Annotated in this window: 217 protein-coding genes, 1 tRNA gene, 1 riboswitch and 6 other annotated features (1 of these 225 only partly in view); of the genes, 48 read left to right on the top strand and 170 right to left on the bottom strand. The window is 42.0% G+C overall.

Features of this window, described 5'->3' with window-relative positions:
- The 4 genes from MHB67_RS12550 to MHB67_RS12565 all read right to left on the bottom strand — a co-directional run.
- On the bottom strand, nucleotides 1-110 hold the 5' portion of the coding sequence (locus tag MHB67_RS12550; RefSeq protein ID WP_342492543.1) for an SPOR domain-containing protein. The gene continues 907 nt to the left of window position 1, outside the view; only the first 110 of its 1,017 coding nucleotides appear in the window; the start codon lies at nucleotides 108-110; the stop codon falls past the left edge of the window.
- 157 nt (nucleotides 111-267) lie between these two features.
- Nucleotides 268-999, bottom strand: a complete 732-nt coding sequence (locus MHB67_RS12555) for an A24 family peptidase (RefSeq protein WP_122631809.1) — start codon at nucleotides 997-999, stop codon at nucleotides 268-270.
- A gap of 147 nt (nucleotides 1,000-1,146) precedes the next feature.
- On the bottom strand, nucleotides 1,147-2,451 hold the full coding sequence (locus tag MHB67_RS12560; protein WP_342492544.1) for a folylpolyglutamate synthase/dihydrofolate synthase family protein: 1,305 nt from the start codon (nucleotides 2,449-2,451) through the stop codon (nucleotides 1,147-1,149).
- A 65-nt stretch (nucleotides 2,452-2,516) separates the two neighbouring features.
- Complete coding sequence (locus MHB67_RS12565; RefSeq protein ID WP_103131879.1) at nucleotides 2,517-5,159, bottom strand: valine--tRNA ligase; 2,643 nt, start codon at nucleotides 5,157-5,159, stop codon at nucleotides 2,517-2,519.
- Nucleotides 5,160-5,218: 59 nt separating this feature from the next.
- Nucleotides 5,219-5,448 (bottom strand) — a binding site (T-box leader).
- Between the two features lie 168 nt (nucleotides 5,449-5,616).
- Between MHB67_RS12565 and MHB67_RS12570 the strand changes: the two genes are divergently transcribed.
- Nucleotides 5,617-5,805: a hypothetical protein gene (locus MHB67_RS12570; protein ID WP_003216497.1), complete on the top strand. Its 189-nt coding sequence runs from the start codon at nucleotides 5,617-5,619 to the stop codon at nucleotides 5,803-5,805.
- A 51-nt stretch (nucleotides 5,806-5,856) separates the two neighbouring features.
- On the opposite strand, the gene ysxE is transcribed toward MHB67_RS12570, so the two are convergent.
- The 8 genes from ysxE to hemA form a co-directional block, all read right to left on the bottom strand.
- A complete protein-coding gene (gene ysxE, locus MHB67_RS12575) occupies nucleotides 5,857-6,888 on the bottom strand; it encodes a spore coat protein YsxE (protein WP_024423168.1) in 1,032 nt (343 codons plus the stop codon).
- Between the two features lie 37 nt (nucleotides 6,889-6,925).
- Nucleotides 6,926-8,269 (bottom strand): LysM peptidoglycan-binding domain-containing protein, encoded by a 1,344-nt coding sequence (locus MHB67_RS12580; RefSeq protein ID WP_342492545.1) that lies wholly within the window; start codon nucleotides 8,267-8,269, stop codon nucleotides 6,926-6,928.
- A gap of 134 nt (nucleotides 8,270-8,403) precedes the next feature.
- Complete coding sequence (gene hemL, locus MHB67_RS12585; RefSeq protein WP_039180405.1) at nucleotides 8,404-9,696, bottom strand: glutamate-1-semialdehyde 2,1-aminomutase; 1,293 nt, start codon at nucleotides 9,694-9,696, stop codon at nucleotides 8,404-8,406.
- Nucleotides 9,697-9,723: 27 nt separating this feature from the next.
- Nucleotides 9,724-10,692 carry a porphobilinogen synthase gene (gene hemB, locus MHB67_RS12590; protein WP_029706177.1) on the bottom strand — a complete coding sequence of 323 codons (969 nt, stop codon included), beginning with the start codon at nucleotides 10,690-10,692 and terminating at the stop codon, nucleotides 9,724-9,726.
- Complete coding sequence (locus tag MHB67_RS12595) at nucleotides 10,692-11,483, bottom strand: uroporphyrinogen-III synthase (RefSeq protein ID WP_268414792.1); 792 nt, start codon at nucleotides 11,481-11,483, stop codon at nucleotides 10,692-10,694. The genes hemB and MHB67_RS12595 overlap by 1 nt, the downstream gene beginning before the upstream one ends.
- Nucleotides 11,480-12,412 carry a hydroxymethylbilane synthase gene (gene hemC, locus MHB67_RS12600; protein WP_268414794.1) on the bottom strand — a complete coding sequence of 311 codons (933 nt, stop codon included), beginning with the start codon at nucleotides 12,410-12,412 and terminating at the stop codon, nucleotides 11,480-11,482. The genes MHB67_RS12595 and hemC overlap by 4 nt, the downstream gene beginning before the upstream one ends.
- Before the next feature lie 37 nt (nucleotides 12,413-12,449).
- Nucleotides 12,450-13,280, bottom strand: coding sequence for a cytochrome c biogenesis protein (locus tag MHB67_RS12605; protein WP_122631802.1), 831 nt, complete (start codon nucleotides 13,278-13,280; stop codon nucleotides 12,450-12,452).
- A gap of 7 nt (nucleotides 13,281-13,287) precedes the next feature.
- Nucleotides 13,288-14,655 (bottom strand): glutamyl-tRNA reductase, encoded by a 1,368-nt coding sequence (gene hemA, locus MHB67_RS12610; protein WP_024427831.1) that lies wholly within the window; start codon nucleotides 14,653-14,655, stop codon nucleotides 13,288-13,290.
- A gap of 242 nt (nucleotides 14,656-14,897) precedes the next feature.
- Here hemA and MHB67_RS12615 point away from each other — a divergent pair, with 242 nt between their 5' ends.
- A complete protein-coding gene (locus tag MHB67_RS12615; protein ID WP_206534411.1) occupies nucleotides 14,898-15,383 on the top strand; it encodes a hypothetical protein in 486 nt (161 codons plus the stop codon).
- A 211-nt stretch (nucleotides 15,384-15,594) separates the two neighbouring features.
- Here the strand turns inward: MHB67_RS12615 and yihA are convergent, their stop codons facing one another.
- The 14 genes from yihA to ilvE form a co-directional block, all read right to left on the bottom strand.
- A complete protein-coding gene (yihA, locus tag MHB67_RS12620; RefSeq protein ID WP_024423177.1) occupies nucleotides 15,595-16,182 on the bottom strand; it encodes a ribosome biogenesis GTP-binding protein YihA/YsxC in 588 nt (195 codons plus the stop codon).
- Complete coding sequence (gene lon / locus MHB67_RS12625; RefSeq protein ID WP_234107264.1) at nucleotides 16,179-18,503, bottom strand: endopeptidase La; 2,325 nt, start codon at nucleotides 18,501-18,503, stop codon at nucleotides 16,179-16,181. Before lon ends, yihA begins: the two co-directional genes overlap by 4 nt.
- Before the next feature lie 171 nt (nucleotides 18,504-18,674).
- Nucleotides 18,675-20,336, bottom strand: a complete 1,662-nt coding sequence (lonB, locus tag MHB67_RS12630; RefSeq protein WP_073206715.1) for an ATP-dependent protease LonB — start codon at nucleotides 20,334-20,336, stop codon at nucleotides 18,675-18,677.
- Nucleotides 20,337-20,472: 136 nt separating this feature from the next.
- On the bottom strand, nucleotides 20,473-21,738 hold the full coding sequence (clpX, locus tag MHB67_RS12635) for an ATP-dependent protease ATP-binding subunit ClpX (RefSeq protein ID WP_024423180.1): 1,266 nt from the start codon (nucleotides 21,736-21,738) through the stop codon (nucleotides 20,473-20,475).
- Between the two features lie 251 nt (nucleotides 21,739-21,989).
- Nucleotides 21,990-23,264, bottom strand: a complete 1,275-nt coding sequence (tig, locus tag MHB67_RS12640; RefSeq protein WP_171464554.1) for a trigger factor — start codon at nucleotides 23,262-23,264, stop codon at nucleotides 21,990-21,992.
- Between the two features lie 240 nt (nucleotides 23,265-23,504).
- Nucleotides 23,505-24,512, bottom strand: coding sequence for a DNA damage checkpoint antagonist DdcA (ddcA, locus tag MHB67_RS12645; RefSeq protein WP_087977638.1), 1,008 nt, complete (start codon nucleotides 24,510-24,512; stop codon nucleotides 23,505-23,507).
- A 125-nt stretch (nucleotides 24,513-24,637) separates the two neighbouring features.
- On the bottom strand, nucleotides 24,638-25,237 hold the full coding sequence (gene leuD / locus MHB67_RS12650; protein ID WP_234107265.1) for a 3-isopropylmalate dehydratase small subunit: 600 nt from the start codon (nucleotides 25,235-25,237) through the stop codon (nucleotides 24,638-24,640).
- 13 nt (nucleotides 25,238-25,250) lie between these two features.
- On the bottom strand, nucleotides 25,251-26,666 hold the full coding sequence (gene leuC / locus MHB67_RS12655; protein ID WP_234107266.1) for a 3-isopropylmalate dehydratase large subunit: 1,416 nt from the start codon (nucleotides 26,664-26,666) through the stop codon (nucleotides 25,251-25,253).
- A gap of 40 nt (nucleotides 26,667-26,706) precedes the next feature.
- A complete protein-coding gene (gene leuB, locus MHB67_RS12660) occupies nucleotides 26,707-27,804 on the bottom strand; it encodes a 3-isopropylmalate dehydrogenase (RefSeq protein WP_103131874.1) in 1,098 nt (365 codons plus the stop codon).
- Between the two features lie 18 nt (nucleotides 27,805-27,822).
- Complete coding sequence (locus MHB67_RS12665) at nucleotides 27,823-29,376, bottom strand: 2-isopropylmalate synthase (RefSeq protein WP_024423186.1); 1,554 nt, start codon at nucleotides 29,374-29,376, stop codon at nucleotides 27,823-27,825.
- The gene (gene ilvC, locus MHB67_RS12670; RefSeq protein ID WP_024423187.1) at nucleotides 29,363-30,391 is read right to left on the bottom strand and encodes a ketol-acid reductoisomerase; all 1,029 of its coding nucleotides are present in this window, start codon (nucleotides 30,389-30,391) and stop codon (nucleotides 29,363-29,365) included. The genes MHB67_RS12665 and ilvC overlap by 14 nt, the downstream gene beginning before the upstream one ends.
- 18 nt (nucleotides 30,392-30,409) lie before the next feature.
- A complete protein-coding gene (gene ilvN, locus MHB67_RS12675) occupies nucleotides 30,410-30,928 on the bottom strand; it encodes an acetolactate synthase small subunit (RefSeq protein ID WP_007501584.1) in 519 nt (172 codons plus the stop codon).
- Entirely contained in the window at nucleotides 30,925-32,649 is a 1,725-nt protein-coding gene (gene ilvB / locus MHB67_RS12680) for an acetolactate synthase large subunit (RefSeq protein WP_025092480.1), read from the bottom strand. The genes ilvN and ilvB overlap by 4 nt, the downstream gene beginning before the upstream one ends.
- Before the next feature lie 122 nt (nucleotides 32,650-32,771).
- Nucleotides 32,772-33,017, bottom strand: a binding site (T-box leader).
- 8 nt (nucleotides 33,018-33,025) lie between these two features.
- Nucleotides 33,026-33,940, bottom strand: a complete 915-nt coding sequence (gene ilvE, locus MHB67_RS12685; protein ID WP_234107267.1) for a branched-chain-amino-acid transaminase — start codon at nucleotides 33,938-33,940, stop codon at nucleotides 33,026-33,028.
- A gap of 432 nt (nucleotides 33,941-34,372) precedes the next feature.
- On the opposite strand from ilvE, the gene MHB67_RS12690 reads away from it, so the two are divergent.
- Nucleotides 34,373-35,416, top strand: a complete 1,044-nt coding sequence (locus MHB67_RS12690) for a lactonase family protein (protein ID WP_034621158.1) — start codon at nucleotides 34,373-34,375, stop codon at nucleotides 35,414-35,416.
- Between the two features lie 32 nt (nucleotides 35,417-35,448).
- Here the strand turns inward: MHB67_RS12690 and MHB67_RS12695 are convergent, their stop codons facing one another.
- From MHB67_RS12695 to MHB67_RS12730, 8 genes are all read right to left on the bottom strand, one after another.
- Nucleotides 35,449-35,868, bottom strand: a complete 420-nt coding sequence (locus MHB67_RS12695; protein ID WP_034279788.1) for a YkvA family protein — start codon at nucleotides 35,866-35,868, stop codon at nucleotides 35,449-35,451.
- A 95-nt stretch (nucleotides 35,869-35,963) separates the two neighbouring features.
- Entirely contained in the window at nucleotides 35,964-37,130 is a 1,167-nt protein-coding gene (dltD, locus tag MHB67_RS12700; RefSeq protein ID WP_234107268.1) for a D-alanyl-lipoteichoic acid biosynthesis protein DltD, read from the bottom strand.
- Nucleotides 37,130-37,366, bottom strand: a complete 237-nt coding sequence (gene dltC / locus MHB67_RS12705; RefSeq protein ID WP_024423191.1) for a D-alanine--poly(phosphoribitol) ligase subunit 2 — start codon at nucleotides 37,364-37,366, stop codon at nucleotides 37,130-37,132. Before dltC ends, dltD begins: the two co-directional genes overlap by 1 nt.
- 21 nt (nucleotides 37,367-37,387) lie before the next feature.
- A complete protein-coding gene (dltB, locus tag MHB67_RS12710) occupies nucleotides 37,388-38,572 on the bottom strand; it encodes a D-alanyl-lipoteichoic acid biosynthesis protein DltB (protein ID WP_212051548.1) in 1,185 nt (394 codons plus the stop codon).
- Nucleotides 38,569-40,074 (bottom strand): D-alanine--poly(phosphoribitol) ligase subunit DltA, encoded by a 1,506-nt coding sequence (gene dltA, locus MHB67_RS12715; protein ID WP_234107269.1) that lies wholly within the window; start codon nucleotides 40,072-40,074, stop codon nucleotides 38,569-38,571. The genes dltB and dltA overlap by 4 nt, the downstream gene beginning before the upstream one ends.
- A 14-nt stretch (nucleotides 40,075-40,088) precedes the next feature.
- Nucleotides 40,089-40,238 carry a teichoic acid D-Ala incorporation-associated protein DltX gene (locus MHB67_RS12720; RefSeq protein ID WP_024427820.1) on the bottom strand — a complete coding sequence of 50 codons (150 nt, stop codon included), beginning with the start codon at nucleotides 40,236-40,238 and terminating at the stop codon, nucleotides 40,089-40,091.
- A 252-nt stretch (nucleotides 40,239-40,490) separates the two neighbouring features.
- Entirely contained in the window at nucleotides 40,491-41,723 is a 1,233-nt protein-coding gene (locus tag MHB67_RS12725) for a kelch repeat-containing protein (RefSeq protein WP_039180455.1), read from the bottom strand.
- Between the two features lie 241 nt (nucleotides 41,724-41,964).
- Nucleotides 41,965-42,579 carry a DUF4241 domain-containing protein gene (locus MHB67_RS12730; protein WP_039180458.1) on the bottom strand — a complete coding sequence of 205 codons (615 nt, stop codon included), beginning with the start codon at nucleotides 42,577-42,579 and terminating at the stop codon, nucleotides 41,965-41,967.
- 197 nt (nucleotides 42,580-42,776) lie between these two features.
- Between MHB67_RS12730 and MHB67_RS12735 the strand changes: the two genes are divergently transcribed.
- A complete protein-coding gene (locus MHB67_RS12735) occupies nucleotides 42,777-43,757 on the top strand; it encodes an SDR family oxidoreductase (protein ID WP_099663512.1) in 981 nt (326 codons plus the stop codon).
- Between the two features lie 415 nt (nucleotides 43,758-44,172).
- Here MHB67_RS12735 and MHB67_RS12740 read toward each other — a convergent pair.
- From MHB67_RS12740 to MHB67_RS12785, 10 genes are all read right to left on the bottom strand, one after another.
- Nucleotides 44,173-44,246, bottom strand: a tRNA-Arg gene (locus MHB67_RS12740).
- Nucleotides 44,247-44,366: 120 nt separating this feature from the next.
- Nucleotides 44,367-44,891, bottom strand: a complete 525-nt coding sequence (locus MHB67_RS12745) for a metallophosphoesterase (RefSeq protein WP_024427164.1) — start codon at nucleotides 44,889-44,891, stop codon at nucleotides 44,367-44,369.
- Nucleotides 44,892-44,905: 14 nt separating this feature from the next.
- On the bottom strand, nucleotides 44,906-45,508 hold the full coding sequence (locus tag MHB67_RS12750; protein ID WP_162860205.1) for an XTP/dITP diphosphatase: 603 nt from the start codon (nucleotides 45,506-45,508) through the stop codon (nucleotides 44,906-44,908).
- A gap of 10 nt (nucleotides 45,509-45,518) precedes the next feature.
- Nucleotides 45,519-46,247, bottom strand: a complete 729-nt coding sequence (rph, locus tag MHB67_RS12755; RefSeq protein ID WP_044335866.1) for a ribonuclease PH — start codon at nucleotides 46,245-46,247, stop codon at nucleotides 45,519-45,521.
- A 151-nt stretch (nucleotides 46,248-46,398) separates the two neighbouring features.
- Nucleotides 46,399-47,460 carry a GerMN domain-containing protein gene (locus tag MHB67_RS12760; RefSeq protein WP_103131859.1) on the bottom strand — a complete coding sequence of 354 codons (1,062 nt, stop codon included), beginning with the start codon at nucleotides 47,458-47,460 and terminating at the stop codon, nucleotides 46,399-46,401.
- 100 nt (nucleotides 47,461-47,560) lie between these two features.
- The gene (gene racE, locus MHB67_RS12765; RefSeq protein ID WP_024423205.1) at nucleotides 47,561-48,376 is read right to left on the bottom strand and encodes a glutamate racemase; all 816 of its coding nucleotides are present in this window, start codon (nucleotides 48,374-48,376) and stop codon (nucleotides 47,561-47,563) included.
- A gap of 10 nt (nucleotides 48,377-48,386) precedes the next feature.
- Nucleotides 48,387-48,827: a MarR family transcriptional regulator gene (locus MHB67_RS12770; protein WP_024423206.1), complete on the bottom strand. Its 441-nt coding sequence runs from the start codon at nucleotides 48,825-48,827 to the stop codon at nucleotides 48,387-48,389.
- A gap of 149 nt (nucleotides 48,828-48,976) precedes the next feature.
- Nucleotides 48,977-49,201 (bottom strand): spore germination transcription factor GerE, encoded by a 225-nt coding sequence (gene gerE, locus MHB67_RS12775; RefSeq protein ID WP_003184172.1) that lies wholly within the window; start codon nucleotides 49,199-49,201, stop codon nucleotides 48,977-48,979.
- 205 nt (nucleotides 49,202-49,406) lie between these two features.
- Nucleotides 49,407-50,723 (bottom strand): citrate:proton symporter, encoded by a 1,317-nt coding sequence (locus tag MHB67_RS12780; RefSeq protein ID WP_025092462.1) that lies wholly within the window; start codon nucleotides 50,721-50,723, stop codon nucleotides 49,407-49,409.
- Nucleotides 50,724-50,876: 153 nt separating this feature from the next.
- Nucleotides 50,877-51,737 (bottom strand): LysR family transcriptional regulator, encoded by an 861-nt coding sequence (locus MHB67_RS12785; RefSeq protein WP_024423208.1) that lies wholly within the window; start codon nucleotides 51,735-51,737, stop codon nucleotides 50,877-50,879.
- 135 nt (nucleotides 51,738-51,872) lie between these two features.
- Here MHB67_RS12785 and MHB67_RS12790 point away from each other — a divergent pair, with 135 nt between their 5' ends.
- Nucleotides 51,873-53,003 carry a PrpF domain-containing protein gene (locus MHB67_RS12790; protein WP_342492546.1) on the top strand — a complete coding sequence of 377 codons (1,131 nt, stop codon included), beginning with the start codon at nucleotides 51,873-51,875 and terminating at the stop codon, nucleotides 53,001-53,003.
- 27 nt (nucleotides 53,004-53,030) lie between these two features.
- On the opposite strand, the gene MHB67_RS12795 is transcribed toward MHB67_RS12790, so the two are convergent.
- The 5 genes from MHB67_RS12795 to MHB67_RS12815 form a co-directional block, all read right to left on the bottom strand.
- Nucleotides 53,031-53,750 (bottom strand): biotin--[acetyl-CoA-carboxylase] ligase, encoded by a 720-nt coding sequence (locus tag MHB67_RS12795; protein ID WP_342492547.1) that lies wholly within the window; start codon nucleotides 53,748-53,750, stop codon nucleotides 53,031-53,033.
- A gap of 77 nt (nucleotides 53,751-53,827) precedes the next feature.
- Entirely contained in the window at nucleotides 53,828-54,289 is a 462-nt protein-coding gene (locus MHB67_RS12800) for a thioesterase family protein (protein ID WP_024423210.1), read from the bottom strand.
- A gap of 121 nt (nucleotides 54,290-54,410) precedes the next feature.
- Entirely contained in the window at nucleotides 54,411-55,175 is a 765-nt protein-coding gene (sdhB, locus tag MHB67_RS12805; RefSeq protein ID WP_111292405.1) for a succinate dehydrogenase iron-sulfur subunit, read from the bottom strand.
- A gap of 1 nt (nucleotide 55,176) precedes the next feature.
- Nucleotides 55,177-56,937 (bottom strand): succinate dehydrogenase flavoprotein subunit, encoded by a 1,761-nt coding sequence (sdhA, locus tag MHB67_RS12810; protein ID WP_122631787.1) that lies wholly within the window; start codon nucleotides 56,935-56,937, stop codon nucleotides 55,177-55,179.
- 37 nt (nucleotides 56,938-56,974) lie between these two features.
- Nucleotides 56,975-57,583, bottom strand: coding sequence for a succinate dehydrogenase cytochrome b558 subunit (locus MHB67_RS12815; protein WP_024423213.1), 609 nt, complete (start codon nucleotides 57,581-57,583; stop codon nucleotides 56,975-56,977).
- Nucleotides 57,584-57,866: 283 nt separating this feature from the next.
- Here MHB67_RS12815 and MHB67_RS12820 point away from each other — a divergent pair, with 283 nt between their 5' ends.
- Nucleotides 57,867-58,310, top strand: a complete 444-nt coding sequence (locus MHB67_RS12820; protein ID WP_024423214.1) for a YslB family protein — start codon at nucleotides 57,867-57,869, stop codon at nucleotides 58,308-58,310.
- 154 nt (nucleotides 58,311-58,464) lie between these two features.
- Here the strand turns inward: MHB67_RS12820 and MHB67_RS12825 are convergent, their stop codons facing one another.
- From MHB67_RS12825 to zapA, 15 genes are all read right to left on the bottom strand, one after another.
- A complete protein-coding gene (locus tag MHB67_RS12825) occupies nucleotides 58,465-59,700 on the bottom strand; it encodes an aspartate kinase (protein WP_342492548.1) in 1,236 nt (411 codons plus the stop codon).
- 132 nt (nucleotides 59,701-59,832) lie between these two features.
- Nucleotides 59,833-60,010, bottom strand: a riboswitch (Lysine riboswitch).
- 61 nt (nucleotides 60,011-60,071) lie between these two features.
- Nucleotides 60,072-61,844: an excinuclease ABC subunit UvrC gene (gene uvrC / locus MHB67_RS12830; RefSeq protein WP_342492549.1), complete on the bottom strand. Its 1,773-nt coding sequence runs from the start codon at nucleotides 61,842-61,844 to the stop codon at nucleotides 60,072-60,074.
- Nucleotides 61,845-61,983: 139 nt separating this feature from the next.
- Entirely contained in the window at nucleotides 61,984-62,298 is a 315-nt protein-coding gene (gene trxA / locus MHB67_RS12835; RefSeq protein ID WP_007501629.1) for a thioredoxin, read from the bottom strand.
- Between the two features lie 246 nt (nucleotides 62,299-62,544).
- Nucleotides 62,545-64,023: an alpha-N-arabinofuranosidase gene (locus tag MHB67_RS12840; protein ID WP_342492550.1), complete on the bottom strand. Its 1,479-nt coding sequence runs from the start codon at nucleotides 64,021-64,023 to the stop codon at nucleotides 62,545-62,547.
- Nucleotides 64,024-64,098: 75 nt separating this feature from the next.
- A complete protein-coding gene (locus tag MHB67_RS12845; protein ID WP_122631784.1) occupies nucleotides 64,099-65,076 on the bottom strand; it encodes an electron transfer flavoprotein subunit alpha/FixB family protein in 978 nt (325 codons plus the stop codon).
- Between the two features lie 43 nt (nucleotides 65,077-65,119).
- Nucleotides 65,120-65,893, bottom strand: a complete 774-nt coding sequence (locus tag MHB67_RS12850; protein ID WP_024427173.1) for an electron transfer flavoprotein subunit beta/FixA family protein — start codon at nucleotides 65,891-65,893, stop codon at nucleotides 65,120-65,122.
- A gap of 31 nt (nucleotides 65,894-65,924) precedes the next feature.
- On the bottom strand, nucleotides 65,925-66,704 hold the full coding sequence (locus MHB67_RS12855) for an enoyl-CoA hydratase (protein ID WP_342492551.1): 780 nt from the start codon (nucleotides 66,702-66,704) through the stop codon (nucleotides 65,925-65,927).
- A 26-nt stretch (nucleotides 66,705-66,730) separates the two neighbouring features.
- Entirely contained in the window at nucleotides 66,731-67,315 is a 585-nt protein-coding gene (locus MHB67_RS12860) for a TetR/AcrR family transcriptional regulator (protein WP_024427175.1), read from the bottom strand.
- Between the two features lie 168 nt (nucleotides 67,316-67,483).
- Nucleotides 67,484-69,202 (bottom strand): AMP-binding protein, encoded by a 1,719-nt coding sequence (locus tag MHB67_RS12865; RefSeq protein ID WP_041115046.1) that lies wholly within the window; start codon nucleotides 69,200-69,202, stop codon nucleotides 67,484-67,486.
- Between the two features lie 99 nt (nucleotides 69,203-69,301).
- The gene (locus MHB67_RS12870; RefSeq protein WP_206534396.1) at nucleotides 69,302-69,757 is read right to left on the bottom strand and encodes an immunity 63 family protein; all 456 of its coding nucleotides are present in this window, start codon (nucleotides 69,755-69,757) and stop codon (nucleotides 69,302-69,304) included.
- 162 nt (nucleotides 69,758-69,919) lie between these two features.
- Nucleotides 69,920-70,324: a DUF350 domain-containing protein gene (locus MHB67_RS12875; RefSeq protein WP_007501637.1), complete on the bottom strand. Its 405-nt coding sequence runs from the start codon at nucleotides 70,322-70,324 to the stop codon at nucleotides 69,920-69,922.
- A 14-nt stretch (nucleotides 70,325-70,338) separates the two neighbouring features.
- A complete protein-coding gene (locus MHB67_RS12880) occupies nucleotides 70,339-72,696 on the bottom strand; it encodes an endonuclease MutS2 (RefSeq protein WP_024423224.1) in 2,358 nt (785 codons plus the stop codon).
- Between the two features lie 21 nt (nucleotides 72,697-72,717).
- On the bottom strand, nucleotides 72,718-74,430 hold the full coding sequence (polX, locus tag MHB67_RS12885; RefSeq protein ID WP_341319784.1) for a DNA polymerase/3'-5' exonuclease PolX: 1,713 nt from the start codon (nucleotides 74,428-74,430) through the stop codon (nucleotides 72,718-72,720).
- 114 nt (nucleotides 74,431-74,544) lie between these two features.
- Nucleotides 74,545-75,078, bottom strand: a complete 534-nt coding sequence (locus MHB67_RS12890; protein WP_024423226.1) for a CvpA family protein — start codon at nucleotides 75,076-75,078, stop codon at nucleotides 74,545-74,547.
- Nucleotides 75,079-75,085: 7 nt separating this feature from the next.
- On the bottom strand, nucleotides 75,086-75,343 hold the full coding sequence (gene zapA / locus MHB67_RS12895) for a cell division protein ZapA (RefSeq protein WP_012010831.1): 258 nt from the start codon (nucleotides 75,341-75,343) through the stop codon (nucleotides 75,086-75,088).
- A 134-nt stretch (nucleotides 75,344-75,477) separates the two neighbouring features.
- On the opposite strand from zapA, the gene rnhC reads away from it, so the two are divergent.
- Entirely contained in the window at nucleotides 75,478-76,401 is a 924-nt protein-coding gene (rnhC, locus tag MHB67_RS12900) for a ribonuclease HIII (RefSeq protein ID WP_087976554.1), read from the top strand.
- 35 nt (nucleotides 76,402-76,436) lie between these two features.
- Here rnhC and pheT read toward each other — a convergent pair whose 3' ends face one another.
- The 3 genes from pheT to MHB67_RS12915 form a co-directional block, all read right to left on the bottom strand.
- On the bottom strand, nucleotides 76,437-78,851 hold the full coding sequence (gene pheT, locus MHB67_RS12905; RefSeq protein ID WP_283859540.1) for a phenylalanine--tRNA ligase subunit beta: 2,415 nt from the start codon (nucleotides 78,849-78,851) through the stop codon (nucleotides 76,437-76,439).
- A 15-nt stretch (nucleotides 78,852-78,866) separates the two neighbouring features.
- Nucleotides 78,867-79,901, bottom strand: coding sequence for a phenylalanine--tRNA ligase subunit alpha (gene pheS, locus MHB67_RS12910; RefSeq protein WP_172881104.1), 1,035 nt, complete (start codon nucleotides 79,899-79,901; stop codon nucleotides 78,867-78,869).
- A gap of 376 nt (nucleotides 79,902-80,277) precedes the next feature.
- The gene (locus tag MHB67_RS12915) at nucleotides 80,278-81,021 is read right to left on the bottom strand and encodes an RNA methyltransferase (protein WP_342492552.1); all 744 of its coding nucleotides are present in this window, start codon (nucleotides 81,019-81,021) and stop codon (nucleotides 80,278-80,280) included.
- Nucleotides 81,022-81,134: 113 nt separating this feature from the next.
- Here MHB67_RS12915 and sspI point away from each other — a divergent pair, with 113 nt between their 5' ends.
- Entirely contained in the window at nucleotides 81,135-81,356 is a 222-nt protein-coding gene (gene sspI, locus MHB67_RS12920; RefSeq protein ID WP_024425725.1) for a small acid-soluble spore protein SspI, read from the top strand.
- 41 nt (nucleotides 81,357-81,397) lie between these two features.
- On the opposite strand, the gene cstA is transcribed toward sspI, so the two are convergent.
- The gene (gene cstA / locus MHB67_RS12925; protein ID WP_024425724.1) at nucleotides 81,398-83,194 is read right to left on the bottom strand and encodes a carbon starvation protein CstA; all 1,797 of its coding nucleotides are present in this window, start codon (nucleotides 83,192-83,194) and stop codon (nucleotides 81,398-81,400) included.
- Nucleotides 83,195-83,538: 344 nt separating this feature from the next.
- Nucleotides 83,539-84,627 carry a M42 family metallopeptidase gene (locus MHB67_RS12930; protein ID WP_024425723.1) on the bottom strand — a complete coding sequence of 363 codons (1,089 nt, stop codon included), beginning with the start codon at nucleotides 84,625-84,627 and terminating at the stop codon, nucleotides 83,539-83,541.
- Nucleotides 84,628-84,805: 178 nt separating this feature from the next.
- On the opposite strand from MHB67_RS12930, the gene MHB67_RS12935 reads away from it, so the two are divergent.
- Entirely contained in the window at nucleotides 84,806-85,210 is a 405-nt protein-coding gene (locus MHB67_RS12935; RefSeq protein ID WP_024425722.1) for a hypothetical protein, read from the top strand.
- 17 nt (nucleotides 85,211-85,227) lie between these two features.
- Here MHB67_RS12935 and MHB67_RS12940 read toward each other — a convergent pair whose 3' ends face one another.
- The 8 genes from MHB67_RS12940 to MHB67_RS12975 form a co-directional block, all read right to left on the bottom strand.
- Nucleotides 85,228-85,494 (bottom strand): DUF1294 domain-containing protein, encoded by a 267-nt coding sequence (locus MHB67_RS12940; protein WP_024426128.1) that lies wholly within the window; start codon nucleotides 85,492-85,494, stop codon nucleotides 85,228-85,230.
- Between the two features lie 63 nt (nucleotides 85,495-85,557).
- Nucleotides 85,558-85,917, bottom strand: a complete 360-nt coding sequence (gene rplT / locus MHB67_RS12945) for a 50S ribosomal protein L20 (RefSeq protein WP_007501659.1) — start codon at nucleotides 85,915-85,917, stop codon at nucleotides 85,558-85,560.
- Nucleotides 85,918-85,948: 31 nt separating this feature from the next.
- Nucleotides 85,949-86,149 (bottom strand): 50S ribosomal protein L35, encoded by a 201-nt coding sequence (gene rpmI / locus MHB67_RS12950; RefSeq protein ID WP_003216324.1) that lies wholly within the window; start codon nucleotides 86,147-86,149, stop codon nucleotides 85,949-85,951.
- A 24-nt stretch (nucleotides 86,150-86,173) separates the two neighbouring features.
- Nucleotides 86,174-86,689 carry a translation initiation factor IF-3 gene (infC, locus tag MHB67_RS12955; RefSeq protein ID WP_024425720.1) on the bottom strand — a complete coding sequence of 172 codons (516 nt, stop codon included), beginning with the start codon at nucleotides 86,687-86,689 and terminating at the stop codon, nucleotides 86,174-86,176.
- A 71-nt stretch (nucleotides 86,690-86,760) separates the two neighbouring features.
- Nucleotides 86,761-86,892, bottom strand: a sequence feature (ribosomal protein L20 leader region).
- 128 nt (nucleotides 86,893-87,020) lie between these two features.
- Complete coding sequence (gene lrgB, locus MHB67_RS12960) at nucleotides 87,021-87,716, bottom strand: antiholin-like protein LrgB (protein WP_024425719.1); 696 nt, start codon at nucleotides 87,714-87,716, stop codon at nucleotides 87,021-87,023.
- A 14-nt stretch (nucleotides 87,717-87,730) separates the two neighbouring features.
- Nucleotides 87,731-88,174 carry an antiholin-like murein hydrolase modulator LrgA gene (lrgA, locus tag MHB67_RS12965; RefSeq protein ID WP_056768112.1) on the bottom strand — a complete coding sequence of 148 codons (444 nt, stop codon included), beginning with the start codon at nucleotides 88,172-88,174 and terminating at the stop codon, nucleotides 87,731-87,733.
- A gap of 137 nt (nucleotides 88,175-88,311) precedes the next feature.
- A complete protein-coding gene (locus MHB67_RS12970) occupies nucleotides 88,312-89,049 on the bottom strand; it encodes a LytTR family transcriptional regulator DNA-binding domain-containing protein (protein WP_034624188.1) in 738 nt (245 codons plus the stop codon).
- A complete protein-coding gene (locus MHB67_RS12975; RefSeq protein ID WP_342492553.1) occupies nucleotides 89,046-90,803 on the bottom strand; it encodes a sensor histidine kinase in 1,758 nt (585 codons plus the stop codon). Before MHB67_RS12975 ends, MHB67_RS12970 begins: the two co-directional genes overlap by 4 nt.
- Before the next feature lie 176 nt (nucleotides 90,804-90,979).
- Between MHB67_RS12975 and MHB67_RS12980 the strand changes: the two genes are divergently transcribed.
- Nucleotides 90,980-91,759, top strand: a complete 780-nt coding sequence (locus tag MHB67_RS12980; protein WP_024426132.1) for an HAD family hydrolase — start codon at nucleotides 90,980-90,982, stop codon at nucleotides 91,757-91,759.
- A 53-nt stretch (nucleotides 91,760-91,812) separates the two neighbouring features.
- On the opposite strand, the gene MHB67_RS12985 is transcribed toward MHB67_RS12980, so the two are convergent.
- The 20 genes from MHB67_RS12985 to MHB67_RS13080 form a co-directional block, all read right to left on the bottom strand.
- Nucleotides 91,813-92,733, bottom strand: a complete 921-nt coding sequence (locus tag MHB67_RS12985; protein ID WP_149126396.1) for a methyl-accepting chemotaxis protein — start codon at nucleotides 92,731-92,733, stop codon at nucleotides 91,813-91,815.
- A 156-nt stretch (nucleotides 92,734-92,889) separates the two neighbouring features.
- On the bottom strand, nucleotides 92,890-94,830 hold the full coding sequence (thrS, locus tag MHB67_RS12990; protein WP_024426134.1) for a threonine--tRNA ligase: 1,941 nt from the start codon (nucleotides 94,828-94,830) through the stop codon (nucleotides 92,890-92,892).
- A gap of 46 nt (nucleotides 94,831-94,876) precedes the next feature.
- Nucleotides 94,877-95,124, bottom strand: a binding site (T-box leader).
- Nucleotides 95,125-95,167: 43 nt separating this feature from the next.
- Nucleotides 95,168-96,037, bottom strand: a complete 870-nt coding sequence (gene ytxC / locus MHB67_RS12995) for a putative sporulation protein YtxC (RefSeq protein ID WP_024425712.1) — start codon at nucleotides 96,035-96,037, stop codon at nucleotides 95,168-95,170.
- 60 nt (nucleotides 96,038-96,097) lie between these two features.
- Nucleotides 96,098-96,736, bottom strand: coding sequence for a TVP38/TMEM64 family protein (locus MHB67_RS13000; RefSeq protein WP_025092250.1), 639 nt, complete (start codon nucleotides 96,734-96,736; stop codon nucleotides 96,098-96,100).
- Nucleotides 96,737-96,769: 33 nt separating this feature from the next.
- On the bottom strand, nucleotides 96,770-97,699 hold the full coding sequence (dnaI, locus tag MHB67_RS13005) for a primosomal protein DnaI (RefSeq protein WP_342492554.1): 930 nt from the start codon (nucleotides 97,697-97,699) through the stop codon (nucleotides 96,770-96,772).
- A 16-nt stretch (nucleotides 97,700-97,715) separates the two neighbouring features.
- Nucleotides 97,716-99,140, bottom strand: coding sequence for a replication initiation and membrane attachment family protein (locus MHB67_RS13010; protein WP_234107279.1), 1,425 nt, complete (start codon nucleotides 99,138-99,140; stop codon nucleotides 97,716-97,718).
- Between the two features lie 101 nt (nucleotides 99,141-99,241).
- Nucleotides 99,242-99,700: a transcriptional regulator NrdR gene (gene nrdR / locus MHB67_RS13015; RefSeq protein ID WP_003216720.1), complete on the bottom strand. Its 459-nt coding sequence runs from the start codon at nucleotides 99,698-99,700 to the stop codon at nucleotides 99,242-99,244.
- Between the two features lie 4 nt (nucleotides 99,701-99,704).
- On the bottom strand, nucleotides 99,705-100,091 hold the full coding sequence (locus MHB67_RS13020) for a hypothetical protein (protein ID WP_024425708.1): 387 nt from the start codon (nucleotides 100,089-100,091) through the stop codon (nucleotides 99,705-99,707).
- Between the two features lie 183 nt (nucleotides 100,092-100,274).
- On the bottom strand, nucleotides 100,275-100,655 hold the full coding sequence (gene speD, locus MHB67_RS13025) for an adenosylmethionine decarboxylase (protein WP_003216492.1): 381 nt from the start codon (nucleotides 100,653-100,655) through the stop codon (nucleotides 100,275-100,277).
- 235 nt (nucleotides 100,656-100,890) lie between these two features.
- Nucleotides 100,891-101,913, bottom strand: a complete 1,023-nt coding sequence (locus MHB67_RS13030; RefSeq protein ID WP_024425707.1) for a glyceraldehyde-3-phosphate dehydrogenase — start codon at nucleotides 101,911-101,913, stop codon at nucleotides 100,891-100,893.
- A gap of 172 nt (nucleotides 101,914-102,085) precedes the next feature.
- Nucleotides 102,086-102,691: a dephospho-CoA kinase gene (coaE, locus tag MHB67_RS13035; protein WP_025092254.1), complete on the bottom strand. Its 606-nt coding sequence runs from the start codon at nucleotides 102,689-102,691 to the stop codon at nucleotides 102,086-102,088.
- Nucleotides 102,692-102,704: 13 nt separating this feature from the next.
- Complete coding sequence (ytaF, locus tag MHB67_RS13040) at nucleotides 102,705-103,337, bottom strand: sporulation membrane protein YtaF (protein ID WP_025092255.1); 633 nt, start codon at nucleotides 103,335-103,337, stop codon at nucleotides 102,705-102,707.
- Nucleotides 103,338-103,511: 174 nt separating this feature from the next.
- Nucleotides 103,512-104,345 carry a DNA-formamidopyrimidine glycosylase gene (gene mutM, locus MHB67_RS13045; RefSeq protein ID WP_024426140.1) on the bottom strand — a complete coding sequence of 278 codons (834 nt, stop codon included), beginning with the start codon at nucleotides 104,343-104,345 and terminating at the stop codon, nucleotides 103,512-103,514.
- Between the two features lie 26 nt (nucleotides 104,346-104,371).
- Nucleotides 104,372-107,011 (bottom strand): DNA polymerase I, encoded by a 2,640-nt coding sequence (gene polA, locus MHB67_RS13050; protein WP_234107281.1) that lies wholly within the window; start codon nucleotides 107,009-107,011, stop codon nucleotides 104,372-104,374.
- 255 nt (nucleotides 107,012-107,266) lie between these two features.
- On the bottom strand, nucleotides 107,267-109,009 hold the full coding sequence (locus MHB67_RS13055) for an ATP-binding protein (protein ID WP_342492555.1): 1,743 nt from the start codon (nucleotides 109,007-109,009) through the stop codon (nucleotides 107,267-107,269).
- Nucleotides 109,002-109,730: a response regulator transcription factor gene (locus MHB67_RS13060; RefSeq protein WP_024426141.1), complete on the bottom strand. Its 729-nt coding sequence runs from the start codon at nucleotides 109,728-109,730 to the stop codon at nucleotides 109,002-109,004. The genes MHB67_RS13055 and MHB67_RS13060 overlap by 8 nt, the downstream gene beginning before the upstream one ends.
- Nucleotides 109,731-109,915: 185 nt before the next feature.
- Nucleotides 109,916-110,854 (bottom strand): malate dehydrogenase, encoded by a 939-nt coding sequence (gene mdh / locus MHB67_RS13065; protein WP_008356047.1) that lies wholly within the window; start codon nucleotides 110,852-110,854, stop codon nucleotides 109,916-109,918.
- Between the two features lie 34 nt (nucleotides 110,855-110,888).
- Nucleotides 110,889-112,160, bottom strand: coding sequence for an NADP-dependent isocitrate dehydrogenase (gene icd, locus MHB67_RS13070; protein ID WP_024424789.1), 1,272 nt, complete (start codon nucleotides 112,158-112,160; stop codon nucleotides 110,889-110,891).
- 148 nt (nucleotides 112,161-112,308) lie between these two features.
- A complete protein-coding gene (gene citZ, locus MHB67_RS13075; protein WP_024424790.1) occupies nucleotides 112,309-113,427 on the bottom strand; it encodes a citrate synthase in 1,119 nt (372 codons plus the stop codon).
- Between the two features lie 376 nt (nucleotides 113,428-113,803).
- Nucleotides 113,804-114,268: a DUF441 domain-containing protein gene (locus MHB67_RS13080; protein WP_024424791.1), complete on the bottom strand. Its 465-nt coding sequence runs from the start codon at nucleotides 114,266-114,268 to the stop codon at nucleotides 113,804-113,806.
- Nucleotides 114,269-114,368: 100 nt separating this feature from the next.
- Here MHB67_RS13080 and ytvI point away from each other — a divergent pair, with 100 nt between their 5' ends.
- The gene (gene ytvI / locus MHB67_RS13085; RefSeq protein WP_151040383.1) at nucleotides 114,369-115,487 is read left to right on the top strand and encodes a sporulation integral membrane protein YtvI; all 1,119 of its coding nucleotides are present in this window, start codon (nucleotides 114,369-114,371) and stop codon (nucleotides 115,485-115,487) included.
- 26 nt (nucleotides 115,488-115,513) lie between these two features.
- Here the strand turns inward: ytvI and MHB67_RS13090 are convergent, their stop codons facing one another.
- From MHB67_RS13090 to dnaE, 7 genes are all read right to left on the bottom strand, one after another.
- Complete coding sequence (locus MHB67_RS13090) at nucleotides 115,514-115,903, bottom strand: FxsA family protein (protein ID WP_024424793.1); 390 nt, start codon at nucleotides 115,901-115,903, stop codon at nucleotides 115,514-115,516.
- Nucleotides 115,904-116,002: 99 nt separating this feature from the next.
- Nucleotides 116,003-117,763, bottom strand: a complete 1,761-nt coding sequence (gene pyk / locus MHB67_RS13095) for a pyruvate kinase (protein ID WP_024426143.1) — start codon at nucleotides 117,761-117,763, stop codon at nucleotides 116,003-116,005.
- 27 nt (nucleotides 117,764-117,790) lie between these two features.
- Nucleotides 117,791-118,750, bottom strand: a complete 960-nt coding sequence (gene pfkA, locus MHB67_RS13100) for a 6-phosphofructokinase (RefSeq protein WP_024424794.1) — start codon at nucleotides 118,748-118,750, stop codon at nucleotides 117,791-117,793.
- 341 nt (nucleotides 118,751-119,091) lie between these two features.
- On the bottom strand, nucleotides 119,092-120,069 hold the full coding sequence (accA, locus tag MHB67_RS13105; protein WP_024424795.1) for an acetyl-CoA carboxylase carboxyl transferase subunit alpha: 978 nt from the start codon (nucleotides 120,067-120,069) through the stop codon (nucleotides 119,092-119,094).
- On the bottom strand, nucleotides 120,054-120,929 hold the full coding sequence (accD, locus tag MHB67_RS13110) for an acetyl-CoA carboxylase, carboxyltransferase subunit beta (RefSeq protein WP_024424796.1): 876 nt from the start codon (nucleotides 120,927-120,929) through the stop codon (nucleotides 120,054-120,056). The genes accA and accD overlap by 16 nt, the downstream gene beginning before the upstream one ends.
- Nucleotides 120,930-121,232: 303 nt before the next feature.
- Nucleotides 121,233-122,465: a malic enzyme-like NAD(P)-binding protein gene (locus MHB67_RS13115; RefSeq protein WP_025092260.1), complete on the bottom strand. Its 1,233-nt coding sequence runs from the start codon at nucleotides 122,463-122,465 to the stop codon at nucleotides 121,233-121,235.
- A 141-nt stretch (nucleotides 122,466-122,606) separates the two neighbouring features.
- The gene (gene dnaE / locus MHB67_RS13120; protein ID WP_024424797.1) at nucleotides 122,607-125,942 is read right to left on the bottom strand and encodes a DNA polymerase III subunit alpha; all 3,336 of its coding nucleotides are present in this window, start codon (nucleotides 125,940-125,942) and stop codon (nucleotides 122,607-122,609) included.
- Nucleotides 125,943-126,079: 137 nt separating this feature from the next.
- Between dnaE and MHB67_RS13125 the strand changes: the two genes are divergently transcribed.
- The 3 genes from MHB67_RS13125 to MHB67_RS13135 all read left to right on the top strand — a co-directional run bounded on the left by MHB67_RS13125 (nucleotide 126,080) and on the right by MHB67_RS13135 (nucleotide 127,215).
- Nucleotides 126,080-126,421, top strand: coding sequence for a YtrH family sporulation protein (locus MHB67_RS13125; RefSeq protein WP_024424798.1), 342 nt, complete (start codon nucleotides 126,080-126,082; stop codon nucleotides 126,419-126,421).
- Nucleotides 126,418-126,921: a sporulation membrane protein YtrI gene (gene ytrI, locus MHB67_RS13130; RefSeq protein ID WP_024424799.1), complete on the top strand. Its 504-nt coding sequence runs from the start codon at nucleotides 126,418-126,420 to the stop codon at nucleotides 126,919-126,921. The genes MHB67_RS13125 and ytrI overlap by 4 nt, the downstream gene beginning before the upstream one ends.
- A gap of 108 nt (nucleotides 126,922-127,029) precedes the next feature.
- Nucleotides 127,030-127,215, top strand: coding sequence for a hypothetical protein (locus tag MHB67_RS13135; RefSeq protein WP_003216400.1), 186 nt, complete (start codon nucleotides 127,030-127,032; stop codon nucleotides 127,213-127,215).
- 51 nt (nucleotides 127,216-127,266) lie between these two features.
- On the opposite strand, the gene MHB67_RS13140 is transcribed toward MHB67_RS13135, so the two are convergent.
- On the bottom strand, nucleotides 127,267-128,208 hold the full coding sequence (locus MHB67_RS13140; RefSeq protein ID WP_024424800.1) for a bifunctional oligoribonuclease/PAP phosphatase NrnA: 942 nt from the start codon (nucleotides 128,206-128,208) through the stop codon (nucleotides 127,267-127,269).
- 147 nt (nucleotides 128,209-128,355) lie between these two features.
- Here MHB67_RS13140 and MHB67_RS13145 point away from each other — a divergent pair, with 147 nt between their 5' ends.
- Nucleotides 128,356-128,658, top strand: a complete 303-nt coding sequence (locus MHB67_RS13145) for a YtpI family protein (RefSeq protein WP_003216665.1) — start codon at nucleotides 128,356-128,358, stop codon at nucleotides 128,656-128,658.
- 37 nt (nucleotides 128,659-128,695) lie between these two features.
- On the opposite strand, the gene MHB67_RS13150 is transcribed toward MHB67_RS13145, so the two are convergent.
- The 14 genes from MHB67_RS13150 to sppA form a co-directional block, all read right to left on the bottom strand.
- Entirely contained in the window at nucleotides 128,696-130,018 is a 1,323-nt protein-coding gene (locus MHB67_RS13150; RefSeq protein WP_024424801.1) for a CBS domain-containing protein, read from the bottom strand.
- Nucleotides 130,019-130,166: 148 nt separating this feature from the next.
- Nucleotides 130,167-130,850 carry a metal-dependent hydrolase gene (locus MHB67_RS13155; protein WP_073206955.1) on the bottom strand — a complete coding sequence of 228 codons (684 nt, stop codon included), beginning with the start codon at nucleotides 130,848-130,850 and terminating at the stop codon, nucleotides 130,167-130,169.
- A 65-nt stretch (nucleotides 130,851-130,915) separates the two neighbouring features.
- Complete coding sequence (locus tag MHB67_RS13160; RefSeq protein ID WP_034624202.1) at nucleotides 130,916-131,671, bottom strand: SDR family oxidoreductase; 756 nt, start codon at nucleotides 131,669-131,671, stop codon at nucleotides 130,916-130,918.
- 95 nt (nucleotides 131,672-131,766) lie between these two features.
- The gene (locus tag MHB67_RS13165) at nucleotides 131,767-132,672 is read right to left on the bottom strand and encodes an aminoglycoside phosphotransferase family protein (protein WP_342492556.1); all 906 of its coding nucleotides are present in this window, start codon (nucleotides 132,670-132,672) and stop codon (nucleotides 131,767-131,769) included.
- Between the two features lie 318 nt (nucleotides 132,673-132,990).
- On the bottom strand, nucleotides 132,991-134,364 hold the full coding sequence (gene argH / locus MHB67_RS13170) for an argininosuccinate lyase (protein ID WP_342492557.1): 1,374 nt from the start codon (nucleotides 134,362-134,364) through the stop codon (nucleotides 132,991-132,993).
- On the bottom strand, nucleotides 134,361-135,572 hold the full coding sequence (locus MHB67_RS13175) for an argininosuccinate synthase (protein WP_342492558.1): 1,212 nt from the start codon (nucleotides 135,570-135,572) through the stop codon (nucleotides 134,361-134,363). Before MHB67_RS13175 ends, argH begins: the two co-directional genes overlap by 4 nt.
- Before the next feature lie 172 nt (nucleotides 135,573-135,744).
- On the bottom strand, nucleotides 135,745-136,260 hold the full coding sequence (locus tag MHB67_RS13180; protein ID WP_342492559.1) for a MogA/MoaB family molybdenum cofactor biosynthesis protein: 516 nt from the start codon (nucleotides 136,258-136,260) through the stop codon (nucleotides 135,745-135,747).
- Nucleotides 136,261-136,365: 105 nt separating this feature from the next.
- The gene (locus MHB67_RS13185; RefSeq protein WP_024424808.1) at nucleotides 136,366-137,550 is read right to left on the bottom strand and encodes an acetate kinase; all 1,185 of its coding nucleotides are present in this window, start codon (nucleotides 137,548-137,550) and stop codon (nucleotides 136,366-136,368) included.
- Nucleotides 137,551-137,962: 412 nt separating this feature from the next.
- Nucleotides 137,963-138,937 carry a class I SAM-dependent methyltransferase gene (locus MHB67_RS13190; RefSeq protein WP_047203773.1) on the bottom strand — a complete coding sequence of 325 codons (975 nt, stop codon included), beginning with the start codon at nucleotides 138,935-138,937 and terminating at the stop codon, nucleotides 137,963-137,965.
- Nucleotides 138,938-139,025: 88 nt separating this feature from the next.
- Nucleotides 139,026-139,526: a thiol peroxidase gene (tpx, locus tag MHB67_RS13195; protein ID WP_024424810.1), complete on the bottom strand. Its 501-nt coding sequence runs from the start codon at nucleotides 139,524-139,526 to the stop codon at nucleotides 139,026-139,028.
- 112 nt (nucleotides 139,527-139,638) lie between these two features.
- A complete protein-coding gene (gene ytfJ, locus MHB67_RS13200; RefSeq protein ID WP_007501733.1) occupies nucleotides 139,639-140,091 on the bottom strand; it encodes a GerW family sporulation protein in 453 nt (150 codons plus the stop codon).
- A gap of 14 nt (nucleotides 140,092-140,105) precedes the next feature.
- Nucleotides 140,106-140,813 (bottom strand): DUF2953 domain-containing protein, encoded by a 708-nt coding sequence (locus tag MHB67_RS13205; RefSeq protein WP_073206972.1) that lies wholly within the window; start codon nucleotides 140,811-140,813, stop codon nucleotides 140,106-140,108.
- Nucleotides 140,814-140,911: 98 nt separating this feature from the next.
- A complete protein-coding gene (locus MHB67_RS13210) occupies nucleotides 140,912-141,436 on the bottom strand; it encodes an RDD family protein (protein ID WP_024424812.1) in 525 nt (174 codons plus the stop codon).
- 14 nt (nucleotides 141,437-141,450) lie between these two features.
- Nucleotides 141,451-142,452, bottom strand: a complete 1,002-nt coding sequence (gene sppA / locus MHB67_RS13215; RefSeq protein ID WP_024424813.1) for a signal peptide peptidase SppA — start codon at nucleotides 142,450-142,452, stop codon at nucleotides 141,451-141,453.
- 445 nt (nucleotides 142,453-142,897) lie between these two features.
- Between sppA and MHB67_RS13220 the strand changes: the two genes are divergently transcribed.
- The 10 genes from MHB67_RS13220 to MHB67_RS13265 all read left to right on the top strand — a co-directional run bounded on the left by MHB67_RS13220 (nucleotide 142,898) and on the right by MHB67_RS13265 (nucleotide 154,066).
- Nucleotides 142,898-143,701 carry an NAD kinase gene (locus tag MHB67_RS13220; protein ID WP_024424814.1) on the top strand — a complete coding sequence of 268 codons (804 nt, stop codon included), beginning with the start codon at nucleotides 142,898-142,900 and terminating at the stop codon, nucleotides 143,699-143,701.
- Nucleotides 143,702-143,814: 113 nt separating this feature from the next.
- Nucleotides 143,815-145,257 (top strand): DEAD/DEAH box helicase, encoded by a 1,443-nt coding sequence (locus tag MHB67_RS13225; protein ID WP_257803006.1) that lies wholly within the window; start codon nucleotides 143,815-143,817, stop codon nucleotides 145,255-145,257.
- A gap of 188 nt (nucleotides 145,258-145,445) precedes the next feature.
- The gene (locus tag MHB67_RS13230; RefSeq protein ID WP_024424816.1) at nucleotides 145,446-146,501 is read left to right on the top strand and encodes a fatty acid desaturase; all 1,056 of its coding nucleotides are present in this window, start codon (nucleotides 145,446-145,448) and stop codon (nucleotides 146,499-146,501) included.
- A gap of 118 nt (nucleotides 146,502-146,619) precedes the next feature.
- Complete coding sequence (locus MHB67_RS13235; protein WP_024424817.1) at nucleotides 146,620-147,756, top strand: sensor histidine kinase; 1,137 nt, start codon at nucleotides 146,620-146,622, stop codon at nucleotides 147,754-147,756.
- Nucleotides 147,753-148,352 (top strand): response regulator transcription factor, encoded by a 600-nt coding sequence (locus MHB67_RS13240; RefSeq protein ID WP_024424818.1) that lies wholly within the window; start codon nucleotides 147,753-147,755, stop codon nucleotides 148,350-148,352. Before MHB67_RS13235 ends, MHB67_RS13240 begins: the two co-directional genes overlap by 4 nt.
- 196 nt (nucleotides 148,353-148,548) lie before the next feature.
- Nucleotides 148,549-149,469, top strand: coding sequence for an iron-hydroxamate ABC transporter substrate-binding protein (locus MHB67_RS13245; RefSeq protein WP_024424819.1), 921 nt, complete (start codon nucleotides 148,549-148,551; stop codon nucleotides 149,467-149,469).
- Between the two features lie 109 nt (nucleotides 149,470-149,578).
- Nucleotides 149,579-150,268, top strand: a complete 690-nt coding sequence (locus tag MHB67_RS13250; RefSeq protein WP_056768201.1) for a response regulator transcription factor — start codon at nucleotides 149,579-149,581, stop codon at nucleotides 150,266-150,268.
- Nucleotides 150,268-151,272 (top strand): sensor histidine kinase, encoded by a 1,005-nt coding sequence (locus MHB67_RS13255; RefSeq protein ID WP_073206979.1) that lies wholly within the window; start codon nucleotides 150,268-150,270, stop codon nucleotides 151,270-151,272. Before MHB67_RS13250 ends, MHB67_RS13255 begins: the two co-directional genes overlap by 1 nt.
- Nucleotides 151,273-151,377: 105 nt before the next feature.
- A complete protein-coding gene (locus MHB67_RS13260; protein WP_024426158.1) occupies nucleotides 151,378-152,139 on the top strand; it encodes an ABC transporter ATP-binding protein in 762 nt (253 codons plus the stop codon).
- On the top strand, nucleotides 152,129-154,066 hold the full coding sequence (locus MHB67_RS13265; RefSeq protein WP_172881347.1) for an ABC transporter permease: 1,938 nt from the start codon (nucleotides 152,129-152,131) through the stop codon (nucleotides 154,064-154,066). The genes MHB67_RS13260 and MHB67_RS13265 overlap by 11 nt, the downstream gene beginning before the upstream one ends.
- A 38-nt stretch (nucleotides 154,067-154,104) precedes the next feature.
- Here the strand turns inward: MHB67_RS13265 and MHB67_RS13270 are convergent, their stop codons facing one another.
- From MHB67_RS13270 to MHB67_RS13305, 8 genes are all read right to left on the bottom strand, one after another.
- Nucleotides 154,105-155,457, bottom strand: coding sequence for an amidohydrolase family protein (locus MHB67_RS13270; protein ID WP_185853764.1), 1,353 nt, complete (start codon nucleotides 155,455-155,457; stop codon nucleotides 154,105-154,107).
- A 176-nt stretch (nucleotides 155,458-155,633) separates the two neighbouring features.
- Nucleotides 155,634-155,810, bottom strand: coding sequence for a hypothetical protein (locus MHB67_RS13275; RefSeq protein WP_166644691.1), 177 nt, complete (start codon nucleotides 155,808-155,810; stop codon nucleotides 155,634-155,636).
- A 16-nt stretch (nucleotides 155,811-155,826) separates the two neighbouring features.
- Nucleotides 155,827-156,579, bottom strand: coding sequence for a hypothetical protein (locus MHB67_RS13280; RefSeq protein ID WP_342492560.1), 753 nt, complete (start codon nucleotides 156,577-156,579; stop codon nucleotides 155,827-155,829).
- A gap of 253 nt (nucleotides 156,580-156,832) precedes the next feature.
- On the bottom strand, nucleotides 156,833-157,447 hold the full coding sequence (locus MHB67_RS13285; RefSeq protein ID WP_248351540.1) for a LysE/ArgO family amino acid transporter: 615 nt from the start codon (nucleotides 157,445-157,447) through the stop codon (nucleotides 156,833-156,835).
- A gap of 132 nt (nucleotides 157,448-157,579) precedes the next feature.
- Entirely contained in the window at nucleotides 157,580-159,160 is a 1,581-nt protein-coding gene (locus tag MHB67_RS13290) for an acyl--CoA ligase (RefSeq protein ID WP_149126381.1), read from the bottom strand.
- Nucleotides 159,161-159,386: 226 nt separating this feature from the next.
- Nucleotides 159,387-159,599 (bottom strand): alpha/beta-type small acid-soluble spore protein, encoded by a 213-nt coding sequence (locus MHB67_RS13295; RefSeq protein WP_024424829.1) that lies wholly within the window; start codon nucleotides 159,597-159,599, stop codon nucleotides 159,387-159,389.
- Nucleotides 159,600-159,688: 89 nt separating this feature from the next.
- A complete protein-coding gene (gene thiI / locus MHB67_RS13300; RefSeq protein WP_073206991.1) occupies nucleotides 159,689-160,894 on the bottom strand; it encodes a tRNA uracil 4-sulfurtransferase ThiI in 1,206 nt (401 codons plus the stop codon).
- A gap of 4 nt (nucleotides 160,895-160,898) precedes the next feature.
- Nucleotides 160,899-162,041, bottom strand: a complete 1,143-nt coding sequence (locus MHB67_RS13305; protein WP_073206994.1) for a cysteine desulfurase family protein — start codon at nucleotides 162,039-162,041, stop codon at nucleotides 160,899-160,901.
- 206 nt (nucleotides 162,042-162,247) lie between these two features.
- Between MHB67_RS13305 and brnQ (MHB67_RS13310) the strand changes: the two genes are divergently transcribed.
- Both brnQ (MHB67_RS13310) and brnQ (MHB67_RS13315) read left to right on the top strand, forming a co-directional pair.
- Complete coding sequence (gene brnQ, locus MHB67_RS13310) at nucleotides 162,248-163,591, top strand: branched-chain amino acid transport system II carrier protein (protein WP_342492561.1); 1,344 nt, start codon at nucleotides 162,248-162,250, stop codon at nucleotides 163,589-163,591.
- Nucleotides 163,592-163,804: 213 nt separating this feature from the next.
- The gene (brnQ, locus tag MHB67_RS13315) at nucleotides 163,805-165,148 is read left to right on the top strand and encodes a branched-chain amino acid transport system II carrier protein (protein WP_342492562.1); all 1,344 of its coding nucleotides are present in this window, start codon (nucleotides 163,805-163,807) and stop codon (nucleotides 165,146-165,148) included.
- 40 nt (nucleotides 165,149-165,188) lie between these two features.
- On the opposite strand, the gene ezrA is transcribed toward brnQ (MHB67_RS13315), so the two are convergent.
- Entirely contained in the window at nucleotides 165,189-166,892 is a 1,704-nt protein-coding gene (gene ezrA / locus MHB67_RS13320) for a septation ring formation regulator EzrA (RefSeq protein WP_122631873.1), read from the bottom strand.
- Nucleotides 166,893-167,232: 340 nt separating this feature from the next.
- On the opposite strand from ezrA, the gene hisJ reads away from it, so the two are divergent.
- Nucleotides 167,233-168,048: a histidinol-phosphatase HisJ gene (hisJ, locus tag MHB67_RS13325; protein ID WP_122631872.1), complete on the top strand. Its 816-nt coding sequence runs from the start codon at nucleotides 167,233-167,235 to the stop codon at nucleotides 168,046-168,048.
- On the opposite strand, the gene refZ is transcribed toward hisJ, so the two are convergent.
- The gene (refZ, locus tag MHB67_RS13330) at nucleotides 168,018-168,683 is read right to left on the bottom strand and encodes a forespore capture DNA-binding protein RefZ (RefSeq protein WP_048239102.1); all 666 of its coding nucleotides are present in this window, start codon (nucleotides 168,681-168,683) and stop codon (nucleotides 168,018-168,020) included. The genes hisJ and refZ overlap by 31 nt on opposite strands.
- A 126-nt stretch (nucleotides 168,684-168,809) precedes the next feature.
- On the opposite strand from refZ, the gene MHB67_RS13335 reads away from it, so the two are divergent.
- From MHB67_RS13335 to MHB67_RS13345, 3 genes are all read left to right on the top strand, one after another.
- On the top strand, nucleotides 168,810-169,307 hold the full coding sequence (locus MHB67_RS13335; protein WP_024424837.1) for a GAF domain-containing protein: 498 nt from the start codon (nucleotides 168,810-168,812) through the stop codon (nucleotides 169,305-169,307).
- Nucleotides 169,308-169,610: 303 nt separating this feature from the next.
- On the top strand, nucleotides 169,611-170,213 hold the full coding sequence (rpsD, locus tag MHB67_RS13340; RefSeq protein ID WP_024424838.1) for a 30S ribosomal protein S4: 603 nt from the start codon (nucleotides 169,611-169,613) through the stop codon (nucleotides 170,211-170,213).
- Nucleotides 170,214-170,587: 374 nt separating this feature from the next.
- Nucleotides 170,588-171,139 carry a hypothetical protein gene (locus tag MHB67_RS13345; protein WP_213405007.1) on the top strand — a complete coding sequence of 184 codons (552 nt, stop codon included), beginning with the start codon at nucleotides 170,588-170,590 and terminating at the stop codon, nucleotides 171,137-171,139.
- A gap of 44 nt (nucleotides 171,140-171,183) precedes the next feature.
- On the opposite strand, the gene MHB67_RS13350 is transcribed toward MHB67_RS13345, so the two are convergent.
- Nucleotides 171,184-171,750 carry a cysteine hydrolase family protein gene (locus MHB67_RS13350; RefSeq protein WP_133744310.1) on the bottom strand — a complete coding sequence of 189 codons (567 nt, stop codon included), beginning with the start codon at nucleotides 171,748-171,750 and terminating at the stop codon, nucleotides 171,184-171,186.
- A 197-nt stretch (nucleotides 171,751-171,947) separates the two neighbouring features.
- On the bottom strand, nucleotides 171,948-172,589 hold the full coding sequence (locus MHB67_RS13355) for a triacylglycerol lipase (protein ID WP_212048632.1): 642 nt from the start codon (nucleotides 172,587-172,589) through the stop codon (nucleotides 171,948-171,950).
- A 207-nt stretch (nucleotides 172,590-172,796) separates the two neighbouring features.
- Here MHB67_RS13355 and MHB67_RS13360 point away from each other — a divergent pair, with 207 nt between their 5' ends.
- Nucleotides 172,797-173,153: an antibiotic biosynthesis monooxygenase gene (locus MHB67_RS13360; protein WP_122631869.1), complete on the top strand. Its 357-nt coding sequence runs from the start codon at nucleotides 172,797-172,799 to the stop codon at nucleotides 173,151-173,153.
- An 83-nt stretch (nucleotides 173,154-173,236) separates the two neighbouring features.
- Here MHB67_RS13360 and tyrS read toward each other — a convergent pair whose 3' ends face one another.
- The gene (gene tyrS / locus MHB67_RS13365; RefSeq protein WP_024424846.1) at nucleotides 173,237-174,505 is read right to left on the bottom strand and encodes a tyrosine--tRNA ligase; all 1,269 of its coding nucleotides are present in this window, start codon (nucleotides 174,503-174,505) and stop codon (nucleotides 173,237-173,239) included.
- A gap of 52 nt (nucleotides 174,506-174,557) precedes the next feature.
- Nucleotides 174,558-174,788: a binding site (T-box leader), on the bottom strand.
- A 58-nt stretch (nucleotides 174,789-174,846) separates the two neighbouring features.
- On the bottom strand, nucleotides 174,847-176,571 hold the full coding sequence (acsA, locus tag MHB67_RS13370) for an acetate--CoA ligase (protein WP_024426174.1): 1,725 nt from the start codon (nucleotides 176,569-176,571) through the stop codon (nucleotides 174,847-174,849).
- A gap of 155 nt (nucleotides 176,572-176,726) precedes the next feature.
- Between acsA and MHB67_RS13375 the strand changes: the two genes are divergently transcribed.
- The 3 genes from MHB67_RS13375 to MHB67_RS13385 are packed head-to-tail and all read left to right on the top strand — an operon-like array spanning nucleotide 176,727 to nucleotide 179,196.
- Nucleotides 176,727-177,359, top strand: a complete 633-nt coding sequence (locus MHB67_RS13375) for a GNAT family N-acetyltransferase (protein WP_024424848.1) — start codon at nucleotides 176,727-176,729, stop codon at nucleotides 177,357-177,359.
- A 38-nt stretch (nucleotides 177,360-177,397) separates the two neighbouring features.
- The gene (locus tag MHB67_RS13380) at nucleotides 177,398-178,039 is read left to right on the top strand and encodes a CBS and ACT domain-containing protein (protein ID WP_024424849.1); all 642 of its coding nucleotides are present in this window, start codon (nucleotides 177,398-177,400) and stop codon (nucleotides 178,037-178,039) included.
- Nucleotides 178,036-179,196: an acetoin utilization protein AcuC gene (locus MHB67_RS13385; protein ID WP_024424850.1), complete on the top strand. Its 1,161-nt coding sequence runs from the start codon at nucleotides 178,036-178,038 to the stop codon at nucleotides 179,194-179,196. The genes MHB67_RS13380 and MHB67_RS13385 overlap by 4 nt, the downstream gene beginning before the upstream one ends.
- 44 nt (nucleotides 179,197-179,240) lie before the next feature.
- On the opposite strand, the gene ccpA is transcribed toward MHB67_RS13385, so the two are convergent.
- From ccpA to MHB67_RS13440, 11 genes are all read right to left on the bottom strand, one after another.
- Complete coding sequence (gene ccpA, locus MHB67_RS13390; protein ID WP_248351531.1) at nucleotides 179,241-180,242, bottom strand: catabolite control protein A; 1,002 nt, start codon at nucleotides 180,240-180,242, stop codon at nucleotides 179,241-179,243.
- A 452-nt stretch (nucleotides 180,243-180,694) separates the two neighbouring features.
- Nucleotides 180,695-181,771 (bottom strand): bifunctional 3-deoxy-7-phosphoheptulonate synthase/chorismate mutase, encoded by a 1,077-nt coding sequence (locus MHB67_RS13395; RefSeq protein ID WP_133744311.1) that lies wholly within the window; start codon nucleotides 181,769-181,771, stop codon nucleotides 180,695-180,697.
- A gap of 221 nt (nucleotides 181,772-181,992) precedes the next feature.
- Nucleotides 181,993-182,316 (bottom strand): bacillithiol system redox-active protein YtxJ, encoded by a 324-nt coding sequence (gene ytxJ, locus MHB67_RS13400; RefSeq protein ID WP_024424853.1) that lies wholly within the window; start codon nucleotides 182,314-182,316, stop codon nucleotides 181,993-181,995.
- Nucleotides 182,317-182,349: 33 nt separating this feature from the next.
- On the bottom strand, nucleotides 182,350-182,820 hold the full coding sequence (locus MHB67_RS13405) for a YtxH domain-containing protein (protein WP_060697648.1): 471 nt from the start codon (nucleotides 182,818-182,820) through the stop codon (nucleotides 182,350-182,352).
- 26 nt (nucleotides 182,821-182,846) lie between these two features.
- Entirely contained in the window at nucleotides 182,847-183,266 is a 420-nt protein-coding gene (locus tag MHB67_RS13410; protein WP_012010919.1) for a DUF948 domain-containing protein, read from the bottom strand.
- Nucleotides 183,267-183,490: 224 nt separating this feature from the next.
- On the bottom strand, nucleotides 183,491-184,789 hold the full coding sequence (murC, locus tag MHB67_RS13415; RefSeq protein ID WP_025092288.1) for a UDP-N-acetylmuramate--L-alanine ligase: 1,299 nt from the start codon (nucleotides 184,787-184,789) through the stop codon (nucleotides 183,491-183,493).
- A gap of 302 nt (nucleotides 184,790-185,091) precedes the next feature.
- Complete coding sequence (locus MHB67_RS13420; RefSeq protein WP_151040421.1) at nucleotides 185,092-187,818, bottom strand: DNA translocase FtsK; 2,727 nt, start codon at nucleotides 187,816-187,818, stop codon at nucleotides 185,092-185,094.
- A gap of 196 nt (nucleotides 187,819-188,014) precedes the next feature.
- A complete protein-coding gene (gene ytpR, locus MHB67_RS13425; protein WP_024424858.1) occupies nucleotides 188,015-188,620 on the bottom strand; it encodes a YtpR family tRNA-binding protein in 606 nt (201 codons plus the stop codon).
- Nucleotides 188,621-188,636: 16 nt separating this feature from the next.
- Nucleotides 188,637-189,449 (bottom strand): DUF1444 domain-containing protein, encoded by an 813-nt coding sequence (locus MHB67_RS13430; RefSeq protein WP_024426180.1) that lies wholly within the window; start codon nucleotides 189,447-189,449, stop codon nucleotides 188,637-188,639.
- Nucleotides 189,450-189,469: 20 nt separating this feature from the next.
- Nucleotides 189,470-189,790 (bottom strand): thioredoxin family protein, encoded by a 321-nt coding sequence (locus MHB67_RS13435; protein ID WP_024424860.1) that lies wholly within the window; start codon nucleotides 189,788-189,790, stop codon nucleotides 189,470-189,472.
- Nucleotides 189,777-190,805, bottom strand: coding sequence for a PTS sugar transporter subunit IIC (locus MHB67_RS13440; protein ID WP_342492563.1), 1,029 nt, complete (start codon nucleotides 190,803-190,805; stop codon nucleotides 189,777-189,779). Before MHB67_RS13440 ends, MHB67_RS13435 begins: the two co-directional genes overlap by 14 nt.
- 200 nt (nucleotides 190,806-191,005) lie before the next feature.
- Here MHB67_RS13440 and MHB67_RS13445 point away from each other — a divergent pair, with 200 nt between their 5' ends.
- A complete protein-coding gene (locus MHB67_RS13445) occupies nucleotides 191,006-191,452 on the top strand; it encodes a YtoQ family protein (protein WP_342492564.1) in 447 nt (148 codons plus the stop codon).
- 248 nt (nucleotides 191,453-191,700) lie between these two features.
- Here MHB67_RS13445 and MHB67_RS13450 read toward each other — a convergent pair whose 3' ends face one another.
- Nucleotides 191,701-192,774, bottom strand: coding sequence for a M42 family metallopeptidase (locus MHB67_RS13450; RefSeq protein WP_342492565.1), 1,074 nt, complete (start codon nucleotides 192,772-192,774; stop codon nucleotides 191,701-191,703).
- Between the two features lie 199 nt (nucleotides 192,775-192,973).
- Here MHB67_RS13450 and MHB67_RS13455 point away from each other — a divergent pair, with 199 nt between their 5' ends.
- Entirely contained in the window at nucleotides 192,974-193,288 is a 315-nt protein-coding gene (locus tag MHB67_RS13455) for a PepSY domain-containing protein (protein WP_003217759.1), read from the top strand.
- Between the two features lie 41 nt (nucleotides 193,289-193,329).
- Here the strand turns inward: MHB67_RS13455 and MHB67_RS13460 are convergent, their stop codons facing one another.
- From MHB67_RS13460 to trmB, 3 genes are all read right to left on the bottom strand, one after another.
- Nucleotides 193,330-195,027 carry an NAD-dependent malic enzyme gene (locus MHB67_RS13460; RefSeq protein WP_024424864.1) on the bottom strand — a complete coding sequence of 566 codons (1,698 nt, stop codon included), beginning with the start codon at nucleotides 195,025-195,027 and terminating at the stop codon, nucleotides 193,330-193,332.
- Nucleotides 195,028-195,101: 74 nt separating this feature from the next.
- A complete protein-coding gene (locus tag MHB67_RS13465) occupies nucleotides 195,102-195,950 on the bottom strand; it encodes an MBL fold metallo-hydrolase (protein WP_342492566.1) in 849 nt (282 codons plus the stop codon).
- Between the two features lie 116 nt (nucleotides 195,951-196,066).
- Nucleotides 196,067-196,708, bottom strand: a complete 642-nt coding sequence (gene trmB, locus MHB67_RS13470) for a tRNA (guanosine(46)-N7)-methyltransferase TrmB (protein WP_024424866.1) — start codon at nucleotides 196,706-196,708, stop codon at nucleotides 196,067-196,069.
- 187 nt (nucleotides 196,709-196,895) lie between these two features.
- On the opposite strand from trmB, the gene MHB67_RS13475 reads away from it, so the two are divergent.
- Nucleotides 196,896-197,171, top strand: coding sequence for a YtzH-like family protein (locus tag MHB67_RS13475; protein ID WP_024424867.1), 276 nt, complete (start codon nucleotides 196,896-196,898; stop codon nucleotides 197,169-197,171).
- Here the strand turns inward: MHB67_RS13475 and MHB67_RS13480 are convergent.
- The 4 genes from MHB67_RS13480 to thpR all read right to left on the bottom strand — a co-directional run bounded on the left by MHB67_RS13480 (nucleotide 197,168) and on the right by thpR (nucleotide 200,743).
- On the bottom strand, nucleotides 197,168-197,968 hold the full coding sequence (locus MHB67_RS13480) for a phosphotransferase family protein (RefSeq protein ID WP_024424868.1): 801 nt from the start codon (nucleotides 197,966-197,968) through the stop codon (nucleotides 197,168-197,170). The two genes, MHB67_RS13475 and MHB67_RS13480, sit on opposite strands and share 4 nt — an antisense overlap.
- A 284-nt stretch (nucleotides 197,969-198,252) precedes the next feature.
- Nucleotides 198,253-199,182 (bottom strand): YegS/Rv2252/BmrU family lipid kinase, encoded by a 930-nt coding sequence (locus tag MHB67_RS13485; RefSeq protein ID WP_073207035.1) that lies wholly within the window; start codon nucleotides 199,180-199,182, stop codon nucleotides 198,253-198,255.
- A gap of 48 nt (nucleotides 199,183-199,230) precedes the next feature.
- Nucleotides 199,231-200,166 (bottom strand): hypothetical protein, encoded by a 936-nt coding sequence (locus tag MHB67_RS13490; protein ID WP_024424870.1) that lies wholly within the window; start codon nucleotides 200,164-200,166, stop codon nucleotides 199,231-199,233.
- Between the two features lie 25 nt (nucleotides 200,167-200,191).
- Nucleotides 200,192-200,743, bottom strand: a complete 552-nt coding sequence (thpR, locus tag MHB67_RS13495; RefSeq protein ID WP_268421432.1) for an RNA 2',3'-cyclic phosphodiesterase — start codon at nucleotides 200,741-200,743, stop codon at nucleotides 200,192-200,194.
- 91 nt (nucleotides 200,744-200,834) lie between these two features.
- On the opposite strand from thpR, the gene cysK reads away from it, so the two are divergent.
- The gene (gene cysK, locus MHB67_RS13500) at nucleotides 200,835-201,767 is read left to right on the top strand and encodes a cysteine synthase A (RefSeq protein WP_342492930.1); all 933 of its coding nucleotides are present in this window, start codon (nucleotides 200,835-200,837) and stop codon (nucleotides 201,765-201,767) included.
- A 48-nt stretch (nucleotides 201,768-201,815) separates the two neighbouring features.
- Here the strand turns inward: cysK and MHB67_RS13505 are convergent, their stop codons facing one another.
- Both MHB67_RS13505 and pepV read right to left on the bottom strand, forming a co-directional pair.
- Nucleotides 201,816-202,442 (bottom strand): Type 1 glutamine amidotransferase-like domain-containing protein, encoded by a 627-nt coding sequence (locus tag MHB67_RS13505; protein WP_342492567.1) that lies wholly within the window; start codon nucleotides 202,440-202,442, stop codon nucleotides 201,816-201,818.
- Between the two features lie 29 nt (nucleotides 202,443-202,471).
- Complete coding sequence (pepV, locus tag MHB67_RS13510) at nucleotides 202,472-203,869, bottom strand: dipeptidase PepV (protein WP_342492568.1); 1,398 nt, start codon at nucleotides 203,867-203,869, stop codon at nucleotides 202,472-202,474.
- Between the two features lie 94 nt (nucleotides 203,870-203,963).
- Here pepV and MHB67_RS13515 point away from each other — a divergent pair, with 94 nt between their 5' ends.
- The gene (locus tag MHB67_RS13515) at nucleotides 203,964-205,262 is read left to right on the top strand and encodes an NCS2 family permease (RefSeq protein ID WP_024424875.1); all 1,299 of its coding nucleotides are present in this window, start codon (nucleotides 203,964-203,966) and stop codon (nucleotides 205,260-205,262) included.
- 370 nt (nucleotides 205,263-205,632) lie between these two features.
- Complete coding sequence (locus tag MHB67_RS13520) at nucleotides 205,633-205,854, top strand: DeoR family transcriptional regulator (RefSeq protein WP_008356419.1); 222 nt, start codon at nucleotides 205,633-205,635, stop codon at nucleotides 205,852-205,854.
- 277 nt (nucleotides 205,855-206,131) lie between these two features.
- On the opposite strand, the gene MHB67_RS13525 is transcribed toward MHB67_RS13520, so the two are convergent.
- The gene (locus tag MHB67_RS13525) at nucleotides 206,132-206,848 is read right to left on the bottom strand and encodes a pseudouridine synthase (RefSeq protein WP_342492569.1); all 717 of its coding nucleotides are present in this window, start codon (nucleotides 206,846-206,848) and stop codon (nucleotides 206,132-206,134) included.
- 16 nt (nucleotides 206,849-206,864) lie between these two features.
- Nucleotides 206,865-208,487 (bottom strand): polysaccharide biosynthesis protein, encoded by a 1,623-nt coding sequence (locus MHB67_RS13530; RefSeq protein ID WP_025092401.1) that lies wholly within the window; start codon nucleotides 208,485-208,487, stop codon nucleotides 206,865-206,867.
- 175 nt (nucleotides 208,488-208,662) lie between these two features.
- Here MHB67_RS13530 and MHB67_RS13535 point away from each other — a divergent pair, with 175 nt between their 5' ends.
- From MHB67_RS13535 to MHB67_RS13550, 4 genes are all read left to right on the top strand, one after another.
- Complete coding sequence (locus tag MHB67_RS13535) at nucleotides 208,663-209,934, top strand: NAD(P)/FAD-dependent oxidoreductase (protein WP_103132343.1); 1,272 nt, start codon at nucleotides 208,663-208,665, stop codon at nucleotides 209,932-209,934.
- Nucleotides 209,931-210,128 (top strand): hypothetical protein, encoded by a 198-nt coding sequence (locus MHB67_RS13540; RefSeq protein ID WP_254966515.1) that lies wholly within the window; start codon nucleotides 209,931-209,933, stop codon nucleotides 210,126-210,128. The genes MHB67_RS13535 and MHB67_RS13540 overlap by 4 nt, the downstream gene beginning before the upstream one ends.
- Nucleotides 210,129-210,269: 141 nt before the next feature.
- A complete protein-coding gene (locus MHB67_RS13545) occupies nucleotides 210,270-211,802 on the top strand; it encodes a BCCT family transporter (RefSeq protein WP_342492570.1) in 1,533 nt (510 codons plus the stop codon).
- 130 nt (nucleotides 211,803-211,932) lie between these two features.
- Entirely contained in the window at nucleotides 211,933-212,457 is a 525-nt protein-coding gene (locus tag MHB67_RS13550; protein ID WP_024424880.1) for a CbrC family protein, read from the top strand.
- A gap of 44 nt (nucleotides 212,458-212,501) precedes the next feature.
- Here MHB67_RS13550 and MHB67_RS13555 read toward each other — a convergent pair whose 3' ends face one another.
- The 7 genes from MHB67_RS13555 to MHB67_RS13585 form a co-directional block, all read right to left on the bottom strand.
- Nucleotides 212,502-212,684, bottom strand: coding sequence for a sporulation protein Cse60 (locus MHB67_RS13555; protein ID WP_024424881.1), 183 nt, complete (start codon nucleotides 212,682-212,684; stop codon nucleotides 212,502-212,504).
- 100 nt (nucleotides 212,685-212,784) lie between these two features.
- Nucleotides 212,785-213,096, bottom strand: coding sequence for a rhodanese-like domain-containing protein (locus MHB67_RS13560; protein WP_024424882.1), 312 nt, complete (start codon nucleotides 213,094-213,096; stop codon nucleotides 212,785-212,787).
- A 54-nt stretch (nucleotides 213,097-213,150) separates the two neighbouring features.
- The gene (locus MHB67_RS13565) at nucleotides 213,151-213,834 is read right to left on the bottom strand and encodes a YesL family protein (protein ID WP_024424883.1); all 684 of its coding nucleotides are present in this window, start codon (nucleotides 213,832-213,834) and stop codon (nucleotides 213,151-213,153) included.
- A 20-nt stretch (nucleotides 213,835-213,854) separates the two neighbouring features.
- Nucleotides 213,855-215,144, bottom strand: coding sequence for a Gfo/Idh/MocA family oxidoreductase (locus MHB67_RS13570; protein ID WP_024424884.1), 1,290 nt, complete (start codon nucleotides 215,142-215,144; stop codon nucleotides 213,855-213,857).
- 17 nt (nucleotides 215,145-215,161) lie between these two features.
- Entirely contained in the window at nucleotides 215,162-215,686 is a 525-nt protein-coding gene (locus MHB67_RS13575) for a hypothetical protein (RefSeq protein ID WP_024424885.1), read from the bottom strand.
- On the bottom strand, nucleotides 215,683-216,795 hold the full coding sequence (locus tag MHB67_RS13580) for a glycoside hydrolase family 105 protein (protein WP_133744326.1): 1,113 nt from the start codon (nucleotides 216,793-216,795) through the stop codon (nucleotides 215,683-215,685). Before MHB67_RS13580 ends, MHB67_RS13575 begins: the two co-directional genes overlap by 4 nt.
- Nucleotides 216,796-216,813: 18 nt before the next feature.
- Nucleotides 216,814-217,779: a sugar ABC transporter permease gene (locus MHB67_RS13585; protein WP_024424886.1), complete on the bottom strand. Its 966-nt coding sequence runs from the start codon at nucleotides 217,777-217,779 to the stop codon at nucleotides 216,814-216,816.
- Nucleotides 217,780-218,010: 231 nt separating this feature from the next.
- Here MHB67_RS13585 and MHB67_RS13590 point away from each other — a divergent pair, with 231 nt between their 5' ends.
- The gene (locus MHB67_RS13590; protein WP_044332425.1) at nucleotides 218,011-220,311 is read left to right on the top strand and encodes a helix-turn-helix domain-containing protein; all 2,301 of its coding nucleotides are present in this window, start codon (nucleotides 218,011-218,013) and stop codon (nucleotides 220,309-220,311) included.
- A 38-nt stretch (nucleotides 220,312-220,349) separates the two neighbouring features.
- Here the strand turns inward: MHB67_RS13590 and MHB67_RS13595 are convergent, their stop codons facing one another.
- Entirely contained in the window at nucleotides 220,350-220,721 is a 372-nt protein-coding gene (locus MHB67_RS13595) for a winged helix-turn-helix transcriptional regulator (RefSeq protein WP_003217763.1), read from the bottom strand.
- A gap of 155 nt (nucleotides 220,722-220,876) precedes the next feature.
- Here MHB67_RS13595 and MHB67_RS13600 point away from each other — a divergent pair, with 155 nt between their 5' ends.
- Nucleotides 220,877-222,064, top strand: coding sequence for an MFS transporter (locus MHB67_RS13600; RefSeq protein ID WP_333482112.1), 1,188 nt, complete (start codon nucleotides 220,877-220,879; stop codon nucleotides 222,062-222,064).
- 10 nt (nucleotides 222,065-222,074) lie between these two features.
- Nucleotides 222,075-222,917, top strand: a complete 843-nt coding sequence (locus MHB67_RS13605) for an aldo/keto reductase (RefSeq protein ID WP_342492571.1) — start codon at nucleotides 222,075-222,077, stop codon at nucleotides 222,915-222,917.
- A 45-nt stretch (nucleotides 222,918-222,962) separates the two neighbouring features.
- Here the strand turns inward: MHB67_RS13605 and MHB67_RS13610 are convergent, their stop codons facing one another.
- The 6 genes from MHB67_RS13610 to MHB67_RS13635 form a co-directional block, all read right to left on the bottom strand.
- Complete coding sequence (locus MHB67_RS13610) at nucleotides 222,963-224,462, bottom strand: extracellular solute-binding protein (protein WP_073207075.1); 1,500 nt, start codon at nucleotides 224,460-224,462, stop codon at nucleotides 222,963-222,965.
- 25 nt (nucleotides 224,463-224,487) lie between these two features.
- A complete protein-coding gene (locus tag MHB67_RS13615) occupies nucleotides 224,488-225,348 on the bottom strand; it encodes a carbohydrate ABC transporter permease (protein WP_087976618.1) in 861 nt (286 codons plus the stop codon).
- Between the two features lie 219 nt (nucleotides 225,349-225,567).
- Nucleotides 225,568-226,320 carry an NAD(P)-dependent oxidoreductase gene (locus tag MHB67_RS13620; protein WP_073207079.1) on the bottom strand — a complete coding sequence of 251 codons (753 nt, stop codon included), beginning with the start codon at nucleotides 226,318-226,320 and terminating at the stop codon, nucleotides 225,568-225,570.
- Nucleotides 226,321-226,366: 46 nt separating this feature from the next.
- Nucleotides 226,367-227,269, bottom strand: a complete 903-nt coding sequence (locus MHB67_RS13625; protein ID WP_149126363.1) for a dienelactone hydrolase family protein — start codon at nucleotides 227,267-227,269, stop codon at nucleotides 226,367-226,369.
- Nucleotides 227,270-227,399: 130 nt separating this feature from the next.
- Complete coding sequence (gene leuS / locus MHB67_RS13630) at nucleotides 227,400-229,814, bottom strand: leucine--tRNA ligase (RefSeq protein ID WP_206534375.1); 2,415 nt, start codon at nucleotides 229,812-229,814, stop codon at nucleotides 227,400-227,402.
- Between the two features lie 97 nt (nucleotides 229,815-229,911).
- Nucleotides 229,912-230,133: a binding site (T-box leader), on the bottom strand.
- 103 nt (nucleotides 230,134-230,236) lie between these two features.
- Nucleotides 230,237-230,566: a DUF4257 domain-containing protein gene (locus tag MHB67_RS13635; protein ID WP_008343006.1), complete on the bottom strand. Its 330-nt coding sequence runs from the start codon at nucleotides 230,564-230,566 to the stop codon at nucleotides 230,237-230,239.
- Nucleotides 230,567-230,686 lie beyond the last annotated feature (120 nt).

The raw sequence follows: 230,686 nt of genomic DNA on the forward strand, positions 1-230,686 counted from the left end.
TCCTCTTGCTGTTTTGGCGGCTGGTGGTCATCTTCATGAAGCATTTCTTCTTTGCCATTAATATTGACTTTTAACCCTTGTTTTTTTGCCTGCCTTTTTTTCACTGTCATTCCCCGCTTTCTGACATTGTTTGTAAGAAAGACCTTTTTGTCCAATGAATCAGCGCGAATGTAACCCGTCCTTCTTTCTGTTTCACACTTTAACATAGCGGATAAAAAAAAGAACAAGACTTTTGTCGGCACGGAAAAAAAGTGTTCGCCAATTTTTTCAACCGATCGACCCGGCCAACGGGAGCATGACATGAGCGCCATAGAGATACAGCCAAAAAGAAAAAGAGATCGCAGGAACAAAGGGAAATGGCTCATCTAATCGAAAAGAAAAAACCTTCGCATAGACGATTCCAGCGATACACGAGAGAAAAAGAATGAGAAGGAATGGCTTTAAGCCAAAGCAAAATGCAAGCACACCGAACAGCTTCATATCAGCTCCACCCATGCTATTTGGCTTGAAACGATCTAAACTATAAAACAAGAGAAAGCAAAAAAGAAGCGAAGCCGCTCCTTCCCACCAAATAAGAAGAGGTTCAAGCGTGCGGTATATGACGAAAAGAGGGAAAAAGAAGAGAAACAGCTCGTTTGGCACCCTCATATAAAGGAGATCGCTCACGACAGCAATCACAAATAAACTACAAAGAATCACAAGAAAAAGACCTTCAAACGAAATACCAGCGATTCTATACATGAGCAAAAAAAGACTGCCTGACAGCAGCTCAATCAGTGGAGATAGCATTGGCAGCCGAGTGCCGCAATGTTTACAAGTTCCCCTCAATAATGCATACGAAACTAGCGGAATCATCTCGCGCAAGGAAAGCGGCTGTTTACAGGCTGTGCAGTGAGAACGAGGAAAAAGAATAGACCGCTTCAGTGGCAGCCTTTCACCGACTAGATGAAAGAATGACCCCATGGTGACGCCCGCAAGAAACACAAAAATGCCTATCATATATCGTGACCCCTTCCGAGAATAAGATAGACCGGATTTTACCATGACCGTATTCATTGTGCACATAGCAAAAATATGATTTTACTTCCCTTCTGCGTATCAAAAGAAAAAAACGCAAGAGGCATTGAAGCCATTTGCGTTTTTTTGTTATCCGATCATACGATTTCTTATATCTGAAATAAAATAAAGAGAGCCAGTCACAAGAATCACCGCTGAAGGATCATCATTTTTTTTCTGAATGAACTCAAGCACTGTACGAGGGTCATCATCATACGACTTTGCGTCTAACTGACTGCATACATAAAGCTTTTCAGCTGATTCGGCTCTTGGAAAATCAAATGAAACAAAATGGATAGAAGAACTTACAGCTTCAAGCTTTTGAATCATTTGCTTGTACGGCTTATCTTTTAAAGCACTAAAACATATATGCACCTCTTTACTAGAAAAATGAGCTTGTACGGTTTCAATTAAACGGTCGATCCCTTCTTCATTATGTGCGCCGTCTAAATACACTGGAGGATGATCTTTGACCTTTTCAAACCTCCCAGCCCAAACTGCCTGCCGAATACCTTCATATATTTGCTCTTTTGTCACGCTAATATAGCCTTCTTGCTCCAGCCATTCAATGAGTAAAACAGCAAGGGAAGCATTTTGCCTTTGATGCGTTCCAATTAATCCTGTTTCAAGCTGAGAATACTGCCTTTTTGATGTGCGTAACGTGAAACGTTCACCTGTTTCTGTCGGCTGCTGCTCATCAAAGCTGCAAGTATCTTGTAAGGAAATATATTCGGCATTCTTTTCTTTTGCTGTGTTTTGAATGACAGCAAGAGCTTCTGGCTGGTGGACTGCCGTAATCATTGGAATACCCTCTTTGATAATACCCGCTTTTTCAGCTGCAATCTGTTCAAGTGTGTCACCTAAAATGGCCATATGATCATGACCAATCGACGTAATCGCTGTTAAGATTGGCACAGCAATATTTGTAGAATCAAGCCTTCCGCCAAGCCCTGTTTCCAAGAGGACAAAGTCTACTTGGTGCACATGAGCAAAATAAGCAAATGCACATGCTGTAATGATTTCAAATTCTGTTGCTGCGCCAAGCTCTGTTTGATCTAATTCATCAACAAGAGGCTTGATTTCATTCACCAAACTCAGCCATTCTTCATCCTCTATAGGCGCTCCGTTCACGCTGATTCTTTCATTGAACGTTAGTATAAACGGAGAGGTGAAGGTTCCGACTGAATAGCCAGCTTCCTGTAAAACAGAACGTGTAAACGCAATGGTTGATCCTTTGCCATTTGTACCTGCAACATGTACTGCTTTTATGCTTTGTTCCGGATTTCCTAGTCTGTTCATCAGCCATTTCATTCGTTCAAGACCCGGTTTTACGCCAAAGGCCAGTCTGCTGTGAATCCACTCAATCGCTTCATGGTAGGTTGTAAACAATGTCATCTCTCATTTCATACGAAATTTTCAAAAAAGACGACTCCATTTCATTAGGAGCCGTCTTTTCACTCTTATGCTTTCAGCTCTTCAATACGCTTTTGAACAGCTTCGCGTTTTGCGACATAATCACGTTCTTTCGCACGCTCTTCTTCTACGACACTTTCAGGCGCTTTTTTCATAAAGCCTTCATTGCCAAGCTTTTTCTGAACTCGTTCCACTTCTTTTGTCAGTTTATCAAGCTCTTTTTGCAGACGAGCAATTTCTTCATCTAAGTTGATTAAGCCTTCAAGCGGCAGAATGAGTTCTGCTCCAGAAATGACAGCCGTCATCGCTTTATCACTAGCTGGGACATCTGTGCCAATTTCAAGAACACTTGGGTTCGTGAATCGCTCAATATATGAACGATTTTTCTCTAAACGTTCCTGAACATCAGACGTAGATGCTTTAATGTAAAGCTCAACTTGTTTGCTCATTGGCGTGTTCACTTCACTGCGAATGTTACGAACAGAACGAATGAGTTCAACAAGCAGCTTCATATCAGCAGAAGCTTGTTCGTTGGAAAGCTCCGGCTTCACTTCAGGCCATGCCGCTACAGTAATAGACTCACCTTCATGCGGTAGATGCTGCCAGATTTCTTCTGTTAAGAACGGCATAAACGGATGTAAAAGTCTCATTGTTTGATCTAATACATACGCAAGGATCGAACGAGTCGTTTTCTTTGCTGCTTCGTCTTCACCATAAAGCGGAAGCTTCGCCATTTCAATGTACCAATCACAGAAATCATCCCAAATGAAGTTGTATAAATGTCTGCCCACTTCACCGAATTCATACTTGTCAGCAAGCTGTGTGACACTTTCAATTGTTTCATTTAAGCGTGTTAAAATCCATTGATCAGCAACTGATTTTTCTCCTGATAAATCAAGCTCATCATACGTTAAACCATCCATATTCATTAAAGCAAAACGGGATGCGTTCCAAATTTTGTTCGCAAAGTTCCAAGTGGATTCAACCTTTTCAAAGCTAAAACGAAGATCCTGGCCTGGTGAGCTTCCAGTCGCTAAGAAATATCTTAATGAATCCGCACCGTATTTGTCGATGACCTCCATTGGATCAATTCCGTTGCCAAGCGACTTACTCATTTTACGTCCTTGTTCGTCGCGGATGAGCCCATGAATGAGGACATCTTTAAACGGTTTTTCTCCTGTGAATTCAAGACCTTGGAAGATCATGCGGGATACCCAGAAGAAAATGATGTCATAGCCTGTTACAAGCAGATTGGTTGGGTAGTAGCGCTTGAAGTCTTCACTGTCTGCATCTGGCCAGCCCATTGTAGAAAACGGCCACAGCGCTGAACTAAACCATGTATCAAGTACATCGTTATCCTGTTCCCAGTTCTCAATATCTTCTGGTGCTTCAAGTCCAACGTATACTTCTTTCGTTTCTTTATGATACCAAGCCGGAATGCGGTGTCCCCACCATAGCTGACGAGAAATACACCAGTCACGGATATTTTCCATCCAATGTAAATATGTCTTTTCAAATCGGTCTGGAACAAATTGAACTTGGTCGTCCCCTTTTTGCAGATGAATGGCTTCGTCTGCCAGCGGCTGCATTTTCACAAACCATTGTGTCGATAAATACGGTTCAACGACAGCTCCACTTCGCTCACTATGACCAACTGAATGCATGTGGTCTTCAATTTTGAACAAAATGCCTTCCTCTTGTAAATCCTTCACAAGCTGTTTGCGGCATTCGAAACGGTCCATTCCTTTGTATTTCAGGGCATTCGCATTCATTGTGCCATCTTCATTCATGACAAGAATACGCTCAAGCCCATGGCGGTTTCCAAGCTCAAAGTCATTCGGATCATGAGCAGGTGTAATTTTCACAGCACCTGAACCAAACTCCATATCGACATAGTCATCACCGACGATTGGGATTTCACGGCCTGTAATTGGTAAAACCACTGTTTTTCCAATCAAATGCTGATAGCGTTCGTCATCAGGGTGTACGGCTACGGCTGTATCCCCCAGCATAGTTTCAGGTCTTGTTGTCGCAATTTCAATTGAACCTGTTCCATCTGAAAGCGGATATCTCAAGTGATAAAACGCACCTTGAACATCCTTATAAATCACTTCAATATCAGAAAGTGCCGTTTTCGTTGCTGGATCCCAGTTAATGATGTACTCTCCGCGATAAATAAGCCCTTTTTCATACAATTGAACAAACACTTGGCGAACGGCTTTATTCAGACCTTCATCTAAAGTAAAACGTTCACGGGAGTAATCGAGGCCAAGTCCCATTTTCGCCCACTGGCTGCGAATAAAATCTGCATATTCTTCTTTCCACTTCCACGTTTCTTCCACAAATTTCTCCCGGCCAAGGTCATACCGGCTTACGCCTTCTTCGCGAAGCTTTGCCTCGACTTTTGCTTGAGTCGCAATACCGGCATGGTCCATACCTGGAAGCCAAAGAACGTCATAGCCCTGCATCCGTTTCATACGTGTCACGATGTCTTGTAGTGTAGAATCCCATGCATGCCCAAGGTGCAGTTTTCCTGTCACGTTTGGTGGAGGAATGACGACTGTATATGGATCTTTCGTTTTGTCATTTTGTGCTTCGAAGAATTTCCCTTCAAGCCAGTACGTATAGCGGTCTTTTTCAATCGCATTTGGATCGTATTTTGTTGGCATTTCTTGATTATTTGTTTCCATTTGTGTAACCTCCACATTTTTTCGGCTGATGAAACATAAAAAAAGCCTTTCCATCCTTATAAAAGGACGAAAAAGCTTTTTCGCGGTACCACCTTTTTTCACGAGACACATACACGTGTCCCATACACTCTAAAGGATAACGGGGTTCTCCCGAATTTCTCTACTTGTTCATTCAAGAAATTAAGCTCACAGGCGACCTTCCAAACAAGTACATCCTAGGAAACCTTTCAGCTCTTGGCTTCCCTCTCTTTAGGGTCTTGCTCGTACTCTTCCTGATCCACGCTTACGATATATCACGTTCATCAGCACATACTCATCTTTTATTAATATTACTAAATGCCTTTTGTTTTCGTCAATCATCTTTTCCGCTTTTCTTCTTCTTTATACAAATTGGGCAGGCACCCTTCGCCCTTTTGCCCATATGATAATAACAAAATGAAGAAGGAGGGCGTTTGATTTGAAGAAGATCAATCCTTACACACTTCCCCCCTGGCTGAGACAAATTCGGGCAGTTGCTTCCCAAGTCGTTCTCCCGATTGCTATATTTCAAGGATTTCGTACGATCATTTTCCCTACGACATTTGACGTCCTCATTCTAGGTATTCTTATTTTTCTCGCCTGTGCCTTTCATCTTGATTGGTTTTAAAAACTCATCATTATGTACCTGCCGATATAAAGCCAACGCAGCATAACCTCGTCATTCCGCCGATGACGAGGCACTTTGTTCTTCTTCAAGCCGTCTAGCCTGCTCAATCTCGTGAATTTTCATGACCGTCGGCTCAGAATTTTTCATCTGCCAATACGCTCTTAACAGCTGCTGGCAGCTTTCCATTTCATCCTGCCCGCCTGCTCCATAGGCTTTTACTGTATCAAACAGCCCTTGCGGATAAGCGAGGTAGCTTAGGAACAAATGCAGTTCTTCCTCCCGAAGAGGGTTTCCTTTTTGATACGTATAAAACAAAGAAGTGCATTCAGGACAAGACGTAGGATAGGTTTTGAAAGTCCGAAAGTAAAAGGTCAAAAGATCATAAATGGGGGAGGCTTTTTTAGACCGCTCGAAATTGGTGAAATGTCCTGTCCCTACATCATTATACAAAAAGTGATGGATCGATAGCTGCCCATGATTTAGCACAACACGCGTTGTCTCTTTGTCTTTCATTTCTTCATGCCAATCTTCTAAACGTTCAAGCGCAAATTCACTGGCAGACATCGCCTCTGAAAAATACATAGCAGCGGCCAGCTCAAATGGCGACATATACCACGTTTGTTCTGCCCGCTCTATGAATCGTTCATACATGTCTTTCTCTGTTTCCCATTTGGTCTTGATTTGTGTGTAATGTGCTTCTATCTCTTGTTCAGTGATATCCATCATGACTTCAGTCCGCTTATGAAGTCTTGCAATCTCTTGAAATAAATATTCGTGCTTATCGTCCTGCTCTTCTCTCTTTTCATTCGTCAGCCACGGCATCAGATAGTATGCATACTGGCTTTCCCGATGACTTGAGAAAAAGGAACCGCTCGTCGTCCGATAAATCGGCACAAAGGAGCGATAGCCCTTTGATTCCAGTTCAAGCATTTGTTCTGTAAATTGCATATGCCGGCTGGCTTTTACTCGCTTTAGAGCAAATACACCCTGCTTTGTATATACCTTAATGACAGCAGGACTGACAGGTTCAATATATTCAGCCTCAAGTCCGTATTCGTATAAGACAGATTGGATTTCATCCACGTTCACTCACCACATTTTCTCGGTCAGTCATCGCTTGCTATGCATTGCTTTTTTGATATTCAGGAATATAAAGAATCTGCCCTTCCTCAAGCTCCGCATCAATCGATAATGAGTTTGTGCGAAGAAGCTGTTGCACATTCAACTGATATCTCTCACAAATACGATCGACCGTATCTTCTTGCTGAACTATACATATTTTCATGCGGGAAAAATCTTCCTCCTCCTGCTTAGCGAACAGCTTTGTTAAATAAAGAGAATTCTCACTGCCGGACGTTTCTCTCACGTCTTCTTCAAGCTCCTCTTCTTCAAGCTCCTCTTCTTCTTGAGCTGACTCATATATTTTAGGTGTTTCCCGTTCATATAACCGCCCGAGCTGATATTCATCATCGTGCGCCTCATGCTCATGCTCCACTTGATCAGCAGGTGATTCAAAAGTCGGATACGACTGTACCGTTTCTTCCTGCTCTTCAGCAGCTTCCGGATCCTTTCTTACTTCCACTTCAAAGAATGGCTCTTCCCGCTCCACTTCTTCTAATAGCTTTGGCGGTTCAAAAAATGGCGGTTCCTGCACCTGAGCTTCAGGGATGGATCGATAACCAAGCGCCACAGCTTCTTCTTGATGATTCGGCTGTTCCGGCTGTTCTGGTTGTTCTGGCTCTTCAGGTTCTTCTAATTCTTCAGGTTCGTCGGACGCTTCCTCTACTTCCCTGTTCACCAATTCTATCTCAATTTCTTCTTCATCTTCTTGTACTTCCTGCACTTCCTGTTCCTCTTGCTCCGCGCGCGTGTCATGTTGGAATACAGGCTGATCCTCATCATGCTCACGTTCTTCGCCTTGCAGCTCTTCTTGTTCTTCATGTTCCGGCTGCAACTGATAATCGTAGGCCATATCGCCATAATCCACTTCAGAACGATGGACAAATTCATACGGCTCCTCTACAGGCGCCGGAGGCGTTTCCTCGTTTAATAAGCCCTCAATGGCTAAATCAGCCTGAATGGTAAGCAAACGATTCTCTGTCAGCTGGTAATCAAACGCATCAATAAACACAAACACATCATTTAAATGACTAATTTTGTTCTTCGGAATGGTGATATCGACTGGAAATTGATGCAGAAGCTCCGCCGTTCCGTCTTCTCTGACCTTTACCTCATCTGCTTCCCTGTATGTTGGAAAGGAACTCAATTCACCCAATAGCTCCTCTTGATTTATGTTGTATTCTCCTGTTAGCTCGAGTGAACCTCTAATAGAAACATAATCATTCACTTCTTGAACGAGAATGTCAGGGTCGAGAGAAATTGACAGCAGCTCACTGACTTCCTGTCCGCTTTTGAAATAAATGGATTCTTCTACCGAAAACTGTAATCGATTGTTTTGAGACAAGTCGGTGTCCTCCTTTCATCTAATCCTTAAAAAATAAAATTAGATGTCAATACAGTTGTATGTGGGAGGAAGTGAAAATATGATTGGTTTTCTCCAATGCAAAAAGCCGATATGTCTCCATATCGGCTTTTGTTTTATCGACGTAGTTTTTGAAAAACCTTTTCCACTGTCTCAATCGTATATTCGATGTCTTCATCTGTATGAGCTGTTGACAGGAATAGTCCTTCAAATTGAGAAGGCGGGAGGAAGATGCCGTGATCGGCCATTTCTTTGTAAAATTCAGCGAATAAAGCAAGATCAGCTGTTTTCGCTTTGTCATAATTGATCACTTCTTCATTTGTAAAGAAGAATCCGATCATGGAACCCGCACGGTTAAACGTTAATGGAATTCCGTATGCTTTCGCCGCTTTCGAAATACCTTCTTCTAAACGGTCACCTTTTCGTTTAAACTCTTCATAAGACTCAGGTGTCAGCTGTTTTAGGGTTTCTAAGCCTGCTGTCATCGCAAGAGGGTTACCAGATAACGTTCCTGCTTGATATATTGGACCGCTTGGCGCAATTTGTCTCATAATATCCGCTCTTCCGCCATAAGCACCGACCGGAAGACCGCCGCCAATGACTTTACCAAGGCACGTCAGATCAGGTGTGATGCCAAAATAGCCTTGCGCGCAGTGATAATCCACACGGAAGCCTGTCATGACCTCATCAAAAATAAGCAATGATCCGTATTGCTCCGTGATGTCTCTTAGTCCTTGCAAGAAACCTTCTTGCGGAGGGACAACCCCCATATTTCCTGCGACCGGCTCTACAATAACACCAGCGATATCATCTCCGAATTCTTGAAAAGCAACTTGAATACTTTCTAAATCATTGTACGGCACTGTGATTGTGTTACTTGCAGTCCCTTCAGGAACACCAGGACTATCAGGCAGTCCAAGCGTTGCTACTCCAGAACCCGCTTTAATGAGCAAAGAATCACCGTGGCCATGATAGCAGCCTTCAAATTTCACAATTTTATTTCTGCCCGTAAAACCACGAGCTAGACGAAGTGCACTCATCGTCGCCTCTGTACCAGAGCTGACCATGCGAATAACTTCGATGGAAGGAACCCGTTCTGATACAAGTTTAGCTAATTCATTTTCAACTAACGTAGAAGCACCGAAGCTTGTCCCATTTTCCGCTACTCGCTGAATGCTTTCAACGACACGGTCATTCGTATGTCCTAAAATAAGCGGTCCCCATGATAAGACATAATCGATGTATTCATTTCCATCAATATCATAGATCTTGGCGCCTTTGCCTCGTTCCATAAAAATTGGGTCTGTGTTGACTGATTTAAATGCACGCACAGGGCTGTTGACACCACCAGGCATTAAATGCTGTGCTTCTTCAAATGCTTGCTTTGATTTTTCATAGCTACGTCCCATTTCAACGTCCTCCTGTCTATCCGTTCTTTATTCTGAGAGCCATTTTGCTGCATCTTTTGCATGATACGTAATGATGAGTTCTGCTCCTGCACGTTTCATGCTTGTCAGCATTTCAAGAACAAGCTCTTTTTCAGAAATCCAGCCATTTTGAGCAGCGGCTTTCACCATTGCATACTCTCCGCTCACATTGTAAGCAACAACAGGGAGTGTAAATTCATTTTTCACATCACGCATAATGTCTAAGTAAGAAAGGGATGGTTTGACAATTAAGAAGTCAGCTCCCTCTTCTACATCAGATTGCGCTTCTCTTAGTGCTTCTAAACGGTTTGCAGGGTCCATTTGATATGTTTTACGATCTCCAAACTGCGGTGTACTATGTGCCGCATCACGGAACGGACCGTAAAAAGCACTTGCATATTTCACCGCATATGACATGACAGGTACATGAATAAAGCCTGCTTCATCAAGTGCCTCACGAATGGCAACAACAAATCCGTCCATCATATTTGAAGGCGCGATGATATCTGCACCTGCACGCGCTTGGCTGACAGCAGTTTTCGCTAATAGCTGAAGAGATTCATCATTTAAGATTTCTCCATCTTCAACGATTCCGCAATGTCCGTGATCTGTATATTGGCATAAGCAAGTGTCTGCAATAACCACGAGCTCTGGGAAATGCTTTTTGATCTCAAGCGTTGCTCTTTGAACAATGCCGTGATCGTGATACGCCTCACTACCTACATGATCTTTATGATCTGGCACACCAAATACAATGATTGATTTGATGCCAAGGTCCACAAGCTCTTGGACTTCTTCTTTCACAAGATCTACAGAAATGTGATATACACCTGGCATTGAAGAGACTTCTTTTCGGACATTTTCTCCCTCTACAAAAAAGATCGGGTAAATGAAATCAGATGGTCTTAAAAAGGTTTCTCTGACTAATTCTCTCATTCCTGCGCTTGTCCGCAATCTGCGGTGTCTGTTAAATTTCATCAATGGTTCAACTTCCTTTCAGATAAACGGCACATTAAATCAAGCATTCCGTCTATCGTATAAGTTTCTGGGGTTTCAGATGAAATCCCGTATTGAAGCAGTGCCTCTTTTGTCAGAGGACCGATCGTCACAAAACTGGTGTCAGATGCAGCAAGCATCGCTGCGTCTGGTTCCATCACATGCATAAAAGAATGAACAGTGGATGAGCTCGTAAATGTAATAAAATCAAATGATTGCTTCGTCATTGCCGATTTAAGAGCAGCAATTCCTTCCTCATCCTTAACTGTTTCATATAAAATCCATTCTTTTACCTCTATGCCGAGCGGAATGAGGGTCTCTTTGACCACATCTCGTGACAGATGCCCTTTTGCTACAAACACACGCTCTCCTGGGCGTACATGGTCAAGTAATGCATCTGCCAGTTCCTCCGCTATAAATCGTTCTGGCACCACATCCACCTTCAAGCCGTGCTGCTCAAGATAGGCAGAGGTTTTCTCTCCTACAGCAGCCACTTTCAAATGGGTTAAGCTCTTATGTAAATGATGGTCTTTTATGTAATTCAGAAAAAAAGACGCACCATTCACACTCGTGAAAACAAGCCAGTGGCTATTTTGTAAGTCCTTTAAAAAGGCCTGCGCTTTTTCTTTTGTGAGCGTAGCCTCAAACCGAATAAGAGAGGTTAAAACCGCATGGCCGTTCAGCGCTTCGATCTTTTGCTGAAACACGCCCGCTTGACGTTCATTTCGAGTGACAAGCACCGTCTGTCCGTGAAGCGATTTGCCTATGCTCATTGAGACAGATCCTTTTTCACCTTGTCGATCAAATCCTTTGCTCCCTTATCGGCCATCTGCTTCGCACACGCTGTTCCAATGGCTTCAGGGTCAGTGCCTGTGACGGTTTCTCGAATAATCGTGTGTCCATCAGCAGAAGCAACAAGACCTGTTAGTTCAATTTCATTATGCTCATTCATTGTTGCATAGCCAGCGATCGGCACCTGACAGCTTCCATCCATTTGTTTGAGGAAGGCTCTTTCTGCAAGGACCGTTTTCTTCGTATATTCATTCGTAAATTGGGCGAGAAGCTTAAGCAGTTCTTCATCATCCCCGCGGCACTCAATCGATAGCGCGCCTTGTCCAACGGCAGGAAGGCAAGTCTCAGGAGATAAAAATTCCGACACGACCTTTTTGCTCCATCCCATTCTGGACAGACCGGCAGCCGCTAGAATAATGGCATCATACTCTTCATTTTTCAGCTTTTCCAATCTTGTATCAATGTTTCCTCGAATCCATTTAATCTCAAGATCTGGTCTTTCCTGAAGAAGCTGGGCGCTGCGCCGTAAGCTGCTTGTTCCCACAATTGCGCCCTTAGGCAGTTCGCTGAGACTTAGATGATCCTTCGAAATAAGTGCATCCCGCACATCTTCACGCTCAGGAATACAGCCAATAACTAAACCTTCTGGAAGAGCAGCGGGCATATCCTTCATGCTGTGCACCGCCATATCGATGTCATGATTCAGCATCGCCTGCTCAATCTCTTTAACAAACAGTCCTTTTCCGCCAACCTTAGATAAAGTCACATCTAAAATTTGATCACCCTTTGTCACAATTTCTTTTATTTCAAAAGAATAAGAAGGGTTTAATTCAGACAGCTTTTGAATGACCCATTTTGTTTGTGTAATTGCCAGCTTACTTCGTCTAGAACCTACTTTAATTGTACGCAATACGTCTTCCTCCCGACAATGCCTTTAAGACTCATCATTATTGAAACCAATGAAAGGTTGATAAGCTACCAAGCAGAAAATAATTAATCATCAGCACAAGAAATGAAGCGACATTCCATAGTGCCACGATTTTGCCCTGCATATTTCTCACCAATCTGATATATAAGTAAAAGCCGTATAAAAACAGCATAATAAACGAACCAAGCACCTTTGCATCTGTCCAGTACAACGTATCATACGAAATATATGCCCATATGATGCCAAGAATTAAACTAAGCAAGAGCATAGGCACACCAATAATGTTTAATACGTACGCCATATGATCCAGCTTTGATAAGTCTTCAATTCTCAAAAGCCATTTTCCCCATTTTTTCTTTTTCAGCAAACGATATTGAAAGAGATAAAGCAGTGAAAACGCAAATGAAAGTGAAAAGGCACCGTAGGATAAAATTGCCATCGTAATATGAATCACGAGCAGTTCACTCGTCAGCTTCCCCGTTAGTTCTGCTGAATGGAGGTCAGATGGTGTAAAGGTGTGAATCGCCATCATGGAAAAACCGATCACATTTGTAAAAAAGACAATAAATTCAACGCGCAATATCTTTGTGAGCACAAGCGAAAGTGTCACAAGCACCCACGTATAAAAATATAACCCCTCTGCTACATTCAACACAGGGAATCGGTCTGTTTCCATCATAATATAGAACATGTAGACTGTTTGCAGCAGCCAGACAATAGAAAGCAACCAGAAAGCCATTTTTCCAGCCTTCCGGTTGTGTTGAAGAAAATCTATGAAATAGAACAAGACACTTAGTGCATAGATTAAGATCGTTGCTTCATTGAGTCTCGCTACAATGGATTCCATCATCGCTTAATCACTCACTGGCAACTGTAGCAAAGCCTTGTGCCATATTTGGTTTGAACAGCTGAAATGATCCTTGCTCCACCTGCATCGGCTCGACCTTTTGCTCTTCATCTTCAACCTGTAGATCAAAGATTTCTTTAAAGAGTAAAAGCTTTTCCTCTGCATTCGGCTCCGCGGCAATTTCTTTTGCCTTTAAGATAGGATCTTTCAGCATTTGGTTGATGATGCTTTTCGTATGTTTATTTAACAGCTTCATTTCACGATTTGTGAGGTTTGGAAGCTTCCGCTCAATACTCTGCATCGTATCAGCTTGAATTGTGAGTGCCTTTTCTCTAAGTGCAGAAATGACCGGAACAACACCTAACGTATTCAGCCATTGCTTAAATTCCACAATTTCTGCTTCAATCAGGAGCTCAACCTGCTCAGCCACTGCACGGCGCTCTTTTAAGTTAGCAGCCACGATGCCTTCAAGGTCATCAATGTCATACAAAAAAGCACCTTCTACTTCAGAAATAGCTGGATCTAAATCACGGGGTACAGCAATATCCACCATAAATAGAGGTCTGCCCTTCCGTTTTTTATTCGCACTTTCGACCATTTCTTTTGTAATGACAAATTGTTTCGCTCCCGTTGAGCTGATTAAAATGTCCGCTTCGGATAATGTTTTTTCTAATTGATTTAAGCTTTTAGGCTCTCCTGAAAAACGACCCGCCAATTCCTTTGCCTTCTCAAACGTTCGGTTGATGACCGTTACTTGGCCAATTCCTTGACCTTGAAGGTTTTGAGCCGCCAGTTCGCCCATTTTGCCCGCACCAAGAATCAGGACATGCTTATCAGAAAGACGTCCAAATATTTTTTTGGCAAGCTCAACAGCTGCATAGCTGACAGACACGGCATTAGACGCAATATCCGTTTCCGCATGAGAGCGCTTCGCAACGGTTACCGCCTGTTTAAATAAATAATTGAAAACGGTACCAATGGTCTTCTCCTCTTGAGCTACTTTAAAGCTGGAACGTACTTGACCGAGTATTTGCGTTTCACCAATGACCATGGAATCAAGTCCACAAGCCACACGGAATAAATGCTCAACCGCTCCATCGTTTTCATAAAACTTCAAATATGGAGAGACATCTTCCTTTTCTAAACCGAACCAATCGGCTAAAAATCTTTTTATATAAAACCGTCCAGTATGAAGCTGATCTACTACTGCGTAGATCTCTGTTCGATTACATGTTGAGATGACGATATTCTCTAGAATGCTTTTTTCTTCTTTAAGCTTGGACATCGCTGTTCCGAGCTCACTCGGTTCAAAGCTCAGCTGTTCCCGTATCTCAACAGGGGCTGTTTTATAATCTAAACCCACAACAAGAATATGCATAACTTCAGCTTGCACCCCCAACGCCCTGTCTAATTTATAATAATTACAATATAGAATTTATTATTTATAATGATTATAACATATATTCATTTTTAACTGGATAAAAATTGTGAACAGATTTCAAAAATGTTGTGATATAGTAGAAAAATGTTCGACACCAATTATGCCAGATCATCACTTCAAGCAATTTACCAGATTTGGCGCGTGCGGACAAATGATCTGCTTAAAAGAAGGTGACATCTTTGAAGAAGAAATCCATTTTGCTGCCGCTCACTTTATTGGCTGTAGCGCTATATGCCATTCTCTCAGGAGGTCAATTTGACATTTGGAAGGATCAAGAGAAATGGTATACACTTATACTGCTTTTTGGCCTCGCGTTCTTATATCAAGGAAAAAAGGAGCAAGAAAGCGCTCATGTGTTTATCGGTATGCTCATGACAGGCCTTTCGCTACACTTTATTCTACAGCCTAAATTGGACCACTGGCCAGACACATTTACAATGATTGTGTTCATCGTAGGACTTGCACTCTTTGTGAAATCATCTCAGAAAAAAGAATATCGAATTGAAAGTGTTGTGCTGATCGCACTCGGTTTGTTCCTTTATTTCTTTCAGCAAATTACAAAACAGCTAAGTTCCCTTTCGATCCCTACTTCCGGCTTTGAATTGTACTGGCCTTATGTACTGATTGCTATCAGTCTCCTCTTATTATTTTTAAAAAGGAAATAACTTATACAATAAAAAAGGCATCTGCTCATGGCAGATGCCTTCAGCGTAAAGACAAACCCTCGCATTCGGTGTCAGTCCTGCGTGCTGGTGCTCACGAATAGCAAATTCGCTCCGCGCCAGTACTCGTCCTTTCTAGACTTCAAGGGTTTTCTTATCACGCCGAAAAGAAGACAAAGATAAAAAAGCATCTGCTCATCGCAGATGCCTTTTTTTAGCCGTTTACCTTCGCAAGGATCGCATTCCAGGCTTCATCTTTTCCTTTTTTTGTTTCAGAAGAGAATAAGATGAGTTCATCTGATGGGTCAATGTCGAGCGTCTGTTTGACGACTTTCGCATGTTTTTCCCATTTACCTTTTGGAATTTTATCCGCTTTTGTTGCGATGACGATCACGGGAACTCCGTAATATTTAAGGAATTCATACATGTTCACATCATCTACTGATGGCTTATGGCGCAGGTCCACAATTTGGACGACTGCTTTTAATTCTTCACGCATTGTAATATACGTTTCGATCATTCTACCCCAGGCTTCGCGCTCTGTTTTTGATACTTTGGCAAAACCGTAGCCCGGAACGTCCACAAAATGGAGCATATCATTAATAATGTAGAAATTAAGCGTCTGGGTCTTACCTGGTTTAGAAGACGTACGCGCTAAATTTTTACGATTAATCAATGAGTTGATGAACGAGGACTTTCCAACATTTGATCGTCCAGCAAGCGCGATTTCAGGCAGTCCGCCGCTCGGGTACTGCTCTGGTTTCACCGCACTAATGACGATATCTGATTTTGTTACTTTCATCTTCCCTCTCCTACCAACGCTTTCTCAAGCACCTCATCTAAATGTGAGACCGGAATAAAGGTTAGTCCTTCTCTCACACTTTCAGGAATATCATCAATATCCTTCTCATTGTCCTTTGGAAGAATGATGGTTTTCAATCCTGCACGATGTGCGCCTAATGCTTTTTCTTTTAGTCCGCCAATCGGAAGCACTCTTCCTCTTAACGTTATCTCTCCTGTCATACCAACCTCTTTTGATACAGGACGTCCTGTGAGTGCTGATACAAGAGCCGTCGCAATGGTGATACCAGCTGATGGCCCGTCCTTTGGAACCGCACCCTCTGGAACATGGATATGAATATCGTGCTTTTCATTAAAATTAGGATCAATGTTCAGTTCATCTGCTTTGGAACGAATATAACTGAATGCCGCCTGTGCAGATTCTCTCATGACATCACCAAGCTTACCTGTTAACAAGAGCTTGCCTTTACCAGGAGAAAGTGATACCTCAATGGATAAGGTGTCTCCGCCAACTGTCGTATACGCAAGTCCTGTGACAACCCCGATTTGGTCTGTCGTTTCAGCCTGACCATAACGGTAAAGTCTTTTTCCGAGAAATTCAGATAAGTTCTTTTCCGTCACTGTGATGCGCTTGCGGTCTTCAGCCACAATCGCTCTTGCCGCTTTTCGGCAAATGGCTGCAAGCTGACGCTCTAATCCACGAACTCCTGCTTCTCTTGTGTAATAGCGAATCATATCATAAATCGCTGCTTCACGAAGCTGCAAGTTCCCTTTCTTTAATCCGTGCTCCTTTAGCTGCTTCGGCAGAAGATGATCTTTCACAATCTCTGCTTTTTCAACCTCTGTATACCCTGCAATCGTGATAATCTCCATTCTATCACGAAGTGGACCTGGAATGGTTGCTAAATTGTTGGCAGTGGCAATAAATAACACCTGCGATAAATCAAATGTCTCTTCAATATAGTGATCGCTAAAGTTGTGATTTTGCTCTGGATCCAGCACTTCAAGCATCGCAGAAGACGGATCACCTCTAAAATCAGAGGACATCTTATCGATTTCATCTAAAAGAAACACTGGATTCATTGTGCCTGCCTTACTCATCCCGCGAATGATACGGCCTGGCATCGCCCCTACATATGTTCTTCTATGTCCGCGAATTTCAGATTCATCACGCACCCCGCCAAGAGAGATACGGATAAACTTTCGGTCAAGTGATTTAGCAATCGATTTGGCAAGTGACGTTTTCCCTACCCCAGGAGGTCCTGCTAAGCAAAGAATCGGTCCTTTTAATGAATTGGTCAGCTTCTGTACAGCAAGGTATTCAAGTACACGTTCTTTGACTTTTTCCAGTCCATGATGCTCATCATCTAAAATTTCACTTGCAAGCTTTAAATCTAGACGATCTTCTGTATAGATGCCCCATGGAAGATTAATCAGCCAATCAATATAATTTCGAATGACAGAGCTCTCCGCAGAGCTTGAAGGAATTTTTTCATAACGGTTCAATTCTTTTAGCGCCGTTTCACGAACAGAATCCGGCATGCTGGACTCTTCGATTTTAGACATTAATGAACTGACTTCGCCTGTTTTTCCTTCCTTGTCTCCAAGCTCCTTTTGAATGGCTTTCATTTGTTCACGCAAATAATATTCTTTTTGCGTTCGTTCCATTGAACGTTTGACGCGCTGGCCAATTTTCTTTTCAATTTCCAGCACTTCTTTTTCATTGTGGATTAAGCTGATGACACGATTCAGACGTTTTTTGACATCCACTGTTTCCAGTACTTCTTGTTTGTCCTTTAATTTGAGCGGCAGGTGAGAAGCGACGATATCTGCCATTCTCCCCGGTTCCTCAATATCCGTCACCGTTGCATATGTTTCAGCTGAGATTTTTTTTGAAATTTTTATGTACTGATCAAAGTGATCTAACAAAGTGCGCATGAGTGCTTCTGCTTCTGCGTCCTTTAACTCTTCTTCTGCCAATTCTTTAATATCGACGGACGTATAGTCCTCAAGCTCCACATATGACTCGATCTGCGCTCGATTTAAGCCTTCAACGAGTACACGAATCGTTCCATTCGGCAGCTTCAGCATTTGTTTGATTTTTGTGTAGGTGCCGACTTTGAAAATTTCCTCTTCACCTGGTTCATCTATTGAAATTTCCCGCTGTGTTGCTAGAAAAATCATATGATCATTCATCATCGCCTGTTCTAATGCTTGAACAGACTTCTCGCGTCCAACGTCCAAATGCAAGACCATTGTTGGATAAACAAGCAAGCCTCGCAATGGGAGGAGCGGAACATTCTTTTTGATTTCATCTGCCATGTTGATTGACACCTCCGTCACTAGTATGAATCATTATAATATACCTGTTTCAGTCTTGTACAATGTAAAAGACTTGAGAAATGATGATCTTACCGTAGTATACCCTTTCTTTTTATCTTGAAAAAGAAAAAAAGATCTATTTCACTAAAAAATCCCCATATGTGATGGGGATTAAACAGATTTTCTTTTCATTTCCTCTTCTAGTCCATCTTTCTTCTCGTCTGGCGGGTTGACCAAACAGTGATCCAGCACCTCTTGGAAGTGCTTCACAGGCACAATGGTGACGCCTTCAATCTCTTTTAAGATCGACTGCTGGTTGTCATAAGGAATAATCACAGTTGTGGCACCAGCTTGTTTCGCCGCCTTAATCTTCGGTATTACACCGCCGATCGGCTTCACCTGACCCTGCAATCCGATTTCACCTGTCATTGCTGTAAGATGATCAATCGGGATTTGATGAATGGCAGAGAAAATCGCTGCCGCCATGGCAATCCCAGCAGACGGTCCATCAATAGGGGCACCGCCTGGAAAATTAATATGGATGTCATATTCATTTGTCCGTATCCCTAAGTTTCTCAGCACTGTTAATACATTTTCAACAGATCCTTTTGCCATACTTTTTCGTCGAATAGATTTAGACTGACTGCCAATGCTTTCTTCTTCTGCAATGCCTGTAATGTTGATACTTCCTTTTTCGAGTGCCTTACATATATTCACTTCAATCTCGAGCAAGGCACCGCTGTTTGGTCCGTAGACTGCCAGACCATTCACTACACCGACTTTTGGCTTTTCCGGTACTTTTTGTTCATATCTTGGTGTCAGCTGGCTTGAGTGAATGACCCACTCGACATCGGCGATCGTGATGTCTTTTCTGTTTTCCGTGACGGCCATTCCAGCGGCGATCTGCACCATATTGACTGCTTCACGGCCATTTTTCACATAAGAGGTTAACAAGTTCAGCCCTTCATCACATAATTCCTTTTGGATTTTCTGGACAGCCTTAGCAGCGACAATTTTCAGTTCATGCTGGTCAAGGTCCTTAAAGAAAATTTCCAAACACCTCGATCGAATCGCTGGTGGAATTTCTTCAGGTGTTCTTGTCGTGGCACCTATCAATCGAAAATCAGCCGGAAGTCCATTTTGAAAAATGTCATGAATGTGATTCGGAATTTGAGTGTTTTCCTCACTATAGTAGGCGCTATCTAAAAATACTTTCCGATCTTCAAGGACTTTCAGCATTTTGTTCATTTGAATCGGATGCAGTTCTCCAATTTCATCGATAAACAGAACCCCGCCATGCGCATGCGTAACGGCTCCTTGTTTTGGCTGCGGAATGCCGGCCTGTCCCATCGCTCCCGCCCCTTGGTAAATCGGGTCATGCACAGAACCAATGAGCGGGTCTGCGATGCCCCGTTCATCGAATCTTGCGGTTGTGGCATCGAGCTCCACAAATACCGCATCTTTCTTAAACGGTGAATCAGCATGACGTTTCGCTTCTTCCATGACAAGACGGGCAGCGGCTGTTTTTCCAACCCCCGGTGGTCCGTAGACAATGACATGCTGAGGATTCGGTCCGCACAGCGCTGCTTTTAGAGCACGAATGCCGTCTTCCTGCCCTACAATATCTTGAAACCCCTTTGGCCGGACTCTCTCTGATAAAGGCTCACTCAGCTTGATTGACCGCATCTTTCTGAGTGCTTCCATTTCTTTTTTTGATTCTTTGTCTATCGTCACCTTTTGTGTGCGCTGATTTCGCAGTAAGTTCCAAAAGTACAGCCCGATGACGATACCAAAGAACAGCTGTATAAATAATACGATTCCTGTCCAGCTCAATCGGTGCTCCCTCCTTCATCTATCGTATGTATTGGTTTCTGTCTGCTAGTATTTCCTAGAGCTGGACGGAATAAACACGTCTTCGACGATAAATAAAAAACTCCTGAATCAAAATGATTCAGGAGCGAGACTTCTCTTATGCAGATGTTTTAGTATCCTTGTTGACGACTGTGCCATCCTTTAACACAAGACGCGGCGGCTCACCATCAGCAACCGTTGCACCAGTGATGACACATTTTTCAATATCATCACGAGATGGAAGGTCAAACATGACATCAAGCATGATGCCTTCAATGATCGAGCGAAGACCACGAGCTCCTGTTTTACGCTCAATTGCCTTTTTCGCAATTTCGCTAAGAGCATCTTCTTCAAATTCAAGCTCTACATCGTCAAGCTCAAGCATTTTTGTATATTGCTTAACAAGCGCATTTTTAGGCTTCGTCAAGATTTCTACAAGTGCTTTTTCATCTAACGGCTCTAGGCTTGCAATAACCGGCAGACGACCGATGAATTCTGGAATTAAACCGAAGCGAAGCAAGTCTTCTGGCAGTACTTTTGATAGAAGGACTTCTTTTTCAAGATCTTCGACTTTATTTTCCGCACCGAATCCAATTACTTTTTGACCTAAGCGGCGTTTGATGATTTGCTCAATCCCGTCAAAGGCTCCTCCACAAATGAAGAGGATGTTCGTCGTATCAATTTGAATGAATTCTTGATGCGGATGCTTACGTCCACCTTGAGGCGGTACACTAGCGACTGTTCCTTCAAGAATTTTCAAAAGGGCTTGCTGGACGCCTTCCCCAGATACATCGCGAGTGATAGAAGGGTTTTCTGATTTTCTTGCTACTTTATCGATCTCATCGATGTAGATAATGCCTTTTTCCGCTTTTTCTACATCATAATCCGCTGCCTGGATCAGCTTTAGTAAAATATTCTCTACGTCTTCACCAACATAACCCGCTTCAGTTAATGATGTTGCATCTGCGATCGCAAATGGAACATTTAAAATACGTGCAAGTGTTTGAGCAAGTAATGTTTTACCGCTTCCTGTTGGTCCAATCATAGAAATATTACTTTTCGAAAGCTCAACATCATCAATCTTGCTGTTGGAATTGATCCGTTTGTAGTGGTTATACACCGCTACAGCTAAGGATTTTTTCGCATTGTCTTGTCCGATGACATATTCATCAAGAATCTCCCGAATTTCATGAGGCTTCGGAACATCCTTGAATTCAACTTCTTCCTCTGTGCCGAGCTCTTCTTCAACTATTTCCGTGCAAAGCTCGATACATTCATCACATATATATACGCCAGGTCCTGCGACCAGTTTACGCACTTGATCTTGCGTTTTTCCGCAAAACGAGCATTTTAATTGACCTTTTTCCTCGTTGAATTTAAACATTCTTTCACCCCTTATTCTTCTTCACTTGCCTGTAGCTAACAGTCAGCTACCTTTCTGGGTCCAGTATGTATGCATTTTACCATACTTTCCTAAAAGACGGTAACGATGTGTTTCTAACACTGCACATTGAGATATGTATGACAGAAAGATGCGACTTACACTATCGTTTCCAAAAGAAGCGATGATAAGTCAAAAATTGTACAAAACAAGGCACGAGTCACTCGCGCCCTGTTTTATTATTATGCACCATATTAACGGTTTTCTACAAGAAAATCAATTGCTTTACGAACTTTTAGATCTTCTTTCATTGCTTCAGTAGATCCGATCGCTTGTTTGATATTTTCAATTGGCATGTTGTATGCTTCAGCCATTTTTGAAAGTTCTTCTTCCACTTCTTCGTCAGACACTTGTAAGTTTTCTGCAGCAGCAATTGCTTCAAGTGTTAGGTTAGATTTTACGCGTTTAGCAGCATCTTCTTTCATTTGCTCTTTCAGCGCATCTTCATCTTGTCCAGAGAATTGGAAGTAAAGCTCAAGGTTCATTCCTTGCATTTGAAGACGTTGTTCGAATTCTTTCATCATGCGGTCTAGCTCAGTGTCAACCATCGCTTGTGGGATGTCAACTTCCGCATTTTCAGAAGCTTTCGCAACTAGCTCTTCACGAAGTTTTCCTTCTGCTTCGTTTTCTTTTGCTTCTTCAAGACGTTTCTTCGTTTTTTCAGTTAACTCAGCAAGCGTTTCTACTTCTTCATCAACATCTTTAGCGAACTCATCGTCAAGTGCTGGAAGTTCTTTTGCTTTGATTTCATGAATTTTCACTTTGAATACAGCTGGTTTACCTGCAAGGTCTTCAGCATGGTATTCTTCTGGGAATGTAACTTCTACGTCTTTTTCACCGCCAGCTTCAAGACCAACTAATTGCTCTTCGAAACCAGGAATGAATGAACCAGAACCTACTTCAAGAGAGTAGTTCTCAGCTTTTCCGCCTTCGAATGCTTCTCCATCAACGAATCCTTCGAAATCAAGAACAACTGTATCGCCGTTTTCGATTGCGCCTTCTTCTTTGACAACAAGCTCAGCTTGACGGTTTTGCATGCCTTTAAGCTCTTCTTGTACATCTTCATCAGTAACAGCTGTGTCGTCTTTTTCTACGTTAAGACCTTTGTAGTCACCAAGTTTTACTTCAGGCTTCACTGTTACTTTTGCAGTGAAGATTAAGTTTTCGCCTTTTTCGATTTTCTCAACATCGATTTCAGGGCGGTCAACTGGCTCGATACCAGCTTCGTCGATTGCTTTTGGATATTCAACCGGAAGAAGAATATCTAATGCATCTTGATAAAGAGATTCTACACCAAAACGCTGCTCGAAAAGACCACGTGGTACTTTCCCTTTACGGAATCCAGGGATCGATACTTGCTTAACCACTTTCTTAAATGCATCATCAAGTGCTTTGTTAAATGTTTCAGCGTCAACTTCTACAGTTAGTACGCCTTCGTTACCTTCTTGTTTTTCCCATTTTACTGACATGTGTGTTTCCCTCCAAAAATCTATTCAGATTGTGCGTTGCTCCATTCTAAAGCATCATAAAGACTTCGTCCAATCAAAAACCACGCACTCCGCTAAGAAGCTTGCATTATGTATACAACATTTGACTTGATTATACATATCGTCTTTCAACCGTTGGAATCTGACAACTGCACTATATATGCACAAATACAACCATTATATTATAACATAACAAGTCCGTCTTTCAACTAAATCGACAAATTACAAATAAGAAATTTCTTCAATATCTTTCAGCATTGTGCAAGCTTCTCTCAGCTCTCGTTCGTTAAATTCATACAATAGATGCAATTCTTCGAGTTCAATCTCAATTCCATGCATTTCATAGCCTACTTTATGAAGTGCCGCTGCCCAAAGACTCGGATCTGTGTATTTAGGAAGAAATGGATACAACACAAATAAGTGCCGGCGCCATAACTCTTCCACGGCTTGGTAAAGGGTCGGATTCTCATTGCCGAGCGTGTCATCAAGCATACGAAGGACTTGCTGAAGGAGCGGCATCTGCTCTGGCTTTACAGCCTCAGAAGGAATAAGGGTTAAAGAATCACCGAATTTTGTCACATGAACCGGTTTTGCCACATCATGATCTGCCAGAAGCTGCAGGATCATTGATTTGACCAAAGGGTTCCCATCAGGATTTTGTAAGATTGTATTTAATAGACCCATATGCGGTGTAATATTCCGGTCTTTCAATGAATGAATGAACTGGACCTGTTCTTCCGGACGCTTCAGCATATCATCTATGTTGACCTCACTTCCGGCGTCCTCATCTTCATCTAAAATCTCTTCAGGTGATTCGATCATTTTTCTGCTAAATTCGAGCAGCTTGTAAAAATGCTCCGCGCTTTCTGCCGGAAGATGGTTTTCCTCGAGCACAGCCTCAATCGTCTGTTTGACTTCTTCATATTCTTTCAGCTGAATGAGGATCGTCATATACACTTGGAGCACAGTGAAATAGTGGCCATATCCTTCATGCAACATTTTTTCACAAACACGCTTTGCATCCTGCAGCTCACCCAGCTCCAGAAAACAAATGGCCATTCCGAGGTGAATATCGGATTCTTCATCGTCATCGTACGATTTAGCTTCTGAAAACAAGTGAAGCGCCTCTTGATACTGCTTATCTTTTAATGCTGCCATTCCTTTTTCAATCAGTCTTTCTTTCAGACCAGGAAACAAAATGACATTATCTTTCTTCTTGTCATGCTTCATGCTTACGTTCCTTTCGGGCGCATATTTTTTATCAGTTTACCAACGAAGATTAGTAAACACAAGTAACGAGAGGTTTTCATGCAAAAAAGAAGCCGTCACACCTCGGGCGGACAGCTTCTCGTTGCTTAAGCGCGCAGCCAGCTGCTGCGCTTTTCTTCAAATGCTTGAATGTCATCTTCTAGAAGTAATGTTAATGAAATCTCATCATAACCATTTAGGAGCATTTCTCTCCAGTGAGGGTCGACTTGAAAAGGGGTGATATTCCCTTCATGATCTTCTATCTGCTGTTTTTCAAGATCAACCGTCATCTCATACCCTTTTTTCTCATATGACGCAGCGAAGGTTTTCCACACATCATAATCAAGGCGAATCGGAAGCATCCCATTTTTAAAGCAGTTTTGATGAAATATATCTGCGAATGATGGTGCGATGACAATTTTAAAGCCATAATCATCAAGCGCCCAAGGAGCATGTTCCCTAGATGATCCGCAGCCAAAGTTCTCCCCTGCGATCAAAATGGATGCTCCTTCATAGATCGGCTGATTTAGTTCGAAATCTGGATTTGGGCTGCCATCGGCTAAATAACGCCAGTCGAAAAAGGCAAAGCGGCCATATCCTGTTCGTTCGATTCTTTTTAAAAATTGTTTCGGAATAATTTGATCTGTATCTACATTGATACGGTTAAGCACAGCGGCTTTTCCTTTATGAGTGACTAAAGGCTCCATCTATGACAACTCCTTACACGACTGTTTTCTCTTGATTAAACTTCCTGACATCGACAAAGCGGCCATGTATCGCAGCCATTGCAGCCATTGCCGGGCTGACAAGATGCGTTCTCGCACCCTTCCCTTGACGCCCTTCAAAGTTACGGTTTGATGTGGACGCGCAGCGTTCGCCCTCCGGTACCACATCGTTATTCATACTAAGACACATACTGCAGCCAGATTCTCTCCATTCAAATCCTGCTTCAAGGAAGATTTCATGAAGACCTTCTTCTTCTGCTTGCAATTTGACACTTTGAGAGCCAGGCACCACAATCGCTCTGACATGATCTGCTACTTTTTGTCCTTCAATCATAGAAGCAGCTTGGCGTAAATCAGTCATTCTTGAGTTCGTACATGAGCCGATAAAGACATGCTCAATCGTAATATCTTCTATACGCTGATGCGGGTGGACACCCATGTATTCGTAAGCACGAATCGCTTCTTTTTGATCATCTTCTTGTGCAAAGTCCTCAGGTCCTGGGATTGATGCATCCACAGGGAGTACCATTCCTGGGTTAATTCCCCACGTAACCATTGGTGAAATCTTATTTCCATCTAACACAATGGTTTTATCGTAAGTTGCACCTGGATCTGTTCTAAGTTCTTCCCATTCTTTAATAGCTGCTTCGAAATCCTCGCCCTGCGGTGCATATTTGCGGCCGCGGCAATATTCAAAGGTGACTTCATCAGGTGCAATCAATCCTGCTCTCGCGCCTGCTTCAATCGACATATTACAAACAGTCATCCGCTCATCCATTGTCATGTTTCTGAATACTTCCCCAGTGTATTCAATGACATAACCTGAGCCGAACTTCACGCCGTGCGCACCAATGACGGCTAAAATGACATCTTTGGCGGTTACCCCTTTTTGAAGCTTTCCGTCTACTCTAATTTCTAGCGTTTTCGGACGCTGCTGCCAAAGTGTTTGTGTAGAAAGTACATGTTCAACCTCACTAGTACCGATCCCAAAGGCAAGTGCACCAAACGCGCCGTGAGTTGATGTATGACTATCTCCACAAACGATTGTTTTCCCCGGAAGTGTCAATCCAAGCTCAGGTCCAACGACATGGACAATTCCTTGGTCAACACTGTGAAGGTCAGCAAGACGAACGCCAAATTCCGCACAGTTGCGCTCTAAGGCACTCACTTGCTTTTTAGCAATCTCATCTTTGATCACAAATCGATTCACTGTTGGGATGTTGTGATCCATCGTCGCAAACGTATTTTGAGGTCTTCTCACCTTGCGTCCTTTTTGTCTTAATCCTTCAAATGCTTGAGGTGATGTCACTTCATGCACCAAGTGCAGATCAATATATAAAAGGTCTGGTTTTCCCTCGCCGCTTTTGACTACATGCTGATCCCATATTTTTTCGATGATTGTTCGAGGCATAACCCTTTTCCTCCCTCTATCTAATTCCACAAGATTCTATTTACACAATGGTTTGCACGCGCTGCTTGAGTGCGTCTACAACCGCATTAGTGATTTCTTCAGTCGTTTGATAAGTTCCCTCTTTTGCTGCTAAATCTTTTGTTCGTTTGCCAGAGGCAAGAACAGCTTCGACAGCTTCTTCTATTGCAGCCGCTTCTTCTTCTAATGCAAAGGATGTTCTAAGCAAGCTTGCTGCTGATAAAATGGTTGCCAGAGGGTTTGCAACGTTTTGCCCCGCAATATCGGGTGCTGAACCATGAATTGGCTCATATAAATGAAGGCCAGTGCTTGATAAACTAGCAGATGGCAGCATGCCGAGTGATCCAGTAATCATAGAAGCTTCGTCACTTAAAATATCACCGAACATATTCTCCGTCACAATGACATCAAATTGAGCGGGCTTGTAAATCAGCTGCATGGCAGCATTGTCGACGAGCATATGCTCAAATTCAACTTCTGGATATTGAGCAGCAACTTCTTCTACTGCATCCCGCCATAGTTTACTAGAAGCAAGAACATTCGCTTTATCCACAGACGTCACTTTTTTCCGTCTCGTTAAAGCCATGTCGAACGCTTCTTTTAATACGCGGACAATTTCTTCCTTTGTATAAAGGAGCGTATCAACGGCAGCTTCTTTTCCTTCATCATCCGTATAGCGTTCGCTTGGTTCACCAAAATAGAGACCGCCAGTTAATTCACGAACGATGACGAAATCGACTCCGTTAATGTGATCCTGTTTTAATGGAGATGCCTCGCTTAAACTATCGAACACCTTTACAGGGCGGATGTTTGCAAATAAGTCCAGCTGTTTACGAATGGCAAGTAAGCCTTTTTCTGGACGAAGCTCTGGCGGGTTTTGATCCCACTTTGGTCCGCCGACTGCTCCTAATAAAATCGCATCAGCGTTTTTGCATACATCTACTGTTTCCTTTGGAAGCGGGTTGTTTTTTTCATCTATTGCGATACCGCCAATAAGCGCAGTTTCGAATTCGAATTCGTGTCTAAATTGAGCCGCTGCCTCTTGAAGGACGGCGACTGCAGATGTCACAACTTCCGGTCCGATTCCATCGCCGGGCAAAAGTGCAATTTTCTTTTTCATGAGAACCTTCCTCCTTTCCTATGAGATCGCGTGATGTTTCTCAATTTCAATCAGATTTGATTTGAAGATTAAATGTCTGTTCACTGCATTGACGTAAGCTTTTGCTGATGCTTCAAGTACATCTTGCGCTACACCGCGCCCTGCTGTTTCTTTTCCTTCTATTGAAACAGTGACATATACTTCTGCTAGTGCATCTCTGCCTTTTCCATTTGATTGAATGCGGTAGTCCAGCAAATGAATTCTTTCTTCCATACAGCGCTCAAGCGTATTGTACACAGCCTCTACACTGCCTGCACCTGTAGCTGCTTCTTGAATGACTTCCTGTGTTTCTTGGTTTTTCAGAGAAACTGTTGCTGTTGGCATTTGTTCTGTTCCATAGTGTACTTGCAGACTTTCAAATTCGTAGCCGATTTTTCGGTCTGCTACTTTTTCTTCTAATATAATAGAGATCAAGTCATCATCTGTAATTTCTTTCTTCTTCTCTGTCAAGTTCTTAAAAGTCTCAAAGAATTTATTGATTTCGTCTTCCGTTAGTTTAAAGCCTAGTGTTTTCATGCGGTCTTTAAACGCGTGTCTTCCGGAGTGTTTTCCAAGGACAAGCACATCTGTTGTCACACCGACAAGCTCTGGAGAAATAATTTCATAGGTTGTTTTTTCTTTGAGGAAACCATCTTGGTGAATACCTGATTCATGTGCAAATGCGTTGTTTCCAACGACTGCTTTATTACGCGGCACAATCATTCCTGAGTATTTGCTCACTACATCACTTGTACGCTTAATTTCATTCAATTGAATCGTTGATTCGACCTGGTAAAAGTCTTTTCGAATATGAAGAGCTACTGCAATTTCTTCTAAAGCGGCATTTCCAGCGCGCTCGCCAATTCCGTTGACAGCCGTTTCAATTTGATCTGCTCCATTTTCAATAGCAGCAAGTGAGTTTGCCACAGCCATTCCTAGATCATCGTGACAGTGAGCAGACAAGTTGACACGGTCGATATTTGGAACGTGTTCCTTCATATACTTAAAAATATTTCCGTACTCTTTTGGCGCTAGGTATCCAACTGTATCTGGCAAGTTAATGACACTCGCCCCCGCGTCAATGACCTTTTCTACAATTTCTGCTAAGAAAGCAAGATCTGTACGGCACGCATCTTCTGCTGACCATTGGACAACTGGAAAACGTTCTTTCGCATATTTCACCATTGCGACAGCCTGTTCTACCACTTCTTCACGTGTTTTCTTTAGTTTATGCTTCAGGTGAATGTCAGAAGTGGCAATAAAGACATGAAGCCTTGGCTCCACTCCATCTTTTAATGCTTCCCATGCAGCATCAATGTCACCTTTCACACATCGTGCAAGGCCAGCAACAGAACAGTTTTTAATCGTTCTTGCTATTTCTTGTACGCCTAAGAAATCCCCTCGGGATGAAGCGGGAAAACCCGCTTCAATGATATTAACCCCAAGGCGCTCAAGCTGCTTTGCAATGATAAGCTTTTCTTGTGCATTTAAGTTCACTCCTGGTGATTGCTCTCCATCCCGAAGTGTTGTGTCAAAAAAATTAATTTTCCGCACCGACGCTCACCGCTTCCTTTTTCTTTCCTTGTTTAACGAAAGGCATCATTTCACGAAGCTTTCTACCAACGATTTCAATTTGGTGCTCATTTTCATTTGCATTGATCGCATTGAAACGTGGGCGATTCACTTGGTTTTCAACAATCCATTCTTTTGCAAATGTTCCGTTTTGGATATCAGTCAAAACAGCTTTCATTGATTCTTTTACCTTTGCATCCACAACGCGTGGTCCTGATACGAAGTCACCCCATTGTGCTGTATCAGAGATTGAATATCTCATACCTTCTAATCCTTCTTCATACATAAGGTCAACGATCAATTTTAGTTCATGCAGACACTCGAAGTATGCAAGCTCTGGCTGATAACCAGCTTCTGTTAACGTTTCGAATCCTGCTTTTACTAGTGAAGTAAGGCCTCCACAAAGAACTGCCTGCTCACCGAATAGATCCGTTTCTGTTTCTTCTTTAAATGTTGTTTCAAGAACGCCCGCTCTTGCTCCGCCGATCGCTTTTGCATAAGCAAGTGCTTTGTCTTTCGCTTGGCCAGATACATCTTGATAGATAGCAAATAGGGCAGGTACACCAGCGCCTTGCTCATATGTTCTTCTCACAAGATGTCCTGGTCCTTTTGGCGCTACAAGATACACGTCTACGTCACTTGGAGGAACAATTTGATGGAAGTGAACGTTGAATCCGTGTGCGAATACAAGTGAGTTGCCAGCTTCTAATTGATCTTTGATTTCTTCATCATATACTTTCTTTTGCTGCTCATCTGGAAGTAGTACCATCACGACGTCTGCTTGTGCTGCTGCTTCTTTTACTGTGAATACTTGATGGCCGTCTTCTTGTGCTTTTGTATAAGATCCGCCTTTTCTTACGCCGACGATCACATCTACGCCGCTTTCTTTTAAGTTCAATGCATGTGCATGACCTTGTGAACCGTAACCAATGATTGCTACCTTTTGACCATTTAATACGTTTTCTTGAATATCACCGTTATAATATACTTTTACCATTTGACTCTCTCCTTTTGTTTAGACAATTGAAATTGTTTTATTTGTTTGCGGCTTTTGCTGATTATCTCTCGCAAAGGCCGTAGTGCCAGTTCTGGCGACTTCTTTAATGCCGTATGGCTTAAGTAATTCAATGAGTGCTTCAATTTTTGAAGACTCACCTGTCACCTGAATGACGACACTCTCTCTGCTCACATCTACAATAGAAGCTCTAAACGGTTCAATGACACCCGTGATCTCCATTCTAGATGCTGGTGCAGATACGACTTTTATCAAAGCCAGCTCTCGCTGAACGATTGATTGGTTTGTAATGTCTGTTACTTTCAGAACATCGATTTGTTTGTTCAGCTGTTTTGTCAGCTGTTCGATGTCTTTCTCCTGGTCTACATGGACGACGAACGTGATGCGTGATACATCTTGAATCTCAGAATGGCCGACCGTAATGCTTTCAATGTTGTAGTGTCTTTTAGTAAAGAGGCCTGTGATTCTGTTCAGTACGCCTGATCGATTTAATACAGTCAACACAATAATTCTTTTCAAGGTTTCACCCCCACCATCTCATGAAGTCCTTTCCCCGGTGCTACCATCGGGAATACTTTTTCATCTCGCGCTACATTGACATCGATGAAAACAGGCTCTCTAGAGGTTAAGGCTTCTTCAAGCTTTTCTTTCGCCTCTTCGTCTGATGAGATTCTGATTCCTTTAATGCCATAAGCTTCAGATAATTTGACGAAGTCTGGCTGCTCTGAAAATTTAGAATGTGAGTAGCGTTCTTCGTAGAAAATTTCTTGCCATTGTCTTACCATTCCAAGGCTGTGATTATTGAGTACAATCACTTTGACTGGAAGGTTCAGCTCACGGATAACGGCAAGTTCTTGCAGGGTCATTTGGAAACCTCCGTCTCCTAAAATCGCTACAACAGTTGCCTCTTGATCAGCCAGCTGAGCGCCGATGGCTGCTGGTAATCCGAAGCCCATTGTGCCAAGACCTCCAGATGTGACCCACTTATCTGCATTTTCAAATGGATAGAACTGTGCCGCCCACATTTGATGCTGTCCCACATCAGTTGCGACAATGGCTTCACCTTTTGTGAATTGATGAATGTATTCAATCAGCTTTTGAGGCTTAAAGCCTTCTGCTTCGTTTTCAACGTACCAGAGTGGATATTCTTCCTTCCACTGATCTAATTGATTTTTCCATTCGTCTGATTCCCCTTGCTTCCCGTCTTGCTTGATCAGTTCTTCAAGAACGAGCTTACTGTCTCCAACAACCGGGATATGGGTATGAATGTTCTTGCCGATTTCCGCTGGGTCGATGTCAATATGAGCGACCTTCGCATGTTTCGCAAAATGATTGAGGTTGCCTGTTACCCTGTCATCAAATCTTGCTCCGATTGAAATGAGCAGATCACATTGATGAAGAGCCATGTTCGCTGCATATGTGCCATGCATACCAGCCATCCCTAGGAAAAGAGGATGCTTTGCCGGGAATCCGCCAAGTCCAAGCAATGTATGAGCGACTGGGATTTGCTGCTGCTCTACATACTGTCTTAATTCTTCAGATGCTTTGCCATGAAGAACGCCGGCTCCTGCTAGAATGACTGGTTTTTTCGCTCTGCTGACAGCTTCTACTAATTTGCGAATTTGCAAATAGTTCGGCTCTACTTTTGGCTGATAACCAGGTAAATCAATTGGCTGATCATATTCAAAGGTTCCTTCAATGCCTGCGACATCTTTTGGAATATCAATTAAGACTGGACCAGGTCTGCCTGTTGTTGCGATATGGAATGCCTCTTTAATGACACCTGGTAATTCCTCTGGATTCCTTACCTGGTAGCTGTGCTTTGTAATTGGCATTGTGATGCCGAGTACATCTGCTTCTTGGAATGCATCCGATCCAATGACTGACGTTGCCACCTGCCCTGTGAATACAACAAGGGGAAGTGAATCAATCATCGCATCTGCAATTCCTGTCACAAGGTTTGTCGCTCCCGGCCCTGATGTGGCAATGACCACACCCGGTTTACCAGATACTCTTGCGTATCCTTCTGCTGCGTGAATCGCTCCCTGCTCATGTCTTGGCAGGACATGAAATAAACCAGAATCGTAAATTTTATCGTAGATTGGCAAAACTGCTCCGCCCGGATAGCCAAAAATGACTTCTACTTTTTCTCTTTTGAGTGCTTCAATTAACATGAGTGCACCGTTCATCGTTTGTGGTGCTTTTGATTTTTCCGTCTCCATTTGTACATTTGTCCCCATTTGATTTCCTCCTCTTTGTCTTGCTTCAGTCAAGTCCTTTCACCCTTTTCCATTCAAGATAGAGATATGAGACCATATAAAAAAGCCTTCTCACCCCACAATGACACTACTTTTCACTAGGTCAAAGGGGCGAAAAAGCTTTGTTTTTCGCGGTACCACCCTTGTTCACGGCAACCCTGCTGCCGTCTCATGGACATCTTTCGTCCATTTTGGTAACGAGTGAGCAATGTCACTCGGCCTGCCCTACTATCATTTCAAGCAGACACTCAGAGGTGAGTTCACTTTAGAAAGTAACACCGGTTTCCAGCTAGCACCGGCTCTCTGTAGATACTGACTCTAAAGCTACTAGTCCTCTTCAACGTTTATCGATATCTATTTAACTTGCATGAATGTTTTCATCTGCAAAAACGACTTTTTCTCCCTCTTCAACTACTCGCTTACGGAATTGTTCAAGAAGTTTGTTTGTGTGGAACCCAGGTTTTCCTTCACCGATTGTACGGCCGTCAACTTTTACAACGGCGATAACTTCGGCTGCGGTTCCTGTTAGAAATACTTCTTCAGCTGTATACACATCATGTCTTGTGAATGGTTCTTCTTTCACTTCGTAGCCTAAGTCTTCTGCAATCTCCATGATGGCATTTCTTGTAATGCCTTCAAGTGCGCCAATATAACCTGGCGGTGTAAAAAGCTTACCTTTTTTATAAATAAACACGTTGTCTGCAGAACCTTCCGCCACGTACCCTTGATCGTTCAGCATCAGCGCTTCACTCACACCGGCCATATGGGCTTCGATTCGGACAAGAATGTTATTCAAATAATTTAATGATTTCACTTTTGGGCTAAGGACATCTGGACGATTTCGTCTTGTTGGAACCGTCAAAATATCAATACCCGTTTCATATAGGTGCTTTGGAAAAATGGCCAGCGGCTCTACAATGATCACTGTATTGGCTCTCCCGCAGTTGTTAGGATCTAACCCAAGATCACCTGCTCCTCTTGAGACGACAAGGCGGATATAGGCATCCTTTAGGCCGTTCCTTTCAACGGTATGAATCATTTTTTCCGTGAGTTCCTCAAGTGAATATGGAATGTTCAGCATAATGGATCTAGCGGAATCATACAGGCGGTCTAAATGTTCTTTCATTCGAAAGATATTTCCGTTATACACGCGAATCCCTTCAAAAACACCGTCGCCATATAAGAAGCCATGATCGTAAACTGAAATTTTCGCATCCTCTTTTTTCACGAGTTCATCGTTTAAAAAGATCCACTGTTCCTTTTGGTCTTCCATTTTCAGTGAGCACCCTCTCTTTCAAACAAAAAGTAGTTGAATTTTCAGACACTTTATATTGAAGTGTCTCTCGCTTGCACTGCGTGTTTGTTTAGCTTTTGTTGAACCCATCTTACGCCGCTTTCCATACAGTGTCAACAGCATTTTTAAAATTATTAGACAATTTAGACTAATCAAAATTAAATGTATACGCTTACACCTTTGCTAGACAAGGAATGAAAAAACTTAAAATTTTTTGTATTTTTTCTTCAATTTATTTACTTTACATGAACGGTTTTCTTTTGAGAAAACTTTTGTGATATTTTTTCACAACATTTTTGATGAATATTGTGAGATTTCTTTGGCTTTGTTTTTCTTTTGGCATGCCTTTCTAAAGCGTTTTCCTATGAATTTATGATAGAATGAGAGCATCTAATAGAAGGAGGGCAATACATGGCTAACATCAGAGGTTATATCGGTACGTATACAAAGGGAGACAGTAAAGGTGTTTATACGTTTACATTAAATACGGACAAGCAGCAGATTGAGCAAGTAGAAGTTGCTGCTGAACTTGAAAATCCTACATATTTAACCGTGTCAGAGGATCAAAAGTTTGTTTATGCTGTTGTGAAAAAAGGATCACAGGGCGGCCTTGCTGCGTATCAAATTGATTCAACAACAGGCAGACTTCACTTCATCAACCAAGAGCTTGCCGATGGAGCTTCTCCTTGCCACGTCAGCGTGGACAGTCAAACGAAAACGGCGTATACAGCGAACTATCATAAAGGGACAGCAGAGATGTATGAAATCGATGCTGAAAACGGCTCAGTGATCCGCACGCTCTCACAGGCGCAGCATGAAGGAACTGGCCCTAACGAAGATCGTCAGGAAAAGCCGCACACTCACTTTATGGGTCTCACGCCAGATGAACAATTTGCAGTGGCTGTTGACCTTGGAACAGATGGAATTTATACGTATAAGAAAGAAGACGGCAAACTTGAGCTTGCTCATACATTTGAAACAAAGCCAGGCAGCGGACCTCGTCATATCACATTCCACCCAACGAAACCTGTGGCATATGTCATGACAGAGCTAAGCTCAGAGGTCATTGTGCTTCGTTACTTTGAAGATGGTCATTTTGAAGAGATCCAAACAATCGCGACCATTCCAAGCGATTTTACGGAGAACAATCAAGGAAGTGCCATTCATGTCTCTTCAGACGGACAATTTGTTTATGCAGGAAATCGCGGTCATGACAGCATTGCGATTTTTAAAACAGACGCTGATGGCCAATTAAGCCTAGTCGAGATTGCTTCTTCTGAAGGAAACTGGCCTAGAGATTTTGTACTTGATCCAACAGAAGAATTCCTCGTCGGTTCAAACCAAGAATCTAGCAATCTTGTGTTATACAAACGCGACAAAGAAACAGGACGACTCACTGTCTTACAATCAGACATTACCGTCCCTCATCCAGTTTGCGTGAAATTTTTAGGGTAAAGAAAAAAGCCTCCAATAACGGAGGCTTTTCTTTATGCAGACGGCATACCGCCATCCTCAAGCTTTTGATCAATCAAAGACGTATCGGTTTTTTCGCCGAACCATTTTGACAGCCTGTCTTTTGCTTTCCCTTTCACATCATCATCAATGTACATTGCTACTTGAAGCAAAGCAAATGTAATGGCTCCTAAATCATCTGTATAGCCGACACCAATTAATGTATCCGGAATGAGATCAAGTGGAAGGATAAAGTAGCCGAGTGCTCCAATAATCAAGGTCTTTGCTTTGACCGGCACTTCGGGTTTTTGCAATGTATAGTAAAGTAATAGCACAGCATAGACAAGAGAGACACCAGCTTTTTGTGCCGTCTTTTTTAACTTTTCCCAAAAGGCATGATCATTAAAATGCTTCTTCGAACGCTTTAATAGTTCTTTTTTCTCAGAACGATTCATCATATCGCCTCCATCTACAGCATAGCCCTTTTCCCTTAGTTATACAAGATATCCGCTGATTCGACAAACAAAAAGCAGCAGAAAGCTGCTGCATTCTACTGCTCTTTGTAAAACTTTTCAATTGCCTTATCGATGTACACCCATCCTTTATAAGACACATGAATCGTATCTTTAAAGAAATATGGATCGTACTCATGCTTAGTCAAATCTGCGACTTCATACCCATTATCTCGAATTTGACGATTGATTTTTTCATAATAACCTGTACGGCCTTCTTTCGGAAAACCGGTGTAATCATACCACTTTCCGTTGACAGGAATCGTTACAAACAAAGGCTTTGCCCCTGCCTGTTTTAAAATATCAAGCATGATTTGAAAATCTTTGTATTCTGGTGATTCCGCATAAGAATGACCTTCACGGGAATCCTTCATCTTTTTCATGATCGGTTTCAGCTTGTGGTCAAACAGTTTTTGATTAATATAAAACGGGTTGTCCCCTGCTCTTTTCGCACCAAAAATGCTCGCTTCTTTTTCAAGCTCAGCCCATGTTTTTCCTTTGACTGAAGGAGACGGTTGAAGCTTGCGCTCATGCCCCGATCCAATCGTATAGTACATGTCTTTCTTTTGAAGCATGCCATAGTATATTTTCGCAATAGGAGAAATCGCGCCATAAGCGAACTTGTTCCCAGATAGCTCTGCTTTAAAAAGCTCTGTAATCACCATGTCGTTTTTGACTGCTTTAAATTTCATGATTCTTTTAATCAGCTCTTTTTTCACAGTTGGATCAATTTCTTTATTATAGGCAAGATTCAGCGCTTGAAGCGCTGAATAGTTAGGTGCAAAGTGATTCTCGTCAGATCCCCATTTCACAAACCACTGCGGGGACACGATAAATACAAGCTTCTTCCCTTTTAATTCATCCATATGCGCTGCGAAGTTCATCGCATGAATTAATGATTGCGATCCACCTTTTCCAATAAGATAAGGTGTAAACCCTTGAGGATTCTCATGAAAGAAATTCGAAGGGTGATATGGATCAAAACGTGATAGTTCAGAAGATCCATAGATCGGCAAATAAGTTGGATCTTTTAGCATTTCATCTTGTAAATAAAGCCCTTGAAACATCCCTGGATCTAATTCTGTGGCTGACTTTTGTAATTTGTCTTTTGGGATCAGGTGTGAGAGCCATGCATTTGGTACAAGAAGAACACCAATGAATAGAACAGCCGCTAAAATAAGCGGCCCAAAAAAACGCTTTTTCATTACTTCATCTCTGCCAGCTGCTCAGCAATATGATTCGGCGTATCCCACACATCACGATCGAATTCTGTAATCGGAACAGTGATTCCGAGTTGACTTTCAATTGCCATAAGCAGTTCTACTGTACCAAATGAATCAAGAAGACCTTCTTCAAAAATCGCAATCTCTGGATTTTCTTTCACAACGTCGTCCTGACAAACCTCTGCAATAATACCGTATACTTGATTTTTAAATTCCATAATTTTCTACTCCCTTAATCATTAATGATGAAATGGTTTTCCTGAAAAAATATAAAATCCGAAACAAATCACATGGAATGTAATAATGATAGACACAACCATTGTGACCTTATTATCCGGCCACCACTTGTGCTTTTTATTCCATTTCTCAAATAAATTGTAACCGGACATAACAACTGCATGATATAGTCCGTAAATAATATATTGAAGGGCAAGACCATGCCAAGCACCCATCAATAGAAAGAGGATAAAGTACCCGATATTTGATACAGCCATACGGTTCTTAATCCACTTCTTTTTGGTCATAAAGAACACAAATCTCATAAACACGTAGTCTCTGAACCAGAAGGACAGGGACATATGCCAGCGATTCCAGAAGTCTTTAATATTTCGGCTGATAAACGGTTTATTAAAGTTCTCTGGCGACTTAATGCCCATAATATAACTCACACCTACAGCAAACATTGTATATCCAGCAAAGTCAAAGAACAAATACATGCTGTAAGCATACATATACGTTAACTGCTGAACAAAGTGACTGCTGCTAATATGATGAATATTCATCAGAATATATGTGTGAATTAGATACCCAATAATGAACTTATATAAGAAGCCAATGAAAATTTTATGAATACCGGCATATAGAAGATCACTGTATGCTTCCTTTTCAGGCGGCGTATCCATATCCTTTTCAAATCGGCGGTAACGGTCAATCGGACCTGATGAAATCGTCGGGAAAAAGACAATGAAATAGACCAAACGGTGAATCGGGATTTTCTTCTTAATCAAGCCGTCTCTTGTCTCAATAATTAACTGAACACCTTTAAATGTTAAGTACGAGATCCCCAAAAAGCTCAGCCAGTTCATTGGCGGCGGCTGGTGCGGCTGATGAGTTAAAAAGAACGGTAAAATCTTTGACAGTACAAGCGGCAAAATAGATGCCACCACTGCTGCATAGAAAACAGATGCCTGATTCGCCTTTAACCGGTATGCAAGGTACAGGCGGATGATGAAGACTTGCCACACCGTGAACAAGAAGAGCAGCAGCGCGCCATGGGCATCCTTTGAGAAAATAAGTGCCAGCGCCACAACCGTTGCAAACATGTTGTAGCCCTGCATTCTTTTGCCGCGAAGACCAAGAATGATCGTCGGCAAAAGAAGAATACCAATTAGAATGAAGAAAAAGAATGAACTAAACGGAATCATAGAAGAACCTCTTTCGCGATTCTCTTACGGTCAACCTTCCCGTTTGGCGTCATGTACAGCTGCTCAAGATAGACAAACTTTCTTGGGATCATGTACGCTGGCAGTGAATCCGCCATTTCTTTCTTAATCGCGCTTGTCAGCTGATACTCTTTTTCAAATGAATGAGCTGCTGGAACAATCGCTGCAATCAAGTACTCAACATGACCGTTTGGCTGGAATGGCACAATCACACAAGCATTGACATAGGTTGTCTCGCTTACATGATATTCAATTTCTTCAAGCTCCATCCGGTATCCATGAAGCTTAATTTGATAGTCGAGACGGCCATGGCACGTAATTAAACCATCCTGCGCCACACCTGCGTCACCTGTACGGTAAGCAGGACGTCCTTCGTATTCAAAGAACACTTTATCTGTCAAGGCTTGTTCACCTAAGTAGCCTCTCGTGACACTTGGCCCCACGATGACAATTTCTCCTTTTTCACCATCAGGAAGTGTCTTGCCTTCTTCATCTAAAATGACGATGTCTGTATCAGGTTTGGCATAGCCGACTGGTAAAGAATCGTGCTGATCAAGAATCTCCTGCGTGACTTCAATCGATGTGATCGCAACAGTTGCTTCAGTTGGACCATACGTATTAAAGACCTGCGCCTTTGGAAAACGCTCCAGAAGTGCACTTGCTACAGCTACAGGAAGCGCCTCACCGCAGAACAAGAAAACTTTCAGCTCAGGTAAAAGCTCCCCTGAAAAGGAAGGGTCCATTAAACACATTTGCACAAAAGAAGGTGTTGATGTCCACACTTCAACGTCAGATTGACCAAGTGCTGCAAACATATCCTTTGGCTTATTGACGAGATCTTTTACTAAACAGTAAAGCGTGCCGCCTGATTGAAGCGCTGGATAGAGATCCATCACTGATAAGTCAAAAGAAAATGGTGCTTGATTTAAGAATGTGCGTCCCTCACCAATTGGGAAGTCACGGCACATCCACTCTGTAAAGCTTTCTAAATTATTGGCTGTTACCTGAACGCCTTTCGGTTTTCCGGTACTGCCAGACGTATAAATAATGTAGAAAACATCATCTTGTTGAACCCACTGCGTGGCTGGCGGTGCTTCTTTTTCAAGTGCTAAAAGCGATGCCGCACTCTTCACTTCAATGTGCTCTTCTACATCTAATACATTCTGCTCATTTGCACATATCAATAGACTGGCTTTTGAGCTTTCAATGATTGAGACGATGCGCTCGACAGGTATCGAGATGTCGACCGGAATATAAGGTCTGCCTGATTTCACACTGCCTAAGAAAGATATCAGCATCTCTGGCTCCATATGACCGTAGACAATGACAGGTTCACTGCCAGCTGCGACCGCATCGATCGCACCAGCCATTTGGTCTGATAAATGCCAAAGCTCATCATATGTGATCGACGCCTGTTGAGAAACAAATGCTGGCTGTGTTGGTTTCGTTTGCTGGTATTCATGAATCGTGTGTAATAGTTTCATAGTTTAATCTCCAATTAAAAATCGTTGTAAATGAATGATCCCGTATTTGCTGTGTGGAATCCGTAAATAAAGAACAATAATAGCAAAATAAGTAAGTAAAAGCTTGTATATCCTATCCATTTTACAGACTTATTTTCTGATAGCTTTTTGAATAGCATATTGATAACCTCTTTTCTTTTGACACTTATAGAGACGCATGGATCATCAAAAGAGTTTCATATCAAACCATAAAATTTTTAAGAATTGCTAAAAAAATGTCGAACCTTGGAATGTCTCTTTTGAGCAAAGCTGTCTTATTGTAACAAAGATTTAATACATTTGAAATGAAATCCGAGCTTAAATTTGCCTTAAAATTGCTGAAAGCTGTCGAGCTAACTCAAAAGCCACCTAGTCGGACTAGATGGCTTCGATTTCAATTACTTCTTATATTTATTGACTTCGAACATGAGAATGTTTTTAAACACTACATAATCCTTTTTACTTTCAAATGGACCTTTGTTATTGTCATGCTCGTCAATTTCATAAAAACCTGGACCTTCTCCTGCATCACGCTTTTTGTACCATGATAGGAAAGCGTTGACTTCTTTCATGGAGAGGTCATACTCTTTTTGCAAGCCATTGACCATTGTGATGATGAGTAGTGCATCGCCGTCTTCATTTGTTGCATCGTCTTTAGGCGGTGTTGTTGGTTCTGGGTCTTTGTCGCCAGGTGGTTCGGTTTCAGTGTTGTTTGGAAATTGCAGGTCTTTTAAAGATAAAGAGATGACAGATTTGTAGTTTTGATCTGCAATCTCTGTATAATTCTCATTATAATCTCTACCACCTATAAGGTATAATGTATCATCAATAACTACTGATGAAGCTCCTATACGCATATTGTGGTAAGGCACATCTATTCTAACTAATTCTTCTTGTTCAGTATCATATACAATTAAACTCCTTGTTGAACCACCGGGAAATATCATGTTATTTTTATAAGTTACACCATTCAAGTAACCACTGACAAACCCTTTTTTCTTTGCAGTCCAAACTTCTTTTTTAGCGTCAAATTCAAAAACTTCACGTTTATCGTTTTTGCCAAAGATGTAAAACTTCTCATCTAATACTAGACCGATTGCTCCTTCTATTTTAACATTTAGAGGAGCTTCTTCTTTCCATGTTTGCTTAGAAAGATCATAGCTAAAAAACTCTTTTCCACCAAATACATAAATTTTATTTCCAATAACACCCGCTTGAACGTTATATGAGCCTTTTGATTTGCTAACAAAGGGAATATCAGGTAGTGTTTCCCATTCATCTTTTTTTGTATCATACACTTCGAACTTATTATAAGTAAAACCCGTATGTTTTCCAGCAAGGACATATATTTTTGAACCTACTACTACTGATGCTGCTCCTCCTCTTCCAGTAGGTATATCTGTCTTTTTAGTCCATTTGTTTACAGATGGATCATATTCTAACGTTTCTTTGTCGGCATTAAACCCACCAATTACATAAATTTTCCCATCTACAGCATTAGCTACAGCTCCCACTCTTGCTGTTGGCAAATCAGCTAATTGATTCCATTCATCCTTAGCTGCATGTACCATTTGAACTGACTGCGTGAATGAAAGGATTACTAGTAACATCATGACGATCCATTTTTTCAAAAATAACACTCCCTTTTCATTATCTTACTTCTTCATTATCGGAGAGTTTTTTTATTTTTATAGAATCATTGAATTTTTTAAAGAGAAATTAATAGAAAAAAGCATCGGAAAAGTGACTTACTATAGAGTCGCTTAAAATAATAGGTTTAATCAAAAACTGCCTAAGTCTATAATCAAAGAACAATAAAGAAACCCATGATTTCATGGGCTTCTCATCAATCCATTATTAGAAAGTCTGTCACTAGGCAAGCAGGTTCTCCGTTTTCATCCATCCCCAAAAACTCGGGTACATCCCGTCACCGAAACCTGTTGTAAACCTGGCAATGTCCACCTTGTCATGAAAACGGGTGACGAGCCAGCCCCATGTGTGCTTGTAGTTTTGCGCAAGAGCTTCTTCAAATTCCTCGTAAAGATAAAAATCATTGTCCTCTTTATATCGCTTATCCTCATACGCTTGAAGATATATAGCTGACTCCGCATCCATAAAGCAGCCCATAACCTTATTTACACCGTAGCCACAGAACTCTTCTTCTTTTAATTGATTGAGTTCTTGCCCTATTCTTGTAGCAAGCTCCCATTCTGTTGCTTGCTCGTTTGTAAACTTGATCATTGCATAGGCTACTCGTTCGTCTCCGTTTTCCAACCGCTTAACTACAAGTATAATAGGATATTTCCCTAGAGCAACCTTCCTCGTAAAAGATTGGTCCATACCTGAAACAAAAGGATCACAGGCAACAATATGACCGCCCGTGATCTCGATATAGCCTAACTGTTTAGCGAATAATTGATCACTCTCTTGACTGCTTGTTGTCTCTCCATTTCTATATAACAGGTGACTTGGATTGATGTTGTACAAGTGATCATTCCTTTCATTGTTTTTCTGAAGCATTTGGAATTATGGTACTTTTCTCTATTTGGCCTTTTCTTCCTGCTTTATTTCCCCTATTTAATCCGTTCAACCTACTCAAGAGAGCTTACAGAAATATTAATACTTGGATTAGCAGTCAACAACATAAACATTTAAAGGGAATAAGTACATTTGGAGGGAATTCAATGACACAAGAATCTGATGAGCGTAAGTTGCAACAAATAAAACAAATGCAACAGAAGTTTCTAGAGAAAATGAAAACTCAACCTTATCCCATGTACCCTAATTACGGAAAAATCACACGCTATGAAGAAATCCCAATTAATTTACCTGAACAACGTCAACTTCGGCATCCTGGTGTAGAAGGCTTAATGGTACCACTTCCAATTATTGAAAATACAAATTACAAAGGGAGTGGTAAGTTAGCGGGAAAAGTTGCTCTCATTACAGGAGGGGATAGTGGTATTGGTGCAGCAGTAGCCATTGCCTTCGCAAAGGAAAGTGCTGACGTTGCGATTGCATACTTAGATGAACACGAAGATGCTAATAGAACAAAAGCAAGAATCGAAGAACTCGGGCAACGTTGTTTATTGATGCCAGGAGACTTGCGAGATAAAAGGCAATGTATCACCATTGTAGAGAAAACAGTAAAAACCTTCGGACGTCTAGATGTTCTATGTAACCACGTTGGTATCCAATTTCAACAACCAAGCCTTCTTGACATTACAGACGAACAATTCGATGACACCTTTAAAGTCAACATATACTCACATTTTTACACAACCAGAGCAGCGCTTCCTTACTTAAAACCAGGCAGTTCTATTATCGGTACTTCTTCAGTCGTAACGTATGTAGGTGAGCAACAAATGATTGATTATACAGCCACAAAAGGTGCAATTGTTGGTTGGACACGTGCTTTGGCTAAAAATGTTGTAAAACAAGGAATTCGTGTAAACGCTGTTGCTCCAGGTCGAATCTGGACGCCACTAATTGCAGCAAGCTTCTCGTCAGACCAAGTGGCTGTATATGGAGCATTTAATCCAATGGAACGAGTTGCCCATCCATTTGAACTCGCACCAACATTTGTTTATCTAGCTTCTGATGATTCACGTTTTGTTACAGGTCAAGTGCTGCATGTTGACGGTGGGGAATCCACACATTCCTAATATAAGGAGGTCATTGGATTGAGATATGAATTTAATCCAGAGGTAGAGTTATTACTTGTGAATCATTCAATGAAAAAAGTTACTATGGTTTATATGGAGCATTCATGGCTAATGTCTGAAATTGGACGTAGACCGCCTTATTATTGCTATCCAAATTATGAACTGAACTATCCAATCATTTAAAAGGAACGTTTAGAGCATAAAAAATGGATACAACTATGTCAATTTACGCTCATGTCATTGAAGAAGCTATCCATTTTGATAGCTTCTTTGATACAAACACAGAGAACGGAAATATTTAAAAATAAATCCGCTCCCAAAACCCTGTTTTGGAGCGAGTTACGAACTTAAGTTCCAAAGAACAAAAAAGCCTGAAATCCTTGATAATAAAGGGTTTCAGGCTTTTAATTTAGTACGTCCCAGGAGAGATTCGAACTCCCGACCGACGGCTTAGAAGGCCGTTGCTCTATCCTGCTGAGCTACTGGGACATGTTGTTATGTAGTGTGCTGTGGTGTATTACCTCAGCGACAAGATTTATTATATTACTATTGTTCTTTAAAGTCAACGGTTTTTCGAAAGTTTTTTCATAAGGGGCAAATGCTGCACCCTTATGAAATACCTTCCAATGTGACAGTGTTTTCGAGATCTTGTATGACCTGACCTTCGTCCGTGAAAAACTGTACGTTTGCTTCGCTTCCATCTAGTGTCAGTATAGCATAGCTGCGCTCTTTTCGCACTCTTGGCAAGTGTACGCTGCCAGGGTTAATGAGGAGTTTTCCTCTTAGCAGTTCACTGCCTGGAATGTGCGAGTGGCCAAAGCAGATAATGTCTGCGCCTAGCTCTTCTGCACGGTAGTAGACTTGAAGCAAGGATTGTTTGATGCCATGCAGATGTCCGTGAGTGAGAAATAGTTTTCCGCCTCCATCAAGTGGGAGCAGGAGCTCTTCTTCAAAATCGCCCATAAAGTCACAATTTCCTTTGACGACTTTGTATCCTTCGAGTGCTGGGTGGTTCGTTTCCAGTTCTGAATCTCCGCAGTGAATCATCATGTCAACTTCAGCCGCATGCCGTTTGGCAATGGTTTGAAGTTCGTCTGTGAGTCCATGACTGTCACTAATGATGAGTATCTTCATGGCTTCATTCCCCCTTATTCATTTGCGTCTAGCAGTGATGAAAGCTTTTGAAGCGCGACCGCTCGATGGCTGATCTTGTTTTTCTCCTCTGGTGATAACTCGGCCATCGTCTGGTCTTTGTCTTTGACGATGAAAATTGGGTCGTATCCGAAGCCATTTTCGCCGATAGGTTTTTCAGCGATGAAGCCTTCTACTGATCCTTCTACCGTCTTTGTTTCTTTTCCCGGTATGCTGACAGCAAGGGCACATCTGAATCTGGCTGTGCGGTCTTCTTTTTCAATGCCTTGAAGTTCGCTCAGCACTTTTTCCACATTCTCCGCATCGTCTTTATGCTCACCTGCGTATCTCGCTGAATACACGCCAGGTTTTCCGCCCAGATAATCAATCGACAGACCGGAATCGTCTGCAATGACCATTTCACCTGCTTTGGCTTGAATGGCCTCCGCTTTGATGATGGCATTTTCTTCGAAGGTTTGTCCTGTTTCTTCAATTTCTTCAGTAAAGCCAATGTCTGCTAGTGTTTTGACCGTGAATCCTTTTGGCTCAAGAATGGCTTTGAATTCTTTCGCTTTGCCCGCATTGTGCGTTGCAATGATGGCTGTTTTCATCCTGATCAAACCCTTCTCTTTATTCGATGACTTCTCCTGTTACTGCTTTTTGCTTTTCGATTAATTCTTTGATGCCCTTTTCGGCTAAATCAAGCAGTCCGTTTAGCTGTTCTCTTGAGAATGTCGCTTCTTCGCCTGTTCCTTGAAGTTCAACAAAGCGACCAGCGCCTGTCATGATGACATTCATATCTACTTCAGCAGAAGAATCTTCTTCATAGTTTAAATCTAACAGAAGACCTTGCTGAGAATCAATTCCGACGGATATCGCCGCTAAATAATCAGTAATCGGGTTTTCTTTAATGGCTCCTTCAGCTCGTAGCTTTTGAATCGCGAGTGTCATGGCAACAAAAGCACCTGTAATGGATGCTGTGCGTGTGCCGCCGTCTGCTTGAATAACATCACAATCAATCCAAATGGTGCGTTCGCCAAGCTTTTCTAAGTCAACGACTGCGCGGAGTGCTCGTCCAATTAAACGCTGAATCTCCATCGTACGTCCTGTGACTTTTCCTTTAGATGATTCTCTTATCGTTCTTTGTGCAGTTGCTCTTGGAAGCATGCTATATTCTGCTGTGATCCAGCCTTTTCCTTCTCCTCTTAAAAAAGGAGGTACGCGGTCTTCGATCGATGCGTTACAAATCACCTTCGTATTTCCCGCTGAGATTAAGACAGAGCCTTCTGGGTGCGTGATGTAGCCTGCCTCTATTTCAATTTTTCTCAATTCGTCATATTGTCTTTCATCTAATCTCATGTTTTACCTCCGTTACGATATACATTCCTCGCGAGTGCCAGCGGGGTTCTCCTACTAACTTTGACAACCTCAGCTCGTTCTAATCGCTTGGAATAAAAAAGAGGCAGCGAATATGCATGCCTCTTTTTCTCCATTATATCAATGTGTGACGTTAAAAACTACCTGTATTCACTTGTTCTGGTCGTGAAACCGGCTTTGTGAGCTCTGCTCCTTTTTCGTTCACAAGCTCAGCCTTGCCGTTCACCTTGACAGATACGCTTTTGACGTCCGGCAGCTCGGTTAATGTGAGCACAATGCTATCAAGAACTTTTTGCGAAATGACCTTTTTCTTTTCATCTGCACTGCCAAAAATAGATTCGTTGAAATCAAGTGTCACATGGCTATCTTTTACTTTTGGTACATCATTCAGCTTCACATCTTGATCAAAGTCTGTAAGCAGATGGCTTTTTTTGCTTGGTCCAGAGACGAGCTCATCAATCGCTGCTGTAATCGGATCATCCTCGTCTTTTGGCGCTCTTTTGGTCACTGGAACATAGTACGTCTGTTCATCAGATTCAGCTAAATAGTAAACCGTCACTGGCTTTGTCGCTGTCATATCAGCAGCAGCCTCGTGCTGGATATTAATACCGTCTTCTCTGCTTAAATCATCTGAGATAGGTGTACCGTTCACAGGCATTTCTTTTAGTTCATGTCCATTCATCTTCAATTTGACTTTGGCTATGGAATCAAACTGAGTTAACGTCCAAGTGACAGATTGCAAAATACGCTGCTCGTCTTCTTTTTTATAGTTTTTAAATTCATTTGAAAAATCGACAACCGCGGTTCCGTCTTTAATATCGACAGATACGCGCGTATCCGCTGGCAGCACTGCTCTGAAGCCATTCGGCATTAAGTTAGAAATAGGTCCCCCGTCCACGAGATATTCAAGGGTTTGTTTGGCACTTCCTTCATTTTTCGGCAGTGGAATGGATTGAGAGACGACATACCCGTTTTTATCAATTAAATATAATTCTCTCATGACCGTATCTGCCTGCTTCTCTTCTTTTCCTTCTTTGGCTGTTTGTTTATCTTCTTTATTTTCTTTCACATATGTGACGTTTTGTGGTGGATCAATCTCTGTTTTCGCTTGGTCTGTTTGAAACAATCCGCATCCTGACAAAAGCATGGCTGACGCGATACACGTAACAGCTGCTGTAGATCCTTTTTTCAGCATACTTCACCCTCCTCTAGTAGTTTGTACTACTATGTATACGAGCTCCCTCGGAGGATTAGACCCTTTTCATAAAAAAATAACCCGCTTCAAGTAGAAGGGGTTATTGCTGGTAGATGTGTTCAAGTGACACGGTTTCGACCTTCCCTGGCAGGTAGCCAAACCAGTCACGAGCGATGTTTTGGAAATTTTGCTGCTGCCCTGTTGTGTAAAATGTATGGACAGGCGTTTCTTTAGAGGTATTTAACAGCCCTTTATATGAAAGAATCGTACTTGCTTCTCTCGCTGTCTCATCTCCTGATGAAATGATGCTGACATCACTGCCCATAAAGCGCTGAATCGGCTCTTTTAAAATCGGATAGTGTGTGCAGCCAAGAATAAGTGTATCAATTCCTGTTTCTTTCATCGGTTCAAGGGAATCTTTCACCACTGCCTCTGCTGTCTGATCTAAAAACGTACCGCTTTCCACAAATGGGACAAGGAGCGGACACGCCAGACTTTGAACCGTTAGACCTGCTTTTAGTGACAGCAGCGCTTCTTTGTATGCCTCGCTTTTAATCGTATTGATTGTGCCAATAACGCCAATATGCTGGTTGTTTGTCACCTTGATCGCTGTGCGGGCACCGGGCTGAATGACGCCAATGACGGGAATATCAAGCGTTGCTTTGATTTCATCCAGTGCGATCGCCGTTGCTGTGTTGCATGCAATGACGAGCATTTTAATATGGTGGTGTTTTAGTAAGTAGTGTGCCATTTCCCACGTATATTGAAGAACTTCTTCTTCTTTCCGCGGGCCATATGGACATCGTTTTGTATCGCCTACATAAATAATTTTTTCTTTTGGCAGTTGTCTCATGATTTCCTTTGCAACGGTTAAACCGCCGACGCCGGAATCAATGACGCCGATTGGTTGATCCAACAAAATCGCCTCATTTTCTTTTCATTTGCTGCTGTAGTTTCGTTAAGGATTGGTTGAAAACGATGGCTTCTTCTTCTGAGAAAGCCCCTAGAAGTTCACTGACGTATTCTTGGCGTTTAGCAATCACTTCTTGAATGATCCGCTCGCCTTCAGGCAATAAATGAATGCGAACCACGCGGCGGTCAGATGGATCTTTCACCCGTTCGACAAGTTCACTTTTTTCCATTCTATCAATTAAATCAGTGGTTGTGCTGCAAGCCAAGTACATCTTTTGTGACAGCTCGCCTATTGTCATATCTCCGAATTCATAAAGCCACTGAAGCCCGATGAATTGTGGAGGTGTAATCGTATATTGATTCAGGATTTCTCTGCCTTTTTGCTTAATAATTGCGGCAATGTGGCGCAATGATTTTTCAATCTCTGCAACATGGCCTGATTCATTCGTTTCCATTTTATTGATACCTCACTATAGCATCTCACTTTGATTAAAACGTATATGTCTATTTTCCTCGTTTTTTAAAGAAAATGCAAGAAGAGACTCATGGAAACTATATAGAAATAACCGGTTCCTTCCCGATATGGAAGGAAAACCGGCTGACTTTAGAGCTCTAGCTCACCCATACGCAGAAGCTCGACTACGGCCTGTGAACGGCCTTTGACTCCTAGCTTTTGCATGGCATTCGAAATGTGATTTCGAACAGTCTTTTCGCTAATAAAAAGCTCGCTTGCAATTTCTTTTGTTGTTTTATCTTGGACGAGCAATTCGAATACTTCTCTTTCTCTTTTGGTTAATAGCGGCTTGGATTGAAACTCTTTCTCCTTCAAGTATTGTAACCCTCCTTGCTAAGGTGAGAGCTCTAGTCTCTATAGAATGGGATTCTGTATAGTCGAGATATCATATGCCGGGTGCCTGAGGTAGGTGACGTTAAAATCAAGAAATCCCGCATATCAGCGTCCAATTTCTGCGCTTTCCTCCACGCAAAAAAGGACGAGTCTCCTCCCCGAGACATCGTCCTTTTTTGCGTAGTATTTAAAAGATTGAAATGGCGCCTGTTAACAATGCAATAAGTGTTGTAAAAAGGGCAGTTAACACGGTCCATAGCAGTGCATATTTTTGCAAATCACCAATATCTTTGTTCAGCATACTGACAAGCAGCAGTGTTGAAGCTACAAGCGGACTCAGTAAGTGAACAGGCTGCCCTATGATAGAGGCACGTGCAATTTCCACCGGATCAATCCCATAAGCTGCGCCGGCTTCAGCCAGGATTGGCAGCACTCCGAAATAATAAGCATCGTTTGAGAGCACAAATGTAAATGGCATACTCGTCAAAGCAACAATCAGCGGGAAAAATGAGCTGTAGGAATCCGGAATCATGTAAATGACCAAATTGGCAATGGACTCAACCATTTTTGTTCCAGAAAAAATCCCTGTGAAAATCCCTGCTGCAAATACAAGTGTGATAACCGTTAATGCGTTTCCTGCATGAGATAAAATTCGCTCGCGCTGATCTTCAACCTTTGGATAGTTGATCATCAGAGCGATGACAAATCCAATTAAGAAGAGTACAGGAATTGGGATGATATCCATGACGAGTGTGACCATGACAGCAATTGTTAAGAAGAAGTTAATCCAAATCAGATTCGGTCTCTTGATATCGGCTACTCCATCTTCAATTGACGCAGCCAATTCAGGAGAAATGGACGGCTCTTCTTTGTACTGAATCTCTGCAATCCCAATCCGTTTTCTTTCTTTTTTCCCAAGTACATAAGCAGTAAAAAGTATAAAAAGACCGCCTCCAACCATCGTTGGGAGTAATGGAATGAAAAATTCGCCTGCATCTAATCCAAGCGCTGCGATTGCACGAGTAGCTGGACCGCCCCATGGCGTCATTCCGCTCATAATTCCTAATGATAATAATGAAATTGTTCCTAAAATTAATGGGTTCATCCCAATTCTTAAGAAAAGTGGCAGCATAGCTGATACGGTAATCATGTACGTTGTTGTTCCATCACCATCTAATGCAACAAGCATAGACAAAATCGCTACCCCAAAAGCAATTTTGACAGGATCACCTTTTACAATACGTAGAATGAGTTTAATCAGAGGATCAAACAATCCAGCATCCAGCATGACACCGAAGAATAAAATCGCAAATAACAATAAAGCAGCTGATGGTGCAACAGTTTTCAGTCCATCAAGCATCATGTCCCCTAACCCTTTGTTAAAGCCGCCGATCAATGCAAATATGATAGGTACAACGGTTAGAGCCACCACCGGATGCATACGTTTTGTCATAATGAGAAATGTAAATGTCAAGACCATCAAGATCCCTAAAATAGCTAGCACTTTATATCCCTCCATCCTCTTCTTTACATGATCTGCAAGCGCCCCCTTGCACTTGCGATCTATATGTTAGCGCTTTCTATTTCAAGGATATAATAGCTTTTTTTATAATGAAAATATCGATTTTTTCGTATATTCAATAAATTTCTTTTATAATCACCCTTGCTGATTTCTTAAAAACTCAATGAACGCTTTCACAACAGACAAATGAAGTGAGTCTGGCTGGTACATGAGCCATGTATCTCTTAAAACAGGCTGTCCATCTTTATACGAAAGTCCTTTTACAAATAACTCATCACTTGGTCTGAGGCAAATTTCTGGGACAATGGCATAGCCTAAACCATGCTTCACCATCTCTTTTGATGTATCCTGACGGTCTGTCTCCATCGTAACAAGCGGAGGCATTGTGAATGTTTCCTGCCACCATCTGTTAATCAGCCGTTTTAATGAACTGTCTGTATGATAGTCAATGAGCGGCAGATTCGGGAGATCCTTTAGCTGAATTTCTGATTTTGAAATAATGCAAAGACGCTCTTTATCAAGCAAAAAACGCTCTCCATTCCAGTCATAATCGCCTCTTAAAATCCCTAAATGCACACTTGATGTTCCTAATAAATCCATTACCTTTGTGCTCCAGCCTGTGTTGACCATAAATTGAACATGTGGATACTGCTTAGAAAATTCTTTTAATATTTCTGGCAGTTTATACTGGGCAAAGTTACTTGAGACCCCTAACCGAATCGTTCCTTTGACCTTTTTTTGCATATTGAGCATGCCATCTTTCGTTTGCTGCAGCTGTTTGAGCATGTCATTTGCGTATTTAGCCAAGTATTCGCCCTCTGATGTAAATTCAATTCCTCGTTTTCTTTTAAAGAAAAGTTTCATATCAAACTCTTCTTCAAGCTGTTTCAATCGATAGCTTAAGGCAGGCTGAGAGACAAATAATTTTTCTGCCGCTTTTGTGATGTTCTTTTCTTCATAAAGTACCTTTAAAAACCGCCAATCTTTTTCATCCATTGTATGCCCTCCTTTTTTACTAATTATAAAATATTTTTATTGATTTCTCTTAAAATAATGTATTTAACTTATTTCTTATTATACTTTACCATTTTGGTTAGATAAACAGTTAATTAAAAATTGAGGGTGAGAGTCATGAGAAAAGTTCCAATCACAATCATGCGAGGCGGTACAAGCAAAGGAGTATTCATTCACGCTGACAATGCACCATATGAACACGATGAGCTCGAGGCATTTCTATTAGACATTATGGGCAGTCCTGACCGGCTGCAGGTCGATGGGATCGGCGGCGGTAATTCTTTAACAAGTAAAGTGGCCATTATCGATAAAGCCGCACGCCCGGATGTGGATGTGAACTATACATTTGCACAGGTCAGTATTAATGAGAGATATGTCGACTTTAAAGGAAACTGCGGGAACATCTCATCAGCCGTTGGACCGTATGCGATCATTAAAGGACTTGTTGAAGCAGTTGAGCCCATTACGACTGTACGTATCCTCAATACCAATACAAATAAAGTCATTACGGCAGAGGTCGAAGTTGAAAATGGAGAAGTAAAATTTGAAGGACAGGCAGAAATTCCAGGCGTAAAAGGAACTGGTTCTCCCATTTATTTATCCTTTGAGAAACCTGAAGGAGCTGTCACAGGTAAAACCTATCCGACTGGAAACAAAATTGATACGATTCAAACAAAGTTTGGGGAGATTCCAATCTCGATCGTTGACATTGCAAATCCAATTGCCTTTATTCGCGCGAAAGATATTCAATTAAAAGGAACTGAATTACCTGAAGAGTTTACAGACGAATTACTGGATGATTTAGAAGAAATTCGTTCTCTCGCTGCTGAAATGTGTCATTTTGCACCAAAAGAAATGGCCACATTACAGTCTCCAGCTGTTCCAAAGCTTGCGCTCATCAGCGAGCCTGCTGATTATGTAGATACAAATGGAATCTTGAGACGAGCAGAAGATATGGACATCATCGTTCGTATGCTATCGATGCAAAGGCCACACCAAGCACTTGCCATTACCGGTTCTGTCTGCGTGACGGCCAGCTGTTTCTTGGATGAAACGCTTCCTTCTCAGCTGTTCCAAGGACAAGGTGACACACTTCGTATTGGGCATCCTGCTGGTATTATGCAAACGGAAATTGACATCTCTCAAAACAGAGTCAAAGTCATTCGAACGGCAAGAGAAATTCTAGACGGAGTTGTCTTCACAAAACAAGACTATGTGATTCAGCCTCATATTAAAAGAGAAGCTTAAAGCAGACGAGAATATCGTCTGCTTTTTTTAATGCTGAAACGGTGCATCGATATCTCCAGCAGAATGAGCTTTTATCTGCCCTTTCTCATCTTTGAGCTGGAGATGACCGTAGCGGTTGACTCCGCAGCAAATGCCCTCTTCCCATGTTTGTTTTTCACGGTCTAACGAAATCCGCAGCGGTTTATGAAGACGATATAACCGTTTGTTATAGAGGGAAGTGAGTGCTTCAAACCCTTCATTCTTCCAGCGTGTATGATATTTTTCAAAAGCGGCTGCAAGTTCCTTCACAAGCTGATCGGCTTTTACCTCTGTAAGCTCTGATAGGCAAATGGTTTTGTACGGAACATGCTCCGGCTTTGTCTTCACATTGATGCCAACCCCGATATAAATGGCGTTACGGTCCGCTTCAATCAATGTGCCTGATACCTTTGCTTCATTGATGAGAATATCATTTGGCCATTTGATCGCCAGCTGATCCTCAGCCCTGATGAGAGGTTTGAGTACATCGTAGATCGCTAGTGCCGTCAGCGGAGCAATCGTTGACTGGGTGGAGAGTTCTTCTGGCGGCAAAACTGTCATGGTCAAAGCGACATTCCCTGCAGGTGTTTCCCACGGTCTGCCTAGCCTGCCTCTTCCTTCTGTCTGCTGATGTGCATAGACAGCAAATGAAGGTTTTTCTCCTTGCTGAATGAGCCTTTTCGCTTCATTATTTGTACTATCAATGGTGTCATATTGAAAAATCTTCATGTGTTCTCCTTTTGTTCTTCTTGATATGATCTTTTTATTATAACAAAATGAAGCTTACACGTTGATGAGGCTGCATGCTACCCATTTCGCTGAGCTTGAAATGTCTCTTTTTCTTCCTCTGTAAATGGGACAGATGCGCCTGTTTCTTTATTAATTTGCACCATGGTGACTGAGCCTGTAAAGCATGGTTCCTGCTGCTCGTTTTCTCCTAAATAATGAAGGATAAGTGAGCTTGATCCGACTTTTTCCGGCTTTACATACACACGAAGCCGCTCCCCAATCTCCACCTGTTTGATGTAATCACATTGCAGGTTTGCCACGACTGTAATCGTCTCTTTCACACGTTTCATTCGTTTATCCACAATTCCTGTTTTTTGAAAAAAGGCTATCCGTGCTTCTTCAAAATAGACAAAAGGGGTGACATTGTTCATATGGCCGAACATATCCGTTTCTGAAAAACGGACAGTCGTTTCGACATAAAATCGAAAGGATGCTCTCCATTCTTCAAATGGTTCCTCAATATATGATGGAAGTCTCACTTCATCATCTCCTTATTCATCAATAAACGCCTCTCCCATATTGGAAGAGGCGTTTATTTTGTGTTCCATCCAGCCTCTTGTAAACACTCATCATGATTGGCAAAGAGGACTGAATGTGATGTTATTCTGCGTGATCGCTTCCGAAGAAGTTACGGAAAGCTTGTAATGTTGTATCTCGGTTAAGTGCTGCAATTGACGTTGTCAGCGGGATTCCTTTCGGACAAGCCTGCACACAGTTTTGAGAGTTCCCGCAGTTCGCAAGACCGCCGTCACCCATAATTTCTTCTAGACGGTCAGACTTATTCATCGCACCTGTCGGATGTGCGTTAAATAGACGTACTTGTGAAAGCGGAGCAGGGCCCATAAAGGAAGACTTATCATTCACGTTTGGACAAGCTTCAAGGCAGACACCACATGTCATACATTTAGAAAGCTCATACGCCCATTGACGTTTTTTCTCAGGCATTCTTGGTCCAGGTCCAAGATCATATGTGCCATCGATCGGCACCCATGCTTTTACTTTTTTCAAGGAGTTGAACATACGGCTTCTATCAACCTGCAAGTCTCTCACGACCGGGAATGTCTTCATCGGCTGGAGACGAATCGGCTGATCTAATTGATCAATTAGTGCTGTACATGACTGGCGCGGTGTTCCATTAATAACCATGGAACAAGCTCCGCACACCTCTTCAAGACAGTTCATGTCCCAGTTGATCGCCGTTGTTTTTTCACCTTGTTTATTGACCGGGTTACGTCTAATTTCCATGAGTGCAGAAATGACGTTCATATTCGGACGGTAAGGGATTTCAAATTCCTCATCATAAGACTTTCCATCTGCTGTATCTTGACGTGTGATTATGAAATGAATTGTGTTTTTTTCACTCATCTTATTTCTCCACCTTTTTCTTCGAGTAATCTCGTTTACGAGGTGCAATTAACGATACATCGACGTCCTCATAGTGGAATGCAGGCTTTTGATTTTTCCCTTTGAACGTAGCCATCGTTGTTTTAAGGAATTCTTCATCGTTTCTCTCTGGGAATTCCGGTTTATAGTGTGCGCCTCGGCTTTCATTCCGGTTATATGCCCCGATCGTAATGACTCTTGCCAGTTGAAGCATGTTGTCAAGCTGACGTGTAAAGGCAGCGCCTTGGTTGCTCCATGATGCGGTATCATTGATGTTGATCTTCTTGTAGCGCTCCATTAGTTCTTCGATCTTCTCATCTGTTTTTAAGAGTTTGTCATTGTAACGAACCACTGTAACGTTATCCGTCATCCATTCTCCAAGCTCTTTATGAAGCACGTACGCATTTTCTGTTCCGTCCATGCTGAGGATGTTGTCCCATTTCTCCTGCTCTTTCTTCACGGCGCTGTCAAATAGTGCAGAAGAAAGGTCTTCTGCAGATTTTTCAAGACCGTTAATGTACTTCACCGCATTTGGTCCAGCGACCATTCCGCCGTAAATCGCTGAAAGAAGTGAGTTTGCACCAAGTCTGTTTCCGCCGTGCATTGAGTAATCACATTCTCCGGCAGCGAATAGACCTTTGATATTCGTCATTTGATCATAATCGACCCATAATCCGCCCATAGAGTAATGAACAGCTGGGAAGATTTTCATCGGCAGCTTACGCGGGTCGTCACCCATGAATTTTTCATAGATTTCAATGATTCCGCCAAGCTTAATATCAAGCTCTTTTGGATCTTTGTGAGAAAGATCCAGATATACCATGTTCTCTCCGTTGATGCCAAGCTTTTGCTCGACACATACGTCAAAGATTTCACGCGTTGCGATGTCACGCGGTACAAGGTTCCCGTATGCTGGGTATTTTTCTTCAAGGAAGTACCAAGGCTTCCCGTCTTTATATGTCCAAACACGTCCGCCCTCACCACGAGCTGATTCACTCATAAGACGAAGCTTGTCATCTCCTGGGATCGCTGTCGGGTGAATTTGAATGAATTCTCCATTTGCATAATGTGCACCTTGCTGATAGACGATAGATGCTGCAGATCCAGTGTTAATCATAGAGTTTGTTGATTTACCGAACACGATTCCAGGACCGCCTGTTGCCATGATGACTGCATCTGATCGGAAAGATTCAATTTCCATTGTCGTCAAGTTCTGCGCGACAATCCCGCGGCATACTTCCTCGTCATCTAAAACAGCGCCAAGGAATTCCCAGCCTTCATATTTCGTGACAAGCCCTGCTACTTCATAGCGGCGAACCTGCTCATCCAGTGCGTATAATAGCTGCTGGCCTGTTGTAGCTCCAGCAAATGCTGTACGGTGGTGCTGTGTTCCCCCGAAGCGGCGGAAGTCCAATAATCCCTCTGGTGTTCTATTAAACATAACACCCATACGATCAAGTAAGTGGATAATGGACGGCGCTGCTTCACACATTGCCTTTACTGGCGGCTGGTTGGCTAAGAAATCTCCGCCGTATACCGTGTCATCAAAATGCTCATAAGGTGAATCCCCTTCACCTTTTGTATTGACCGCTCCGTTGATTCCGCCCTGTGCACATACAGAATGCGAACGTTTCACAGGTACGATTGAAAATAGTTGAACAGCTGTTCCCGCTTCTGCTGCTTTAATAGTTGCCATGAGACCAGCTAAGCCGCCTCCGACAACGATGATGCTAGAATTACTCATTGTAGCCCCTCTCCCTCTTCTACTAATCTATTTCCTCTTAAACAAAAGCGAAAATTGCTCTTAGCCCTACATATGAAAGCGCTATAAATATACCTAATGTCACATATGTGGAGATTCGTTGTGAGCGTGGTGAAACGGTAATTCCCCAGCTGACAGCAAATGACCACAAGCCATTAGCAAAGTGGAAAATAGTAGATAAAACGCCGACAATATAGAAGCCTAGCATAAATGGAGAGCTTAAAATATTCGCCATCATGTCATAGTTGACTTCAGCTCCAAGCTGAGCTTGAATTCGTGTTTCCCATACGTGCCAAGAGACAAAAATCAATGTGATAATACCTGAAATCCTTTGCAATCTGAACAGCCAGTTTCTTAAGTAACTGAAGCGAGAAGTGTTGTTTTGTGCCGTAAAGGCTATGTACACCCCATAAACAGCATGATAGATCAGTGGTAAGAAAATCACGAACAGCTCAAGTGCATATCTGAAAGGAAGCTGTTCCATAAAGTGTGCAGCTTTGTTAAACGCCTCTGGTCCATTTGTCGCAAAGTGGTTAACCACTAAGTGCTGTATTAAAAATAGACCGACCGGAATGACGCCAAGCAAAGAATGCAATCTCCGATAAAAAAATTCTTTGTTCCCCGACATTACTTTACCCCCTAGTAAAAAAAGTGCAATTGCTTGAAAATTGTCTTACCCCCGCTTCTTTCAATTGTAAGCACTTTATTCAAATTTATTGACAATTTCATTTTACTCCTATGTCAAAAAAGCGTCAAGAAACCGCGTACATAAATTAAAATTTTCCGAAATTTAAAAGTTTTAAATCAAAATTCGTTTTACTACAATAAGAATTTCTTAGACTTCAGGGAAAACTCTGTCATCATATGCCCACATAAGCTATAATAAATTGTTGAAAGAGGGGAGCCGTACAATGAATAAATTCGAATCTAACTTAGAACAGCTAAAAGAAATTGAAGTCAATGGATTTGCCTACGAGCTGATACGCGAAGTTCTGCTGCCTGATATTCTTGGTCAGGACCATTCATCTATGATGTATTTTGCGGGTAAACTGCTTGCTCGTAAATTTCCTCAAGAATCATGGGAGAAGATCCCCGAATTTTTCCATGATGCCGGATGGGGGACTCTCACAATGGTCCATTCGAAAAAACAGGAAATTGAGTTTGAGCTCGAAGGTCCACTAGTATCCAATCGACTCACCTATCAAAAGGAGCCATGCTTTCAGATGGAAGCGGGTTTTATTGCTGAACAAATTCAGCTTCTGAATGAGCACGTGGCTGAATCCTATGAACAAGTGAAAAAGCGTGCTGAGAAAGTCATTTTAACCGTTAAATGGGATTTAAGAGACCCTAGCTAATACTCTTGATAAAAGGCGCGGACTTCAGGTCACGCCTTTTTTATATGTCTACATCTATCATAGCATACTTAATGAATAGGTTTACGCCCGTTTCAGCCGTTTCCATATAGAAAAAAGAGGCGACCCTCTTTCATAAGATCACCTCTTTACCTTTTTAAGAGTGAGCAGCGGCGCTCACCTTTGATAAATCAAACGCGTCATGCAGCGCTTCAACCGCTTTGACCATATCATCACGGCCAACGACCGTTGAGACTTTGATTTCAGACGTACTGACCATTTTCACTTGAATGTCTTTTTGCGCTAACACAGCAAACATTTCAGCAGCTACCCCTGGATTTGAGACCATTCCAGATCCCACGATGGATACTTTCGCTAATTTGCTTTCTGTCTCAATCTGCTCGTAGCCAAGCGCCCCTTTATATTCTTCTAATACTTCAACTGTTTTGGACAAATCATCCGTTTTGACAGAGAAAGAGATGGAAGTCTGGTTGGTGCTTGTGACCGACTGAATGATGATATCGACATTAATATTCTGTTTCGCAAGCGTCGTAAAAATGGTCGATAATGTTGATAAACCGCTTGAAAGCCCGCACACTGTCACACGTGTAATCTGATCTTCAAATGCAATGCCTCTGACAACTAAGTTTTGTTCCATGGATGATTCCTCCTCAATTAACGTACCCGATTCATTTTCAATACTAGAACGGACTTCTAGCGGGACTTGATAATTTTTCGCAAATTCAACAGCTCTTGGATGCAGAACCCCAGCTCCTAGATTAGCCAGCTCAAGCATCTCATCGTATGAAATACCTGCAAGTTTCCGCGCAGATGATACATAACGCGGATCTGTCGTAAACACTCCTGGTACGTCTGTGTATATATCACATTTATCAGCTTTTAGTGCGGCAGCCAGTGCCACAGCTGTTGTATCTGATCCGCCGCGGCCAAGAGTTGTGATATGTAAGTCATCTGCAATTCCTTGGAAGCCTGCCACAACAACGACTTTCCCCGCACTTAATTCCTCTTTTATTCTTGATTCATCAATGTCCACGATTCTTGCATTTCCGTGTACATGCTCTGTTTTCATACCAGCCTGCCAGCCTGTAAAGGAAATGGCATCATAACCTCTTGCTTGGAGCGCCATCGCTAATAATGAAATGGTCACCTGCTCACCCGTTGCGAGCAGCATATCCATTTCTCTTTTGCTTGGATCGTCTGTGAGTTCTTTCGCTAGGTCTACTAGAACATCCGTTGATTTGCCCATCGCTGATACAACCACAACCACATCATGTCCTGCCTCGCGTTCAGCGATCACTCTCTCTGCGGCATTACGAATTTTTTCTGTCGACCCAACGGAAGTTCCGCCAAATTTTTGTACAATTAGTCCCATGTCTACCACCCTTTTTCAAAAGTTCACGTGTGAGAGAAGAGGCAGCTTGGAGACTGTCCGCTCACTGCAAATAAAAAAGCAATGAGAGAACAAATCTCCCATTGCTTTAAAATCATCATTAAACGATGCAAACAATGAGATAGCCCTCCAAGAAATGAATTCTTGACAGCCCTACATTTCTTCAATGTACAGCCAGCGAATAAAATGAGTGGATTTTATTCACTTCGGCGACGCTCCCCTTTCAGCCCTCTTCTTAGATCCCATCGATCTCCGAAGGCTTACTCTTGAAGTTCGCACCTCTATCTTCAACAAACAACACGTTCATTTATTAAATTAGTCACATCTTAACAGACTTTTGGTAAAAGTACAATCTATTTTTTTAATGCTTCCATTAAAAGTTCAGCCGTCTGTTTCGGAATGCCAGCCTCCTGAAAGTCTTGGATAGAGGCTTCTTTCATTTTTTTCACAGAGCCAAAATGTTTGAGGAGCTGCTTTTTACGCTTTTCTCCGATACCTGGTACATCGTCTAAAATAGACTGGAATGCATTTTTTCCGCGCAGCTGCCGGTGAAAGCTAATGGCGAACCGGTGCACTTCATCTTGAATGCGCTGCAATAAGTAAAAGGCCTGGCTATTCCGCTCCAGCGCAACAATTTCAAGTGTATCTCCTATCATGAGATTTGAAGTCCGGTGTTTTTCATCTTTTACAAGACCTGCGACTGGGACAGACAGATTCAATTCATTTTCAAGCACATCGATGGCTGCGTTGATCTGTCCTTTTCCTCCGTCAATTAAAATTAAATCTGGTAGCGGCAGTTCATCCTTTAACACGCGGGTATATCGTCTTCTAATGACTTCACGCATGGATGCATAATCATCTGGCCCTGAGACGGTTTTTATTTTGTATTTTCGGTATTCCTTTTTATAGGGTTTCCCATCCTGAAAGACGACCATGGCAGAAACCGGGTCTGCCCCTTGAATATTTGAGTTATCAAATGCCTCGATTCTGTATGGCATATAAATATTAAGCGCATCCCCGAGCTGCTTCACCGCACCAATTGTCCGCTCTTCATCACGCTCAATGAGCGAAAATTTTTCTTTTAAGGCGATTTTGGCATTTTGATGCGCAAGTAAAAGCAAATCCTTTTTCTTTCCTTTTTTCGGCTGGTGAACGTTCGTCTCAAGCAATTGCTCAATCATCTCTTGATCGACACTGTCCGGCACCAGAATTTCCTTCGGCAGAAAATGATTGTTCTTTTCATAAAATTGCCCCATAAACGTGAGGAACTCTTCCTCAGGGTCCTGATACATTGGAAACAGGCTCACGTCACGTTCAATCAATTTCCCCTGTCTGATAAAGAAGACTTGGACACACATCCAGCCTTTATCATAGGCATAGGCAAAGACATCTCGATCTGATAGATCACTCATCGTCATTTTCTGTTTTTCCATCGTTGAGTCGATATAAGCGATTTGGTCTCTCAGTTCTTTTGCCCGTTCAAACTCTAAATTTTCAGCGGCTTCCTGCATCTTTTCGGTGAGTTCTTTTTTGATTTGCTGATGTCCTCCGTTTAGAAACCTTGTGATTTCGTCCACGAGCTGCTTATTCGTTTCCTCAGAAATGTCATACACACATGGCGCAAGACATTGTCCAAGATGATAATAAAGACAGATGCGGTCAGGAAGGGTAGCGCATTTTCTCAGTGGATATAAGCGGTCGAGCAGCTTTTTTGTTTCTCGAGCTGCTTGTACGTTTGGGTATGGACCGAAATATTTTCCTTTGTCCTTTTTTACATTGCGGGTGACGATCAGCTTAGGATGGCGTTCATTCGTAATTTTTATAAAAGGATACGTCTTGTCATCCTTGAGCATGACATTGTATTTTGGGTCATATTTTTTGATTAAATTCAGCTCTAAAATGAGCGCCTCGATATTAGAAGAGGTGACAATGTATTCAAAGTCTTCAATTTCACTGACAAGCCGCTGCGTTTTGGCGTCATGTGATCCAGTGAAATAAGAGCGCACCCTGTTTTTTAAAACCTTTGCTTTTCCTACATAAATGATCGTATTTTGTCTATCTTTCATTAAGTAACAGCCTGGTTGATCCGGCAGGACTGACAGCTTTTCTTTGATTAGTTTGTTCATATTTTCATCCGTCCTTGTTTTCCTCTTTCACTCCTTCTAGTGTATCACGAACATTTGTTTTATACCACGTTGAAAGAAAAGCGGTTCTCGTCTTTACGAGAACCGCTTCAATGATTATGCCGCTTGGACATAGATCGGTTTATAGATGTTTGTTGACAAGCTCAGCAAGTGCTTCTTTGGGTTTGAAACCAACAGAAGTTTCTACAACTTCACCGTCTTTTAAAACAAGAAGTGTTGGGATACTCATAACGCCGTATTTACCAGCAGTTTCTTGGTTATCGTCTACATCAATTTTTACGATTTTCATTTTGTCGCCCATTTCTTGATCAAGTTCTTCAAGAACTGGAGCAATCATTTTACAAGGTCCACACCATGGTGCCCAAAAGTCTGCAAGAACAACACCTTCTGCAGTTTCTTGTGAAAATGTTGCGTCAGTAGCTTTTACGATTGCCATTATTCATTCCTCCAATGTAAATTATGCTTTTTAGTATAGCATCTACCAATGTGACTTGCGAATGAAATGCTTACGAATCATTTTTTAGGAAATGAATTAAAAAACAAACCGTATAATCGCACCAATAACAACAATCGCACCGATGATCATTAGAATGGTTCTAAGCATATGACATGACACCCTTTCCGCTTCATTTACAATGTATGATGCCCCAACATTCTTCTCATCAAACATCGAAATATGCAATTAAGCGAGGTCGACAGTTATCATGACCACTGACATTGGCGGCAGCTCCACCATTAATTCGCCGGACTTTACATTCATTTGCTGAAAGTCTTTTGGCTGAACAGAATGAGGATTATCGAATGTATTATGCGCATTCATACGATCAGCCGTCAGCACACGTCCAGTGACTTTCGTTTGTTCATCAATCCCTTCAATGGCAAGGGATATCTCTCTTTTTTCATGCGGATTCAGATGACAGTAGCTAATATGCATCTTACCTGATGAACGCGAGGCTGACACACTGACCTGAGGAATTTTTTCACCTCTTCGTTCATACGGCGGTGAAACGAACTCCACTTCAAGCGCTTCTTCCTCTTGATGCACTTGAAACATGTGAAATACATGATACGTAGGCGTCAGAAGCATCTTTTCGTCCTTTGTTAATACCATCGCTTGTAGCACATTGACCGTCTGAGCAATATTTGCCATATGAATCCGCTCGCAATGGCGATGAAAAATATGAAAATGGAGGGCGGCCACAAGGGCGTCTCTTAGCGTGTTTTGCTGATATAAAAACCCAGGATTTGTTCCTGGCTCTGGGTCATACCATGTCCCCCATTCATCAATAATCATCCCGATTCGCTTGTCTGGGTCATAACGATCCATGATTTCTCCATGGTCTTCGACAAGCCGTTCCATCTCATAGGCCTTTTTCAGCGTGATAAACCATTCATCTTCATCAAATTCAGTCGCTGACCCCTTTTTCTCCCATGTACCAGGTACGGTGTAATAATGTAAACTGAGCCCATCCATCCACGGTGTAGCCCGCTCCATCAATACTTTCGTCCAATTCACGTCATTAGAATTCGCACCGCAGGCGATTTTGTAAATACGCTGCCCTGCAAACTCTCTTACATACGTTTGATAGCGTTTATATAAATCTGCATAGTATTCAGGCGTCATATTCCCGCCGCAGCCCCAGCTTTCATTGCCTACACCAACATAGGTCAGCTTCCAAGGTTCTTGTTTTCCATTTTGAATGCGCCAGTCTGACATAGGTGTCCCATTTGGAAATGTCATGTATTCGACCCAATCGGCTAATTGTTGAACAGACCCGCTTCCCACATTGCCGCAAATGTAAGGCTCACATTCAAGCAGCTCACACAATGTCATAAATTCATGCGTACCAAATGCATTGGATTCAACCGTACCACCCCAATGGGTATTGACCATTGGCTTTCGTTCACTCAGATCACCTACACCATTTGCCCAGTGATACTCGTCTGCGAAACAGCCCCCCGGCCACCTCAGCACCGGAATATGTAATGCTTGAAGCGCCTTCAGCACATCGGTACGTATTCCCTCAATATGATCAATCTCTGAGTCTTTTCCTACCCAAATCCCATCATAAATCCCTCTTCCTAAATGCTCTTGAAAGTGCCCATAAATGTGTTTAGAAATGCGTCCGATCACGTCATTGACTTTTACTGTCCCCTTCACTTGTCAACCGCTCCTTTTCTTCTTGATCACATACAAAAAAACCCAGAATACCTAGGCATTCTGAGTGTATGAGCGTTACGAGTGGATATTCATCTTTTTTAACTCTTCATTTAAAAGCGGTACCACTTCAAACAAGTCACCGACGATTCCGTAATCGGCGATTTTGAAGATTTCAGCTTCTGGATCTTTGTTGATCGCCACAATGACTTTACTGTTAGACATTCCCGCTAAATGCTGAATCGCTCCTGATATCCCGCATGCAATATAAAGGTCAGGTGTGACGACTTTTCCCGTTTGACCAATTTGCAGGGCATAATCACAATAGTCAGCGTCACAGGCGCCGCGCGAGGCTCCGACTGCTGCCCCCAGCGTCTCAGCGAGTTCATTCAGCGGTTCAAAGCCTTCCTTGCTCTTAACCCCGCGCCCTCCAGCAACAATGACCTTTGCTTCCGATAAATCTACACCTTCTGACGTTTTTTTAATAACTTCCTTCACGATCGTCCGAAGGTTCTGAATATCGACAGAAACCGGTGTGACTTCTCCGCCTCGTGACACATCCCGCTCAAGTGGTGCCACGTTGTTTGGCCGGATGGTTGCTAGAAGCAGGCGGTCTGTCGAAATGACTTTTTCAAAGGCTTTTCCAGAGTAAATCGGTCTAGTGAAAACAAGATGTTCACCGGTAACGCTTACATCGATCGCATCTGAAATCAAGCCAGTCTGGAGACGTGCAGCTATTTTCGGCGACAAGTCTTTTCCGATCGACGTATGGCCAAATAGCACAGCATCCGGATCGACCTGATCTAATATGGCTTGAAGTGCCTGCGCAAAACCATCTGACGTATAATATGAAAGGTGCGGATGCTCCACAATCATGACATGATCCGCTCCATAGTAAAGCAGTTCATCTGCTAGGTCTTTGACGTCATCCCCTATTAACACGCCAATGACCTCACCGCCATCTGCCACTTTGTGAGCGGCAGCAATGGCTTCAAATGTCACATTTCTTAATTTACCGTCACGACTTTCTCCAAGTACAACAACTTTTTTACTCATCTTTAAGCTCCCCCTTGTTCTCGTGATATCGTAAAGTGGATGTTTAGATGACTTTTGCTTCATTTCTGAGTAGATCTGTCAGTTCTTTGACTTGATCCTGAAGCTCGCCGCTCAGCACCTTGCCACCCTCTTTTTTCTCCGGTAAGAAACGTTCAATTGTTTTGATTTTATATGGTACATCGTCTTCATCCAGATCTAAATCATCAAGTTCCAATTCTTCTAAAGGCTTTTTCTTTGCCTTCATAATGCCTGGTAATGATGGATAGCGAGGCTCATTGAGTCCTTGCTGAGCTGTGACGACAAGCGGGAGTTCGGCAGAAATGACTTCCACATCCCCCTCTGCATCTCGTTCAATCGATACAGAGCCGCCGTCAATTTGAATACTTGTTATCGTAGTCACATATGAAAAACCGAGTAATTCAGCAAGACGCGGTGCTACCTGTCCAGAGCCGCCGTCAATTGCTACATTCCCTGCTAAGATCAAGGAAGCCTCTTTGTCTTTTAAATAGTGATAAAGAATGGTAGAAGCTGAATATTGGTCCCACTCTTCTAAGTCATCTTCGACGTTTAATAAGACGGCCCTGTCACAGCCCATAGCAAGTGCTGTTCTCAGCTGTTTCTCTGCATCCTCACCGCCAACTGTCACAACGGTCACTTCTCCCCCGTGCTCATCGCGAAGCTGAATGGCTTCTTCAATGGCATACTCGTCATAAGGATTAATAATGAACTCTGCTCCATCTTCTTGAATTGCACCAGACTGAATCGAAATTTTCTCTTCCGTGTCAAACGTACGCTTCATCAAAACAAATATATTCATTTATTTCTCCCCCTTGTGTCGTACTTATCCCTTATTCCCCTTTAAAGTTCGGTTTGCGCTTTTCTATAAAGGCCTGGATGCCTTCTTTGGCGTCATTTGATTGGAAAACCTCACCAAACTTTTTGGCTTCCAGCTTCATTCCGCCGTCATATGAATACAATTTTGTGGCGTTCAATAAATCAAGCACATATTCAAGTGATTTTGGGCTTTTCGCGGCAAATTTCCCCGCAAGTGTTTTAGCCGCTTCGAGCGCTTCTTCCTCTGTTTCTGCCAGCTTTGTAACAAGGCCGCAGGCGAATGCTTCTTCACCTGTAATCGGTTCAGCTATTCCCATCATTTCAAGCGCTTTAGCAGAACCAACGTAGCGAGGGAGGCGCTGCGTGCCGCCGAATCCTGGAATAATGCCGAGGTTTAGTTCTGGCAGTCCAAGCTTTGCAGCTTTTGTTGCGATTCGGATATCACAAGACATGGCAAGCTCAAGGCCTCCGCCTAATGCTGCTCCGTGAATCGAGGCAATGACTGGCTTTGGACACTGTTCAATCCGTTCAAAGACTTGCTGTCCTCTATCAGCGAGGCTTGCATAATCAGACTCTTCCTGTAAAGTCGTAAATTCTTTAATATCAGCACCTGCTGAGAAGAATCTGCCTTCTCCGTGGATCACAATCGCTCTTACTTCTTCATTCTGTTCGAGCTTATCAAACATGTCATTAAGCTCAGTGAGCAGCTGAGAGGATAAGGCATTTGCAGGCGGGTTCTGAATCGTGATGAGCGCTGTCTGTCCTTCATGATGTAAGCTGAGTATTTTTTCCATGTCAATCATCCTTTTTCACATTGTCTTTAGGATTGATGTATTCCGTTTAACAGCAGATCATGTACACTTTCTGCGAGTGCAGGCAGATCATATTTTTGATCATTCATGACCCATGTTGTTGCGGTTTCATCAATCGTCCCAAATACCATTTGTCTCGCTAAGCGGACATCTAAATTTTGTCTGAATTCTCCTGTTTTCTTTCCTTCTGTTAAAATCGACTCGAGCATATTTAAATACCCTTTTAGCACCTCATTGATTTTTTGCCGCAGCTCAAGGTTTGACTGCCTGAGTTCAAGCTGTGTCACAAGAGCCAAATGATGATTTTGCGCCAGCATGCGAAAATGCTCCTCAATCAACAGTAGAAGCTTTTCTTTTGCAGACGGCTTCTTTTGAATATCTGTCTCCATCCGTTCGATGAATTGTCCCATTTTTTCTTTGAACAATGAGATGAGAATATCCTCTTTGTTTTTGAAATAAAGATAAATGGTTCCGTCTGCTACCCCTGCTTGTTTCGCAATCTTTGAAACTTGTGATTGATGATAGCCGTTCTCCGCAATCACCACAACTGCTGCATCAATAATTTGCATGTACTTCGGTCTTTTCTGCTTCAATGTGCTTCGTCCCTTTCTAAATTGAATGAGCATTCATTCATAACTTTATGTTAAAAAGAAACGGGTGATTTGTCAAGAGATCTTCTTCCTTCTTTTCAACCTTTATCATACCAGAGCAGACTGTCAGCAATCAAATCATCCGGCCGCTCGACCGGATGATGAAGGTCGTTATTTCTTCAATTGATCGACAGGTGTCTCAGATGATGAAGCTTGCTTTCTTTTTTCTTCTTCAATTAATACTCTGCGCAAAATTTTTCCGACAGCCGTTTTAGGCAGTGATTCTTTAAATTCATACACGCGCGGTACTTTAAATGAAGCAATTCTCGTTCTGACAAAGCGATCGAGTTCATCCTCTGTTAAATAAGCATCCTTTTTCGGTACAACAAACGCTTTTACTGTTTCTCCTCTATAAGGATCTGGTATACCTGCGACCACGACTTCTTGTACAAGCTCATGCTCATATAGGGCTTCTTCGACCTCTCTTGGGTAAATATTATAACCGCTCGCAATAATGACATCTTTTTTCCGGTCAACGATATAGAAAAAACCGTCCTCATCCATATACCCAATATCTCCGGTGAAAAACCATCCATCCCTTAATACAGCTGCTGTCTCCTCTGGCTGATTCCAATAGCCTTTCATAATTTGCGGCCCTTTGACGATAATTTCTCCGTGCTCATACGGCTCTTTAAGGCCACCCGTTTCCTCGCAATAAATGCCTGCGTCTGTCCCAGGCCACGGACAGCCAATGCTGCCTGTTTTGTTTGCTCCCCATAAAAAGTTAGAATGGGTCACTGGCGAAGTTTCTGAAAGACCATACCCCTCTACTAAACGCCCTCCTGTTAATTTCTCAAAGCTCTGTTTGACTTCAACAGGAAGAGCCGCCGAGCCGCTTAAACATGCAGTGATGGACGACAGGTCATACTTTTCAATGTTTGGATGATGCAGCAAGGCAATATACATGGTTGGTGCACCTGGAAAGAGCGTCGGTTTCTGTTTTTCAATCGTTTTGAGGGTATCAGCTGCGTCAAATCGCGGAAGGAGAATCATTGAATGCCCTTCTTTGACAGCAAGATTTAATACGGTCGTCATTCCGTATACATGAAAAAACGGAATGATGCCAAGGATTCGTTCTTTGCCTCTTGTCGTTTTATACATCCAAGAAGCGCACATTTCAGTATTCGCTAAAATATTTTCATGCGTCAGCATGACCCCTTTTGGTAAACCAGTCGTTCCGCCTGTATATTGCAAAACAGCGACATCCTCTTTCGGTTCAAAGGCAAGCGCCGGAATCTGTTCTTCTGACGATTCTTTCATGATTTGTGAGAAGTGATGAATGGTCTCACTTTTCTCTACTTGGATGACCATTTTATTTTTTCTTTTTTGGACGATAGGAAACAGAATGTTTTTCGGAAATGGTAAATAATCCTGTAGTTTGGTGATGATCAAGTGCTCCATACTTGTCAGCGCTTTCATTTTATAGGCCTTTGGATACAATAAATCCAGTGTAATCAGCACTTTTGAGCCGCTGTCCTCCATTTGATATGCCAGTTCTTTCTCCGTATAAAGCGGGTTCGTTTGAACAACGATGCCGCCTGCAATTAAAACAGCATAATAAGAAATGACAGATTGAGGACAGTTTGGCAGCATGATCGCTACTCTGTCGCCTTTTTTCACGCCAATTTTCATCAGGTGACCAGCTAGTTTCAATGCTTCTTCCTGGAGCTGTTCATAGGTGATGTTTTTTCCTAGAAAATGAATGGCTGTATGCTCAGGTGCAGCCTCTGCGGAGCTGAATAAGTAAGATTGTAACGTCTCATTTGGGATGGTGAGTTCGTGGGGAATTTGATTCGGGTAATGCAGAAGCCAACGTTTATCTGACTGCATAAAAACCCTCCTTCCTGAACTTTCGTACTATTTTATTATAGCAAACTTTTCCTTAAGGCAGTTTGCTTTTTTCAAATAGAGCTTGGTTCCATGCCATCTTTATTTCTTCGCTGGTGTTTCGATCGATGCTCTTTTTCCTTCATGATGCCACTGTTCATATAATCCACCAATTGCACGGAATGACTCATTTACTCTCTCCACGATCTGTTGATGGATACTCGGATCATTCGGTAAATGCGTCTGAATGTTGTCGACTTGATACTGCCTCATCATGTCTATGTAGACTGTGAGAAAGATCGTGTCTTCTAAAATCCAGTAAATGACTTCATCCGCCGCTTTTGTTCTTTTATGCAGCATTTGGATTCCTCGTTCATATTGAATGAGAATATAGCCACTCGAATCGATTTGAACATAAGGGCTCAAATCATCAAAAAATCCAGTCGTTTGAAATGGACGTGCAATATACGGTTCATATATGTCTCTTGGCAGGGAAGTCATTTGGAGACAAGTATCAATACGCTTTATGAGTTCGTCTTTTTGCAGAATTTTTTTCATGTGATTCGCCGCCTTTGGGTGAGATAAAAGCTGCCAAGGAATCCCTGACAGCTTTCTCACTTTGTCTTCTTCATTTCACAGGAACATGTAAACGGCACCAATGACCGCAAAAGTGCAGGCAACTACGATTAATACTTTTGCTAGCTTTTCCATGTCGTCTCCTTAAATGCCGGCTGCTACTACGTAAGACAGCCCAACTGAAATAATGAGTGAAATAAACCCGACCGCTCTATTATCATTCTCAATCTCTTTGTCTACTTTAAATCGTGGTGTTAAAAATTCAAAAATGAAATAGCTGACAAGCAGCATCACAAAGCCGTATACGCCCCATCCAACCATTTGTAGAAGGGAATTGTGCTGTGCGATTGAATGCTGAAACACATTCGCAATCCCAAAAATCTTTCCGCCTGTTGCCATGGCAACAGCTAAGTTCCCACGCTGGATCTCTTCCCAGTTTTTATAGGAGGTAACGAGTTCAAAAATGGTTAGAAATAAGACAAGACATAGGACGGCCACGCTGTAATAGGCGGCAATTTCCACAAGTTCATTTTCCCAAAAGGCTTTCATGCGTTTTCTCCTTTTTACTTTAATTCGACGATGGTAACGCCTGATCCTCCCTCGCCTTGTTCCCCAAAACGAGCATTTTTCACACTTCGGTGCTGTTTCAGTAATTCCTGAACCCCTTTTCTAAGGGCGCCAGTTCCTTTTCCATGAATGATTGACACTCGCGGATAACCAGCTAAGACAGCATCATCTAAATATTTCTCGACTCTGCTTAAGGCATTTTCATAACGCTCGCCCCTTAAGTCAAGCTCAAGCGATACATGATAGTCTTTTCCTTTGACTGCCGTAATGGCTTTCTCCTGCTTAAATTCAGGTGCTGATTTGATAAATTCCATGTCTTTTTCTTTTACTTTCATTTTCAGAATGCCCATTTGGACACTCCATTCTTTGTCACCTGTTTGTTCAAGCAGCGTTCCTTTTTGCCCGAAGGTGAGCACTTTCACTTCGTCGCCTGATTTTAGCTGTCTTGCTGCTTTTTTCACCGGCTCTGGCTTTTTCTTCCGGTCAAACTCAGGAACTGCTTCTTCAAGACGCTTTCTCGCATCGATGAGTTCATGCTCTTTGAATGAGCGATGCTCATTTTTTATCGACCGAAGCTCTTGAATGATGTCTTCTGCTTCTTTTGAGGCTTGTTCAATTTTTTCTGCTGCTTTTTGTTCAGCTTCTTCAAGCAGTTTGTCCTTTTGCTCATTCCATTCAAGAATTTGTCTCTGCAATTCTTTATGAAGCTTTTCTGCTTCTTTTCTATAGATTTCTGTCTCATGCAGCTCTTCTTCTGCTTGTTTCTTGCTGTCTTCTAATGAAGCAATCATTTGGTCTACTTCATTATGTTCGGCATGCATATCCGCTTTTGCCCGGTCAATGAGGTGATCTGGCAATCCAAGACGTTTAGAAATTTCAAATGCATTACTTCGTCCGGGCACACCGATGAGCAAGCGGTACGTTGGTGATAAGGTTTCAATGTCAAACTCCACACTCGCATTTGTGACACCTTCTCGGTTATATCCGTAAGCCTTCAGCTCAGGATAGTGAGTCGTTGCGATGACGCGTGCATTTGTTTGATGCACTTCATCTAAGATACTCATGGCCAGCGCGGCACCTTCAGCAGGGTCTGTTCCTGCCCCTAATTCATCAAATAACACGAGTGAGTTAGATGTCAAATTCTTTAAGATATCCACAATATTGACCATATGAGATGAGAACGTACTCAAGCTTTGCTCAATCGACTGTTCATCTCCAATATCAGCAAAGACTTGGTCAAACACCGCCACTTCCGATCCTTCTTCAACTGGAATATGAAGGCCTGACTGCGTCATCAGCGTCAGAAGACCAAGCGTTTTTAAGGTAACTGTCTTACCCCCTGTATTTGGGCCAGTAATGACGATGGTTGAAAAATCTTTGCCGAGCTCGATGTCATTTGCCACAACCTGATCCCTAGGCAATAGAGGATGTCTTGCCCGCTTTAAATAAATCTCCCCTTGATCGTTCACAGCAGGCTTTGTGGCTTTTTCTGCCTTTGCATATTTTGCTTTAGCAAAAATAAAATCTAACGTCTGAAGCTCCTTTACATTGTGAAGCAGTTCCTCAATGTGTTCTGACACACTCTCTGTCAGCATTTGCAGGATCTTTTCGACCTCTTGTTTTTCTTTTAAACGGGTTTGCTGCAAGGTGTTATTTAAATCCACGACCACTTGCGGCTCGATAAAAAGGGTTGCCCCAGATGATGACTGATCGTGAACAATTCCGCCGTAATTCGAGCGGTACTCCTGCTTTACCGGAATCACAAACCGATCATTACGAATAGTGACAATCGTGTCTGACAGCATTTTCGAAGCAGATTGTGAGCGAATCATGGATTCTAATTTATCTCGAACTTTTGATTCAAGTGAACGTAATTGTATGCGCAATGAACGAAGTGCCGGGGTGGCATGGTCGAGAACTTCTCCATTATCACCAATACAGCTTTCGATTTCTTTTCTGACTTCAGGCAGTAAAATCAGTGTCTCAGCATATGTATGAAGTCGTGGTATGTCTACACCATCTTCATACATGGACTTGAGAAAATGCTTCATATTCTTCACAGCATATAATAGTCCTGCAATTTCCATGAGCTCAGACGGGCTTAATGTACTGCCGATTTCTGCCCGTTTGACCCCGCGTCTAATATCCGTCAGCCCGCCAAATGGCGCCGATCCCTTTAAGCGGATAACATCCTGTGCTTCTGCTACCTCTTCCAGCAAATGCTGAATGGTTTCTATATCCGTCAGCGGCGTTAAATCCTGCGCTCTTTCTTTTCCTAATGAGGATGCGGTATAGGACATGACTTTTTCTTTTACTTTATGAAATTCTAATGATGCTAACACTTTTTGTTGCAGCATGGTCCAGCCTCCTAACGACTACCTGTCACGCGTTAAAAACTTTTTGATCTCGTTTAGAGAAAAAGTATTCACGACATTTGCTTTTGGTGTCCAGCCTTTTCTTGCAGCTGTTACACCAACTTCCATATGATCCAGCATGGTGATATTGTGTGCATCTGTATTGATCATGATGTTTACACCTGCTTCGTTTGCTTTCATTAAATGCTCTGTTCTCAAATCAAGTCTTGACGGGTTGCTGTTGAGCTCTAGTGCAGTTCCCGTTTTCTTCGCAAGCTCTATAAGCTGATCTATATTTAAGGCATAGCCGTCCCGTCTGCCGATCAAACGGCCTGTTGGATGTGCAATTAAATCCACATGCTGATTCCGCAGCGCATTTTCAAGGCGCTCCATTATGACTTCCTCTGGCTGAGAAAAGCTCGAATGGATAGACGCAATCACAAAATCCATGTCTGATAAAAAGTCATCATCATAATCTAATGATCCATCCGGGAGAATATCCATTTCGACTCCTTTGAAAATGTGAAAATGCTCAAATTCTTGATTCAGCTTGTCAATTTCTTTTTCTTGCAGACGTAAACGTTCTTTTGTTAAACCGTTTGCTACTTTTAAATATTGCGAGTGGTCTGTAATCGCCATGTATTCATAGCCTTTTGCGATACATGCCTCTGCCATTTCGCGAATAGAAAATGCGCCGTCACTCCAAGTCGAGTGCATATGAAGGTCGCCTTTGATATCTTTTAACTCTACAAATTGCATACTTTCTTTATACGTATCAATCTCCGCTCCGGTTTCACGAATTTCTGGCGGAATGAGCGGAAGTTCAAAATGCGCATAAAAAGCGGCCTCGTCTTCAAACGTTTTGACTTCTCCAGTTTCAATTGTTTCCACACCATATTCACTAATACGCTCTCCGCGTTCCTTCGCCAGCTGGCGCATGCGAATATTGTGATCTTTTGAGCCGGTGAAATGATGCAGCGTTGTGGCAAATTGATCTGTTGTCACAAGCCGGAAGTCTACACTGATCTCAAAATCAAGGGCAAGAATGACAGATACCTTCGTATCACCGCTTGCGATAACGTCTTTGACATCATCGAGTGCAACGAGCTGCTTTCTGACTTGTTCAGGATCGCTGGTTGCAATGATATAATCTAGATCTTTGACGGTTTCCCGTGCACGTCTTAGACTGCCAGCTCTTGAAAAACGAAGAATACCCTTCATCTGTTCAAGCGCATGATCAATCCGCTCTGCCACATCTAATGCAAAGCCAATTGGCAGTCGTTCTGGCTGCTTTCCGGCCTCCTCAAGAGCAGCGAGAATCTTTTCTTCTGTTTTTTTACCGAAGCCTGCAAGCGCTTGTACTTTTTCCGCTTCACATGCTTCCTTTAATGACTGTGCATCATGGACTCCAAGCTCTTGGTAAAGCTTAGCAATCTTCTTCCCGCCAAGTCCTTGCAATTTTAAGAGCGGGACAAGTCCTTCAGGCACTTCCTTTTTTAATTGTTCGAGTGTTTCTGATTGTCCTTTTTCGATATACTCTGTGATCACAGCAAAGGTTCCTTTTCCAATGCCGGGTAATGCTAATAGATCATCTATTTGAGAAAGGCTGCGGTCGTCTTGTTCCAGTGCCGCTGCTGCTTTACGAAAGGCAGAAATTTTAAAAGGATTATCTCCTTTTAGTTCCATATATACTGCAATTGTTTCAAGAAGTTTGATAATATCTTTTTTATTCATCTCTCATCCTCCAGCCACTTTGGCATCTTCCTATATAAATATACAAACTTTCCCTTCATCCTACAACTTTCTGTCATGGAATGAGAAAAAACTTCTCCAGGAAAGGAGAAGTTTTTAAACTCCATACGTCGACCATAGGTCTTTGACAAGACCGGACAGGTAAGGGGTGTTGTTTACGATCACATCTGCTAACATTGATTTGCTCATCATTGTTTGCAGCGCATCTACTGGAAGTAATGCAGCGACAAACAATAGAATAAACACAAATAAATAGGTTTCAAGAAATCCTAAAACACCGCCAAGCAGTTTGTTCACCTGTTTAATCACAGGTATACTTGCAATGGTTGTGAGCAATCCGCCAATGATGGCGAGCAGGATTTTGGTCAAGATAAACAGAATGATAAACGCAATGGTATTATAATAAGCTGTTTCTAGATTCCCGCTAAAGAAAGCGAGCTGCGGTTGACCGCCGCTAAAATTAGGTGCCGGAATCCACGTAAGCTGTGGTGCCAGTGACTGATAAAACATGGACGCCACTAAGATAGAAACAACAAAGCTGATCAATTTAATAAATTGAAGAATAAACCCGCGTTTTAGACCGACAAGCGTTCCCATAAGAAGCAAAAACAAAATGATGATATCGATCACGGTAATTTCATTCCTTTTCTTTTAGCTGAATCTCTAATTTTTCGTATTGCTCTTTTAATTTCAAGTAGTCGTGGACGACATTGACTGCTGTCAGTACAGCTAATTTGTTTATATCAAGGTATGGATTTTTTTCATTTATTTCTCTCATTTTATCATCAACAATTGACGCAACATGCCGCATATGCATCTTCGTTTCTTGACCGATGATCGTATAGGACTGTCCGTATATCTCAACTGTTGTTTTCGTTTTACCGCCGTCAGACAACGTTTCTCCTCCATTCCACGAGAATCCTAGTCTCTATCATAACATGTTTAGACATTGAATGGAAAGACGAGCCCTTACCTGTTATGGTACACTTTAGAAATCAATGATATCAAGGTAAAAAGGAGTTATCCACTGTGCCCCAATCCGTTTTAAAAGCAACATCAGAAGACCTCAAAAAAATGAAGAGCGCGTATGCGCACCATTTAACAGACACTTTGCCGCCAGGCGCCCTCTTTCAAGCAAAAGTCCCTGGCTGTACGATTACAGCTTATCGATCTGGGAAAGTGCTCTTTCAAGGACAAAAGGCAGAAGCTGAAGCCAGTCAATTCAGCCATTTACAAGCAGCTGATACGAAAAGTCAAAAATCACCTGCTGTCACAAAATACAGTCCGCCGCCTGGCATTGCTTCCATGTCGGTCGTCGGTTCAGATGAAGTAGGTACAGGTGATTATTTCGGACCGATCACAGTCTGTGCGGCCTATGTTGATGCCAGCCAGCTTGCTTTAATGAAAGAGCTTGGCGTAAAAGACTCAAAAGGATTAAAGGACCCGCAAATTATCAACATTGCCAAGGATCTCATCAAAACCATTCCGTTCAGTCTTCTCGTTCTCCGAAATGAAAAGTACAATACGATGCAGGAAAAGGGCATGAGTCAAGGAAAAATGAAGGCACTTCTTCATAACCAAGTCATCACCTCTGTGCTAGAAAAACTGGGCGGACAGCAGCCTGAGGCCATTTTGATTGACCAATTTGCAGAACCAGGCATTTATTTCAAGCATCTTGCCGGGAAAAAAATTATCCGGGAGCGGACGTATTTTAGTACAAAAGCAGAAGGCATCCATTTGTCAGTCGCTGCAGCTTCCATTATCGCAAGGTACGCCTTTTTAATTGAAATGGACAAATTATCACAGGCTGCAGGCTTTGACATCCCAAAAGGGGCCGGTCCTCATGTAGATAAGGCCGCCGCCAAGCTCATCAAGCTGCATGGTGAAGATGCTTTACGTCAATTTACAAAGCTGCATTTTGCCAACACACAAAAAGCGAAAAAAATGCTATAAAAAAAGCTAGGGCCCATGAGGCCATAGCTTTTTCTTTAACCGCGTAAGACGGCTTGATACGTATCTTCTAGTGCTTTCAATACTTTTGTATGAACAGCTGTGACTTCTTCCTCGGTCAACGTTTGTTCAGGGTTTAAATATTGAAGAGAGAATGCCACAGATTTTTTGCCTTCTTCCATATGTTCCCCTTCATATACATCAAATACAGATAGGTCTGTGAGTAATGGACCGCCTGCTTCATAGATCACACGCTCCAGCTGTCCGCTTGAGATATGTTGATCAACAACAAGTGCAATATCTCTTGTCACAGCAGGGAATCTCGGAATCGCTGTATATTTCAAATCCTTCATTTCAGATGTCATCACATCTGTTAAATCAAACTCGAACACATACGTTTCTTTTAAATCCAATTCTTTTTCAACGACTGGATGCAGTGCGGCAACAAAGCCAATGACTTGACCATTTAAGTGAACATCTGCTGTTCGCCCTGGGTGAAGACCCTCACGCTCTGCTTGAACATATGTGATTTGGTCTGACACACCAAGCTTTTCAAACAATCCTTCAGCAATTCCTTTCGCTACATAAAAGTCGACAGCTTTTTTCTCGCCCTGCCAAAGATTTTTATGCCATAAGCCTGTCAGCGCACCAGCGACATGTTCTTTTTCCACTGGTTTTTCCCCTTCAGCTTCTGCTAAGAACACAGAGCCCGTTTCATAAAATCCAAATGAATCAGCTTGTCTTGCCAAGTTATATGCTACAGAATCAAGTAAGTTTGGCAGAAGACTTTGTCTTAGCACACTGCGTTCCTCACTCATTGGCAGAGAAAGTCTCGTTTCATAAGCTGGATGCAGGGCAAAAGCTGTGGACTTATGCTGATTCGTCAATGAATACGTAATCGCTTGAGAAAGTCCTGCCCCCTCTAAGAAACGTCTTACCTTTCTGCGCTTTACTTGGTATGGCGTGAGACCGCCAACAGTGCCGGCTGTCGCAGGCAGTGTAGATGGAATATTATCGTAGCCGTATAATCTTGCGACTTCTTCAATGAGGTCTTCTTCAATCGTAATATCCATTCTGCGGGAAGGAACCGTTACGACAAGAACATCATTTGATTCGCCTACTGTAAAGCCTAGTTTGTTGAAAATCTGAATCATATCTTCTTTTGAAATGCTCATTCCAAGCACCTTGTTCACACGCTCAGTTGATACGTGAATGATATTCATACTTGCTTCAAGGTGATTTTCCTCAACTGTACCACTTAGCACTTCACCGCCTGCATACAAGCTGATCAATTGAGCTGCTCTTTCTGCTGCCGGTTTCGTACGCTGCGGATCGAGTCCTTTTTCAAATCGTGTGCTTGATTCACTGCGAAGCCCTAAGTCTCTAGATGCTTGACGGACTGTTTGACCGTTGAAATATGCCGCTTCTAAAAGAATCGTCGTTGTCTCATCACGCACCTCTGATTCAAAACCGCCCATGACGCCAGCTACCGCGTGCGCTTTCGTTCCATTCGTGATGACCAGATGCTTTGATGATAATGTACGCTCTTGCTCATCGAGTGTTTGAATGATTTCGCTGTCAGACGCTTTACGTACAACCACCTGCTTTGAACCAAAGCGGTCATAATCAAAGGCATGAAGCGGCTGGCCGTATTCAAGCAGTACAAAGTTTGTAATATCCACGACGTTGTTAATTGGACGGATGCCTGCATTCATCAATCTTGTTTGCATCCAAAGCGGTGCTGGTCCAACCTTTACATTTTTAATGATCTTCGCTGCATAAAGTGGATTCGCCTCTTGATCCTCAATTTTAACAGAAATATAGTCTGCTGCTTTTTCGGAAGAAGTGTCATGTGCTGTATCAGGAAGCTTGATGTCTCTTCCTAAAATGGCGGCAACCTCATAAGCCACACCCAGCATATTCAGGGCATCGGCACGGTTTGGTGTTAAGCCAAGCTCAAGCACCGCATCATCTAATTGAAGTGCTTGGAGGGCATCATCCCCTGGTTTCACGTCATTCGGGAAAACAAAAATCCCTTCTGCATATTCCTTTGGTACGAGCTTGCTCTCTACGCCTAATTCTTGCAGAGAACAAATCATGCCATGAGACTCTTCACCGCGCAGCTTTGCTTTTTTAATTTTAAAGTTGCCAGGAAGGACTGCGCCAACCGTTGCGACGGCCACATACTGTCCTTTCTCCACATTCGGCGCCCCGCAAATAATTTGCACCGGTGCGTCTTCGCCGATATCAACAAGACATTTGTTTAATTTATCCGCATTCGGATGCTGTTCACGCTCAATGACGTGTCCAACGACAACTCCTTTGATGCCTTCGCCTTTATATTCAACGGCTTCCACTTCAATTCCGCTTCTTGTGATTTTTTCTGCTAGTTCAGCCGGCTTGATGCCTTCTAAATCGACATAGTCTTCTAACCATTTATATGAAACAAACATGTTGATTTCCTCCTCTTAGTCCTGCTTGAATTGCTTTGTGAATCTAATGTCATTTGTGTAGAAATGGCGAATATCATCAATGCCGTATTTCAGCATTGCAATCCGTTCCACACCCATTCCAAAAGCAAAGCCTTGGTAAGTTTCTGGATCAAATCCGCTCATTTTCAGGACATTCGGATGAACCATTCCTGCACCTAAAATCTCAATCCAGCCTGTTCCTTTACATACAGAGCAGCCCTTCCCGCCGCATTTAAAGCAAGACACATCGACTTCGACAGATGGTTCTGTGAATGGGAAAAAGCTTGGACGCAGTCTAATTTCACGATCTTCCCCAAACATTTTTCTTGCGACTGTCTCCAGCGTTCCTTTTAGATCACTCATGCTAATATTGTGATCGACGACAAGCCCTTCAATTTGCATAAATTGATGTGAATGAGTCGCGTCATCACTGTCACGTCTATATACTTTCCCAGGACAGATGATCTTCACAGGACCTTGTCCTTTATATTTCTCAAGTGTACGTGCTTGTACTGGTGATGTTTGTGTTCTCATCAGTGTATCTTCGGTAATATAGAAACTGTCCTGCATATCACGTGCCGGATGCTCCTTTGGGAGATTCAGTGCTTCAAAGTTATAATAATCCGTTTCCACTTCAGGACCTTCCTCAACGGTATAGCCCATTCCGATAAATAAATCTTCAATATCTTCGACAACTATCGTTAATGGATGTCTTGCCCCCATTTTGATTGGACTTGCCGGCAAAGTAACATCGATCGTTTGAGAAGCAAGTTTTTTCTTCACTTCTTCTGCTTCCAGCTGTTCATTTTTTTCAGCAATTGCACTAGCAATCTGCTCTCTTACTTCGTTTGCAAGTGCACCCATTTTCGGTCTTTCTTCTGCGGAGAGCTTGCCCATTCCGCGAAGTACTTCTGTAATCGGTCCTTTTTTCCCTAAATATTGAACACGAATGTCATTGACTTCTTTGAGCGAGCTGGCTGCTTCAACCTTTGCTAACGCCTCTGTTTCAAGCTGTTTTAACGTTTCTTGCATGAGTGTGATCCTCCTTTTGATATACAAAACCGCTCGGATAAACGGCTGTTTGATCGTTTGAAGACAATAAAAAAACTCGTTCCTCCATAAAAGAAGGGACGAGTTGTGGTCGCGGTACCACCCTTGTTAAGCACAAATGCATGTGCGAATAAGCTTCATTGACATAACGGAATCAAACGAATCCGGTTCACCTTTACGCAAAACCTGCGGTCCCGGTGACAACTCCAGAGGTGAATTCCTGTTTCAGCATTCCTTAAATGCACTTTCAGTCTACGATGCATTCTCCCTAAAAGGCCGCTTCTTGAAACAATCTTCCTCTATCATGGTTTTTAAAATATTAGTTTTATTATAGTGAAAATAAACGCATGTTGCAACATTATCCACGCAAATGATAAACAAGAACAGCGGCTGCTACAGCTACATTTAATGATTCTGCCTGCCCATACATTGGTACATATAAATTTTGATCTGTCATTTGCAGAATGTCTGGGTCAATACCAGCTCCTTCATTTCCAACAATTAATGCAAACGGACCTTCTGCCGTTACGCTTTTATACTCTTTCGCATCTTTTAAGGCACTTCCGTATACAGGTATGCCTCGTTCTTTCAGCTCCGTGATCGCCTGTTGAAGAGTTTGCTTTAAGATAGGCAGGTGAAAATGAGACCCTTGTGCCGAACGGAGCGTTTTTCCGTTAAACGCATCAACTGTTCCGTCTCCTAAGATCACAGCATCAAGACCAGCGGCATCTGCTGTTCGAATGAGTGTGCCTAAATTCCCCGGGTCCTGCACTGCGTCTAATAAAAGAAGCCGTTCAACCTTCTTTTCTTCAAAAACAGGAACTGTACAGACTGCGGCAATGTGCTGAGGCGTTTCTGTTTCTGTCATGGCAGAAAAGGCCTCTTCGCTCAGTTCATAAAGCTCAATGTCTGGCTGGATATGAGAAGGAAGCATATCGGGCGAGGTGACCATTAATTCCTTCACGACCCCGCTCTTTAATGCTTCTTCGACTAAATGTATTCCCTCCACGAGAAACAGCCCCGTTTTCGTTCGTTCTTTTTTCATATGGAGCTTCTTCCACTGTTTAATGTTTGTGTTTTTAGCTGATTCTATATATTTCAAGCGACGTTAACTCCTTTAATTATCATGAATTTATTATATCTCATGCACACTACATAATAAACCTGTCTTTGAGACAGAATAGGGCTATTACCATCAAAAAAGGAGTGTGGGCAATGGATTTTAATTTAAGAGGCGCAGTCATTCAAAACATTACTGGCCATAATCAAGAACAGCTTGAACATACGATTTTAGATGCTATTCAAAGCGGCGAGGAAAAAATGCTGCCAGGCCTTGGCGTGTTGTTCGAAGTGCTATGGCAAGAAGCATCAGAAAACGAGAAAAATGAGATCCTTGAAACATTAGAACAAGGCTTAAAACCTCAACAGCAGCAATAAAAGAAGCCGGTTTGCTTATAAAAGCAAGCCGGCTTTTTCATTTAGCCAGTGATAGGTGTTTCCATCCGAAGCGCTGGATCACGCCAGATTTCAACCCATTTTTTAATCGCAAACACAATAATGACAAATCCTAAGATCAGCATGATGATCGAAAGCACCGCATTCAGCACGCTGTAACCGGATGCTTCAGGATTGAGATAGACATTTGCTACCATCCAATAGCCTGCATAATTCACCGTCACATATAAGTAAGCAAGCGGAATTAAACAAGTGAGCATATATCGCCTTTTATCTGCAATTTTTAATACAACAGTTGCCCCAATGATTAACCCAACCGAAGCCATTAACTGGTTTGAAACCCCAAACAGCGCCCAAATAGAGCCAATGTCCCCTGAGTAAAGTAAGTATCCCCACATAAAACAAGCAAGCGCACTTGCAAACACCGAACCAGGTACCCAGTCAGTTCGTTTAAGCGGTTTATATGCTTCACCTAAGAAGTCTTGAATCAAATAGCGTGCCACACGTGTCCCCGCATCAATAGCAGTTAAAATAAAGACAGCCTCAAACATAATGACGAACTGGAAGAAGTAAGAAGCCAAATGACTAAAGAACGGAATCCCCGTAAAGATATACGCCATCCCTACAGCCAATGTCACGGCACCACCCGTTCTTCCTTCTAAGTCCAGGCCGATTTCCTTACTCAACTGCGGAAGGTTTTCGACACTCATACCGAGTGTACGGAACACTTCTGGCGTACTGTTTATCGCAAAATAATCCCCTGGATGCAGAGCAGTAGCCGCAATTAAAGCCATAATCCCAACTAAGCATTCCACAAGCATTGCGCCAAACGCAACAGGCTTCATATCACTCCATCGGTCCAGCATCTTAGGTGTTGTTCCTGAACCAACAAATGCGTGGAAACCAGAAATGGCACCGCAAGCAATGGTAATCGAAATAAATGGCCAGACAGGACCAGCTAATACAGGTCCTCCTCCATTCACAAACTCTGTAAACGCGGGGAATTGAATGGACGGATTCACGACAAAAATACCAGCAATCAGCGCAATGAATACACCAATTTTCATAAAACTACTTAAATAGTCCCTCGGTGCAAGCAGCAGCCAAACTGGCAGAGCCGCAGCAAAAAAGGCATAGATCGGCAGGGCAAGAGCAAGCGTTTTTGTATCAAGTGTTAAAAAATCACCTAGTGCCGTTCCTTGAATATTTGGCCCAAGGAATACACCAAACATCAGCAAAATAAATCCCGCAGATGTCGCCAGCTTTAAATTGCCTGTTTTTTTATAATACAGACCAACCCCCATTGCAATCGGAATCGTGATTCCAACTGCAAATGTCCCCCAAGGGTTACGTTCTAAAGCGTGAAGCACAACCATAGACAAACCTGCCATTGTGATGGTAATAATAAACAGCATCGCAAGCCCTGTACAAAACCCGGCAACAGGTCCCAGCTCTTCCTTCGCTACCTCTGATAATGATTTCCCCTTTTTTCGCATCGACGCAAATAAGACGACTAGATCATGTACAGCTCCGCCTATGACTGCACCAATTAAAAGCCAAAGGAGACCAGGTAAATATCCAAATTGAGCGGCTAAAATCGGACCCACTAACGGACCAGCAGCTGCAATCGCAGCAAAGTGATGCCCAAATGTGACCCATTTATTTGTCGGCACATAATCTTTCCCGTCCTCTAGCGTGTGAGCCGGTGTAGGATGATCATCTGTGACCTTTAATACCTTGACCATCATAAATGTGCCATAAAGACGATAGGCAATCGCTAAAATACACATAGATCCTATTACAATTGTAACCGCATTCATTTAACCATCCCCTTTGTATAAACAATTTGTTACAAATATAACATAAATTGATTGATTTTTCTTTCTTTTAAAACCAAGTTGACAAATAAGAATAATATGTTTATTCTTAAGGTAGCTTCACCTACTTCCATAAACTCTCTTTTGACAGGGCATTCTAGCTCTGTCCTTTTTATTGCTTTCATCTTACAAAAATAAACGCTCGATCACATGTGCCTTATTCACTAGGAAACACTCTCTTCTTTTACCAAAAACAGTTCTTTTGGCTCAACTTGAACACACCGTTCATTTCCTGGGAAATTCAATAAAAAAAGCCTTTCCCCTGTACTGAGGAAAGGCTTTCTTACTTAAGAACCGTACGTAATTTGTTCAACAGTTTTTTGATCAAGTCTTTTGATCACTTCTGTTAAAAGCTTCACTGCATTTTCATAATCATCTCGGTGAATCATTGCGGCATGGGTATGAATATATCTACTCGGAATCCCGATGGATAGTGATGGAACACCATGACCCGTTAAATGGATACCGCCAGCATCTGTCCCGCCGCCAGGCATTGAGTCATATTGATAAGGAATGTTCAGTTCATCCGCTGTTTGGACAACAAAATCACGAAGTCCTTTATGAGAGACCATTGACGCATCAAATACAACAATCGTTGGTCCTTTGCCAAGTTTGCTTGTTGCTTCTTTCTCAGTGATGCCTGGTGTATCTCCTGCAACACCTACATCAATGGCAAACCCAATATCAGGCTGAATCGTAGCCGCTGCTGTTTTGGCTCCGCGCAGGCCTACTTCCTCTTGGACAGTTGCGACGCTGTAAGCAATATTCTCATGCTGAGCATTGTGTAAGTTTTTCATGACATCAATGGCCACTGCACAGCCGATGCGGTTGTCCCATGCTTTTGCAAGGAGCATTTTTTCATCATTCATGACTGTAAACTCAAAGTAAGGAACGATTTGATCTCCAGGCAGCACGCCCCACTCCATTGCCTGTTCTTTGCTTGATGCCCCAATATCAATAAACATATCCGTAATCTCAATTGACTTTTTGCGAGCTTCAGGTGACAAGACGTGTGGTGGTTTTGAACCAATCACACCTGTGATCTCGCCCTTTTTCGTCACAATGGTGACACGCTGGGCAAGCATGACCTGTGACCACCAGCCGCCGACTGTTTGAAAACGAATGTAGCCTTTGTCATCAATTTTTGTCACCATGAATCCTACTTCATCTAAGTGACCAGCGAGCATAATTTTAGGTCCGTTTGCGTTTCCTTCCTTTTTAGCGATTAAGCTGCCAAGGCGGTCTGTAGAGACTTCATCTGCATATGATTCTATGTATGTCTGCATGACTTTTTTGACATCACGTTCATTTCCTGGAATCCCTTTTGCATCCGTTAGGTCTTTCAGCATAGTTAATGTTTGATCGAGCTTTGTCATTCCATTTATCCTCCTTTATCTTCATGGTGCATTCTTATTATACAAAACCTCTTTCGTTCAATACGATCTTTTTATGAATATTTTTTCGTTTTACGAAATATTTTTTAAAAAAAGTTGAAACCTTTTGGCGTTTTCATTCGTAGTACATCAGATAACGGTATTGGAGGTGCATCCTGTCATGTTTGTAATCCTCATGAGACTTGCTCTTGTTGCACTGCTTGTCTACATCTTCTACATGGCGGTAAAATTCTTCTCAAATCCGAGAAGAAAGCTGAAACAAGCACAATTAAAAGAAGGCTTTTATTTTATGGACGAACAGCAAAATGCACGCAAAAATTTTAATTTCGTCTATAAAGGTGTCTTGTTTGAAGGGGAGAAGCATGTTCCTTCTAAGGATCATCCTCTGTTTGTCCACTCCATTTACGTTTGGACGGAGACTCCTGAGAAGCTGAGTGAATTTACATTAGAAGACTTTGAAAAACTGGAGGAAAACATTATCGAGCGTTATCCTCAAACAAAAATTGATTGGGATCAGCCTATTAAAAAAATCAAACAAAAAAAAGGAGCAGACACGCCGTCCTAATGGCGTCTGCTCCTTTTTCAAATAACTTGGATATATCCCAATAGAATCAACTGCAAAATAATTAATACAGGCATGCCGATTTGAAAGGCAGGATGCTTTGTTTTATGCCGGAAATACTGCATTCCTAGATACGATCCGGCAGCGCCAAAAAGAACCGCAGCACTCCATAAATGCGCCTCTGAAATTCTCCATTTATGTGCTTTGGCCCGGCGTTTGTCCTCACCCATGAGAAAAAAGCCGTAGCCATTCACTAAAATAAGCAGCAGGATCAAAGCCATATTCATTCATTTCACCTCACATGATGAGAAAAAAAGATCACCCCTCGAAGGAATGATCTTTTATAAAACTTACTTGTCTAGTTGTGCTTTTGCAGCATCAGCAAGCTGATTGAATGCATTTAGGTCATTCACAGCAAGGTCAGCAAGCATTTTGCGGTTTACTTCGATACCAGAAAGCTTTAAGCCATGCATTAAACGGCTGTAAGAAAGACCGTTCATACGAGCTGCAGCGTTGATACGAGTGATCCATAGTTTACGGAAGTCACGTTTTTTCTGACGACGGTCACGGAAAGCGTAGTTTCCAGATTTCATCACCTGTTGGTTTGCTACTTTGTATAATCTATGTTTTGAACCGAAATAACCTTTTGCTAATTTAAGAACCTTTTTACGACGCTGACGCGACACAGTTCCGCCTTTTACTCTTGGCATTGTAATTCCCTCCTATGATTCCTATTCCAAATTACTTAATGTTTGCAAGTTGTTGTTTGATACGTTTGAAATCTCCAGCACTTACGATTGCGCTCTTACGCAATTTACGTTTTTGCTTTGTAGATTTGTTAGCGAACAAGTGACTTGTGTACGCATGAGAACGTTTAAGTTTACCAGAACCTGTTTTTTTGAAACGTTTAGCAGATCCGCGGTGAGTTTTCATTTTTGGCATTGGATGTTTCCTCCCTCTGTTACTTTACTTTTCGACTTTTGGTGCAAGCATGAGGAACATGCTGCGTCCGTCCATCTTAGGTTTTGTTTCTACTGTTGCTACTTCAGCGCAAGCTTCAGAGAAACGGTCTAACACGCGCTGTCCGATTTCTTTATGCGTAATCGCACGGCCTTTAAAGCGGATAGAAGCTTTCACTTTATCTCCCTTTTCAAGGAATTTGATTGCATTACGGAGCTTCGTGTTAAAATCATGTTCATCGATTGTCGGGCTCAACCGAACTTCTTTTAAGCTAATGATTTTTTGATTCTTACGTGCCTCTTTTTCCTTCTTCTGCTGTTCGAATCGGAACTTACCATAGTCCATGATTCGGCAAACAGGTGGTTTTGCATTTGCAGCAACTAACACAAGGTCAAGATTAGCTTTAGCAGCAATTTCCAGAGCTTCCTGGCGGGTTTTAATCCCAAGCTGATCGCCATTTTGTCCGATCAAACGAACTTCACGCGCACGAATACCTTCATTAACTAATTGATCTTTGCTAATAGTGAGCCACCTCCATGAGATTTTGAATTGAGTTCACAATTCATTTTGACCATTTCGTTGTATGTTTTACAGGCAAACAAAAAGTGTGGGCATATAAAACACCCACACTGCGAACATTTGCATGAAAAAATAAATGTACGGTCAACCTGTCAACTACAAACATGTGTCAATCAGGTGAGAAGCGGGTGCTTCTGCTTGTGATATCTATTCAATTCGTTAACTATTCTACACAATTTTCATTTGTCCGTCAAGTAACCGAACTCTTGAAACAACTTTTTCAGTTTAACACGATGAGACGAATTGGGCAAGACTTTTTCACACCATGACGCCATCAAAGAATCAACTGCATAAAGATTGGGATGACGATAACGGTCACAACTCCTACGACTACAACGGCGATACTTGCCATCGCTGCTTCTACTTCTCCCATCTCAATTCCAACAGAAACCCCAAGCGCATGTCCTGATGTACCAAGTGCAAGACCTTTTGCCACTGGGTTTTTAATGCGAAACAATTTTAAGAAGAAGGCACCTAGTGCATAGACAATGACTGCGTTAAATATGACCGCAAAGGCTGTGATATCTGCGATTCCGCCAATATCCTTTGCAATTGGAAGAGCAATCGCTGTTGTCGCTGCTTGTGGAAGCATGCTTTTCATCACAGCCGCATCTAAATGAATTCCTTTTGCTACGAGATATACGATCGTAATAGAACAAAGTGAGCCTACAAAAATAGCAGATAAAATTTGCCACCAATATTTTTTAAGCAAGGCTCTCTGCTTATAAAGCGGGATAGCGAAAGCAATCGTTGCAGGCTCTAAGAAAAATTTGATAATCTTGCCGCCCTCATTATAATCTGCGTAGGAAAAACCGCCAACTTTCAAAAATAAAATGCCTAGTACCATCGCCACAAACAGCGGGGTGAACAAGAAGAAGCCTTTTGATTTTTTAAATAAGAATGTCCCTATTCCAAAAGCGACCAATGAGACGACAATGCCAAAATAAGGGCTCATCGTACTTGTACCCATTTTGCATCTCTCCTTTAATGCGTACTTGAAGCTGGTTTATTTGAATGAGAAGGAGAAGATTTACTCTCCTTTGTCTCTTTACGTTTCTGCGGTCTTTCTGATAATTGCATGAGAAGCTGCGAAAACAGCCCTGTCGCTGCAAGTAGCATAATGGTTGCAATGATAATGACACCGACGACTTGCACACCCACTTCTTGCATGACACCTAGTGATTGAATAACTGAGATCCCAGAGGGAACAAATAGAAAGCTAATGAGTCCTGTCAATGATGTACCTAATTGCTCCACCTGCTCTAGTTTGACGATTTTCGTTGTTAACAAAACAAATAATAGAACCAAACCAATGACGGATGCGGGCATCGGAATCGGTAAATACATTGAAATGAGATTAGAAACGAACATTACGGTTGCAAAAATAAATGCTTGAGATAGAAATCCATATACTTTCGTGGCACTCATGCCCCTTCACCTCTTTCTTCGACTGCCCTCAGTATAAGACATGAAATAAACAAATGAAGCGTTTACAATGAAACTCGCTGGATTCAATGACTGAAATGCAAAAAACGAGTATTGAAATACAAACAAAAAAAGCCCTCCTACTCTAGCAGGAGCGACTTCTTTAATTCTTTCGCATATGTACGGCTGACAGGAATGATGGACCCGTCTGTCATATGCAGATTATACGTCGAATTAAACCACGGCTGTACTTCTTTCATATGAGAGGTATTCACGATATAGCTGCGATGAACCCTCATAAAGTAAGCCTCAGGAAGTTTCTTTTCAATGACCACAAGCGGTTCTGAGACCTCATACATGTGATTTTTTGTTTTCACGACCTTTTTCCCCTCGCTGAGTCCTACATACATGATCTCTTCAACTTGCAGGATCACAATTGAGTCATCGACTGAGATCGCTAATTTTTGCTGGCGGGGCGCTTTCTCATCTGACACCTGGTGCTCTTGCGTCTCAACAGATTTCCATTTTTTAAACTTCTGGATGGTCTGGAGCAGCCGCTCTTCATCAAATGGTTTTGTTAAGTAATCAAGCGCACTTACCTCAAACGCCTTCAGCGCATATTGATCAAAGGCTGTCGCAAATACAACCGCTGGCGGATCAGACATCCGGTTGAGCCTTTTGGCAATATCAAATCCGTTCTCACCAGATAAATCAATGTCTAAAAAGAGCAGATCCGGCTTATGGTCGACCATCCGGTCAAAAGCAGATTCTATATTTTCTGCTTCCTCTATTTGAACATCCTCTTTCGTTCTTCGTAATAAGTATTTTAATTCATCTCTTGCTAACACTTCATCATCTACGATTAATACTTTCATCAACGAGAATCATCCTTTTTTACATAGTCCATCGGAATGCGAAATGAGATGTCAGTGCCTTGGTCACTATGAATGGATAAAGCGGCTTGTCTGCCAAATATTCCTCTTAACCGCTGATCTAAATTAAAAAGGGCCGTCCCTGTTCCTTCTAGTGATTTGACAGGCGCTTTTAATAGCTGAGCCATCTTATCATCTTCAATCCCCTGTCCATTATCTGTCACTTTCATATAAACATGCCCATCTTTCATCAAAGCGGAAACGATGACTTCACAATTCGTTTGATGTTTAGGAAAAGCATGTCTCACTGCGTTTTCAACAAGCACCTGAAGCACAAAGGGCGGAATCATCACCTGCTCCAGCTCCTTTTCAATTTGAAAGGTCACATGGTACTTATTTGGAAACCTTGCTTGTTCGAGTGATAAATATGCCTCCACATGCTGAATCTCTTTATGCATTGGAATCAGCAGCTGGCGGGCACCTTGCATATTTGAACGAAAATAAATACTTAGCTGCAGCAGCAGCTTCCTTGCCATCTCCACATTGGTTCTGCATAAAACAGAGATGGTATTAATGGCGTTAAATAAAAAGTGCGGGTTCACTTGTGCTTGAAGTGCTTTGATCTCTGCATCTTTTAGCAGGCGGCTTTGGGTTTCCGCCTCCCCAAGCTCAAGCTGTGTGGAAAACAGCATCGCCAAACCTTCTGCAAGCTCCTCTTCCACCCTGCTTAATCCGACCGGAGAATTGAAATACATTTTTAACGTTCCAATCGTTTGACCGTTAGAAGTGAGCGGCAGCACGATTGCGGCTTCAAGAGGGCAATGGGCGACTGAACAATTGATTTCGTCCTTCGAATGTGCCTTCATAATCTTGCCGCTCATCAAGACTTGTTTCGACAGCCCCGTAATCAGGCTTTTAGATGGGATATGATGATCTGTTCCATCTCCGACATGCGCTAAAATCTTTTCTGTGTCCGTTAAGGAGACCGCATCTGTTTCAGTCAACCGATGAATGATCTCCGCCACACTTTTACATGACTGTTCATTTAACCCTTGGCGGAAAAAAGGCAGTGTTTGATCGGCGATCGAAAATACTCGATGTGTCTGCATCGCTTTTGCCTGCTCTTCTTGCCGAATGACTGACTGTAAAATAGATAAAAAGATAAAGCTGCCGATTCCATTCACAAAGATCATCGGCAAAGCGATGATACTGACAAGCCCCCATGCATCCGCAAATGGCTTTGCAAACAGAAGGATAATGATCATCTGTAATGATTCCATCGCTACACCAAAAAGAGCTGCTTGGCGAGGTGTGACCATTCGATTCCTCCGCTTAAATCTGCTGCCGACATAGCCTGCAATGACACCGGCTAAAATGGAAGAAATCGCACAGCTGAGCGCGGTGCTTCCCCCTAGGGTATAGCGATGGATTCCAGCTAAAAGCCCTGCACCAATCCCTACAAACGGCCCCCCGATCAAGCCACCCATTTCGATCCCCATAATTCTCGTATTGGCGATAGAGCTGGACGAGCCAAGATGATAAGAAAACTCATGATTCATGACAATTTGCTGCTGGATTTCAATTCCTGTGTAATTGCTGATCATACTAAAAGAAGCAAAAATGAAGACTAGGATTGCCTTTTTCCTAAATCCTTGATTATGTAGCAATAGATTGCGAAAGCCCTTCACATGGGCAAGCACAAATCCTAAAATAACGATGATCCCCACACGCTCGATCATCATGATAATTAAATGAAGCAAACCGGCCACCTCAAATGATGTATGTCATATCTATTGTCTTTCTATTCTATCATGTGCGGTCAATGATCAAATATCTCTCAAATCTTTTCTTTATTGCCCTCTTCTTCTATTGTAAAATGAACATGAGCCTGTCACTTGCAATTGAAGGTAACACATACATAACAAGGGAGAAGATCATGAAAGCCGTATTTTTCGATTTAGATGATACTTTGCTTTGGGATGAAAAAAGCATTCATACAACTTTTCAAGAAACTTGCCGGGAAGCGGAAAAGAAATATGGACTTGATCCAGAATCGTTTGAACAGATTGTACGTGAAGAAGCAAGAAAGCTGTACTCTTCCTATGAAACATATGATTATACTGTCATGATCGGCATTAATCCTTTCGAAGGACTGTGGTCGAATTTTAGTGAACCGATTAGCGAAGGCTTTCAAAAGCTGAACGCCATTGCACCAGAGTATCGTAAAAACGCTTGGACCAACGGCTTAAAGACAGCGGGAATTGACGATGAGGCATTTGGACAATATTTGGCTGATTTCTTTGCAGCAGAACGCAGAAAACGCCCATATGTCTATGAAGAAACATACCCTGTTTTAAACCGCCTGAAAGGCAGCTACGAATTGCTCCTTTTAACAAACGGAGATCCTAGCCTTCAAAAGGAGAAACTGGCAGGTGTTCCTGAGCTTGCACCTTATTTTAACGAAATCGTGATTTCAGGAGATTACGGGAAAGGCAAACCTGACCCGGGTATCTTTGAGCACTGCCTTCAGCTGTTAAACCTAACAAAAGACGAAGTGATCATGGTTGGAGATAATCCGAAAACAGATATTCTCGGCGCATCTCGCGTTGGCATCCAAACCGTTTGGATCAATCGCCATGGCAAGAAAAATGAAACAGATGTGACGCCTGATTATGAAATCAAAGACTTACATGAATTGTTTGATATATTAAAATAGAACAAAAAAACACCCTTCTCCTGACGAGATTGGGTGTTTTTGTATTTTTAGAGCTATATGATTGCCGCTAGACTTTGCGCTTGCCGGTCTAAGCCGCGTGCTGCTTCTCCTACAACGATGAATTCCTCACTTGCCTGCTTTACAAGATCCCGGTTTGTAAACACGGTTGTCTTTGCCCGGCTTGTGCCGCTGCTGACTTTCTCTACTTCTGCATGGATCGCCTTCACATATTGATCTACCTTGACGATCGCTTCTTTTGAATTTGTCGCAAGCTTTCGAATCTCTGCTGCCACTACACTAAAGCCATTTCCATAGGAACCCGCATGTGCCGCTTCTATTGCTGCATTTAAGGCGAGCAGCTGGGTTTGTGAAGAAATGCTGTTGATGGTTGCCGCAATGGAGCTGATGGACTCTACCTGCTCCGTTAATCCTTTTAACAAGCTCATATTTTGATCGGTTTCGTTTGCTATATGATCAAAGGAGGCATTGACACTTTGACTATGCTGAATGCCAACTTCTGCTCGTTCCATTAATTTCGCAGACATCTCCTTTAGGTCTTCTACGACTTGCTTCATTGTATGTTCTCTCTTCGTAATATCTGTTGCCACTTTCACAACACCCACTACAGTTCCTTCTTCATCTTGAACAGGTGAATATGTTGCTTCAAGCCATAAGCTGCTGCCATTTTTTGTGATCCGCTGCACTTTTTCCTGAAAGACTTGACCTTCTCTCAAACGCTTCCAAAACATGTGATAGCTCGTGTGTTCTATAATATGTGGAGGACAGAACTGTCTATGTTTAAGACCGATCATCTCTTCTTTAGAATATCCCATGGCTTTTGCAAAAATATCGTTCACCCATAGAACTTCACCTGTCACATTAAATTCAATCATTGCCAGCGAGTGCTCTAATGCACGAAGAACAGCTGATTGCTCCAATACATGTGACGAAAAATTGTTTGTTGTTTGCATCATCGCTTTCATTCCCCCAATTTGTCTCGAACCAATAGTACATACTTACCCTTACTTTTGTACTATCTAAACGTCTCTTTTTAGGAATTGGATCACTAGTGGAGATGTTCTCCAAAAAGAAAAAGCCAGTGATCTAAAGAGAATCACTGGCTGTGCTTATTATTTCTTTGCTTCTGCTACTGCATGTTTCACAAAGGCTTCAAGATCCATTGTTTCTGAATCTTGTTCCCCGTATTTTCTTACATTGACAGCGCCATTTTCTGCTTCCTGATCTCCGACGACAAGCATGTACGGAATCTTTTGCATTTGCGCTTCTCTAATTTTGTACCCAATTTTTTCATCGCGGCTGTCAAGCTCTACACGAAGACCTTCAAGCTGCAAACGTTCTTGTACTTTTTTCGCATAGTCTAAATGAACAGACGGTGAAACTGGGATGACTTGGAATTGTACAGGTGCCAGCCATGTTGGAAGGGCTCCTTTGTATTCTTCAATTAAGAAGGCAACGAAGCGTTCCATTGTAGAAACAACGCCTCTATGAATCACGACTGGACGATGGTGCTTTCCATCTTCTCCGATATATGTGAGATCAAAGCGTTCTGGAAGTAAGAAATCAAGCTGTACAGTGGATAATGTCTCTTCTTTTCCAAGAGCTGTCTTCACTTGTACATCAAGCTTCGGCCCATAAAATGCCGCTTCGCCTTCTGCTTCATAGTAGTCGTGACCAAGCTCGTCCATTGCATCCTTCAGCATCGATTGTGCTTTATTCCACATCGCATCGTCATCGAAATACTTCTCAGTATCTTCTGGATCACGATAAGACAAGCGGAATGTGTAGTCATTCAAGCCAAAGTCTTGATACACTTCTTCAATTAAACGAACTGTACGGATGAACTCGTCTTTGATTTGATCTGGACGAACAAAGATGTGTGCATCGTTTAATGTCATACCGCGAACACGCTGAAGGCCGGATAAGGCACCTGACATTTCATAGCGGTGCATTGTACCAAGCTCTGCAATACGAATTGGCAATTCGCGATAGCTGTGCGGCTCGTTTTTGTAAATCATCATATGGTGCGGACAGTTCATCGGACGAAGAACAAGATCTTCGTTGTCCATTTCCATTACTGGGAACATGTCTTCTTGATAATGCGCCCAGTGTCCTGATGTTTTATACAATTCAACACTTGCAAGAACTGGTGTGTACACATGTTCATAGCCAAGACGCACTTCTTTATCGACAATGTAACGCTCAATGACGCGGCGGATTGTAGCGCCTTTTGGCAGCCAAAGCGGAAGTCCTTGACCAACCTTTTGGGAATTCGCAAACAGTTTCAGCTCTTTTCCAAGCTTACGGTGATCGCGTTCTTTCGCTTCTTCCAGCAGACGTAAGTGTTCATTTAAATCTTCTTTGCTGAAGAAAGCTGTTCCGTAAATACGCTGAAGCATTTGGTTGTTACTGTCACCTCTCCAGTATGCACCGGCAAGGCTTAACAGTTTAAATTCTTTGATTTTCCCTGTAGACGGCAAGTGAATCCCGCGGCAGAGGTCAAAGAATTCACCCTGCTCATAAATCGTCACAGCTTCACCTTCTGGAATCGCCTCTAACAGCTCAAGCTTCAATTCATCACCAATTGCTTCAAAGCGCTTTTTCGCTTCTTCTCTTGATACTTCAATTCGCTCAATTGGCAGATTGCTGTTAATGATTTTCTTCATTTCTTTTTCAATCTTTGGTAAGTCTTCAGGTGTGATGGCAACATCGATGTCCACATCGTAGTAGAAGCCATTTTCGATGACAGGACCTACGCCAAACTGAACGTGATGCTCTTTTCCATACAGGCGTTTGATCGCCTGCGCTAGCAAATGTGCTGTGCTGTGGCGCATAATGTCGAGTGCTTCTTCACTTTTATCTGTGATGATCTCGATTGTTCCACTTTCTAATAGCGGCGTACGCAGATCTATTTCTTTACCGTTCAATTTACCGGCAAGTGCTTTTTTCTTTAGGCCCGGGCTAATTGATGCCGCGATGTCTTCTGTTGTAGCTGTTTTGTCAAACTCCTTGACTGCTCCATCTGGAAATGTAAGTTGAATTTGTTCTGACATCTCTGGTCACTCCTTTTTTTTGGCAATATAAAAACCCCGCCCCCTGGAAAGGGACGAGGTTGAATAAACGGAATCGTGGTTCCACCCTTTTTCCCGTATTTGCAGCTTGCTTTTTCATAAGCAAATACGGCTTGCGGTTCGATAACGGGAATTCCCGTCAGCCATTACTAAAAAGTTCACAGCTGATGTTCAAAGGTGGTAAAGCAAATGGTCCTCTGCTAGGAAGCTTTCAGCCGCGGCTTCCCTCTCTTTAAGCGGGTGTTCATTTGTTCATGTCCTTATCAATACGGTCTCTGTATGAAGTTACACCGTATTATAAAACGTTTTTTCGTGAAAATCAAGAAAGCTTTTCACTTTTCTTGTTGAAATGAGCATGTACAAATTGAACATTCTGCTCTTGGAATGAATGAGACGGGAACACCTCGACCCTTTCTTGAAAAATATTTTGAATGGTTTGCACCATCGAGTGACCTGTATCATTTGTAAATAGGTCAATTTTTTGCGGTGCAATGGAGACAAGCGGTGCAATCAGCTGCGAATCAATATACATTGGATGCTCTCTTACAAACTGTCTGTCTATGTATTGTTTTTGATCACGCTCAGAAGCGTAGCGAAATTCCCAAATCACCAGGCGGTCCTGATGCACAACATGTACTTTTTCAAGCCTAGGCTCTCTTGCCATCACATAGTCTCGAAGCGATTGAATGAAATTTTGATACTCTTGCTCCATTTTGTATTCTTCAATGGACACTTCAACATAGTTCTTCAGCCTTCGGTCATACTCTGACAGTCTAAATGTCATAAATGAACCAATTGAAAAAACGCCTTGCTGTAAAGAAATCGCCTCAAGCTCCTTTTTTAAAAGGGCTTCTCTTGACGGGTCTTGCTGAATGCCGGGAATATCATCTAAATCCCCGTTCATGATACTGTGTGCGATGGAAAGAATTTGGTGCTGCTCTTCAGGATCTTTAAACAAATAGGTGTTTTCAAGGATGCTGCGCATGCGCTCATTTTCTTTGCATTCCAAAAAAAAGTGAACCAATAATGGCCGCACAATGTGCTCAAGTGCCTCTTCGGATTCCTTCGCTTCTATGAGAAGCCGGTCTTTCCCTTGTTGAATTGACATGTGATGCCGACTGTCTAAGTGTTCAGCAAGATGTAAAAAAGCGGCGGTATCATATTCATCTTCAAAGATTATTTCAAGCATGTTTGTCCCCCCTAACGACATCTGTTACATATATATGGGGGGAACATAAAAAATAGACGCCTAAAATAAATCAGGCATCTTTCTTTTTAAAATGAGTGGAACAGAGATAAAGATCAAATAAATCAAACAAACAACCACTAAGGCGGCATAATTGCCGCTGACAAAGCTTGAGCCGAGAACATTTAACGCAATTGTCCCCGGTATTAAGCCTAAAAAGGTGGCTGTCACAAATGCACGATAATTTGCACGTGAAGCAGCTGCTGCATAGCTGACAAAATCAAAGTGAATCGGTGCAATACGCAATAACAAAATATAAAGAAATCCATGCTCCTGAATGCGGGACGTCACCGCTTTCAGCTTTCGGCTGTTTGATTCCGTTTCCTTCTTTTTTGCACGAAAGGTTGAAGCAATCATGAAAGAGCCTGTTGCCCCGGCTGTCGCTCCAATGAGGGCATAAATCGTCCCAAGGACACTGCCGAATGCCAAACCTGCCGCCAAAGAAAAGACCGTAATCGGGACGAGAACAAACGGGCGGAAAAGAGATAAGAAAAGAAAAACAAAGGGAGCCAGCATCCCAAATTGAAGCACCCAATTCTTCACATCTTTCGGCGCCAGCTGAAGATGCTGTTTATTCAGCCACCACAGCGCAGCAGCAAGAATGCCAATCCCAAGAAAAAGCAGCCATTTTCTTTTGTTCATTTCATTTGCTCCTCCTTCAGGTGACATACGCTTTTATAAATGACGGCGGTTTTCTCCTTCGAGCAACACTGGCTCTGCTAAATAGAGAATCCGTTCCATTAAACGAGCGGCTTTGACCTCTTCTTTTTCTCCCCGCTGTGAGTACGTAAAGTGATGCTTCAGCTCGTTTGGTGAGAAATTAGAAGAGAAAAATGTCGGCAGCTGCTCTGCCATACGGTATTGTAAGATCGTACCGAGCAGTTCATCCCGCACCCAGCTTGTCATCGATTCTGCCCCAATATCATCAAGCATTAAAATCGGAGTGGACTTGACCATATTCAGCTTTTCTTCTAGCGTATGATCGGCTAATGAATTTTTTAACTCTCTTACAAATTCAGGCACGTAAACAAGGAGAGATGGGTATTCTTTCTCCGCTAGCTGCTGCGCAATAGCTGCTAGTATATACGTTTTTCCTACTCCAAACTTTCCGTGTAAATACAAGCCTTTTCCTTTTCCAGTCTCATCATAGCTTTGGAGGAATTGACCTACTTTTTGGATGACCTCTTGTCTTCCCACAACGTTCAGATCAGCGAACGTCGCTTGAAGGACATTTTGCGGAATATACATGCTTTTCATCAGCTCTTGCTGTTTCTTCTGTCTATCGAGCCGCAGCTTGACTGGGCAAGGAGAATATTCAATATCAATACTCTGACCTTTGATCACAAGCTTCGGGTGATACCCATCTAAAATCGCATTAACGTTTTCGTCATCTAAGCAGTAAGAGCAGCCCTTCGACTGCTGCACATATTCAAAGAGCCGGTTCATGCTGCGATTGATCATGTCTTCATGTATCTCTTCTTGATGCTTCTGTAAAAAAGCCTTCACATCTTCATCAGATAACACACTTTCTTTAATCTGATTGTATCTCACGCGAAAATCTACTCGTCCTTTTAGCTGTTCAAATGAACGACCGATCGGTTTCATCCCATCTCACCTCACCTTAATGTGCATTGTACTTTTTCATATTTTTAAACTGATCTAACAGTTTTTCTTTTTCTCGTTCGAGATCTTCTGTAGACAGATTGTCCGTTTGCTCTTTTGCCGGCTGTTCTTTTGTTTCAGTTTCTTTCATCCAGTCAGGCAGTTTCTCTTCCCGGACAACTTTTCCTGTACCATATGGGCTGCGCTGCTTTTTCTGCTGCGCCCACTCTGTCATTTGTCTGTTCTCTTCTTTGGCAATTTTCATGGCAGCTGCTACGGTTTTGATTTTCTTTCTCACCCAATGAGCGGCGATTTTTTGCATATATGTTTTTGACAGCTTCATATCTGTTTTAAGTAATGTATAGTAGATGAGAACATTCATGACACCTGGCTCTAGCTGCTGCTCGAGCATGATATCTTCGACAATTCTTAAGTCGGCATACGTTGGCTCAATACCATCTGCCATGTCTTTTAGCAGCTCTCTAGGCGAAATATGATCCAGTTTTTCAATCAATTTTGCATCTGGAGTATCCGCTGCCGGCGTCTTTGAAGCATCTTGTCGCAAGTGTCTTGGCTGTTTTTGATCAATCAGCTTTGGCTGTTCGCCTCTGTATTCAATTTGGTACCAGTCTCTTGCTGCTTTTCTCAGCTCTTCTGTTGAGATCATTTGATCCGAACCGCATGCACCTGCTACAATATTTTGCATTTGAAGCGGGGTGATGCCGTATACAACAGCTAACTTCTTAATTGTTTCTTTTACCTGCTTTGTCAAAGCCTTTCTTGGAATCATCATGTCAGACATACCTGCTAATAATAGATCGAAATCAAAGGATTCGTCTGAGAGCGGTGCCGGCTGACTCGATCCAACGGTCACATATTCATAGCCTTGCTCAAGCGATGACGCCTGATGAATTTCTTCTGTCATCTTGCGCTCGCCTGGCTGCAATACGTGAAAGACTTCTTCAAACGACCGTGAAATGTTCTTTGCTTCTGCAGGAACCCCCGGATAGGAGAAATAATCGCGAAGCTGCATATATTTTGCTTTCTCTACACGATGGTACAGCAAAACATTCAGCATACCATCTTGGAAAAATTCATCTGGTCTTAGCGGTGGTACAAGCTCATATGTAAACAGTCTGCCTTCTTCCGTTTCCTGTTCATATGTGCGGAGTAAGCCGATCGCTTCAAGCTTTAAACGTTCCTCAAAAATATCATTTAAATTCGTCTGCAGCATGACCATGAGCTGCCGATGAGGTGCAGGTTTCCCCCACATACGATGTTGTTCCAGCTCACCCCACAGCGTCATGTATAAGCTGAAAGCGGACATGCCAATAAGCGGCTGATATAAAAGAGTGATGAGCTGTCTATCGATGTCACCGAGCAATGAAGCGCTTTTGACGACATACGGATCGACGGCTAGCACTTCCTTCCAATGCTCTGTCATATGCTGATCCTCCCCATGAATTGCGATTGTTTCCATTGTACACTCTTTTTGCGTTTTACGCTTTACGCAGGAAAAAGAGCATGAAGAATCTCCAGCTCTTTTTAGCGTTCTTTCTTTAATAAATCTTTTAATTCATCAATAAAGACATTGATGTCTTTAAACTGCCGGTAAACCGAGGCAAACCTGACGTAAGACACTTCATCAATTTTCGCCAACTCGTCCATGACCATTTCACCTACAAGCTCGCTTTTCACCTCTGACATGCCTTGATTGCGCAGTTCTTTTTCGATATTAAAGCAGACATCCTCCAGCTGCTTTAAAGCAACAGGACGCTTTTCACACGCTTTGATGAGTCCTCTCAGCATTTTTTCCCGGCTGAATTCTTCTCGAATCCCTTCTTTTTTCACCACAATCAGCGGTAATTCTTCTAATTTTTCAAACGTCGTAAAGCGATATTGGCAGCTTTCGCACTCTCTTCTACGACGGATGGATTTCCCTTCATCTACTGGTCTTGAATCAAGCACCCTTGTGCCAAGGTGCTGACATGTGGGACATTTCATTTCATCAGCTCCGATCTATTCTTGGAAGTTGTTTGTCTAGTTCATCATAAAGGGACAGAACGGTCTTCTGACTATAGCCGAAATCTGTTGGCAGGGCCGTTTCTGTTGTCACATTAAAATCGACAGCTGTTTCAAAAGGACGAATTGAAATGACAGTCGCCACGAGAAAGGCTTTTTTCGGCAATCGTATGTTTGCGCTGATTTCACCTCGTTCTGCTGAAACAGATGTCACTTGATAAGAATCGCTTCGGGAAAGAATGGTTTCCACCGCTTGAAAAACTTGTGCATTCGTCGATTTGTAGTAATGGCTTTTCAGTTCTGACACTGGATGCTCGTCAGATGTTTCTGTATGGTTTGACATGAATCGCTTAAACTTTTGTCTTAAAGTCATACACGTATCCCCTTTGCCATAATGCCTCTTTCTTTATTTTATAAAAAAAACCTTTGTTTTCCTAGAACAAAAGTATAGACAAGCTGGGGAATGTTGGATTTTTTATCAAAAAAATATAAAAAGGAGCATAACACAAAGGCATTCAATGCTTTTGGCCAGCTCCCATTGCAATCTTTTTTATGTTTACAGTGCTTTGGCTTGTGCCTGTTTTACTTGTACAGGTCCCATGCCTCGAGGAATTTCGATGTTTTCTCTTGTTTCAGCACCTAATTCATCTCCGATATGATCTGCTGCAATATTCGGATCTAGGTCACCGCAAGTATAAACATCTATGCTCGCATAACCATGTTCAGGAAAGCTGTGAATTGTCAGATGAGATTCAGAAATAATGACAACTCCACTTACTCCTTGAGGTGCAAATTTGTGAAAAGCAACCTCTCTTACCTCAGCTCCTGATTTCAAAGCTGCATTTACAAACGTTTTTTCAATAAAATCCATGTCGTTCAGTTTATCACAGTCGCATCCCCATAGCTCGGAGATAACGTGACGTCCGATTGTTTCCATCATGGACCCCCCTTTAAACAAGAATGAAAGAGTGAAGTTCTAAGCAGCCGGACCGGACATATACCACGGGGGAAAGTTAGTCCTAAGAGGTCCTAACCCTTTAAGTATACCCGAATGAGTCTGCGAACAAGAAGTTCACGAAAAATAGTATACTTTGTTTAGACCCATTTTGCAAGCTGTGTTTTTAGTGGGATTTTCTCTCATTTCTTGAAAAGGGACGATCGTCTTCTTCATTTCAAACAGCAGACAGCTCTTTCATCTGTGCGCCGACAAACTTTACAAGGTCAACCACTCGGCATGAATAACCCCATTCATTGTCATACCATGCAAGAACTTTCACTTTTCTCCCTTCCATTACCATCGTTGTCAGTCCATCAACGACTGCTGAATAAGGGTTTGTGTTAAAGTCCGTAGAGACAAGCGGCTCATCTGTGTAATCTAAAATACCGGCAAGAGATGTTTTAGATGCATTCGAGAAGGCTGCATTGACTTCTTCTGCTGTCACATCTTTTTTCAAGTCAACGACAAGATCAACCATCGACACATTGGAAACTGGTACGCGGAGTGCAAGTCCATGTAATTTCCCTTTCATGTGCGGAAGCACTAAAGAAAGCGCTTTAGCGGCACCCGTCGTAGTTGGAATAATGGACTGAGCACATGCTCTCGCCCGGCGCAGATCCTTATGCGGGTTATCGATATTTTTTTGATCATTTGTATAAGCATGAACCGTTGTCATTAAACCATTGTCGATGCCAAATTCATCATCTAACAGTTTCACAACTGGTGCTAAACAGTTTGTTGTACAAGATGCGTTTGAAATAATGACGTGCTTTTCAGGATCAAGATCATCCTCATTGACACCCATCACAATCGTAATGTCTTCATTTTTACCTGGAGCTGTTAGAACGACTTTTTTCGCTCCGGCATCTATATGGCCCATCGCTTGATCTTTTGAATTAAATTTACCTGTTGCTTCAATGACGATATCAATCCCAAGCTCTCCCCATGGAAGCTGCTTTGGGTCTCTATTATTAAGCAAAAGAACTCTTTTGCCATTCACAATCAAGGCGTCATCTTCTGCTGTCACATCACATTCGTAACGTCCATGATTTGTATCATATTTAATTAAATGTGCTAGCGTTTCGGCAGGATAGCTTGCGTTCACCGCTACAATTTGAATTTGATCATCAAGCATTGCTTTTCTGAAGACCATGCGTCCAATTCTGCCAAACCCATTGATCGCTGCTTTTACCTTCATGAACAGGTCACTCCTCTATTATGTGTTATACTCAATAAATTTATTTATGAAATTAGTATATCACATTAGAATGTAATTGCCAGTATATAAACGTATATTTTCTAAAAAGGGCTGTTCTTTTCAAAGGAAATCAGAATAAAGCATAAAAAAAGAAGAGTACGTGTATGTACTCTTACTTATCTGTATGTTCCCATTCATTTAATATGTTCTGCAATTGCTTTCTAATAAACGCGAGATCTTGTGTGTTCTCTATCACGCGGTCTGCTTTTTTACATTTCTCCTCAAGAGGCTGCTGAGAGTGAATACGATTCAGCGCTTCTTCCTCGCTGAGGTCATTTCGATTCATGAGCCGCGACAGCTGCAATTCGGGCGTTGTATACACCACAATGATGCGGTCGACGAGGCTTTCCAGCTGACTTTCAAATAAAAGCGGGATATCGAGGACAACGAAGGTTTCCTTCTGACTAACCCCTTCATCTCGCTGTTTGAGCATTTCTTTTCTCACTTCAGGATGAACAATCGCATTCAGCTGCTTTCTTTTCTCTTCATCAGAAAAAATGATGGCTCCAAGCTGCTGCCGGTTCAGCTCCCCATTTGGCAGGAGAACATCCTCACCAAAGGCTTGAACGATTTGTTGAAGAGCTGGTGTACCTTTAGCAACCGCTTCTTTTGCAATGACATCTGCGTCCACGACCCTGATGCCCTGCTCTTTTATCATTTGCGAGACGGTGCTTTTTCCACTAGCAATCCCGCCTGTTAATCCAATGACAAGCGTCAATTGATTTCCTCCTTTACAGCTTCCACACCCCAATTAAAATGAGCAGAAGCCCTGGTAAGCATGCAAGTTTATCGATCCAGCGCCAATTGGCCAAGTAATGACCGGCACGGAGCCCGATACACACAAAGAGTGAGCTCATCACGGCCACAGTGATACTCATGACAATTGGAGAAAAGCCTAGAATCGCAGCGCCAATCCCTGCGCCAAATGCATCAATGGATAAAGCAATCCCAAGAAGCACCGCTTCCATTCCATTGATCGTCCCAGAACGGTCAATATCTGCACTTGTCGGCTTTCGCAAAATTTGAATGACAAGACCAAGCGATTGCACTTCCACATTAAGCAATGTCTTTTCATGAAGAAGCAAATCGCGCTCTTTCGCTGGTTTGTAAAATTGATAAAGGACCCAAAGTCCAATGGCGATCAAAATGCCTCCACCAAGTTTATCCGTCACTGAGACAGGGAGGAATGTCGTCAGCAGGCTGCCAATCAGCATGGAAATGAGCAGCACAATCCCTGAACAGCATGCAATAATGACAATCGCTTTAAATGGAATCTTCATTTTACGAAGGCCATACGTAAAGCCTACAGAAAAGCTGTCAATACTGACTGCAATAGCTAAAAACAGGAGCGAAATCGAAATCATACCTGAACTCTTCCTTTCTGTTCATGCAACGATGATCAAGAGTCTCTAGGCGTCCTTAGACTCTTCTTCACTATATGAAGAGCAGGTGGGCTGTGTGTCAGTCTACACCTTGCTGAAAAATGAATGTTTTTTATCGTATGCACAGCAAAAAGGAAGCATGCTGATGGCTGATTTTTATTGAGGGCGTTTTTGGCAGGTCACACAAAAATGAGTGCCGCGCCCTCCGACTACTGTTTTCTCAATGATGCTTCCGCATGTTTGACAAGGCTCTCCCCGCCGGTCATACACAAGAAGCTGCAGCTGAAATGTGCCAATATCACCTTGTGAATTGATATATGAGCGAATCGTGCTGCCTCCTGCATCTACCGCTACTTGAAGTGTATCGATAATATGCCTGTGGAGCACTTTACACGATTCAAGGCTGAGCTGATTCGCTTTTGTTTCTGGATGAATGCCTGCTTTAAACAAAACCTCATCTACATAAATATTACCTAGTCCCACGACAATCTTTTGATCAAGCAGCGCTGTTTTGACCACACGGGATGTTTTTTTCAATTGCTCCCATAAATATTCCGGAGTGAATTGATCATCAAAAGGCTCATACCCCAGCTGTGAAAGCGGGAGTTCCTTTTCTTCTTCACCCGGCTGAAATAAATGCATCGTGCCAAATTTACGCACATCATGATACCGAAGCTCAGTACCGTCTGTAAACGTAAAGACGACGTGGACATGTTTATCGTATGGCTCATGCGCTTCATGTACACGGTATTTCCCTTCCATCCTTAAATGGGAGACCATCACGTAATGGTCTAAATGAAAGAGAAGAAACTTTCCTCTTCTTTCAATGGTTTGTATCGTTTCTCCTACCATCCTTCTTGCGAACTCTTCCGGCTCCCCAGGACGTTTGATGATATTTGGCCATTTAATATCGACCGTTTCAATCGTTTTTCCTTCGACTAACCGCTTGAGTGTGCGCCGGACGGTTTCAACTTCTGGTAATTCCGGCATGCTCCTCGCTCCTTTTTCTCTCTCTATTATTTTGCGTCGTACCAAGATGGGCCTGAAGCAAAATCAACTTTTAGCGGCACATCTAGCTGAAGTGCATTTTCCATGACTTCAGGGACAATTTTTTCAAGTATGGCAATTTCTTCTTTCGGTGCTTCAAAGATCAATTCATCGTGCACCTGTAATAAAAGATTTGCCTTCAAGTTTTCTTCTTTTAACTTTCGCGCCATATCAATCATGGCTTTTTTAATAATATCAGCTGCACTTCCTTGGATCGGTGTGTTCATGGCTGTTCGTTCGGCAAAGCTTTTGATATTAAAATTACGGCTTGTGATATCCGGGATATACCTTCTGCGTTTGAGAAGCGTCGTGACATATCCTTTTTGTTTCGCTTCCTGCACGATCTCTTCCATATAGGTTTTCACGCCTTTAAAGCTTGTTAAATAGCGTTCGATAAAGGCAGCTGCTTCTTTTCTTGTGATCCCAAGGTTTTGAGATAATCCATAGTCACTGATTCCATATACAATTCCGAAGTTGACAGCCTTGGCTTGTCTTCTCATAGAGGAAGTCACTTCTTCTTCTGAGACATGGAACACGTCCATCGCTGTTTTTGTGTGAATATCCATATCTTGCGTAAACGCTTCGATCAAATTCTCATCCTGAGAAATATGAGCGAGTACACGCAGCTCAATTTGAGAATAGTCAGCAGCAAACATGAGCCAGCCTTCTTTTGAAGGGACGAATGCTTGACGAATCTTTCGTCCTTCCTCTAAACGAATCGGGATATTTTGCAGGTTGGGATCTGTTGAGCTTAGTCTTCCTGTTTGCGTGAGCGCTTGATTAAATCGTGTATGCACTTTATGGGTATCCTTGCGCGTTACTTTCATTAAGCCTTCCACATAGGTCGATTGCAGCTTTCCAATTTGGCGGTAATGCAGAATGGACCGAATGATCTCGTGCTTATCTTCAAGCTTTTCAAGAACATCCGCAGATGTCGAGTAGCCCGTCTTTGTCTTTTTAATAATCGGCAGGCCTAATTTTTCAAAAAGAATCACGCCAAGCTGTTTAGGAGAATTGATGTTAAACGTTTCACCTGCTAAGCGGTGAATGGTTTCTTCATATTCTTTCAGCTTTTTCGTTAACTCTTCACCCATCTTCTCTAGGCGCTCAATATCTACCTTTACGCCAAGTGATTCCATTTCACCTAAGATGAGGGCAAGCGGCAGCTCTAAGTCTTCATATAGTTCATGCTGATCATTTTTTTCTAGCGCTTCAAGTGTTAAATCATGCAGAGCAGAGATCGCCGCTGCTTTTCGCCCAAGATGTTCCTTCAGTTCATCTTCAGGTGGAATCGCCTGCTTTGCTCCTTTTCCGTATACTTTTTCATCAGAAAGAGCGATGTTAAGACCGTATTCCTTCGCCACACTTGCGACGTCCTCATACGATTTCTGAGGGTTGACGACATAGGAAGCGAGCAGAACATCGTTATCGACACCTTTTAGATCGACATCATGCCATCTGAGGGCGACAACGGCTCTTTTTGAATCAAAGACCCATTTCTTCTTCGTTTCATCCTGTACCCATTGTTTAAATGCATCTGATTGAAGCGCATCTTCTTTCGTGATAAAAAACGCACCATTTTCATTATGGATCGCAAAACCAATCAAATCTGCTTCATGATAATTATCTCCAAGCTGTTCTACCACAAGAGCAGCATGATCTGTCAGCATCTCATCCGTTACTTCGGTCATTTTTTTCACTTCTAATGCTTCTACTTCGACCTGTTCACCTGTTTCTGGTGCTTCTCCTAGACGTTCTAGCAGCGTTTGAAAGCCTAGTTCTTTATACAGAGAGATCACTTGATCCATATGAGGACCTTCATATGCGAGATCCTTGCTTGATACATCAATTGGCGCTTCTACAAGAATCGTTGCGAGTTTTTTACTCATCACTGCCTGCTCTTTATATTCTTCAAGCTTTTCTTTGAGTTTTTTCCCGCTGACTTCGTCAATATGTTCAAGCAGGTTTTCAACCGTTTCAAACTGCTTTAACAATTTAATCGCTGTTTTTTCACCTACACCTGGCACCCCTGGGATATTATCTGAGGAATCTCCCATCAAACCTTTCATATCGATGATTTGATCTGGGCGCAGGCCATATTTCTCTTCAATATGAGCCGGTGTGTAATATTCTACTTCTGTAATGCCTTTTTTCGTAATTGCTACCGTCGTATGGTCTGTTGATAGCTGAGTTAAGTCCTTATCTCCTGAGAAAATTTTGACTTCAAAGCCGTCTTTTTCTGCCTCCACAGCCAATGTCCCGATAATATCGTCTGCCTCGTATTGAGGAAGCTCGTACCTTTTCACCTGATAGGCATCTAATAGTTCACGGATAAACGGCATTTGTTCTGATAGCTCTGGCGGTGTTTTTTGTCTTCCGCCTTTATATTCTTTAAATGTCTCGTGGCGGAACGTTGTTTTTCCCGCATCAAATGCGACAAGCATATGGGTTGGCTTCTCGTCCTCGAGCATCTTCATTAAGATCATCGCAAAGCCATAAATGGCATTTGTATGGACGCCTTTATCATTTGATAATAGCGGCAAAGCAAAAAAGGCTCGATATGCGAGACTGTTTCCATCCACTAGTACTAATTTCTTTTTGTCTGTCATATTTTAATCCTCCATCGGCTGAGCCATTTCAGCCGTCTCTTTCACACATTGTATCATCATTTTATCAAAGTTTATTTTGAAAAGAAAATAGTCGAACCTGCATAAAAAAAGGGACGAAAACAACAAGTGTTTTCGTCCTTACAAAATTGGCTCCTTGGATGAAGGGGTTCCTATTCATCCTACCAATGATTGTTTAACTAAACATGAATCCATTGTAAAGATCATGTAAATTTTAACGTGACTTTCCTTTTTTCCCTATTTTGATTTCAGGCTCACTGTAAAAGTTGTTCCTTTGCCTTGTTTACTATGGACCGAGATCGTTCCTTCATGCGCCTCCACAAGGTGTTTGACAATGGCAAGACCAAGTCCTGTACCGCCTGAATTTCTACTTCTATCTTTATCAATTCGATAAAATCTCTCAAATATTCTTGGAATCTCGCTTTTCTTCATGCCGATTCCTGTATCTGCTACATCAAATTCATAGGCACCTTTCCGCGGTCTTGCCGAAATGGTGACACTCCCTCCCTCTGGTGTATAGGTAAGGGCATTGTTCACGAGATTGAGGAAGATTTGCTTTAACCTCAGCGGATCTGCCATCACATAGACAGGCTCTTTCGGGATTCGCACTTGTAATTGAATGCCTTTTTCTGCGGCCTTTTGTTTTAAAAGGACTTCAATCTCTTGAATGATTTCTGTCGCATTGGCGTCTTGAATATTCAGTTTGAAATGCTGCTGCTCGATTTTGGAAAGATCGAGTAAATCTTGAATGAGAGTTTCGAGACGGACACTCTCTTTTAGAATGATGGAAAGGAATTGTGTCAGCGCTTCTTTGTCATCAATCGCTCCATCAAGAAGAGTTTCAGAGAATCCTTTAATCGACGTAATCGGTGTCTTTAATTCGTGAGACACATTGGCGACAAAATCTTTTCGCATCTGCTCCAGCTGCTTTGTTTCTGTCACGTCATGAAATACAAGGACAATTCCTTTCCATTCATCGTCTGTACTTAAAATGGGAACACCATCCACCTGGAAGTAGCGCCGTTCAATGTCAACGGCCAGGCGTAAAAACTTCCGCACCTTCGTTTCTGTCATGAAAATTTCGTCAATCAGCTCAATAATTTCTTCATGTGTAAATGCTTCATGGTACAGCTTGTGCATGTAAATGTGCTTTTGCACTTTAAACTGCTTGCGGAAGGTTCGATTGACTAGGTTGATATATCCCATCTTATCAATCAAAATAATTCCTGCACCGATGTTTTCAATGACTGTTTGCAGACGGTCCCGCTGCATTTCCCCAGTGCTTGTCATTTCTTGAAGGCTTTCTGCCAGGCGCTTCATTGATGTATTAAGCTCACTTGTTTCGATGATGAGCTCTTCATAATGATTGGTATCATAGTTCCCGCGTTCCAGCTGTTTGGCTACCTTTGTGGCATAATCTATCGGTTTTACATATTTCATCGACATGCGGTATCCAAAGAAAACGATAATAATAATCGCCGAGCCAAGACAAACGGCTAATGCGAGCCAAAGCTGGCCGTCGATTTCATTTAAAGGCTGGAATGACGCATGGAGAAATAAATAGCCCACCGGTTTGTTTTGTTTCAGGATAGGGACGGCGTAATGAAACAGCGCATCCTTCTCATCCTCAATGACGACGCCTTTTGTTTGAAGGCGTTCATTGTTCAGTGTGTTTTGAATGATGCCCCTTTGCTCCGCTTGACCCGTTGTATGTATGATATTCCCCTTCAGGTCCACAATTGACGCATTCATATCGAGATGCTGCTTTGCCTGATTGAGGATCTCCTTGTTTTGATTCGCCTGCAGATCATCACCATCCATGGAAGAAAGAAGAAAGCTCGATTCATTTTCCATTCGTTCCGTTAATTTTGTTTCATAAAAAACATGGAACATGTGATCCAAAAAAAGGCCAAGTGCAACAAACACAATAAAAAGGAGAAAAATAAGGCCCGAAAACAGACGGGTTCTAATTTTACTCATTTGGCTTTGGCTCCTCCAATTTGTAGCCTAAGCCGCGAATGGTTTTAATGTATGTTGGTTTTTTCGTATTCTTTTCAATTTTGTCCCGCAAGTGGCTGATATGTACATCCACAATACGAGTGTCACCTGCAAAGTCATAATTCCAAACGGCACTTAGCAGCAGATCACGTGTGAGGACACGTCCTTTATGCTTGGCCAAATAAAGCAGCAGTTCAAATTCCTTCGGCGTAAGCTCTAGGCGTTCTTCTTGGAAGTAGACTTCATAGTGTTCTGGTAAAATGCGCAGTTCACCAATTTTGATTTGGTCTGCAATGACCTCTTCCTTCTCCTCTTGCGCGGGGACAGGCTGAGATTGCTGCGCTCTTCTCAAGATGGCTTTTACCCGAGCACCCACTTCTCTAGGACTGAATGGCTTTGTCATGTAATCATCGGCTCCAAGCTCAAGGCCGAGCACCTTATCAAATTCATCGTCCTTTGCTGTCAGCATTAAAATAGGGAACATCATTTTTTGAATTCTCAGTTGTTTACACACTTCAATGCCGTCCATCTTCGGAAGCATTAAATCTAATACAATGAGATCAGGCTGTTCACTTGCTGCTTTTTCAAGCGCTTCTTCCCCATCTCTTGCTGTGACGACATCATAGCCCGCCCTTTCAAGGTTATAGCTTAGAAGTGTTACAATCGATTCTTCATCATCCACAACTAATATTTTTTTATTCATGTTGTGCCTCCAATTAGTGATTTCCCCTGCATCCGTTTTTTTGTATCTTATGTGAAAAGCGAGAAGTCATGCTTTCTCTTTCATTTTAACGAAAGCTTAACAAGAGGACAATTTAAAATTTCGACAAGATTTGTTTTGTAAACAAAAAGAAGGCCCCTCATAAGAGAAGCCTTTTTTTTTTCATATTAAGACAATACTTTCATGACGTTCTTAACAGATTCAACAGAACGGTCAAGCTGACTTCTTTCTTCTTCTGTCAACTCAAGCTCAATGATCTGCTCAAGGCCGTTTCCACCTACGATTGTTGGTACTCCAAGGTAAATGCCTTCGTAGCCATATTCACCTTCAAGGTATGCAATCGTTGGGATCACGCGGCGCTGATCTTTTAGAATCGCCTCAACCATTTCTACTAGTGAAGCAGCAGGTGCATAATAGGCACTACCGTTACCTAATAGGTTTACGATTTCGCCGCCGCCTTTTCTTGTTCTTTCAACAATCGCATCAATACGATCTTTTGGAATCAATGTTTCAAGCGGGATACCGCCTGCATAAGAGTAACGAACAAGCGGAACCATGTCATCGCCATGTCCACCAAGGACAAAGCCCGTCACATCTTTGACAGATAGGTTTAATTCTTGAGCAACAAACGTACGGAAACGTGCTGTATCAAGAATGCCCGATTGTCCAATGACTTTTTCTTTTGGTAATCCTGATTCTTTATAAACTGCATATGTCATTGCATCAACAGGGTTTGTTAACACAACAATAATGGCTTCTGGAGAATATTTAACGATTTCGCGTGTCACGCTACGCATGATTTTTTCATTTGTTGACACGAGATCGTCACGGCTCATTCCCGGCTTTCTTGCAATTCCTGCCGTAATGACCACGACATCAGAACCGGCTGTATCTTCGTAGTTAGAAGTGCCTGTAATGTTCGCATCGAAGCCTTGAACAGGGCTTGCTTCCAGCATATCAAGTGCTTTCCCTTTTGTTGGGTTCTCAAGCTGCGGGATATCAACTAATACGACATCCGCTAATTCTTTTTGAGCTGTTAGAAATGCTGTAGTTGCTCCAGTAAAACCTGCTCCGATGACAGATACTTTTTTACGCTTGTTTGCCATTTCCTTTTTCCCCTTTAACTTTAAAGTTTAAGAATCAAGACAAGTTTTTGATGAGCTCGTCAGCAAACTCAGAACATTTTACTTCTGTTGCGCCATCCATTAATCTAGCAAAATCGTACGTGACAACTTTAGATGCAATTGTTTTTTCAACAGATTGAATCACTAGATCAGCTGCTTCCTGCCAGCCAAGGTGCTCAAGTAAAAGCACACCTGATAGAAGAACAGAAGATGGATTCACTTTATCAAGACCAGCATATTTTGGTGCTGTTCCGTGAGTCGCTTCAAAAATAGCGTGTCCTGTTTCGTAGTTGATGTTCGCACCAGGTGCGATACCAATTCCACCAACTTGTGCTGCAAGTGCATCAGAGATGTAATCTCCATTTAAGTTCATTGTAGCCACAACATCGAACTCAGCTGGACGAGTTAAGATTTGTTGAAGGAAAATATCTGCAATGCTGTCTTTGACAATGATTTTGCCAGCAGCTTCTGCTTCACTTTGCGCTTTGTTTGCCGCATCTTTTCCATCTTGTTCTACAATACGATCATATTGTGCCCATGTAAAGACCTTGTCGCCAAACTCTTTTTCAGCCACTTCGTAGCCCCAGTTTTTGAAGGCACCTTCTGTAAATTTCATGATGTTTCCTTTATGAACAAGCGTCACAGATTTACGGCCTTGGTCAATTGCATATTGGATAGCCGCTCTGACAAGACGGGATGTACCCTCTTCAGAAACTGGCTTGATTCCGATACCTGACGTTTCTGGGAAACGGATTTTGTTCACACCTAATTCGTTTTTCAAGAAGTCAATTAACTTCTTCACTTCGTCTGAACCTTTTGCATACTCGATACCAGCATAGATATCTTCTGTGTTCTCGCGGAAGATCACCATATCTGTGTCTTCTGGACGTTTCACAGGAGAAGGTACGCCTTTGAACCAGCGAACTGGACGTAAGCATGTGAATAAATCAAGCTCTTGTCTAAGTGCCACGTTTAATGAACGGATTCCTCCGCCAATTGGTGTTGTTAGTGGTCCTTTAATCGCAATTAAATATTCACGAATGTCTTCAAGCGTTTGCTCAGGAAGCCACTCTCCAGTTTTATTGTAAGCTTTCTCACCTGCATATACTTCTTTCCAAGTGATTTGCTTTTCACCTTTATATGCTTTTTCTACAGCTGCTTCAAGTACTCTTGATGCTGCTTTCCAAATGTCAGGGCCGATTCCGTCCCCTTCGATAAACGGGATAATTGGATTATTTGGTACATTCAATACGCCGCCAGTAACTGTAATTTTTTCGCCTTGTGACAATGATATTACCTCCCAGGTTATGTAGTGAATATTTGAAACTTCTTGGCTTGATGTCTGCAAGCAAAAAAGTTTTTCACGTGATTCGTTTTTTTGTTGATATGGAGGCTGATTGGCCTTTTGAAATCAGCCCCCGCTTATTCTATAAACATTAGTCTCTTTCACTGATCGGAACAAAGGTTTGAAGATCAGGTCCAATGTAGTCAGCTCTTGGACGGATGAGACGGTTGTTGTCATATTGCTCTAGAATGTGAGCAATCCATCCAGAGAATCGGCTGATCACGAAAATTGGTGTAAACAAGTCATGATCAATCCCAAGACTGTGATATACAGATGCAGAATAAAAATCAACATTTGGTGGAAGATTTTTCTCTGATGTCACGATTTCCTCTGCGCGAACAGACATTTCATACCATTTCGGCTCGCCAGTGAGGTTTGTTAAACGCTGGCTCATTTCTTTTAGATGCTTTGCACGCGGGTCACCTTGACGGTATACGCGGTGGCCAAAGCCCATAATTTTTTCTTTCTTCTCTAGCTTACCATGAATATAGGAATCTACGTTTTCAACTTCGCCAATTTCTGAAAGCATCTTCATCACGCCTTCATTAGCGCCGCCATGAAGCGGTCCTTTCAGCGCACCGATCGCCGCTGTCACACCAGAGTAGATATCTGATAGTGTAGCAACACATACACGCGCTGTAAATGTCGATGCGTTTAATTCATGATCCGCATGTAGAATAAGTGCCTTATCAATGGCTTCAATTTCTACTGGTGACGGCTCTTCGCCATTTAGCATATACAAGAAGTTTGCAGCATAGCTGTATTCTTCTTTTGGCTGTACAGGCTCAAGTCCCTTGCGAATACGTGAAAACGCAGCGACTAGTCCAGAAATTTTCGCCTGTAAGCGAATCGCCTTTCTGTAATTCGCTTCTTTGTCCATAATCTCTGATTCGTCATCGAGTAAACCTAGTAAGGATACTGCTGTACGAATCGCAGACATTGGATGAACCCCATCGAGCGAATAAGATTTAAAATGCTCAATGATTTCTTGCGGAATCTGAGCATTTTCATTGAGCTGCTGTTTTAATTCACTCAGCTCCTGCTCATTCGGCAGCTTTAAGTGCCATAACAGGTAGACAATTTCTTCGAATGTAGCTTTTTCAGTTAAATCATCGATATTGTACCCTACATAAGTAAGAGTATCATCAATAATTGAGCTTACGGATGAAGTTGTTGCCACGATACCTTCAAGACCTCTTGTTGCTGTCATGTTCAATCTCCCCTTTTTAAAAAGATTCCCCTTCGTTGCAGAATTCTCACTTTTTGAAAGCGCTATCCAATCCGAATAAGATAACAGGCTCAGAAAAGAAAATGCTTACATTTACCTATACGGTTAGAGCGCTTTTAGCCTCATATCTCTTGTATGATCAATGAGTTCAAAATTAAGCCTATTCCCATTATAAACAATAATCAGACATTTGTTAAATGTTTAACTATAATTTTTTTTGATATTTTTTTTTCCAGTCTCCCATATCAGGCATGGAATAAAGGGATTTTACTTCTTTTAATATATTTAATTATGTTTTTTTGCAAAAGCTCACGCAAGAAAAAATTTAAAAAAGAAAGTGGCAGGAACCACTCTCTTTTCACCCGCTGAAAAATTTCACAGCCTGCATTGCCAAATAAGCGATTCCTGCCCCGATGAGCGGCCCAACAGCCACACCTTTAAATAAGCTGACTGCCAAAATGGTACCAAACACAAGCGCTGCCGTAATATGCGGATCATTTTCGAGTAGCACAATCCCGTTTTTTGCAATTAATGCTACTAATATACCCGCTCCAAGAGCTATCCAAGCATAGGAAGATTTCATCGCTTCTCCAAGCTGCTTAAATCCAATGTCACCTGTTGCAATCGGGACCAGCACAGCAATAGTAATGACGGTGACTCCCCAATTAATGCCTTTAGATTGGAGAACCGGGAAAATTTTTTGATCCAGGCCAATCAGCTTAATCGCGATCAGCACAGAGACCGCTACAATTAACGAATTGTTTTTTGCAATAAGTGCAATAACGAGTAAAAGTACCAAAAATAAATTTGCTTGAGTAAACATACGCCGCTCCTTTCTTTCTTTTTATTGCGACCTTTTCATATTACTAATCTTTTTGAATAAAATGAAGTATCGGACATGCTTGTTTTTTGGAGGGGATTGTGTGAATCACGCCTATGTGGCCATTTTTCTGCGAAGTTTGATGATGATCAGCATTGCTGTTTTTGCGGTTGTCTTTTTATATCAGTCTTTTCCGTTTTTATATCCTTTTTGGATCGCCCTTATTGTGTCTTGTTTGATTCATCCTGCCGTATGCAAAATCGAAGAGATCACCGGAATGCCGAGAGGATTTGTTGTGGTCATTGTGCTCTTGCTCTTTTTAGTTGCAGCTGCCGGCTTAATGACGCTTTTAGTTGCGGAAATCATTTCAGGAAGTGCTTATTTGGCAAAAGTGCTGCCTGGCCATCTTGATCAAATGATTGGTATTGTAGAGCAATTTTTCACAGACAAGATTCTGCCTTTATATCATGATATGACGGCCCAATTTAATACGCTTCAAGCAGGTCAAAAGGAATCGATTTTGGGACAAATTCAAGCACTCGGTGATGAAGCGGCCGCAAAAATCGGGACTTTTCTTTCGAAAACACTCGAGCTTATTCCAGCGTTTTTAGGTCTTTTGCCTGATGCAGCAGCCACTCTGTTATTTTCTGCTCTCGCAACTTTTTTTATCACGAAGGATTGGTTTACGTTAAAAACATATGGCTCACGTATCTTTCCCGCAAAATGGATGCAGCATACACGCGCCATTTTATCTGAAATCCAAAAAGCCATTACTGGCTTTATGAAAGCCCAGCTCCTGCTTGTGGCCATGACGATTGGTATTGTATTGATTGGACTCATCATTTTAAAAGTTGAGCACGCCCTTGTGATTGCTTTATGTATTGGGCTCGTCGATTTACTTCCATATATCGGGAGCGGTACTGTTTTTCTACCGTGGATCATTTATTCTGCTATGACAGGAAATCTTTCCCTCGCCATTGGACTGGGCATTTTGTATATTGTCGTCCTCATTCAAAGACAAATATCAGAGCCAAAAGTCTTAAGCAAATCCATCGGACTTAATCCTTTAGCAACGCTTGTAGCGCTATTTGTCGGGTTAAAATGGTTTGGTTTCTTAGGACTTGTGATTGGCCCTGCCTCACTTGTCGTGTGGCAGGCGTTCCGTAATGCAGGAGTTTTCAGAGATATTTATGAGTACATTCGGTATGGCATGCAAAAATAAAAGAGACCTTCAGCCTGAAGGTCTCTTTAACGAATGATCGTGTAGCGGTTACGATTAGACATGTTTCTAAGCCAGCGTTCAAAGAGCGGCTTGATTCCCTTTCTCGTCACCGGAATGAGCAGCAAAGCCCCAATGAGATCCGATAAGAAGCCTGGAATGAGCAGCAGCAGACCGCCAATGAGAATACAAAAACCATCGACAATCGCTCCCCCTGGCATCTTGCCATATTGTAAATCACGCTGCACTTTTTGGAAGGCTTCTATCCCTTGTTTTCTTGCAAAATAAGCACCTAAGGCACTTGTCAGCACGATGAGCAACATCGTTGGCAAAATGCCAATGATTTTACTTGAGATTAAAAATAAACTAATTTCCACCGCAGGGAACAGAATTAATAATAGTAGAAAATATTTCTTCAACCATATCACCTCATGGGGTATCTTTCATCGAAAGCTGTTTACTTTTTTTAGTGTAACATAAAAAAAGAGAGGAGTCAGACAACTCCCCTCTTGGATGAATTAAAGGACGCTCGCACGGCCTTTGTAGATCGCTCCGCGTGCTGGATCTACTGTAATCTCTTCGCCTTCTTTTAATAATGTTGTTGCGCTGTCAAGACCAACAATCACTGGAATACCAAGGCTTAGTCCAACAACTGCTGCATGGCTTGTTAAACCGCCCTCTTCTGTGATAAGGGCAGATGCTTTTTCTAAAGCTCCCATCATATCACGATCTGTGCAGTTTGCAACTAGGATCGCACCATCGTACATTTTTTCTTCTGCTTCTTTTCCACTTTGTGCAATGACAACCGGTCCAAATGCAGATTTACGACCAATCCCTTGACCTTTCGCAATGATGTCACCGACAACATATACTTTCATTAAGTTCGTCGTACCTGTTTCACCAACTGGCACACCTGCTGTAATGACAATTAAATCGCCGTGTCTTACATAGCCTGTTTCAATTGACTTTTCTACTGCATTCTCAAGCATTTCATCAGTAGATGTCGTTTTTGATCCGCTCTTAGCAAATACACCGAATACGAGTGAAAGCTTTCTCGCCACTGATTCGTTTGCAGTAACTGCTACGATTGGTGCTTTTGGTCTATATTTTGAAATCATTCTTGCTGTATGTCCGCTTTCCGTCGGTGTCACAATCGCTGCTACATCAAGCTTCATTGCTGTATGTGCAACAGATTGACCGATCGCGTCTGTAATGCTGACTTCTACTTCTTCGCTTCTGCGAGAAAGAATGGCTTTATAGTTTAGTGCTTCTTCTGAACGTGATGCAATGTTATGCATTGTTTGTACGGCTTCTACTGGATATGTTCCTGCTGCTGTTTCACCAGAAAGCATAATCGCATCTGTGCCGTCAAAAATAGCATTTGCCACGTCACTTGCTTCCGCACGGGTAGGACGTGGGTTACGCTGCATGCTGTCGAGCATTTGAGTCGCTGTAATGACAGGCTTGCCTAAACGATTGCATTTTTTGATCAGCATTTTTTGAACAAGCGGTACTTCTTCTGCCGGGATCTCTACACCAAGATCTCCACGCGCAACCATTAAACCGTCAGATACCTCAAGGATCTCGTCGATGTTATCAACACCCTCTTGGTTTTCAATCTTAGGGATGATTTGAATATCAGTCGCATTGTTCTTTTCAAGAAGCTCACGAATTTCAAGAACATCAGAAGCTCGTCTCACAAAAGAAGCTGCGATGAAATCGACGCCTTGTTCAATTCCAAACAGAATATCATTGGCATCCTTTTCTGTAATACCTGGCAGGTTCACACTGACGCCAGGTATGTTGACGCCTTTTTTGTTTTTGAGCGTGCCTGTATTCATGACTTTAGTGACAATTTCTTTGCGGTCCTTGTTAATTTCTTTTACTTCTAAACCAATCAGACCATCATCTAATAGAATCGTTGAACCTACTTCTACATCATGAATTAAATCTTCGTATGTCACACTAATTTTTTCCGTATTTCCAACAATGTCTTCCATACTCACGATAAGATCAGCACCAGCGACTAGCTCAATTGAGCCGTTTTCAACTGTACGTGTACGGATCTCTGGACCTTTTGTATCTAGAAGGATCGCAATGTCCTTGCCTAATGTTTTACCTGCTTTACGTATGTTTTCAATGCGTGCACCATGCTCTTCAAAATCTCCATGGGAGAAGTTTAGTCTGGCTACATTCATTCCTGCTTCAATCAATTCAGTCAGCTTTTCAATGCTTTCACTTGCTGGACCGATTGTACAAACGATTTTTGTCTTTCTCATTACTGTTCCTCCTAAGGTCTTCTCGTTTTATATAGAGAGCTCTTGTGAAAGTCGGTACATATTTTTATCGACTGTATGTTTTTTATCTAAGATTTCTAAAATATCGTGATGAACGAGTTCATTGCTTTGAATGCCTACACAGCGTCCGCCTTGTCCTTCAAGAAGAAGCTCGACTGCATATGCTCCTAAACGGCTTGCCAGTACACGGTCAAACGCACTCGGAGAACCTCCGCGCTGAATATGCCCTAAGACAGATACACGTGTTTCAAGGCTTGTCTCCTCTTCAATCCGCTTACCAAATTCAACACCGCTGCCTACGCCTTCTGCAACGATGATGATACTATGCTTCTTGCCGCGTTCGTGACCTCTTCTTAACCTAGCAATAATTTCGTCCATGTCATAGTCTGCTTCAGGAATCAAAATAGATTCGGCTCCGCCCGCAAGACCTGACCAAAGAGCAATATCACCAGCATGTCTTCCCATTACTTCCACTACGTATGTACGTTCATGAGATGTAGCTGTATCACGAATTTTATCAATGGCATCAATGACAGTATTCAGTGCTGTATCAAAGCCAATAGTGAAATCAGTACCTGGAATATCGTTGTCAATCGTGCCTGGAACACCTACACATGGAAAACCGAGCTCTGTTAATTTCTTTGCTCCCATAAATGACCCGTCTCCACCAATGACTACAAGTCCTTCAATACCGAATTTTTTTAAGTTTTCAATTCCCTTTTCACGACCTTCAACTGTCTTGAATTCAGGACATCTTGCCGTGTAAAGTTTTGTTCCTCCACGATGAATGATATCGCCTACTGAACCTATTTCGAGTTTCTCAATTTTACCGTTAATTAGACCTGAATATCCATTATAAATACCGTAAACTTCAACATTATGGTAAATTGCTTTCCTTACAACTGCGCGCACAGCTGCATTCATTCCTGGGGAATCCCCACCGCTTGTTAAAACTCCTATACGCTTCATCTTTTTCACCTCAGAGACCATATATGAATTAAACATACCATTTCCACTGCTTGAAAACAATCATGAGCAAATTTGGATGTTTTCAATACGAATTTCTAAAACCGTACTTATTATACAATTAAATAAACCGTTTTTAAACAAAAGTTAAGAACGTCGTGAAAGCAAATCTCTCTGAAATCTGTAAAGGCAAGTGCTATAAACCTTGTCATATCAAGGTTTTCAGACGTTTCAAATTTTATGAAAACAAAAGAAAATTATTTTCAAATAGCGCTTACATGAAGACGGTTTTCATGAAAAAAGATGAAAAAAATAAACGCCAGCCAAAAAGGCTGTACGTTTATTTAGTTTACCCCAATATATTGATTTTCAATCGAGACTTTCCCGATTGCTTTGTATTTTTCATATCTTTGTTCGACTAGTTCTTCAGGCGTTAGTTTGAGCAAAGATGTAAGTGACTGTTTTAATGTTTTTTCCATGTAAGCTGCTTGTTGTTTCACGTCTCGATGTGCTCCACCTTGCACTTCTTTAATAACATCATCTATAATATCTAATTCTTTTAGGTCTGGAGCGGTAATTTTCATTGATTCTGCAGCTTTTTTCGCAAGTGATGAGTCCTTCCAGAGCAGTGCTGCTGCACCTTCAGGTGAAATCACTGAATATGTTGAGTTTTCTAGCATGAATAGGTGGTTCCCTACGCCTAAGCCTAGTGCACCGCCGCTTCCGCCTTCTCCAATGACAATACAGACAACCGGTACACGAAGTCCTGCCATTTCGAATAGGTTTTTCGCAATTGCTTCACTTTGTCCGCGCTCTTCAGCTGCTTTACCAGGATAAGCTCCTTTTGTATCAATAAAGCAAATGATCGGGCGATTAAATTTATCTGCTTGTTTCATCAAGCGCAGCGCTTTACGGTAGCCTTCTGGATGAGGCATTCCGAAATTACGGCGCAAGTTTTCTTTTGTATCTTTACCGCGCTGATGGCCAATAACCGTGACAGGAAGCCCTTTAAACGTGGCAATTCCTCCAACGATCGCTTCATCATCACCATAAAAACGGTCACCGTGACATTCGAAAAAGTTGTCAAACAGCTCTTGAATGTAATCGAGAGTTGTTGGGCGCATCGCATGCCGAGCAATCTGCACTCTGTCCCACGGCTTTAAATTTGTATAAATGTCTGCTTCAAGCTTGCTCAGACGTGTTTCAAGGCGCTCAATTTCTGCACTTAAATCCATTTCTGAGTTTTGTGTGAACTTTTTCAGTTCATCAATTTTCGCTCGAAGTTCAATGACAGGTTTTTCAAATTCTAGTTCTCCAGCCACTCTCGTTCACCTCCTGTGCTGTGTAGCGCTAAGATTCGGCCTAGTGTTTCTTTCATTTCTGCACGATGAATCACAGCATCAAGCTGTCCATGTTTCATTAAAAATTCAGCCGTCTGGAAGTCCTCTGGCAGGTCTTCACGAATCGTTTGTTCAATGATTCTGCGGCCTGCAAAACCAATTAAAGCACCAGGTTCTGCAAAATTGTAATCACCGAGAGACGCAAAACTAGCTGATACACCGCCAGTTGTTGGGTTCGTCATCACAGAGATAATCAAACCTTGATCCTCGCTGAACAGTTTTAATGCTGAACTTGTTTTTGCCATCTGCATGAGACTAAGAATTCCCTCTTGCATTCTCGCTCCGCCAGAAGCAGTAAAGATAATAAATGGTACCTTGTCCGCTTTTGCTTTCTCGATCGCCAGCGTGATCTTTTCACCAACAACGGATCCCATGCTGCCCATACGGAACGTGGCATCCATGACAGCAATCACAGCACTTTGGCCTTCAATTTCACCTTTACCTGTGACAATGGCTTCATTCAAAGATGTTTTTTCTCTGTCTTTCTCAAGCTTTTCTTCGTAGCCTGGAAAACCGAGCGGGTTTGATGAAATGAGGTGCCCGTTAAATTCTTCAAATGTGCCTTCATCTACAAGGCTTTCAATACGCTGTTTTGCATTCATTTGCAAATGTCTGCCGCAATTCATACAAACACGTAAATTTTTATCTAGTTCTTTGGTGAGCATTATTTTTTTACATTGCGGACATTTGGTCATGATGCCTTCAGGCACATCTTGACTTGCCTGTTCAGAGGGTACAGATGCATATTTTTTCTTTTTACTGAAAATATTCTTGATTGACAAATGACTACCTCCCTTTTTGAAGGGTTTTTTCTTTACACGCACATCCACTATTATAGGACATGTCATAACTGTACCGAAACTATTGTACTTTTTTTGTCAAACGCTGTCATCCTTCATTCAATTTTTTCAGTGGGGAATTGATGAGAAATGAGTATGTGTTTGGGGCGCTGAGCAGTTGATATGTTTGAATTGTGAACGTCTACAAAAAAATCTCATTCCGGATGAAAAAATTTTCGCGTAAGAGAGGAAATGGTGCACGTTTTTCTCCAGTTTCAGAAAGAACGTGCACACTTTTCCAGTTGATTATTCGCCGATAATCGTTAATTTTCTTGTTTTTTCAGCGACAGCTTCTGGGTCGACCTTGATTCTTGCAACGCCAGTTTCCATTGCTGCTTTTGCCACCGCTTTTGCTACCGCTGGTGCTACGCGTGCATCAAATGGTGCAGGGATAACATATTCAGCTGACAATTCTTCATCTGAAACAAGAGACGCAATCGCTTCAACAGCTGCGATTTTCATTTCTTCGTTAATGTGAGTTGCACGTACATCTAATGCTCCGCGGAAAATTCCTGGGAATGCCAGTACGTTGTTCACTTGGTTCGGGAAGTCAGAACGGCCAGTTCCTACAACACTTGCTCCTGCTGCATGTGCATCTTCTGGCATGATCTCTGGATTTGGATTAGCCATAGCAAAGATGACAGGATCTTTTGCCATTTTTCCAACCATTTCTTTTGTTAAAGCGCCTGCTACAGAAACCCCGATAAAGACATCTGCGCCTTCAATGACCTCTTCTAATGAACCTTCTTTGCGGTCTTGGTTCGTGAATTTAGCTACTTCGTTTTTCACTGCATTCATACCGTTCGGGCGGCCTTCGTAAATAGCACCTTTCGTATCACACATAATGATATCACGTACACCGAAATGATAAAGAAGCTTGATAATCGCAATCCCTGCTGCTCCGGCGCCGTTTGCCACTACTTTAATTGAAGACATGGATTTTCCAGATAGCTTCAGTGCATTCACAAGTCCTGCTACTGTCACAATCGCTGTTCCGTGCTGATCATCGTGGAAAACTGGAATGTTTGTCTCTTTTTTCAAGCGCTCTTCGATGATAAAGCAGTTAGGCGCTGCAATATCTTCAAGGTTCACACCGCCAAAAGTCGGCTCAAGAAGCTTCACTGTTTCAACGATTTTGTCTACATCGTTTGTTGCAAGCGCGATTGGGAAGGCATCTACGCCTGCAAAACTTTTGAATAATACAGCTTTCCCTTCCATTACTGGAAGAGATGCTTCTGCACCGATATTTCCAAGTCCTAAAACAGCGCTTCCGTCTGTGACAACAGCGACCATATTGCCTTTCATTGTATAATCATACACTTTGCTTGTGTCGTCATAAATATCTTTACATGGTTCTGCAACACCAGGTGAATAAGCCAAGCTCAAGTCTTTCGCATTTTTCACTTGTACTTTTGATTTTGATTCGAGTTTGCCTTGATTCTCTTTGTGCATATGTAATGCTTCTTCTCTTAATGACATGTGATGAACACTCCTTCAAGTGGAAAATGATTTAATGATTTGCTAAGTTGATAAGCACATACTGGCAGTTTTAAATAAACAGAATCTTTAAAATGATAACACAATAGGTGAATTTGTAAAACATATTCAGGCGATTTGTCATCATTTAATCACAACGTTTTGTTCACCGAGCAGCTCTTTTAACTGGAAAATTACAGCATGATCTGCATGAACTTTGTATGCATCTGGAAGTCTCATCGTCTTTTTTTGCTTCTCATAATACAAATAGACATCTGCTCCTCCGCTGTGCATCGAAAGGATTCGTTTTACTTGCTCTAGCAGCTCCTGCGTATGATTCTCTTCTTTCACACGAATGTAGACAGACTCTTTTCTTTTTGCATCCATCTCTTCCAGTAAAGCAGCTTCTTGCACGATGATTTGACTGCTGTCATTTCTGACCTCTACTCTGCCTTCAACATAAAGCATGTTGCCCTCCTCAAGTAAGGGGGACAGCTTTCTAAATTGCTCTGGAAAGACGACGCCTTCCATTTCTCCCGTTTCATCCCCAAATGTAACAAATGCCATCGATTGTCCATTTTTTGTCCGAATCGATTTCACTTTTGTCAAAAGACCACCCATTGAGATTTTACGCTTAATATAGGAAGAAAGTCTGATGATTTCCACTGCACCATTCTCTCTTAAGCGGTCTCGGTACGCTTGTACTGGATGATTTGATAAATATAACCCGAGTGCCTCTTTTTCAAATTGCAGGAGATCAACAAGCGGCATTTCTTCTATCTCCGCATATTTTGGCTTAATGGAGAAGGTTGTATCCCCAAGAAAGTCCAGCTGATCCTCTGGATTTAAAAATGACACGTGATCTAACGCAATATCTATCGATGCTAATAACGAAGCACGATTGGGATAAAATTCATCCATCGCCCCTGAAAAAATGAGCGCTTCAATCGTTTTTCGGTTGACACTCTTTGGTGATACTCTTGCGCAAAAATCAAATAAATCTTCAAACGGCTTTTCCTGTCTTGCTCTGTATATATCCTTTACAGCTGACACTCCGACATTTTTGATCGCTCTTAAGCTGTAGCGGATCTCCCCTTTTTCAACCGTAAATGGAAACTCACTCTTATTAATAGAAGGCTTCAACACAGATATCCCTTTTTCCTTCGCCTCATAGAAATATTGAGCAATTTTGTCTTCATTTCCAATTACACTCGTTAAAAGACCGCACATAAAATATAACGGATAATGCGCTTTTAAATAAGCAAGCTGAAAGCCAATCATGCTATATGCAACAGCATGGCTTCTATTAAAACCATAGTTTGCAAATTTGACGATTAAGTCATAAACGTCATTTGCAATGTTAACAGGATACTCCTTTTTTAGGCATCCTTCAACAAAATGGCTTCGCTCTTCATCCAGGACCTTTTTATCCTTCTTTGAAACAGCTCTTCTTAATAGATCTGCCTCGCCCAGCTGAAATCCAGCCATTTTCGCTGCAATCAGCATGATTTGCTCCTGATAGACGATGACCCCATATGTATCCTTTAATATGTCATACAAATCAGGATGAGGATAAGAGACTTTGACTCTGCCATGCTTTCGGTCGATAAAAAGAGGGATATTTTCCATTGGACCTGGACGATAGAGAGCATTGACCGCCACGATATCTTCTAAACTAGACGGCTTCAGGCGCCTTAGCACCTGACGCATCCCCTGTGATTCAAGCTGGAATATTCCAGTTGTATCTCCTGCGGATAACAATTCAAACGTTTTCTGATCCTCATATGATATGTCACTAAAGTTAATGTGGACGTTTTCCTGTCTTTCAATCTGGTTTTTAATGGATTCAATTAATGTTAAGTTTCTTAGTCCTAAGAAATCCATCTTTAACAGTCCGAGATCTTCTAAATAATTCATCGCATACTGCGTTAAATACACACCTTCATGGCCGTCTTGAATGGGAACGACCTCTGTCAGCGGTTCCTCGCTCAGCACAACGCCAGCTGCATGTGTCGAGGTGTGTCTTGGCAAGCCTTCTACCTTTAAAGCAGTTTGGAAGACCTTTCGAAGCTCATCGGATTGCTGAAGCATCGTTTTTAATTCAGAAGATGCAGTCACCGCTTCTTTCAGCGTCGTTCCTGGCTTTGATGGAATCAGCTTGGCAAGACGGTCCGCTGCCTTTGAATCAATTCCCATCACACGTCCAACATCCCTTAAAGCAGCTTTTGCTGCCAGTGTTCCAAACGTGACAATTTGCGCCACATGCATATCTCCGTATTTGTCTTTTACATAAGAAATGATTTCATCTCTTCTCGTGTCGGGGAAATCAATATCAATATCTGGCATGCTGATTCGCTCTGGATTTAAGAAACGCTCAAATAAAAGACCGTGACGGAGCGGATCGACATCCGTAATAAACAGAACGTATGCAACAAGTGAACCCGCTGCTGATCCCCGTCCAGGGCCTGTGACAATCCCTTTGTCATGCGCATATTTCATAAAATCCCACACAATGAGAAAATAATCACTGAAATTCATTTTTTGGATAATGCTCAGCTCATATTCAAGCCTTTTGACATACATGTCATTCGAAGCAAGCTTTCTTTGCTTCATCCCTTCTGCGCACATTCTGCGTAAAAACTGATCTGCTGTTGATTGATCAGGAGTCGGGTAAGATGGGAGTTTTGTCTGCCCAAGATTTAAATCAACTTCACAGCGGTTTGCAATCTCCACCGTTCTTGTCAGCAGCTCTTGATTATCTCTATACCATTCCAACATTTCTTCAAAGGACCTGAAATGCTTTTCTCCTCGGTCTTCCTCTATCTCTGAAAGCTGCTTACCTGCTTTGATCGCTTTTAAGCACGTATAAGCCATTTTGTCTTCTCGATTGATATAGTGAACATCACCCGTCGCAACAAGAGGAATGTCTGTACTTTGTGAGACGTCCCGCAGTTTGCCGGCGAGCGATTCGTCCTGCTGAAATGGCTGAAGTGAGATATACACATGTCCCTCGCCGAATATATGCTTCAATTGTTTAGCGGCTTCACGCGCTTCTTCTAACTGATCATGCTGCAAAAGCGTTTCAATATACCCAGATGCGCCTGGTGTGATGGCAATGAGACCGCGGTGATAGCTTTTGAGCCATTTCTCTTTCAATCCGGCTTTTGATTTTGATTTCAGCACACTGCTGATTTTGATTAGGTTTTGATAGCCTTCATTGTTTTTTGCAAGGAGTACCAAGGGATAAGCCTCTGTCTCTTGTTCATCTATGAAGACAGAAGCTGTTAAACCGATAACCGGCTTGATGCCATGTTTTTTACATTCCTTATAAAATTCAACCGTGCCATACATCACATGGTCATCGGTAAGAGCGAGCGCCTTGCAGCCAAGTTCTTTTGCTTTCAGCACAAGCTCCTTTACTTTAGCTGCACTGCTTAACAAGCTGTATCCACTGTGGACCTGAAGATGAACATAAGACATGCTTAATCCACTCCTTTCGTCTAAAGTCATTCTTTCATTATAAAACGCGATGCGATGAGAAACAAATGTTCTTTCTTTTCTGTCCGTTCATACTTGTCCAGAACACGCCATATATTGAATAGAGTGAGGTGGACAAAATGGATGTGAAGGAAGCTTTTATTCCGAATTTTATCAGCTGTTACTTTATCGCCCTTGGGGTCATTTTGGGTGGTGCTATCATAGGCGGTGTTGGTGCTTATTTATCTGGTCAGCCGCCTTTATCCATTATTACTAGTCTTGCCAACCGTTTAAAGATTTGGGCGCTTGTCGCCGCTATCGGCGGAACATTTGATGCTGTTTATAGCTTTGAACGAGGCATTTTCGAAGGAAACACACGTGATATTTTCAAGCAGATTTTATTAATTATCTCTGCCATGGGCGGTGCACAAACAGGGTATCTCATTATTACGTGGCTCACCCAGGAGCATGTGTCATCATGAGGGTGCCGGAGCTGTATAAACGCCCAGGCTGGCAGCGTTTTTTTGCAGGAATGATGTTTGGTGCGATTATAAGCTGGCTTATTTTTCTCTTTACATACGGAACCTTTCAGGAAAAGCAAGTGACACTGCTGAGAAGCCAGCAGCATCATATGGACAGTCTGAAAGAACAAATCACACTCTATCGGGAAGATTTGCATAAGTTAAATGAGGATAATAAGAAGCGGCTGCTGATCCAAAGCGTAGATGTTCATCTCGTGAATCGTGAGCAATATAAAATCCCAGAGCCAGATACGCTAAAGTTTGAAGATCAGGTCAAGGAGGATATCTCAGAAGTCATTACAAAAGATATTGAAAGTGTCTATAAAACAAAGGAATTACTAAAACGGACAGTGGAAAATAAAGAATATACCATTCGGGAAAAGGCATATCGCGCGAAAGTGACAGAGCTGACAATTTATACGAAGCTTTCACTTGAAGTACGTATTTCATTTGCTGAATAAAGAGGTTGTGGAATTTTTATGAATTTCTGCCCTCAATGATCGCTTTTCACGCTTCATTTTTATACACTAAAAGTAGAACGAGATCTTAAATAGAAAGAGGTGAGGACAATGGAGGTTTACAGCTATCGTCAAATGGCACGAGACAAAGCAAGCCGGATCAAAGACGGCATGTGTGCTTATGCTGAGACAGAAATGATGGCTCATTTAATTAAAAAAGAATTAAAGCATCAAAATCTCCAAGCCTATGAAGATTCAACAGACATCGGCTGCTGGTTTATCCCTGTATGCAAGTAATCCTTTTCTCCATAACAAAAAAGAGAGAAGGGACTTCATATCCCTCCTCTCTTATGATGATGATTTACATACTTCCTCTAAATCACGCAAAATCTCATCTGCTACTGCCCAATCATAAATGGACGCACCGGCTGCAAGCGGGTGGCCGCCTCCATGATATTTTTTCGCAATGGTGTTAATGACGACGCCTTTAGAGCGGAATCTCACACGAATCTGATCGTTTTCTTCCACAAAAAAGACCCATGCCTTAATGCCTGCAATATTCCCTAGTGTCCCAACAAGCTGTGAGGCCTGCTGCGCTGTTGTTTGGAACGATTCCAAAATTTCACGCTTAATGAAAACAGATGCAACCCCGTTCTCTGACAAAGAAATATGTTGAAAAATATAGCCATTTAATTTCACGACATTCAAATCTGTCTCATACAATTGATTGAAAAGATCTGAAGATGAAAATGGATATTCGATAAGTTCCCCTGCATATTTGAGTGTCTTTTTCGTTGTGTTTGGGAAAAGGAAGCGGCCTGTGTCTCCTACAATGCCGGCATAGATCAATTCAGCTGCCTTTGTATTCAGCTGATATCCTTCTTCTTTCCCCTCTAAGTACAATTCATAAATCATCTCGCTCACAGAGCTTGCCTCTGTATCCACCCAAAGCAAATCACCATAAGGATCTTCATTCGGGTGATGGTCGATTTTCATCAGCTTATCGCCCATTAAATAGCGCTGATCATCGATTCTTGCTTGATTGGCTGTATCACAGACAATGACAAGGGCCCCTTTATACACGTCATCTGGTACCTCATCGAGTTCATATAAAAATGAAAGGGATGGCTCAGGCGTTCCTGTCGCATAAATATTTTTTTCTGGATAGGTGGCACGCAAGATTTCCGTAAGGCCGCACTGCGATCCATACGCATCAGGATCTGGTCTTACATGTCTATGGATGATGATGGTGTCATATAATGATATGGTTCTAATCAGTTCTTTTTTCATAAAAACTCCTTCTCATGCGATACTCTTTTTATTATTAAATCATAATCTATCGTGACGGAAAAGTGAGGAATAGACAATTTATTCTAGTAAGCAAGCCTATTTACGTTTAAAATAGGGTTGTAACCACTTACAATGGAGGCTTGGCACATGCTTGTTTTGATTGTGTTTATTATTTGTTCTGCCATGTTTTATTTATACTACAAAGCAAAAAATGTCCGTACGAACCGGCCAGTCGAGAAAAAATTCTGGTCGGCGAAATCCAGTATGGCCCTTGGCTGCTTTGTCCTGCTCTTCGGTGTGAATCAATTATTTTTAAACCGCTCGTCACTCGCATTTGTCATCGGATTTATTTTTGTTGCTGTTGGTATCGGCAGTACATGGGCTGGGTATAAAGCCTACAAGCATTATCTTCCGCTCTTTTTAAAGGAAGGCGAAAAAGATCACGCGTAATAAGGAAAGGGGCGACATGAGTTCGCCCTTTTTATCATTATCCTCTTTCCATCAGCTGCACCATCAGCATCGCTTTGCCTACGATATTCGATTGGTGATAAACCTCCACTTCCAGCTTTCCAAACTTGCGTCCTACTTCTAAAATATTCGGCTTAATCTGGATTGTGGATTCCATTTGGACCGGTTTTAAGAAATAGACAGAGAGACTCTCGACGATCAGTTCGCCCTTTTTATGAGATTTTAAGAAGCGGTTGGCAGATTCGATTAAAATTTGTGTGAACACCCCATATGAAATGTTTCCAAGCTGGTTCGTCATTTGCGGGGTAACCTCGTATTGATAAACCGCATCCGCTTTTGGTTTCTCTGTATCGGCTTCTTTAAATCCTCTTGAGACAACATCATCCAGCTTTTCTCCGACCTGCGGCTGCTTTTGAATCATTTGGAGCGCCTTGAGCACATCCTGACGGCTGATCATACCGATCAACTTCGCATGATCATCCACAACTGGCAGCACCTCAATGCCTTCCCACACCATCATTTGTGCAGCTGAGGCGACAGATGTCTTGCCAATGACCGTCAGCGGATTTTTCGTCATCACTTTTTCAATCGGTGTGGAACGGTCATGCCCCGCAATATCCTTTGAGGTAAGGATTCCGTGAATCTTCATTTGATCATCTGCGACCGGGAAACGGCCGTGGCCAGTTTCATAATTCTTTTCATACCATTTTTCAAGCTTATCCTCTGGTGATAAATACACGGTGCGTTCAATCGGCGTTAAAATATCTTCTACAAGCACAATTTCTTTTTTAATTAATTGGTCATAAATGGCTCTGTTAATGAGAGCCGCTACGGTAAATGTATCGTAGCTTGTCGATAAAATCGGCAGCTCCAGCTCATCTGCGAGCTGAATGATTTCATCATCTGTTGAGAATCCGCCTGTGACCAGCACAGCCGCCCCTGCCTCTAATGCCTGCCTATGGGCATTGATCCGGTTTCCGACGATGAGTAGGTTGCCAGCAGCCGTATAGCGCATCATTGCGTCCAGCTCCATCGCTCCGATAACAAATTTATTTAACGTTTTATGTAAGCCGGCGCGTCCTCCAAGGACCTGACCATCAATAACATTGACCACTTCTGCATATGTGAGTTTTTCAATATTTTCTTTTTTCTTTTGCTCAATTCGAATGGTGCCGACGCGTTCAATGGTACTGACGAATCCTTTATTTTCAGCATCTTTGATGGCCCGGTAAGCGGTACCTTCACTCACTTTCATTTCTTTCGCTATGCGCCGGACAGAAATTTTCTCTCCGACATCTAATGAATCAATATACGATAAAATTTGCTCATGCTTTGTCGCCAATCCCGTTCACCCTTTTTGTTTTCAGCGTTTTCATCTATGTTTCATTATAAGGGCAGGAGGCTTTTAATAGCAATTTGTCTTTTCTTTCGGCAGATGAAGGCAAATAAAAAAAGCCGGCATTTGTGTGCCAGCTTTTTTCATATGAGGATTAAATTTCGATTGATTCCCCGCTGTTTAACACATGACCGACGCCGCCATGCAGGCTGTCTGCAAATGCATGCGGGTCCTGTTCAATTGGCGGGAATGTGCTGTAGTGAATCGGAACGACCTGTTTTGCCCGCAGCCATTCTGCTGCGATTCTTGCATCCTCTGGTCCCATTGTGAAGTTATCACCAATTGGAAGGAATGCGAGCTCAATATGATTCAGTTCACCGATCAGCTTCATATCTGAAAAGAGTGCAGTGTCTCCAGCATGATAAATTGTTTTGCCCTCTGCGGTAAATAAAATACCTGATGGCATCCCTGTATACGTAATTGTTTTCGTTTCTTCATCAATGACAGCTGAACCATGAAACGCTTGCGTGAGCTTCACTTTACCAAATTCAAACTCACGTCCGCCGCCGATATGAAGCGGGTGCGTTTTCACCCCTTGCCAGCTTAAATAAACGGCAAGCTCATTTGGCGCAACGACGAGAGCGTCATTATTTTTAGCAATTTCAATGGTGTCACCAAGGTGATCTCCATGTCCATGTGTCAGTAAAATGACATCCGCTTTCACATCTTGCGGTTTGATCTCTGTGTGCTTATTTCCATTTAAAAATGGGTCAATCCAAATATGATATCCGTTTGTTTCAATGTGTACAACTGAATGTCCATGATATGTAGCTTTCATGTAGTATATCCACCTTTCAATTTTGATCTCATATCATTTATTCCCTCTGTAAAAAGCTGAAAAACTTAATGCCTGTGAATGACGTTAAGACCACCTGTTGCTTCAATGACGGTCCCTGTAATGAGATCTGAACGGTCATCACATAGAAATGAGATGATACGCCCTATATCCTCTCCAGTGCCAGACCTGCCTATCGGCGTTTCATCGTCTTTGATTTGACGGGCTTTCTCTATTGTCGATTCTTTCATGTCTCCAACGATTTTGCCTGGACAAACCATATTAGCAGTGATGCCATTTTCGGCCTCTTCAATCGCAATGGTTTTCGTCAATGACGCAAGACCCACTTTTGCCGCTCCAAAGGCTGATCTGTGCATCCAGCCTGGCGCATGGTCTGCACCTTGGAAGCCATAAGTGATAATGCGGCCAAAGCCTTGTTTTCTCATCGTTGGGATGACCATTCGGAACAAATGGAATACTGCTGATAGGTTGCCTTCTATCATTTGATACCATTCATCTTCAGAGTAATCCGCCAGTTTTTTTCGTTCAAAAATATAAGGACCGGCATTGTTAATCAAGGCATCAATCCGTCCAAATCGCTCTGCTGCCAGCTCTACCATGTTTTTTAAATCTTCTTTTTTTGTCACATCACCTTGGACAAATTGAAGCTTATCTTCGTACTGGTGTAATTCTTCTTTCATCTGTCGGACAGCTTCATCATCACTTCGATAATTCACTGTCACAGAATACCCCATATTCAGTAAAGACTCGGTAACTTTCCGGCCAAGTCCTTTAGAACCCGCTGTTATTAATGCGTGTCGCACACAATCTCCTCCTAAAGCAAAGGTTGCAAGTTCATGTGTTTCTTTTGTTATCTTTACTTTACTATAAACCGGCATCTGGCGCACTTATGAACCCTTTATCGATATGAGTCAAACAATATAGGGTGATTCATCCACATTTTCAAATCCCATGAGCCATGGATATCGAGCAGCAGAGAAACAAAACGATAGCACTCTCTCACCTCATGAAGATCACGAGGAAGCGGGCAAATCTCTTCATAGCCCAATTGAACATTGCGGGCAGCTTCTTTCGTCAAAAGGTATTCCAATGCAATAAAATCAAACGCAGCTGGTCCATATACGACATATTCTGTATCAACTAAACTTGTCACTTGATCATCTTTTTCAATATATTGAGACGGATCTACATCAATTAAAATGAGACTTGCTGAATCAGGGGGCTTTAGCTTTTCCATCTTTTGCAGCACAATTTCTGCATAACAGTGAAATTCATGCTGATCAGCGTAATAGCGGCCTATGAGTTTGAATACAGCCTTTTTTAACACAGCATGGAATTCTCTCAAATGCTTCTTTTCAGCTCCGTAGACTGCACCAAAAAAGTCAGTACGATATGAATGAAGATGTGCTAGTTTCCTCCCATAATCCTTATAAAAGTCTGATGAACGTCCCTCAAAAGATGTACAAGGTGTTCCTTCTACTTTTTCCATTACATAAAAATGTCTCCCTGCCTTCTTCACTTTACGAACAACTTTTGGAATATGAAAGGAATTCGTATGAGACAGCTTTTGATTGATTTGATCGATATGCTCTTCTACAGTACGGTCATCTACTCCATAGATCAATTTGATCCCAGAAACAAATTCACTTTCTTCTCTTGCAGTTTTAGGAGATTTGACTACATATTCCGTTTTATCTTGTAAGGAGATCAGCCACACATCATTAGCCCGTCCGTCATATTGTTCTCCTAACGTTTTCACTGATACGATTGGTTGATGAAACAAAGCCTCAAGCGTTTTCTTCATGATCTGCTGTCACTCCCTCTTCTGCTTGACGCAGGTATGCTTTCATTTCTCCAATGATCATCAATCTCCTTTTTCCATGACAAAAAAACCATCCGTATAAACGAATGGTTCAGATTGTTGACAAAGGGCTAAAATGATTTTGATTTTAGCCCTTTGTCTTCTTTTCAGCGTGATAGAAAACCTTTGCAGTCTAGGAAGGACGAGCACCGGAGCGGAGCGAATTTGACATTCGTGAGCACCGAAGCGCAGACCTGACAAAGAATGCGAGGGTTTGTCTACACGCTGAAACCATCCGTATAAACGAATGGTTTTGATCAGTTATGCCAGGCAGGCCTTTGCTTTTTCTAAAGCGAGCTGAATTTGTTTGAATCCAGTTCCGCCTGCACTTGTTCTTTTTTCAACCGCAACATATGGATCAAGAACAGTGTAAATGTCCTGTTCAAAAAGATCGCTTGCTTCTGTAAATGTTTCAAAAGGAAGATCACTTAGATAGATACCTTTTTGAATACATGTATACACAAGCTTGCCAACGATTTCGTGTGCTTCACGGAATGGCATGCCTTTTTTCGCAAGGTAGTCTGCCACTTCTGTCGCATTTGAGAAATCTTCTTTTGTTGCCTTTTTCATGATATCTTTGTTCACTGTCATCGTTTGAATCATGCCTGTGAAGATTTGCAGGCTGCCAGCGATGGTTTTCACTGTATCAAACATGCCTTCTTTATCTTCTTGCAGGTCTTTGTTATACGTAAGCGGTAAGCCTTTCATAATCGTGAGAAGCCCCATCAGGTTGCCATACACACGGCCTGTTTTCCCGCGGATTAATTCAGCCATATCCGGGTTTTTCTTCTGCGGCATCATGCTGCTGCCTGTTGCATACGTGTCATCAAGTTCAATGAATTTAAATTCTTGCGAGCACCATAAAATGATTTCCTCACAAAAACGTGAGAGGTGCATCATCACAAGGCTGCTATTAGACAAAAACTCTAAAATGAAATCCCGGTCACTCACACCATCGAGGCTGTTTTCGTAAATATGGTCAAAGCCAAGCTGCTCTGCTGTATATTCACGATCAATCGGGAATGTCGTTCCTGCTAACGCTCCGCATCCAAGTGGAGACACGTTAATTCGCTTTAATGAATCTTGGAAACGCGCTTTGTCACGCTCAAGCATCCAAAAATAGGCGAGCATATGATGGGCAAACGAAATAGGCTGTGCACGCTGCAGGTGCGTATATCCTGGAAAAATCGTTTCAACGTGCTGTTCTGCCTTTTCTACAAGCACCGTTTGAAAGGAAGAGATCAGTTCAATGATATGCTCGACTTGGTTATTCAAATATAAGTGCATATCAGTTGCGACCTGATCATTCCGGCTTCTCGCTGTGTGCAATTTGCCGCCAAGCGGACCAATCTCATCAATGAGCATTTTTTCAAGGTTTAAATGAATGTCCTCATAATCCACTGAGAATTCCAGTTCATCCGCCTCTGCCTTTTTCATGAGCGTATTCAGCCCGTCTTTGATGGCAGCGGCTTCCTCATCATCGAGGATACCGCATTTATTCAGCATACTTGCATGAGCAAGGGAGCCGGTCAGATCTTCTTTGACTAATTGTTTGTCGAAATGAATGGACGCGCCAAACTCATCGACCCATTTTTCTGGTGTTTTTTGAAATCGGCCTCCCCAAAGCTTTTTCATGCTTTAACCTGCTCCTTTTTATTCACGATGCTGTTTACTTTTGTCGGTAAGCCCCAAAGATTAATAAATCCTACAGCTGCATCATGATCGAATTCATCTGCTTTTGTATAAGTGGCTAGATTTTCATCATAAAGTGAATATGGTGATTTACGTCCTTCTACAATGGCATGACCTTTAAATAGTTTCACACGTACAACACCCGTTACGTTCTGTTGTGTTTCTTGTAAGAATGCATCTAGTGCTTCTTTAAGCGGTGAGAACCATAAGCCGTTGTATATTAATTCAGCCATTTTTTGTTCAACGATTGGTTTAAAGTGTGCGACTTCTTTGACAAGTGTTAAGTCTTCAAGCTCTTTATGCGCTTTTAGAAGTGTGACAGCACCTGGGCATTCGTACACTTCACGAGATTTGATGCCGACAAGACGGTTTTCAACGTGATCGATTCTGCCAACACCATGCTGTCCAGCGACTTCATTTAAATGAAGGATGAGATCAGATAATGAATACTGGATACCGTCAATGGCTGTCGGTTTTCCTTTTTCAAACGTGATTTCAATGATTTCAGGTGTGTCAGGCGTTTTTTCAAGTGGATTTGTCAGATCGTATGCACCTTCTGGCGGCGCAGCCCAAGGATCTTCTAAAATGCCACATTCGTTACTTCTGCCCCAAAGGTTTTGGTCGATTGAATATGGGCTGTCTAAGTTAATCGGAATTGGAATACCGTGTTTTTGTGCATAATCGATTTCTTCATCACGAGACCATTTCCATTCACGCACTGGCGCAAGAACTTCTAGGTCTGGATTTAATGCTTTAATGGATACTTCGAAACGAACTTGGTCGTTCCCTTTTCCAGTACATCCATGAGCGACGGCTACTGCATTTTCTTTTTCTGCCACTTCCACTAATTTTTTTGCAATAAGCGGACGGGATAGTGCAGATACTAGTGGATATTTTCCTTCATACATTGTGTGTGCTTGTAATGCAGTGAGTGCGAACTTTTCAGCAAATTCTTCTTTTGCGTCAATCATGTATGATTGAACTGCTCCAACTTGAAGTGCTTTCTGTTGAACGAATGCCAAGTCTTTTCCTTCACCTACGTCAAGGCAGCAAGCAACGACTTCGTATCCTTGCTCTTGTAACCATTTAACTGCAACAGAGGTATCAAGACCTCCGGAATATGCTAATACGACTTTTTTATTTTGTGACATGATTAAAAAGCTCCTCTCGCTTGTTTTGATTCTGTGAATGTTTTTGCATAAAAATAAGTTTCAATTTATAAACATGCATTTAGTATGTATACACTGTAACAAGGAAAAATTGTTTTTTCAACCCCTTTATGAAAAAAACTCTGCCAAATTTTCTTGGCAGAGTCATTTTGGGCTATTTTTGATCCTTTTCAAGCTCTCGTAAGACATGAGGAAGCTCTGGAATCACCAGTTTGGTCATGGCTAAACGAACGGCTCCGGTAGATCCCGGCGTGGCAAAGACAGCCTTTTGATTGACGACCCCTGCCGTTGCCCTGGATAAAATAGCAGCTGAACCTATGTCTTCTGTATAACTGAGCATGCGGAAGATTTCACCAAAGCCAGGCAGTTCCTTGGAAAAAAGAGGGGTGATCGCTTCAATGGTCACATCCCTTGCGGCAATCCCTGTTCCGCCATTTAACAAGACGGCATCTATTTTCGGTTCGCTTGTTCCTTCCAGCACAGCGTCTTGAATCGATCCTATATCATCTTTTACAATATCGTATGCAAGAACAAGATGTCCCTGTTCTTTGAGCAAATCAATCATCAGACGGCCGCTTTTATCTGTATCTTTTGTTCTTGTATCACTGACCGTAATGACTTTCATATAAAGCCTTTCTTTCGCCTCACGTTTATGTTCTGTCACGCTCATCTTTCGCACCGCTCCTTTTTGCTTCATATTGGACAACATTATAGCATGCTGCTTTCAACAGAAAAAAGCTCTTTTCCTTATTGGAAAAGAGCTTTTCAAACTTGATTACGCTAAACGCATAACGTCTCTTGCAATCATTACTTCTTCGTTTGTTGGGATGACGATCACTTTTACAGGAGAGTGCGGATAGCTGATGAATGCTTCTTCGCCTCTCATATTGTTTAAGGAAGGATCCCAGTAAACGCCCATGAATTCTAGACCACGAAGTACACGTGCTCTTACTTCTGAACTGTTTTCACCGATTCCAGCTGTGAAGATGATCGCATCTACGCCATTCATTCTTGCTGCATAAGAACCGATATATTTATGAATACGGCTCGCAAAAATATCAAGAGCAACTTCTGCACGGTCGTTTCCTTCTTCTGTTGCTTCTTCGATATCACGAAGGTCACTTGACAGACCAGACACACCTAAAAGACCACTCTTCTTATTCAAAGTAGAAAGCACTTCTTCAGCAGTATGTCCTGTTTTTTCCATAATAAACGGAATAAGGGCAGGGTCAATGTTACCAGAACGTGTACCCATTGCAACACCTGCAAGTGGTGTAAAGCCCATGGATGTATCGATTGATTTTCCGCCTTCAACTGCTGCAATACTCGCACCATTTCCAAGGTGGCAAGAAATCAGACGAAGCTCTTCTAGCGGACGGCCTAATAGCTCTGCCGCACGCTCTGTAACGAACTTGTGGCTTGTCCCATGGAATCCGTATTTACGAATACCAAAGTTTTTGTAGTAGTCGTACGGAAGGCTATATAGGTAAGACTGCTCTGGCATAGTTTGGTGGAATGCTGTATCGAACACAGCAACCGCTGGTACGTCAGGCAGAATTTGTTTGAATGCTTTGATTCCTACAACGTTTGCAGGGTTGTGAAGTGGTGCAAGCTCTGAAAGCTGATCAATGTCATTGATCACTTCATCAGTTAAAAGAACAGAATCGCTGAATTTCTCTCCGCCGTGAACAACGCGGTGTCCTACGCCATCAATTTCATTAAAGTCTTTGATGATGTGAAATTCAGTTAGTTTTTCAAGCAGCATTTTGACCGCTACTGCGTGATCTGGAATATCTGTCACTTCTGTTTTCTTTTCTCCATCTACAGAAATCGTGAAGATACTGTTGTCCATTCCGATTCTTTCAACAAGCCCTTTTGTTAGAACGGTTTCTTCTGGCATGTCGAACAATTGGAATTTAAGAGATGAGCTTCCTGCGTTGATTGCAATAATTTTGGACATTACTGTCGCTCCTTTTACTCAGTTGTTATATAAGGTTTCACGTTTTTTCCGGTGCTATATTCAACCTGTTTGACGGGTCTTTTATAGTTTAACGATAAGTCCGAAAAATATCTGACTTTTTCATTTAAACATTGAAAACTTTGCATTTCAAGTGCACCTTCAAACTGTTATCGCTTACATCAATAAGTCGTTATTTTCTGAATAGTAAAATATCCAGATTATTGACAAAGAGCTAAAATGATTTTTATTTTAGCTCTTTGTTTTCTTTTCAGCGTGATAGAAAACCTTTGCAGCTCTAGGAAGGGCGAGCACCGGAGCAGAGCGAATTTGGGATTCGTGAGCACCGGAGCGCAGACCTGCGGGCGAATGCGAGGGTTTGTCTACACGCTGAAATAGCCAGAAATCACTCTGGCTATTCCTTCGTTTCTTTTTCTTCTATAAACCACTGGTCTAATTTTCTCATCACACCGACCATTGCTTCCTTCTGTGAGAAAGACGGCAGATTGGCAAACAGCATCCGTTTTGGTGCTTCCAGCCCTTCTTTTTTCTTCTGCATCACAAATAAGCTTTTGGCGTGTTTTTTGTCCTTAAACATGGACACTGGCAGCTGAATTAACGCATTCATATACGCATGATCTTTGATAAAATCCTTTAATTGTACGCTCTCTTTCCCTTCAAACAAGTCGTTTGGAATGATGAAGAATAAGAAGCCGCCTTCTTTTGTGTATCGCAGGCTTTGTTCAATGAATAAATAATGGGCAAAGGCATGTCCTTCTTTTGCCTTTAATTCAAAGTCCGCTGCACGCTCATCATTTGGATAATAGCCGACTGGCAGGCTGCATACAGTGACATCCACTGGTGAGATCAGAAGCGGCTCAAGACTGTCCTGGTGGAAAAGCTCGACTTCTTTCTCTTCTAAATTCGCCTGTGCCCAAGCAATTTTAATGAGCACATCATCAATTTCAGACGCAAAGCCGCGCTTTGTTTCTGCCGTGAGATTGTTTAAGACAGCAAGCAGTAAGTTTCCTGTTCCCGCTGCTGGATCAAAGACAACAAGCTCTTTTTGACCTTCTAAAAATTTATTCACCAAATAGCTGACAAACAGTCCAATCGTATCTGGTGTCATCTGGCGATTTGGATGAGAAATGTCCTTTTGACCTTTCAATACGGCGAGCTGAAACGCTTTACGAATCTGCTCATGATCATAAGAAGCAAAATCTGCTTTCTCTATTAAATCCTTTAATAAACCGTTTCGATCATTTGCTTGGAAAAAGGCTTCTCCTGCTTCTGCCAATGCTTCAATATAGGAAATGCTCTGTTCCTTTTTTAATCGAATAGAAGCTGTATCGAGCAGTTCAAAAATAGTACTTACTTGATCTTTCTGCAATGCTTTTCTCTCCTCGCTTTGCTAAAAGCTATATGTTCTCATTGAAAAGAGCCCCAGGTTGAAGCCGGAGCTCTTGTCGATGCTGCTTTTATAACAGTGATTTTGCAGCTTCAATGGCTTTTTCATAATTTGGGTGATTCGTTGCTTCACTTACGTATTCAGTGTAAACCACTTTTCCGTTAGGGTCTAATACGAAGACTGCGCGCGCCAATAAACGCAATTCTTTCATATATACTCCGAATGCTTCACCAAATGACATATCTCTGTGATCAGATAATGTTTCAACATTTTCAATTCCGTTTGCTCCGCACCAGCGTGCTTGTGCAAATGGAAGGTCTGCACTAATCGTATAAATATTGACCGGACCTAAACCGGCTGCCTCTTCATTGAAACGTCTTGTTTGTGCGTCACACACACCTGTATCAATAGAAGGAATCACTGAGATGATCGTCACTTTTCCTGCTAAATCAGAAAGTGAAACTTCTCCAAGTGAGTTCGTTAAAACCGTAAAATCAGGAGCCTGCTCGCCTACTTTTACTTCATTTCCTACAAGCGTGACAGGACTTCCTTTAAATGTGATCGATGCCAAAACAATTCCTCCCTTTTCAAATGTATGGTTCTATCATAGTAGAGAAAGCAAAAAACTGCAAAGCCTAATCGTCCATTTTGCAAAAAAAGTTAACTGCAGCGCAGCTAACTTTTTAAAGGTCTATGTCATCTAGTTTTCGTTCTTTGTGACGGTGCTCCCGCTCATCCTTCTTAAACATGTGCTGAAGACGTTCAATTGCTTGAGGAGCAGAATCCAATATTTTATCGAGCAGATGTGTGTGTTCATCCAAATGAAGCATTCGAACTCCGTTTGTTCCTACAATTAAGAAGGCGATTGGTGTAATCGACACCCCGCCGCCGCTTCCGCCGCCAAATGGGAGTCTCGGTTCTTTTCGTTCCTGTTCATCAGAACGTTTTTCTTTCTTTTGGTTCCCGTTAAATTCACTGCCGCCGGCTGCAAATCCAAAACCAACCTTTGACACAGTGAGGATGACACTGCCGTCAGGGGTTTCGACTGGATCGCCGATGATTGTATTCACATCTATCATTTCTTTTAAGTTTTCCATCGCTGTCTTCATGAGACCTTGGATTGGATGATCTGCCATTTTCGGGTTCCTCCTTAAACAGATGATTCATTCTTCGTTGCTTGAAGAGAGGCACTTTTTCTCGCCTTTCTCCCTTTTAACCAATGGACAAGTAAACGAATGGCTGCAAGCATAGCATGTCCAATACGAAAATATGCTATACATGTAAACTGAGTCTGTGACACATTGTGCTGAAAGGCCGGAATGACTTCATACACCGGTTTATGCTTAAAGGTGAGATGCTCCTGCATAAAGGCTAGCAGTGCTCCTTTCACTGACCACACACCGCCGGCTGCTACACCTGTTAAAGCGGCGTCATGAAAGCCGATCCATGTCGACCAGTGAAATGAGACAACCCTTATGTGAATGAAGAATTTGCGCATGATCCGGTTTAAATCGACAATCTCTTTTGTGATGCGCTCCATTTGATGAAGGATTTGCTTCATATCACGCTTTCCTACTTTTTTATGCATCGATTCTTTTTCGTGATCAGGGTTTTTAGCGCTTTCCATTTTCTTTTCACGAATATCAATCGTTTGGTCTTCTGGATTGACCCTCACCATCGGAATATCTTTTTTGAGTCTGACCAATCCATATAAGGTGATGACCTTCAGTGCAATGTGGTCATTGTCGTTTGTATGCGAATAGTCCAGCGAAATGGTTACTTTCATGAAAATCAACAAGATCACAAGAAGCAAAAACGCTGCGATCCAAACGTAAAGCACTGTGCTCACTTCCTCCATAACAAATGATGCTTCCCCTACGATTATGGCTCTCATTCTGGATTTTATACCCAATCAACAAAAAAGAGTTTGACCGGTACCCGGCCAAACTCCTCTGATTATACGTTTGATTCTGTTTTTTCATATAAATGTTCATGGACGACCACCGTATCGGCAAAGTAATCATGAACCCCTTGCTTTTTCGGTGAGAACCCAACGATAGCATAGAGAATAAAGATCGTATTAATGTAGCGTCCCACAATCTCTCTAAAGAAAATAACATCCCATGCCAGCTTCTTCTCAGGCTGAAGTGAGACCACTTTAATTCCAAACACCATCTTGCCAAGTGTTTGTTGAAAGATTTTCGTCATGATGGCGAAATAAAGGAGGAATACAATCGTCGTTGTGACGGAAAATGGAGAAAACCATCCCCCTCCTTTGGACCAGCCAAACAGACTAAAGATTGGAGAAACCGTCAAATGGTTTACACCCCAGACGACGAGCCAATCAAGAATAAATGCCCAAAATCTAATCCAAAAACCTGCAAACGCCTGTGCTTCAATTGAAGCGCGCTTCACAAAGGCCGGCTTCGATTCTTCCTCTTGGCTGCGGCTTTCGCTTACTTCATCGAATGTAGAATCCATCTATGATCCCTCCTTTATTTTGAATAGAGATACATCGGTTTAGACCCATTTGAGCCAGCCAGTGTTTCTTTTAAATTCAGAAAATCAATTTCGCTTTTAAAGAGCTTGCTTGCACTCATGTTGAAGAGAGAGTTCCAGCCAAAGCTTTGAGAATAGCTGACCACTGTTGCTCCTTTTAAGCCTTTTTCATTTTTCTTCATCGCTTTTAATGCATCTTCATAATACCCAAGCTCATCGACTAATCCGTTCGATTTTGCCTGTGTCCCGTCATATACTCGGCCGTCGGCAATTTTCTTGACTTCCTGTTTTGACATGCCGCGTCCTTCAGAGATCACTTTGACAAATCCTTCATAAGAGTTATCGACCATGCTTTGCATGATGTTGCGCTCATCTTTTGTCATATCACGGTTTGGAGACATGATATCTTTGAATTTCCCGCTCTTAATTGTTTCATATTTAATACCCAGATTATCTGCGAGCTTAGAATAATTCAAGCTTTGCATGATGACCCCTAACGACCCTGTTAATGTTTCAGGTGAAGCAAAGATTTTCTTCGCTGGAGTTGACACGTAGTAGCCGCCAGAAGCTGCCATTGAACCCATAGATACGTAAATCGGCTTCTTCGCTTTTTTCACTTCTTCTAATTTTTTATGTATTTCAGCACTTTCATAGACACCGCCGCCAGGAGAGTTTACGCGCAGAAGTACACCTTTTACAGAAGCATCCTCTTTCGCTTTATCTAGTTCCTTGAGGAATGCACGATGATCATAACCTTCTCCGCCTAATAGACTCGATGCGCCGCCATTATCTTGAATGGTTCCATTAATCTCAAGAACAGCAATCTTGCCTGCACCGCTGCCATTCTCTAGTACCTTCTCTTCTATTTCATCCCCGAATTGATAGCTCATTTTATTGTCATTGAAGCTATCGAACAAGGCCATCGTGACACTAATCACAATTGAAAATCCGAAAACACCAAGTGCAATAATTAGCGCTACCCATCTTTTCGCATTCATCTTTTTCTCCTCCTTTTTATCTCACTTCATTCATACGAATGCCCACATGAAATGTTTCACAGGAATTGTGGTTTTTTTACATTTCATGTAGGCATATGATAGCACCTCTCTTAAATAACGATCAACTTTACATCGTCTACGTAGACATGCGCATGACGAAAAATTGGCTTTTTTATCCTCTCCCTGCACCTAATAGTCTAGATCTTCACCGCAACGAAACACCTAAACCATTCTTTCAAGAGAAATCGGCTATTCAATTATGCTCAGGATTCAGCCATTTCAAATCACTCACATCGACTCATTTCTCATAAAGCAATCCGATCCTCAGATGGTTCTTTCTAAAGTTTTTACTTTCATATGAAAAAAGTGTAAAATGTGAGCAAGGGTTTTCATGTAAGCCCTTTATCATTGAAAATTATTTTTGACAGCAAAGGGGAGAACGTCAATGACAGACAATCGTCGCAATGTATTTTTCTTTTACAAAAAAGATCATGAATTGGATGGACACATTTCTTCTCTCGAGAAGCTCGCTACCGATCAGGGCTTTCACGTCGTCAAGCGTGCAGAGGATGCCCATATTATTGCTTCAATTGGCGGGGATGGCACATTTCTTCAAGCAGTACGTAAAACAAACTTCCGGGATGACTGCTTGTATGTAGGGGTATCAAAATCAGAAAATACGCACTTATACTGCGATTTCTCGTTAGAGCATTTTGATAAAATGATTGATGCCATGAACACTGAACAGCTTGAAGTGAGAAAATACCCAATCATCGATGTAAGCGTTGACAGTACAAACCAGTTCCATTGCTTAAATGAACTGTCGATCCGCTCCAGCATTATTAAAACATTTGTGATCGATGTGTATATAGATGATTTCCACTTTGAAACATTTAGAGGCGACGGCATGATTATTTCCACTCCGACTGGTTCAACGGCTTACAATAAATCCGTGAGCGGCGCCGTGGTTGATCCGATGCTTCCTTGTATGCAAGTCACAGAGCTTGCATCGCTGAATAATAACTCGTACCGTACATTAGGCGCTCCTTTCATCTTGAGCAGTGACCGCAAGCTGACGCTGAAGGTAGTGCAGGATGGAAACGATCATCCAATTATCGGGCTTGATAACGAAGCGCTCGGCACAAAACACGTCAAACAAATTGACATTGGCCTTTCAGGAAAAGTCATTAAAACGGTGAAATTAAAAGACAACTCTTACTGGGAAAAAGTAAAACGCAGATTCCTTTGAGATTTGTCCGCGCGCTGAAAGCTCCTTTATGGGGCTTTTTTTTATGTCTTTTCATTCACGGTCATGGTTATGGTATGATGTCACAAGTATGAATGTACGAAAAGGAGAACACGATGACATTACAACATTTTAATCAATATCCATTAAGTGATGAATTGAAACAAGCGCTTGAAGCGCTTCACTTCCATACACCTACACCCGTTCAGCACGAGACATTATCCGTTGCTTTTTCAAAGCAGGATTTAATCGTCAAATCTCAGACTGGCAGCGGCAAGACTGCAGCTTATGGTCTGCCGATTTGTGAAATGGTTGATTGGGCTGAAAATAAACCTCAAGCCCTCATCCTCGTTCCAACACGAGAACTCGCCATGCAGGTCAAACAAGACCTCACAAGCCTCGGGCGATTCAAACGAATCAAAGCCGCAGCCATTTATGGAAAAGCCTCTTTTCAAGCGCAGAAAGTAGAGCTTTCACAGAAAAACCATATTGTATGCGGGACACCAGGCCGCATTTTGGATCATCTTGAGAAAGGCACCCTTTCTTTAGAAAATCTCAAATTTTTCGTGTTAGATGAAGCGGATGAGATGCTGAACATGGGATTTATCGATCAAGTCTCTTCTATTATTCAGTATCTGCCGCCAAAGCGCATGTCGATGCTGTTTTCAGCGACAATGTCTGATGACATGAAGAAATTGAGCGAACAGTTTTTACAATCACCAAAAGTCATTGAGATTGCACGTGAAGAAACGTCTGTACAGCAAATCACCCACACCGTCATTGAAACGGAAGAAGAATCGAAATTCTCCCTTCTTCAGCGTACGATCGTCATTGAAAATCCAGATAGCTGCATTATTTTCTGTAATACACAAGACAGAGTGAATGAACTCACACTGAAGCTGGACGAATGGGATGTGCCCTGTGACAAAATTCATGGCGGCATGAGACAGGAAGACCGCTTTGATGTGATGGATGAATTTAAAAAAGGTGAATTCCGTTATCTGATCGCAACAGATATAGCAGCCCGGGGAATTGATGTCAGTGATATGACACATGTCATTCATTATGATCTCCCTTATGAAAAAGAGCGCTATATTCACCGGACTGGCAGAACAGGCAGAGCGGGAAAAAGCGGGAAAACGATTGCGTTTATGACAAAGAATGCAAAACCGCTTATTGATGAATTAAAGCAGGATGCCGGCATAGACTTTCAAACACAGCCTTATCCGACAAAGGAAGAAGCAGAGGAGCATGTAGAAAGCTTCGAAGAGAAAATTGAAACGCCTGTTCAAAAGGAAAATAAACAGGCAGGCGTTGAGAAGGATATTATGAAGCTCTATTTTAACGGCGGAAAGAAAAAGAAGCTGCGGGCTGTTGATTTCGTTGGGACCATTGCCAAAATAGAAGGCGTTGCATTCGATGACATTGGGATTATTACGATTCAAGACACAAAAACATATGTAGATATTTTAAACGGCAAAGGCCCTCTTGTGCTGAATGCTATGCGCCACACAACCATTAAAGGCAAGCAGTTAAAAGTACATGAAGCACGTTCATAAAAAGTGAGGGCCCAGCGCCTTTACTTTTTTTATTTATATTGAAATAAGCTCAAAACCGTATCCCATCAGCCTTTTTGATGACAAACATGACAAATGTCATATTGAATACATGATGGGTGCTACTATGAGCATGACACCTTTCCTTCTATACTTTGAAGTAGAAAGAAACGGAAAGGACTTGAACGTTCATGACGACTTCAACAAACACACAGCAGCAAGCTACTTTAAGAAAACAAGTGGGTCAATTCTCTGGTGCTGATTCGAAAAAAAGTATCATTCAACTCTTTAATACATTCATTCCATTTTTAGGGCTTTGGTTTCTTGCCTATTATAGCCTGAATATCTCCTACCTTTTAACCCTCTTTTTTGCGGTTATTGCAGCTGGGTTTTTAGTGCGTGTCTTTATTATTTTTCACGACTGCTGCCATCAATCCTTTTTTAAACAGAAGCCGCTAAATCACCTGTTCGGTTTTTTAACGGGCGTACTCACCCTTTTCCCTTATCTTCAATGGCAACGAGATCATTCCATTCACCATGCCACAAGCAGTAATTTAGACAAACGAGGTACTGGCGACATTTGGCTCCTAACAGTCAAAGAATATCAAGAAGCATCAGCATGGACGAAATTTCGCTACAGATTTTATCGTAACCCTTTTGTGATGTTTATTTTAGGACCGATCTTTGTTTTTCTCTTAAAAAACCGTTTCAACGTCAAAAATGCTCGTAAAAAAGAGCGTTGGAACACGTATTTCACAAACGTGAGCATCATTGCGTTAGCAGCCGCAACATGTCTTCTTTTTGGCTGGCAGGAATTCCTGCTTGTTCAAGGTCCGATCTTCCTGATCTCAGGATCTATCGGTGTATGGTTGTTTTATGTACAGCATACGTTTGAGGACTCTTATTTTGAAGCAGATGAACATTGGAACTATGTGCAGGCAGCTGTTGAAGGAAGCTCCTTTTACAAATTGCCAAAGCTTCTTCAATGGTTAACAGGTAATATCGGCTACCATCATGTCCATCATTTAAGCCCAAGAGTACCGAATTATCTTTTAGAGCATGCCCATGACCAAAGTGAACCGCTGCAAAATGTCCCGACCATCACGTTGAAAACAAGCCTTGAGTCGATGAAATTTAGACTGTGGGATGAGGAAACGAAAGCATTTGTGACGTTTAGAGAAGCACGGCAATCTAAGAAGATGAACGTTCCTGTTATCAAAGGAGACATTCTCAAGAAAAATGCATAATCGGCGCAGGCTCTTTCTTACACGAGAAGGGGCTTGTTGTCATTTACAGGATGCAGCAATAGGCTGAATTTGATAAAGTAAGGAAAAACAATGAAAAACGAAAAAAGGTGGCACACGGATGAAAAAACAGTTTAAACTTCAAAAATTGCATGGGATTTCCCCCTATATATGGGCCATTTTTTTCATCCTGCCCTTCTATTTTATCCTTAAGACACCTTCGACTTTAGGTATTGTGATCGGCATTATTTTGAACGTCGTCTTTTTCGCTGTGTATCGTTTTGCCTTTGTTGCAAAAGGCTGGTCATTATATGTCTTTGGCCTATTATTGATCGGCATTTCAACTGGTTATGTGATGCTCTACAGCTATATTTATTTCGCTTTTTGCATCGCCTATTTTAACGGACATATTAAACGAAAAGTTCCCTTTTATATCTTGTACTATATCCATCTGGCGAGCGCCGCCGTGGCAGTGAACTTTAGTTTGATCTTAAAAAAGGGCTGGTTTCTCACACAAATTCCTTTTGTCGTCATCACCCTGATTAGTGCCATTCTTCTTCCTCTCAGCATTCGGAGCAGGAAGGAACGTGAACGGCTTGAGGAGAAATTAGAATATGCCAATGAACGGATTGCAGATCTTGTGAAGCTTGAAGAAAGGCAGCGCATTGCACGCGACCTGCATGACACCCTTGGACAAAAGCTTTCTTTGATCGGTTTAAAAAGTGATCTTGCCCGTAAACTCGTGTATAAAGACCCTGAACAGGCTCGTGCCGAACTCAAAAGCGTCCAGCAGACCGCCAGAACGTCTCTCAATGAAGTACGGAAGATTGTTTCCTCCATGAAAGGCATCCGAATCAAAGATGAAATGTCGAACATCGAGCAAATTCTCGAAGCAGCTGGAATTGAATTGATTTATGATGAAAAGGAAGCACCGAAACACATCTCACTTCTGAACGAAAACATTGTGAGCATGTGCATCAAAGAGGCGGTGACGAATGTCGTCAAACATAGTGATGCAACGGTTTGTAAAATTACCATTCACCAAAAGTCAAAGGAAGCCATCATCACCGTTGAGGACGACGGAACATTTAAAGGCGACTATCCATCCTCTCAAACGAAGGGTCACGGCCTTTTAGGAATAAGAGAAAGATTGGAATTTGCAAATGGCCGCCTGCGGATTGAAACAAAAGACGGGACAAAGCTCATTATGAGCATTCCAAATGATTCAGCAGCAAAAGAAAAGGAGGGTATGAAATGATCAATATCTTTATCGCAGAAGATCAGCAAATGCTGCTTGGTGCACTCGGTTCACTTCTCGATTTAGAAGACGATATGACGGTTGTTGGAAAAGGTACAAATGGCCAAGATGCCATCGATTTTGCCAAAACACATCCTGTTGATATTTGCTTAATGGATATTGAAATGCCGGGAAAATCCGGACTTGATGCAGCGGAAGAGCTCAAAGGATCAGATGTGAAAATCATTATTTTAACGACCTTTGCCCGCTCCGGTTATTTCCAAAGGGCGCTAAAAGCGGGCGTCAGCGGCTACATGCTGAAAGACAGTCCAAGCGAGGAGCTGGCAAGTGCGATTCGCAGTGTGATGAAAGGGAAAAAGGTGTATGCCCCTGAATTGATGGAAGACTTATATAGTGATGAAAATCCTTTAACGGAGCGAGAGAAATCAGTCCTTGAACTCGTCGCAGACGGTAAAAACACAAAAGAAATTGCAAAAGAACTCAGCATCAAAAGCGGCACTGTCCGGAACTACATTTCCATTATTTTAGATAAGCTGGAAGTGAAAAACCGAATCGAGGCCATTACACGTTCAAAAGAAAAAGGCTGGTTTAAATAAGAAAAAAGATCAGGACACATGCTGCCTTGATCTTTTTTTATTGAAAATCCCCTTTTATTTTTTATTACCAGCTATCAAAATGTCATTGACAACAGCCTACAGTCCTATGATATGATATCCAAGTGATAATAATTATCATTATCACTAATACAACCAATATCCGGCTTATGCGCCGATTTCAAAGGAGTCTACATTCATGAAGAAAATATTGTTCCCTCTGATGCTCATCTTTGTACTTGCATTGAGCGCATGTGGCAATAGCAGCAGCTCTTCCTCAAATAAAGGAAATCAATCAGCATCATCAGACAAAATTACATATCAATCTGAAAATGGGCCTGTGAAGCTGCCAGCGCATCCAAAACGTGTTGTTGTGCTCGGTTCTTACACAGGGAATGTCATGTCACTTGGTGTGAACCTTGTCGGCGTTGACTCTTGGTCCAAAAAGAATCCGCGCTTCCAAAAGAAATTAAAAAATGTGGAAGAAGTATCTGATGCAAATGTAGAGAAAATCATGAAGCTAAAGCCTGATGTCATCATTGGCTTAAGCAATACTAAAAATGTAGAAAAACTCAAAAAAATCGCACCAACCGTTTTGTTTACGTATAACAAAGTTGATTACCTTCAGCAGCACATTGAAATTGGAAAAGTTTTAAACAAAGAAAAAGAAGCAAAAGCTTGGGTAAAAGATTTCAAAAAACGCGCAGCTGAAGCTGGAAAAGAAATCAAAGCAAAAATCGGTAAAGATGCAACAGTGTCTGTCTTTGAAAGCGGCACAAAAGATCTTTACGTTTTTGGAGATGCATGGGGCCGCGGAACAGAAATTCTCTATCAAGCAATGAAACTGAAAATGCCTGAGAAAGTGAAAGAAAAAGCATTAAAAGCCGGCTACTACGCGGTTTCACAGGAAGTCATTCCTGAATTTGCTGGAGACTATATGATCATTAGTAAAAACAGCGAAATGGACAATTCCTATCAAAACAGTGAAATTTACAAGTCCATCCCAGCTGTCAAAAAACATCGTGTGTATGAAGCCAATGCAGAGGAATTCTATTTTAATGACCCACTCACACTTGAATTCCAACTATCATTCTTTAAAAAGCACTTTTTAGGTAAATAAGCTGAAGCAAGGGACCTCTTCCCTTGCTTTTTTCTTGTCTGGTTCTAGCGGCAGGTCCTTTTTTCCGCTACAATGACAACAAGCGAATACAAAAAGTGTGGTGCTGATTTTGTTTAAGATTTTACTAATTGAAGATGATACAACCCTCTTCCAGGAAATCAAAGAACGTCTAGTTAACTGGTCCTATGATGTCTATGGGATTCAAAATTTTCATCAGGTGCTTCAGGAATTCACGTCTGTCCAGCCTGATCTCGTCATTATAGATATACAGCTGCCAAAATACGATGGCTTTCACTGGTGCCGGATGATTCGGCATCATTCAAATGTTCCAATCATCTTCCTCTCCTCAAGAGACCATCCAGCTGATATGGTCATGTCAATGCAGCTCGGTGCCGATGATTTTGTGCAAAAGCCCTTCCATTTTGACGTGCTCATTGCCAAAATAAGTGCTGTTCTTCGCCGCGTGCATGATTATAGTGCAGAACCGGCCAGCCTAAAGGTATGGTGCGGCGCTGCGATTGACCTAGAAAAAAATACCGTAACAAATGATCATGGTGAGGTTGAATTAACAAAAAATGAGTTATTTATTCTCAAGGAATTGATTCAGCATAAAAATCATATCGTAAGCCGTGAATCACTCATTCAAGCATTGTGGGAGGATGAACGGTTTGTCAGTGACAACACACTGACTGTAAACGTCAACCGCCTCAGAAAAAAACTAGACGAGATCTCCCTTGGCGCCTTCATTGAGACAAAAGTGGGTCAGGGCTATCTTGCAAAGGAAAAGGATGATCAATGATGCTGCAAGCATTTTTAAAAGAACGAAGAAGCTGGATTCTTTTCTTTCTTAGTTTGCAGCTCCTCATTCTGTTTGTTGCTTATTTGGATACGACCATTCCAATCGCTTCTCTTTTTTATATTGTGCTATTGTCTACGTTTCTCATGATTGTCTTTCTCTTTTTCCGATACCGAAAAGAAACGGCTTATTATGAGAGGTTGAAAGAATGGGATGATGACATTGAACATCAAATACGGCTAACCCCCTCTTCCCCATTTGAGCAGCTCATCCATGATGCAACGTCAGAGCAAATCGCACGCTACCGGCAGATGGCAGCAGAGCAGAAAATCGCTCTCGAAGAAGAAAAAGATGAATTGCTCTCTTGGATACATGAGGTCAAAACCCCCCTTACAGCGATGCGCTTAATGATTGACCGCTTAACAGATCAGCAGCTGAAATCAAATATGACGTATGAGTGGCTCAGAATACATTTATTACTTGATGCCCAGCTGCACCAAAGCAGAGTACGTCATATTGAAAATGATTTATTCATTGAAAAGCTGGACCTGCAAAGCATCATAGCAAAAGAAATCAAAGCGCTCCAATCCTGGTGTATGCAAAAAGGAATCGGCTTTGAGCTGACGCTGGAGGAACGCACCGTATTAAGTGATATAAAATGGTTATCCTTTATGATCAGACAGGTACTCACAAATGCAGTCAAATACAGCCATTCTTCCGATATTGTCATTGAAAGCAAGCAAATAAATGACCAAGTCATGCTGACGATCACAGATCAAGGCAGAGGAATTGATCCAAGAGACATCTCTCGTATTTTTGAAAAAGGCTTTACCTCAACTAGACATCACAATGACACCGCCTCAACAGGAATGGGGCTCTATTTAACGAAAAAAGGAGCAGACGCTCTTCATATGACGCTCGAGGTCAACTCCACGATAGATCAAGGGACAACCTTCACCTTCATCTTTCCGAAAAAGAATGATTTTGTTCATATTGCGAGCATGTGACAACAATGTCACATGCTCGTCTGTTTTGTTCGCCAAATCGAAGGACGTTTGGCAGCCTTCTTTTTATACTAGAGATATCAATTAAAAGAAAAAGGGGTTCAGCAAATGAACATTTTAGAAGCTCGCAAAATTTATAAAAGCTATGGAAATAAATTCAACAAACAAGAGGTGCTCAGCGGCATTGATTTGACCATTGAAGCCGGGGAATTTGTTAGTATCATGGGGCCATCAGGCTCGGGGAAAACAACCCTTCTGAACGTATTGTCCTCTATCGATCATGTGTCCAGCGGATCCATTCGTATTGCAGATGCTGAGATGACGCAAATGAAGGATCAGCAGCTCGCGGAATTTAGAAAAAAGCAGCTTGGCTTTGTTTTTCAAGATTATAATTTACTTGATACACTCACAGTCAAAGAAAACATCCTTTTGCCTTTATCCATCTCCAAAACGCCAAAAAAAGAAGCTTTTGAACGTTTTCAGCAGCTCGCAGAAGACATGGGCATTTATGAACTAAGAGATAAATATCCGAATGAACTCTCTGGCGGACAAAAGCAGCGGACATCGGCGGTTCGTGCCTTCATTCATGAACCAAGTCTTATTTTCGCTGATGAACCTACAGGGGCACTTGATTCCAAATCGGCATCTGACCTGCTCAACAAGCTGCAAGATTTCAACCGTAAACGAAAAGCGACCATTGTGATGGTAACTCATGATCCTGTCGCAGCCAGCTATTCAAGCCGCGTCATTTTTATCAAGGATGGACAGATTTATACACAGTTGAATAAAGGCGCTTTAGAAAGAAAAATGTTTTTCGAGGATATTATGAAAACGCAAGGTGTCTTAGGCGGTGTGAAGCATGAACATTAATCAGCTCATCTTCCGTAACTTGAAGAAAAATTTGAAGAATTACTATTTATATGTGTTTGCTCTCGTGTTTAGTGTTGCACTCTATTTTTCCTTTGTCACCTTGCAGTATTCGCCAGCACTTGATGGTGTAAAAGGCTCCATTAAAGGCGGCGCTTCAATTAAAGCCGCTTCGGTTCTGCTCATTGCGATCGTCGGTATTTTCCTGCTATATGCGAATAGCATTTTTATTAAACGCAGAGGAAAAGAAATAGGTCTCCTTCAGCTCATCGGCATGACGAAACAAAAAATTGCCAGACTGCTCAATGCAGAAAACTTTATCCTGTACGTGACAGCCATGGTTATCGGCATCATTGCCGGCTTTATCGGTTCAAAGCTGATGCTGATGGTGTTATTTAAAGTGACTGGTGTTAACGCCATCGCCAATCTGCATTTTTCAGGCATGGCCCTTCTGCAAACACTTTTTGTCTTTTTCATTATCTATGGATTGATTATGCTGAGAAATAGGCGTTTTATTAAAAAACAGACGATTTTATCTTTGTTTAGAACAACATCTTCGACAGAACAGCGTGTGAAAAAGATCTCTATCTTTGAAATCATCATTGGTGTTTTCGGTATTGTCTTGATCAGCTCAGGCTATTATATTTCTTCTAAGCTTTTTACCGGCTCATATACGTCGATGTTTGAGTTACTTTTAGCCATGATTTATATTCTAGCCTCTGTCATCATCGGTACCTTTCTTTTTTATAAAGGCTCTGTTTCTTTCATTGCCAATATCGTACGTAAAAGAAAAAATGGCTATCTCGCCATTCATGAAGTGTTATCTTTGTCATCCATTATGTTCAGGCTAAAATCAAATGCACTGCTTTTAACAATTATTACAACCGTATCTGCACTGGCCATCGGTTTGCTGGCTCTTAGCTACATTTCCTATTACTCAGCAGAAAAAACCGCTGAGCAGCAAATTCCAGCTCATTTCGTCATGGGCTCAGAAAAAGAAGCAGCCACCTTCACTCGTGCACTTTCTGACAAACATATTGCTTATGATCAAAAGCAGGTCAAAGTGATTCAAGCGAAATTTGATGCGAAAAAAATCATGGATTCAGAGTTGAAAAATATGAATAATGATCCAGGCGTATTGACACTGCCTGTGATCAGTGAGAAAAACGCACCAAATATTCATGTAGAGAACAACGAAGTTATTTTAAGCGGCTACAGTGATCTATTAAAAAAATTCATGCCGATTCAAAGCTCAGGCGATGTGAAGCTTCTCATCAAGGAGCCTATTGATTTGAAAGTCATGGATATGAAGAAAGATTATCTCATTTCATACAACTTCACTTTTGGCGGTCTGCCTGTTGCCGTCGTGAGTCAACATGTTTTTGAGCAGCTCGACAAACAGAAAAATCCAAAGCTGCAGCTTGAGAATAGCCAATATAACGCAGTCAATATAAAAGATGATCAAAATCTTGAACAAGCAAATCGCGTGTTTACATCTTTAAAACTAAGTGACAACAGCATGTCTCAATTATCTTCAGCTCAGCAGCAAAAACAAACAATAGGACTAATGATGTTTGTGGTCGGGTTTTTAGGTCTCAGCTTCCTTGTCACATCAGGCTGTATTTTATACTTTAAACAAATGAATGAAAGTGAAGAGGAACAAAGCTCCTACACGATCTTGCGTAAGCTTGGTTTTACTGAGAAGGATCTATTAAAAGGCATCCGGCTTAAACAGCTGTTTAACTTTGGGATTCCGCTCATCATCGGATTGCTGCACAGCTACTTTGCTGTACAATCAGGCTGGTTTTTGTTCGGCGGAGAATTGTGGACTCCAATGCTTATCGTCATGGCGATTTACACTGCCCTCTATTCTGTCTTCGGATTCCTGTCTGTCCAATATTATAAAAAGGTCATCAAAGAATCCTTGTAAACAATTCCCCATAGGCATCGCCTATGGGGTTATTTTATTTACGAAGGTGTCGATTCAAACTTGTGTGATAAAATATGGTCTCTTGCTGCATAAGCTTTTCGTTTGACCTCTTCTAGGTTCACATCAACAAGCTTTCCGTTTCGTTTCACTGCTTTTCCAGCCACATAAACAGAATCAACATTTGAAGGGTGTGCCGTTTGGACAACCGCGCCAGCCGGATCTGTCATCGGCAGAAGATTCATGCTTGTCCGGTCGATTAGGATGAAATCAGCTTCTTTCCCAGGTGTAAGCGACCCAATTTTATGATCGAGCTGTAATGCACGAGCCCCATTGATCGTCGCAGCCTCAAGCATTTGATGAGCAGACAGCCCAAGTTCAGGCCCCGGCATGATCCCATCCATTAACAACGATTGATTTTGGATCGCGCGCTCTGCTTGAAGCCCGAATTTCATTTGGGCAAACAAATCTCCTCCTGTCGCTGTCACTACGTCTACACCGAGCGTTGGAAGAACACCTTGTTCAATCGCAAGTCCTGTGACAGGATAACCGTGACCCATCATCATTTCAATTTCAGGGGTAATGGATATAGAGCTTCCGCTGTCTGCCAGCATCTTCATTTGATCCGCATCAATTGCATTAATATGCACCATGTTCAAATCCGGTCCGAGTAACCCTGCTTTATGAAGCCGCTCAATCGATCGATCCTCCGCTCCCCAATTCCCAAAGCCGATGTGCATACTACATAGAGCATCTAGAGACCGGGCTGTTTCAATTTCAAATAGCGACGTCTCCCATGAAGAAAACTCTGGACCACGAATCGCAAGTCCCATTGTTAAAAGCTGATCTGATGATTGAAAATGCGCTTTTTTCACACGTGCTGCGTCCTCCATATTAGTGAGCGTACTCTCTCTATCCCAATACTCAGCATCTCCAGAAGAACCAAAAGCAAAAACAGCTCGTATGCCCGCATCTTTTAATCCTCCAATAAGCTCTTCTGTATGATCCAATGAATTGATCATCGTCCAGTCTAAAAACGTGGTCACACCTGCATCTAAAGCTTCTAATGCCCCTAAATAATTGGCGATTCGATCGTCGGATGGGCGTCTCATCGCTCCATAGTTGCCATAATAGATTTTGCTCAAATATGTCTGCAAAGACCAATCTGTTCCTATCCCCCGGATGACAGACTGCCACACATGCCGATGTGTATCTACAAGACCTGGCATGATGACCATATCAGATGCATCAACGATGTCTGCATCACTTACTTCAATTGAAGGTCCTACTTCTAAAATGTATTTCCCTTCAATTAATAAATCTCCCTTTTCAAGAAAACCTACAGTTGGATCCAATGTTAAGAGAGCTGCATCTTTAAACAATGTTTTCTTCATCCATATCCCCCTTTTCAAATGACGAGGATGAGTGCCCCCGCCTCAATGTCATTTTAAAACAGAACAGGATCAAATTAGAAGAAAAGTGACTTATCTCAACATATGAAGAGCAGACGTTTCTGAAATAAATGAAAAAAGCATGAGCGTTACGCTCATACTAAGGATTTTTTATCTTATTAATGAAGGGATGCTAAAAGATACGTTATGAAACCAACAATCGGAATGATCGGGATCATTAATTTCAATGTTTTATTCGTATTCTTATATAAATTCCATAGCAACACTGGTATTCCAAATGTTAACGTATCTAAAACAGCAAGAACTACTCCTTTACGCTGTTCTTTATGAGCCATTCTAAATCCCCCCTATTCACCAAACTTTTTTCACACAATAACCGGCCAATCCCGCTGATATACCTCCATTAATCACTGCGCATGCAATACAGCTAGCAGGTCCCGTAAAACAAATATAATAACACGCTCCTAGAACCATTGAACGTAATGGAAGAGATTCATTCGGACCGCTTTTCTTTTTTAAGCAGTTCCAAAACTTGTTCCAGTTAAAACTCGTTTGAATTTCCGAATCATCTATTTGGACAATTTTTTTATTTAATTCCATCATATCTTGCTTTACATCATTTTCACCATAGGTAAAAGATCCTTTTAAAAACTCCCCTTTTTGGTTGATATGGAACTTATTTTTCAATTTTCCATTTTGAAAGAAATATGAGTGCAAATTCCCTTTCTCATCGTATTCCGCAAGTTGAATATAGTGAGCTTTTATTTGGCTCAGTGAAACTGAAATGAAGGAAACATTGTTAAGCAGCTGATTATCTGACTTCTTTTTTTTCAGATAAAAATAAACAACATCCGTTTTAGCAGCTTTCAAATGAACAGCTGCACTTTCTCCATTTAATAGATATCCTTTCTTTTGGGCTAATTCTTTTGCCTCTAAAAATTGAGAGCTTTTTTTTGCCTTTTTTATGAGTTTTTCTGCTGCTTTATCATTTTGTATCTTTTTAAAAGGCTCGTCCTCCTTTACGGTAACAGCGTTTCCAACCGGATATTGTCCTAATAAAAGTGATATGAACAATAACACACAAAACATTTTTCTTATCTTCATCAATAGACTCCTTTAGTAAATTTAATAAAGATTATAATCTTTCAAGGGAAATAATGTAATAGACTAAATTACCAATAAAACCCACTAGTGATAATGTAGCATAAAGCCTACTCTTTATCATTTCCTCCAGGCAATTGCATCTGATTTACCTCTTAAGATCGTACTGACACTGGCTGGAAAGCCTGTCCAATACACAAAAAAAGCGCTGGATCATTACGTCCAAACGCTTCTTTGTTTCATTCTCTATGTACCTTTACACAATCAATTGATACGCAATGTATAACGCAACCAGCCAGATCATGACCGCCGAAGCCTTATTAATACGGTTCATCCATTTGCCGTTTGTATCTAACTTTCCTAACATCTTCCCTACAAGGGCGAGCCCCATAAACCATAACCAGGACACGATGATACAGGCAAGTGTGAACGCCAGCTTTTCTGCCCCGCTATATTGCAGCGAATTCGTACCAATGACACCAATTGTATCGAGAATCGCATGGGGATTTAAAAGAGAAACTGAACAGGCAAATACAATTTGTTTTCTTGCAGGCATTAATTTCTGCTTCTCTTGATCACCTGAAGATGAGCTTGTGTTCCATACAGACCATCCCATATACACTAAAAAACAGAAACCAATGATATAAAGACCGATTTGCAGCACAGGAATGGTAAACACCACAACAGAAACACCTATGACAGCTAAAGCAATTAAAAGTGTGTCACAAAGAGCAGCCGTGATGACGACAGGCATTGCTCGATATAATCGAGGCTGCAGCGCTCCTTGTTGAAATACAAATACATTTTGTGCACCCAAAGGTAAAATGAGACCAAAGGCAAGCACAATTCCATGAATGATCGCAATGGACATCTACTAACATTCTCCTTTTTCAGAAATTCCTACATATTTTAACACAAAGCCTCCTGCCTGCTTTCAACGAATTTCATTTTCCGTACAAAAAAAGCGCCGGATGCTTCCATCCGAACGCTTCTCGCTTCTTTATTATTGACCTTTTCGTGCAAGCTCTCTTTCTCTCAGCTCTACACGGCGAATTTTCGCTGACGGAGTTTTTGGCAGTTCGTCAATGAATTCGATTTCTCTTGGGTATTTGTACGGTGCTGTTGTGTTTTTCACATGTGTTTGCAGCTCTTTGATCAGTTCATCACTTTGTGCAGTTCCATCACGAAGGACGACGTAAGCTTTGACGATTGATCCTCTGATTTCATCTGGGCTCGCCACAACTGCACATTCCTTCACTGCTGGATGCTTGATCAGTGCATCTTCTACTTCAAACGGTCCAATTGTATAGCCTGAGCTGACAATGATGTCATCTCTGCGGCTTTCAAACCAGAAGTACCCATCTTCGTCTTTTTTCGCGCGGTCACCCGTAATAAAGTAATTGCCACGGCGCTGCGCTTTTGTACGCTCTTCGTCTTTATAGTATTCCTTAAATAAAGCCGGCGTTTCAAGATGGACCGCAATGTCACCAATTTCTCCAGGTGCGCAGACGTTTCCATCCTCATCAATGATATCTACTTCGTTGCCAGGGGTTGGTTTTCCCATACTGCCTGGCTTGATATCCATTCCTTTTAACACCCCTACGAGCAGTGTGCTTTCAGTTTGGCCATAGCCGTCTCGTACTTCTATATCGAAATGCTTTTTGAATGTATCAATGACTTCACGGTTCAGCGGCTCTCCCGCAGAAACAGCACTATGCAGCTTCGGCAGCTCGTACTGACTTAAATCATCTACTTTTGCCATAAAACGGTATTCTGTTGGTGTACAGCATAGGACATTGATTTCATTATTTTGAAGCAGCTCTAAGTATGTATTTGGATTGAATTTCCCTCCATATACAAAGCCTTCTGCTCCACTGCCTAACACAGATAAGAGGGGGCTCCACACCCATTTTTGCCAGCCTGGTCCTGCTGTCGCCCATACTTTATCTCCTTCATTAATGGAGAGCCATGCTTTGGCAGCTGTGCGTAAATGTGCATACGCCCATCCGTGTGTATGAACAACCCCTTTAGGGTTCCCTGTTGTACCTGATGTATAGGATAAAAACGCCATGTCTGTGCGCTTTGTCTCTGCCAATTCAAGCTCGTTTGATTGCTCTTCCTTTTGCGCTAGAATGTTTGTCCAGCCATGATCATTTTCGCCGATTGAGAATGTTTTAAAATCGTTTGGTTTTTTGGTTCCGTCGAACGATTGAATGAATGAAGAGTAGACGATCGCTCCTTTTGCTTCTGCGTGTTCAATTCGGTAATCTAAATCTTTCGCACGCAGCATTTCAGAACAAGGAATCACGACCATTCCTGTTTTCAAAATTGCTAAATAAATGCTGTATGCCTCGAGCATGCGCGGCACCATCACAATGATTTTATCGCCTTTTTTGAAGCCTGCTTTTAATAAAACATGTCCGATTTTATTTGCCTCTTCCACTAATGCTGCATACGTCACATGTGCTTCGTGGCCATTGCCATCCTGCCAGTGCAGGGCCATTTTCTCCTTGTCATGACTGAACGCTTCAATCTCACTGACTAAGTTATATTGTTCTGGTGCAATTAAGTCTTCTCTTTTCATGGTACAGCTCCTTTTAGCCTCTTTCTTATGAAACGAAACATGTTTCAATTTACCTATTCTAACACTCATAACTGAAAAATGCTTGAATTAGGACCTACTCCTAGTATTATGCCATAATTTTTTAAATCCGTCTTCTTTTTTAAAAATATTCTAACTATTTATATGTACAAAAAGAAAAGAGCGGGAAGGATCCCGCTCATAAGCCATAGCTTTTAAATTGTGTGTCTTAGAAAGATCCGCCACCCATATGTTGTTGAGCGTAAGATACAAGACGCTTAGTAATTTCTCCACCAACTGATCCGTTAGCGCGAGATGTAGTTTCTGCACCAAGGTTTACACCAAATTCAGAAGCGATTTCGTACTTCATTTGGTCGATAGCTTGTGCAGCGCCTGGTACTAGTAATTGGTTAGAACTGCTTTGTCTGTTTTGTTGAGCCATGTGTTCTCACCTCCTTGTGAATATAGAATGTGTAGAAACACATGACTTCATGCGATTGATTTTATGGTAATTATTATGAAATTTTCGTTTTAGAATAAATCAGCGAATTCGTCTGCTGCTTTCTTTTCATTTGTCACAATAATTGTTTCAATTTGCTCTACTGCCTCGTTCAGCATCGGCTCAAAATCAGCAAAGCTTTCGTAGCGTTCTACCTTCTCAAGCTTTGGTTTTGTTTTAGGAGACGGCGGCGTAAAAATCGTACAGCAATCCTCGAAAGGCTGAATGCTTGTATCGTATGTGCCAATTCGTCTCGCTTCATCAATAATGTCATTTTTATCGACAGCAATGAGCGGGCGAATGATTGGTGTATTGGTCACATGGTTAATAGCATACATGCTTTCAAGTGTCTGGCTTGCCACTTGACCAAGGCTTTCTCCGGTAATAATCGCAAGGGCATCGCGCTTTTCTCTTATTTTGTCAGCTATTTTCAGCATCATTCTTCTTGTTGATGTCATCGTATAGTTTTCAGGTACTTGTTTATGAATCAGCTCTTGAATTTTTGTAAAAGGTACGATGTGAAGCTTCACTTTGCCTCCATATGCTGCCAGGCATTCTGCAAGATCAATGACCTTTTGTTTGGCACGTTCACTTGTATACGGCGGGCTAAAGAAATGCACAGCTTCAATTTCAATTCCGCGTTTCATCGCTTGATAGCCGGCAACTGGGCTGTCGAAGCCGCCTGAAAGCATGAGCATCGCTCTTCCGCTAGAACCGACCGGCAGGCCGCCTGCACCTTTGACATCTTTAAATGTAATGTACGTTGCTTGCTCTCTGATTTCGATACGTAAATGTACATCCGGCTGTTTCACATTGACTGTTAGGTTTTCCGTATTCCTTAGAACATGTCCGCCAATTTCGCGGTTCATTTCATTTGAATCAAGTTCAAATTGTTTATAAGAGCGTTTCGTTGAGACTTTAAATGTATTTCCTTGTTCATATACTTCCTGTACCGCTGTTAGTGCTGCTTCTTTAATCGCATCTAGATTCGTCTCACATTTAACCGCAAGACTAAAGCTCTGAATACCAAATACACTTTTGAGCTGTTCTGAAATCGGTTCAGGGTCTTCTCCGTTTAGCATAATCGTGATGCGGTCTCTATCAGATGCAAGTTTTAATGCTTCAAAATCCTTTAAGACGAACCGAATGTGCTGTCTTAGTTTTTCAATAAATTTCTTTCTATTCTTCCCTTTTGTTGAGATTTCACCAAAACGGACTAAAATATGATCATATTTCATGCTGTTATCTCATTCCTTTTAATTTTTTCACACTTTGTGCGATTGATGTGATGATTTGCGTTGCAAGCTCTGGTCCTTGTCCATACGTCAAGCTGATTCTCATACTGCTTTTGGCTACTTCCTTTGGTTTTCCCATTGCCAGCAGTACACGGCTTGGCTCTTTTTTCTTGGCTGAGCAGGCAGAGGTTGTAGAAACATATATGCCTTCTTTTTCAAGCATATGGAGGAGGACTTCAATTTGAATACCCGGTACTGAAAAATTCACAATGTGCGGCGCACTTTGAGCCCTCGGTGTATTTATCACAATACCTTCTATCTCTCCAAGCTGTTTTTGCAGCTGCGTTTTTAAGTTCAGCATCTCATTATGATACTTGTCAAGCTGTTCAAATGATTGTTTCATGGCTTTTGCTAAGCTGACAGCTCCAGCAGGGTTTTCAGTACCTGAACGAAGCCCTAATTCCTGCTCTCCTCCAGTAATGAAAGGGGCGAGAGTGACATCTTTCTTTAAAAAGAGTGCTCCTGTGCCTTTTAATCCATGAATTTTATGGCCTGACATCGTCAAAAGGTCTACATCCAGCTGTTTATTGAGTGCGACCTTGCACATTCCCTGCACCCCGTCGACATGAAAAAGTGCGTTTTCGGCATGCTCACGAATGATGCCAGCGGCTTCTTCAATCGGCTGGATGGCACCGGTTTCGTTATTGACGTGCATCATGCTGACAAGCACTGTATCAGGGCGAAGCACTTCTTTTAAATGAGTCATATCTGCATGGCCATGCTCATTTACTTGAATATAGGAGATGTCAAAGCCAAATAACGCCTTCAGCTGTTCAAACGATTCAATAACAGAAGGATGCTCTATTTCTGTGGTCACAATATGCTTGCCCCGGTTCATTTTGGCAAGTGCTGCTCCTTTAATGGCAATGTTATTCGCTTCTGTTGCACCAGAAGTAAAAATAATCTCATATTGTTTCAAGCCCGTGTAGTGAAGCATTTGTTTCCTCGTTTCATTTAACAGCCGGCTTGCATCTATCCCGAGCTGATGAAGTGAAGATGGATTTCCAAAATAACGCTCACTCACTTGCTGATATACTTGTAAAACATCTGGATAAGGTTTAGTTGTTGCACTATTATCAAGATAGATCATATTGTAACTCCTTACAAAAAGCTTAAAAAATAAATGCATTTATATGTTACCATAATGAAGTCAGACAGAGAATTTTCTGAAAATGGCAGTTGACAACTTTTCATTTTCAATATATCATCCATAGTGCAATTGTCACATAAACATTTAAATTGTCAGAATATTTTAATTTGACACACTACACTGATTGAGATTGAGGAGGGACTATTTTGAAAAATAGTTTAAGCATAAAAGAGACACTAGCCATTGGTCTAATGCTTTTTGCATTATTCTTTGGCGCAGGAAATATGATTTTCCCACCTGTTCTTGGACAATATGCTGGTGAGAATGTATGGCTCGCCATTGGTGGATTTTTACTCACAGGAGTAGGTCTTCCGCTTCTAGGGGTAATTGCAGTCGCACTGACAGGTACCGGTGCAAAAGGCCTTGCTGATAAAGCTCATCCTAAATTTGGCACCATTTTCACCGTCATTCTGTATTTGTCCATTGGACCATTTTTCGCTATTCCGAGAACAGGTACGGTTTCGTATGAGATAGGATTAGCTCCTTTCCTGTCAAGTGCCCAATCTACTTCATGGGTACCGCTATTCATCTTTACCGTTGTGTTTTTCGCCATTTCATATCTGCTCGCGTTAAATCCTTCAAAGCTGGTTGATCGAATTGGTAAAATTTTAACACCGATCTTATTAACGGTTATTGCCATTATTGTCATTAAAGCCATTGCTACGCCAATGGGAATGATCGGTGCTCCTGATGCAACATATAAAGCAAACCCGCTCTTCACTGGCTTTTTAGAAGGCTATAAAACAATGGATGCTCTTGCTTCTATCGTTTTTGGGATCGTCGTGGTAACAGCCGTTAAAGACAGAGGCATTACGGAGCGTAAATCTCTTGCAGCAGCTTGTATTAAAGCAGGATTCGTGGCTGCTATTGGACTGGCACTCGTGTACATTTCACTTGCTTATGTCGGTGCTTCAAGCCCTGATGCGACGGGCATGGTTGGAGCCAATGAAGGTGGCAAGCTTCTTTCACTTTCTGCCAACTTTTTATTCGGTTCTGCTGGTAACATTGTTCTTGGCGCAGCCATTTTATTTGCTTGTTTAACGACGAGTGTTGGACTTATTTCATCTTGTGGGGAATATTTTTCAAAGCTTTTCCCTAGCTTTTCGTACCGTACAGTCGTTCTAATTGTTTCTTTATTTAGTACACTGGTTGCAAACCTTGGATTGGCACAAATTATTTCTCTATCTGTTCCAGTTCTTGTGACCATCTATCCATTGGCCATTGTCATTATTTTATTGTCATTCCTTGACCGCTGGATTAACGGTAGAAGAATCATTTATATCGTATCTCTCATCTTTACTGGTTTCTTCGCCATCATTGATGGATTATTAGCAGCCGAAGTCAATCTAGGGGGCTTCCCTAAGATTTTAGGTTCAATCGTTCCGTTTTACGATTTAGGGATTGGCTGGATCGTACCAGCTATTCTCGGAGCTGTGATTGGTTTACTTATTTCGATGTTTACCAATCCGCCGAAACAGCTCGCCTCCTAGTTATCGTGAACCAAAACATCCTCTTCTTCTGTGGAAGGGGATGTTTTTTATTGTTCTTCATATACTAAAATAGAAAAATTCATGACTTTTGTACGAAAACACATGTTGACATCAGGCGTACATCCTTTATAATTAGTGAATGTTAATGATGAACGGTTACTTAGCAAGTAATTAACAGAATATTTCAACATAACAATGGAGGCTTTAAATGCAATGAAGGCAACTTTGTCGACGAAAGATACGATTATCATAGGTTTTATGCTGTTTGCTCTATTCTTCGGCGCCGGTAACATGATTTATCCACCAGAACTTGGACAATATGCTGGGCAAAATGTGTGGAAAGCAATGGGCGGATTTTTATTAACAGGCGTCGGTTTACCTCTTCTAGGGATTATTGCGATCGCTTTAACAGGTCGAGATGCGAAAGGATTAGCTGATAAAGCCCACCCGGCTTTTGGAACAGCGTTTACCGTCATTTTATATTTATCTATCGGGCCGCTTTTCGCTATTCCTCGTACAGGAACGGTTTCATATGAAATTGGTGCATTACCCTTTTTAGCAGGTGTACCAGCTTGGCTCTCACTTCTTGTATTCACACTTGTCTTTTTTGGTATTACTTATTATCTTGCTCTAAATCCAACGAAGATTGTGGATCGTGTAGGGAAAGTGTTAACACCGATTAAATTTACAATTATTTTCATTATTATTGTCAAAGCCATTCTAACGCCGATGGGCGTCATTGGCACACCTGATGTCTCTTACAGCAACGGGTCATTTTTCAAAGGATTTCTAGAGGGCTATAAAACGATGGACGCTCTTGCTTCTATTGTGTTTGGGGTCGTTGTCATCAACGCCATTAAAGGACGCGGTGTGACAAGTAAAAAGGCACTGGCTTCTGCTTGTATCAAAGCAGGTTTGATTGCAGCTGCTGGATTAGCCTTCGTTTACCTGTCACTTGCGTATCTAGGTGCTTCTAGTACACATGCCATTGGATTCGTTGGAGATGGAAGCAAAATTTTAGCACAGTCTTCTCAGTTCCTTTTCGGCAGTCTAGGAAATATTGTGTTAGGTGCTGCTATCACAGTCGCTTGTTTAACAACAAGTATCGGTCTTGTCACATCATGCGGAGAGTATTTCTCAAAGTTACTTCCTAAGCTTTCTTATAAAATGGTCGTGACACTTGTTACATTGTTTAGTTTCATTATTTCTAACTTTGGACTTGCTCATATTGTTGCTTTCTCTGTTCCAGTCTTAACAGCGATTTATCCGCTGGCGATTGTGATCATCGTTTTATCACTTGCTGATAAATGGTTTGGACATAGAAGACCTGTATATGTCCTCTCGTTAATTTTGACAGGGTGTGTGAGCTTATTTGACGGCTTAGCAGCAGCAAAGCTTCCAATCGGTCCAGTAAAAGACATTTTCCAAACAGTGCTGCCTTTTTATGACCTTGGCATTGGCTGGCTTGTCCCTGCGATACTTGGAGTCGCTATTGGGTTCGTGATCTCCCTTTTCACTTCTTCTGCTTCAGAAGAACGCCAGAAGCAGGCATCATAATACAAAAAAGCTGAAGTCCTAGCTATGGACTTCAGCTTTTTTATTGATGCTGATATTCTTTTTCTTGCTGAGCTAATAGCTTCTGAACGGCTCCAGGTGATGCTTTTTCAACAGCTGATGCTGCTACATCAAATGAACCATTATAATCGTACGCATAAAATCTTCGCTCTGCTTCTTTTAATTGTTCTGAAAGAATATGATTTTGGCTTCTAAAACGATTGCCATATTGAATGATTCGTTCAATTTGATCCACTTTAGTGAGCATTTCTTCCGTCTCATTCACAACATGTCTCACTGTGTCAGAGGCTTCTTTTAATTGCCCATTCACAGCTGGCATGTTGAGCGGCAGGTTCTCCAGCTGCTCGTGCACTTGCTGAATCATCTCCTGCGCTTTTTCAGCCTGCTCTTTCATGTCAGCAGGTACACCTGGAATATTGCTTTTTTGCAGCTGACGCACTGTATCTGTCAGCATCGTTTTGAGCTCAGCCAGTGTTTCTCTCGCTTGTAGCTCTTCTTTTCTTAATGATTGAAGATGATCCTTAAATGTATCATGCAATGCTTTTGCATCATCGATAAAGGTCTCAAGCTGATTGATTTCATTCATTAATAGTGAATATGCGACATGATCACGATCAAGCTTCTCGCGAATTTGTTTCATGAGCTTTTCAATTTCTTCTAAGCGTTTTTCGAACGCCTTCTGTTGATCAAGCTCTCCGGCTGTCAGTTTGTAGCTTTCTTTTACAAGAGCTGTTTCTGCCTTTGTTTGGGTGTGATCCTGCTCTAGCTTTTCAAACGCTTCTGTCAGCTCAGGCATTTTGCTTTTGATTTCCTGACCTGCTTCTACTTCCGCTTCCAGCTGATCATACAGCGTCTGAATGGCATCATCAATCATTTGGAGAATGCTTGATGCTTCATCCAGATTGAGTTCATCAATCAGCAGTTTTTCCGCACGGGTCAGCTGTTTGTTTAAATTCTCAAGCTCTTTAGTGATCTGGATGTGCTCGAGCTTGTAGCCTTTGTCTGTCATTTCTTTATATCCGTCTTTCAGCTTCGTCAGCTGGCCTGGTACAGTTTGTTTGCAGTCTGCAATGAGCTTCGGTACATCATTGATATACAGCTGAAGCTGATCGAGTCTGCGGTCTTGCTCAAGCAAAATCTTTCTTGCTTTCATATAGTTGCCGTTTTCTGTCTCTTCCTCGTACTGCTTGATCCCTTCCCAGGCTTCATCTAAGTCCTGCTCCATTTTGTCATAAAGGGTGCCGTATAAATGACTGTACGCAAGCAGATTTTTTCGAACTGTTTGATATTGTTCTTTGACCTTTTCAATGTCCTTGCGATTTTGTTCCTCGCTTGTGACAAGGTCTGCAATCTCTTTTAAAATGTCTTCAATGTTCGAATCAGCAGCACTCAGCAAGTCCTCAATGTGCGTAAGAACCTGCTTGGCTTTGGAGAATCGATATTTATCAGAATACTCTTCTGCATCATATAATAGCTCCTCTACCTTTGGAAGATGGGCTGTGACGATATCGTCCCACTCTGCACGCCATCTTTCAAAAAATTGCTCTGTTTCTCCGGTCATTTTTAAATGTTTGATTTTTGAAATTTCTTCTACAATTGATCTGTTTAAAATTTCAATTTTCCATGCTTCCAATCGGTCAATCTCTTTATATATATTTTTTCGCAGGAAATAACCGACTGAAAACAAAGCAAGCAAAATGACAATTAAACCGATGATAAACTCCATAATGAGCCCCCTTGTTGTGATCTAAGTGATGTCAGGGTAAAAGTGTCCCGAGTAGACCTGAGAACCCTTTCGTGTCCGCTTTGCATTTGTTTTTTATAAGCAGGATCGTATGTTTTCCAATACCATCCATTCACGGTTTTATGTATGTTTTTTCAAGAAAGTATTTGTGCGCTTTCTATCATTTGATCACACGTATCAATGTGACCTGCTTTTATGTATGCGGAAGCTGTCGTTTTCATTGTTATTATGATACCATGTAACCAGCATTTTTGGTCATGATTTTTCATTATTTTCGCTGATAAACATCACGTTTTTCAAAAAATCGACAAGAGGTGACGACATGCTGAAACAAGATGCACATCTACATACACCGTTTTGCCCGCACGGCTCGCTTGATCCTTTTCATTCTTATATTGAAAAAGCCATCAAAAAGGGATTTGATTCCATAACCTTTACCGAGCATGCCCCGCTGCCTCCATCGTTTCAAGATCCAACACCTGAGCAGGATAGTGCCATGAAGCTCCAAGACCTTGAAGCGTATATAACAAAACTGGCTCAGCTGAAACAAGAATACAAAGGGCAATTAATAGTAAAAACTGGGCTTGAGGTTGACTATATCAAAGCGTATGAAGAGGAAACAAGAACCTTTTTAGACTGCTACGGTCCAGAACTAGACGACGCCATTTTATCTGTTCACTTTCTTCCTGCTGGCGATGATTATATTTGCCTTGATTTTGACGAGCATGCCTTCCAGCAGCTAATAAGCATCTATGGCAGCATCGAACAGGTCTACCAAAGCTACTATGACCAAATTCATTCCTCTATTCTATCATCTTTAGGCCAATATAAGCCAAAGAGAATCGGTCATATCACCCTTGTCCAGAAATTCAAACAGCTTTTTCCATATGAAATGTCACCTGAACTTTGTCAAAAGGTCACCCTTTGCCTTGAAGAAACGGCAAAAAAAGGCATGTCCTTAGATTTTAATACATCAGGTCTTCGTAAAACATATGCCAGAAGTATCTATTTAGATCCATGGATGATTGACCTTGCCAAAAAGAAAAAAATTCCGCTCATATTCGGCTCTGATGCCCATCAAGCGGAAGATCTCGGATATGCGTATGATCAATTCGAGGACATCATGAGGTTTAGATGAGAATCTAGTGACGGCTCTTTTGGTTCTAACAGATGATGAAGCGAGCGGCTCAGCTCCTTAAAGTACATTTGATAGAAATACGGCTCACTTGGGTTCAAATAAAGCACCTCTGTTAAATATTGCGGCTGTAAATATGGCATCATGAGAAGTGATTTTAGCTGAATCATAAAGGATGCGAGTGACAGCTGCTCACAAATGACATGGGTGCTTTTTCCTTTTTCAATGATAAGCTGAAACAAATATTTTTCTTTTGTTAAATATGTCGACATGATTTCTCTGATGAGTGTCGAATCAATCGTCACCTCCCGATAAACGAAACGGGTTAATTGACGGTGCTTGTGCTGATAAGATAAAATATCAAAAACCACATGTAGTAAACATTCTTTTGCATGACGAGTTTCCATGTGATGGAGATGTGATTCAATCATGTGAATGTAGCCTTCATAAAAATCGGATACGAGCTGCTCAAGCAGCCCTCCTTTTCCTTGAAAGTAATAAGAAATGTGGGCAACGTTGACGTTTGCTTCCTTCGCAATCTCACGGACAGAGGTTCCAGAAAATCCTTTTTGGTTAAAAAGTCTGATGGCAGCATCCATAATACGGTCTTTTGTCTGCACAGTTGTTGATGTTTTCATCCGCTCACCCCTCTTCATGTGTACATACTTCAAGATGAAGGCAGAAGTTCCTTTTACAATTGCTCGACAAATCCCACATGCGAAACGCAAGTTATGTATTTTTAAGATAGAAAGTAGGAGATTTTCATGTTTCATGTCGAAAAACAGTCTGGCGATCCTTCAAAAGACTATCAATTGCTTGTCAAACAGGTAGAAGCCATTACAGATGGTGAACCTGATCTGATTGCCAACTTGGCAAATGCAGCTGCGCTACTCTATCACTCACTTCCTGAAGTCAATTGGGCAGGGTTTTATTTAGCAAAGGGCGGCGAGCTTGTGCTTGGACCATTTAACGGACTGCCTGCATGTGTGCGCATCCCTTCTGGAAAAGGTGTTTGCGGTACAGCCTTTGCGACAGGTGAAGTGCAGCGTATCGCTGATGTCCATGCATTCCCTGGGCATATTGCCTGTGATGCCGCATCGCAATCTGAAATAGTCATTCCGCTCAAGGTCAATGGACAGATCATTGGGGTACTCGATATTGACAGCCCTGTGAAAGACCGCTTCAGTGAAGTAGATGAGACCTATCTTATTCAATTTACAGACATTCTCCAACAGGCGTTATCTGTCTCTACGGATGCGTAATCATTTTGAAAAAGCAGGCACATTGTCTGCTTTTTTATGTTTCTTTATATAATGGAGAACGTCACCTCTGCCTCTAAATAGGTTGACTTCTCCTACCCAGCGTCATATAATAGAGTTTGTGTGAAATATGGCAGCCTTTTTGTTCGGCTTTTTTGTATCATTTTGTTCCTTCTATATTATGAAGGTGCATCTTGTAACTCCCTGCTGCTGGAGCGAGGATGCATGAAAACATAATGACGAAAAAGAGGAAGAACAGACGGTTTTTATTTTTCACAAATAAAAACAATAAGGAGGAGTCACATTATGGCTCGCTATACAGGTCCAAGTTGGAAGATTTCCCGCCGTTTAGGCATTTCATTAAGCGGAACAGGTAAGGAACTTGAAAAACGCCCTTACGCTCCAGGCCCACATGGTCCAGGACAACGCAAAAAACTTTCTGAATACGGTTTACAATTACAAGAGAAGCAAAAGCTTCGTCACATGTACGGTGTCAACGAACGTCAATTCCGTACACTATATGACAAAGCTGCTAAACTTCCTGGTAAACAAGGTGAAAACTTCATGATCCTTCTTGAAACTCGCCTTGACAACCTAGTATACCGTCTTGGCCTTGCTCGTACTCGCCGCCAAGCGCGTCAGCTAGTAAACCATGGTCACATCCTTGTTGATGGAAGCCGTGTAGACATCCCATCTTTCTCTGTGAAACCAGGTCAAACGATTGCTCTTCGTGAGAAATCTCAAAACCTTGCAGTAGTGAAAGAATCAGTTGAAGTAAACAACTTCGTTCCTGAATACCTTTCTTTCGATGCTGAAAAGCTTGAAGGAACTTTCACTCGTCTTCCAGAGCGTTCTGAATTAGCGCCTGAAATCAGCGAACAACTAATCGTTGAGTTCTACTCTCGTTAATTTCATTACTTCTCTAAGAGAGCAAACAAACCCTAGATCCCTTGATTGTTCAAGGATTTCTAGGGTTTTTTGTTTCGGGTTTTAATGCTTGAAAAGTTTGACATTGGCGTCACCCCTTTTCAAGGGGATTTAGCCAAGACCACCTTTGAGTAAGCCGTACATTTGTACATAAGATCATTGGAAGAAACCTCCTATTTCCAATCACCTCTTTTCCTCGACCGTCCCCTGTATTCTTACTTCAACTAAACCTGTCTCATTTTTTATATACAAATATAGGAAATATTTCGTTGAAGTGCCTTTTTTCTATTGGTACAATCATGATAGATGACATATCAGTCGTGTGGTCTTCTATAGTACTTAGATGGGGGAGTTCCATGTATAGTATCACGATCATTCTATTCTTACTTTTAATCTTATCAGTGATTGCCTATTCTCTTCTAAGAAAAAAACAGATTATAGATGAGCCGCCCAATAGATTTGCTGCAAGTCTGTTTATCTTCCTGCTCTTTTTTTCTATCTGCTTTGTGATCGCGGTTCCAAGTGTATTGCTATACATCACTGTTTTAGGCGTGAATTTTCTTTTTGGAGAAACCATCACGTATGATTCATTTTTTTCTTTGATCTCTTTCTCTTTGTTCGTGAGTGTTATCGTCGTTTTTTGGTCACCTGTTCTTCTATTCATAGGAAAAGGACTTGCTTATCTCCTTAAACTTCCTGTATGGCTCACTTATGCTTTGGAATGGGTGAGTTCTTGGATCGTTTTACATCTCTCTATCAAGTATGTCCTTTACTTAAACTTAATGAATGTATCGATAGGGGATGACGGCGTATTGATTTTATCATTCTTTGTCAGTTTTTTATTTATTGAGATTGATCTCGTTTACTCACGTAAAAAACGAAAACAATCGTTGGACACATATACTTAGCATAAAAAAAGCTCCTAGATTTCTTTCTAGGAGCTTTCAAACGTTCATTCGGGAGTTGTCCATTTTGCGATAAGCTGCTCTGTTGTCATGACAGTCGCAAATTCATCATGCAGGGTTGCAAGTGAGAGCCGGTGGATCGTATCTGGGTCAAAATATGTACCGTTTTGATCTGTTAGTCCAAAGGCGGCTGTTGCATCTGAGATCAGATACGTATCAAAGCCAAGATTTCCGCTCATCCTTGTGGTTGTTGATACGCAGTGAGGTGTTGTGAGTCCTGCAATTACGACCGTGTCAATCTGATTTGACCTTAGTTGTTCCTCCAAGCTTGTCCCTATAAAGCTGCTGTTGACTTTCTTTTGTATCACTGTTTCTTCCTCTAGCGGTTTAGCCATATCTTTGAAAAGGTGCCCTTCATTTGCTGGATGAAATACAGAGTCCGGATTGTCGGATGTATGCTGAATATGAATCACTTTCCAGCCCTTCTCTCTCCAAAACGTCAATAGCCGGCTAATATTCTCCTCTGCCTCTAGATTATTGCGTTCTCCCCATTTTTCATGCTCGAATGCCTTTTGTACATCGACAATAATGAAAGCCTTTTGATTCGTTTTCACAAACGCCCACCTCCGAAAAAATTCCCGTTCACTACATGTAGTGTAAGGAATGGTGGACGTTTTGTACATGTTTTTATTCAGCTATGTACGATGGTCTGTTTCTGTATCATCGTTTTGCCACCCTTTTCAATATCTCTAGCTGCCATATGCCAGTTGACATCAAAAAAGACAGCATATGCCGCTGTCTTTTCGTTTTTTTAATTCGTATTCTGTCCTCCACCGTTCAGTCCTTCTTTAATATAGCCTTTCACTTGACTTGAGGTTAATAGACCGATATGGCCAACGCCATGGATCAGAACGTTTCTTGCGCCAATTAAACGAGAGAGGCTGTTGACGACGATGAGATCAGCTGAGCTGTAGACAGATGTGTAAAGAATTTTTTGATTTGGATCTGTGCCTGGTAATGCTCTGCTTGAAACGAGTCCGTTTGCTCCACCAATTGTGACAACGTTTTCAATTTTATCGCCGCCATCTAGATTCTTAATATAGTATAATGTGTTCGCTCCGCCCATACTATGAGCCACAATATCTACTTTTTTGGCACCCGTTTTGTCTAACACATCTTTGACGAATCTGGATAGACGCGGACCATTGTTGCGATTATTTCCTGTTTTGTCTATGAAATCGATAGCATATAATTGGTTTCGATCCCAGCCTTGTGTGGCCAAATAACTTTTAATAGAAAAAAAGTTATAAGAGGCACCGCCCATGCCGTGTACCATCACAACCGGATTATGCTCAGCCGCCTTCACCTCTTTCGGCTGGATAAAAGCCATTGAACCAATCACCAATGCAAGCGCAATGAGAATTTGCAAACTCCTTTTCTTAACAAACATCACTTTCATTCCCCCTTATTCATCTTATACGACTCTATTTTATACAAGAAAAATATGTCAGAAAAGTGAACAAGGTAATGTTTATGAGATGATTTTACAAAAATATAAATAATCAAAAAGCACCTTGGACTTTTTTAAATTCAAACAAAAAGACTACGAGACCTTCTTTCTTTCATATATAATATCAATAGACTAAGGAGGTTCTACTAGATGCTATTTACTCAAACACCTGCACCACCCTATTATGCCGTGATTTTCACATCAAAACGAACAAATGTCGAACAGAAACAATACGATGCGGCTGCTCAAAAAATGGAAGAATTAGCGAAGGATCTAGATGGATTTCTTGGAATAGAAAGTGTACGAGATGAACATGGTGTTGGAATCACTGTCTCTTACTGGGATTCATTAGAAGCCATCAAAGAATGGAAAGCACATACAGCACATCAGCGTGTTCAAAAAAAGGGGAAAAAAGATTGGTATGAATCCTATACAACCCGAATTTGTAAGGTAGAACATGCTTATACAAACAAAGATTCACACCTTGAACAAGAAGCAGACGAATGAGCTACTTCTACATAAAAAAGAAAAACACCTCAATGTATACGAACATTTGAGGTGCTTTTCCATGATGCTTACTGTTTCATACTTTATTTATACGTCACGAGGAAGTATTTCTTTTTCCCTCTTCTTAAAACAGTAAATTGATTTTCAATTCGGTCGTCAGCGGAAAGAACATAATCTTTATCTGTTTGTCTCTCTCCGTTAATGGAGACAGCACCATTTGTGATATCTTCACGTGCTTGACGCTTTGATGGAGACAGCTTTGATTCCACAAGGATATCGACTAGTGTTAATTCTTCTGTGCTGCTTTTCTCCATTGATGGAACATCCTTAAAGCCTACTTTCACTTCTTCAGCTGTAAGAGATTTGATCTCACCTTTAAATAGCGCATTTGAGATGTTAACAGCCTGTTCTAGTGATTCACGGCCATGTACAAGTGTTGTCACTTCCTCTGCTAGACGGCGCTGTGCTTCACGCTTTTCAGGTGCTGTTTGCACTTTTTCTTCGTACGATGCGATCTCTTCTTTTGATAAGAACGTAAAGTATTTTAAGTATTTCACGACATCACGGTCATCTGTGTTGATCCAGAATTGGTAGAACTCGTATGGAGACGTTTTTTCTTTATCTAACCAGATGGCGCCGCCTTCTGTTTTACCAAACTTTGTGCCGTCTGCTTTTGTGACAAGCGGCATCGTCAGACCAAATGCTTTTGCCCCTTCTGCTTCAGACTTACGGATTAGCTCAAGTCCAGATGTGATATTTCCCCACTGGTCACTTCCGCCAATTTGAAGCTTACAATTTTCATTTCTGTAAAGGTTTAAGAAGTCTAAAGACTGCAGGATGACGTAGCTGAATTCTGTGTAAGAAATCCCTGTTTCGATACGTGAGCTCACGATATCTTTTGCCAGCATGAAGTTTACACCGAAGTTCTTTCCAATATCACGAAGGAACGTGATGACATTCATTTGGCTGATCCAGTCGTAGTTATTCACGATGACGGCTGGATTCTCGCCTGCTTCAAAATCAAGAAATTGAGACAGCTGTCCTTTGATTTTTTCTGACCACTGTTCGACGATTTCTGCTGGATTTAGTGAACGTTCCGCTTTTTTGAAGCTAGGGTCGCCGATTAGTCCAGTTGCGCCGCCAACAAGAGCAATCGGATGATGACCTGCTTCTTGGAATCTGCGTAATGTTAAAATTGGCAATAGATGACCAATGTGTAAGCTGTCAGCTGTCGGATCAAAGCCGGAGTATAGTTTGATTTTTTCTTCTGCTAATAATTTTGTTAAACCTTCTTCATCTGTTTGCTGCTGAATTAATCCTCTGAACGATAGCTCTTCCATCAATTGACTCATTTTCAAATCTCCTTTTTTTACAATTCAACAAAAAAACGCCCCTTCGAATGAACGAAGGGACGATATATATCGCGGTACCACCCTGCTTAAAAGACAAAAATCTCGTCTTTTCACTTACACTGATAACGGACAGATCCGTTCTTTCACTAATCAGGGCATGCTCCTTTTCGTAAAAGCGGTTCGTGAGGGTAATTCGAATATCTCTTTGTACTGACTCGCACCAGCCGTCAGCTCTCTTCAACAGGGAAAGATCATTCTACTGAATCTCAGTCAAAACCTTTTCATATTCAACTAATGTCATTTTTAACACACTTTTGATATCAAGTCAACTGATGAAAAAATTAATCTTCCATTGTCGAAAGGTCGCCAGCAGGTAAATTCAGCTCCCACGCCTTTAGCACACGTCTCATAATTTTTCCGCTTCTCGTTTTCGGCAGTTTGTCTTTGAACTCAATTTCTCGCGGTGCCGCATGTGCTGCGAGTCCTTTTTTCACAAACGTACGAATCTCTTCTTTCAGCTCATCTGTCGGCTCATATCCGCTTCTAAGCGCTATAAATGCTTTAATAATTTCACCGCGGACCGGATCTGGCTTTCCAATGACACCAGCCTCCGCAATAGCTGGATGTTCGACCAGTTTACTTTCCACCTCAAATGGACCGACCCGCTCTCCTGACGTCATGATGACATCATCGACACGTCCCTGGAACCAAAAGTATCCGTCTTCATCCATATAAGCTGAATCTCCTGAAACATACCAATCTCCCGGCATAAAGTAAGATTCATATTTTTCAGGATTGTTCCAGATCGTATGCATCATAGAAGGCCAGCCTTTTTTAATCGCAAGGTTGCCCATCCGGTATGGCGGAAGTTCATTTCCTGCATTATCGACAATTGCCGCTTCTACGCCTGGAATTGGTTTTCCCATCGAGCCTGGCTTGATGTCCATGCATGGATAATTACAAATCAGCTGGGCACCGGTTTCTGTCATCCACCAAGTGTCGTGAATTCGCTTGCCAAAAACAGCATCTCCCCAGCGGATGACTTCTGGATTAAGCGGCTCTCCCACACTTAAAACATGACGGAGCGAGCTGAGGTCATATTTTTGAATGAGATCATCCCCTGCCCCCATGAGCATTCTAAAGGCGGTCGGGGCACTGTACCAAACGGTTACACCGAGTGATTCAATGGTTTCATACCACGTATCAGGATTAAACCGGCCGCCTAAAATCACATTCGTCGCCCCATTTAACCACGGTGAAAAAATACCGTACACTGTGCCTGTAACCCAGCCTGGATCAGCTGTACACCAGTAAACGTCATCTTCTTTCAAGTCAAGCACCCATTTACCAGTCTGGCCTTGCTGGACCATTGCACCATGGACATGAAGCACACCTTTTGGCGTACCAGTAGATCCTGATGTGTAATGAAGCAGGAAGCCGTCTTTTTCATCCATCCATTCAATCTCAAGCTCCTTTGCTGCCTCCTCAAACGCCTTTTCATAGTGAATTGTCCGCACACCATCGACGTCTTCGTTTTCACCGCCGACAATGACGACAGATTCAAGCTTCGGAAGCTCTGCAAATGGAATTCGCTCGAGCAGATCAGGTGTTGTCACGATTACCTTTGCCTCGCTATTCTCTAAACGGTCTTTGACAGCACCTTCCATAAATGCCTCAAATAACGGGCCAACGATCGCTCCAATTTTAACTGCACCAAGCAGAAGAAAATAGAGCTCAGGTGATCTTGGCATAAAGATAAACACGCGATCCCCTTTTTCTACATGTGCCTTTTCTCTGAATAGATTTCCCGCTTTATTTGTGTTGATTTTCATATCCCTGAACGTATACTTTTCATCCCGCTGTGAATCTTTGTAGTGAAGCGCCACCTTGTTCTGACGAAACGAGTCCGCATGTCTGTCAATCGCTTCATAGGCTGCATTTATTTTTCCTGTTTCATACCAGGAGAAGTTTTTTCTAGCTTCCTCCCATGAAAAATCTTTGTATGCCTGCTCATAATCATTTAAATGATAATCCCCTTTTACTGATGGTAGCGTTTCCAATTTCATCAAACAGTCCCCCTTTGCATACGTTTACAATGACCATTATAGTATAGATGACTTTTTTTCTCAATTTTTAAAAAACTTCTAATGAAACCGTTTTAATTATTGCAAGATTTAAGATAGAATAGAGACGACTCACTAGAATTAGGGGCGGTGGATACGTGGAGCATCCTAAAACTTATTATTCAAAAACCATTGAGCGAGAAACAGGTTCCATCCTGATTGAAGGACCGGTACCTGCATCAGAGCTTGCGAACTATACGTTTCATGAAGGACTAACGGCATTTCGCACGCCTGAGGAACAGAAACAAGCACTTGTTGAAATAGCAGATCTTCCAGAAGGACGTATTATCATTGCAAGAGCGAATGAGCTTGTCGTAGGCTATGTCACGTATTTGTATCCTGATCCACTTGAGCGCTGGTCAGAGGGCAAAATGGATAATTTAATTGAGCTTGGCGCGATTGAGGTCGCTCCTCCATTTAGAGGATGCTCACTTGGCAAGCATTTGCTTGATGTGAGCATGATGGATGAGCAAATGGAGAATTACATCATCATTACAACTGAATATTACTGGCATTGGGATTTAAAGGGGACAAAGAAAAACGTTTGGGAGTACCGCAAAATGATGGAGAAAATGATGAACGCAGGCGGTCTTGTCTGGTTTGCAACAGACGAGCCAGAGATTAGCTCACATCCAGCCAATTGTTTAATGGCCAGAATTGGGAAACATGTGAGTCCTGATTCGATCGAGCGTTTCGATCGTCTTCGCTTCCATCAGCGTTTTATGTATTAACGTTCAATTCGTTTTTTGGCAAAGGGGATTGGTAAACAATGATGATTGAACAAATTATGGAGCGTGATGTGATCACGCTGCGAAAAACCGATACGATTGAAGAAGCCATTCAAAAAATGAGTGCACACCACATCCGGCATATCCCGATCGTATCTGATCAAGGATCTGTCATTGGGATGGTGACAGACCGGGATATTAAAAATGCCAGTCCAAGTATTTTTGAAACAGAGAAAAGGAAGCTCTTTATTCAGCGGCCAGTAGAAGAGATCATGGTATTAGAGACGATCACGGCTCACCCGCTTGATTTCGTTGAGGAGATATCAAGTGTCTTTTTTGAGCACGGAATTGGCTGTCTTCCAGTGGTGAGACGCGGCAAACTTGTAGGCATTATCACAAAAACAGATCTGCTTCGTACGTTTGTAAGACTGACAGGTGCAGATCAGCCTGGGTCGCACTTAGAGGTTGAAGTCGAGCAGATGACAGAAGGCCTCGCAGACATTACGGCCATTTTAAAGGAGCAGCATATTCAATTGCTGAGTGTGCTTGTGTACCCGCATGCCAATGAGGCATCTAAAGTGCTCGTCTTCCGCCTTCAAACCATTCATGCAGATCATGTGACGAAGCTGATTCGCGCAAAAGGCTATAAAGTGCTCTGGCCTATGGAGCAGACGATCAAATGAAGGAAGCGACCTTTGTTTTTTCACCATCTTTTCAAACGTACCAATTTAACCAAGATCATCCCTTCAATCAGCTTCGGGTCTACTTAACTTATGATCTTCTTCAAAAAATGAAGGCGTTAACAGAGGATGAGATCGTCGCACCGCGTATGGCTACTCTGGAGGAATTAAAGCTCGTCCATACAGCAGATTATATCCAGGCTGTGCAGCGGGCAAGTGAAGGAAAGCTGTCTACAGCAGAGGGTGAACGCTACGGTCTTGGCACTGAGGATACACCAATGTTCGCAGGCATGCATGAGGCGGCATCTCTTCTTGTTGGCGGAACATTAACAGCGGTTGATCAAGTGATGCTCGGTCATTCACAGCATGCCCTCAATCTTGGCGGCGGGCTTCACCACGGATTCAAAGGGCGAGCATCTGGCTTTTGTATTTATAATGACAGCTCTGTGGCGATTCAATATATTCAAAAGACATACGGCGCTAGAATTTTATATATTGATACGGATGCTCATCACGGCGATGGTGTCCAGTTCAGCTTCTATGACGACCCAGAGGTATGTACAGTCTCCATTCATGAAACGGGACGCTACTTGTTCCCTGGAACCGGACAAGTACAGGAAAGAGGCCACGATAAAGGCTATGGCTACGCCTATAATATTCCGCTAGATGCATTTACGGAAGATGAATCGTTCCTCGAAGCATACCGAACAGCAGTGACTGAAATTGCTGCTTTTTTTAAACCAGATGTGATTTTGACGCAAAACGGGGCAGATGCACATTACTATGATCCGTTAACTCATTTATCTGCCACCATGAAAATATATGAGGAAATTCCTAGACTTGCTCATGAGCTTGCGCATCAATATTGTGACGGTAAATGGATCGCTGTTGGCGGAGGGGGATATGATATTTGGCGCGTCGTTCCAAGAGCGTGGAGCCGCATTTGGCTTGAGATGAAAGGCATTACACCGCCAGATGAGCTCCCTCAGGACTGGATTCAGGCATGGAATAAGCAATCGCCTGTTACCCTTCCACCTACATGGAAAGATCCTGACGATTTATATCCACCGATCCCAAGAAAAGCAGAAATCACAGAAAAAAATGCTCAAACAGTAGAAAAAGCACTTATGCCTGTTAGAAGAGAAAAGAAAAAGGCATGAAAAAAGCAGGCTTTCCCTCATAAGGTAAGCCTGCTTTTTTTGTTTTATTTTGTTGATTGTCTTTCTTCAATTCTGTGCGGAAGCTCAACAATTTGATCGTCCACTTGTTCTTTGTTCATCAGTTTTGTGAGCAGTCGCATGGCAACAGCACCAATATCATATGTCGGCTGAACAACTGTTGTCAGCTGAGGACGCACCATGAGAGAAAGTCTTGTATTATCAAAGCCAATCACTTCTAAATCTCCAGGAATGGAGACTCCTCTGTCTTGTGCTCCGTGAATGACACCTAGCGCCATTTCATCTGTAGCTGCGATAACAGCTGTCGGTTTGTCAGACTGCTCAAGCAGATGAGCAAGTGCTTCAATTCCAGAATCATAAGAGTAATCGCCTTCAGCGACGAGTGCATCGTCAAACGCGATACCCGCTTCTTCAAGCGCACGCTTATAACCTGCAAGCTTTCTCACGGAATTAATTGGCTCTGACATTGGACCAGAAACAAACGCAATTCGTTTATGTCCTTTTTCAACTAACAGCTGAACGGAATCATAAATCGCCTGCTCATAGTTGATGTTAACAGATGGTGTTTGAGCCTGTTCTTCAACAGATGCTGCAAGCACAATCGGTACAGGAGAGCGCTTAAATTCTTCCACATGCACATCTGTGATGTTTCCGCCCATAAAGACAATTCCGTCTACTTGTTTGCCAAGCATCGTATTTAACAAATGAAGCTCTTTATCCGTATTTTGATCTGAGTTGCTTAAAATGATGTTGTATTTATACATCGTGGCGATATCTTCAATACCGCGTGCTAATTCTGAATAGAAGATACTAGAAATATCAGGGATGATGACCCCAACTGTCGTTGTTTTTTTACTTGCAAGGCCTCGTGCCACTGCATTCGGACGATAGCCAAGGCGATCAATCGCTTCAAGCACCTTTTTTCTTGTTGTTGGTTTTACGTTTGGATTACCATTTACTACGCGTGATACCGTTGCCATACTTACATTTGCTTCTCTTGCTACATCATATATTGTAACATTATTCACATAAATCACTCCTTCAAATACACTTCATATCTATAGCATTCACCAATTGGATAGAGACATGTCAGATACGAGGAAAATAATATCCTATTTGTCATTAAAACGATGAAAAGAGACACATAATTTTTCAATCTACATCAAAATGACATTCTTTTATGAAATTATACACGTTTTTTTGTCATATGAAAACGTTCCCTTTCTTTTTATAACTAAATTAAACAAACTTTAATCAGCTTGTTACCTGTAATTTGAATCATATTTCATAAAAAATCATCGAGAACGCCAGCTATGACAATGATCTTAGCAGATTCTATCGAATTTTAAAAATGAAAACATTGTGAACAAGCACTTTTTGGACTTGCAATGTGCTTTCTTCCTTTCATTCCCAATCCTCATGGTATTTTTTCCATAAAAAAACCGCCGGGCAGTCATCCGGCGGCTATTTCTATCTATGATTACGCGTGAATGTTGACAAGTGGTCTTAACGCATTTAACCATTTTTCGAATTGTGGAATGTCCATTTGCTGCGCTGAATCAGATAGAGCAACAGATGGATCTGGATGTACTTCTGCCATGACACCGTCTGCTCCAATCGCAAGAGCTGCTTTTGCTGTTGGAAGGAGAAGATCTCTACGTCCAGTTGAATGCGTCACATCAACGAAGACTGGTAAATGTGTCTCTTGTTTCAAGATTGGCACTGCCGAGATATCTAGTGTATTTCTTGTCGCTGTTTCGTATGTGCGGATACCGCGCTCGCAAAGGATGATTTGATCATTTCCTTGGGCGATGATGTATTCAGCTGCATTGATGAATTCTGAAATGGTCGCTGCAAGACCGCGTTTTAAAAGAACTGGTTTCTTCACGGAACCGGCTTCTTTTAATAGTTCGAAGTTTTGCATGTTACGTGCCCCAATTTGGATGACATCGATATGCTCAATCGCTTCTTCAATATGAGCAGGATTGACAATTTCACTAATGACAGCAAGACCGTATTCATCCGCTACACGCTTTAGAATCTTTAGACCATCTACACCAAGTCCTTGGAAATCATATGGACTTGTGCGAGGTTTAAATGCGCCACCGCGAAGTAGTTTTAATCCCTGCTGTTTCGCTGCTGCCGCTACTTCTGCGACTTGCTCGTAGCTTTCAACGGCACATGGTCCAACGATGAAACGCTGTTTTCCATCACCGATCGCTTCCCCATTGATGTTCACGATTGTGTTTTCTGGTTTTTTCTTACGAGAAACAAGAAGTGCTTTGCTGTGGTCATCTTCTTGAAGCTCTAGACCTGCTTTGAAAATCTCTTTGAAAATATGTTGAATCGTTGAATTTTCAAATGGCCCATCATTTTCTTCAAGAATTTGGTTCAGCATTGTGCGCTCTCTGACAGGATCATAACGGTTGACACCTTGCGCTTCTTTCGCTTTTCCAATTTCTTTGACAATGTTTCCTCTGTCATTGATCAGTTTTAAGATTTGAAGATTTAGTTCATCTGCTTGCTGCCTCAATTTTTCTAATTCATTGTTGCTCATTTTTGTCATCCTTTCCTCTGCCTGCTCTCGCTTTTTATTTTTTCATTCTTGCATGATAGGGTTTATTATAAACAAAGATTTCGGAATTGTCACGAAAATTTTCTTTATTACCCAAACGCTTTTAAGCGGTAAAGTATCGTATGTAAGATTATAGCATACTTTTTGTTCAAGTAAACCTTTTTTATAAAAAAAACGTCAGCCGCTGCTGACGTTTTTTTCTTTTACAGATTATGTTCAAGCGCTTCTTTTGTAATGCTTGAGTGAGAAGCATGCCATTTTACTTTTCCACCGCTAAAGATGAGTGCCTGCGGACTTTCATGCTTTACTCCAGACTTTTCCGTCACATAGGATGAAAGCTCTCTCGTGTTTTGAATTTGTAAGAAATACGCAGGTACGTCTTCATGTGCAGACGCAAATGCTTCAAACTGTTGAAAAGCCGCTTGGCTGATCGGACATGTCAAACTGTGCTTAAAAAAGACAAAGGTCCCATCTTGATTCGTTAGTTGATCAAACTGTTCTTCTGTTTCAATGAGTTGTTTTGACATGATGTTCTCCTTCTTCACTTCGAGCAGTGAGGGTTAGCCTTTAGTAGATTGTTCTACTTTTTCTTTGACATCCTTGATGCCGTCTTCAATTTCTGATTTTGCTTCTTGTGCTCGTACTTTTGCTTCATCAGCTACATCTGATGCTTCGCTTGCTAAATCAGCTGCCGCATCTTCTGCTTCACTTTTCACATGATTAGCTTTACCAGCCGCACGGTCTTTTATGTCTTTCACTTTGTCTAAAATCTGATTTGACTGCTCTGCTACAAGCTGAGACAATTCAGACGTTTTATCTTTCGCAATCGTCACATATTCAGTGCCTCTTTCTTTTGCATCTGTTGCGAGTCGATCTGTTTTTTCTTTTAAAACATTCGCTTGGGTGTTCAAATCATCGCGAAGCTCTTTCCCTGACTTCGGTGCTAAAAATAATGCTGTTGTTGCACCAACAATTCCACCAATAAGTGTTCCGATCAAAAAGTCTTTGCTATTGATTCCGTCTTTGCTCATGATTATTCCTCCTATGCGAATATGGTTTATTTTTGGTGTTTACGCTGTTTCCATTTTTTATAAATTTCAAGTGCTGCGTTACTCCAGCTAACCACATCCGTCACTTTTTCTTGATTTCTTTCAACGGATGAAGAAACCGCACCAGCTGCCTGCTTTATGCTTGTATTAAATTGGTTGATCGAGCCGCCAATTCCCTGCACCGCATCCACAACTGTGCCTAGTTTTGCTGATTTGTCTTGAATATCTTCAGCAAGCTGATTCGTCTTATGTAGCAACTGTGCTGTCTCTGTGGTGATGCCTTGCATCTGACCTTCAAGACCTTCTAAAGTTGATGCAACATTCTTTAATGTCAGCTGTAAGGATTTTAATGTTTTGGACAAATAGATGACAAGAATGAGGAAAGCAATTGCGATCAGTGCAACGCTTAGATATAGAATAATAATCATCTGATACCTCCTTTGCTGCGGGCATATTCAATTCATTACCCTCTCGTTGTATCATTCAAACATCGCCTAGAATGACCGATTGAATAATAATTCTACACTTATTCGCTAATTCCTGTCCACAGCGAACGAAAAAAAGCGGCACATGTTGACACAATTAGCCCATTTGTCACATTTTATTCAAAATAAAAAAGTGCCGTTCAACACGGCACTTTTCGTTTAAGCATTTATACAGCGACTTTTTCATAAGCACGCAAATATTTCTGAATGTCTCCTGCTCCCATAAAGATCAGAATCGCATCTTCGTGCGTTTTCAGCACAGATGTATCTTCTTCCTCAATTAATTGGGCCTGCGGGATTTTTTCTCGTAAATCTTCAATGCTCAGCTTCCCAATGTTTTCACGGGCTGAACCAAAAATATCACAAAGGTAGACATAGTCGGCTTTCTTTAGACTGTCAGCAAATTCACTTAAGAATTGCTGTGTACGTGTGAACGTATGCGGCTGGAAGACAGCTACAATATCACGGTCCGGATATTTTTGGCGAGCTGCTTCAATCGTGACTTCAATTTCAGTTGGATGATGTGCATAATCGTCAATTAAGACCTGCTCACCGACCACTTTTTCATTAAAGCGTCGTTTCACACCGCCAAATGTCGTTAATGCGCCTTTGATAAGCTCTACATCAATGGATTCATAGTGACATAATGCAATGACAGCTAACGAGTTGAGGACATTATGATTTCCGTAGGCAGGAATGTAGAAGGTATCATAAAACGTATTGCGTACAAATACATCAAATGTAGTGCCTTCCGTATTTTTCACAACATTGCGAGCTTGGAAATCATTTTCTTCGTTGAAACCGTAGTACACAACAGGTACCTTCGCTTGAATCTTTGGCAGATGCTCATCATCACCACAGGCAATAATCGCTTTTTTCACTTGAAGCGCCATGTTTTGAAATGCATCAAACACGTCATCAATATCCGAGAAATAATCAGGGTGATCAAAATCAATATTGGTCATGATCGCATAATCTGGATGATAGCTGAGGAAGTGTCTGCGGTATTCGCATGCTTCAAAGACAAAATACTCGCTGTTTTCTTTCCCCATTCCAGATCCATCACCGATTAAGTACGAAGTAGGTTTGGCTGCCTGCATGACGTGAGCAAGCAGTCCTGTTGTCGATGTTTTTCCATGAGCACCAGTAATCGCAACGTTTGTGAATGAATCCATGTATTCTCCAAGGAATTTATGGTAACGAATGACAGGAATCCCTTCAGAAAGGGCACGTTCAATCTCAGGGTGTGTATCAGGGAATGCATTTCCTGCGATGACCGTCATCCCTGGCTGAATATTATCTGGGTCAAATGGTAGAATTTTAATATTTCGTTCTTCTAATGCTTTTTGTGTAAAGATATGTTTTTCGATATCCGATCCTTGGACAGTATACCCAGTATCATGAAGAATTTGGGCCAGTGGACTCATACCTGTCCCTTTTATTCCAACAAAATGATAAACAGTCATAATTGTACCTCCAACAAACGTCTATCTGACTTACAGTATATGACGCTCATTTCAATTTGCAACTTGTGATTTTTGCCTCTAGCTGATCACAGATCGCAGCTCCAAATAAAGATTTTTTCCGATCTTCCTATTCTAATCAATATTAACTATGATTAGTATCCGACAACTTTCCCATTTCTAACACCTGTTTCCGCTTATTTTACATAAAAAAGCGTTCTGACAGACATGCGAAAAGCGTCCAATTACAAAATTGCACCTATGTGCTATCATACCATGTTTATAAAAAAAATGAAGTGGTTTGTTTAGATCAACTGTTCTAAGTCACTCAGCGTCATGAGCACTTCTCTTGGCTTACTGCCTTTCGCACCAGAAATCATGCCCTCGCGTTCCATCATGTCAATCAGTCTGGCTGCACGATTGTAGCCAATTCTAAATCTTCGCTGCAAACTTGATGTACTAGCGCTATTCTGCTCGATGGCAAAACGGCAGGCATCCATAAACAATTCATCTTCGTCTGTAATCGCAGAGCCTTGAAGCATTAGTTCCTCCTGTTCAAAAAGGAACACTGGCTTGCGCTGCTTTCTCACATGTGCCACCACTTGATCAATCTCACGGTCTGATACAAAGTTCCCTTGCAGCCTTGTCGGCTTGCCGGAGCCATTTTCTAAGAAGAGCATGTCTCCTTTTCCAAGAAGCTTTTCAGCACCGGCCATGTCAATGATCGTTCTTGAATCAACCTGACTTGAAACAGAAAACGCAATTCTTGTTGGGATATTGGCTTTAATGAGACCTGTGATGACATCAACAGAAGGTCTTTGTGTCGCAATCAATAAGTGAATGCCGCATGCTCTTGCTTTTTGAGCAATTCGGCAGATGCTTTCTTCGACTTCATTTGGTGCGACCATCATTAAATCAGCCAGCTCATCGATCACCACGACGAGATAAGGTAGTTTTTCACCCATTTGTTTTTCTTTTACAAGCTCATTGAATCGTTTAATTTCTCTCACGCCAGAGTGTGCAAATAGTTCATAGCGTCTTTCCATTTCATCCACTACCCATTTCAGAGCAGCTGTTGCTGTCTTAGCATCGGTAATGACAGGACTCACAAGGTGCGGAATGTGGTTATACGGCGCTAATTCAACCATTTTAGGGTCAATTAAGAGCATTTTCACTTCATCTGGTGATGCTTTAAACATTAAGCTCACTAAAATCGTATTAATGCAGACACTTTTTCCTGAACCAGTTGCTCCAGCAATTAAGCCGTGCGGCATTTTTTGCAGATCAACCACGACAGGCTGGCCTGAGATATCTAATCCAAGTGCCGCTGTTAAAGGAGATGGATTGTCTCTAAACGCACTGCTTCTGATCATTTCTCTTAAGAACACCATTTTACTGTGCAGGTTTGGCACTTCGATCCCGATTGTGTTCTTTCCTGGAATCGGGGCTTCAATTCGAATATCCTTTGCGGACAAACTAAGTTTAATATCATCTGACAGGTTCGTGATTTTGTTCACTTTGACACCTGGTTCTGGATGTACTTCAAACCTTGTCACAGAAGGGCCCTGTGTGACATGAACCACACTTGCTCTTACGTTGAAATTTTTAAGTGTTGCATTGAGCAGCTCAGCCCGCTCTTTCACCCATGTCCCGTCCTCTTCTTTTTGAGCTGGCGGTACGTCTAAAAGGGCGAGACTTGGAAAAACATATCCTTGTGTATCGGCTGCTTTCTTTTGCCCTTGCACGCGCTGATCGCTTTTTAACATCATGACATTAAACGGAACCGTAGAGGTTTGCCCGCTTGTGCGTTGTGGCTGCGGAGATGTCTGTTTTGGTTCTTCTTTCTTGACTTCCTGCGTTTGTTCTTGCTGCTCTATAACCGTTTCTGCCGGTTCAGATGCAGTTTGTTCCTCTCTTACTTGTTCTACTGGCACCGCTTGATCTTCTTCAATTTCAGCTTCTTGAACCAGCTGATCTTCCTGCAGGTCATGTTTGACTGGCTCAGCTTCTTCAAATGCTGCCGCTGGCGCTTCTTCTTGTTTGTTTTCTATTGGATCAGCTTCTACTTCTTCCACCGGTTCTGCTGAAATGTTTTCTGTTAACGCCGCTTCTTCTGCTGGAATGTCTACTTCCATTTCAATCGCTGGCTGCGAAGGTTCCGGTGTTTCGAAGGTCAACATCTCTATTTCCTCAGTATGCTCTTCAAACTGATGGACAGGCTCGTCCTTTATTTCTTCTTCATCAATGGAAAAAACAGCCTGTTCCGGCTCAGACTCTGCCGGCTGCTTCTGATAGACTTCGGCTTGCTGCTTATGTAAATCAGCTTCATGATGATCTTCTGGCTCGTTTTCTTCTGGCTCGATGAAAGGCTCGTCAGTTAAACGTTCCATCGTCGATTGAACATGATCTTGATAAGCGAGTTCCTCTTGCAATGTATGCGGGGTTACTGCTGGATCCTTATCTGCTCTCTCTTTTGCTGACGCTGAAACCATTTCCTCGATACGTTTTTCTTTCTGTATTGACGGGATGTTCATTTGCTGTCTGACATTCCGTTCACGCTCTGCCTCTTCTGATAACAGTGTGACACGCTGCGCCGTTTCTTCTGCTGCTTTCCTTTGAACTGAAGCTGTTTCTTCTTTTGCATCTGCCCGTTTTGGACGCATATCCTGATGATAGCCATAGATCGGTGATGGAATTTGCTCTGGCTTGAATGGCTTTTTATTCATATCAGGCTGAAGCGTTTGTTTAGGCTGATAGGTTGTCTGTCTGGTCTTTGACTGGCTTGGTTTGGCGCGTCTTCTCTCCGGCTTCACTCCATCGCGCTGAGGTTCATCTGGAACGAGCGGAAAGCGAAAGTTCCCTTTTGGATATTCATAATACACTTTCGTATCTTCGATTTTTTTATATTCTTTATGCGGTTCAAAAGCTGGCTGCTTTGGTGCAGCTAGATCTTCTTCAGGTCTTGCAGCTTTTTCTTCTTTCTTTTCTTCTCCTAAAAATACACTAAAAAATTTATCTAACCAACTCATCATTTATCACTCACTTTAACTCCCCTTACGTTTTCTTGGGCGATTTTTAGTATACCATTGCTTTTTCATGCAGAAAAGCGAGAAAAGTGCCGCTTTTTGCTGTTCATGCTGTCTGTAGATGAAAAAAAGTCACTAAGTACGTACTTAGTGACTTTTGGTATAACACATTCTTCGCTCCTATGTGCCCGTTTATGGGAGGTTACGCTTTAAAGGGTTCGCCAGCTTGATGGCTTCCATCTAAAACAAGAATCCCTTTTTCAGCAGGTGCGTCTGGAAGATCTAACTCTTTCGCTGAACAGATCATGCCGCTTGATGGAACGCCTCTAAGCTCAGCATCTTTGATGACCATACCGCTTGGCATCACTGCACCGACTTTCGCCACCACGACATATTGGCCTTGGTCAACGTTTGGTGCACCGCACACGATTTGTAAGGTTTCATCGCCCACATCAACTTGGCAAATGTTTAATTTATCTGCGTTCGGATGCTTTTCTTTTTCCTTCACATAGCCGACAACAAATTTTGGTGATAGATCCACAGTCAACGTTTCACTGACACCGTTGCGGTTTAAAATTTCATTGATATCTTGAACAATGGTTTCAGAAAGCGGGACAGATCCGTTTTCTTCAATTTTCATGTAAGTCGATGCATTGAAGATATTAAAGCCTGTTGTTTCTTTTGTTTCTTGATTGAAGATTCGTACTACATCTCCAAACGTTTCATGACCTACTTCTTCTCTCGTCACATCTTTCAATGAAATAAGGAGTGTGTCGCCTACACCTTCTGCATTATAAAAAACGTTCATTCTTCAAAATTCCCTTCTACTGCTGTTTTGGTCTGCTTTTTGCAAGTATAAAGATCGGTTCAAGCTTCCCCTCATCATATAAAAATGATAATGCGGTAATCGGAACCGTACCGCTGGCGAAGAAGCTCATCGACATCTGTCCTAAAATATCATAGCCTGAATCATTGCGAACATCAGCAATGATGAATACATCTTGATGGGGAACAGAAATCGCCATTTGTCCTTCTATTTTTTGCGCGTATTCTTGTAATAACGATTCATTTAAAAGTCTGCTGGCGTCATATCCGTCATTTGCACGGAAGAAATAAAACCGGTTGCCTGCCACTTCATCCATTTTCACTACAGTTTCTAGCGAACGGACGTTGAAGCTGGCGGTTTCTCTAATTCGCTCTTTTGTCCAGTTTTCCTTTTGAAGCATCTTTTCATCAATTAATCGGTAGGTGCTTCCAAGATCAAGTGCATAGTAGATTCTCGTTTCTGCTGTATGCTCATCAAACACGAGGGGAATTCCATCACTTGATGCCTCAGGAAAGGAAGTGGAACGAATGACTGGATAGATCTGCTTTTCTTTTCCAGAAATGTGCTGCGCTTCGCCTTTCATCGCACTCAGCGCTTCTTTCACATAATAAACGATCTCATCGATGGTTTCATCAGGCTTTACTTCCCACTTTGCAATAATTGGCGGGAGCTCTAGTGTGATGCCTTTGCCTGTTTGTTTATCTTCAATACGAAGCGTATCTTTTTCCCGGTCAAACTGGTGTGACCAGCTGTCGTTCGTCAGACGGCTTTTGAGTTCATTCGCAAGCTGTCTTGATGTCATTTTTGCCATCGTTTTAGACTCTCCTTTCGTTATTTAGAAAGAGAATCTGTTAAAAATGCTTCAATCTCTTCCTTTGTCTTACGATCTTTGCTGACAAAGCGGTTAATCTCTTGTCCGTTTTTAAAGACTAAAAAGCTTGGAATGCCGTAAATTTCCCACTCTGCACAAGTGTCAATGAACTTGTCTCTATCAACATAGAAGTACTCAAATTCTGGGTAGTTTGCTTCAAGCTCTGGCAAGAATGGCTCAATAAATGTGCAGTCCGGGCACCAGTCAGCTGAAAATAGCAATACTGTTAAGTCTTCTTGAATCACTTTTTGTAATTCTTCGTTTGATTCAATTTTTTTCATGTTTCATTCCTCCAGTTTGTATGGTTAAATCTCCGTATTGTATGTAGCCTTTCTTTCTCATCCATTCTGATACTACCAAACTAATCACTGCCGGGCCAACGATATGCAAGAGAGCTATCGCCAGAAATACAGATGGATGAAACCCCATGACAGTCAGGGTCATGAGCTGTCCAACAAGCCCACTCGTTCCCATTCCCGCTCCTGCCGCATTATTGACCATCCCAAAGCCAATAATACCAATTGGCGCGAGAATGAGACCAGCAATCGTCGGCGGAATCAGGATGAGGGGGTTTTTCACAATGTTCGAAAGCTGCAACTTTGACGTCCCAATGCCGACAGCCGCAAGACCGCCAAAGCGATTTTCTCTAAAGCCTGCAGCAGCAAAGCCAACCATTTGAGCACAGCAGCCAATCGTTGCAGCACCAGCAGTTGTCCCGCTTAAATCAAGCATGAGCGCAAGTGCAGCACTTGAAATCGGAGAACTGAGAGCAAGTCCAACAATGGTCGCTACTAGCATACCCATGATCAGCGGGCTTTGGTCTGTCCCCCACATGATAAGTCTGCCAAGCCCTGTCATCATCGCCTGAATGCCAGGACCGATGAAAGCAGCAGTGAAAAAGCCAGTGATAATGGTGACAAGCGGCGTTAAAATAATATCAATTCTTGTCTCACCACTAACCAGTTTGCCTATTTCCACCCCAATTAGAGCAGCCACGAAGCTTCCGGCTGGTCCCCCAAGCTCTGCTCCAGCGGCACCTGAGACAACACTTGCAAAAATGATTAATGGAGAAGCATTTAAGCGATAAGCAACTGCTACGCCAATTGCCGGTCCCATCAGACCCATAGCAAGCGTACCCATTTTCACAATGAGAGAAAGTGATAACAGACCGCCTGCTGTTTTTAAAATCAGACCTACCACTAATGTAGCAAATAGACCTAAAGCCATATAAGAAAGTGCATCAATGAAATACACCTTTGGCGAAAGGGAGATCCCCTTTCTTTTCAAATAAGTCATCAACGTCGTCTTCCTGCTTTCTCATAGGAAAGACGAAGAGGCCTGTCCTTCCCATTATATGTAGTATTCTTACGATGAAAAATAGTCTCTACCATGAATATCATAATCATATTTTTTTTGCTTTATCAAGCACTTCTTGTGTAACATGAAAAGAAACAGGACAAACCTTTACTAAGTTTGTACAAAAGGAGGAGATCGTTATGCAATTAACTGTCTATTTAGCTGGAGAAATTCATAGCCAGTGGCGTGAAGAAATCAAGGAGAAAAGCCAATCTTTGAAGCTGCCAGTGACATTTGTCGGTCCAATGGAGAATCATGACCGCTCAGATAACATCGGTGAGGATATTTTAGGTGAGCAGCCGAATGCCATTTTCAAAGATGATGCAGCTTCTGATTTGAACAATTTTCGTACTGAAATTTTATTAAACAAAGCAGATGTCGTCATTGCACGCTTTGGTGAGAAATATAAACAGTGGAACACAGCCATGGATGCATCTGCTGCGATTGCAAAAGGGAAACCTCTTATTTTAATCCGTCCAAAAGAGCTGCACCATCCGTTAAAAGAACTCTCAAACAAAGCAAATATCACTGTGGAAACCGTAAACCAAGCGATCAAGGCGTTATCTTATGTGTTTGAACAGCAATAAGAAAAAAGGCTGCTCTCATTGAAGAAGCAGCCTCAGATTGTTGACAAAGGGCTAAAATGATCTTTATTTTAGCCCTTTGTCTTCTTTTCAGCGTGATAGAAAACCTTTGCAGTCTAGGAAGGACGAGTACCGGAGCGGAGCGAATTGTACATTCGTGAGCACCGGCACGCAGGACTAACAAAGAATGCGAGGGTTTGTCTACGCGCTGAAGCTGCTCTCATTGAAGAAGCAGCCTTTTTCTATTCTATTTATACTTGTTGGTAAATAGAATCCACTGTACTTTGATCACAATTTTTAACAAGGCGGACAATTAACTCTTTTGCCGCTGCGTAATCATCCACATGCAAAACAGAATGACTTGTATGAATGTAGCGTGCGCAAACCCCAATGACAGCAGAAGGCACACCTTGGTTTGAAATATGAACACGTCCAGCGTCCGTACCACCCGGTGATACGAAATATTGATATGGAATGTTGTTTGTATCAGCAGTATCAAGCACAAAGTCTCTCATTCCGCGGTGCGTAATCATTGTCCGATCAAAAATACGCAGAAGTGCACCTTTTCCAAGCTGGCCGAACTGTGTTTTGTCACCTGTCACATCGTTTGCAGGACTCGCATCTAAAGCGAAGAAAAGATCTGGCTGAATCATATTCGCAGCTACCTCAGCCCCTCTAAGCCCTACTTCCTCTTGAACAGTTGCTCCTGAGTACAGCTGACATGAAAGTGTTTCGTCTTTTAATTCTTTTAATAATTCAATTGCAAGGCCGCAGCCATAGCGGTTATCCCAAGCCTTCGCTAAAATCTTTTTTGGATTCGCCATTGGGGTAAAAACCGTTGCAGGAACGATTTGCTGTCCTGGACGAACGCCAAGCTCTTTTGCCTCTTCTTCACTGTCTGCACCAATATCAATGAGCATATCTGACGGCTTCACAGGCTTGCTTTTTTGTTCTGGCGTCAGAAGGTGAGGAGGTGTACTAGAGACGACACCAGGAATTGGCCCGTGATCGGTATGGACGTCCACACGCTGCGCCAGCATGACTTGACTCCACCAGCCGCCAAGTGTTTGAAAACGAATCATCCCGTTTTTCGTAATCGATGAGACCATGAATCCGACTTCATCCATATGACCCGCTACCATAATTTTCGGTGCGTTTTCCTGCCCCTTGCGTACGCCAAACACTCCGCCAAGACGGTCTTGAATGAGTTCATCAGAATATTTCTCAAGTTCCTTTTTCATAAAAGCACGCACATGGTGCTCATTTCCTGGAGTTCCCTGTAATTCTGTTAAATTTCGGAAAAGTGACAATGTTTCTTCGTTCATTCTACAGTTTACCTCGTTTCTATGTAATGACCATATATATTCCTATAAAAATAACACTCACTTTATACTATAAGAATTCTTTCGGTTTTCCAAGTATCTCTCCAGAAATTTTGAATATGCTTTCAAGTATTCGGATTCCTTAACATCAATGGACAAGTTTTGTATAATGGAAAAAACAGCAATACGGAGGTGCAGCACGTTGAAGTTAAAACATGTTCTAATTGGTGCGAGTATTGGCGTAGCCGCTGCAATTGTTGCAAAGAAAGTATTTTTCCCTACGTATATCTCATCTGAAAAAGCATTAAAAATTGTGAAATCTGCTTTTAAACAGCGCGGCCCTATTGATGGCTCTTGGATTTATACTGTACCAGAACCGTATACCGTAAATGGTGAAACGATTGATGTGTACAAATCTGGCATCACCCGCTCTGCCTTTGGCGAGCTTGAACAGTATGAAGTGATGATTGATGCCAAAACTGGCATGATCGTGGATGTCATTGATTCTGTTGCTTGATCAAGAAAGCTTCGCAAAGACGTGTCCTTGCGAAGCTTTTTTTATATGGCTTTGATTTTTTTGTACACAGGATGCCACATAGCGTCCTGCACAGCCTGAATAAGATCATCAGGCGTTTCTTCTGCTATTCCTTCATCAATTGCTGCCTGCGCCACACGGACGGCCACTGTCGCTGAAACGGTTCGAAGCTGATCGACACTTGGCAGCATCGCTGCACCCGGCTTCCCAACATTGACCATGCTTGCAATGGCTTCAGCACTCGCAACAAACATACTGTCTGTCATCAACCTGGCTTTTGACACAATTGTGCCTAGACCAAGACCTGGGAAGACAAGGGCATTATTCGCTTGTCCAATTTCATATGTGACACCGCCATACTCGACAGGATCAAATGGACTTCCCGTTGTCACAAGGGCACGTCCTTCAGTCCACTCGATCAGATCTTGCGGCTTTGCTTCTGAAAGAGGGGTCGGATTCGACATCGGTAAAATCGCTGGGCGCTCCACGTGTGACGCCATTTCTTTTACAATTTCCTCTGTAAAAGCGCCTCCGACAGTCGAGGTGCCAATTAAGATCGTTGGTTTCGCCTGCTTGACGACCTCTAATAGATCAATCGAATGCTTTGGACCATTACGGGCATAATCCTTTACTTCGTCAGAACGTCTTGCATACGGCTTTTGAAATGGCTGAATGTCAGGTGAATCATCTGTGAGTAGCCCCGTTTTATCAATACACCAGAAATGATCGTAGGACTCCTCTTCTTTGACTCCGTCTCTGACGATCGCATCACGGATTTGCTCGGCTATGCCAATACCTGCCGTACCCGCTCCAAAAATGACAATACGGTGATCTTTCAGCGGAACTTTCGAAGCTTTTGCACATGCTAGAACTGCAGCAAGTGAAACAGCGCCAGTCCCTTGAATGTCATCGTTAAATGTACAAATACGGTCCTTATATTTTTCCAATATCGCACGGGCATTCTTTGTCCCAAAGTCTTCCCAATGAAGGAGGGCATTTGGGAAAGTAGCGCGGGCAAGCTCGACATATTGATCAATGAACTGATCATAGCGCTCTCCTCGAACGCGGGAGTGCTGATTTCCAACATAAAGCGGATCATTCAAGAGACTTTCCTGGTTCGTTCCAGCATCAAGCACTACTGCCAGCACGCGGCTGGGATCAATGCCTGCTGCAGCTGTATAAACAGCAAGTTTCCCAACTGAAATGGCAATCCCGCCAACGCCCCAGTCTCCAATACCTAAAATGCCTTCTGCATCAGTTGCAACGATTAAGTCGATTGATTCATCGACACCATAAGAGGCAAAAATCTCTTCCATGCCTTCCAGATCATCAATCGATAAATACAGTCCTCTTGGCTTTCGATACTCATGGCTATAACGCTGAATAGCCGTTCCTACAGTCGGCGTGTAGACAATCGGAAGCATTTCCGCCAAGTGCTCATTAAGTAATTTGTAAAAAAGCACTTCATTTCTATCATGAAGTGATGTTAAATACACATTTTTCCCTAGATCATCCGGCTGTGCCTTGAACTGCTCATATGCACGCTTTGCCTGATCCTCTAAGGTTAAGACCTTAGGCGGAAGAAATCCCTTTAACCCGAGCTCCTCCCGCTCTTCCTTTGTAAATGCAACCCCTTTATTTAAATAAGGGACTGACATGACTTCCATCCCTCTTAATGGTGTTTCGATCACATCACCATGTACACGATAAAATTGGTTCACCTGCACTCTTCCTTTCACAAGTTCATTTTGTCGTTATTTTGTGTGAAAGGCGAAAAAAACATACAGATGATCTTTTATCTTCCTGTTTCTCTTTTGATTTCGTGTGTGATCTGCCCGTCTTCGTCCCATTTTACAGCACGATAAATGGCATCATGATAAAACAAGTACCACGCATTTTTTTCTTCTGCAAATGCCTGCCACTTTTGCTTGGCTGGAATCGAGGTCATTGGGTAATCATCATATGCCAAAACCCAAAGTGGATTTTTATGAGCATGTGTTGGCATGATATCAGCTAAATGAATCGCTGTTTCACCCTCACTTGTGAACGTTAAAATGCTATGACCATTACTGTGGCCGCCTGTATGATGCAGCTCGATGCCTTCTGTCACTTCGATGCTTTCTTCAAATGTGACCACTTGGTCTGCTACAGGCTCCCAGTTTTCTTTCCAATATGTATTTCTTGAGCGAATGTTCGGCGCTCTCATTTCATCCCATTCGATTTTCGAGGTGATGATTTTTGCCTGCTGAAAAACAGACACAAGCTTATCGCCTTCACGTTTTGTTAATCCGCTGGCATGATCGAAGTGCAGATGTGTCATCAATACGTAATCAATATTTGATGGGCGCAGGCCAAGCGTCGCTAGAGATTCTTCCAATTTGGTTTCCTCTGTCACGCCGTAATTGCGTTTTTGTTTATCTGTCAGCTTCCCTGATCCGATGCCGGAATCCACTAACAGATGAAGACCCTTCCACCGAATAAGAATTGGATCACATCGTAATTCAATTTGATTGCGGTCATTTACCGGGTACTTTTTTGACCATAATGGCTTTGGCACGACACCGAACATCGCACCGCCGTCCATGTGCGTATCTCCCCCGTTTAACCAAAACAGTTCCATTTCACCTATTTTCATTGTCTCCATTGCTGTCATCCCTCCTTTTTCTATCGTAGCAAATACAGCCAAAAATCGCATGCACCAATCTTTTCATAAAAAAAGCTGGCTGCCATTTTTCTTTGCAGCCAGCTTGATGTCACTTGTTATTCTGGGAATTTGACTTCTGATCGATAGATCGGTTGTCCCATAGACGAGAATTTCTCTTCATATTCAGTCATCACGTTTCCTTCTAAGCCGTCCTCATGTAAATCTAGGCTGACATACGTTAAAAGAAGACCGTAGGCAGAAAAACTTTTTAAGGAATATTCAAATAACCCGCGGTTATCTGTTTTGAAATGTAATTCACCGCCTGGACGAAGAATATGTTCATATCGCTCTAAAAAGGTTTTAAACGTCAATCTGCGCTTTTCGTGTCTTGCTTTTGGCCACGGATCAGAGAAATTCAAATACACCCGGTCAATCTCATTTTCCGCAAACACATCTGTCAGCGTCTCAGCATTGATGTTCAAAAGCTTTACATTTTCAACATCTGTCTCTTTGATTTTATCTACTGCCGTCACAATAACACTTTTAAATAATTCAATGCCAATATAGTTGATATCAGGATGAAGCTTGCCCATTCCAGCAATAAAGCTCCCTTTCCCTGTCCCAACTTCGATATGGATTGGATGATCATTTCCAAACAGCTCATGCCATTTCCCTTTATATTGCTCGGGACTTGCTAAAGCAATATGAGCATTCTCAGCTAAGTAATCATCAGCCCATGGTTTATGTCGCATTCTCAATTTGATACACCTCTATTTTCTTTACATTTTATCAAGATACCATGAAACATAAAGACCCGCAAGACAGCATCTCTATGTCCATATAAAAAGACCAGCCCTTCGCTTGAGCTGGTCTGCCGCATGTATAAATTGGACGCTGAATGCACAGTTTAACCTCATAAATGACACGCAGGAAAGGAGCATTTGTATGGGTTTAAACCGTCAACATCAGCTTCAATTAATCAAAGATATTTTAACCGATCACCAGCTGGATTGCTGCGGGACTGTTGCAGAATATGAACAGGTGGGACGCGTGATTCAATTAATGCTGGCAAAAGAAGATCTGGATGCTGACATTCGTCAGCTGTTAACAGATATTTATGATTACAGCCAAAAGGGCACCTCTGTCAGTTCAATTGATGCACATATTGAGGAGCATCAATCACATCTGTCTGAGTGGGTCGAGAACATTCCACTGTCTTAATGGATGTTTAACCGTTTTAAGAGTGCATTTAGCTCCGCTTGCACTTCTTTTTGCGCCTTTTCATTCCCTTTTCGTTTATGCCAAACGACAAACGATACGGTTTCAGCGAGCACGTACCACGCCATGCGCTTTCGCAAATTGTCCGTCAGCGGGGCGCCGTACATAGAGAGCCAGCTTTCCCAGTTCTCTTCCTCAACATAATGGTATAAAAGCGGTCCAAGATCGATCGCTGGGTCTGCAATCATCGCCCCATCCCAATCGATCAAATAGAGCTGGTTTTCATCTGTCAGCAGCCAATTATTATGATTGAGATCGCAATGACAGACGACCTTGTCCTCAAAATGGACAGCCTCCACATGCTTCTCTAAATACTGGATGGCACGCGAAATGTCTTGTGAATCAATTTGCTCGTTTAATATGGACTGTTTCAGATGCATCAGAATGGATTCTGGGTCTAGAGAGTGCTTCTCTAATCGTTTCAGCATATCGAGCAATTCTTTTGATGTATGAATTTTTCTTAGCTGCTCTGCTACAGGACGATCATTCATGTCCTTTGGCTTCAGCTCTCTGCCGCTCAGCCAGTGCTGTGCAGTAATCACATCTCCATTTTCCATCCGTTTTGTCCAGACAAGCTTCGGCACAATGCCTTCAGCTGACAAAACCGCAAGAAACGGTGACGTATTGCGTTTTAAAAATAGCTTTTGGTCATTGTGTGTTGCGAAGTACGCATCTCCCGTAGCGCCTCCAGCCGGAGAGATGTGCCATTCGCTACCTAATATTTGTCCCAACCAGTTCATATCAATTTTCAACCCATCATTTCTTAAAATATTTTAAATCTTGCTTTTTTAGTCGACAAAATTCAGCCGATTGAGGATCAATTGGCTGTTTCTTTTTTTATTTATATGATCATAAAAACAAAAAGGACAGCTATTGAGAATGAGATGCTAAACAATAGCCGTCCTATAGATTTTATCGTTACCTTCTTATACTCGTCAAGCAAAACTAAAAAATCAGGACAAGAACCTTACGAAAAAGAAGGCTTTTTTCACGGTTCTTTGCCTGCGGATATACCGCAAGTTATTTAAGCACGTAATTTTAAGGATCGTTCACTGGCCTTTACAAAGACAGGCGTTGCGCCGATCACTTCTCCATCTGCGTGAAATAAGATTTTTTCATCTGCTTCTAAGTACGCTTCCTCATGCTGAAACAGGGTAACCCCCTTCATCCCAAGGTGCTTTCGAAACACCATCGCACTTAGAAACAAAAGGACTTTGAATGGATTCAAATCTGTGACAACCATCGTTTGAAAACCTGGCTGCCTCGCACTCACTTCCGGCGCTGCTTCCAGCCCTCCCCCGTAATACGGGTGATTACATACGATCACAAACCACACTTGGCGAAAGACTTTCTTCTCATTTTCAATAAATAGCGCAAGATCAAACGGCTTAAACGACCATAGAGAATGGAGAAATGACAGAGGGTAGATGATAAAGCCAAGCCCCAGCCGTTTCAGCCACTTCTTCCCTCTAAAATGCACCGTTTTCCTCAGCACATGTGCGTCAAACCCCACACCGATATGATTGAGAAAGAGAACAGATTGCGGACTTTCGGCATGATCTTGAAAGGAGCCGAGAGAAAATGTTTTGGTGAGCATTCTCTTTTGCTTTCTCACTTCTTTTAGGACATCATGACGATGGATACCGAGACCCTTCGCAGCATCATTCCAATGACCAGCAGGGACAAAACTAAGCTGCACATGATCGATTTCCTTTAAGCCATTCAGTACTTCATGAATGGTGCCGTCACCGCCAATAACAATCAAGCGCTTCAGCCTGTCATCCAGCATGGCACTGATTTGTCTTGCCAAAACTTCGGCATGGCCTTCATGCTGGGTGAGAAATGATCGATAAGAGACCTCCACCTTTTGTAATTCTTTCTCTATGCTCCTCCATGTGCGGAGTCCTTTTCCATGTCCTGCTTCTGGATTAACGATAAAGTACCATTCATTCATATATTAGCTCCACTCAGGTCTCATTTTTCGTGACCTTCCATCATGCCTTTAATCGAGCCATTCCTGTCTTCTTTTGCTGTCTGATTCACCATAAGCAAGCAATGCCTTTGTCGCCTTAAATTGCTGATGCTTTGTCGGCGCCGTATTTTTCCGCTGCTTTTCAAACCACTCTTCTGCCTTCTTCTTATCGATAACCTCCATCCCATATGGAACTTCAGGTAAATCAATATAAGAGGTTCGGCTGATGAGGATTTTTTTCACAGGAAGGTCTACACCACTTTGCTGTAAGATCTTTGACACGACGGTGCCAGAGCGCAAAAGGCTTGCACAAGGATTCAAGACAGACTGTACAGCTTTCCCAGTCGCCCGTTTTTCCCAAAAACGTTCCTTCGTTCCAATATAGACGCTGTCTGGCTCGGCCTCTAAGAAGGATAAACAGATCACTTCGAGCGGCGTGATGAGTATCGGACATAATTCCATCTCAGCTTTTTGAATGAGCAGCACCGGCTTGTACATCACAAAATAAGAATCCGGAAGCTGCCTTGCAAGCATCCGCAGCTTTTCATCATACCGAATATGATGGGAAACGGTTGAAATATGTGAAATCGTCGAACTCGCCCATTTTAATTGCACTTCAAAGAGATGATCCTTAAAAAAGTGAATCAGCTTCGTTTCATCGGTAGGAACGTTTCTGAAAACCCCTTGCTCTATATCTGTCGGCTCGTTAAAAAGACTCAGGTCCCGTTCCTTTTTCATATCGGCTTCTTTTTGCTTTCTCTTTAAGGAGAATTTCTTTCTCTTTTCTTCCTCTTGTTCTGGCGCTTGTTGAGGAATTTGATCAAACGGTTGCTGCGCCTCCTCTTTTGAAGCCTTTTTTAACTCGTCCCATCTTTGTTTTTTCAACCGATTGAATTGATTGATATAGTGATGCGGGTCTTGTTCATATCGTGATATATAATCTTGAATTTTGATTATTTGCGCCATCTGCTGCTCACTCCAACTTCTAGAATCATTTATGTAGTGTAAATTGTTTGATTGCGTGATAACGAGGGGTTTCTTTCGGACGTATTTCAAATAAAGTGATACGAGAAACCTCCATCACATATGGCTCTTTGCGTAAAGGTGCTTGCTTTTCATAAGGGTCATCCGCATTCCATTTGCGCGCAATCGTCATATGCGGATGAAACGGTCTCTTTTCAACAGGGTGTCCTGCTGACAAGACGGCTTCCTTTACCTTTTCTCTTAAATGCATGAGCGGCTCACTTTCATGAGGCTTTGCAAAAAAGACTCTTGGGCGTTCTTTCGCACCAAACTGCCCTACCTCATTCAGCTCTAGTGGAAATGCAGACGCTTCATTTGAAAGGATGTCAAGCAGCTGGATGATCTTTTTTAAACGCTCTTCTGGAATGGCGCCTAAAAAGATAAGGGTCACATGATAATCATGTGGTGCTGTCCATTTTTGAAAGAACAGTCCGCTCCTTTGATCAATGTCTTGTTTGATTTGATGCGCAAGTTGTTCAGGGATGTGAATCCCTATAAAATAATGACGGTTTTCTGACACAATATCACCTGTCCTTTTTTAACAAACTTTACGAATCCCCATTGATGATAGTATAACTAAAGAAATGCGGAATGAGAAGAAAGGGTGTCATCTGATGAAAGTTACACAAAATATAGCTGAGCTGATTGGCGATACACCGCTTGTCAAATTACAGCGGCTCCAGCCAGAAAATGCGGCGGCTGTTTACTTAAAGCTGGAATCATTTAATCCTAGCGGCAGTGTAAAAGACCGCGCGGCTTACAATATGCTCATCGAAGCAGAAAAACAAGGGAAACTCACAAAAGGAGCAACCATTATTGAGCCTACGAGCGGGAATACAGGGATTGGTTTAGCCATGAATGCTGCCGCAAGAGGCTACAAAGCCATCCTTGTCATGCCTGATACGATGACAAAGGAAAGAATCAATATTTTGAAGGCATACGGGGCGCAGGTCGTCTTAACCCCAGGAGAAGAAAAAATGCCAGGCTGCATCCGAAAGGCTGAGGAACTGGCTGCTCAAATTCCTCATAGCTTTATTCCCATGCAGTTTGACAATAGAGCGAACCCAGATGCACATAGAGGCACAACAGCAGTCGAAATTATGGAAGCTGTGAAACAACTTGGACAGCCCCTTGGTGCCTTTGTCGCAACAGCTGGAACTGGCGGTACTATTACAGGAACTGGAGAGGAATTAAAAAAGGCATTCCCTCATTTAACCATCCGTGTGGCAGAGCCTAAGGGTTCCCCTGTCTTATCTGGCGGGAAACCTGGGAAGCATAAACTCGTTGGCACTAGCCCAGGATTTATCCCCCATATTTTAAACGAGCACGTCTATGATGACATCGTGCAAGTAAGTGACGAAGATGCTTATCAGATCACACGGCAGCTTGCTAAGCTTGAAGGAATTTTAGTAGGCCCATCCTCTGGGGCGGCTTGCTATGCAGCCATTGAAACAGCCAAGCAATTGCCGGCAGATCAAATTGTGATCTGTATGACAGCAGATACGGGCGAACGATACTTATCAAGTGATGTTTTTCAAGATTAAAAAAGGAACAGGGCGATGAATCCCTGTTCCTTTTTCTTCATTTCACGGTTAAGATATTTTGACTGATTTCACCTCAGCCTGTTCCCCTCTGATCAGTAAAGCCTGTTCATCAGTAAGCGGACATAAATCGAGCGTCTGCTGATACTTCTCTGTGATTTGCTGCGCAGCCTCGCCTAAATAGGCATTATGCATATGCGGTACTGGATAGCAGCTTATTTCATTGACACCTTGAAATGATGAAAGCTCCGGCGCCTTCTTTTGTTCATCCATCAGGGAGATATATTCAATGCTTGGCGCCATGATGATACTCCCCGCAGATTCTCCGATGTACAGCTTGCCGTTGTTGATTTCTTCTTTCAACACGGCATCGAGACGATGCTTTCTTAACTCCTGCAATAAATAAAAAGTGTTGCCTCCTGAAACGTACATCACATCATTTTGTTTGATCATCTGCGCGATCTCTTCAGCGGACTGTTCATCTATCTGTACAGTCTCAAGCTGCATCCCTAATTGCTGAAAGGCTTCCTTCGCTGCCTCCACATAGTGCGTGACTTCTTCTACAGCACTTGCCGTTGGAATGAAAGTCACGCGCTTTCCTTTTAAAGATTCACCCGCAAAGTCAGATAAGAGAGAATAGCTGTCTTTGAATGAAGAGCATAAGAACATTTTTTTCACTGTGAATCCCCTCTTCTCTTTTCCAATTTCTATTTTGCTAATTCATACATGGCTTGTGCGTAAAGAGCTGTTGCTCTCAGCAAGTCATCAATTTCAATATATTCATCCTTTTGATGGGCGCAGTCAGGTCTGCCAGGAAATAAAGGTCCGAAGGCAACGCCTGCTTCTAAAGATCTCGCATACGTTCCTCCCCCAATGGCAATAAGGGTTGCAGGATCTCCCGTTTGTTCCTCATATACCCGCTGCAAGGTTTTCACAAGCGGATGATCTTTTGAGACGTGATGCGGAGGACTGTCTTCGAATTTTAGAAGGACCGCCCCTTTGATGCTTTCAATTCCTTTTTTGACGTCCTTGCCGTCTGCTGTCACTGGATAGCGGACATTTAACCCTAGCTTTGCTTCCTCATTCTGTTTATAGCGGATTGTCCCAACATTCAACGTCAAATCTCCACTAATCTCATCTTTGCAAGCAATTCCCAGCTTTTGTCCTCTTGTATCCTGATCAAATAAAGCGTTGATTTGGGAAGTAAAGGCAAGTCCCTGCTCATCTAATTCGTGTCCGCATAAGAAATTCGCCATATGAATGCCCGCATTTGTCCCATGCGCCGGCTCCATGGCATGAACAGATACCCCTTTTAATGTAAAATGCAGTCCATCCGCTGCGCTTTTTACCTCACCAGATAATTGATGATCAGCAAGATAGGCTTCGAAAGCTGTTTTTATTAATTCAGCATCGTGTTCCTGTGCACAAGTCACAGTAGCAGCTGCCTCATCTGGCACCATATTGAGCCTCATACCCGATGTAAATTGCTTCAGCGTATAGCGCTGATGATTCGCTGTTTGTTGATATGTAAATGACAGGGTGGCATCAATAATCCCTTTTTCCGCATGAATAATCGGAAAATCGGCGTCTGGTGCAAATCCGATTTGCGGCATCGCCTCATGCTTGAAATAATGGTCCACACAGCGCCAATCGCTTTCTTCATCTGTTCCAATGATCATTCGAATTTTTTTCGACAGCTGCAGACCAGTATCTTTTAAGATCTTCAGCGCATAAAATGCCGCCATGGTTGGGCCTTTGTCATCAATAGCCCCGCGTGCAAAGATTTTATTTTCTCTGATGTCAGCTGAAAATGGCGGGGTTGTCCAGCCGTCGCCAGCAGGCACCACATCCACATGACACAGCACACCTACAATGTCTTCGCCTTCCCCGTATTCAATATGACCTGCATAGCCGTCGACATTCTTGACTGTGAAGCCTTCGTCTTCCCCTTTTTTCAGCATATACTGCAGGGCATCATCGACTTTTTCACCAAATGGCTTTCCTTCTTTGCCTTCTTCATCAAGGACACTTTCAATTTGTAAAAAAGATTGTGTGTCCTGAATTAAGTCGTCTTTTTTTCGTATTACTTCAGCTTCCCAATTCATTTTTCCATTCCTCCTTGAAAAAAGGTTGCAATCCACCCTTAAAACGAATATTATATTAATTGTTTTGTAATAATGTTCGTAAATGGAGGATTTTATGTTTCAGTTAAAAGAAAATCAAACCAACATAAAGAAAGAAATAATCGCTGGTATGACGACATTCTTTACTATGGTCTATATTGTTGCCGTCAACCCGGGAATTCTTTCAAAAGCAGGTATTCCTTTTGACCAAGTCTTTACTGCAACAATCATCGCTGCTGTTGTCGGTACGCTCTGGATGGCACTATTTGCAAATTATCCGATTGCCATTGCACCAGGCATGGGGCTGAATGTCTATTTCACCTTTACCGTTGTCGGCGGTGGCGGCATCAGCTATCAAACAGCGTTTAGTGCGGTATTTGTTGCTGGTATACTCTTTATTATTTTATCGTTAACATCCCTTAGAAAACAACTGATTCAAGCCATTCCAGATAATTTAAAGTACGGTATTACGGCAGGAATCGGGCTTTTCATTGCATTTATCGGCCTTCGTCAGTCTGGGATCATCGCTGCTGATCCAGAAAACCTTGTGAAGCTTGGCAATTTAAGCTCGCCTGTTGTCATTTTAACGCTTGTCGGCTTAATGATTTCGGTTATTTTAATGGTGCTTCAAATAAATGGTGCACTGTTTATCGGCATGTTAGCGACCACATTGATTGCGCTCGCAACCGGCCAGCTTCATTTCCCTAAAACACTGATGGACATCCCTGCACTGCCTGAAGGCATGCTGATTACAAATCCAATCGCTGCCTTTGGTGACGTGTTCTCTCATCATTTGTATGCTGTCGTCTTCTCCTTCTTACTGGTGACGATTTTTGATACAACAGGCACGATGATCGGCGTTGCCGAACAAGCGGGATTAATGAAAAATGGCCAGCTGCCAAAAGTGCGCAGAGCTCTGCTCGCTGACTCTGCTGCAACAACAGTTGGTTCTATGTTTGGTACAAGCCCAACCACTGCTTATATTGAATCATCATCAGGAGTAGCTGCTGGCGGAAGAACTGGGCTGACGTCTTTAACGGTCGCTGCACTGTTTATTGTGGCATTATTTTTCGGCCCGCTCGTTCAAGCTATTTCTTCTTTACCATCGATCACATCACCTGTTTTAATCATTGTTGGCTGCTTGATGATGAACTCGGTGTCACGCATTCGCTGGAACGAACTAGACGAGGCATTCCCTGCTTTCCTTGTTATTCTTTCGATGCCGCTGACTTCTAGTATCTCTACAGGAATTTCACTTGGATTTATTTCATATCCGCTTGTGAAATTGGCAAAAGGGAAATGGAGAGAAGTACATGTGCTTGTTCTCATCTTTGCGGTCTTATTTTTCATTCAGCTCTTTTTCTTAGAAGGATAACAGAAACAAAAAAGGCACATCCTCACATGGAATGTGCCTTTTTGCCTTCACTGAATTTTTTATTTTGTAAATTTTCTGTGTTTATTTTTCGGAATTTGAAAATGTCAGCTTCAATCGCATCCCTTATCATTATTGGGTTGTAACCGGATTCAAATCATGATATATACCATATTTTATTTCATGAAGACAAGTTTAAAAACACGTAAAGTTGACTTTTTGGTGGAACTAGATGCATAATAACGTGTATAATAGAATAAAACATTAAGAAACACGAACATTTACCATTGTTGCTTGTCCTTATTTCGCAGTTTTAGTGTAGTAAGTTGTGGTTAGTCAAGTCCATCCGATCTTATTGATAGGGAGTGGTTTTTTGAAACCTTCAACAAACCGTATGATGACTCGAATCAAATCAGTCTATATGTTCATTCAAGAGAAAGGTCTTGTGACGACACAAGAGCTGGTTGATGAATTCGGGATCACACCTAGAACCATTCAAAGAGACTTAAACGTGCTTGCCTATAACGATCTTGTTCATAGTCCAAGCAGAGGCAAATGGGAAACAACGAGAAAAAAAGTAAAAATATCATCTTAAGCGTATAATGAATTGTCCATATAACAAAAAGAACCGGCGATATGCCGGTTCTTTTCTTTTGCAAATTGTTGACGAAGGGCTAAAATGATTTTTATTTTAGCCCTTTGTCTTCTTTACAGCGTGATAGAAAACCTTTGAAGTCTAGGAAGAACGAGCACTGGCGCGGAGCGAATTTAACATTCGTGAGCACCAGCGCGCAGGACTGACAAAGAATGCGAGGGTTTGTCTACACGCTGAAGAACCGGCGATAAGCCGGTTCTTTTCTTTTGTTCTTATGTTATTCACGATTCATTAAGCTGTCTAATTCTTCATCCGTCAATTCACGGTACTCTCCGGGTGCTAGTTCTTCATCTAAAGAGACAGCCCCCATCGAGAGCCTTTTTAAAAAGATCACTTCATTTCCCACCGCTTGCGCCATTAGCTTCACTTGATGGTACTTCCCTTCAGTAATCGTCAAACGGATGCGTGTATCTTCCTCTTCATTTGCATCTACTTCCACCTTCGCCGGCTTCGTGTGATAATCATCTAAGATGACAACTCCCTCTTCAAGACGCTTAATGTCTTGATCTCCTAAAGGATATTTCAAATGAACCTCATACGTTTTTGGCACATGCTTTTTTGGAGAAAGTAATTGATGAGCAAGCTGTCCATCATTTGTGAGGAGAAGGAGACCGACCGTATCCTTATCCAGTCTCCCCACAGGGAATGGCTCCCTTGCGATATCCTCCGGCTCAAGTAAATCGACAACCGTTTCATCCCGCAAATCTTCAGTTGCCGAGATCACCCCTTCTGGCTTGTTCATCATTAAGTAAATGAATTCTTTATATACTACACGCTCTCCGTGTACGAGTACTTCATCATTTGATGGATCAACATGATCTTTCACCTGCTTTGCCACTTCTCCATTCACTGTGACCGCCCGGGCTTTGACAAGCTTTTTCACATCATTTCTTGAACCAAAGCCGCTGTTAGCAAGTAATTTATCAAGCCTCATGAATATCTACCTCTTCTTAACTCTTTTTTCTTAAAAATTTCGGCATACGGCTGCCCAGTACACGCTCTAGTAATCCCACCTTATAAGACAAGTACATATACACACCGCCGCCAGTGATCATGGAAATCAAAATGACGATACCCGCTTGTAAAATTCCGTCTTCATAAGAAATTACTTGGTTCACAAGCTGACTTGTCAAATATGCCACGACAGCCATGATCGCCGTTAAAATACCAATGAGAATAAAACGTTTGAAAATTCTGCGGAACGAATAGCCGGCATGGCGTTTAATCATGATAAACATATACAAGATGGACGCACTGTAGCCTAATGCTGTTGCCAATACAGAACCATTTCCTTGCAGCCAGCTGATCAGCGGGATGTTTAGAACCGTTTTAATAATGATCCCTAACAAAAGACTGACGATCGCAAATTTTTGTTTGTTGATCCCTTGCAGAATCGCTGCATTAATGGTGAATAAAGAAAACAATAATGCAACAGGTGCATACCAGAACAAAATGGAAATCCCAATCTCAGGATGAACAGACGGATAGAAAAACCAATAAGCCGGTCCAGCCAATGCCGAGATACCAAATGAAGCAGGCAGCACGAAAAATAAAATGACTTGCATCGTCTGATCAATTTGTCTATTGAGCAGCTTGTAATTACGTGCTGTAAATAATTCCGTAATCGTCGGAATCAATGTTAAGCCAAACGCTGTGGCAAGTGACACAGGAATCATCACGACCTTCGGTAAATATAACGTCACAATGGACAATACCGCTGTACTAATATCCTGATGTCCGGATGCAATCATGGCTCTGTTAATTGTGTTTGTATCGATATAAGAATAAATTGGAATCGCAAGTCCAACAAACACATACGGCGCCGCATAGCTAAACAGCTCTGTAAACATTTGCTTATAAGATAAATCAGAGTGAGCGCCTGTATTCGGCTGCATGGCTAAGAGCCGGTCCTTCCGCTTCAGCCAATATAAATAAAGCGTGAATAAACCGCCAAATGCACCGATCAGAGCCGCAAATGTTGCATATCCGACAGCAATGACAAGCCCGCCGTCAAGCACCTTTAAAATAATAAACGTCGCCGTTAATAGGAAGATGATTCTGACAAGCTGTTCAATCACTTGGGAAACAGCTGTCGGTCCCATCATGGAGTGTCCTTGGAAGAACCCGCGTACAAGACTCATGATCGGTACAACCAAAAGACCTAAGCTGACCATTCGAATCACATATACTACTTGATCGACAGTCAAACCGCCTGTTTCATTTGATCCGCCAAGCTGAATCTTGGCAAAAATCGGTGCGGACAAATATAAAATAGAAAAGGCGATCATCCCGGTGACAAGCATGACCGACATACCCGCCCTGAACATTTTTCTTGTTGTCTCATAATCGCCGATCGCATTATATTTGGAAACAAATTTTGATACCGCTGTTGGAAAACCAAGCGTAGCGATACTTAAAAAGATCGTATACTGATTGTATCCATATTGGAATAGCGCACCACCAGTAGCTCCAACCATTGCGCTAAATGGAATTAAATAAATCATACCAAGAATACGAGAGAGATACGTCCCTATCGTTAAAACCAACGTACCACGAAGCAGTTTATTAGACATGCGCTTAACCACCATTTTTCTAATGAATATTCAACTTAACTATTTTACCACATCAATTCAATACACAGGTAACAAATCCAATACGGAAGTCACAAAACCAATCAATTCATATTTCAGCCTTCCCTAATCTTCGTTATAATAGAAAAATGACTGAAAGTAGAAAGAGGAATGTAACATGAAACATTATGATGTCATTGTCATTGGCGGCGGACCTTCTGGGCTGATGGCCGCGATTGCATCAGCAGAGCACGGTGCGACTGTTCTGTTAATTGACAAAGGAAACAAACTTGGCAGAAAGCTGGCCATTTCTGGCGGCGGACGCTGTAACGTCACCAATCGCCTTCCAGTAGAAGAAATCATCAAACATATTCCCGGAAACGGCCGTTTTCTATATAGTGCATTTTCTGAGTTCAACAACGAGGATATTATTTCGTTTTTTGAAAACCTTGGCATTGAACTAAAAGAAGAAGACCATGGACGTATGTTCCCTGTCTCAAACAAAGCACAATCTGTTGTGGATGCCCTTCTAGACAGGCTCCGAGCCCTCAATGTCACCATTCGAACGAACGAAAAAATTAAAACAGTTCTGTATCAAGACGGACAAGCAGCTGGAATTGTTACAAATAATGATGAAAAAATTTCAAGTAAGTCTGTCGTCATTGCTGTCGGCGGAAAAAGTGTGCCGCATACCGGCTCTACTGGTGACGGCTATGCATGGGCAGAAGCAGCCGGTCATACCATTACAGAGCTCTTCCCAACAGAGGTACCGGTCACATCCGATGAACGATTTATTAAAGAAAAAGTGCTTCAAGGTCTTTCTTTAAGAAGTGTGGCTGTCAGTGTTTTAAATAAAAAAGGAAAACCCGTCGTCACACATGTCATGGATATGATATTTACTCACTTTGGTTTATCAGGTCCAGCTGTTCTTAGATGCAGCGGATTTGTTGTGAAGGAATTGAAAAAACAGCCGACTGTCCGCCTGCAAATAGACTTATATCCGAAGCTGAATGACGAGGAGCTGTTCCAGAAGCTTCATCGTGACCTTAAAGATGAACCGAAGAAAGCCATTAAAAATGTCCTCAAGTCTTGGATGCAAGAACGCTATTTATTGTTTCTGTTAGAACGGAACGGGATTGATCCACAAGACACATTCTCTGGTCTAGCCAAGGATAAACTGCGTGCATTTGCCCATGATTGCAAACATTTTATTGTTCATGCAAATGGTACGCTATCCTTAGACAAAGCGTTTGTGACAGGAGGCGGCGTTTCTGTGAAGGAAATTGAACCGAAGAAAATGGCGTCTAAAAAAATGCCCGGTCTTTATTTCTGCGGAGAAATTTTAGACATCCACGGCTACACAGGCGGCTACAATATCACTTCAGCACTTGTGACAGGCAGGCTTGCCGGCATGAATGCTGCACTAGAAGCAAAGGAGAGAGTTCAATGATCAGACGTGCATTACCGATTGTTCTTGCGGTCGTTATCAGTTTGACAGCCGCTGTTTTCTTGAAGCTGTCCATTACTCCGTTAAAAGTCGCCATTGTTTTGGCGTTTACTATTTTCGCAGTATGTTTAAAAGAATATGTCCACCGTCTTCGCAAACGAATTGAGGAAAAATCGTCTTCCCATATCGATAGTTGATAAATGGAAGCAAAACATGTTACGGTAAAGTAGAGGTCGAGTGAGAAGCTCGCCTCTTTTTGTTTGAAATAAGTTGAGTTAGGGGATATTAAGCAAAAGTCCTCTGCTTAAACGTGTAGAACAACAGGAGAGTGAGATGGTGTGAAAAACGTATCAAGTGTATTTTGGATTGTGATTGCGATCACATTTGTTGCCGTGATGTGGGGAGCGTTTTCTCCAGAGTCATTGCAAAATGTCACAGATCAAATTCAAACATACATTACAAATGACTTTGGCTGGTATTACTTGTTAGTGGTATCACTGCTTGTCGGCTTTTGTCTATTCTTTATTTTTAGCCCAATCGGTAAGATTACGCTAGGAAAACCGGGGGAAGAGCCTGAATTTGGTTTATTTTCTTGGTTTGCTATGCTATTTAGTGCCGGTATGGGAATTGGTCTTGTTTTTTACGGAGCAGCTGAACCGATCAGCCACTATGCTATTCAGTCACCAACAGGGGAGACTGAAACTGCGCAGGCCTTCCGTGATTCCCTTCGCTATACATTTTTCCACTGGGGGCTTCATGCATGGGCTATTTATGCCATTGTTGCACTTTGCATTGCTTACTTTAAATTTAGAAAAGACGCACCTGGCTTAATCAGTGCAACGCTGCAGCCCGTTTTAGGAAATAAAATTCACGGATGGATCGGTAAAACCATCGATTGTATTGCGGTATTTGCAACCGTGGTTGGTGTTGCGACAAGCCTAGGATTAGGCGCGGCACAAATAAATGGTGGATTGAATTACCTTTTTCATATTCCAAATACCTTTAGCACACAATTGATCATTATTATCATTGTGACGGTGCTTTTCCTTGCATCTGCTTTAAGAGGGATTGGAAAAGGCATTAAATACTTAAGTAATATCAATATGGTATTAGCAGCTGTTCTGATGTTTTTCTTACTTTTGGTAGGTCCAACTGTTTTTATCTTAAATTCATTTACTGACTCGATTGGACAATACTTATCTAATATTGTTCAAATGAGCTTCCGTCTATCTCCCAATGATCCTGAAAAGAGAGAATGGATTAATGGATGGACGATCTTTTATTGGGCATGGTGGATTTCTTGGGCACCATTTGTCGGGATCTTTATCGCTAGAGTGTCACGCGGGCGAACGATTCGCGAATTTTTAGTGGGTGTCTTAGTCGCTCCTTCCATCCTAGTCTTCCTATGGTTCTCGATTTTCGGTGTATCTGCAATGGACTTACAGCAAAAGAATATTGTCGATGTTGCAGGCCTTTCAACTGAAACGATGCTTTTCGGTGTACTGAATGAATATCCGCTGGCGATGATTACATCGATACTAGCACTCATTTTAATCGCCGTATTCTTTATTACATCGGCTGATTCAGCTACATTTGTGCTTGGAATGCAGACAACCTACGGATCGTTAAACCCTCCTGGCAGTGTCAAAGTCAGCTGGGGCATTATCCAATCGGCTGTTGCTGCTGTGCTTTTATTTTCAGGGGGACTTGAAGCCCTGCAAAATACAGCCAAGCTCGCAGCCTTGCCGTTCTCCGTTGTCATTATATTGATGATTGTCTCGCTGTATAAATCACTAAATGATGAACGAAGAATCATCAAACAAACCAATCAAGTCAATAAACCAAGAAGTCCAAGAGTAAAAAAAGCATAATCGCAAGCGAGAAAAAGCCGTTCCTTATCCGAACGGCTTTTTTCTATATATACAATTTAAGATTGTCGCGAGCTTGAGGATTCCTTTAAAATAATGATGAATCATCACTTTCTACATAATGGAGGTTTATATGACGTTACCTACGTTCAAGTACAACCCAGATCCAGTTTCGTTAAACGTGATCAAAAAAGAGCATACGACATGTCCTGTTTGTGAGAAAGAAAGAGATTATGTGTACCATGGCCCTTTTTATACTGTTGAAGATGTAGAGGGAATTTGTCCTTGGTGCATTAAAGATGGATCAGCGGCGAAAAAATACAATGGAACCTTTCAAGACGATGCGAGCTGTGATGACGTCGATCAAGAGGAATATATCGATGAGCTGATCTTCAGAACGCCAGGCTATCGCGGATGGCAGCAGGAATATTGGTTAAGTCATTGCGGAGATTTTTGTGCAATCGTCCAGTATGTCGGCTGGAAAGAGATTGAACATCTAGAGGAAGAACTCGCCGAGGATATCGAAGACATTTGCAGCGGCGAAGGATTAACGAAAGAGAACCTAAAGCAATGGCTCGTCAACGGAGGAGACTTACAAAGCTATCTTTTTCAATGTGTTCACTGCAACAAGCACCGGTTATATATTGACGCCAGCTAATCAAAGAAATAGGACCCTTCAAGCAGGTCCTTTTTTGATGCCGTCTATTTTTTATATAAAATGAGTGCAGAAAAACAGTAGAGCTGTTCCCCTCCCTGCTCACAGATCACCGCTACATTGTACTTGATGTCAATGATTTGGTCGTCATCCATTCCTTTTAAAAAATGATTAATTTCGCTCTGCAAATCTTTCTCATGCTCTTCATCAAATACAGCTACCTTTAGCACCTATGCCACTCTCCCTTCTCTCGCTACTCTATCTTTATGCACATAGAGAGAGGCATATGAACAAAAAAACCTTTCATCGTTAAGATGAAAGGCCTTCTATTTACAGCTTCGGTTTTGTTTCTCCTGTCCAAGCAAGCATCCCGCCAACGACATTTGTCGCTTGGTAGCCTTGATCTTCTAGGTAATAGCAGACATTTTCACTACGTTTACCAGAGCGGCAAATAATATAATATTCCTGCGTTTGATCGAATGCATCCAGCTTCTCAGGGATATCGCCCATTCGAATGTGAATAGCTTCCGGGATCATTCCTTCTGCTACCTCTTCATCCTCACGTACATCGACAAGCTGAATGGCATCTTCCTGCTCCAGCTTTTGTTTTAATTCTTCTATTGAAATTTCTTTCACTGACACGACTCTCATCTCTCCTTTTCATTACGGTGACACCATTATAGCAAATGATTCACTTCACTGCGTATTCACCCGCTTCGATTGAAGGAAAGAGGGCTGCCGCTTTTTCACTTCTGCTGTCTCGTGCTCAATATCAAACTCTACCTTTTTAAAGACTTGATAGGCCAGCCACATATGACCGTAGGCGAGTATGCTCACACTAAAAAACGGCACGATTCCCGGTAAATAAGCAAACAGAACAAACAGAACAGCCGAGAAAACAAGCATAGAGAGTGTATATTGCAAGTATGAGATACCAAGCAGAAGAGAGAATTTTAGATAGAGACATTTTTTCCAATCGTAATGAGCAAGCAGCGGAAAAATATAAAATAAGCTCACAATAAACAGAAAACCGAAAATATATATAGCAAAGCGAAGCACATGTAAAAGCCAGCTCGTCGGATAAATATAAGCAAGGTCGACATAAATAATCGTTCCAATGATGAATAGCACCACTCCAATGATGTTAGAGCGTACAAACTCCTCCCTGAATACCTTCCAAAAAGTGCGGAATATATTGACTTGCTCATGACCTTGAATCCACTTTCTCATCACGGAAAATAACGCAGTGGTCGCGGGCATCAAGCCAAAAACGCCAAGCCCTAGAATGGTGAACAAAAGCCATAACAAATTTGTATAGGCGAGTCTCATCACCCACTCACACATCCTCAGCATTCTGCTCATTGAACCATCATGATCCATCTCTTTCCCCTCCTCTCTCTTTACACCGTCTCTTTATGAAACAATTCATCGATTTCAATTGGGCGATTTTCTGTGACAGAGCGCCACATGCCTTCCCCAAGAGCAATCGAATAAGCTCCAGCCTCTGCTCCTGCTAAGATGTCATAGTGAATCAAGGGATCTTTTCCTATAAATAAATCAGCCAATAGCAAAGGATCTCCGCCGCCATGGCCGCCTGGCTGCTTCACGACTTCAATCGTCTCCTTTGATCCAAACATCGGGTAATAAGAAATTGTTTGTTGTGGGAATTGAAAAGGAATTCTTGATGGCACATGAAACTCATTTGTTTCAATACGCCCCTTCGTCCCATTAATAGCCAGACGGTAGCCTTCATATGGGGCTGAGAATTGAATCGAGTAGCTGAGCAGAGCCCCTTGATCATAAGCGACTGACGCCACATATGTATCCTCAATATCAATTTCCTGATCAAAAATGCACGCATCCGGGCGATAGTTTGAGTACTGCTGCGTTTGCTCCTGACCGGATTCAATATGGTCGTCCTCCACCTTCGAGCGCTCAACCCGCGGATTCCACCTTGCTTCATAGTGACATATATCCTTCACATGACATGTTCCACAAAATCTATTTTCCTCCCCCTGCAAGGGATTCCAAGGGCTTTCGCTGCCGTAATAGTTCAGCGCCCCGTAGGCAAATACTTGTTTCGGCTTTTGATCAATCCACCAGTTGACCAGATCAAAATGATGCGTCGACTTATGAATGGACAGTCCGCCAGAAAATTGACGTGTACGGTTCCACCTTTTGAAATAACTAGCACCATGATACGTATCAATAAGCCAGCTCAGTTCAACAGATGTGACCCTTCCAATTTTCCCGTCTAGAATCAGTTCTTTTACCTTTCGATGGAAAGGATTGTAGCGATAATTAAAGGTGACCGTGACCTTCCCTTTACTTTCTGCCTCTTTTTCCATCACTTTTTTGGCGTCTTTTGCTGTTGTCACCATCGGCTTTTCGGTGATGACATCTAGATCATGGTCAAGTGCCTGCATGATATATGTGACATGTGTGTCATCCCTGCCTGCCACAATGACGATATCTGGTTTTGTTTCTTTGACCATCTGATCAAATGCATCTTCATGAAAAAACGAAACGCCCCGGAGTGATGGAAAACGCTCCTGACAAAGTGTATACCGCTGAAGATCTATATCTAGGAGCCCTGTAATCCGATAATGCTCATTGAAATCCTCTGTGAGCGGTTGAATAAACATATTGAACGCACGATGGCTCAGCCCGCAAATCACGACCCGTTTCACATTCCCCACCTCATTTTCTATTGGTTTTCACGAAGCTGTTTCATAAGAGACAGTGCCTCTTCCGTCTTGTCAGCATACACGGGAATGAAAGCGACCATATCTCGGTGTAATTGAAAGGGATAGCCGTTGAGTTTTTTCTTTCCTTTATTGATTTGAACTGCATAATCGACCGTTTTCCCTGTTTTTTTGTCCTCGACCGTATATGGTCCTGCTGCTTGATCGCCTATTTTCATCTCTTCCAGCAGCTGAAAACTTTCAGGATCATCATACGTTCTAAACATTTCTTCTGGAACAAGCATCACGTCCCCCTCTTTTGAGGTAATTTCAACAAGAAGCTTTTCAGGAATCGCCGGAAAGATGTGAACGCTATAAGTCTCTTGTTCCGGCTGAAAAGCCTTCTCCACTAATTGATCTTTCATTCCCTTTGACATATCAGAAAAAATCAGGACATCGATCCCGTTTGTTTTCCCCTGACAAGCAGATAAACAAATGGCAGCGATGAAACTGATGAGCCATACGGCGGCTCTTTTTTGCCTCCTCATGCCTTTTGAAAAACAGACAGCTTTTCTAGCTCAGTTAACGCCATAATAAAAGCGCCTGCCCCGTGCAAGTCATTTGTGCTACGCTCTCTTCCAACGTAGTAATCATAAAATCCCGCAGATGTTCCGATACAAATATCATGGATGGTAAAATCACCATTTTCTTTCTCAGCCGTCTTATGCTGAATCAAGCCTTGATATGCTCTGACCACATGATCAACATAACGGGGGCTCACATACCCTTCATTCATGGCCTTTGCCATGGCGTACATGAATAAACACGACCCCGAGCTTTCAAGCCAATTGTCACTGTGATTTCCTTTATCAATGATTTGATGCCAGAGACCTGTCTTTTGATCCTGGTACTTTGCCACACTTTCCAGCATGTCTGTCAGCGTTTCCTTCCACACCTTCCGCCTTTCATGCTGCCCTGGCAGATCCTCGATCATATCTGCTAATGCAAGGACATACCAGCCAAACGATCTTGCCCAAAACTCTGGGGAACAGCCGGTCTTTTGATCAGCCCATGGCATCGTTTTTCGTTCATCCCACGCGTGATAATACAGACCTGTTTGTTCATCTTTTGTATGTTTTCTCATGAGATGCTCTTGATGGATGACCATATCCACTAGTGACTCTTCACCTTTAAGCTGAGCATACTTTAAGGCAAAAGGACCGCCCATGTAGAGACCATCGAGCCACATTTGATAAGCATAATTGTCTTTATGCCAAAATCCGCCCTCAGACGTGCGGTTTAGCGTACGATAAAGTCCGCGCAGCTTCTCCGCCGCCAGCACATACCGCTTCTCTCTCGTTCGTTCGTAAAGAGGGAATAAAATGAGTCCTGCTTGAATCGCATCAAGCTCATCCCTGCGAAATAATAAATTTCCGTACTCATCAATGAGTGAGTCCGCATAGTTTTTCACATAATCGAAATACGCCTCGTTCCCTGTTGCCTCATATAGCTTCATGACGCCGCAAAGGAAAACCCCTTGATGATAATGCCATCTTCCAGCTGGTGGCAGCTCAATCGGTGTATACGCTTTCATAATGGTTTGTGCTAATTTCTCTGCATGCTCAAGCGGTGATCCCTTTTCAATCGATAAAGTCATTCTTCCTCATCTCCCTTTTTAATAAATACCTTCTTCCCCGAATTTCTTCGCTAAACGGTTTGCCAGCATGACCAAAATAAGTCCAACGGCTGCTTTAAATAAACCAACAGCGGTACTATAGCTGAATTGTCCTTGCTTAAGACCTGCTGTATAAACGTACGTATCAAAAATCTCTGCTACTTCCCGGTTCGTTGCGTTCAGTAATAGATAGACATGCTCAAAGCCAAGCTCAAGCGTATCACCGATTTTTAAAATAAGCAGAACCACAATGACACTTTTAATGGCAGGAAGTGTGATGTGCCACATTTGTCTCAGTCTCCCGGCCCCATCCATTTTTGCTGCTTCATATAGCTGCGGATCTACCGCTGTAATCGCCGCAAGGTAAATGATTGTTGACCATCCTGCTTCCCGCCAGATTACCTGTAAAATGTACATCGGTCTAAACCATTCCTGACTAAGAAGGAAGTTAATCTTTTCTCCTCCAAAGAAAGCAATCAATTCATTCATTAACCCGCCATCTACTGTTAACAAAACAAAAGATAAGGACACGACAATCACCCATGACATGAAGTGAGGGATATAAATCATCGTCTGTACAAATTTCTTAAACAATGCCAATCTCACTTCATTTAAAAGAAGGGCTAATAAGATCGGAATTGGAAAGAAAATCACGACATTCATGGCAAATAAAATCAGTGTATTTTTTAATAAGATGAAAAATGTTGGTTCTGTAAACAATCGAATAAAGTGTTTGAAGCCAACCCACTCACTGCCAAGAATGCCGAGAAACGGCTGGTAATCTTGAAAGGCAATGATGAGCCCCCACATTGGCACATATTTAAAAACAATAAAATAAATGAGCCCCGGCAAAATCATTAAATACAAAAATTTTTGACTTAGCAATTGATTAAGTAAGCGCTTTCTTTTTTCGCTTTTCAAAGCTGCCGCAGGCACACCCTTGGCAGTGACATCCTCTGTTTTCATTGATAAAGCCTCCCCTCATGCTCATGCATGTGTTAACTGTATCTTAAGGATGAAAAATCCGTCTACAATCATATCAACAGATCATATTTTCATAGATGATGCTACTCAAAACGTTACATAAAACATAAGAAAATGATCCTAATCTCAGAAAATGATTATTGACAAACCTACCAGATTTTTGGATTAATAAATTAAGGGGAAAAGATTGTTTTGTTTGAAATGGGGGGTTATATGAAAAGAAGGCAGTACAAATTTTATTACAAGCTAGTAACGTTTTTTTTCATACTTAGTACGATTCCTGTTATCATTGTCGGCATTTTTTCTTATCAGCATTCGCAAAAAACAGCACTTGAAAATATCTCAAATGAAAAGCTCGACAGCGTCAAACAAACGCAATCCAATATTGAGCATATTTTAAAAACTGTTGATCATTCTCTCACTCACTATGTCAGTTCGCCGCCTCTCCTTCAAACACTGGCAGAACCTTTAAATCCAGACCAATTCCAGCTTTATAATCAAGTACAGCAGGAACTGAATTACCTGCAAACCTTTGACACCGATCTTTCCAATATTACACTCGTCAGTAAAATGGAAGACTGGTACATGAACAATTCGGGGCTTTATCATGTCACAAGCGAAGACCAAGAAAAAGCGCTGACCTCTTACCTCAATATACCAAGTCACTCCAGCTGGGCACTTGAAGAGAATAATCCACTTGTTGCGACAAAAGAAGGAAAAGCATCCTTTTGCAAGTACAATGTGAATTTAATCAAACAACTGCCTATGAACAGCGTTCAAAAAAAGGGAATCGCTGTCGCCAGCATTCCAAGCTGCGTCATTGCTGATAACATGCCTGACTTCTCTCAATCGGATAGTATGTTTGTGATCGATACCAACGGAAAAGTGCTGCTACATAATCGCAAAGAACAAATTGGTGAATCGCTGAAACATCAAGATATCGTCAAACATGTGCTCTCACTTGAAAAACGATCAGGCCAATTTGATATGAAGATCGACGAACTCAACTATCAAATCACATTTCAAAAATCTGATTATAATGAATGGACGTACCTATCCTTTGTTTCTATTCCAGAACTTAAGCAGCAAACGAAATCAATCGGGTGGATTACCTTTATTATCTGCACTATTTTGTTAGCGCTCTCATTACTATTTTCATGGTTCGGTTCTAGACACTTTTATAAACCAATCCGCTTATTATACGAGTCATTTGCACGCAACGAATCATTTTTGCAAAAACAGCCTTTTCAAAATGAATTTGAGTTGATTGAATCGAGTATTAAACAAATGAAAGATCAAAACAATGATTTAGAGGAACGGATTGAGCAGCAAGTGACACACTTACAGCAATACTTTATGGTACGGCTGCTGCTTGGAAAGCTGACAGATGAAGAAGTTAACAACCGGTTCCAAAGCTTAGGCTTTCCTCAGGGCTGGTCTCATTTGTCCATGCTTGTGACCCAAATCGATACATTAAAAGGAACACCTTATGAAAAAAAAGATGCTGACTTGCTTTTATTTGCGATCAATGGACTGATCGAGCAGATTATTCCGCAAGAGGAGCACCTTCAGCCAACCGTTGTCAATCAGCATCAAACAACGATTATCCTCAACCACTCAAAGTCAAATGAAGAGTTTACTGAATATTTAAACCAATTAGCAGAAACCATTCAGCAGCGTATCGAGGAAGAGCTTGGTTTATCGATCAGCATCGGAATCAGCCGCCAGTTTAAGGAACTCACGATGGCAAAACATGCTTACATTGAAGGAAAAGAAGCCTTAAAATACAGACTCAAAGCAGAGAAAAAGTCCATTATCTTATATGAGCATATTCAGCAAGGAAAGACGTTCAAAACCCATTTTCCAAAGCAGCTGCAGCATGATTTATTTGATGCGATGAAAGCTGGCGATCAAGGCAAGGCGGATCACTATTTACATGTGCTCCTGCAATCCATTTTTTCTAAAAATGCAGGACCGCACGAATACCATATCGCCCTCGCTCGTTTTTTAAACAATTTAATTGAGCTGATGCATTTGCTGGGCATTGAATTATTTGAGGTTGAAGATAACAAAATGCTCTATGATACGATTTTTGAATTTAAAACCTTTGAAGATACAGAAGCATGGCTGAAACATGAAATCATCCGGCCAATTATTGACCAGCTTGCTGCACGTGAAGACTCACAATACAAAAACATCTCAGAAAAAATCATTCATATTATTCATCAAGAATTCGACTCAGATCTCACATTGGATGAAATCGCCACACGCCTGCATTACAATCCCAATTATTTAAGCAGCATTTTCAGAAAGGAAATGGATATCTCCTTTAGTGAATATCTCTCTTCCTACAGACACCATGTCGCTAAAAACTGGCTAGTAGAAACCGATATGTCCGTCAAAGAAATTTCGGAAAAACTGAAATATAAAAACCCGCAAAATTTCATCCGGTCCTTTAAAAAGCTGGAAGGTACTACTCCTGGGAAATACCGCGACCAGAAAAAAGGCATGTAAGACAAAGAGTCCCGCTCTCACAAGAAAGCGGGACTCTTTTATTTAAACTGTTCATTTAAGATGCTGTCTTCCAGCACGGAAAGCGGCTCTCCATACACACGTTCAATATGAGCTGCTCCCCAATCGCATAGCGCATTGAGAATTCTTTCGAGCGACTGTCCGTATTCACTTAATTCATATTCCACTTTAGGCGGCACCTGTTCATAGACAATCCGATTAATGACCCCGTCACTTTCAAGCTCTCTCAGCTGCTGCGTCAGCATTTTTTGTGTGATGTTTGGCATGAGCCGCTTCAATTCGCTCGTCCGTTTTTTCCCGTGTGTCAAATGACATAAAATCACACACTTCCACTTCCCGCCTATGACCTCAAGCGTTGCTTCCACAGAGATATTATATTTTTTCTTTTCCATCGAATGTTCACTCCTCTTTGTACGAACAGGCACTTTTTAGTACCTATATTACAAAAAAGTACGTACTTTTTTTTTCGTCATCTATGTTAGATAATAACTCTTGCCGATCGGCTTCGTCTATCAAAATGTCATCACAGAAGGATGTGAACTTACTTATGAAAAAAAAGCAAAACCATTTTGCTCTTCTCGCACTAGCGATTAGTGCTTTTGCTATAGGAACAACTGAGTTCATTAGTGTCGGTCTTTTGCCAATGATCTCAGAAGACTTTGGAGTGAGCGTCAGTCAGGCGGGCTGGACTGTCTCTTTATATGCACTTGGTGTGACATTTGGCGCGCCTATATTGACTTCTCTTACTTCCACGATGAAAAGAAAGACATTGCTTTTGCTCATTATGCTCGTCTTTTTGATTGGTAATACACTTGCCACCATTGCCCCGACTTTTTCAGTGCTGTTAATCGGCCGGGTGATTTCAGCCTTGTCCCATGGAATCTTCATGTCCATCGGTTCTACGATTGCTGCAAGCCTTGTCGTGAAAGAAAAACGGGCAAGCGCGATTGCCTTTATGTTCACTGGTTTAACAGTAGCGACTGTGACAGGTGTGCCATTCGGGACATTTCTTGGTCACGAGTTCGGCTGGCGGACATCATTTGGTGTGATTGTGATCATTGGTCTGATCGCACTGATATCCAACTATTTTCTTGTGCCGTCTCAATTAAAGCAGGGTGTGAAAACATCTTTTAAAGATCAAGCTGTCCTATTAAAAACAAAAAGAATTTTGCTTTTATTTGTCATTACAGCCACAGGGTATGGAGGAACCTTTGTCGTCTTCACGTATCTATCTCCTCTCTTGCAGCATGTGACAGGGCTTGCGCCTGGGGCTGTGGCCTTGATCCTGCTTTTATACGGAATCACGATCGCAGCCGGAAATGTCATTGGCGGAAAAGCTGCTAATGAACAGCCAATGAAAGCACTGATCTATATGTTTATTATCCAAAGCATCATCTTGTTTATCCTTAGCTTCACTGCAGGATTCACAGTGTTAGGCATTGGAACCGTCATGCTGATGGGGCTGTTTGCTTTCATGAATGTGCCTGGGCTGCAAGTAGCCGTCGTTGATTTTGCAGAAAGATACACACCTGGAGCGGTCGACGTCGCATCTGCCATGAATATCGCTGCCTTTAATGCCGGTATTGCCATTGGCTCATTTTTAGGAGGCATCGTGACAGATACACTTGGGCTTGTGCATACAGGCTGGGTCGGCGGCATCATGGTCCTCATCGCAGCCATTCTTACGATGATCAGTTATCAAATAGAACAAAAAGAACAAACACAAACCATTTAAAGGAGTTTTTATGATGGAACATTTACAAAGTACAAAAACATTAAACAATGGGGTCCTCATGCCAGGCTTTGGCCTTGGTGTATTCAAGGTGGAAGATGGAGCTGAATTAGTTGATGCTGTCAAAACAGCCATTCAATTAGGCTATCGCAGTATTGATACAGCGGCTATTTACGGAAATGAAGAAGGTGTTGGACGAGGCATACAGCTTGGTTTAGCAGAAACAGGACTGCGCCGTGAGGACATCTTTGTCACCTCAAAAGTGTGGAATGCCGATTTAGGATATGAATCTACTCTAAATGCATACGAAGATAGCTTAAAAAAGCTTCAGCTTGACTACCTTGATCTGTATTTAATCCATTGGCCGGTTGAAGGAAAATACAAAGAAGCTTGGCGTGCACTGGAAACCTTGTATCGTGAAGGAAAGGTCAGAGCCATCGGAGTGAGCAACTTCCAGCCGCATCACCTAGACGAGCTATTAAAAGATGCAGACATCAAACCAGCGATCAACCAAGTAGAATTTCATCCAAAGCTAACGCAGGAAACACTCTCTACGTATTTGAACTCTCATGGCATTCAAATGGAAGCTTGGTCACCGCTGATGCAGGGTGAACTACTGCATCACCCGCTGATCACAGAGCTCGCAGACACATACGGTAAAACACCTGCTCAAATTATTTTGCGCTGGGATGTACAAAAAGGTGTCATCACCATCCCAAAATCAACGAAAGCACATCGTTTAAAGGAAAACGCTGATATATTTGATTTTGTCTTATCTGATGAAGATATGAAACGTCTTTCTGACTTAAATGAAAACAAACGTATCGGTCCAGATCCAGATAACTTCGACTTTTAATGAAAACACCCCCGCTTTTTTACTTTGCGGGGGTGTTCCTATTGGTCATTTTGATTTTTTAAAGGAAGCTTCATATTCTTCTATGATTTTATTCCCACCATTGGATTTCCACTTCTCTACATCCTTCTGAAATTGATCTTCACTGATGTCACCAAGGATGAACTTATACGTCGCATCATCGATGATTTTCTTCAATTCGTTTCCACGCTCTGATGCTGTTTCTGAATACAGGCTTTCAGCAGGATTGGCAACGATGATGTTTTGATTGTCTTCTTCTAGCTCTTCATATTTAGAACGAACTGCATCCCCTTTATTTTTTAAGTAACGTTTATCAATTCCTACAAGACTGACAAGCGGCTGTACATCTGTCTGCCAGCCTTTCACTTGGCTTTCTTCCCTGACAAATGTATTTCCTTCTTCTTTCTTATAATGCTTGCCATCTATACCGTACGTCATGAGACCATATACATCTTCTTCGGCAATACGGTCAAAGAAGGCCAAAATCCGCTTTAATTCCGCCTCTGATTTCACGCTTGTTTTAGGGAATGCAAAGATGCCATTATGCCCCCCTGATGCCCACACACGTTCTTTGCCATCTGGGCCTTTGATTCGGTTGATAATATCTACTTTCATGTTTTTATCTGTCGCATCATCTCTCAGGTTCACGGCATCTACCATATTTCCAACATAGATACCTGCTTTTCCTTGTGAGAATAATTCCTGCTGCTGGGTTTTGCTTGTCACTGGGAAGTCTTTGTTGATATAGCCATTGTCGCGCAGCTTTTTCATGTATTTCATTGTATTCATGTACTCATCTGTCATAAAGTCCGGCGTGAATTTCCCGTTTTCTTCTTTCCAGTCTGTCGGCATTCCTTCATATGAACCAAGTGTTTTAAATGCGCCATAAATTAAATCATTACGATCCGTAAAGCCAATTGTATCAGCTTTTCCGTTTTGATTCGGGTCTTTTTCCGTAAAGGCTTTGGCTACTTCATACAAATCATCCAATGTTTTTGGTGTATCCAAATTTAAATTTTCAAGCCAATCCTTTCGTATGACAATCCCTTGTCTTGAAAGTGGTCTTTCTCTATAGATGCCATAAAGCTTGCCGTCTATAGAAGCGTTTTTATTAATCAGTTCGTTCATCTTACTTAAATTTGGATAATCCTTTAAATACGGACCGACTTCCCAGAACATGCCAGATCTGAACGCATTAATCGCAGACGAATTTTTAATGTCTTGAATCGTCACAATTTGTGGCAAATTCCCTGCTGCAAGTGCGGAATTTAAACGATCTTCCTTCACAGCATCAGGTACCCATGTAATATCAAGCTCTGTATTTGTGAGCTTCTCAATCTCTTTTAAAACGGAATCCTTCGGTGGCTGCTGATGATATAAAATCGCCATCCATGTCAGCTTTACCTTTTTGTCTAGATCAACCTTCTCATCTGATGAGTTTGCCCCTTTACTTGAACATGCTGACAGAATACCGCTTGCTGCAAATAACAGAACAAACGCAATCAGCCATAATTTCTTTCTCCCCATAAGATCCCTCCGTTGTTCCATCTTTTTAACCCTTTACAGAACCTAGTAATGCCCCTTTGTTGAAATGCTTTTGAATAAATGGATAGACAAGCAGAACCGGAATGGTTGCCACAACAATGACAGCCATTTTAATCGTCTGGTCTGGCGGTGGGGTGGATGAGCCCATATCCGACATATCTCCCTGCATTCCGCTTGAGACAATGACAATCTGTCTCAGCAACACTTGAATCGGCCACTTCACTGAATCATTTAAATACAGAATGGCAGTCATATACGTATTCCAATACGTCACGGCATAAAAAAGTGAAATAGTAGCAATGGCTGGCAAAGAAAGTGGGAGCACAATTTTAAAGAAAATCCCTAAATCGTTACAGCCGTCCATCTTCGCTGATTCCTCAAGGCTTGCCGGTATGTTTTGAAAGAAGTTTTTCAAAATGATTAAGTTGAACGCATTGATTGCAACCGGGAGAATAAGTGACCAATAGGTATCAAGCAGACCAAGTGTTTTCACCACAATAAACGTCGGAATCATACCTCCGCTAAACAGCATCGTGAAAACAACGAGAAACATCAGTGTTCTCCGGCCTTTTAGCTCCTGACGAGACAGCCCGTATGCCATAAGCGAGGACAAAAACATGCTGACAGCTGTTCCAACGAGCGTCACAAGAATGGACACAATGAGGCTGCGATACACAATATCAGTAGAAAAAATATATCGATATGCCTCTAGAGAAAACGTCGTCGGGAACAAAATAAACTTCTTCGTGATGACCTCTTCTACTGTTGCAAAAGAGGCGGCAATGACATGGATGAACGGAAGCACACATATTAATGCGAACATGAGTAGAAAAGAGTAATTAAATAAATTGAACAATCGGCCTTTAATAGAACGATCTATGTTCATCACACCCTTTCTTTGAAAGCGTTATCATTTCATCTGAAAGTAAGCTGCAGCCTGTGACGATATCGTGATTAAAATGTAACAAACGGGGGAAGAAAGCGTCTATAATCATTTTGACAGACCAACTGGATAGATCATATCAGCCGTGCTTTTATGCTCATGAAACAAAAGAATAAGATCATTAGCTCATGACATGATTATGCCTTATGCTCGATCATTTTCTTCGAGGATTTCCGTCGTATTGACATCTGGTTCATAGCCTAACTCCAGTTTCGTTTTCTCAGTAGACCACGGCTTTTCTTCATTCTCTGATACTGCATAATAGGTCCCAAAGGGAATATCTGATTCAACCGCTGCCTTTATCATACCTGTAAGATCCTCGTGTGACAGCAGAGTTCTTTTTGTTCTTTGCTTTTTGTGCAATGCCTTCATCTCATCTGTTACAACTGTTCCAATTCTTAAATTGATGACAGACATTCCCGATTGATCGTGGAACAAACGTCCCAGCTGTTCGGAAGCAAACTTTAAAATGCCATAGACATTTTTAGTCGCAGGCACATCGTCAGTTGTAATCTGCCGTCCAAGTAAGGAGCGTCCATCCTCTTCATAACGATCCGTCACATGGTTGCTGCTTGCAAAAATGACTTTTCGTATGCCAAGCCGCGCGGCTGAACGAAACATATAATAGGTACTCCTCCAAAAAATATCAGTCATTTTTGCAAATTCTTCATGATCCATCACATCATGCGTCATGTCCATGTTTAGAAGATGCAAGATCACATCTGTATCCCGCGGAATTGCCTCATATACATTCTGTTCATTCGCTGCATCGGCTAAAATGACTCCTTCTACACAGCTTGTTAAATCAATAATCGTGACGCTGTACTCAGCAGAGAGCGCTTTTGTTAAAAGACGTCCAATCACACCGCATCCGCCAATGATGGTGATTTTTTTCATCTGTCTCCTCCTTTCTTTTGACGTAGTATGTCCAAGCGTTTCTTGATTACAGCCACTTTTTCAAAAATCGTGTCGCCTCGTGACGCATAGCGGCTGTTTCAAAATGACCTGCATGAAGACGGGTAAGCTGATAACGTTCTTTCAATGAAGCAACTTGATAGGTTTGACTCAATACCTTTTGAATCCTTCCAACGCCTTCAGCAGGCGTAAGCTGATCAAGCTTTCCAACTAAGCTTAAATGCGGTCTTGGAAAAATCATTTCTTGAATGTCCGCTGCTGTAAAATGCTTCGCCAAGCCCGGTACATAGTAATAAAAGCCATGTCTGTCCAAATTGTTCGTTTCAATTAATGTATGATGGTCCACCTGTGCACAAAGATCAATACACACACTGACCCTCTCATCAAGTGCAGCCGTCCACCAGGAAAGAAGACCGCCCATTGACATCCCAAAGACAGCTAACCTGTCCGCCAGCACATCAGATCGAGACAGCAAATAATCAATCGCACACATACTTTCATACAGCATCATGCCCCACATCACTTTTCCTGTTAAAAGCATTTCCTTAAAAATTTCACTTTCTGTTCTTCCTCTTCTCTCACCAAACCCTGCATGATCAATGGCCAGTACACTATATCCTTTAGACGTAAACTCTTTTGCATATGAAGGCGTTTGCAAATAATGAGCACCTTTTAACAACTCTTCCTTCCCATTCACGTAATTCCCTCCATGAGAATGCTGGAACAGCACAACGGGTCTTTTTTTCACCGTATCCTTCGGTTTCACGAAATAAGCAGGGACTTCCTCTACACCATTCATAGAGAGAATGAGAGTTTCAACCACATATGATTCACGTTCTTCCATTTTTAACGTATAAGCCTCCACGCGATGACGTTCTGGCATTTCTCCTAACAGACTGAGCAGTTGTTCACGTTTGCTTTCCTTTTCCATTGACGTCACTCCTCATTTTCTTGATCACCTGTTAAAATACGAGACCGATGCGGGAATCACCTTGTTTTCGACAAAATTATGTCCCGGGAAATAAAGAACACCCACCGGTTCATACCGATGGGTGTCATCATTAGTTCGCAACAATATTGACAAGCTTCCCAGGAACTGCAATCACTTTACGAATGTTTTTCCCTTCAAGCTGTTCTTTTACACGTGCATCATTTTTCGCAAGCTCTTCTAACTGCTCCCTTGTTGCATCAGCAGGAACGGTTAATTTTGCTTTTACTTTACCGTTAAGCTGTACGACAATTTCTACTTCATCGTCGACAAGCTTTGACTCATCATATTGAGGCCATGCTTCATAAGAAATAGATCCTTCATGACCAAGTTTATTCCAAAGCTCTTCTGCTAAATGCGGTGCAATTGGAGAAAGAAGCTTTACAAAGCCTTCTGCATATTCTTTCGGCAGTGTATCCGCCTTATAGGCATCGTTGATAAACACCATTAATTGTGAAATTCCTGTATTGAAACGCAAGCCTTCATAATGATCCGTTACCTTCATAACTGTTTCATGATAGCTGCGTTCCAATGCGCCGCCAGATTGCTCTGTCACTTTATCACTGAGTGAACCATCTTCATTTGTAAAGAGACGCCATACACGATCAAGGAAACGACGAGCGCCATCAAGTCCTGTTTCAGACCAAGCAATTGATGCATCTAAAGGTCCCATGAACATTTCATAAAGTCGTAATGTATCCGCACCATGAGATTCTACGATATCATCTGGGTTGACCACATTTCCTTTTGACTTACTCATTTTTTCATTGTTTTCCCCAAGAATCATACCTTGGTTGAACAATTTCATGAAAGGTTCTTTTGTTGGAACAACACCGATATCATACAAGAACTTATGCCAGAAGCGTGCATATAGAAGATGCAGTACAGCGTGTTCTGCTCCGCCGATATACACATCAACTGGAAGCCATTTCTTCAGCTTTTCAGGAGAGGCAAGCTCTTCTGTGTTATGAGGATCAATATAACGTAAGAAATACCAGCAGCTGCCTGCCCATTGCGGCATTGTATTCGTTTCGCGGCGGCCTTTTTTACCTGTAACAGGATCTACAACCTCAACCCAGTCTTTAATATTGGCTAATGGTGATTCACCTGTCCCACTTGGCTTAATCTCTGTCGTCTTAGGCAAGATCAGTGGAAGTTCTTCTTCTGAAACAGCTGAAGATGTTCCATCCTCCCAATGAATGATTGGAATCGGCTCACCCCAGTAGCGCTGACGGCTGAACAGCCAGTCTCTTAAACGATATGTGACTTTCTTTTCACCTTTTTGATGTTCTTCAAGCCATGCAATCGCTTTTTCAATCGCTTCTTCTTTTCCTAAGCCATTTAGGAAATCAGAGTTAATGTGCTTTCCATCACCTGTGTAGGCTTCTTTTTCAATGTCTCCGCCTTCTACAACTTCTTTAATTGGAAGATCAAAGGTTTTGGCGAATTCATAGTCACGTTCATCATGGGCAGGAACCGCCATAATAGCTCCAGTTCCATAAGTCGCCAGCACGTAATCGGCAATCCAGATCGGCATCTTTTCACCATTTAAAGGATTGATGGCATACGCTCCTGTGAAAATACCTGTCTTCGTTTTAGCAAGATCTGTCCGCTCTAAGTCACTCTTTGATTGAATCTCTTTGATATACGCTTTGACAGCTTCTTTTTGAGCATCTGATGTAATTTTTTCAACAAGTGCATGCTCTGGTGCAAGCACTGCATATGTTGCGCCAAATAGTGTATCAGGACGCGTTGTGAAAACCGTAAACTGTTCGTCATGTCCTTCTACTTCAAAATGAACGTGCGCACCTTCAGAGCGTCCGATCCAGTTACGCTGCATATCTTTGATGCTTTCAGGCCAATCAATGTCCTCTAAATCTTCTAACAGCCTGTCCGCATATGCTGTAATCTTTAGCATCCACTGCTTCATAGGACGTCTTTCAACAGGATGGCCTCCGCGTTCACTTTTTCCATCAATGACTTCTTCATTTGCAAGCACTGTGCCAAGCGCTGGGCACCAGTTCACTGGTACTTCATCGATATAGGCCAATCCTTTTTCGTACAATTTTAAGAAAATCCATTGTGTCCATTTGTAGTAATTCGGATCTGTTGTGTTGATTTCTCGATCCCAATCATACGAGAACCCTAGTGATTGAATTTGGCGGCGGAAGTTATTGATGTTCTCTTCTGTAAAGGCCGCCGGGTCATTTCCTGTATCAAGTGCATACTGTTCTGCCGGGAGACCAAATGCGTCCCATCCCATTGGATGAAGAACATCATATCCCTGCATACGTTTCATGCGTGATAGAATATCCGTTGCTGTATAGCCCTCAGGGTGCCCGACATGAAGCCCTGCTCCTGATGGATATGGAAACATATCAAGTGCATAAAACTTCGGTTTATCTTCCGAGTCAGATGTGGCGAATGTTTTATGTGTCAGCCAATAATCCTGCCACTTCTTTTCAATTTCCCGATGCTGAAAACTCAATGTGAAAACCTCCTTTAATATGTACGGCTTTATCTGCTTAGATGACCACTGCAAGAATTCAGATTTTTCTAAAATCAACAAAAAACCCTCATCCCTGGAAAGGGACGAGAGATTTTTTGGTTCCCGCGGTACCACCCTTGTTAGCGTAACATGCTGTTCATACGCTCACTTAATATCTTTAACGCAGACATGCGACAGAAGCTTTAACGCAACTGCAACTCTGAGGCGAGTTCAGAAGCAGATTTGATTGACTTTCACCAGCCGTCAATTCTCTAAAGACAAATACTGCTTTCCTACTACTCCTCTTCACTGTTCTTATCGTAACCGTCATCTAAGTAGTATTTTATAGAATTATGATCATAAGTGCAAGCAGGTTTGTATACAATGGGAATGTACCCTAGACTAGGGTAAAGTAGAGGATATTATTCGTGTGGAGATCGGTTATGACGGTTGGAGCCTGCATCCTGTGAACGTTCTTCTCTCACAAAATCGAAGCTTCGCAGAACTGCTTCTCCTCCGTAACCTGAAATAATGGATAAGATGATCAAGTGCAGACTAGATTCGGGATTTGAGGATAAGACAAGCAGTGTAGCGGCAATCATCCCAACGAGCCAATCTTCAATAAACCCTAAGTAAATAAACTTTTTTGTCATTCTGGGCTTCTCTAGCCTGCCTTTTTTCTTTACGTGACCGAGAATGCCCATGACCCCTCCAATGGCGCAAGCAATAATGACTTGTTGCAGCATTTTCATCACCTTCCTAAAGCCCTTAGAATAGTAAAGCGACTTCAGGCTGTCCAGCCCCCTGTAATGCCATTCTGCTGTTCCGTCATAATCCATGTAAAAGGTCTATTCTCTCTAACGAAGAAAAAA

The sequence above is a fragment of the Bacillus sp. FSL H8-0516 genome (assembly GCF_038635285.1).
Taxonomy (GTDB): Bacteria; Bacillota; Bacilli; order Bacillales; family Bacillaceae; genus Bacillus; species Bacillus safensis.

Coding starts and splice junctions, on each gene's coding strand:
- MHB67_RS12555 (WP_122631809.1), bottom strand. CDS start 999: ATGATAGGCATTTTTGTGTTTCTTGCGGGCGTCACCATGGGGTCATTC.
- MHB67_RS12560 (WP_342492544.1), bottom strand. CDS start 2,451: ATGACATTGTTTACAACCTACCATGAAGCGATTGAGTGGATTCACAGC.
- MHB67_RS12565 (WP_103131879.1), bottom strand. CDS start 5,159: ATGGAAACAAATAATCAAGAAATGCCAACAAAATACGATCCAAATGCG.
- hemL (WP_039180405.1), bottom strand. CDS start 9,696: ATGGGACGTAGCTATGAAAAATCAAAGCAAGCATTTGAAGAAGCACAG.
- hemB (WP_029706177.1), bottom strand. CDS start 10,692: ATGAAATTTAACAGACACCGCAGATTGCGGACAAGCGCAGGAATGAGA.
- MHB67_RS12595 (WP_268414792.1), bottom strand. CDS start 11,483: ATGAGCATAGGCAAATCGCTTCACGGACAGACGGTGCTTGTCACTCGA.
- MHB67_RS12605 (WP_122631802.1), bottom strand. CDS start 13,280: ATGATGGAATCCATTGTAGCGAGACTCAATGAAGCAACGATCTTAATC.
- hemA (WP_024427831.1), bottom strand. CDS start 14,655: ATGCATATTCTTGTTGTGGGTTTAGATTATAAAACAGCCCCTGTTGAG.
- yihA (WP_024423177.1), bottom strand. CDS start 16,182: ATGAAAGTAACAAAATCAGATATCGTCATTAGTGCGGTGAAACCAGAG.
- lon (WP_234107264.1), bottom strand. CDS start 18,503: ATGGCAGATGAAATCAAAAAGAATGTTCCGCTCCTCCCATTGCGAGGC.
- clpX (WP_024423180.1), bottom strand. CDS start 21,738: ATGTTTAAATTCAACGAGGAAAAAGGTCAATTAAAATGCTCGTTTTGC.
- tig (WP_171464554.1), bottom strand. CDS start 23,264: ATGTCAGTAAAATGGGAAAAACAAGAAGGTAACGAAGGCGTACTAACT.
- ddcA (WP_087977638.1), bottom strand. CDS start 24,512: ATGAAGCATGACAAGAAGAAAGATAATGTCATTTTGTTTCCTGGTCTG.
- leuD (WP_234107265.1), bottom strand. CDS start 25,237: ATGGAGCCTTTAGTCACTCATAAAGGAAAAGCCGCTGTGCTTAACCGT.
- leuC (WP_234107266.1), bottom strand. CDS start 26,666: ATGCCTCGAACAATCATCGAAAAAATATGGGATCAGCATGTAGTCAAA.
- leuB (WP_103131874.1), bottom strand. CDS start 27,804: ATGAAAAAGAAAATTGCACTTTTGCCCGGCGATGGAATCGGACCGGAA.
- ilvC (WP_024423187.1), bottom strand. CDS start 30,391: ATGGTAAAAGTATATTATAACGGTGATATTCAAGAAAACGTATTAAAT.
- ilvB (WP_025092480.1), bottom strand. CDS start 32,649: ATGGGGACAAATGTACAAATGGAGACGGAAAAATCAAAAGCACCACAA.
- ilvE (WP_234107267.1), bottom strand. CDS start 33,940: ATGGAAGACCAAAAGGAACAGTGGATCTTTTTAAACGATGAACTCGTG.
- MHB67_RS12690 (WP_034621158.1), top strand. CDS start 34,373: ATGGCTAACATCAGAGGTTATATCGGTACGTATACAAAGGGAGACAGT.
- MHB67_RS12695 (WP_034279788.1), bottom strand. CDS start 35,868: ATGAATCGTTCTGAGAAAAAAGAACTATTAAAGCGTTCGAAGAAGCAT.
- dltD (WP_234107268.1), bottom strand. CDS start 37,130: ATGAAAAAGCGTTTTTTTGGGCCGCTTATTTTAGCGGCTGTTCTATTC.
- dltC (WP_024423191.1), bottom strand. CDS start 37,366: ATGGAATTTAAAAATCAAGTATACGGTATTATTGCAGAGGTTTGTCAG.
- dltB (WP_212051548.1), bottom strand. CDS start 38,572: ATGATTCCGTTTAGTTCATTCTTTTTCTTCATTCTAATTGGTATTCTT.
- dltA (WP_234107269.1), bottom strand. CDS start 40,074: ATGAAACTATTACACACGATTCATGAATACCAGCAAACGAAACCAACA.
- MHB67_RS12735 (WP_099663512.1), top strand. CDS start 42,777: ATGACACAAGAATCTGATGAGCGTAAGTTGCAACAAATAAAACAAATG.
- MHB67_RS12745 (WP_024427164.1), bottom strand. CDS start 44,891: ATGAAGATACTCATCATTAGTGACAGTCATGGACTCACAGACGAACTT.
- rph (WP_044335866.1), bottom strand. CDS start 46,247: ATGAGATTAGATGAAAGACAATATGACGAATTGAGAAAAATTGAAATA.
- MHB67_RS12760 (WP_103131859.1), bottom strand. CDS start 47,460: ATGCTGAAAAAAGGATCTACAGCAGCTGTTACGTGTATCGCGTCAGCC.
- MHB67_RS12770 (WP_024423206.1), bottom strand. CDS start 48,827: ATGGAAACGAATGAATCAGGCCATGTTGCAGAGATTGAAAAATCATTG.
- MHB67_RS12785 (WP_024423208.1), bottom strand. CDS start 51,737: ATGGATGAAAAAGATTGGCGGTTTTTAAAGGTACTTTATGAAGAAAAG.
- MHB67_RS12790 (WP_342492546.1), top strand. CDS start 51,873: ATGAGAAAAGTTCCAATCACAATCATGCGAGGCGGTACAAGCAAAGGA.
- MHB67_RS12795 (WP_342492547.1), bottom strand. CDS start 53,750: ATGAAGATTTTTCAATATGACACCATTGATAGTACAAATAATGAAGCG.
- sdhB (WP_111292405.1), bottom strand. CDS start 55,175: ATGAGTGAAAAAAACACAATTCATTTCATAATCACACGTCAAGATACA.
- sdhA (WP_122631787.1), bottom strand. CDS start 56,937: ATGAGTAATTCTAGCATCATCGTTGTCGGAGGCGGCTTAGCTGGTCTC.
- MHB67_RS12815 (WP_024423213.1), bottom strand. CDS start 57,583: ATGTCGGGGAACAAAGAATTTTTTTATCGGAGATTGCATTCTTTGCTT.
- MHB67_RS12820 (WP_024423214.1), top strand. CDS start 57,867: ATGAATAAATTCGAATCTAACTTAGAACAGCTAAAAGAAATTGAAGTC.
- MHB67_RS12825 (WP_342492548.1), bottom strand. CDS start 59,700: ATGGGACTAATTGTACAAAAATTTGGCGGAACTTCCGTTGGGTCGACA.
- uvrC (WP_342492549.1), bottom strand. CDS start 61,844: ATGAACAAACTAATCAAAGAAAAGCTGTCAGTCCTGCCGGATCAACCA.
- trxA (WP_007501629.1), bottom strand. CDS start 62,298: ATGGCAATCGTAAAAGCTACTGACGCAACATTTTCACAAGAAACTGCA.
- MHB67_RS12845 (WP_122631784.1), bottom strand. CDS start 65,076: ATGAGTAAAAAAGTTGTTGTACTTGGAGAAAGTCGTGACGGTAAATTA.
- MHB67_RS12850 (WP_024427173.1), bottom strand. CDS start 65,893: ATGAATATATTTGTTTTGATGAAGCGTACGTTTGACACGGAAGAGAAA.
- MHB67_RS12855 (WP_342492551.1), bottom strand. CDS start 66,704: ATGGAAAAAATACTCAGCTTACATCATGAAGGACAGACAGCGCTCATC.
- MHB67_RS12865 (WP_041115046.1), bottom strand. CDS start 69,202: ATGCAGTCAGATAAACGTTGGCTTCTGCATTACCCGAATCAAATTCCC.
- MHB67_RS12870 (WP_206534396.1), bottom strand. CDS start 69,757: ATGAAAAAAATTCTGCAAAAAGACGAACTCATAAAGCGTATTGATACT.
- MHB67_RS12875 (WP_007501637.1), bottom strand. CDS start 70,324: ATGAAAGCCTTTTGGGAAAATGAACTTGTGGAAATTGCCGCCTATTAC.
- polX (WP_341319784.1), bottom strand. CDS start 74,430: ATGAATAAAAAAGATATTATCAAACTTCTTGAAACAATTGCAGTATAT.
- pheT (WP_283859540.1), bottom strand. CDS start 78,851: ATGTTTGTTTCATATAAATGGTTAGAAGACTATGTCGATTTAGAAGGC.
- pheS (WP_172881104.1), bottom strand. CDS start 79,901: ATGCAAGAAACGTTAAAACAGCTTGAAACAGAGGCGTTAGCAAAGGTT.
- sspI (WP_024425725.1), top strand. CDS start 81,135: ATGGATTTTAATTTAAGAGGCGCAGTCATTCAAAACATTACTGGCCAT.
- cstA (WP_024425724.1), bottom strand. CDS start 83,194: ATGAATGCGGTTACAATTGTAATAGGATCTATGTGTATTTTAGCGATT.
- MHB67_RS12930 (WP_024425723.1), bottom strand. CDS start 84,627: ATGACAAAGCTCGATCAAACATTAACTATGCTGAAAGACCTAACGGAT.
- MHB67_RS12935 (WP_024425722.1), top strand. CDS start 84,806: ATGTTTGTAATCCTCATGAGACTTGCTCTTGTTGCACTGCTTGTCTAC.
- MHB67_RS12940 (WP_024426128.1), bottom strand. CDS start 85,494: ATGAATATGGCTTTGATCCTGCTGCTTATTTTAGTGAATGGCTACGGC.
- rplT (WP_007501659.1), bottom strand. CDS start 85,917: ATGCCAAGAGTAAAAGGCGGAACTGTGTCGCGTCAGCGTCGTAAAAAG.
- rpmI (WP_003216324.1), bottom strand. CDS start 86,149: ATGCCAAAAATGAAAACTCACCGCGGATCTGCTAAACGTTTCAAAAAA.
- lrgB (WP_024425719.1), bottom strand. CDS start 87,716: ATGGGTACAAGTACGATGAGCCCTTATTTTGGCATTGTCGTCTCATTG.
- lrgA (WP_056768112.1), bottom strand. CDS start 88,174: ATGAGTGCCACGAAAGTATATGGATTTCTATCTCAAGCATTTATTTTT.
- MHB67_RS12980 (WP_024426132.1), top strand. CDS start 90,980: ATGAAAGCCGTATTTTTCGATTTAGATGATACTTTGCTTTGGGATGAA.
- MHB67_RS12985 (WP_149126396.1), bottom strand. CDS start 92,733: ATGATGCAAACAACAAACAATTTTTCGTCACATGTATTGGAGCAATCA.
- thrS (WP_024426134.1), bottom strand. CDS start 94,830: ATGTCAGAACAAATTCAACTTACATTTCCAGATGGAGCAGTCAAGGAG.
- ytxC (WP_024425712.1), bottom strand. CDS start 96,037: ATGCTTGAAATAATCTTTGAAGATGAATATGATACCGCCGCTTTTTTA.
- MHB67_RS13000 (WP_025092250.1), bottom strand. CDS start 96,736: ATGAACAAAAGAAAATGGCTGCTTTTTCTTGGGATTGGCATTCTTGCT.
- dnaI (WP_342492554.1), bottom strand. CDS start 97,699: ATGAAACCGATCGGTCGTTCATTTGAACAGCTAAAAGGACGAGTAGAT.
- MHB67_RS13010 (WP_234107279.1), bottom strand. CDS start 99,140: ATGACAGAGCATTGGAAGGAAGTGCTAGCCGTCGATCCGTATGTCGTC.
- nrdR (WP_003216720.1), bottom strand. CDS start 99,700: ATGAAATGTCCCACATGTCAGCACCTTGGCACAAGGGTGCTTGATTCA.
- MHB67_RS13020 (WP_024425708.1), bottom strand. CDS start 100,091: ATGACTTTAAGACAAAAGTTTAAGCGATTCATGTCAAACCATACAGAA.
- speD (WP_003216492.1), bottom strand. CDS start 100,655: ATGGAAACAATCGGACGTCACGTTATCTCCGAGCTATGGGGATGCGAC.
- MHB67_RS13030 (WP_024425707.1), bottom strand. CDS start 101,913: ATGAAGGTAAAAGCAGCGATCAATGGGTTTGGCAGAATTGGACGCATG.
- ytaF (WP_025092255.1), bottom strand. CDS start 103,337: ATGATTTCGATTTCGCTCCTGTTTTTAGCTATTGCAGTCAGTATTGAC.
- mutM (WP_024426140.1), bottom strand. CDS start 104,345: ATGCCGGAATTACCAGAAGTTGAAACCGTCCGGCGCACACTCAAGCGG.
- polA (WP_234107281.1), bottom strand. CDS start 107,011: ATGACAGACAAAAAGAAATTAGTACTAGTGGATGGAAACAGTCTCGCA.
- MHB67_RS13055 (WP_342492555.1), bottom strand. CDS start 109,009: ATGAGTAAAATTAGAACCCGTCTGTTTTCGGGCCTTATTTTTCTCCTT.
- MHB67_RS13060 (WP_024426141.1), bottom strand. CDS start 109,730: ATGAATAAAAAAATATTAGTTGTGGATGATGAAGAATCGATTGTAACA.
- mdh (WP_008356047.1), bottom strand. CDS start 110,854: ATGGCAAACAAGCGTAAAAAAGTATCTGTCATCGGAGCAGGTTTTACT.
- citZ (WP_024424790.1), bottom strand. CDS start 113,427: ATGACAGCAACAAGAGGTCTTGAAGGTATCGTGGCAACAACTTCATCC.
- MHB67_RS13080 (WP_024424791.1), bottom strand. CDS start 114,268: ATGTTTACTCAAGCAAATTTATTTTTGGTACTTTTACTCGTTATTGCA.
- pyk (WP_024426143.1), bottom strand. CDS start 117,763: ATGAGAAAGACAAAAATCGTTTGTACAATCGGTCCAGCAAGTGAAAGC.
- pfkA (WP_024424794.1), bottom strand. CDS start 118,750: ATGAAGCGTATAGGAGTTTTAACAAGCGGTGGGGATTCCCCAGGAATG.
- MHB67_RS13115 (WP_025092260.1), bottom strand. CDS start 122,465: ATGTCATTAAGAGAAGAAGCATTACATATGCACAAAGAGAATCAAGGC.
- dnaE (WP_024424797.1), bottom strand. CDS start 125,942: ATGTCTTATGTTCATCTTCAGGTCCACAGTGGATACAGCTTGTTAAGC.
- MHB67_RS13125 (WP_024424798.1), top strand. CDS start 126,080: ATGGATGTGAAGGAAGCTTTTATTCCGAATTTTATCAGCTGTTACTTT.
- ytrI (WP_024424799.1), top strand. CDS start 126,418: ATGAGGGTGCCGGAGCTGTATAAACGCCCAGGCTGGCAGCGTTTTTTT.
- MHB67_RS13135 (WP_003216400.1), top strand. CDS start 127,030: ATGGAGGTTTACAGCTATCGTCAAATGGCACGAGACAAAGCAAGCCGG.
- MHB67_RS13140 (WP_024424800.1), bottom strand. CDS start 128,208: ATGAAAAAAGAACTGATTAGAACCATATCATTATATGACACCATCATC.
- MHB67_RS13145 (WP_003216665.1), top strand. CDS start 128,356: ATGCTTGTTTTGATTGTGTTTATTATTTGTTCTGCCATGTTTTATTTA.
- MHB67_RS13155 (WP_073206955.1), bottom strand. CDS start 130,850: ATGAAAGCTACATATCATGGACATTCAGTTGTACACATTGAAACAAAC.
- MHB67_RS13165 (WP_342492556.1), bottom strand. CDS start 132,672: ATGAAGAAAACGCTTGAGGCTTTGTTTCATCAACCAATCGTATCAGTG.
- argH (WP_342492557.1), bottom strand. CDS start 134,364: ATGAAAAAGCTTTGGGGAGGCCGATTTCAAAAAACACCAGAAAAATGG.
- MHB67_RS13175 (WP_342492558.1), bottom strand. CDS start 135,572: ATGTCACAAAATAAAAAAGTCGTATTAGCATATTCCGGAGGTCTTGAT.
- MHB67_RS13180 (WP_342492559.1), bottom strand. CDS start 136,260: ATGAGCGTGACAGAACATAAACGTGAGGCGAAAGAAAGGCTTTATATG.
- MHB67_RS13185 (WP_024424808.1), bottom strand. CDS start 137,550: ATGTCCAAAATTATTGCAATCAACGCAGGAAGCTCATCTCTTAAATTC.
- ytfJ (WP_007501733.1), bottom strand. CDS start 140,091: ATGGCAGATCATCCAATCCAAGGTCTCATGAAGACAGCGATGGAAAAC.
- MHB67_RS13205 (WP_073206972.1), bottom strand. CDS start 140,813: ATGGAGGAAGTGAGCACAGTGCTTTACGTTTGGATCGCAGCGTTTTTG.
- MHB67_RS13210 (WP_024424812.1), bottom strand. CDS start 141,436: ATGGATTCTACATTCGATGAAGTAAGCGAAAGCCGCAGCCAAGAGGAA.
- sppA (WP_024424813.1), bottom strand. CDS start 142,452: ATGAATGCGAAAAGATGGGTAGCGCTAATTATTGCACTTGGTGTTTTC.
- MHB67_RS13220 (WP_024424814.1), top strand. CDS start 142,898: ATGACAGACAATCGTCGCAATGTATTTTTCTTTTACAAAAAAGATCAT.
- MHB67_RS13225 (WP_257803006.1), top strand. CDS start 143,815: ATGACATTACAACATTTTAATCAATATCCATTAAGTGATGAATTGAAA.
- MHB67_RS13230 (WP_024424816.1), top strand. CDS start 145,446: ATGACGACTTCAACAAACACACAGCAGCAAGCTACTTTAAGAAAACAA.
- MHB67_RS13235 (WP_024424817.1), top strand. CDS start 146,620: ATGAAAAAACAGTTTAAACTTCAAAAATTGCATGGGATTTCCCCCTAT.
- MHB67_RS13240 (WP_024424818.1), top strand. CDS start 147,753: ATGATCAATATCTTTATCGCAGAAGATCAGCAAATGCTGCTTGGTGCA.
- MHB67_RS13245 (WP_024424819.1), top strand. CDS start 148,549: ATGAAGAAAATATTGTTCCCTCTGATGCTCATCTTTGTACTTGCATTG.
- MHB67_RS13255 (WP_073206979.1), top strand. CDS start 150,268: ATGCTGCAAGCATTTTTAAAAGAACGAAGAAGCTGGATTCTTTTCTTT.
- MHB67_RS13260 (WP_024426158.1), top strand. CDS start 151,378: ATGAACATTTTAGAAGCTCGCAAAATTTATAAAAGCTATGGAAATAAA.
- MHB67_RS13265 (WP_172881347.1), top strand. CDS start 152,129: ATGAACATTAATCAGCTCATCTTCCGTAACTTGAAGAAAAATTTGAAG.
- MHB67_RS13270 (WP_185853764.1), bottom strand. CDS start 155,457: ATGAAGAAAACATTGTTTAAAGATGCAGCTCTCTTAACATTGGATCCA.
- MHB67_RS13275 (WP_166644691.1), bottom strand. CDS start 155,810: ATGGCTCATAAAGAACAGCGTAAAGGAGTAGTTCTTGCTGTTTTAGAT.
- MHB67_RS13280 (WP_342492560.1), bottom strand. CDS start 156,579: ATGAAGATAAGAAAAATGTTTTGTGTGTTATTGTTCATATCACTTTTA.
- MHB67_RS13285 (WP_248351540.1), bottom strand. CDS start 157,447: ATGTCCATTGCGATCATTCATGGAATTGTGCTTGCCTTTGGTCTCATT.
- MHB67_RS13290 (WP_149126381.1), bottom strand. CDS start 159,160: ATGAAAAGAGAAGACTTAATTGCACCAGAACAATATAACTTAGTCAGT.
- MHB67_RS13295 (WP_024424829.1), bottom strand. CDS start 159,599: ATGGCTCAACAAAACAGACAAAGCAGTTCTAACCAATTACTAGTACCA.
- thiI (WP_073206991.1), bottom strand. CDS start 160,894: ATGAAATATGATCATATTTTAGTCCGTTTTGGTGAAATCTCAACAAAA.
- MHB67_RS13305 (WP_073206994.1), bottom strand. CDS start 162,041: ATGATCTATCTTGATAATAGTGCAACAACTAAACCTTATCCAGATGTT.
- brnQ (WP_342492562.1), top strand. CDS start 163,805: ATGAAGGCAACTTTGTCGACGAAAGATACGATTATCATAGGTTTTATG.
- ezrA (WP_122631873.1), bottom strand. CDS start 166,892: ATGGAGTTTATCATCGGTTTAATTGTCATTTTGCTTGCTTTGTTTTCA.
- hisJ (WP_122631872.1), top strand. CDS start 167,233: ATGCTGAAACAAGATGCACATCTACATACACCGTTTTGCCCGCACGGC.
- refZ (WP_048239102.1), bottom strand. CDS start 168,683: ATGAAAACATCAACAACTGTGCAGACAAAAGACCGTATTATGGATGCT.
- MHB67_RS13335 (WP_024424837.1), top strand. CDS start 168,810: ATGTTTCATGTCGAAAAACAGTCTGGCGATCCTTCAAAAGACTATCAA.
- rpsD (WP_024424838.1), top strand. CDS start 169,611: ATGGCTCGCTATACAGGTCCAAGTTGGAAGATTTCCCGCCGTTTAGGC.
- MHB67_RS13345 (WP_213405007.1), top strand. CDS start 170,588: ATGTATAGTATCACGATCATTCTATTCTTACTTTTAATCTTATCAGTG.
- MHB67_RS13360 (WP_122631869.1), top strand. CDS start 172,797: ATGCTATTTACTCAAACACCTGCACCACCCTATTATGCCGTGATTTTC.
- tyrS (WP_024424846.1), bottom strand. CDS start 174,505: ATGAGTCAATTGATGGAAGAGCTATCGTTCAGAGGATTAATTCAGCAG.
- acsA (WP_024426174.1), bottom strand. CDS start 176,571: ATGAAATTGGAAACGCTACCATCAGTAAAAGGGGATTATCATTTAAAT.
- MHB67_RS13380 (WP_024424849.1), top strand. CDS start 177,398: ATGATGATTGAACAAATTATGGAGCGTGATGTGATCACGCTGCGAAAA.
- MHB67_RS13385 (WP_024424850.1), top strand. CDS start 178,036: ATGAAGGAAGCGACCTTTGTTTTTTCACCATCTTTTCAAACGTACCAA.
- MHB67_RS13395 (WP_133744311.1), bottom strand. CDS start 181,771: ATGAGCAACAATGAATTAGAAAAATTGAGGCAGCAAGCAGATGAACTA.
- ytxJ (WP_024424853.1), bottom strand. CDS start 182,316: ATGTCAAAACAACTCATTGAAACAGAAGAACAGTTTGATCAACTAACG.
- MHB67_RS13405 (WP_060697648.1), bottom strand. CDS start 182,820: ATGAGCAAAGACGGAATCAATAGCAAAGACTTTTTGATCGGAACACTT.
- MHB67_RS13410 (WP_012010919.1), bottom strand. CDS start 183,266: ATGATTATTATTCTATATCTAAGCGTTGCACTGATCGCAATTGCTTTC.
- murC (WP_025092288.1), bottom strand. CDS start 184,789: ATGACTGTTTATCATTTTGTTGGAATAAAAGGGACAGGTATGAGTCCA.
- MHB67_RS13420 (WP_151040421.1), bottom strand. CDS start 187,818: ATGATGAGTTGGTTAGATAAATTTTTTAGTGTATTTTTAGGAGAAGAA.
- ytpR (WP_024424858.1), bottom strand. CDS start 188,620: ATGAACGTTTTTTATAATGCAGAAGGTGTAGGCGACACACTCCTTATT.
- MHB67_RS13430 (WP_024426180.1), bottom strand. CDS start 189,449: ATGGCAAAAATGACATCAAGACAGCTTGCGAATGAACTCAAAAGCCGT.
- MHB67_RS13435 (WP_024424860.1), bottom strand. CDS start 189,790: ATGAAAAAAATTGAATCAAACGAAGAATTACAAAAAGTGATTCAAGAA.
- MHB67_RS13440 (WP_342492563.1), bottom strand. CDS start 190,805: ATGACTTATTTGAAAAGAAAGGGGATCTCCCTTTCGCCAAAGGTGTAT.
- MHB67_RS13445 (WP_342492564.1), top strand. CDS start 191,006: ATGCAATTAACTGTCTATTTAGCTGGAGAAATTCATAGCCAGTGGCGT.
- MHB67_RS13450 (WP_342492565.1), bottom strand. CDS start 192,774: ATGAACGAAGAAACATTGTCACTTTTCCGAAATTTAACAGAATTACAG.
- MHB67_RS13465 (WP_342492566.1), bottom strand. CDS start 195,950: ATGGAGACAATGAAAATAGGTGAAATGGAACTGTTTTGGTTAAACGGG.
- MHB67_RS13475 (WP_024424867.1), top strand. CDS start 196,896: ATGGGTTTAAACCGTCAACATCAGCTTCAATTAATCAAAGATATTTTA.
- MHB67_RS13480 (WP_024424868.1), bottom strand. CDS start 197,968: ATGAACTGGTTGGGACAAATATTAGGTAGCGAATGGCACATCTCTCCG.
- MHB67_RS13485 (WP_073207035.1), bottom strand. CDS start 199,182: ATGAATGAATGGTACTTTATCGTTAATCCAGAAGCAGGACATGGAAAA.
- MHB67_RS13490 (WP_024424870.1), bottom strand. CDS start 200,166: ATGGCGCAAATAATCAAAATTCAAGATTATATATCACGATATGAACAA.
- pepV (WP_342492568.1), bottom strand. CDS start 203,869: ATGAATTGGGAAGCTGAAGTAATACGAAAAAAAGACGACTTAATTCAG.
- MHB67_RS13515 (WP_024424875.1), top strand. CDS start 203,964: ATGTTTCAGTTAAAAGAAAATCAAACCAACATAAAGAAAGAAATAATC.
- MHB67_RS13525 (WP_342492569.1), bottom strand. CDS start 206,848: ATGAGGCTTGATAAATTACTTGCTAACAGCGGCTTTGGTTCAAGAAAT.
- MHB67_RS13530 (WP_025092401.1), bottom strand. CDS start 208,487: ATGTCTAATAAACTGCTTCGTGGTACGTTGGTTTTAACGATAGGGACG.
- MHB67_RS13535 (WP_103132343.1), top strand. CDS start 208,663: ATGAAACATTATGATGTCATTGTCATTGGCGGCGGACCTTCTGGGCTG.
- MHB67_RS13540 (WP_254966515.1), top strand. CDS start 209,931: ATGATCAGACGTGCATTACCGATTGTTCTTGCGGTCGTTATCAGTTTG.
- MHB67_RS13550 (WP_024424880.1), top strand. CDS start 211,933: ATGACGTTACCTACGTTCAAGTACAACCCAGATCCAGTTTCGTTAAAC.
- MHB67_RS13565 (WP_024424883.1), bottom strand. CDS start 213,834: ATGGATCATGATGGTTCAATGAGCAGAATGCTGAGGATGTGTGAGTGG.
- MHB67_RS13575 (WP_024424885.1), bottom strand. CDS start 215,686: ATGAGGAGGCAAAAAAGAGCCGCCGTATGGCTCATCAGTTTCATCGCT.
- MHB67_RS13580 (WP_133744326.1), bottom strand. CDS start 216,795: ATGACTTTATCGATTGAAAAGGGATCACCGCTTGAGCATGCAGAGAAA.
- MHB67_RS13585 (WP_024424886.1), bottom strand. CDS start 217,779: ATGAAAACAGAGGATGTCACTGCCAAGGGTGTGCCTGCGGCAGCTTTG.
- MHB67_RS13590 (WP_044332425.1), top strand. CDS start 218,011: ATGAAAAGAAGGCAGTACAAATTTTATTACAAGCTAGTAACGTTTTTT.
- MHB67_RS13595 (WP_003217763.1), bottom strand. CDS start 220,721: ATGGAAAAGAAAAAATATAATATCTCTGTGGAAGCAACGCTTGAGGTC.
- MHB67_RS13600 (WP_333482112.1), top strand. CDS start 220,877: ATGAAAAAAAAGCAAAACCATTTTGCTCTTCTCGCACTAGCGATTAGT.
- MHB67_RS13605 (WP_342492571.1), top strand. CDS start 222,075: ATGATGGAACATTTACAAAGTACAAAAACATTAAACAATGGGGTCCTC.
- MHB67_RS13610 (WP_073207075.1), bottom strand. CDS start 224,462: ATGGGGAGAAAGAAATTATGGCTGATTGCGTTTGTTCTGTTATTTGCA.
- MHB67_RS13620 (WP_073207079.1), bottom strand. CDS start 226,320: ATGAAAAAAATCACCATCATTGGCGGATGCGGTGTGATTGGACGTCTT.
- MHB67_RS13625 (WP_149126363.1), bottom strand. CDS start 227,269: ATGGAAAAGGAAAGCAAACGTGAACAACTGCTCAGTCTGTTAGGAGAA.
- MHB67_RS13635 (WP_008343006.1), bottom strand. CDS start 230,566: ATGAAAATGCTGCAACAAGTCATTATTGCTTGCGCCATTGGAGGGGTC.